General features: G+C 59.5%; 136 protein-coding genes, 1 tRNA gene and 3 pseudogenes (1 of these 140 only partly in view). 77 read left to right on the top strand and 63 right to left on the bottom strand.

Features of this window, described 5'->3' with window-relative positions; genetic code table 11:
- Nucleotides 1-824: 824 nt before the first annotated feature.
- Nucleotides 825-909, bottom strand: a tRNA-Leu gene (locus tag BK670_RS25605).
- Between the two features lie 108 nt (nucleotides 910-1,017).
- On the opposite strand from BK670_RS25605, the gene queA reads away from it, so the two are divergent.
- From queA to BK670_RS25575, 6 genes are all read left to right on the top strand, one after another.
- Entirely contained in the window at nucleotides 1,018-2,082 is a 1,065-nt protein-coding gene (queA, locus tag BK670_RS25600) for a tRNA preQ1(34) S-adenosylmethionine ribosyltransferase-isomerase QueA (protein ID WP_123453938.1), read from the top strand.
- Between the two features lie 14 nt (nucleotides 2,083-2,096).
- Entirely contained in the window at nucleotides 2,097-3,212 is a 1,116-nt protein-coding gene (tgt, locus tag BK670_RS25595; RefSeq protein WP_162130185.1) for a tRNA guanosine(34) transglycosylase Tgt, read from the top strand.
- Nucleotides 3,213-3,255: 43 nt separating this feature from the next.
- Nucleotides 3,256-3,594 carry a preprotein translocase subunit YajC gene (gene yajC / locus BK670_RS25590; RefSeq protein ID WP_007916913.1) on the top strand — a complete coding sequence of 113 codons (339 nt, stop codon included), beginning with the start codon at nucleotides 3,256-3,258 and terminating at the stop codon, nucleotides 3,592-3,594.
- A 64-nt stretch (nucleotides 3,595-3,658) separates the two neighbouring features.
- Nucleotides 3,659-5,527: a protein translocase subunit SecD gene (secD, locus tag BK670_RS25585; protein ID WP_123453936.1), complete on the top strand. Its 1,869-nt coding sequence runs from the start codon at nucleotides 3,659-3,661 to the stop codon at nucleotides 5,525-5,527.
- 9 nt (nucleotides 5,528-5,536) lie between these two features.
- Complete coding sequence (gene secF, locus BK670_RS25580) at nucleotides 5,537-6,451, top strand: protein translocase subunit SecF (RefSeq protein ID WP_123453934.1); 915 nt, start codon at nucleotides 5,537-5,539, stop codon at nucleotides 6,449-6,451.
- A gap of 121 nt (nucleotides 6,452-6,572) precedes the next feature.
- Nucleotides 6,573-7,121 carry a glycine zipper 2TM domain-containing protein gene (locus BK670_RS25575; protein WP_007956693.1) on the top strand — a complete coding sequence of 183 codons (549 nt, stop codon included), beginning with the start codon at nucleotides 6,573-6,575 and terminating at the stop codon, nucleotides 7,119-7,121.
- A gap of 247 nt (nucleotides 7,122-7,368) precedes the next feature.
- On the opposite strand, the gene suhB is transcribed toward BK670_RS25575, so the two are convergent.
- Entirely contained in the window at nucleotides 7,369-8,187 is an 819-nt protein-coding gene (gene suhB, locus BK670_RS25565; RefSeq protein WP_016773320.1) for a type III secretion system regulator SuhB, read from the bottom strand.
- 145 nt (nucleotides 8,188-8,332) lie between these two features.
- Here suhB and trmJ point away from each other — a divergent pair, with 145 nt between their 5' ends.
- From trmJ to BK670_RS25460, 21 genes are all read left to right on the top strand, one after another.
- Nucleotides 8,333-9,103 (top strand): tRNA (cytosine(32)/uridine(32)-2'-O)-methyltransferase TrmJ, encoded by a 771-nt coding sequence (trmJ, locus tag BK670_RS25560; protein ID WP_123453932.1) that lies wholly within the window; start codon nucleotides 8,333-8,335, stop codon nucleotides 9,101-9,103.
- A gap of 3 nt (nucleotides 9,104-9,106) precedes the next feature.
- Complete coding sequence (cysE, locus tag BK670_RS25555) at nucleotides 9,107-9,883, top strand: serine O-acetyltransferase (RefSeq protein WP_007916901.1); 777 nt, start codon at nucleotides 9,107-9,109, stop codon at nucleotides 9,881-9,883.
- A 247-nt stretch (nucleotides 9,884-10,130) separates the two neighbouring features.
- Nucleotides 10,131-10,622 (top strand): Fe-S cluster assembly transcriptional regulator IscR, encoded by a 492-nt coding sequence (iscR, locus tag BK670_RS25550; RefSeq protein WP_003227911.1) that lies wholly within the window; start codon nucleotides 10,131-10,133, stop codon nucleotides 10,620-10,622.
- 47 nt (nucleotides 10,623-10,669) lie between these two features.
- Nucleotides 10,670-11,884 carry an IscS subfamily cysteine desulfurase gene (locus BK670_RS25545; protein ID WP_123453930.1) on the top strand — a complete coding sequence of 405 codons (1,215 nt, stop codon included), beginning with the start codon at nucleotides 10,670-10,672 and terminating at the stop codon, nucleotides 11,882-11,884.
- A 101-nt stretch (nucleotides 11,885-11,985) separates the two neighbouring features.
- Nucleotides 11,986-12,372 carry a Fe-S cluster assembly scaffold IscU gene (gene iscU / locus BK670_RS25540; protein ID WP_003227907.1) on the top strand — a complete coding sequence of 129 codons (387 nt, stop codon included), beginning with the start codon at nucleotides 11,986-11,988 and terminating at the stop codon, nucleotides 12,370-12,372.
- Nucleotides 12,373-12,406: 34 nt separating this feature from the next.
- Entirely contained in the window at nucleotides 12,407-12,730 is a 324-nt protein-coding gene (gene iscA, locus BK670_RS25535; RefSeq protein ID WP_003227904.1) for an iron-sulfur cluster assembly protein IscA, read from the top strand.
- An 8-nt stretch (nucleotides 12,731-12,738) separates the two neighbouring features.
- The gene (hscB, locus tag BK670_RS25530; RefSeq protein ID WP_108226534.1) at nucleotides 12,739-13,260 is read left to right on the top strand and encodes a co-chaperone HscB; all 522 of its coding nucleotides are present in this window, start codon (nucleotides 12,739-12,741) and stop codon (nucleotides 13,258-13,260) included.
- A gap of 51 nt (nucleotides 13,261-13,311) precedes the next feature.
- Nucleotides 13,312-15,177 (top strand): Fe-S protein assembly chaperone HscA, encoded by a 1,866-nt coding sequence (hscA, locus tag BK670_RS25525; protein ID WP_123453928.1) that lies wholly within the window; start codon nucleotides 13,312-13,314, stop codon nucleotides 15,175-15,177.
- Nucleotides 15,177-15,518 carry an ISC system 2Fe-2S type ferredoxin gene (gene fdx, locus BK670_RS25520; RefSeq protein WP_007916885.1) on the top strand — a complete coding sequence of 114 codons (342 nt, stop codon included), beginning with the start codon at nucleotides 15,177-15,179 and terminating at the stop codon, nucleotides 15,516-15,518. The genes hscA and fdx overlap by 1 nt, the downstream gene beginning before the upstream one ends.
- Nucleotides 15,519-15,532: 14 nt before the next feature.
- Nucleotides 15,533-15,733, top strand: coding sequence for a Fe-S cluster assembly protein IscX (gene iscX / locus BK670_RS25515; RefSeq protein WP_008084655.1), 201 nt, complete (start codon nucleotides 15,533-15,535; stop codon nucleotides 15,731-15,733).
- Nucleotides 15,734-15,821: 88 nt separating this feature from the next.
- Nucleotides 15,822-16,247 (top strand): nucleoside-diphosphate kinase, encoded by a 426-nt coding sequence (gene ndk / locus BK670_RS25510; RefSeq protein WP_007916882.1) that lies wholly within the window; start codon nucleotides 15,822-15,824, stop codon nucleotides 16,245-16,247.
- Between the two features lie 28 nt (nucleotides 16,248-16,275).
- On the top strand, nucleotides 16,276-17,424 hold the full coding sequence (rlmN, locus tag BK670_RS25505; protein WP_016984373.1) for a dual-specificity RNA methyltransferase RlmN: 1,149 nt from the start codon (nucleotides 16,276-16,278) through the stop codon (nucleotides 17,422-17,424).
- A 12-nt stretch (nucleotides 17,425-17,436) separates the two neighbouring features.
- The gene (gene pilW / locus BK670_RS25500) at nucleotides 17,437-18,195 is read left to right on the top strand and encodes a type IV pilus biogenesis/stability protein PilW (RefSeq protein WP_093430650.1); all 759 of its coding nucleotides are present in this window, start codon (nucleotides 17,437-17,439) and stop codon (nucleotides 18,193-18,195) included.
- Nucleotides 18,195-19,238: a RodZ domain-containing protein gene (locus BK670_RS25495; RefSeq protein WP_123453926.1), complete on the top strand. Its 1,044-nt coding sequence runs from the start codon at nucleotides 18,195-18,197 to the stop codon at nucleotides 19,236-19,238. The genes pilW and BK670_RS25495 overlap by 1 nt, the downstream gene beginning before the upstream one ends.
- Nucleotides 19,239-19,241: 3 nt before the next feature.
- A complete protein-coding gene (ispG, locus tag BK670_RS25490) occupies nucleotides 19,242-20,351 on the top strand; it encodes a flavodoxin-dependent (E)-4-hydroxy-3-methylbut-2-enyl-diphosphate synthase (RefSeq protein ID WP_003227888.1) in 1,110 nt (369 codons plus the stop codon).
- Between the two features lie 37 nt (nucleotides 20,352-20,388).
- Entirely contained in the window at nucleotides 20,389-21,678 is a 1,290-nt protein-coding gene (gene hisS, locus BK670_RS25485) for a histidine--tRNA ligase (protein ID WP_016984369.1), read from the top strand.
- A gap of 41 nt (nucleotides 21,679-21,719) precedes the next feature.
- On the top strand, nucleotides 21,720-22,361 hold the full coding sequence (locus BK670_RS25480; RefSeq protein ID WP_123453924.1) for a YfgM family protein: 642 nt from the start codon (nucleotides 21,720-21,722) through the stop codon (nucleotides 22,359-22,361).
- On the top strand, nucleotides 22,354-23,505 hold the full coding sequence (gene bamB, locus BK670_RS25475; RefSeq protein ID WP_123453922.1) for an outer membrane protein assembly factor BamB: 1,152 nt from the start codon (nucleotides 22,354-22,356) through the stop codon (nucleotides 23,503-23,505). Before BK670_RS25480 ends, bamB begins: the two co-directional genes overlap by 8 nt.
- 139 nt (nucleotides 23,506-23,644) lie before the next feature.
- A complete protein-coding gene (gene der, locus BK670_RS25470) occupies nucleotides 23,645-25,114 on the top strand; it encodes a ribosome biogenesis GTPase Der (RefSeq protein WP_123453920.1) in 1,470 nt (489 codons plus the stop codon).
- Between the two features lie 166 nt (nucleotides 25,115-25,280).
- Nucleotides 25,281-26,429, top strand: a complete 1,149-nt coding sequence (locus BK670_RS25465) for a pyridoxal phosphate-dependent aminotransferase (RefSeq protein WP_123453918.1) — start codon at nucleotides 25,281-25,283, stop codon at nucleotides 26,427-26,429.
- Complete coding sequence (locus tag BK670_RS25460; protein WP_123453916.1) at nucleotides 26,417-27,208, top strand: amidohydrolase; 792 nt, start codon at nucleotides 26,417-26,419, stop codon at nucleotides 27,206-27,208. The genes BK670_RS25465 and BK670_RS25460 overlap by 13 nt, the downstream gene beginning before the upstream one ends.
- A 144-nt stretch (nucleotides 27,209-27,352) precedes the next feature.
- Here the strand turns inward: BK670_RS25460 and leuA are convergent, their stop codons facing one another.
- The 4 genes from leuA to BK670_RS25430 all read right to left on the bottom strand — a co-directional run bounded on the left by leuA (nucleotide 27,353) and on the right by BK670_RS25430 (nucleotide 32,720).
- Nucleotides 27,353-29,032 carry a 2-isopropylmalate synthase gene (gene leuA, locus BK670_RS25455; protein ID WP_025109209.1) on the bottom strand — a complete coding sequence of 560 codons (1,680 nt, stop codon included), beginning with the start codon at nucleotides 29,030-29,032 and terminating at the stop codon, nucleotides 27,353-27,355.
- Between the two features lie 464 nt (nucleotides 29,033-29,496).
- On the bottom strand, nucleotides 29,497-30,318 hold the full coding sequence (locus BK670_RS25440) for a M23 family metallopeptidase (protein ID WP_095048346.1): 822 nt from the start codon (nucleotides 30,316-30,318) through the stop codon (nucleotides 29,497-29,499).
- A 3-nt stretch (nucleotides 30,319-30,321) separates the two neighbouring features.
- Nucleotides 30,322-31,701, bottom strand: a complete 1,380-nt coding sequence (xseA, locus tag BK670_RS25435; RefSeq protein WP_123453912.1) for an exodeoxyribonuclease VII large subunit — start codon at nucleotides 31,699-31,701, stop codon at nucleotides 30,322-30,324.
- A 131-nt stretch (nucleotides 31,702-31,832) separates the two neighbouring features.
- Nucleotides 31,833-32,720, bottom strand: a complete 888-nt coding sequence (locus tag BK670_RS25430; protein ID WP_123453966.1) for a LysR family transcriptional regulator — start codon at nucleotides 32,718-32,720, stop codon at nucleotides 31,833-31,835.
- Nucleotides 32,721-32,819: 99 nt separating this feature from the next.
- Here BK670_RS25430 and BK670_RS25425 point away from each other — a divergent pair, with 99 nt between their 5' ends.
- The 4 genes from BK670_RS25425 to guaA all read left to right on the top strand — a co-directional run bounded on the left by BK670_RS25425 (nucleotide 32,820) and on the right by guaA (nucleotide 37,563).
- Nucleotides 32,820-33,587 (top strand): sulfite exporter TauE/SafE family protein, encoded by a 768-nt coding sequence (locus BK670_RS25425; protein WP_123453910.1) that lies wholly within the window; start codon nucleotides 32,820-32,822, stop codon nucleotides 33,585-33,587.
- A 164-nt stretch (nucleotides 33,588-33,751) separates the two neighbouring features.
- Nucleotides 33,752-34,300, top strand: a complete 549-nt coding sequence (locus tag BK670_RS25420; RefSeq protein WP_108590387.1) for a sugar ABC transporter ATPase — start codon at nucleotides 33,752-33,754, stop codon at nucleotides 34,298-34,300.
- A 116-nt stretch (nucleotides 34,301-34,416) separates the two neighbouring features.
- On the top strand, nucleotides 34,417-35,886 hold the full coding sequence (gene guaB, locus BK670_RS25415) for an IMP dehydrogenase (RefSeq protein WP_034156270.1): 1,470 nt from the start codon (nucleotides 34,417-34,419) through the stop codon (nucleotides 35,884-35,886).
- A 99-nt stretch (nucleotides 35,887-35,985) separates the two neighbouring features.
- On the top strand, nucleotides 35,986-37,563 hold the full coding sequence (gene guaA / locus BK670_RS25410; protein WP_042608327.1) for a glutamine-hydrolyzing GMP synthase: 1,578 nt from the start codon (nucleotides 35,986-35,988) through the stop codon (nucleotides 37,561-37,563).
- A 106-nt stretch (nucleotides 37,564-37,669) separates the two neighbouring features.
- On the opposite strand, the gene BK670_RS25405 is transcribed toward guaA, so the two are convergent.
- Nucleotides 37,670-40,756: a membrane-targeted effector domain-containing toxin gene (locus BK670_RS25405; RefSeq protein WP_123453908.1), complete on the bottom strand. Its 3,087-nt coding sequence runs from the start codon at nucleotides 40,754-40,756 to the stop codon at nucleotides 37,670-37,672.
- Nucleotides 40,757-40,857: 101 nt separating this feature from the next.
- Nucleotides 40,858-41,562, bottom strand: coding sequence for a trehalose operon repressor (treR, locus tag BK670_RS25400; RefSeq protein ID WP_123453906.1), 705 nt, complete (start codon nucleotides 41,560-41,562; stop codon nucleotides 40,858-40,860).
- 234 nt (nucleotides 41,563-41,796) lie between these two features.
- On the opposite strand from treR, the gene treP reads away from it, so the two are divergent.
- From treP to tadA, 7 genes are all read left to right on the top strand, one after another.
- The gene (treP, locus tag BK670_RS25395) at nucleotides 41,797-43,239 is read left to right on the top strand and encodes a PTS system trehalose-specific EIIBC component (RefSeq protein WP_123453904.1); all 1,443 of its coding nucleotides are present in this window, start codon (nucleotides 41,797-41,799) and stop codon (nucleotides 43,237-43,239) included.
- A 90-nt stretch (nucleotides 43,240-43,329) separates the two neighbouring features.
- Nucleotides 43,330-44,979 (top strand): alpha,alpha-phosphotrehalase, encoded by a 1,650-nt coding sequence (gene treC, locus BK670_RS25390; protein WP_123453902.1) that lies wholly within the window; start codon nucleotides 43,330-43,332, stop codon nucleotides 44,977-44,979.
- 103 nt (nucleotides 44,980-45,082) lie between these two features.
- The gene (locus BK670_RS25385) at nucleotides 45,083-46,306 is read left to right on the top strand and encodes a maltoporin (RefSeq protein WP_123453900.1); all 1,224 of its coding nucleotides are present in this window, start codon (nucleotides 45,083-45,085) and stop codon (nucleotides 46,304-46,306) included.
- A 62-nt stretch (nucleotides 46,307-46,368) separates the two neighbouring features.
- Nucleotides 46,369-48,906, top strand: a complete 2,538-nt coding sequence (ptsP, locus tag BK670_RS25380; protein WP_123453898.1) for a phosphoenolpyruvate--protein phosphotransferase — start codon at nucleotides 46,369-46,371, stop codon at nucleotides 48,904-48,906.
- A gap of 2 nt (nucleotides 48,907-48,908) precedes the next feature.
- Nucleotides 48,909-49,199 (top strand): PTS sugar transporter subunit IIB, encoded by a 291-nt coding sequence (locus tag BK670_RS25375; protein ID WP_123453896.1) that lies wholly within the window; start codon nucleotides 48,909-48,911, stop codon nucleotides 49,197-49,199.
- A gap of 117 nt (nucleotides 49,200-49,316) precedes the next feature.
- Nucleotides 49,317-50,693, top strand: a complete 1,377-nt coding sequence (locus BK670_RS25370; protein WP_123453894.1) for a multicopper oxidase family protein — start codon at nucleotides 49,317-49,319, stop codon at nucleotides 50,691-50,693.
- Nucleotides 50,693-51,190: a tRNA adenosine(34) deaminase TadA gene (gene tadA / locus BK670_RS25365; protein WP_123453892.1), complete on the top strand. Its 498-nt coding sequence runs from the start codon at nucleotides 50,693-50,695 to the stop codon at nucleotides 51,188-51,190. Before BK670_RS25370 ends, tadA begins: the two co-directional genes overlap by 1 nt.
- 126 nt (nucleotides 51,191-51,316) lie before the next feature.
- Here the strand turns inward: tadA and cmoB are convergent, their stop codons facing one another.
- The 8 genes from cmoB to BK670_RS25315 all read right to left on the bottom strand — a co-directional run bounded on the left by cmoB (nucleotide 51,317) and on the right by BK670_RS25315 (nucleotide 62,686).
- Nucleotides 51,317-52,273 (bottom strand): tRNA 5-methoxyuridine(34)/uridine 5-oxyacetic acid(34) synthase CmoB, encoded by a 957-nt coding sequence (gene cmoB / locus BK670_RS25360; protein ID WP_123453890.1) that lies wholly within the window; start codon nucleotides 52,271-52,273, stop codon nucleotides 51,317-51,319.
- Entirely contained in the window at nucleotides 52,270-53,049 is a 780-nt protein-coding gene (gene cmoA, locus BK670_RS25355) for a carboxy-S-adenosyl-L-methionine synthase CmoA (protein ID WP_185036832.1), read from the bottom strand. Before cmoA ends, cmoB begins: the two co-directional genes overlap by 4 nt.
- A gap of 209 nt (nucleotides 53,050-53,258) precedes the next feature.
- Nucleotides 53,259-53,894 (bottom strand): lysoplasmalogenase, encoded by a 636-nt coding sequence (locus BK670_RS25350; RefSeq protein ID WP_185036825.1) that lies wholly within the window; start codon nucleotides 53,892-53,894, stop codon nucleotides 53,259-53,261.
- 2 nt (nucleotides 53,895-53,896) lie between these two features.
- Entirely contained in the window at nucleotides 53,897-54,289 is a 393-nt protein-coding gene (locus BK670_RS25345) for a protease inhibitor I42 family protein (RefSeq protein ID WP_123453886.1), read from the bottom strand.
- Nucleotides 54,290-54,504: 215 nt separating this feature from the next.
- The gene (lon, locus tag BK670_RS25340; protein ID WP_123453884.1) at nucleotides 54,505-56,922 is read right to left on the bottom strand and encodes an endopeptidase La; all 2,418 of its coding nucleotides are present in this window, start codon (nucleotides 56,920-56,922) and stop codon (nucleotides 54,505-54,507) included.
- An 887-nt stretch (nucleotides 56,923-57,809) separates the two neighbouring features.
- The gene (locus tag BK670_RS25330; RefSeq protein WP_123453880.1) at nucleotides 57,810-58,184 is read right to left on the bottom strand and encodes a DUF6124 family protein; all 375 of its coding nucleotides are present in this window, start codon (nucleotides 58,182-58,184) and stop codon (nucleotides 57,810-57,812) included.
- Nucleotides 58,185-58,697: 513 nt separating this feature from the next.
- Nucleotides 58,698-61,109, bottom strand: coding sequence for a glucose/quinate/shikimate family membrane-bound PQQ-dependent dehydrogenase (locus BK670_RS25320; RefSeq protein WP_123453878.1), 2,412 nt, complete (start codon nucleotides 61,107-61,109; stop codon nucleotides 58,698-58,700).
- 215 nt (nucleotides 61,110-61,324) lie between these two features.
- Entirely contained in the window at nucleotides 61,325-62,686 is a 1,362-nt protein-coding gene (locus BK670_RS25315) for a carbohydrate porin (RefSeq protein WP_123453876.1), read from the bottom strand.
- Nucleotides 62,687-62,986: 300 nt separating this feature from the next.
- On the opposite strand from BK670_RS25315, the gene BK670_RS25310 reads away from it, so the two are divergent.
- Together BK670_RS25310 and BK670_RS25305 are read left to right on the top strand one after the other, a co-directional pair.
- A complete protein-coding gene (locus BK670_RS25310) occupies nucleotides 62,987-63,217 on the top strand; it encodes a VF530 family protein (protein WP_123453874.1) in 231 nt (76 codons plus the stop codon).
- Between the two features lies 1 nt (nucleotide 63,218).
- Nucleotides 63,219-63,857: a Pr6Pr family membrane protein gene (locus BK670_RS25305; RefSeq protein WP_123453872.1), complete on the top strand. Its 639-nt coding sequence runs from the start codon at nucleotides 63,219-63,221 to the stop codon at nucleotides 63,855-63,857.
- A gap of 186 nt (nucleotides 63,858-64,043) precedes the next feature.
- On the opposite strand, the gene BK670_RS25300 is transcribed toward BK670_RS25305, so the two are convergent.
- A complete protein-coding gene (locus BK670_RS25300; RefSeq protein WP_123453870.1) occupies nucleotides 64,044-64,832 on the bottom strand; it encodes a siderophore-interacting protein in 789 nt (262 codons plus the stop codon).
- Nucleotides 64,829-65,404, bottom strand: a complete 576-nt coding sequence (locus tag BK670_RS25295) for a PadR family transcriptional regulator (RefSeq protein ID WP_123453868.1) — start codon at nucleotides 65,402-65,404, stop codon at nucleotides 64,829-64,831. Before BK670_RS25295 ends, BK670_RS25300 begins: the two co-directional genes overlap by 4 nt.
- 499 nt (nucleotides 65,405-65,903) lie before the next feature.
- Between BK670_RS25295 and BK670_RS25290 the strand changes: the two genes are divergently transcribed.
- The 8 genes and pseudogenes from BK670_RS25290 (at nucleotide 65,904) to BK670_RS25255 (ending at nucleotide 74,453) form a co-directional block, all read left to right on the top strand.
- The gene (locus tag BK670_RS25290; protein WP_123453866.1) at nucleotides 65,904-66,395 is read left to right on the top strand and encodes a CS1 type fimbrial major subunit; all 492 of its coding nucleotides are present in this window, start codon (nucleotides 65,904-65,906) and stop codon (nucleotides 66,393-66,395) included.
- A 105-nt stretch (nucleotides 66,396-66,500) separates the two neighbouring features.
- Entirely contained in the window at nucleotides 66,501-69,023 is a 2,523-nt protein-coding gene (locus tag BK670_RS25285; RefSeq protein ID WP_123453864.1) for a TcfC E-set like domain-containing protein, read from the top strand.
- A gap of 4 nt (nucleotides 69,024-69,027) precedes the next feature.
- Nucleotides 69,028-70,242 (top strand): hypothetical protein, encoded by a 1,215-nt coding sequence (locus BK670_RS25280; protein WP_123453862.1) that lies wholly within the window; start codon nucleotides 69,028-69,030, stop codon nucleotides 70,240-70,242.
- A 44-nt stretch (nucleotides 70,243-70,286) separates the two neighbouring features.
- Nucleotides 70,287-71,030 carry a molecular chaperone gene (locus BK670_RS25275; RefSeq protein WP_123453860.1) on the top strand — a complete coding sequence of 248 codons (744 nt, stop codon included), beginning with the start codon at nucleotides 70,287-70,289 and terminating at the stop codon, nucleotides 71,028-71,030.
- 33 nt (nucleotides 71,031-71,063) lie between these two features.
- Complete coding sequence (locus BK670_RS25270) at nucleotides 71,064-71,564, top strand: CS1 type fimbrial major subunit (RefSeq protein WP_123453858.1); 501 nt, start codon at nucleotides 71,064-71,066, stop codon at nucleotides 71,562-71,564.
- A 71-nt stretch (nucleotides 71,565-71,635) separates the two neighbouring features.
- Nucleotides 71,636-71,878 (top strand): annotated as a pseudogene (locus tag BK670_RS25265) (CS1-pili formation C-terminal domain-containing protein); the annotation flags it as partial.
- Nucleotides 71,879-71,882: 4 nt separating this feature from the next.
- Nucleotides 71,883-73,097: a hypothetical protein gene (locus BK670_RS25260; RefSeq protein WP_123453856.1), complete on the top strand. Its 1,215-nt coding sequence runs from the start codon at nucleotides 71,883-71,885 to the stop codon at nucleotides 73,095-73,097.
- Nucleotides 73,098-73,208: 111 nt separating this feature from the next.
- Nucleotides 73,209-74,453, top strand: coding sequence for a hypothetical protein (locus BK670_RS25255; RefSeq protein WP_123453854.1), 1,245 nt, complete (start codon nucleotides 73,209-73,211; stop codon nucleotides 74,451-74,453).
- A gap of 54 nt (nucleotides 74,454-74,507) precedes the next feature.
- Here the strand turns inward: BK670_RS25255 and BK670_RS25250 are convergent, their stop codons facing one another.
- From BK670_RS25250 to BK670_RS25235, 4 genes are all read right to left on the bottom strand, one after another.
- On the bottom strand, nucleotides 74,508-79,664 hold the full coding sequence (locus BK670_RS25250; RefSeq protein ID WP_123453852.1) for an NEL-type E3 ubiquitin ligase domain-containing protein: 5,157 nt from the start codon (nucleotides 79,662-79,664) through the stop codon (nucleotides 74,508-74,510).
- Between the two features lie 190 nt (nucleotides 79,665-79,854).
- Nucleotides 79,855-82,998 carry a transglycosylase domain-containing protein gene (locus BK670_RS25245; RefSeq protein WP_123453850.1) on the bottom strand — a complete coding sequence of 1,048 codons (3,144 nt, stop codon included), beginning with the start codon at nucleotides 82,996-82,998 and terminating at the stop codon, nucleotides 79,855-79,857.
- Between the two features lie 376 nt (nucleotides 82,999-83,374).
- Entirely contained in the window at nucleotides 83,375-83,833 is a 459-nt protein-coding gene (locus BK670_RS25240) for an REP-associated tyrosine transposase (RefSeq protein ID WP_123453848.1), read from the bottom strand.
- A 353-nt stretch (nucleotides 83,834-84,186) separates the two neighbouring features.
- Complete coding sequence (locus BK670_RS25235) at nucleotides 84,187-84,645, bottom strand: REP-associated tyrosine transposase (RefSeq protein ID WP_123453846.1); 459 nt, start codon at nucleotides 84,643-84,645, stop codon at nucleotides 84,187-84,189.
- Nucleotides 84,646-85,281: 636 nt separating this feature from the next.
- Here BK670_RS25235 and BK670_RS25230 point away from each other — a divergent pair.
- The gene (locus BK670_RS25230) at nucleotides 85,282-86,703 is read left to right on the top strand and encodes an amino acid permease (protein ID WP_123453844.1); all 1,422 of its coding nucleotides are present in this window, start codon (nucleotides 85,282-85,284) and stop codon (nucleotides 86,701-86,703) included.
- Between the two features lie 90 nt (nucleotides 86,704-86,793).
- Here the strand turns inward: BK670_RS25230 and BK670_RS25225 are convergent, their stop codons facing one another.
- Together BK670_RS25225 and BK670_RS25220 are read right to left on the bottom strand one after the other, a co-directional pair.
- Entirely contained in the window at nucleotides 86,794-88,413 is a 1,620-nt protein-coding gene (locus tag BK670_RS25225; RefSeq protein ID WP_123453841.1) for an FMN-binding glutamate synthase family protein, read from the bottom strand.
- Nucleotides 88,414-88,637: 224 nt separating this feature from the next.
- A complete protein-coding gene (locus BK670_RS25220; protein ID WP_123453839.1) occupies nucleotides 88,638-89,438 on the bottom strand; it encodes a helix-turn-helix transcriptional regulator in 801 nt (266 codons plus the stop codon).
- 125 nt (nucleotides 89,439-89,563) lie between these two features.
- Between BK670_RS25220 and BK670_RS25215 the strand changes: the two genes are divergently transcribed.
- Nucleotides 89,564-90,385, top strand: a complete 822-nt coding sequence (locus BK670_RS25215; RefSeq protein WP_123453837.1) for a carbon-nitrogen hydrolase family protein — start codon at nucleotides 89,564-89,566, stop codon at nucleotides 90,383-90,385.
- A gap of 189 nt (nucleotides 90,386-90,574) precedes the next feature.
- Nucleotides 90,575-91,900, top strand: a complete 1,326-nt coding sequence (locus BK670_RS25210; RefSeq protein WP_123453835.1) for an APC family permease — start codon at nucleotides 90,575-90,577, stop codon at nucleotides 91,898-91,900.
- A 7-nt stretch (nucleotides 91,901-91,907) separates the two neighbouring features.
- Here BK670_RS25210 and BK670_RS25205 read toward each other — a convergent pair whose 3' ends face one another.
- The 5 genes from BK670_RS25205 to BK670_RS25185 are packed head-to-tail and all read right to left on the bottom strand — an operon-like array spanning nucleotide 91,908 to nucleotide 100,242.
- Complete coding sequence (locus BK670_RS25205) at nucleotides 91,908-93,311, bottom strand: ATP-binding protein (protein ID WP_123453833.1); 1,404 nt, start codon at nucleotides 93,309-93,311, stop codon at nucleotides 91,908-91,910.
- Nucleotides 93,308-95,122 (bottom strand): DAHL domain-containing protein, encoded by a 1,815-nt coding sequence (locus BK670_RS25200; RefSeq protein ID WP_123453831.1) that lies wholly within the window; start codon nucleotides 95,120-95,122, stop codon nucleotides 93,308-93,310. The genes BK670_RS25205 and BK670_RS25200 overlap by 4 nt, the downstream gene beginning before the upstream one ends.
- Entirely contained in the window at nucleotides 95,119-96,072 is a 954-nt protein-coding gene (locus BK670_RS25195) for a cytochrome-c peroxidase (protein WP_123453829.1), read from the bottom strand. Before BK670_RS25195 ends, BK670_RS25200 begins: the two co-directional genes overlap by 4 nt.
- A 40-nt stretch (nucleotides 96,073-96,112) precedes the next feature.
- Nucleotides 96,113-97,987 carry a putative bifunctional diguanylate cyclase/phosphodiesterase gene (locus BK670_RS25190; protein WP_123453827.1) on the bottom strand — a complete coding sequence of 625 codons (1,875 nt, stop codon included), beginning with the start codon at nucleotides 97,985-97,987 and terminating at the stop codon, nucleotides 96,113-96,115.
- A complete protein-coding gene (locus tag BK670_RS25185; protein ID WP_185036824.1) occupies nucleotides 97,984-100,242 on the bottom strand; it encodes an EAL domain-containing protein in 2,259 nt (752 codons plus the stop codon). The genes BK670_RS25190 and BK670_RS25185 overlap by 4 nt, the downstream gene beginning before the upstream one ends.
- 252 nt (nucleotides 100,243-100,494) lie before the next feature.
- On the opposite strand from BK670_RS25185, the gene nosR reads away from it, so the two are divergent.
- The 4 genes from nosR (at nucleotide 100,495) to BK670_RS25165 (ending at nucleotide 103,520) form a co-directional block, all read left to right on the top strand.
- A complete protein-coding gene (gene nosR / locus BK670_RS25180) occupies nucleotides 100,495-101,856 on the top strand; it encodes a response regulator c-di-GMP phosphodiesterase, NosR family (RefSeq protein WP_123453823.1) in 1,362 nt (453 codons plus the stop codon).
- 67 nt (nucleotides 101,857-101,923) lie between these two features.
- Nucleotides 101,924-102,358 carry an NUDIX hydrolase gene (locus tag BK670_RS25175; RefSeq protein WP_123453821.1) on the top strand — a complete coding sequence of 145 codons (435 nt, stop codon included), beginning with the start codon at nucleotides 101,924-101,926 and terminating at the stop codon, nucleotides 102,356-102,358.
- Between the two features lie 23 nt (nucleotides 102,359-102,381).
- Nucleotides 102,382-103,020, top strand: coding sequence for a LysE family translocator (locus BK670_RS25170; RefSeq protein ID WP_123453819.1), 639 nt, complete (start codon nucleotides 102,382-102,384; stop codon nucleotides 103,018-103,020).
- A 2-nt stretch (nucleotides 103,021-103,022) separates the two neighbouring features.
- Nucleotides 103,023-103,520 carry a GNAT family N-acetyltransferase gene (locus BK670_RS25165; RefSeq protein ID WP_123453817.1) on the top strand — a complete coding sequence of 166 codons (498 nt, stop codon included), beginning with the start codon at nucleotides 103,023-103,025 and terminating at the stop codon, nucleotides 103,518-103,520.
- Nucleotides 103,521-103,629: 109 nt separating this feature from the next.
- Here BK670_RS25165 and metR read toward each other — a convergent pair whose 3' ends face one another.
- Nucleotides 103,630-104,547, bottom strand: coding sequence for a transcriptional regulator MetR (gene metR, locus BK670_RS25160; protein ID WP_123453815.1), 918 nt, complete (start codon nucleotides 104,545-104,547; stop codon nucleotides 103,630-103,632).
- A gap of 112 nt (nucleotides 104,548-104,659) precedes the next feature.
- Between metR and metE the strand changes: the two genes are divergently transcribed.
- Complete coding sequence (metE, locus tag BK670_RS25155) at nucleotides 104,660-106,972, top strand: 5-methyltetrahydropteroyltriglutamate--homocysteine S-methyltransferase (protein ID WP_123453813.1); 2,313 nt, start codon at nucleotides 104,660-104,662, stop codon at nucleotides 106,970-106,972.
- 79 nt (nucleotides 106,973-107,051) lie between these two features.
- Here the strand turns inward: metE and BK670_RS25150 are convergent, their stop codons facing one another.
- Nucleotides 107,052-112,655 carry a dermonecrotic toxin domain-containing protein gene (locus BK670_RS25150; protein ID WP_259697588.1) on the bottom strand — a complete coding sequence of 1,868 codons (5,604 nt, stop codon included), beginning with the start codon at nucleotides 112,653-112,655 and terminating at the stop codon, nucleotides 107,052-107,054.
- 150 nt (nucleotides 112,656-112,805) lie between these two features.
- Between BK670_RS25150 and BK670_RS25145 the strand changes: the two genes are divergently transcribed.
- Nucleotides 112,806-113,840 carry an alpha/beta fold hydrolase gene (locus BK670_RS25145; RefSeq protein WP_123453809.1) on the top strand — a complete coding sequence of 345 codons (1,035 nt, stop codon included), beginning with the start codon at nucleotides 112,806-112,808 and terminating at the stop codon, nucleotides 113,838-113,840.
- A gap of 107 nt (nucleotides 113,841-113,947) precedes the next feature.
- On the opposite strand, the gene BK670_RS25135 is transcribed toward BK670_RS25145, so the two are convergent.
- The 11 genes from BK670_RS25135 to BK670_RS25085 all read right to left on the bottom strand — a co-directional run bounded on the left by BK670_RS25135 (nucleotide 113,948) and on the right by BK670_RS25085 (nucleotide 126,584).
- Nucleotides 113,948-114,277 carry a GlpM family protein gene (locus BK670_RS25135; RefSeq protein ID WP_185036830.1) on the bottom strand — a complete coding sequence of 110 codons (330 nt, stop codon included), beginning with the start codon at nucleotides 114,275-114,277 and terminating at the stop codon, nucleotides 113,948-113,950.
- A gap of 8 nt (nucleotides 114,278-114,285) precedes the next feature.
- Entirely contained in the window at nucleotides 114,286-115,566 is a 1,281-nt protein-coding gene (gene aauR, locus BK670_RS25130; protein WP_259697594.1) for a two-component response regulator AauR, read from the bottom strand.
- A 44-nt stretch (nucleotides 115,567-115,610) separates the two neighbouring features.
- On the bottom strand, nucleotides 115,611-117,512 hold the full coding sequence (aauS, locus tag BK670_RS25125) for a two-component sensor histidine kinase AauS (RefSeq protein ID WP_123453802.1): 1,902 nt from the start codon (nucleotides 117,510-117,512) through the stop codon (nucleotides 115,611-115,613).
- Nucleotides 117,513-117,730: 218 nt separating this feature from the next.
- Nucleotides 117,731-118,465, bottom strand: coding sequence for an amino acid ABC transporter ATP-binding protein (locus BK670_RS25120; protein WP_007963947.1), 735 nt, complete (start codon nucleotides 118,463-118,465; stop codon nucleotides 117,731-117,733).
- Nucleotides 118,462-119,133, bottom strand: coding sequence for an amino acid ABC transporter permease (locus BK670_RS25115; protein WP_003227756.1), 672 nt, complete (start codon nucleotides 119,131-119,133; stop codon nucleotides 118,462-118,464). The genes BK670_RS25120 and BK670_RS25115 overlap by 4 nt, the downstream gene beginning before the upstream one ends.
- Complete coding sequence (locus tag BK670_RS25110) at nucleotides 119,133-119,879, bottom strand: amino acid ABC transporter permease (RefSeq protein ID WP_016986630.1); 747 nt, start codon at nucleotides 119,877-119,879, stop codon at nucleotides 119,133-119,135. The genes BK670_RS25115 and BK670_RS25110 overlap by 1 nt, the downstream gene beginning before the upstream one ends.
- A 193-nt stretch (nucleotides 119,880-120,072) precedes the next feature.
- On the bottom strand, nucleotides 120,073-120,999 hold the full coding sequence (locus tag BK670_RS25105) for a glutamate/aspartate ABC transporter substrate-binding protein (RefSeq protein ID WP_122606850.1): 927 nt from the start codon (nucleotides 120,997-120,999) through the stop codon (nucleotides 120,073-120,075).
- A gap of 521 nt (nucleotides 121,000-121,520) precedes the next feature.
- Nucleotides 121,521-123,056 (bottom strand): glycerol-3-phosphate dehydrogenase, encoded by a 1,536-nt coding sequence (glpD, locus tag BK670_RS25100; RefSeq protein ID WP_123453800.1) that lies wholly within the window; start codon nucleotides 123,054-123,056, stop codon nucleotides 121,521-121,523.
- Nucleotides 123,057-123,301: 245 nt separating this feature from the next.
- Nucleotides 123,302-124,057: a DeoR/GlpR family transcriptional regulator gene (locus BK670_RS25095; RefSeq protein WP_007916700.1), complete on the bottom strand. Its 756-nt coding sequence runs from the start codon at nucleotides 124,055-124,057 to the stop codon at nucleotides 123,302-123,304.
- A 95-nt stretch (nucleotides 124,058-124,152) separates the two neighbouring features.
- The gene (glpK, locus tag BK670_RS25090) at nucleotides 124,153-125,655 is read right to left on the bottom strand and encodes a glycerol kinase GlpK (RefSeq protein ID WP_016986644.1); all 1,503 of its coding nucleotides are present in this window, start codon (nucleotides 125,653-125,655) and stop codon (nucleotides 124,153-124,155) included.
- 77 nt (nucleotides 125,656-125,732) lie between these two features.
- Nucleotides 125,733-126,584 (bottom strand): MIP/aquaporin family protein, encoded by an 852-nt coding sequence (locus tag BK670_RS25085; RefSeq protein WP_016986645.1) that lies wholly within the window; start codon nucleotides 126,582-126,584, stop codon nucleotides 125,733-125,735.
- Between the two features lie 362 nt (nucleotides 126,585-126,946).
- Here BK670_RS25085 and ybaK point away from each other — a divergent pair, with 362 nt between their 5' ends.
- Both ybaK and BK670_RS25075 read left to right on the top strand, forming a co-directional pair.
- Nucleotides 126,947-127,417, top strand: a complete 471-nt coding sequence (gene ybaK, locus BK670_RS25080) for a Cys-tRNA(Pro) deacylase (RefSeq protein ID WP_090285884.1) — start codon at nucleotides 126,947-126,949, stop codon at nucleotides 127,415-127,417.
- Nucleotides 127,418-127,512: 95 nt separating this feature from the next.
- Nucleotides 127,513-128,295 (top strand): PhzF family phenazine biosynthesis protein, encoded by a 783-nt coding sequence (locus tag BK670_RS25075; protein ID WP_123453798.1) that lies wholly within the window; start codon nucleotides 127,513-127,515, stop codon nucleotides 128,293-128,295.
- A gap of 78 nt (nucleotides 128,296-128,373) precedes the next feature.
- Here the strand turns inward: BK670_RS25075 and BK670_RS25070 are convergent, their stop codons facing one another.
- Both BK670_RS25070 and argF read right to left on the bottom strand, forming a co-directional pair.
- Nucleotides 128,374-129,483: an ABC transporter ATP-binding protein gene (locus tag BK670_RS25070; RefSeq protein ID WP_123453796.1), complete on the bottom strand. Its 1,110-nt coding sequence runs from the start codon at nucleotides 129,481-129,483 to the stop codon at nucleotides 128,374-128,376.
- A complete protein-coding gene (gene argF, locus BK670_RS25065; protein WP_093430582.1) occupies nucleotides 129,480-130,400 on the bottom strand; it encodes an ornithine carbamoyltransferase in 921 nt (306 codons plus the stop codon). The genes BK670_RS25070 and argF overlap by 4 nt, the downstream gene beginning before the upstream one ends.
- 404 nt (nucleotides 130,401-130,804) lie before the next feature.
- Here argF and BK670_RS25060 point away from each other — a divergent pair, with 404 nt between their 5' ends.
- From BK670_RS25060 to grxD, 3 genes are all read left to right on the top strand, one after another.
- Nucleotides 130,805-131,095, top strand: coding sequence for a hypothetical protein (locus BK670_RS25060; RefSeq protein WP_123453794.1), 291 nt, complete (start codon nucleotides 130,805-130,807; stop codon nucleotides 131,093-131,095).
- Nucleotides 131,096-131,229: 134 nt separating this feature from the next.
- Nucleotides 131,230-133,335, top strand: a complete 2,106-nt coding sequence (locus tag BK670_RS25055) for a molybdopterin oxidoreductase family protein (RefSeq protein WP_123453792.1) — start codon at nucleotides 131,230-131,232, stop codon at nucleotides 133,333-133,335.
- A gap of 97 nt (nucleotides 133,336-133,432) precedes the next feature.
- Nucleotides 133,433-133,774, top strand: coding sequence for a Grx4 family monothiol glutaredoxin (gene grxD / locus BK670_RS25050; RefSeq protein ID WP_016773402.1), 342 nt, complete (start codon nucleotides 133,433-133,435; stop codon nucleotides 133,772-133,774).
- Nucleotides 133,775-133,991: 217 nt separating this feature from the next.
- Here the strand turns inward: grxD and bfr are convergent, their stop codons facing one another.
- A complete protein-coding gene (bfr, locus tag BK670_RS25045; protein ID WP_007916671.1) occupies nucleotides 133,992-134,465 on the bottom strand; it encodes a bacterioferritin in 474 nt (157 codons plus the stop codon).
- A 199-nt stretch (nucleotides 134,466-134,664) separates the two neighbouring features.
- Nucleotides 134,665-134,883 carry a bacterioferritin-associated ferredoxin gene (locus tag BK670_RS25040; RefSeq protein WP_093430580.1) on the bottom strand — a complete coding sequence of 73 codons (219 nt, stop codon included), beginning with the start codon at nucleotides 134,881-134,883 and terminating at the stop codon, nucleotides 134,665-134,667.
- Between the two features lie 314 nt (nucleotides 134,884-135,197).
- On the opposite strand from BK670_RS25040, the gene BK670_RS25035 reads away from it, so the two are divergent.
- Nucleotides 135,198-135,800 carry a peroxiredoxin gene (locus BK670_RS25035; RefSeq protein ID WP_003227723.1) on the top strand — a complete coding sequence of 201 codons (603 nt, stop codon included), beginning with the start codon at nucleotides 135,198-135,200 and terminating at the stop codon, nucleotides 135,798-135,800.
- A gap of 73 nt (nucleotides 135,801-135,873) precedes the next feature.
- On the opposite strand, the gene rnt is transcribed toward BK670_RS25035, so the two are convergent.
- A complete protein-coding gene (rnt, locus tag BK670_RS25030) occupies nucleotides 135,874-136,551 on the bottom strand; it encodes a ribonuclease T (RefSeq protein ID WP_007916667.1) in 678 nt (225 codons plus the stop codon).
- Entirely contained in the window at nucleotides 136,548-137,594 is a 1,047-nt protein-coding gene (pyrC, locus tag BK670_RS25025; protein WP_123453790.1) for a dihydroorotase, read from the bottom strand. Before pyrC ends, rnt begins: the two co-directional genes overlap by 4 nt.
- 160 nt (nucleotides 137,595-137,754) lie before the next feature.
- On the opposite strand from pyrC, the gene BK670_RS25020 reads away from it, so the two are divergent.
- On the top strand, nucleotides 137,755-138,663 hold the full coding sequence (locus BK670_RS25020) for a flagellar protein MotY (protein ID WP_123453787.1): 909 nt from the start codon (nucleotides 137,755-137,757) through the stop codon (nucleotides 138,661-138,663).
- Between the two features lie 129 nt (nucleotides 138,664-138,792).
- Nucleotides 138,793-140,010 carry an argininosuccinate synthase gene (locus tag BK670_RS25015; RefSeq protein WP_007916658.1) on the top strand — a complete coding sequence of 406 codons (1,218 nt, stop codon included), beginning with the start codon at nucleotides 138,793-138,795 and terminating at the stop codon, nucleotides 140,008-140,010.
- A gap of 131 nt (nucleotides 140,011-140,141) precedes the next feature.
- Here BK670_RS25015 and BK670_RS25010 read toward each other — a convergent pair whose 3' ends face one another.
- A complete protein-coding gene (locus tag BK670_RS25010) occupies nucleotides 140,142-140,858 on the bottom strand; it encodes a hypothetical protein (RefSeq protein WP_123453785.1) in 717 nt (238 codons plus the stop codon).
- A 506-nt stretch (nucleotides 140,859-141,364) separates the two neighbouring features.
- On the opposite strand from BK670_RS25010, the gene BK670_RS25005 reads away from it, so the two are divergent.
- The gene (locus BK670_RS25005; RefSeq protein ID WP_095123262.1) at nucleotides 141,365-141,991 is read left to right on the top strand and encodes a response regulator transcription factor; all 627 of its coding nucleotides are present in this window, start codon (nucleotides 141,365-141,367) and stop codon (nucleotides 141,989-141,991) included.
- 89 nt (nucleotides 141,992-142,080) lie between these two features.
- Here the strand turns inward: BK670_RS25005 and BK670_RS29710 are convergent, their stop codons facing one another.
- The 8 genes from BK670_RS29710 to metG form a co-directional block, all read right to left on the bottom strand.
- Nucleotides 142,081-142,254, bottom strand: coding sequence for a PA3496 family putative envelope integrity protein (locus BK670_RS29710; RefSeq protein WP_185036823.1), 174 nt, complete (start codon nucleotides 142,252-142,254; stop codon nucleotides 142,081-142,083).
- A gap of 106 nt (nucleotides 142,255-142,360) precedes the next feature.
- Nucleotides 142,361-142,999, bottom strand: coding sequence for an endonuclease III (nth, locus tag BK670_RS25000; RefSeq protein WP_123453783.1), 639 nt, complete (start codon nucleotides 142,997-142,999; stop codon nucleotides 142,361-142,363).
- Nucleotides 142,996-143,577, bottom strand: coding sequence for an Rnf-Nqr domain containing protein (locus BK670_RS24995; protein ID WP_123453781.1), 582 nt, complete (start codon nucleotides 143,575-143,577; stop codon nucleotides 142,996-142,998). Before BK670_RS24995 ends, nth begins: the two co-directional genes overlap by 4 nt.
- The gene (locus tag BK670_RS24990; protein WP_123453779.1) at nucleotides 143,574-144,179 is read right to left on the bottom strand and encodes an RnfABCDGE type electron transport complex subunit G; all 606 of its coding nucleotides are present in this window, start codon (nucleotides 144,177-144,179) and stop codon (nucleotides 143,574-143,576) included. The genes BK670_RS24995 and BK670_RS24990 overlap by 4 nt, the downstream gene beginning before the upstream one ends.
- Nucleotides 144,176-145,159: an RnfABCDGE type electron transport complex subunit D gene (locus BK670_RS24985; protein WP_123453777.1), complete on the bottom strand. Its 984-nt coding sequence runs from the start codon at nucleotides 145,157-145,159 to the stop codon at nucleotides 144,176-144,178. The genes BK670_RS24990 and BK670_RS24985 overlap by 4 nt, the downstream gene beginning before the upstream one ends.
- Nucleotides 145,146-146,354 carry an electron transport complex subunit RsxB gene (gene rsxB / locus BK670_RS24980; RefSeq protein WP_123453775.1) on the bottom strand — a complete coding sequence of 403 codons (1,209 nt, stop codon included), beginning with the start codon at nucleotides 146,352-146,354 and terminating at the stop codon, nucleotides 145,146-145,148. The genes BK670_RS24985 and rsxB overlap by 14 nt, the downstream gene beginning before the upstream one ends.
- A complete protein-coding gene (locus tag BK670_RS24975) occupies nucleotides 146,351-146,920 on the bottom strand; it encodes an Rnf-Nqr domain containing protein (RefSeq protein ID WP_123453773.1) in 570 nt (189 codons plus the stop codon). Before BK670_RS24975 ends, rsxB begins: the two co-directional genes overlap by 4 nt.
- 131 nt (nucleotides 146,921-147,051) lie before the next feature.
- Nucleotides 147,052-149,103 (bottom strand): methionine--tRNA ligase, encoded by a 2,052-nt coding sequence (gene metG, locus BK670_RS24970; protein ID WP_123453771.1) that lies wholly within the window; start codon nucleotides 149,101-149,103, stop codon nucleotides 147,052-147,054.
- A gap of 342 nt (nucleotides 149,104-149,445) precedes the next feature.
- On the opposite strand from metG, the gene apbC reads away from it, so the two are divergent.
- Nucleotides 149,446-150,540, top strand: coding sequence for an iron-sulfur cluster carrier protein ApbC (apbC, locus tag BK670_RS24965; RefSeq protein WP_123453769.1), 1,095 nt, complete (start codon nucleotides 149,446-149,448; stop codon nucleotides 150,538-150,540).
- Here apbC and BK670_RS30375 read toward each other — a convergent pair.
- Both BK670_RS30375 and BK670_RS24960 read right to left on the bottom strand, forming a co-directional pair.
- Nucleotides 150,507-150,608 (bottom strand): annotated as a pseudogene (locus tag BK670_RS30375) (hypothetical protein); the annotation flags it as partial. The gene apbC and the pseudogene BK670_RS30375 sit on opposite strands and share 34 nt — an antisense overlap.
- 18 nt (nucleotides 150,609-150,626) lie before the next feature.
- Nucleotides 150,627-151,385 carry an SDR family oxidoreductase gene (locus tag BK670_RS24960; RefSeq protein WP_123453767.1) on the bottom strand — a complete coding sequence of 253 codons (759 nt, stop codon included), beginning with the start codon at nucleotides 151,383-151,385 and terminating at the stop codon, nucleotides 150,627-150,629.
- Nucleotides 151,386-151,548: 163 nt separating this feature from the next.
- Between BK670_RS24960 and BK670_RS24955 the strand changes: the two genes are divergently transcribed.
- The 5 genes and pseudogenes from BK670_RS24955 to BK670_RS30030 all read left to right on the top strand — a co-directional run.
- On the top strand, nucleotides 151,549-152,280 hold the full coding sequence (locus BK670_RS24955; protein ID WP_123453765.1) for a HugZ family pyridoxamine 5'-phosphate oxidase: 732 nt from the start codon (nucleotides 151,549-151,551) through the stop codon (nucleotides 152,278-152,280).
- Between the two features lie 65 nt (nucleotides 152,281-152,345).
- Nucleotides 152,346-152,822: an FxsA family protein gene (locus tag BK670_RS24950; protein WP_123453763.1), complete on the top strand. Its 477-nt coding sequence runs from the start codon at nucleotides 152,346-152,348 to the stop codon at nucleotides 152,820-152,822.
- A 260-nt stretch (nucleotides 152,823-153,082) separates the two neighbouring features.
- Nucleotides 153,083-153,376 (top strand): co-chaperone GroES, encoded by a 294-nt coding sequence (locus BK670_RS24945; protein ID WP_007916610.1) that lies wholly within the window; start codon nucleotides 153,083-153,085, stop codon nucleotides 153,374-153,376.
- Nucleotides 153,377-153,425: 49 nt separating this feature from the next.
- A complete protein-coding gene (gene groL, locus BK670_RS24940; RefSeq protein WP_123453761.1) occupies nucleotides 153,426-155,072 on the top strand; it encodes a chaperonin GroEL in 1,647 nt (548 codons plus the stop codon).
- Between the two features lie 56 nt (nucleotides 155,073-155,128).
- Nucleotides 155,129-155,254 (top strand): annotated as a pseudogene (locus tag BK670_RS30030) (metal ABC transporter ATP-binding protein); the annotation flags it as partial.
- 10 nt (nucleotides 155,255-155,264) lie between these two features.
- Here BK670_RS30030 and BK670_RS24935 read toward each other — a convergent pair.
- Entirely contained in the window at nucleotides 155,265-156,008 is a 744-nt protein-coding gene (locus tag BK670_RS24935; RefSeq protein ID WP_123453759.1) for a phosphatase PAP2 family protein, read from the bottom strand.
- Nucleotides 156,009-156,228: 220 nt separating this feature from the next.
- On the opposite strand from BK670_RS24935, the gene colR reads away from it, so the two are divergent.
- The 5 genes from colR (at nucleotide 156,229) to BK670_RS24910 (ending at nucleotide 159,955) form a co-directional block, all read left to right on the top strand.
- Entirely contained in the window at nucleotides 156,229-156,900 is a 672-nt protein-coding gene (gene colR / locus BK670_RS24930) for a two-component system response regulator ColR (RefSeq protein ID WP_123453757.1), read from the top strand.
- Nucleotides 156,900-158,174 carry a sensor histidine kinase gene (locus tag BK670_RS24925; protein WP_123453755.1) on the top strand — a complete coding sequence of 425 codons (1,275 nt, stop codon included), beginning with the start codon at nucleotides 156,900-156,902 and terminating at the stop codon, nucleotides 158,172-158,174. The genes colR and BK670_RS24925 overlap by 1 nt, the downstream gene beginning before the upstream one ends.
- A gap of 161 nt (nucleotides 158,175-158,335) precedes the next feature.
- A complete protein-coding gene (locus BK670_RS24920; protein ID WP_016986675.1) occupies nucleotides 158,336-159,004 on the top strand; it encodes a class I SAM-dependent methyltransferase in 669 nt (222 codons plus the stop codon).
- A 4-nt stretch (nucleotides 159,005-159,008) separates the two neighbouring features.
- On the top strand, nucleotides 159,009-159,725 hold the full coding sequence (locus BK670_RS24915; RefSeq protein WP_093430558.1) for a lipopolysaccharide kinase InaA family protein: 717 nt from the start codon (nucleotides 159,009-159,011) through the stop codon (nucleotides 159,723-159,725).
- Nucleotides 159,726-159,727: 2 nt separating this feature from the next.
- Complete coding sequence (locus tag BK670_RS24910) at nucleotides 159,728-159,955, top strand: hypothetical protein (protein WP_123453753.1); 228 nt, start codon at nucleotides 159,728-159,730, stop codon at nucleotides 159,953-159,955.
- A 135-nt stretch (nucleotides 159,956-160,090) separates the two neighbouring features.
- Here BK670_RS24910 and BK670_RS24905 read toward each other — a convergent pair whose 3' ends face one another.
- The 3 genes from BK670_RS24905 to BK670_RS24895 form a co-directional block, all read right to left on the bottom strand.
- Nucleotides 160,091-163,117 carry a multidrug efflux RND transporter permease subunit gene (locus BK670_RS24905; RefSeq protein WP_123453751.1) on the bottom strand — a complete coding sequence of 1,009 codons (3,027 nt, stop codon included), beginning with the start codon at nucleotides 163,115-163,117 and terminating at the stop codon, nucleotides 160,091-160,093.
- Between the two features lie 13 nt (nucleotides 163,118-163,130).
- Nucleotides 163,131-164,279 carry an efflux RND transporter periplasmic adaptor subunit gene (locus tag BK670_RS24900; RefSeq protein ID WP_123453749.1) on the bottom strand — a complete coding sequence of 383 codons (1,149 nt, stop codon included), beginning with the start codon at nucleotides 164,277-164,279 and terminating at the stop codon, nucleotides 163,131-163,133.
- A gap of 180 nt (nucleotides 164,280-164,459) precedes the next feature.
- Nucleotides 164,460-164,624: the final stretch of a DUF1513 domain-containing protein gene (locus tag BK670_RS24895; protein WP_123453747.1), read on the bottom strand. 936 nt of this gene lie beyond the right edge of the window; 165 of the gene's 1,101 nt are visible here — the last part of the coding sequence; its start codon lies off the right edge, out of view; it ends in the stop codon at nucleotides 164,460-164,462.

Below are 164,624 nucleotides of genomic sequence, written 5' to 3'. Positions count from 1 at the left end.
TAAATTCCGAAACCCCAATTGCGAAAGCAGTTGGGGTTTTGTTTTGTCCGCAGTTTTGCAGTGTCTCGTGCAACTCCAATCATCATTTGCAGTCATTTCGCGCCTGGTTACTCCTCAGCAATGCCACTCTCCGCGTGCGTCAGCTGGTTTTCACCATGATCCGTAAGTTGCCACGTTTGCGCAGTGGCGCGATCGCGGTGTCGCACGCCATGGCTCGCCGACCTCTTTGTAGCTGCTCCTAACGCACCAGATTCGTCGGGTGCTCCCTGGTGGCGGACGGTTTCTCATCTCACGGAAACAGCTGGCGGTTGCGCTCGGTTGTGGGTGCGGTGTGTGATCAGCTAGATATCCCTGAGTGCTGGTTGCGGATCCGTGTCGCGATGGACGGGAATCGTCTTGAGCTTTGTATGGCTTTGTCTGGAGCTGCTCTTGTATGAATAGGCGCCCTGTAGCGCGTCTAAGAGGGGGAGGCATGTCCTGCCGCTGTGCCCGTGTGGCAAAGAGGTATCCGGGCGCTGTAGCCCTTTACGAGCCGCCTGCAAGGAAGCTGCTGGTGGGGGTTAGTCATATCTCCGTGCTGGCCAGCTTGCCTTAAGTAGATCCCGGTACTCGTGGCTATCGTCTGAACCAAGGGGTAGGGAATGTCGCTGTCGGAGTGCTTGCGGTGTTCTGCTTTGCGGGGAGGGGCGCTAGAGGCTGGATAAAAATCTTCGAGGAAGCTGGATTGCAAGAGGCGGGGGTGGAACCCAAGAAACCAAAAAGCCCGCAGTTAGCGGGCTTTAGGGGTGTTATATAGACGTTGGTAGTCGTCTACTTACTGCAAATGGTGCCCCGAGGGAGACTCGAACTCCCACTCCTTTCGAAAACGGATTTTGAATCCGCCGCGTCTACCAATTCCGCCATCAGGGCTCAATGGCGGCGAAGTATAGAGAGGTCATTACCGTTGGTCAATCACGTTTCATGGTCAATTTTCGATATTTCCGCTAGACTTCCCGGCCCTGCTAGACGAACCCCATCATGCGCGTTGCTGACTTTACTTTCGAGCTCCCTGATTCGCTGATCGCCCGCCACCCTTTGGCCGAGCGTCGCGGTAGTCGCCTGCTGACCCTGGATGGGCCGAGCGGCGCCTTGGCACACCGTCAATTCACTGATTTGCTTGAGCATTTATGCCCGGGCGATTTGATGGTGTTCAACAATACCCGGGTGATTCCGGCGCGGCTGTTCGGGCAGAAAGCGTCCGGGGGCAAGCTGGAAATCCTCATTGAGCGCGTGCTCGATACGCACCGCGTGCTGGCCCATGTACGCTCCAGCAAGTCGCCCAAACCAGGCACGAAGATTCTCGTCGACGGCGGTGGCGAGGCGGAAATGGTCGCGCGCCACGATGCGTTGTTCGAACTGGCCTTCGCTGAAGAAGTGCTGCCGCTGCTCGACCGTGTCGGGCACATGCCGTTGCCTCCCTACATCGATCGTCCGGATGAAGGTTCGGATCGCGAACGTTATCAGACCGTGTACGCCGAGCGTCTGGGTGCGGTGGCGGCGCCAACGGCGGGGCTGCATTTCGATCAGTCGCTGATGGAGGCGATTGCCGCTAAGGGCGTCGAGACCTCATTCGTCACGCTGCATGTGGGTGCGGGAACCTTCCAGCCCGTGCGTGTCGAGAAGCTTGAAGATCACCATATGCACACCGAGTGGCTGGAAGTCGGCCAGGACGTGGTCGATGCGGTCGCTGCGTGCCGTGCGCGCGGTGGCCGGGTGATTGCGGTCGGCACCACCAGCGTGCGTTCGCTGGAAAGCGCTGCGCGCGATGGTGTGCTCAAGCCGTTCAGTGGCGACACCGATATCTTTATCTACCCGGGCCGGCCGTTTCATGTGGTCGACGCTCTGGTGACCAACTTTCACTTGCCGGAATCCACGCTGTTGATGCTGGTTTCGGCATTCGCCGGTTATCCCGAAACCATGGCTGCCTACAAGGCTGCCGTCGACAACGGTTACCGCTTTTTCAGCTACGGCGATGCGATGTTCATCACCCGCAATCCCGCACCGACTGCCCCTAAAGACACAGGCCCAGAGGAAACAGAATGAGTCGCGAATGTCGAATGTCCTTTGAGCTCCTTGCCACCGATGGCAAGGCCCGTCGTGGTCGTCTGACCTTCCCGCGTGGCACCGTCGAGACCCCGGCATTTATGCCGGTGGGCACCTATGGCACGGTAAAAGGCATGTTGCCGCGTGACATCGTCGCCACTGGCGCGGAAATCATTCTGGGCAACACCTTCCACCTGTGGCTGCGTCCTGGCACCCAAGTGATCAAGGAACACGGTGATCTGCACGATTTCATGCAGTGGAAAGGCCCGATCCTGACCGACTCCGGTGGTTTCCAGGTGTTCAGCCTAGGCGCGATGCGCAAGATCAAGGAAGAGGGCGTGACCTTTGCCTCTCCGGTCGACGGCGCCAAAGTGTTCATGGGCCCGGAAGAATCGATGCAGGTGCAGCGCGATCTCGGCTCCGACATCGTGATGATTTTCGATGAATGCACGCCGTACCCGGCTGACGAAGACGTCGCGCGCGTATCGATGGAATTGTCGCTGCGCTGGGCCCAGCGCTCGAAGAATGCTCACGGTGACAACACCGCAGCTTTGTTCGGCATCGTTCAGGGTGGCATGCACCAGGATCTGCGCATGCGTTCGCTCGAAGGCCTCGACAAGATCGGCTTCGACGGCCTGGCTATCGGCGGTCTGTCGGTAGGCGAGCCGAAGCACGAAATGATCAAAGTATTGGATTATCTGCCGGGCATGATGCCGGCTGACAAACCTCGTTACCTTATGGGCGTTGGCAAACCGGAAGATCTGGTTGAGGGTGTGCGCCGCGGTGTGGACATGTTCGATTGCGTGATGCCAACCCGTAATGCCCGCAATGGGCATCTGTTCATTGATACAGGCGTGCTGAAGATCCGTAACGCGTTCCATCGTCATGATGAATCGCCGCTGGATCCGACCTGCGATTGCTATACCTGCCAGAACTTCTCTCGCGCTTATCTGCATCACCTGGACAAGTGCGGCGAAATGCTGGGAAGCATGCTCAATACCATCCATAACTTGCGCCATTATCAGGTGCTGATGGCTGGTTTGCGCGAGGCTATTCAACAGGGTACATTGGCCGCCTTTGTCGATGCCTTCTACGCCAAACGCGGGCTCCCCGTTCCGCCTTTGGACTGAGTTTTCTGACCCCAAGATTCAACATTTGCAACTGGAGTGCTAAATGAGCTTTTTTATCTCTAATGCCATGGCTGACGCCGCTGCACCGGCTGCTGCCGGCCCAATGGGTGGCGGTTTCGAGTGGATTTTCCTGGTCGGCTTCCTGGTCATCTTCTACCTGATGATCTGGCGTCCACAGGCCAAGCGCGCCAAAGAACAGAAGAACCTGCTGAGCAGCCTGCAGAAGGGCGACGAAGTGGTCACCACCGGCGGCATCGCTGGCAAGATCACCAAAGTGGCCGATGACTTCGTGGTTCTGGAAGTTTCCGACACCGTGGAAATGAAGTTCCAGAAAGGCGCCATCGCCGCAACGCTGCCAAAAGGCACGCTGAAAGCGATCTGAAGCAACAACTTCTACTCAATCGACGGGGCGCGCAAGGCGCCCCGCGTTCATAACGGGCGGCGTGATGCTGAACAAATATCCTCTGTGGAAATACATTCTGATCCTGGCGGTGCTGGCGATCGGTCTGATTTATTCCGCTCCCAATCTATACCCCGATGACCCGGCCATTCAGATCAGCGGCGCCAGCACGGCCCTGCAGGTCAATCAGGCCGATCTGGATCGCGTAAGCACCGCGCTCAAAGAGTCCGGGATCAATGTCAAGGCAGCCACGCTGGCGGCCAATGGCAAGGGCGGTCTGATCCGTCTGAGCAAGGCTGAAGACCAGCTGCCGGCCAAAGACGTTGTGCGCAAGGCATTGGGTGACGACTACGTGGTCGCGCTGAACCTGGCACAGACCACGCCGCAATGGTTGCGCAATCTCGGCGCACACCCGATGAAGCTGGGTCTGGACTTGTCCGGTGGTGTGCACTTCCTGCTGGAAGTGGACATGGACAAAGCCCTTGATGCACGCCTGAAAGTCTACGAAGGCGACGTCAAGAGCCTGCTGCGTAAAGAGAAGCTGCGCTATCGCAGCCTGCCGCAACTGGGCGGTGCCATTCAGTTGGGCTTCAGCGATGAAGACTCCCGCGAACAGGCCCGTGCACTGATCCGCAAGAACTTCAACGATTTCGACATTGTTCCGGCCGACCTCAACGGTCAACCGGTGCTGCGTCTGGCGATGACCCCGGCCAAGCTGGCGGAAATCCGTGAATACTCCATCAAGCAGAACTTGACCACGGTACGTAACCGCGTCAACGAGCTGGGTGTTGCCGAACCGATCGTTCAGCGTCAGGGCGCCAACCGCATCGTGGTTGAGCTGCCGGGCGTGCAGGACACTGCCGAAGCCAAGCGTATTCTGGGCAAGACGGCCAACCTTGAGTTCCGTCTGGCCGCAGAGCCGGGCGCTTCGAAAGCCACTTCCGAAACGTTCGAGTTCCGTGAAGGCAACCGTCCTCCTGCGCAGATCGAGCGCGGCCTGATCATCACCGGTGACCAGGTGACTGACGCCAAGGCCGGTTTCGGCGAGCACGGTACCCCTGAAGTGAACATCCGCCTGGATGGTCACGGCGGCGAGCTGATGAGCCGCGCCACCCGTTCGAACGTTGGTCGCAGCATGGCGGTGATCTTCATCGAACAGCGTCCGGTCACCACTTACACCAAGCAAGTGGTCGATGGCGTCGAAAAAGACGTTGCCGTTCAAACGTTCAAAGAAGAAAAGAAGATCATCAGCCTGGCGACCATTCAGTCGCCGCTGGGGGCTCAGTTCCGCATCACTGGCCTGAACGGTCAGGGCGAATCGTCCGAACTGGCGTTGCTGCTGCGTGCCGGTGGTCTGGCTGCTCCGATGTACTTTGCTGAAGAGCGCACAATCGGCCCGAGCCTGGGTGCTGACAACATCACCAAAGGTATCGATGCGTCGCTGTGGGGCATGTTGTTCGTGTCGCTGTTCATCATCGCCATCTACCGCTTCTTCGGCATCATCGCCACTGTCGCACTGGCGGTGAACATGGTGCTGCTGCTGGCCTTGATGTCGCTGCTGGGTGCAACGCTGACCCTGCCGGGTATCGCCGGTATCGTGCTGACCATGGGTATGGCGGTCGACGCCAACGTGCTGATCTTCTCGCGGATCCGTGAAGAGATCGCCGCCGGCATGACCGTGCAGCGTGCAATCAACGAAGGCTTCGGCCGGGCATTCACCGCGATTCTCGACGCCAACCTGACTACCTTGTTGGTCGGCGGGATTCTCTTTGCCATGGGCACCGGCCCGGTCAAAGGTTTCGCAGTGACCATGTCCCTCGGGATCTTTACCTCGATGTTCACGGCCATCATGGTGACCCGCGCAATGGTCAACCTGATCTTCGGCGGACGTGACTTCAAGAAGTTGTGGATTTAAGGGGCTGCCATGTTACGTACAATCAACTTCATGGGCGTTCGCAACTTCGCGTTCGGCGTCACAGTGTTTCTCACGTTGCTGGCTATGTTCAGTGTCGTGACCAAGGGTATGAACTGGGGTCTGGACTTCACCGGCGGTACGCTCATCGAGCTGACTTACGAGCGTCCGGCCGATGTCACCAAGGTGCGTGAGGAGTTGGTGACTTCGGGGTACCACGAAGCCATCGTGCAAAGCTTCGGTGCAACCACCGATCTGCTGGTGCGCATGCCGGGTGAAGACCCGCAGTTGGGCCATCAGGTCGCGGAAGCGCTGCAGAAACTCGGCGGTGATAACCCGGCAACGGTCAAGCGTGTCGAGTTCGTCGGCCCGCAGGTCGGTGAAGAACTGCGCGACCAGGGCGGCCTCGGCATGCTGCTGGCGCTCGGCGGCATCCTGATCTACCTGGCTTTCCGCTTTCAGTGGAAGTTCGCGGTCGGCGCCATCGTTTCGCTGATCCACGACGTGATCGTGACCATCGGTATTCTGTCGTTCTTCCAGATCACCTTCGACCTGACGGTGCTGGCGGCGGTACTGGCGATCATCGGTTACTCGCTGAACGACACCATCGTGGTATTCGACCGGGTTCGTGAGAACTTCCGCGTCCTGCGTAAGGCTTCGCTGATCGAGAACATCAACATCTCGACCACCCAGACCCTGCTGCGGACCATGGCGACGTCGATCTCCACCTTGCTGGCGATTGCGGCGCTGCTGTTCTTCGGTGGCGATAATCTGTTCGGCTTCTCCATCGCCCTGTTCATCGGTGTTCTCGCGGGTACTTACTCGTCGATCTACATCGCTAACGTGGTCCTGATCTGGCTGAACCTGAGCACTGAGGATTTGATTCCTCCGGCCAACACCGAGAAGGAAGTCGACGACCGTCCATAACGGCCATCGTTTTCCCGGCTGTCAGCCCAAGAAAGGCGCGAGTTGAACTCGCGCCTTTTTTTATGCTCCAAGGCTGGGAGAAGCGCGGGCGTGTCCCGCATGTGATGGTCAGGAGGTTCATGTGAACAAGTCGTTGCTGGTTGGTGCGGTATTGGGTGCTGTCGGTGTGACTGCCGGGGGCGCTGTTGCCACCTACAGCCTGGTTAAAAGCGGCCCTGAGTATGCGCAAGTGTTGGCCGTCGAACCGGTTAAAACACAGATCAAGACTCCACGTGAAGTGTGCAAGGACGTGACAGTGACTCGTCAGGCACCGGTAAAAGATCAGCACCAGATTGCCGGTACCGTTGTGGGTGCGCTGGCAGGTGGCTTGCTGGGTAATCAGATCGGCGGCGGCACCGGCAAGAAAATTGCCACGGTGGCTGGTGCAGTCGGTGGCGGTTATGCGGGCAACAAGGTGCAGGAAGGCATGCAAGAGCGTGACACCTACACCACTACGCAAACCCGCTGCAACACGGTCAATGACATCAGTGACAAGGTCGTCGGTTACGACGTGCGTTACTCGCTCGATGGCAAGGAAGGCAAAGTGCGCATGGATCGCGATCCGGGTAACCAGATTCCAGTCGATAAGGAAGGCAAGCTGATTCTGTCGCAGAATGAGCCGGGTCAGTAAAGACCGACCGTTTAAAAAGAAGCACCCTGCGGGGTGCTTTTTTTTGACCGCAATTTAAACCACACAACAAATCCCCTGTAGGAGTGAGCCTGCTCGCGATAGCTATTTATCATTCAAAACAGATGGGGCTGGTACACCGCTATCGCGAGCAGGCTCACTCCTACATTGGTCCAATGGCGTGGCAGAGGTTGAATTTCAGGCATAAAAAAAGCACCCCGAAGGGTGCTTTTTGCGTTTCGCGAAAAGCTTAGCGCTTCAGCGAAGCTGGCAGGTGCGGCTGGATCGCCGTCAGAACTGCCTTGAAGCATTTGGTGTTGCCGGCAACGATGTGGCCTTTTTCAAGGAAGTCGTGACCGCCGGTGAAGTCGCTCACCAGGCCGCCGGCTTCTTGAATCAGCAGGGCGCCTGCAGCCATGTCCCACTCGGACAGGCCCGACTCCCAGAACGCGTCGAAACGACCGGCAGCAACATAAGCCAGGTCCAGGCTGGCGGAGCCGGCGCGGCGGATGCCGGCAGTCTGGCCAACCAGGGCGCGGAACATGCCCAGGTAGTTGTCGAGGTTGTCCATCTGGTCGTCACGGAACGGGAAGCCGGTACCCAGCAGGGCGCCGTCAAGGCTGGTGCGACCGCTGACGCGCAGACGACGACCGTTCAGTTGAGCGCCGCGACCACGGCTGGCAGTGAATTCTTCCTGACGAACCGGGTCCAGAACCACTGCGTGTTCCAGGCGACCGCGGTATTTGCAGGCGATGCTGACAGCGAAGTGTGGAATGCCGCGCAGGAAGTTGGTGGTACCGTCCAGTGGGTCGATGATCCACAGGTATTCTTCGCCTTCAATGCCGGTGCCGGCGTGCAGGCCAGTCTCTTCACCCTGGATCGAGTGATTCGGGTAAGCCTTGCGCAGGGCGTCGATGATTTTCTGTTCGGCGGCGCGATCGACCTCGGATACATAATCCTTGGCGTCTTTTTCGTCGACCTTGATGGTATCCAGGCGCTCGATGGAGCGGAAGATCAGTTCACTGGCGCTGCGGGCGGCGCGCAGCGCGATATTCAGCATGGGCTGCATGGATGTGTCACCTAAGGTTGTTAAAGAAAGCCGCGCATTCTATCAGAACTTTTCTTCAGGTGAAGGACGCTGTTCGCTTTCATAGCTTAACGGTAGGCTGTTCTGTAAGATTTGCACCCCTTTCCTGTGTCCGAGAGCGCCTCCCTTGCTGCAGAACATTCGTGTCGTCCTGGTCAATACCAGCCACCCCGGCAACATCGGCGGGGCCGCGCGCGCCATGAAAAACATGGGTCTGTCGCGATTGGTGTTGGTCGAACCGCGGGTCTTCCCGCATCACGAAGCCGACGCTCGTGCTTCCGGTGCCGGTGACATTCTTGAAAGCGCGCAAGTCGTTGCCACTCTGGAAGACGCCTTGGTCGGCTGCAATCTGGTGCTTGGCACCAGCGCCCGTGACCGGCGTATCCCTTGGCCGCTGCTGGATCCGCGCGAGTGCGGTACTAAAGTGGTCGAAGAAGCCGGGCAGGGCGCTGAAATCGCCCTGGTGTTCGGTCGTGAAGATTCCGGCCTGACCAATGACGAGCTGCAGCGATGTCATTTTCACGTGCACATCCCCTCCGATCCTGAATTCAGCTCGCTGAATCTCGGGGCGGCGGTGCAGGTGTTGAGCTACGAAGTGCGCATGGCATGGCTGGCTGCACAAGGTCAGCCAAGCAAGATCGAGAAAGAAGAAGTAGCCTCGGTGAAAAGTGCCGAGCTGGCGACCATGGATGAGCTGGAGCGCTTTTATGAGCATCTGGAGCAGACGCTGGTCGCCATCGAATTCCTCGATCCGGAAAAGCCACGGCACTTGATGGCGCGCCTGCGCCGGTTGTACGGACGCAGCTCGGTCAGCCGGGCGGAAATGAATATTTTGCGTGGCATCCTCACGGAAACCCAGAAAGCGGCCCGTGGTGAGCTTCTTAAGCGGAAGGACTAAATGATGTTTGAGCGTTTGCGTGAAGATATCCAGAGCGTATTCCATCGAGACCCGGCGGCGCGTAACGCTTTTGAAGTCCTGACCTGCTACCCCGGCATGCATGCGATCTGGATTCATCGGTTAGCCGGCATGCTGTGGCGCAACGAGCTGAAATGGCTGGCGCGGCTGGTGTCCAATTTCGGCCGCTGGTTGACCGGGATCGAGATTCATCCGGGGGCCAAGGTCGGTCGTCGTTTCTTTATCGACCACGGCATGGGCATCGTCATCGGTGAAACCGCCGAGATTGGCGATGACGTGACCATTTATCAGGGCGTGACCCTCGGTGGCACTAGCTGGAACAAAGGCAAGCGCCACCCGACGTTGGGCGACGGTGTTGTTGTGGGTGCGGGCGCCAAGGTGCTCGGCCCGTTCACGGTCGGCGCTGGTGCCAAGGTCGGTTCCAACGCCGTGGTGACCAAAGAAGTGCCGCCGGGTGCCACTGTTGTCGGTATTCCGGGGCGGATCATCGTCAAATCCGACGAAGAGCAGGATGCCAAGCGCAAGGCCATGGCCGAGAAGATCGGGTTCGATGCCTATGGCGTCAGCGAAGACATGCCTGACCCGGTGGCGCGCGCCATTGGCCAGTTGCTCGATCACCTGCAAGCGGTGGACGGGCGTCTGGAGGGTATGTGCGGCGCACTGAAGGATCTGGGCAGCAATTACTGTGCGAAAGATCTGCCTGAGCTGCGTGAAGAAGACTTTGCCTGCGTCAAAGGCAAAGACGAATCCAAAGCCAGCTAAAGCCCTCTGTAGGAGCTGCCGAAAGCTGCGATCCTTTGATCTTAATAAAGAGCAAAATCAAAAGATCGCAGCCTGCGGCAGCTCCTACACAGGCTTGCGCCAGCCGGTGTGCCATTAAGCCGCAGACCCTGCTATCATTCGCGCGCTCTTTTGCGGGTAAACCTGACTAAAGTACTAGGTCTTAAAGTTGACTTAAATACTCGGGAATTGCATACTCGCCCCATTCTGAACTCCGTGGTAACTGTCCATGCGACTGACTACAAAAGGCCGATACGCCGTGACCGCCATGCTTGACCTGGCGTTGCACGCGCAGCACGGGCCCGTGTCCCTGGCCGATATCTCCGAGCGCCAAGGCATCTCCCTGTCCTACCTTGAACAGCTGTTCGCCAAGCTGCGCCGCAGTAACCTGGTTTCCAGTGTTCGCGGCCCGGGTGGTGGCTACCAGTTGTCCCGCGACATGCAGGGCATCCAGGTCGCCCAGGTGATTGATGCGGTAAACGAATCGGTTGATGCCACCAAATGCCAGGGCCAGGGCGATTGCCATTCCGGCGACACGTGCCTGACCCATCATCTGTGGTGCGATTTGAGCCTGCAGATTCACGAATTTCTAAGTGGTATCAGCTTGGCTGATCTTGTGACTCGCCGTGAGGTGCAAGAAGTAGCCCAGCGTCAGGACCAGCGCCGTTGCAACAGCAAGGCGCCACGCCTGGACAAGATTGAAGCGTCCGCCGTCGAATGACAGCCAAAGAGCTAGCGGCACGCCAGCCCTGATTTAGGAGATAGTCCATGAAATTGCCGATTTACCTTGATTACTCTGCGACCACCCCGGTTGATCCGCGTGTTGCGCAAAAAATGAGTGAATGCCTGTTGGTCGACGGAAACTTCGGTAACCCGGCGTCCCGTTCCCACGTGTTCGGCTGGAAGGCTGAAGAGTCCGTTGAAAACGCCCGTCGTCAGGTGGCCGATCTGGTCAATGCCGATCCGCGCGAAATCGTCTGGACTTCCGGTGCCACCGAGTCCGACAACCTGGCAATCAAGGGTGCGGCACATTTCTACGGCTCCAAGGGCAAGCACCTGATCACCTCCAAGATTGAGCACAAGGCTGTCCTCGACACCATGCGCCAACTGGAGCGTGAAGGTTTCGAAGTCACTTACCTCGAGCCTCAGACTGACGGTCTGATCACTCCGGCCATGATTGAAGCTGCATTGCGCGAAGACACCATTCTCGTCTCCGTGATGCACGTGAACAACGAAATCGGCACCATCAACGACATCGCAGCGATCGGCGAAATGCTCCGCGCCAAGGGCGTCCTGTTCCACGTCGACGCTGCTCAGTCCACTGGCAAGGTCGAGATCGACCTGCAGAAGCTGAAAGTCGACATGATGTCGTTCTCCGCCCACAAGACTTATGGCCCTAAAGGCATTGGCGCGCTGTACGTCAGCCGCAAGCCGCGTGTGCGCATCGAAGCGACCATGCACGGCGGCGGTCACGAGCGTGGCATGCGTTCCGGCACTCTGGCGACCCACCAGATCGTCGGCATGGGTGAAGCGTTCCGCGTCGCCAAAGAAGACATGGCGGCTGAAAACGTCCGTATCAAAGCGTTGAGCGACCGTTTCTACAAGCAGGTCGAGCACCTGGAAGAGCTGTACGTCAACGGCAGTCTGACTGCCCGCGTTCCGCACAACCTGAACCTGAGCTTCAACTACGTTGAAGGCGAGTCGCTGATCATGGCGCTCAAGGATCTGGCGGTCTCGTCCGGTTCGGCCTGCACCTCGGCGTCGCTCGAGCCTTCGTACGTACTGCGCGCCCTGGGCCGCAACGACGAACTGGCACACAGCTCGATCCGCTTCACCTTCGGCCGTTTCACCACCGAAGAAGAAATCGACTACGCCGCGCAGAAAGTCTGCGAGGCCGTTACCAAGCTGCGCGCTTTGTCGCCGCTGTGGGACATGTACAAAGACGGCGTCGATATCTCGAAAATCGAGTGGGCGGCACACTAAATATAGAAGCCGCCAGATACAGATCCTGTAGCGACGCGGCGGTTTACGCAGCGCAGTTGCAGGGTCTCAAGAGCGGCCCTGATGAGTGAGGATTGAGAATCATGGCTTACAGCGAAAAGGTCATCGACCACTACGAAAACCCGCGCAACGTCGGCAAGATGAACGCGGAAGATCCTGATGTCGGCACCGGCATGGTCGGCGCTCCGGCGTGCGGCGACGTGATGCGTCTGCAAATCAAGGTCAACGATCAGGGCGTTATCGAAGACGCCAAGTTCAAGACCTACGGCTGCGGTTCGGCCATCGCTTCCAGCTCCCTCGCCACCGAGTGGATGAAGGGCAAGACCCTGGACGAAGCCGAAACTATCAAGAACACCCAGCTGGCCGAAGAACTGGCCCTGCCGCCAGTGAAGATTCACTGCTCGGTACTGGCTGAAGACGCTATCAAGGCGGCTGTTCGCGATTACAAGCAGAAGAAAGGCTTGATCTGACTTTCTGGATTTGGCGACGAGTAAGGAGTCACCGATGGCTATCAGCATGACAGAAGCGGCTGCTCGACACGTGCGGCGCTCCCTCGACGGGCGCGGCAAAGGTGAAGGGATTCGTCTGGGTGTTCGCACCACAGGCTGTTCCGGCCTTGCCTACGTGCTGGAGTTTGTCGACGAGGTGGTTGCAGAGGATCAGGTGTTCGAAAGTCACGGCGAAAAAGTGATTATCGACCCGAAAAGCCTCGCCTACCTGGACGGCACCGAGCTCGACTTCGTCAAGGAAGGGTTGAACGAAGGCTTCAAGTTCAACAACCCCAACGTACGCGGTGAATGTGGCTGCGGCGAAAGCTTCAACATCTGAGGCTTGTCGTGGGTATTCCTTGTCATTTCGCTTTATTCGAGCTGCAACCGGGTTTCCGTCTGGATCTCGAGCAGTTGGCCGCGCGCTATCGTGAGTTGGCGCGAGGCGTTCATCCTGACCGCTTTGCCGACGCTTCCGAGCGTGAGCAACGGTCGGCGCTCGAGCAGTCTGCGCGGCTCAACGACGCCTATCAGACGCTAAAGAGTCCGGCCCAGCGCGCACGCTACCTGCTGACCATCAGCGGGCATGAAGTGCCGATGGAGGTCACGGTCCATGATCCCGAGTTTCTTCTGCAGCAGATGCAATGGCGCGAAGAACTCGAAGACCTCCAGGACAGTGCCGACCTCGACGGTGTCGCGGTCTTCAAGCGGCGCTTGAAGGTGGCCCAGGAAGAACTCAACGAAAGTTTCGCAGCCTGTTGGGATGATGCAGCGCAACGCGAACAGGCTGAACGCCTGATGCGGCGCATGCAGTTCCTCGACAAGCTCACCTACGAAGTGCGCCAGTTAGAAGAGCGCCTCGACGATTAACCCAGTGCCGCTCCGGTCGCACGCCTGATATACAGATAAGTCCTGATCACGATGGCCCTACTGCAGATCGCCGAACCCGGCCAAAGTCCTCAACCGCACCAGCGTCGTCTGGCTGTGGGGATCGACTTGGGCACTACCAATTCGCTGGTCGCTGCGTTGCGCAGTGGTCTTTCCGAGCCGTTGGCTGACGCAAACGGGCAGGTCATCCTGCCGTCCGCCGTGCGTTACCATGCCGATCGCGTCGAAGTCGGCGAGTCGGCCAAGCTGGCCGCCGCTTCTGATCCTTTGAACACCGTGCTGTCGGTCAAGCGCTTGATGGGTCGTGGTCTGTCCGACGTCAAGCAATTGGGCGAGCAACTGCCATACCGCTTTGTCGGTGGCGAGTCGCATATGCCGTTCATCGACACCGTGCAAGGCCCGAAAAGCCCGGTCGAAGTCTCCGCTGATATTCTCAAGGTACTGCGTCAGCGCGCTGAAGCGACTTTGGGTGGCGAACTGGTTGGTGCGGTGATCACCGTTCCGGCGTACTTCGATGATGCTCAGCGCCAAGCCACTAAAGACGCGGCCAAGTTGGCCGGTCTGAATGTGTTGCGTCTGCTTAACGAGCCGACCGCAGCTGCCGTGGCTTATGGCCTGGATCAGCACGCTGAAGGCCTGGTTGCGATATATGACCTGGGCGGCGGCACCTTCGATATTTCCATTCTGCGTCTGACTGGCGGTGTTTTTGAAGTGCTGGCCACTGGCGGCGACAGCGCGCTGGGTGGCGATGATTTCGATCACGCGATTGCTGGCTGGATCATCGAGAGCGCCGGCCTGTCCGCCGATCTCGATCCGGGCGCACAACGCAATCTGCTGCAAACCGCTTGCGCGGCCAAAGAAGCCCTGACCGATGCGGCCAGCGTCGAAGTGGTCTACGGCGACTGGAAAGCACAGCTGACCCGCGAAGCCTTCGATGCGCTGATCGAGCCAATGGTCGCGCGCAGTCTGAAAGCCTGCCGCCGCGCTGTTCGTGATTCCGGCATCGAGCTGGAAGACGTGCACGCGGTGGTCATGGTCGGCGGTTCGACTCGCGTGCCGCGGGTTCGCGAAGCCGTTGCCGAAGCCTTCGGTCGTCAGCCTCTGACTGAAATCGACCCGGATCAAGTGGTGGCCATCGGTGCCGCGATCCAGGCTGATACGCTGGCTGGCAACAAGCGCGATGGCGGCGAACTGTTGCTGCTCGACGTGATTCCGCTGTCCCTGGGGCTGGAAACCATGGGTGGCCTGATGGAGAAGGTGATTCCGCGCAACACCACCATCCCCGTCGCTCGCGCACAAGATTTCACCACTTATAAAGACGGCCAGTCGGCCATGGCGATCCATGTGCTGCAAGGTGAGCGCGAGCTGATCAGCGACTGCCGCTCGCTGGCGCGCTTCGAATTGCGCGGCATTCCGGCGATGGTGGCCGGTGCAGCGAAGATTCGCGTGACCTTCCAGGTCGATGCCGACGGTCTCCTCAGCGTGTCTGCCCGTGAACTGGGTTCAGGCGTTGAGGCAAGCATTCAGGTCAAACCGTCCTATGGTCTGACCGACGGCGAAATCGCCAAGATGCTGAAAGATTCGTTCCAGCACGCCAATGACGACAAGGTCGCTCGCGTCCTGCGTGAGCAGCAAGTCGATGCCCAGCGCCTGATCGAAGCGGTGCAGGGCGCTCTGGAGGCGGATGGCGAGCGTTTGCTCGACGCCGAAGAGCGCATGGTCATCGATCTGCAGTTGCAGGAGCTGGCCGAACTGATGAAAGGCACTGATGGTTACGCCATCGAGCAGCAGACCAAGCGTCTGTCGCAAGTGACCGATGCTTTTGCTGCCCGCCGCATGGATCTGACGGTGAAAGCCGCTCTGTCGGGGCGCAATCTGAATGAAATCGAGGATATCTGATGCCGCAGGTCATTTTTCTGCCCCACGAGAAGTTCTGCCCTGAAGGCATGGTGGTCGAGGCTGCGCCCGGCACCTCTATTCTCGAGCTGGCCCACGAACACCACATCGAGATGGAAAGCGCCTGCGGCGGCGTCTGCGCTTGCACTACCTGCCACTGCATCATCCGCGAGGGTTTCGACTCGATGGAAGAGGCCGACGAGCTGGAAGAAGACTTCCTCGATCGTGCCTGGGGTCTGGAAGCGCAATCGCGTCTGGCTTGCCAGGCTATCGTTGGTGAAGAAGACATCACCGTCGAAATTCCGAAATATTCGCTTAACCATGCGGCTGAAGCGCCGCACTGACTGGTAAGACTGTCATGAGCTACGGTTGGAATGATGTTCAACGTATTGCAGAAGAATTGGCTGAGGCCAAGCCGGGCGTAGATCCGTTTTCTGTCAATTTCGTCGATCTGCAGCAATGGATCAAAGAGCTGCCGGATTTCGACAACACCTCTGGCCGTGTTGGCGAGAAGGTGTTGGAAGCGGTCCAGACGCTCTGGGCTGAAGAATTGGACTGATCGTCCTCGCAGGTTAGGCAATACCCAAGAACCCGCGTATAATTCGCGGGTTTAATTTTTCGCAAATTACTGTTTCTGGAGTTACACCATGGCTGTTCAACGCACTTTCTCCATCATCAAGCCTGACGCTGTTGCAAAAAACGTCATCGGCGAAATCACCACTCGTTTCGAAAAAGCCGGCCTGCGCGTTGTAGCTTCGAAACTGAAGCAACTGTCCAAAGCTGAAGCTGAAGGCTTCTACGCTGAGCACAGCGCTCGTGGTTTCTTCGGCGACCTGGTTGCTTTCATGATCTCCGGTCCTGTTGTTGTTCAGGTTCTGGAAGGCGAAAACGCTATCGCTCTGAACCGTGAGCTGATGGGCGCTACCAACCCTAAAGAAGCTGCTGCCGGCACCATCCGCGCTGACTTCGCTGATTCCATCGACGCCAACGCTGTTCACGGTTCGGACTCCGAAGCCGCAGCTGCTCGTGAAATCTCGTACTTCTTCGCAGCTACTGAAGTAACCACTCGCTAAGCATTGGCTTAAGAGTGAAGGTGAATCCATGACTACATCGACTGTAAAAACCAACCTGCTGGGTCTGACTCAACAGGAAATGGAAAAATTCTTCGACTCAATCGGGGAGAAGCGTTTCCGTGCCGGTCAGGTAATGAAATGGATTCACCACTTTGGCGTCGATGATTTCGACGCCATGACGAACGTCAGCAAGGCCTTGCGCGACAAGCTCAAGGCTATTGCTGAGGTCCGTGGTCCGGAAGTGGTCAGCGAGGACATCTCCAGCGATGGCACCCGTAAGTGGGTGGTGCGCGTGGCGTCCGGCAGCTGCGTCGAGACCGTGTACATTCCCCAGGGCAAACGCGGCACTCTGTGCGTTTCGTCCCAGGCAGGCTGTGCCCTGGATTGCAGTTTCTGCTCCACCGGCAAGCAAGGCTTCAATAGCAACCTCACCGCCGCCGAAGTCATCGGGCAGGTGTGGATTGCCAACAAATCTTTTGGCAGTGTCCCGGCAACCGTCGACCGTGCCATCACCAACGTGGTGATGATGGGCATGGGTGAGCCGCTGCTGAACTTCGACAACGTCGTCGCCGCCATGCATCTGATGATGGATGACCTCGGCTACGGGATCTCCAAGCGCCGCGTGACCCTGTCCACGTCGGGTGTGGTGCCGATGATCGATGAGCTGGCCAAGCACATCGACGTATCCCTGGCGTTGTCCCTGCACGCACCGAATGACGCATTGCGTAACCAATTGGTGCCGATCAACAAGAAATATCCGCTTAAGATGCTGCTCGAGTCGTGCCAGCGCTACATGTCCGCCCTTGGCGAGAAACGTGTGCTGACCATCGAGTACACGTTGCTCAAGGACATCAACGACAAGGTTGAGCACGCCGTTGAGATGATCGAGCTGCTGAAGAATATTCCGTGCAAGATCAACCTGATTCCGTTCAACCCGTTCCCGCATTCCGGGTACGAGCGTCCGAGCAACAACGCGATCCGTCGTTTCCAGGATCAGTTGCATCAGGCCGGTTTTAACGTCACTGTCCGCACCACCCGTGGTGAAGACATCGACGCTGCATGTGGTCAATTGGTAGGGCAGGTGCTGGATCGCACCCGTCGCAGCGAACGTTACATCGCCGTGCGCGAGTTGAGCGCCGACAGCGATCTGGCACAGAACGCCGCGAACACAAATTAAGAGAGGATCTCTATGTCCCTGCGCTTTGCGCTGCTATTGCTGTTGGCCAGCCTGTGTGCTGGTTGTGTCCTGTCGGGTGACTACAACCCGATGAAGACCAGCAAGGGCCGCGATGAAGCGCGGGCTGCCTACGTGCAGTTGGGGCTGGGATACTTGCAGCAAGGCATGACCGAGCGGGCCAAGGTGCCGCTGAAGAAGGCGCTGGAAATCGACGGTTCTGATCCCGACGCCAACGCTGCCCTCGGCCTGGTGTTTCAGTCCGAAATGGAGCCTGAGCTGGCCGACGAACACTTCCGCAAGGCTTTGTCCTCCCGTCCCGCCGATGCGCGCATCCTCAACAACTACGGCAGTTTTCTCTACGAACAACAGCGTTATAAAGAAGCCTACGAGCGTTTTGAACAGGCCGCCGCCGATACCCTGTATCCTGAGCGTTCGCGTGTGTTCGAAAACCTCGGCATGACGGCGGCGAAGCTCGGTCAGCGTGATCTGGCGCAGCAACAGCTGGAAAAAGCACTGCGTTTGAACCGGCAACAACCGCGCGCACTGCTGGAAATGGCTGAGTTGTCCTTCGAAGACAGGCATTATGTGCCCGCGCGAGACTATTACGACCGTTTCAGCCAGTTGACCGAACAAAATGCACGTAGTCTATTGCTCGGCGTTCGGCTGGCAAAAGTGTTTGAAGATCGCGACAAGGCCGCCAGTTATGGCCTGCAATTAAAACGACTCTATCCCGGTACGCCGGAATATCAGCAATACCTGTCGGAGCAATGATGAAAGCGGCGCATCCCGAAGTTGTAGCAGCGAATCGCGTTAACCCCGGTGAGACCCTGCGCCAGGCCCGCGAAAGCAATGGCTGGTCGCTGGCCGAAGTGGCCCTCAAGCTCAACCTCACCGTGACTTCCCTGAGCAATCTTGAAGCCGGCGCTTTCGACAAGCTGCCGGGGCATACCTTCGCTCGCGGTTACATTCGCGCTTATGCCAAATTGCTCGGCATGGACCAGACCGTCCTGGTTCAGCAATTCGACCAGTCCACCGGCACTGATTCCCAAGGCAGCAACGTGCATGCTCTCGGCCGTATCGAAGAGCCTGTACGGGTTTCCCACACCATTTTACGTATTGTCAGCCTGCTGTTGCTGATCGCGGTCATCGGTGGCGGTTTCGTCTGGTGGCAGGATCAGACGTCGCAGCGCACCAAGGACTTGACGTCTCTGGCGCCGGAGCACGTCGAAGTCGAAGGTGCCGACGGCACCACCCAGATTCACCCGATCGACGAGCCGGAAGATCAGGCTGTCGCGGAGAACCAGGCCGACAGTTCGACTGAATTGGCACTGCCGCAGTCTGAAACGACCGCTGAATCGACCGGTGCCGAAGGTGCCGCGCCGGCTACCGCTCCAGCTGCACCGGTGACTCCGGCTGCGACGCCGACCGCTCCGGTTCATACCCAGGCGCCGGTTGTCGCTACCCCGACAACTCCAGCGCCAAATGTTCCGGCGACTCCAGCGCCGACCACCACCGCACCGGTCGTGCCTGCGACTGCAGCGCCAACGGCGGAAGCAACCGCTCCGGTGGCTGGCGACGGTCAGGTACAACTGCAGTTCAGCGCCGATTGCTGGGCGCAGGTGACGGACGGTCGTGGCAAAGTACTGTTCAGTGGTCTGAAGCATAAAGGCGATAGCGTCTCTGTTACCGGCAAGCCGCCGCTCGCCGTGCGCCTGGGCGTTGCCCGTGCTGCGCAGGTCAGCTACAACGGCCAGCCGGTCGATATCGCTCCGTTCACCAGTGGCGAGACTGCTCGCCTGAAGTTGGGTCAATAAGTCATGCACGGCGAATCTCCAATCAAACGTCGCGTTTCGCGCAAGATCTGGGTCGGTAATGTGCCGGTGGGCGGCGATGCGCCTATCGCTGTGCAGAGCATGACCAACAGCGACACCAATGATGTTGCCGCTACTGTTGCGCAGATCAATCGTCTGGAAGCCGCTGGTGTCGACATCGTCCGCGTTTCGGTGCCGGACATGGACGCCGCCGAGGCGTTCGGCAAAATCAAGCAACTGGTCAAGGTGCCGTTGGTTGCCGACATTCACTTCGACTACAAGATCGCCTTGCGCGTGGCCGAACTGGGTGTGGATTGCCTGCGTATCAACCCGGGCAACATCGGTCGTGAAGACCGTGTGCGTGCTGTAGTCGATGCCGCGCGTGATCGCGGTATTCCGATCCGCATCGGCGTCAACGCCGGTTCCCTGGAAAAAGACCTGCAAAAGAAATACGGCGAGCCGACCCCGGCCGCACTGGTCGAATCCGCCCTGCGTCACGTTGAACACCTTGAACGCCTGAATTTCCAGGACTTCAAGGTTAGCGTTAAGGCCTCTGACGTGTTCATGGCCGTCGAAGCCTATCGCTTGCTGGCGAAAGAAATCGTTCAGCCGCTGCACCTGGGCATCACCGAAGCCGGTGGATTGCGTTCGGGCACAGTGAAATCCGCCGTGGGCCTAGGTATGCTGCTCGCCGAGGGGATTGGCGATACCATCCGTATCTCGCTGGCGGCCGACCCGGTCGAGGAAGTGAAGGTCGGTTACGACATTCTCAAGTCTTTGCATCTGCGTTCCCGTGGCATCAACTTCATCGCCTGCCCGAGTTGCTCGCGGCAGAACTTCGATGTGGTGAAAACCATGAACGAGCTGGAAGGGCGTCTTGAAGACCTGCTGGTGCCGCTGGATGTCGCGGTGATCGGTTGTGTGGTCAACGGCCCCGGCGAAGCCAAGGAAGCCCATATCGGCTTGACCGGCGGCACGCCAAACCTGATTTACATCGACGGCAAGCCGTCGCAGAAACTGACGAATGACAATCTGGTGGACGAGCTGGAAAAGCTGATCCGCCAGAAAGCGGCCGAAAAGGTCGAAGCTGACGCTGCGGTTATTGCGCGCGGCTGAGCCTGACTGAAGCGCCGAACGAATTTAAGGATTTATAGTGAGCAAGTCTCTGCAAGCCATTCGTGGCATGAACGACATCCTGCCCGAGCAGACCCCGCTGTGGCGATATTTCGAGGGCACCGTTGCGCGGCTGCTGGATAACTACGGTTACAAGCAGATCCGCATGCCGATCGTTGAATTCACCGAGCTGTTCAAACGCTCGATCGGTGAAGTGACCGACATCGTCGAAAAAGAGATGTACACCTTCGAAGACCGCAACGGCGACTCCCTGACCCTGCGTCCGGAAGGCACCGCAGCGTGCGTGCGTGCTGTGCTCGAACACGGCATCACCGGCGGTGGCCAGGTGCAGAAACTCTGGTACATCGGCCCGATGTTCCGTCACGAGCGTCCGCAGAAAGGCCGTTATCGCCAGTTCCACCAGATCGGTCTGGAAGTGTTCAACCTCGACGGTCCGGACATCGACGCCGAGCTGATCACCATGACCTGGCGCCTGTGGGGCGAGTTGGGTATCCGTGATGCGGTCAAGCTCGAACTCAACAGCCTGGGCACCAGCGAGTCCCGTGGTCGCTATCGTGAAGCGCTGGTCGAGTACCTCTCGGCGCACCACGACAAACTCGACGAAGACAGCCAGCGTCGCCTGAAAACCAACCCGCTGCGCGTGCTCGACACGAAAAATGCCGACACCCAAGCGGTGCTGGTCGATGCGCCGAAAATGGCCGATTACCTCGATGACGAGTCGCGTGCTCACTTCGAAGGCCTGAAGGCTCGTCTGGATGCCGTCGGCATTCCGTACGTGCTCAACCCGAAGCTGGTGCGTGGCCTCGATTACTACAGCAAAACCGTATTCGAATGGGTCACCGACAAGCTCGGCGCTCAGGGCACTGTCTGCGCGGGCGGCCGTTACGACGGTCTGGTCGAGCAAATGGGCGGCAAGCCGACCACCGGCGTCGGTTTCGCCATGGGCATCGAACGTCTGGTGCTGATGCTCGAAACCCTGGAGCAGATCCCGGAAGAAATCTCCCGTCAGGTTGATGTCTATCTGTGCGCCTTCGGCGAAGAAGCCGAGTTGGCCGGTCTGGCCCTGGCTGAACGTGTTCGCGATCAACTTCCAAACCTGCGCCTGCAAGTCAATGCCGGCGCGGGCAGCTTCAAAAGCCAGTTCAAGAAGGCCGACAAGAGCGGTGCGCTGTACGCACTGATCCTCGGTGACGACGAAATGGCCCAGCAAGTGGTAGGTTTCAAACCCCTGCGTGGCCAGGGCGAACAACAAAGCATTGCCTGGGATGCGCTCGCCGCTCACCTGGCCACCTGCGTCGTGCAGGGTTGAAGCTGTCCAAACAGCCGATTTAGCGATTAAGGAGTATTGGGGTGTCGAGTACCGAAGACGAACAGTTGGCGGATTTGAAGGACTGGTGGACACGCAACGGCAAACCTCTGGTCACCGGCGGCCTGTTGGCGCTGGTCATCGTGTTCGGCTGGCAGGCTTATCACAAGTATCAGAGCAACCAGTCGCAAGGCGCCTCGGTGCTCTATCAGCAATTGCTGGAAACCACGCTGACGCCTGACGGCAAGCCTGATGCGGCCCGCGTTGCGGATCTGGCCGGCAAGCTCAACAGCGAATTCGGCGGTTCTGCCTACGCGCAGTACGGCAGCCTGTTCGTGGCCAAAGTGGCCGTTGACAGCGGCAAGCTGGATGACGCGGCGACTGAACTGAAAACCATCGTCGACAAACCGGCCAACCCGGCGCTGGGCGAAATTGCCCGTCAGCGTCTGGCGCAGGTACTCGGCGCGCAGAACAAGGCTGACGAAGCCCTGAAACTGCTCGACGGCGATGCGGACAAAGCGTTCCTGGCTACTCGCGAAGAACTCAAGGGCGACCTGCTGGTCCAGCTGGGCCGTACCGATGACGCGAACAAGGCGTATCAAAAAGCCAAGGCGGCACTGTCGGATGAAGCGGCGGTCGGTGGCCTTCAAATCAAGCTCGACGACCTGGCCAAAGGGGATGCGTGACGTGATCCGTTGGAAGCATGCAGCATTGCTGGCTCTGGCCCTTCTGGCCGCGGGTTGCAGCAGCAACAGCAAGAAAGAATTGCCACCGGCCGAACTGACCGACTTCAAAGAAGAAGTGGTTCTGCAAAAGCAGTGGAGTCGTTCGATCGGTGACGGTCAGGGCGAAACCTACAACATGCTGGTGCCGGCGATCGACGGTGACACCATCTACGCCGCTGATGTGACCGGCGTGGTGATGGCCATGGATCGCAGCAACGGCGACGTGAAGTGGAAGCAGGATCTTGATTTGCCTGTCTCCGGCGCCGTTGGTGTGGGTTACGGTCTGGTTCTGATCGGTACGCTGCGTGGCGAAGTCGTCGCTCTGGACACCAGCAATGGTGAAGAGAAGTGGCGCGCTCGCGTGAACAGCGAAGTGCTCGCGCCGCCGGCCAACAACGGTGACGTGGTGGTGGTGCAGACTCAGGACGATCGTCTGATCGGTCTGGATGCTTCCACCGGTACCCAGCGCTGGGTGTATGACAGCACTCCGGCGGTACTGACCCTGCGTGGCACCAGTGCACCGCTCGTGACCAACCGCCTCGCGGTGGCTGGCCTGTCGACCGGCAAAGTGGTCGCGCTGGATATTTCCAACGGCGTGCCGGTGTGGGAACAACGGATTGCGATTCCACAGGGCCGTTCGGAACTGGAGCGCGTGGTCGACATCGACGGCGGTCTGCTGCTGTCCGGCGGTACGCTGTACGTCGCCAGCTACCAGGGTCGCGTGGCGGCACTGGATCTGGAAAGCGGTCGTCAACTCTGGCAGCGCGATGCGTCGAGCTACGCCGGTATCGCACAGGGTTTCGGCAGCGTTTACGTGAGCCTGTCCTCGGGCACCGTTGAAGGCGTCGACGAACGTTCCACCACAGCATTGTGGAGCAACGATTCGCTGGCTCGCCGTCAACTGTCGGCGCCGGAAGTGTTCTCCAGCTATGTTGCAGTCGGTGACCTGGAAGGTTATCTGCATCTGCTGAGTCAGGTTGACGGTCGTTTCGTCGGCCGTGAGCGCATCGACAGCGACGGCCTGCGTGCCCGTCCGCTGGTGGTGGGTGACATGATTTATGTCTATGGCAACAGCGGCAAACTGGAAGCCCTGACCATCAAGTAACAACTATGCTTGGGGATAACACCCCAGGCAGCTTCACTTGTGGAAGTGGACCTGTTCACTCCCGCAGTGTTGCCCCGAGCACCAGCCGCTGCCTCGCAGCGGCTTTTGTATTTTCTGAAATAACGAAGTGGAGAGCCGCATGGTTCCCGTAATCGCCCTGGTGGGCCGACCGAACGTCGGCAAGTCCACCTTGTTCAACCGCCTGACCAGGACTCGCGACGCCATTGTCGGCGACTTGTCCGGTCTGACCCGTGATCGCCAGTACGGTGAGGCCAAGTGGCAAGGGCGTTCCTACATTCTGGTCGACACCGGCGGTATCTCCGGTGACGAGCATGGTATGGACGAAAAAATGGCCGAGCAGTCGCTGCTGGCCATTGAAGAAGCGGATGTTGTGCTGTTCCTGGTAGATGCCAAGGCCGGTTTCACCGCCGCCGACCAGATGATCGCCGAACATCTGCGCAAACGTAACAAGCGTTCCCACGTGGTCGCCAACAAGGTCGACAACATCGACCCGGAAATGGCCCGCGCTGAATTCGCTCCGCTGGGTATGGGCCACGCGATCCCGATCGCCGGTGCCCACGGTCGCGGCATCACCCAGTTGCTGGAAATCGCCCTGGGTGATTTCCCGAGAGACGAAGAAGAGCCAGAAGAAGGCGAGGAAGAGATCGTTGCCGAAGGCGAGGAAGCCAAGCGCATTCCTGGCCCGAGCGAAAAAGACGGGATCAAGATCGCCATCATCGGTCGTCCGAACGTCGGCAAGTCGACCCTGGTCAACCGCATGCTCGGTGAAGACCGGGTTATCGTCTATGACCAGCCCGGCACCACCCGCGACAGTATCTACATTCCGTTCGAACGCAATGAAGAGAAGTACACGCTGATCGACACCGCCGGTGTACGCAAGCGCGGCAAGATCCACGAAGAAGTCGAAAAATTCTCCGTGGTGAAAACCCTGCAGGCGATCAAAGACGCCAACGTGGTGATCTTCGTGATGGACGCCCGCGAAGGCGTGGTCGATCACGACCTCAACCTGCTGGGCTTCGCGATCGAATCGGGGCGTGCCCTGGTGATCGCGATCAACAAGTGGGACGGCATGACGCCGAGCGAGCGCGACTACGTGAAGGTCGAGTTGCAGCGTCGGCTGTTCTTCGTTGACTACGCCGACATCCACTTCATCTCGGCCCTGCACGGCACTGGCGTGGGTAACCTCTACGCGTCCGTACAGAACTCGTTCAAGTCGGCGGTCACCCGCTGGCCGACCAACCGTCTGACCCAGATTCTGGAAGACGCGGTGGGCGAGCATGCGCCACCGATGGTCAACAACCGCCGGATCAAGCTGCGTTACGCTCACTTGGGTGGTGCGAACCCGCCGATCATCGTGATCCACGGTAACCAGATCGAGAAAGTGCCGAAGTCGTATGTGCGTTATCTCGAGAACACCTACCGTCGTGTACTGAAGCTGGTCGGTACGCCGATCCGCATCGAGTTCAAGGGCGGCGAGAACCCGTACGAAGGCAACAAGACCACGCTGACCGACCGCCAGGTCAACAAGAAGCGTCGCTTGATGTCGCACCACAAAAAAGCCGACAAGAAGCGCCGCGACAAGAAATAAAGAAGCAGCTGCCAGTTTTTAGCTGCAAGCTTCAAGTAAAAGCAAAAAGGGCTCTTGTCAGAGCCCTTTTTTGTGGGCGCTGGTTTTAGCTTGCAGCTTGTAACTTGCCGCTTGAGATTTATGGCTTGGCGCTTGAAACTTGCAGCTCACCTGCAAGGGGCTACCGATGATCACCAGTAAGCTGCCGAATGTCGGCATCACTATTTTCACGCAGATGTCTCAGCTCGCGGCGCAAACCGGAGCGATCAACCTGTCCCAGGGTTTTCCTGATTTCGACGGCCCGCAGTCCCTGCGTGACGCGGTCGGTCGGCACATCGCCAGTGGCCATAACCAGTATTCACCGATGACCGGTCTGCCGGCGCTGCGCGAGCAGATTGCGGCGAAAATCGCTCGCAGCTATGGCGTGCAGGTCAATGCCGACAGCGAAGTGACGGTCACGCCAGGCGCCACCCAGGCGATCTTCTGTGCGATTCAGGCGGTTATCCACAGCGGCGACGAAGTCATCGTGTTCGATCCGTGCTACGACAGCTACGAACCGGCGACGGAGTTGGCGGGCGGTCGTTGCGTGCATGTGCAACTGAACCCGGGCGACTTCTCCATCGATTTCGACCAGCTCGCCGCGGCGCTGAGTCCGCGCACGAAAATGATCGTCATCAACACCCCGCACAACCCGAGCGGCGCGCTGATCAGTCGTGCCGAGCTGGATCAATTGGCAGCGCTCATCCGTGACCGCGACATCTATGTGATCAGCGATGAAGTCTACGAACACCTGGTGTTCGACGGCGTGCCGCACGTCAGCGTACTGGCCCATGAAGAGCTGTATCAGCGCGCGTTCGTGGTCAGTTCGTTCGGCAAGACCTATCACGTCACTGGCTGGAAAACCGGTTACGTCGTTGCGCCGCCAGCCCTGACGGCTGAATTGCGCAAGGTGCACCAGTACGTCAGTTTCTGCGGCGTCACGCCGTTGCAATATGCGCTGGCTGATTACATGGCCGAGCATCCAGAACACGTCGAAGAGTTGCCGGGCTTCTATCAGGCCAAGCGCGATTTGTTCTGCGATCTGCTGGCACCTTCGCGCTTCAGCTTCACTCGTGTCACCGGCACCTATTTTCAACTGGTCGATTATTCGCAGATTCGCCCTGACCTCAACGACTTCGAGATGGCAATGTGGATGACCCGCGAGCACGGCGTGGCCAGTATTCCGGTGTCGGTGTTCTACCAGAACCCACCGCAAGGCCAGCGCCTGGTGCGCTTGTGCTTCGCCAAACGCGAGGAGACGCTGCGTGAAGCGGCGGCGAAACTATGCGTGATCTGAGTGCGTTACCCGATCTCAACCTGGCGCTGATCCAGACCAGCCTGGCCTGGCATGACCGCCAGGCCAACCTTGAGCATTTCGAGGTGTTGCTGGAGCAGGCGCGGGGGGCGGATCTGATTATCCTGCCGGAAATGTTCACCACCGGATTCTCCATGGAGTCCGAGACCCTCGCCGAAGCCGAGAACGGCCCGACCAGCAAATGGCTGCGGGTTCAGGCGGCGAAGCTCAATGCAGTCATTACCGGCAGCGTGATCATTCAGGCCGCCGACGGCAGCCATCGCAACCGCCTGCTGTGGGCGCGGCCGGACGGCGAAGTGCTGCATTACGACAAACGTCACCTGTTCCGCATGGCCGGCGAGCACAACCACTACACCCCCGGCGAACGTCAGGTGCAGTTCGAACTCAAGGGGTGGCGCATCCGTCCGCTGATTTGTTATGACCTGCGCTTCCCGGTGTGGAGCCGTGATGCGCAAGACACCGATCTACTGCTGTACACCGCCAACTGGCCGGGCGCGCGGCGTCTGCACTGGAATCGTCTGTTGCCGGCGCGCGCTATCGAAAATCTTTGCTACGTGGCGGCGGTGAATCGCGTCGGCACCGATGGCAAGGGCTTCGCTTACACCGGTGATAGTCAGGTGCTGGATTTCCAGGGTGAAACCCTGCTGGCAGCGGGGGAGGCGGACGGGGTGTTCAAGGTGGTTTTGGAAGCCGCACCATTGGCGGCTTATCGTGAACGCTTTCCAGCGAACCTGGATGCCGACACATTTGAGTTCACCTGAAAAGCAAAAGATCGCAGCCTTCGGCAGCTCCTACATGGTGTACGACATCACAATGTAGGAGCTGCCGAAGGCTGCGATCTTTTGATCTTCAACAAAAAGGCCCCGGAGTGTTCGCTCCGGGGCCTTTTACATTTCAGCGGTCGATTACGCCGCTTTCGCCTCAGGCTGGCTCAGCGAGCGGTTCAGTGCGCTGAACAGGGCCTTGAAGCTGGCGGTGGTGATGTTTTCATCGATACCCACGCCATGCACCGCACGCTCGCCGTTTACACGCAGCTCGATGTACGCCGCTGCCTTGGCGTTGGTGCCCGCGCCGATCGCATGTTCGTTGTAGTCCATGATCTCCACCGGAATCGGCAGGCCGGCGACCAGTGCTTCCAGCGCACCGTTGCCCTTGCCGCGCCAGTGCAGGTTGGTTTCGCCCTGACCTTTGCTCGCCACTTCCACTTCAACGGCGCTGTTGCCGTTTTCTTCCTGCAGGCGATGGCTGACCAGCGCATACGGGGTGTTGGCTTGCAGGTATTCGCTGATCAACAGCGAGTGGATCTGCTTGGCGGTCATCTCCAGACCGAGGCGGTCGGTTTCACGCTGCACAACCTGGCTGAATTCGATCTGCATGCGGCGTGGCAGGCTGATGCCGTATTCCTGCTCCAGCAAGTAGGCGATGCCGCCCTTGCCCGACTGGCTGTTGACGCGAATCACTGCCTCGTAGCTGCGACCGATGTCGGCCGGGTCGATCGGCAAGTACGGCACTTCCCACAGGGTGTCCGGTTTCTGCTGGGCGAAGCCCTTGCGGATCGCATCCTGGTGCGAGCCGGAGAATGCGGTGTGAACCAGATCGCCAACGTACGGGTGACGCGGGTGCACCTGAATCTGGTTGCACTCTTCGACGACTTTGCGCACGCCGTCGATGTCGGAGAAGTCCAGCTCAGGGTCGACGCCCTGGGTGTACATGTTCAGTGCGACGGTGACGAGGTCGACGTTACCGGTACGCTCGCCGTTGCCGAACAGGCAGCCTTCGACGCGATCCGCGCCGGCCATCAGGCCCAGTTCGGTGGCGGCGACGCCGGTGCCACGGTCGTTGTGGGTGTGCAGGCTGATGATCACGCTGTCACGACGGTTGATGTTGCGGCCGAACCACTCGATCTGGTCGGCGTAGATGTTCGGGGTCGCGCATTCAACGGTGGCTGGCAGGTTGAGGATCATCTTGTGCTCAGGCGTCGGGTTCCACACCTCGATCACCGCGTCACAGACTTCCTTGGCGAATTCCAGCTCGGTGGCGCTGAAGGTTTCCGGCGAGTACTCGAAGGTCCACTCGGTGTCCGGCTGCATCGCCGCGTACTTGACGAACAGCTTGGCCGCGTTAACGGCGATGGCCTTGATGCCATCCTTGTCCTGGTTGAAGACAATGCGACGGAAAGACGGCGAAGTGGCGTTGTACAGGTGAACGATGGCTTTCTTCGCGCCGCGCAGGGATTCGAAAGTGCGCTCGATCAGATCTTCACGGCCCTGGGTCAGCACCTGGATAGTGGTGTCGTCCGGGATGTGGCCTTCTTCGATCAGGGTGCGCACGAAGTCGAAGTCGGTTTGCGAAGCGGCCGGGAACGAGGCTTCGATTTCTTTCACGCCCACCTGCACCAGAGTCTTCCAGAAACGCAGCTTTTTCACCGCGTCCATCGGCTCGATCAGCGACTGGTTGCCGTCACGCAAGTCGGAGCTGCACCAGATCGGCGCGGCGTCGATGGTTTTCGACGGCCAAGTGCGATCCGGCAAGTTGATGACGGGAAACGCGCGGTATTTCGAAGACGGATCTTTGAGCATGCTCATCGGGAAATTCCTTATTGTCTGGGCCGAAAAGAGGCGGCCTGCCGGTGGAACGAATGTTCTTGGAAAAGCGTGGGACGAGGCGCAGCGATTCAGCCTGGCAGTCGTGCGCTGACGAGGCACAGGCTGCGGTGCTGGCGAAGCTGAATAAGGGTGTGAGAGGTTTTCATGCCTTCAACCCTAACCGCGAGGGGAGAGGATGGCAAGCAGTCGAAAAAAATTGAGAGGAATACTCGTAAAGAGAACTTTTGCGGGATTTTATTGCGCTGGAGATCGCTGATCGTTGTGATATTTGCGCGAGGTTTGATTGGGGCGCAATCGAGGTTTATAGCAATTCAGTACGTATTGATGTGCTGTACAGGCCGCCTTCGCGAGCAGGCTCGCTCCCACAGGGGATCTTTGTTGTGAGTAAGATCCAGAGTGGGAGCGAGCCTGCTCGCGAAGAGGCCGGTCGCCTCAATACATATTCAAGGCTGGAATGCACCAATGAATATCGCCGGATCCACCCGCGCATCATTCAGGCTGACATTCCAGTGCATGTGCGGCCCGGTCGCCCGGCCAGTCGAGCCGACCTTGCCGACCACCGCTCCGCGCGCCAGTTGATCGCCGACCTTCACGTCAATCTTCGACATATGGCAGAACATGCTGATAAAGCCCTGCCCATGGTCGACAAACACCGTATTGCCATTGAAGAAGTAATTGCCGGTGAGGATCACCTTACCCGCCGCCGGGGTCTTGATCGGCGTGCCCGCCGGCACGGCGAAGTCGAGGCCTGCGTGGGGATTGCGCTCTTCACCATTAAAGAAACGACGCACGCCAAACTTGCTCGACAGCGGCCCGTTGACCGGTTTGTCCAGCAGCAGGTTGCTCGGCGTGTTCGGGCTGAAGCTGCGATACGCCTTGATCTGCTCGGCCAGTTCGCCCTCGATGCGCTTGAGGTTCGACTGATCCGGGTTGACCTGCTGCTTGTTCTTCAGGGTGATGCGTTGTTCCGGGTATTTCTTGTTGCCCACGGTGAACGGCAGATTACGCCCGCCACTGCTGATCTGCTGCGCGCCCGGCTTCACAGTCAACGGCACGCCGACAATCGCCAGCCAATTGTTCTGTTCTTTCACCACCAGCACCGGTTTGCCCTGATACGTGGCTTTCGGTGCCTGCGCGGCGGTGCCCAGATCAACCACCGCCACGCCGCCCGGCACCGGTTTGTTCAGTAGCCGGGTGATGTAACTGTCGGCGTGGGCATTGAAGGTCAGACAGAGCAGAAACAATGGAGCCAGAAAACGCGGCATGGATCAGTCCAGTAAAGAGAGGGTGACAGGCGTCAGGTGATTATCCTCGACGCGCACTTGCAGTTCGCCTTCGCCGAGCCTGGCTTTGAGGCGCTGGCCGGTGTGGGTCTGCGCGGCGTTGCGGATCGCATGGCCGCGCTCGTCCAGCAGAATGCTGTAACCACGGCCGAGCGTTGCCAGCGGGCTGACCACATGCAGCGTCTGCATCTGACTGTGCAATTGCAGGCGCCGGTTTTTCAGACCTTCGCGCATGGCACGGGGCAAGCGTTCGGCGAGGCTGTCGAGGCGCTGGCGCAACATCGCCAGTTGCCGCCCCGGATGTTGCCCGGCGAGGCGGGTTTCCAGGCGGATCAGGCGTTCGCGGCGGGTATTGAGATGTCGCTCGAAGGCCCGGCGCATGCGCATGTCCAGATCATCCAGACGCTGCGCTTGCTGACGCAGACGCTCGCCGGGATGACGCAGGCGACGGGCCATGCCTTCCAGGCGCAGACGGTCACGCATCAAGCGGTCACGCATGCGCATCACCAGGCGGCGATGCAGGCTTTCGACCTGACGGATCAGATGACTGGAGTCCGGGGCGAGCAGTTCGGCAGCCGCCGACGGCGTGGGTGCGCGCACGTCAGCGACAAAGTCGCTGATCGACACATCGGTTTCATGGCCGACGGCGCTGACAATCGGCGTCACGCAAGCATCGACGGCGCGGGCTACAGCTTCTTCGTTGAAGCACCAGAGATCTTCCAGCGAGCCACCGCCACGGGCGAGGATCAGTGCATCGAAGCCACGGGCATCGGCCATTTTCAGCGCGCGGACGATTTGTGCGGTGGCCTCGCGGCCCTGCACGGCCGTCGGAATCAGCGTCAGTTGCACCTGCGGTGCTCGTCGGCGGAATACGCTGATGATGTCGCGAATCACCGCGCCGGTTGGCGAACTGATGATGCCGATGCGCTGCGGATGCGCCGGCAGCGGCACTTTGCGTTCGGCGCTGAACAGGCCTTCGGCGCTGAGCTTTTCCTTCAAGGCATCGAAGGCCAGCCGCAACGCGCCGTCACCGGCAGGTTCGACGGTGTCGAGAATCAGCTGATAGTCGCCACGGCCTTCGAACAGCGAAACCTTGCCGCGCACCTTCACCGCCAGGCCATCCTTCAGCGCCTGACGCACGCGCGTCGCGTTCTGCCGGAACAGTGCGCAACGCACCTGTGCGCCGCTGTCCTTGAGGGTGAAATAGATGTGGCCGGACGCCGGGCGGGCGAGGTTGGAGATTTCGCCTTCGACCCAGATGTTGCTGAACACGTCTTCGAGCAACACCCGCACGCGGCCGTTGAGCTGGCTGACGGTCAGGACTTCACGGTCCAGGCCAAGTCTTGCAAAGGGATCTTTAATCATGGGGCGCAGTTTAAAGGCATTCTTCTGATCATTGCACGATCCCTGTAGGAGCTGCCGCAGGCTGCGATCTTTTGATCTTGATCTGTATGAAAAAGATCAAAAGATCGCAGCCTGGTTTTACTCGTCAGCTCCTACAGGGGATTGGTGAAGGTCTGGATGAAGTGTTGAATCAGTGGCGTCGGATTCTGGCGATAGGCGAGGGCGACGGTGCTGTGGCAGTCGGGATCGGCCAGCGGTAGAAAACGCACGCCGCTCGGGGCGATGTCTTGCATCGATTCCGGCAGCAGTGCAATGCCAAATCCGGCCTGGATCAACTGCAATTGCGTGGTTTTGCGCGACATCACTCGCGCGGCTTTCGGGAAAAAGCCCTGACGCATGCACAGATCGGCACACAGATAACTCAAGCCGCCGCGTTGCGGGTGCGGGATCGAGATGAACGCCTCGTCCTTCAGTTGGGCCAGATCGACGCGCTCAGCCTCGACCAATCGATGATCCATCGGAACTGCCAGCAGCAAGCGTTCAGTAAACAGCGGCACAAGTTGAATCCCTTCACGCTGGCGCAACACCGGCAGGCGCAGCAGGCCGATGTCGAGGCGCCCTTCGGCCAACTCTTCCAATTGCGCCTCAGAAGACAACTTGCCGATATCCAGTGACACGCCGGGCTGTTGTTGCAGGTAAGCGCCAATATCACTGAGCAAACGGCCGCTGATCGACACGGTGCTGGAATGGCTGAGGCGCAATGTGCCGAGCTGACCATTGCCGACCTCAGTGGCCATGGCGCTGGCCTTGCTCAGCTCGTTCAGCAGACTCCTTGCTCGTGGCAGAAACGCTGCGCCCGCTGCTGTGAGTCGAGGCTGACGCGCGGTGCGCTCGAACAGCGGGGTTTGCAGGCGCGTCTCCATGTCCTTGATCTGCCGGCTCAGCGCCGATTGCGCAACGAACAAACGTTCAGCTGCAGCACTGAAACTGCCGCATTCGGCAATTTCCACGAAGTAACGCAATTGACGGGTTGAAAGCACAGGCATGCCTTTTCGAGATGGGTAAGCGGCCTGGAAGATATTAGTCGCAACCCTCGACGCTGGCTAAAGTCATCTCAGGCTTATTAAGGAAGCGCATCGATGAGCGTGGCAGGGCTGTTGAGTGAGTGGTCGTGGGGGGGAGGTGCTTGGGTGGTGATCGGGCTGGGCATCGCCCTGGCTTACATCGTGTTCGGCATTGCCGGGTTTGGCACGGCGCTGGTGGCGGGGCCGATTCTGATTCTGTTCATGCCGTTGTCGAAGATTGTGCCGCTGTTGGTGCTGCTGGATTTTGTCGCGGCGTTCGGCAATCTGCTGCCGTCGCGGCGGGATGTGGCTAAACCGGAGTTGTTACGGCTGCTGCCGTGCATGGCGGTCGGTTGTACGTTGGGGGTGATCTTTCTACTTAATCTGAAATCCGATCTGTTGCTGTTGTTGATGGGGCTGTTTATTAGCGCTTATGCGATTTACAGCCTGTGGGTGAAAGCGCGGCCAGCGCAATTGTCGGCGGCGTGGGCAGTGCCGATGGGCACGGTGGGCGGATTGTTCGGCGCGCTGTTTGGCAGTGGCGGCTTTCTCTATGCGATTTATCTCAACAGTCGGCTGCCGAAAGACGTCGCGCGGGCCACGCAAAGTGCGCTGATCAGTTGCAGCACAGTGGTGCGTTTGAGCCTGTTTGCCATCGCCGGTGTGTATGCCGAGCTACCCTTGTTGATGCTGGCGCTGTGTCTGTTGCCGGCCATGGCGCTGGGGTTGTGGATCGGGCGTCGCTTGACCATAAAGCTGTCGCGCGAGGCGTTTGTGCGGCTGGTAACGTGGCTGGTGCTGGCGAGCGGGGTTGCGTTGATCGGGCGCTACCTCAGCACTTGACCGGATTCTGTCAGGGATTAAGCTGCCGGCCGCAATTCCCTGTGGGAGCCAGCCTGCTGGCGATCGCGGAGTGTCAGTCAACATTTGTATTGCTGACCCACCGCAATCGCCAGCAGGCTAGCTCCCACAATGGAAATCTTCAGTATCTGCAGCAGGCTTGCACCATGAACTCGCAAAGCATCATCGTCCCGAAAATCTCCACCCTGCCGGTCCATGAACCCCGGGCCCGGGCGATCCTGCGCTGGCTGGTGCGCAAAAACATCGTCAAAGAAGAGCTGAGCACCTGCGGACGCACTGGCAATCGGATGGCTTACGCGATTGCCGATGGCGCCCGTGCCGTGGTGCTGCACCCGCAAGCGCTGCCGTTCGGCGAGCCGATCAACGGGCTAGAGATCGTCACCAAACGCTGCATCTACACACCGGCCAAGGGTTTTCTCGAAGAGGCCGGTTGCGCCGAGTGCCGTCGCGAGGTCGGTGAAGCGTTGTTCGAAAGCCTTGAAGACTGGTTTCCAGGTCGCACCGACAACTTCACTTGCCCGGAATGCGGGCATGAAGACGACATCAACGGCTTTCTGTACTTGCAGGAATGTGCGTTTTCCAACCTTGGCTTCATCTTCAACAACTGGCTGGAAGCCGGATTCAAGCAGAGCTTTATCGATGAGTTCGCCGATTGGCTCGATCAACCTGTCTCTTGGGTCAAGGTGGAGCTGTAGCGGCGGGGGTCTCCGTATATCAGCAACATTGATATTAAGCTGAGTTTTACATTGAACAGCAGGGGGTGGATGACTATAATGGCGCGCTTCCATTTTCCCGCTCGGGAGCCCCCGCGATGCTGCGTATCAGCCAAGAAGCTCTGACATTCGACGACATTCTCTTAGTGCCTGGTTATTCCGAGGTACTTCCTAACGAAGTCAGTCTCAAGACCCGCCTTACCCGTGGCATCGAGCTGAACATTCCTCTGGTTTCTGCTGCAATGGACACCGTGACTGAAGCCCGTCTGGCAATCGCCATGGCTCAGGAAGGTGGCATCGGCATTATCCACAAGAACATGACCATCGAGCAGCAAGCTGCCGAAGTGCGTAAGGTCAAGAAGTTCGAAGCCGGCGTCGTCAAGGATCCGATCACCATCGAGGCTGATGCCACGGTGCGTGACCTGTTCGAATTGACCCGCATGCACAACATTTCCGGCGTTCCGGTTCTGCACGATGGCGACCTGGTCGGTATCGTCACTTCCCGTGACGTGCGTTTCGAAACCCGTCTGGAAGCCACCGTACGTGAAGTGATGACGCCTAAAGAGCGTCTGGTCACTGTGCGTGAAGGCGCCGACAAGAACGAAGTCCGCGAGCTGCTGCACAAGCACCGTCTGGAAAAAGTTCTGATCGTCGATGACAAGTTTGCCCTCAAAGGCATGATGACCGTCAAAGACATCGAAAAAGCCAAAGCCTACCCGCTGGCCAGCAAGGACGATCAAGGTCGTCTGCGCGTTGGTGCTGCTGTCGGTACCGGTAAAGACACCGGTGACCGTGTAGCCGCGCTGGTCAATGCCGGTGTGGACGTCGTGGTAGTCGATACCGCGCACGGTCACTCCAAAGGCGTGATCGACCGCGTTCGCTGGGTCAAAGAGAATTTCCCTGAAGTGCAGGTGATCGGCGGCAACATCGCCACCGGCGCCGCTGCCAAGGCCCTGGCCGAAGCTGGCGCTGATGCGGTCAAGGTCGGTATCGGCCCTGGCTCGATCTGCACCACCCGTATCGTCGCCGGTGTCGGCGTCCCGCAAATCAGTGCCATCGCCAACGTCGCCGCTGCCCTTGAAGGCACTGGCGTACCGTTGATCGCCGACGGCGGCATCCGTTTCTCCGGTGACCTGTCCAAGGCCATCGTAGCCGGTGCTTCCTGCGTGATGATGGGCTCGATGTTCGCCGGTACTGAAGAAGCGCCGGGCGAGATCGAACTGTTCCAGGGCCGTTCGTACAAGGCGTATCGCGGTATGGGTTCGCTGGGCGCCATGTCCCAGGCTCAAGGCTCCTCCGACCGTTACTTCCAGGACTCCTCGGCAGGCGCCGAGAAACTCGTTCCGGAAGGCATCGAAGGCCGTGTGCCGTACAAAGGCACTCTGAGCGCGATCATTCACCAGTTGATGGGCGGTCTGCGTTCCTCGATGGGTTACACCGGCAGCGCCAACATCGAAGAAATGCGCACCAAGCCTGAATTCGTGCGGATCACCGGCGCTGGCATGGCCGAATCCCACGTTCACGACGTGCAGATCACCAAAGAAGCGCCAAACTACCGCGTAGGTTGAGCCTTCAAGCTACAAGCAAAGCAACCGGGGCTGTTTGATTCAGCCCCGAGTTGTTTCTGAATCACGACTGTTTCTGAATGACTTAGACGAGACTGAATCATGGCCCTCGATATTCACGCTCACCGCATCCTGATCCTCGACTTCGGCTCGCAATACACCCAACTGATCGCCCGCCGCGTGCGCGAAATCGGTGTGTACTGCGAACTGCACCCGTTCGACATGGACGAAGATGCGATCCGCGAATTCGCTCCTAAAGGCGTCATCCTCGCCGGCGGCCCCGAGTCCGTGCACGAAGCCAATAGCCCGCGCTGCCCGCAAGCTGTGTTTGACCTGGGGGTACCGGTCTTCGGTATCTGCTACGGCATGCAGACCATGGCCGAGCAACTGGGCGGCAAGGTGGAAGGTTCCGAACTGCGTGAGTTCGGCTACGCCCGCGTTGACGTGGTCGGCAAGAGCCGTCTGCTCGACGGCATCGAAGACCACATCGACGCTGACGGCCTGTTCGGCCTCGACGTGTGGATGAGCCACGGTGACAAAGTCACCAAGATGCCGGAAGACTTCCACATCCTCGCCAGCACCCCGAGCTGCCCGATCGCCGGCATGTTCAACGACGATCGCGCCTACTACGGCGTGCAGTTCCACCCGGAAGTGACCCACACCAAACAGGGCGGTCGCATCCTCTCGCGCTTCGTTCTCGACATCTGCGGCTGTGAAGCGCTGTGGACGCCTTCGAAGATCGCTGAAGACGCCATCGCCAACATCCGCGCACAAGTCGGTACCGACAACGTGCTGCTGGGCCTGTCCGGCGGCGTTGACTCCTCGGTGGTTGCTGCGCTGCTGCACAAAGCCATCGGCGACCAGCTGACCTGCGTCTTCGTCGACAACGGTCTGCTGCGTCTGCACGAAGGCGAGCAAGTGATGGCCATGTTCGCCGAGAACATGGGCGTCAAGGTGATCCGCGCCAACGCTGAAGAGCAGTTCCTCAACAACCTGGCCGGCGAAGCCGACCCGGAGAAGAAGCGCAAGATCATCGGTCGCACTTTCATCGACGTCTTCGATGCCCAGTCGAACAAACTGGAAAACATCAAGTACCTCGCGCAGGGCACCATCTACCCGGACGTGATCGAGTCGGCTGGCGCGAAAAGCGGCAAGGCCCACGTGATCAAGTCGCACCACAACGTGGGCGGCCTGCCGGAAGAGATGAACCTGAAACTGGTCGAGCCACTGCGCGAACTGTTCAAGGACGAAGTCCGTCGTCTGGGTCTGGAACTGGGCCTGCCTTACGACATGGTCTACCGTCACCCGTTCCCGGGCCCGGGCTTGGGTGTGCGCATCCTCGGCGAAGTGAAGAAGGAATACGCCGACCTGCTGCGTCGTGCCGACCACATCTTCATCGAAGAACTGCGCAAAGCCGACTGGTACCACAAAGTCAGCCAGGCCTTCGTAGTGTTCCAGCCGGTGAAATCGGTTGGCGTGGTAGGCGATGGTCGTCGTTACGCTTGGGTTGTCGCCCTGCGTGCCGTGGAAACCATCGACTTCATGACCGCGCGTTGGGCTCACCTGCCTTACGAACTGCTGGAAACCGTATCCGGCCGCATCATCAATGAAATCGAAGGCATCTCCCGCGTGACTTACGACGTGTCGAGCAAGCCACCTGCGACGATTGAGTGGGAGTGATCCCACGCACGCCTTGAAGGCGTGAATGCAGGCAACCATGAGGCCGCGTGAAGCATTGTTTCACGCGGCCTTTGCGTTTTCGGCGTTCATCTAAAATCGGCTGACCTCAATCAGGAATCCGGCTGCGCAGGATCAGTCCCGTATCGGACAGCCGTTGAGACATGTCTTTCAGGTTGGCGAATGCGATGTCATTCACACGCTGCCACGCAGGTCGGTGGAGGGAGACTTTGCCGTCGTTCAATCGATTGATCAGTGTGCGTTGCAGCATGCCTTGTTTACTGCGGTGGATCAGTGTGTAGCTGTCGCCTGCTTTTTCGAAAATGTACATGCCGCGCCTGTACAAGAGATTCTCCAGCGTGTCGTCGGTCCAGGTCACCTCGGGTGCTGGCACTCTCAAGCGCAAATCGGCGCGCAGAAGATCTGGATTGCCTTGCCTGGCGGTGCCGCCGGGCGAGGTGCCTCGTGGTACTTCAATACCCGGGTCGACATCGACACCCGCCGCTTCACCGGGGCCGACTTCTTCGATTCGCAAGCCGATTCCTCCCTTCAATTCACTGATACCCAGTAGTCCTCTGAAGGTGTTGGTGTTGTGAGCATCGGTCACCACGATCCATTTCTTCGGGCTGTTGAGGTAGATGTCGCCGGTCATGATGTCGTTTGTCAGGTAGGTACTCATCATTTGCTCGTCGATGGAGGGCAGTGGTGTTTTCATTTTGTAACTCGCGGCGCAGTCGATTGCCTGAACCCGGACCCTGTTCGCTCGCGCGACCTTGACCAACTCCAGTGGGTTGAATCGACCATCAGGGTCAGTGCCGAGACTGGTCAGATAAGTGCGCAAATCCTCGGACATATTGCCGCTGGTGAAGTAGCGGTTCAGTTCAACCTGAGCGAAGTCGCTAAGCAGCCCACGCATGTAGAGGGTTTTCGCGTGCCGAGCCAGCGCTGGCATGTTTTCAATCAGAAATCCCATGCTGGTAATGCGATCGAGGGTTTCGCCCACTACCAGCCCTGGGGAGCTATCAAAAATGCCATCGACAAGGTCGCTCAGTGGGATCACTTCACTGACTTCGGGTATTGCCGGACGCGCAGGCTGGATGACCCACGGAAGGTTCTTGAAAAAGCCTCTGGCTGAACTCTGCAAGAGTTTGCGTTTGCCGGTGGCATACAACTCAAATGGATCGTCCATGCCAAAACCGCCGGTGCCGTCGGGCTGCAACCGGGCATGGGTTTCGTTGAGATTCAGCGCCCAGGATTTTATCGAGCGACGCACTGGCGGGTCGATGTCGTAGGCACTGGTCACTGGACGTGGCGGCCGCGATGTCGACGGTTGTATTTCCTCATCCGGTTGAATCGGTGATTCGGGTGGTGCAGGTTCGAAGGTATCGAGTTCGAGATCAGGGGCGCATTGTTTGCCCATGCATTGGCCACCACCTTTGAGGCCCAGTGCTGGCATCCGCTCCCATTCACCTTCGCCATTGATGCGTACCGGCAAGGCGTGGACCAGCTGGTTGGGGCGCTCCGGGTCAACGATTGCCCAGTCACCACTGCCGCGAGAGTTGGTGAAGTAACGCACATAGTACGGCGCGTCATTCATCAGAATGGCATAGGGCGGATCCGAGTCGAGACGGTAGATACCGTGGAACTTCCCGAACTCTTCGCCGAGTGGCGCACCATCGAGTATCTCGTTGCATTGATATCGTTCGGGCACCGCTGGCGGTGGCGCGTTCTGCGCTGGAACCAGCACCGTTTCATCGAGATCGGACACAGTGATGGCGACATCGTCCGGCGCCATGATCGGCAGTGGGTTGTCGGCTTCGGCGGCGGTATTCAAGGCTTCGCTGTACTCGGCCATTTCTGCGGCCTCGGCCGCCTCGACCTCGGCGCCTGTCTCCAGCATCGGACCGGCGCCGATCAGCAATGGAAGATTGAATAACAGGTTGATGCCACTCAAGACTGCGCCCAGTACGCCGGCCTTGCGTTCGGCGTTGGTCTTGCCGTTTTGCGCCTGATCAATATTCAGGCCCATGCTGGCAACGGTGGCACCAATCACCGGCAACGCCAGCGGCCAACCGACAGTTGCCATCGGACCAAACACCTTGAGGCCCGCACTCAGATAGCCGATCCACAGTTTTTTGCGCAAATCGCCATTGGACGTGAGGGACAGGTGGGCTTCGGCAAACATCGCCTGACGTGTCGAGTTGCGCAGCCAGCTGAATGCATCATCGGCCAGTACCTGGTTTGTGCGGTTGATCAGGTGATGGTCGGCCCGGCCCCAGGTGCTCACCAATCGATTCATCAGATCGGTCATGTTCTCGGTCATGTGCTGACGGTCGGCAAGGGCAAAATGATCCAGGAAGGACGCGCGACGTTTCGCGTCGTTCATTTGATCAAGCACCCACCAATGCAGGTCCGCCAGCGTTTCCTTGACCACGAACGCCTCGGCCTCACTGGGCAGATAGATAATCTGCCGACCGGCGGGATCGACGATACGCAGCAACCGGGTGGCGATATGCCCGTCAACGTCGAAGGCGAACACATTCCCCGTTGCCGTGTGGCTCGCTTGCAACATGCTCAGGGTGACCGGCCAGCGGACGGGTCCCGCTACCGAGTCCAGCAGCCATTGAAAGTCACTGCCGCTGAGCTGCCCAAGGTCCCGGGCCTGCACGGCACGGCTGAGAAAATTGCACTTGGCCAATGTGCGGAAGTTTTCGCCATGGCTGTTCCAGAAATCCGTCAGGGTGGCGGTGTAGTGCCCACTGAAATCGAGGTTCCAGAATGTCTTCAAAACCTCGTTGCCATGCAGGCGCACCTGGTTTTTTTCGTCGAAATTCTCGGCTTGCGGACCTTCGCTGTAGAAACCGCCGTACAAATCGAGAAGATCAGCGTTGTCCTGGTCGGTGGCGCGAAAACGATGAATGACCAACTGTGTCAGTGTCGTCGATTCGTAAGGGGTTTCGCGGGTGTGCTCCCAGCCGGTAAACGAGTGAGTGCTGCTCTGGGCCGTCTTGAAACGATGGAAAAATACGTGATCCGGATCAAGGCTGGACAAGCCTTTTGCTTCCAGCAGATCACGGGCCGCTTCATGGGCGGCATCCTGAAGACCGGGGCAGTTCTGCACGACGGTATAGGCGATTCGCTTCAGAGCCGCCTTGTCTGCTGCGTTCGGTAGAGGACTTTGTTGGGTGGCGTACATGCTTTCTCCATCCTTGAGAAATGAAGGCCGAGCATGGCCGATTCACTCAAGGGGAGTGCACTACATATGTACCGCACATGATCGTTCGAAACGTGTCTGCGTCAGCGCCGTGCCACATCGGAGAAGTAGAATTTGTCCAGAGTGTGCCGGGACTCGGTGTATTCGAATTGCCGACCGTCCTGCAGGAATGTCTGGTTACTGACAACGATCACGTGGCTCTGACCGTCGAGATCCAGATGCAACTGGTCATCTTTGCTGCGTGGCTGCGCTTCGATGGTGCGTTGGGCGTAAGCGATCTGTAGCTGCAGGGTCTGTTCGATGTAGGCGTAGATCGATTGCTCGGCGATATCGAGGGACAGGCCGGGAATTACCTCGGTGACAAAATGATTGATGTCGAGGATGACCCGTTTGCCGTCGATCCGCCGTACACGTTTGACCCGGGTTATGAGGCTGCCGGGCTCGGCATTGATGTGCTCGAGCAGACTGCCTTCAAGCGCGAACTGAGTCAGTTCGACGACGTCGGTGCTGACGTCATTTCCCAACCGCGGATAGGTTTCCTGAAAACTGACAATGCCACCGAGCTGAAACTCGATCGGGTTGGTCGAAAGCACGAACGTACCCTTGCCGTGCACCTTCTGGGCGAAGCCACGTTCCTGGAGGAGCTCAATGGCCTTGCGTACGGTGCCGCGGCTGGCCTGATAACTGTCCATCAGTTCGGTTTCGGACGGCAGTCGCGCGCCGCGTTCCAGGCGTTCGGTGGTAATGCTGGCCAGCAGATCGCTATAGATCTGGTTGTATTTACTCATGGAGGGGCTCGGTGCCGGCTGCGCTCAAAGCTTCGAACCTTAAGGGCAGGGTAGGGCTTTGTCCATTCATGGGTTGGAATCGCCTGAAGCAACAGTAGGAAATATCTCAATTTATCGGCAAAAAACAAACACAGACAAACTCGTCTGTACGAGTTGTTGCATTAACTCGTACAGACGAGTACTTTTCGCTTCGGCATGCTGCCAATAACAACAATCCACAGCGGAAGAACAAGCATGAGCCACGACTATCCGAATATCGCCAGGCAATTGCTGCAAAGCCTCGGCGGCAGCGACAACCTCGAACAGGCCGCCCATTGCGTTACGCGGTTGCGGCTGGCCCTTAAGGACCCGGGCCTGGTCGACAGCGCCACGCTGAACCAGATCGACCTGGTCAAAGGCTCGTTCTTCACCGGTGGCCTGTATCAGGTGGTGATCGGTCCGGGCGAAGTGGAAAAGGTCTATGCCGAACTGCGTCGTCAGACGGGGCTCGCGGCGTCGACCATCGCTGACGTCAAACAGAAAAGCGCCGAAAAGATCAACGCCATGCAGCGTCTGGTACGGGTGTTTTCCGACGTGTTCATGCCGATCCTCCCGGCGCTGATCATTGCCGGCCTGCTGATGGGCATCAACAATCTGCTCGGTGCCAAGGGCATGTTCATCGAAGGGCAGACCCTGCTCGATGCCTACCCGAAACTCGATGGGCTGTGGAGCCTGATCAATCTGATGGCCAACACCTCGTTCGTGTTTCTGCCGGCGCTGGTGGGCTGGTCGGCAGCCAAGCGCTTTGGCGGCAGCGAGATCCTTGGCATCGTGCTTGGTCTGATGCTGGTGCACCCGGATCTGCTCAACGCCTGGAACTACGGCAAGGCCGTGGCCGGGCTGGACGGGCAGCATCTGCCGTACTTCGACATTCTCGGATTGTTTCAGGTGGAGAAGGTCGGTTATCAGGGGCAGATCCTGCCGATTCTGCTGGCCGCCTACGTGATGAGCGTCATCGAAAAATGGCTGCGCACGCGCGTGCCCAACGCGATTCAATTGCTCGTGGTACCGATCACCACCATCGTCGTCACGGGCGTGCTGGCGCTGGCGGTGATCGGCCCGGTGACCCGCCACCTCGGCATCTTCATCACCGAAGGGCTGGTCATGTTGTTTGATCTGGCGCCGATGGTGGGCGGTGCGATTTTCGGTCTGCTGTATGCGCCGCTGGTGATCACCGGCATGCATCACATGTTTCTCGCGGTCGATCTGCAATTGATCTCGACCCAGGGCGGCACCTTCATCTGGCCGATGATCGTCATGTCCAACCTCGCTCAAGGCAGCGCCGCCCTGGCGGTGTTCTGGATGACCCGTAATGCACGGGACAAGGGCATGGCGTCGACTTCGGCGATTTCCGCCTACTTCGGTATCACCGAGCCGGCGATGTTCGGCGTCAACCTGCGCTACAAGTTTCCGTTCTATGCCGCGCTGACCGGCTCGGCACTGGGCTGCGTGTTCCTGTCGCTGAACAAGATTCAGGCCTCGGCGATCGGCGTCGGTGGTCTGCCGGGGTTCATCTCGATCATTCCGCAGTACATCCCGATGTTTTTGCTCGGGATGCTGATTGCCATGCTCGTGCCGTTTGTTCTGACCTGTGCCCTGAGCATGAAGATTGTCCGACCCGGTTATCGGGTTGCCTGATCAAGCGCTTTCGCGAGCAGGCTTGCTCCCACCGTCGATCGCATTTCAATGCGGGCGCGAGCTGCACGGACTTATTGAAGGAGTTGTGCCATGCAAGACTGGCAGCGTTCGGTGATCTACCAGATCTACCCGAAGAGTTTTCACAGCCACGCCGGCAACCCGACAGGTGATTTGCTTGGGGTCGTGGCAAAGCTCGACTACCTGCAATGGCTGGGTGTCGATTGTCTGTGGATCACGCCATTTCTACGTTCGCCGCAACGTGACAACGGCTACGACATCAGCGATTACTACGCGATCGACCCGAGCTACGGCAGCATGGACGACTGCGAGTTGCTGATTGCCGAAGCCGGTAAGCGCGGCATCAGATTGATGCTCGACATCGTGGTCAACCACACCTCGATCGAGCACGTCTGGTTCCAGCAGGCGCGCAGCAGTCTCGACAATCCCTACCGCGATTTTTATATCTGGCGTGATCAACCGAACAACTGGGAATCCAAGTTCGGTGGTTCCGCCTGGGAGTACGAAGCCCAGACCGGCCAATACTATCTGCACCTGTTCGACCATACCCAGGCGGACCTGAATTGGGCCAATCCCAAGGTGCGCGCTGAAGTGTTCAAGATGATGCGCTTCTGGCGCGACAAGGGCGTCGGCGGTTTTCGTCTGGACGTAATCAACCTGATCTCCAAGCCTGCGGATTTCCCCGAGGACAACAGCGACGGCCGACGCTTTTACACCGATGGGCCAAACGTTCACGAATACTTGCAGCAGATGCACCGCGAAGTCTTCGAAGGGCATGACCTGATCAATGTTGGCGAGATGTCATCGACCCGCCTCGAACACTGCATTCGTTATTCGAATCCGCAGTCTAAAGAGCTGTCGATGACCTTCAACTTTCACCATCTGAAAGTCGATTATCCGAACCTGCAGAAGTGGGTACGTGCCGATTTCGACTTCCTCCAGCTCAAGCAGATCCTGTCCGACTGGCAGACCGGCATGCAGGCTGGCGGCGGTTGGAACGCATTGTTCTGGTGTAACCACGATCAACCGCGAGTGGTCTCGCGCTTCGGCAATGACGGCGAGTACCGCGAACTCTCGGCAAAGATGCTCGGCACCGCGCTGCACTTTCTGCAGGGCACGCCTTTCGTGTATCAGGGCGAAGAGTTGGGCATGACCAATCCGGGGTTCGAATCGATCGAGCATTATCGCGATGTCGAGACGCTGAACATCTTTCGCCTCAAGCGCGAAGCCGGCAGCAGCGATGCCGACAACATGGCGGCGATCATGCAGAAGTCCCGCGATAACGGGCGCACGCCGATGCACTGGGACGGCGGACCGAACGCCGGTTTCAGCCGCGCCGAACCGTGGATCGGCGTACCGGCCAATGCCGCGCAAATCAATGTCACCAAGCAGCTCGATGACCCCGACTCGGTACTGCATCACTACCGCAATCTGATCGCACTGCGCCGCAGCGAATCTTTGATCACCGACGGGCGGTACCAACAATTGCTGCCTGAACACCCGCAAGTCTGGGCGTATGTGCGTGAAGGCAGCGCCGAGCGTTTGTTGGTGGTGAACAACTTCTACGGGACAACCTGTGAAGTGGAGTTGCCATCGACGGTCATCAGCGAGTCGATGAGCCAGCGCCAGTTGATCAGCAATTATCCGGAGGGGCCGTTGCGCAAGCGCCAGTTGACGTTGCGACCTTACGAGTCATTTGTCCTGCACCTGATCGATCCCTGACGTTTAACAAAAAAACAGCTTTCAAAAAACACGCAGTGCACTGCGCGGGGATTTCTGCGCGCCGAATTCATGCAACCAGACAATAAAAACAATGGGGTGGCTTATGAAAACAACAATAAATCGCAGCCTTGCAGTCGCAGGTTTTTGCCTGGCCTTACCGCCGGCTTCACAGGCGCTGGAGTTTGGCGGCTACTTGCGCAGCGGTGTCGGCACGTCGGTCAACAGCAGCGGTCAGTCGTGCTTCCAGTTACCGGGGGCGCAGACCAAATATCGTCTGGGTAACGAATGCGAGCAGTACGGTGAGCTGGAGTTGCGTCAGGATCTCTACACCCTCGACGACGGTTCGGTACTGAGTATCGATGGCATGGCCTCGCTGTATAACCGCTACGACCGCAGCCCCACCTTCAAAGACGACAACGGTTCGATCCGCCTGCCGCAGGCCTACGCACAGTGGTCGGCGATGCCCGCACTCAACGGTGGCTCACTGTGGGCCGGGCGCCGTTACTACAAACGCAATGACATCCATATTTCCGACTTCTATTACTGGAACCAGAGCGCCACGGGCGGCGGCGTCGAGGACGTACTGATCGGCGATCTGAAATACAGCTACGCCTTCTCGCGCAAGGACAACCTGTACCAGAAGGACTACATCAATCGGCATGACTTCAACGTCGCCGGTTTCAAGAGCAATCCGGGCGGTGAGCTGGAATTCGGCTTGAGCTATATCGACAAGCCCGACAGCCGCGATGCCCACCGGGGCTGGGCGATCACCACGCAGCATGTGCAGACGGATTTTCTCGGCGGCAAGAACAAACTGGCGCTGCAATACGGTGAAGGGCCGGGCACCGGGCTGGGTTATACCGGCAACGTCAAACTGGACGACAGCAACAAAAGCTACCGGATCGTCGAGTTTTTCGACTGGCAGGTGACGCCGCGTTTCGGTGGTCAGATCGCGGCGGTTTACCAAAAAGACATTAGACCGGACGGTGCAGATCAGAACTGGATCTCTTTGGGTGTACGTCCGACTTACGCGCTCAGCGAACACTTCAAACTGGTCACCGAACTGGGCCACGATCAAGTCGAAGCCCCGGGCGGCACGCGCAAACTGAGCAAGTTCACGTTTGCCCCGACCTGGTCGCCCAAAGGCCCGGAGTTCTGGGCGCGTCCCGAGGTGCGTCTGTATTACACGTACGCCACCTGGAACGAGGCGGCCAAACGCGCGGCCAACGAACTGGCCAAAGGCTCGGCGCTGTCTGACACCGGTGCCTTCGGCACCGCTCGGCACGGCGCGAACGTCGGATTGCAGGTCGAATACTGGTGGAAATAAGCGATGCTGGTGGGGCGTTGCGCTCCACGGGCACTTCAGAGAACAAACTGCAGGTGACGTCCATGGCCACACTCCAACAATTGCATTTACTGGCACCTTTGTCCGGCGTGCTGATACCGCTTGATCAAGTGCCGGATCAAGTGTTCTCCAGCCGACTGATCGGCGACGGTCTATGCATCGACCCGACTTCGGCAACGCTGTGCGCACCGCTGGCCGGGGTGGTCAGCAACGTGCAAGCCAGCGGGCATGCGGTGAGCATCACCGATGACAATGGCGTTCAGGTATTGCTGCACATCGGTCTGGACACGGTGAATCTGGCGGGGCAAGGGTTCCGCCGACGGGTCGAGGAAGGTCAGCGGGTTGAAGCGGGGCAGACGCTGATCGAATTTGACGCCGATTACATCGCGCTGCACGCCCGCAGTCTGATGACCCTGATGTTGGTGGTCAGCGGTGAGCCGTTCACCTGGCTTGCCGCGCCAACCGGTCTGGTTGAAGTCGGCCAGCCGTTGTTGAGCCTTGCCCATCCACAGATGCCCCGCGAAGCGTCGGTGGCGGGAGAAGGCGAAAGGCTGTTCTCGCCGTCGCTGCGACTGCCCAACCTCAATGGCCTGCACGCGCGTCCGGCGGCGATTTTCGCGCAAGCGGCAAAGACTTTTTCTGCGAGGATTTATTTGCACAAACTGCAGGCCGAGGCCAACGCCAAGTCAGTGGTTGCGATCATGGCGTTGCAGACAGCGCTGGGTGACAGTGTGCAGGTGAGTGCGGTGGGCGAAGACGCCGATGCCGCGGTCAGCACACTGTCCCGATTGCTGGCCGAGGGCTGTGGCGAAGCGGTGACAGCTCCAACGGCGGCAACGACAGTCGCGCCCTGCGAGCCAGAAACGCTGAAGGTGCTACGTGGAGTGTGTGCATCACCCGGTTCGGCGTTGGGGCAAGTGATGCAGATCATCGAGCCGGTGCTCGACGTGAAGACATTCGGCGCCGGTCCGCACGCTGAGCGCGAAATCCTCGCAAACGCCCTGATCGAGGCCGATATGGCCTTGCAGCATCTGCGTGACATTGCCGGCAGCGATGCGCAGGCGGACATTTTCAAGGCGCATCAGGAATTGCTCGCAGATCCCGGCCTGCTTGATCAGGCTCAGGCGTTGATCGCCGAGGGTAAAAGTGCCGCGTATGCCTGGCGGGCAGCCACCGAGTCGACAGCGGCTCTTTTCCGGCAACTCGGTAGCCCGTTGCTGGCCGAAAGGGCGGCGGATCTGGCTGATGTCGGGTCGCGGGTGCTGAAACTGATCCTCGGGGTCAGTGAGCATGCGCTGGCGCTACCGGCCGGAACAATCCTGATCGCCGATCAACTGACGCCTTCGCAGACCGCCGGACTCGATACCGACAGGGTGTCGGGGTTCGCCACGGTTGGCGGGGGGGCGACCAGCCACGTTGCCATTCTGGCACGAGCGTTGGGCTTACCCGCGATCTGCGGGATGCCTGCGCAAATGCTCGCGTTGGCCAATGGCTCCCAGGTATTGCTCGATGCCGACAAAGGCGAACTGCAGCTGAATCCGGATTCCCTGACGATCAGTCAATGGCAGACCCGGCATGAGCAACAACGCCTGCGTCACCAACACGAACACGCGCAGGCGGCGCTGGCCGCCCGTACCCGCGACGGTCATCCCGTCGAGGTGACGGCCAACGTCGCCTCACTGAGCGAAACTGAACAGGCGATGACCTTGGGCGGTGCCGGCGTGGGGCTTCTACGTTCGGAGTTTCTTTATCTGGATCGCAATCATGCCCCCACGCGCGATGAACAGGTGTCGACCTACAGCGCCATCGCCCGGGCGGTAGGCCCCTTACACAATCTGGTGGTACGCACGCTGGATGTCGGCGGCGACAAACCGTTGGCGTACGTGTCGATGGACAGCGAAACCAACCCGTTCCTCGGCCTTCGCGGGATTCGGCTGTGTCTGGCGCGGCCGGATCTGTTGCGCGAGCAGTTCCGGGCAATTCTCGGCAGTGTCGGCCTGACGCGTCTGCACATCATGTTGCCGATGGTTACCCAGCTTGCGGAATTGCGTCAGGCCCGGCAGATCCTGGAGGAACAAGCGCTGGCGCTGAGTCTTGAGCAATTGCCGAAGCTGGGCATCATGATCGAAGTCCCGGCGGCGGCATTGATGGCTGACCGGTTTGCGCCGCATGTGGATTTCTTTTCGATCGGCACCAACGATCTGACTCAATACACCCTGGCGATGGATCGCGATCATCCGCGCCTGGCCAGTCAGGCGGACAGTTTTCATCCCTCGGTACTGCGCCTGATTGCCATGACCGTGAAAGCCGCGCACACGCATGGCAAATGGGTGGGCGTCTGCGGTGCGATGGCTTCCGAGCGGCTCGCGGTGCCACTGCTGCTGGGGCTTGGCGTGGATGAACTGTCCGTGAGTGTGCCGCAGATTCCCGCGATCAAGGCGGCGGTGCGCGAGGTGGATCTGCGCGATTGCAAGGCCATTGCCGAACAGGTGCTGGGGCTTGAGAGTGCTGAAGAGGTGCGTGAGGCGCTGCGCCTGTATCACGAGGCGACGGCGGAAACTTTACCGGTTCTGGAGAACTGAACATGTTCGATAAATGGCAGAAGGCGTTCTGGAAAGCCCTGACTCCGGATCTGGTGGCGGATGCACCCGAAACGCAGGCCGAGCCTGACGGCGGTTTAAGCGCGGAGATCATTGCCGCGCTGGGCGGTGTGGATAACCTCAAGTCGCAGCAAGAGGCGGCGTTGACTCGGGTGCGGGTGACGTTGCGCGATGTATCGCGCATTGATCGCCAGGCGTTGAGCGAGGCCGGTGTCGCCGGCGTCATGCCCCTGGAAAGTGGCGTGGTGCATCTGCTGACCGGCCTGCGGTCCTGAGGCCGAAGAGAATGTGCGGCCTCAGGTCGCCCTTACTGTTTCTCAACTGCAGGTGTATCGTATTCGCCTTTTACGGGCCCTCCGGGTCTGATGCTGATACGTGAGGTAGTTGAGTTCATGTCCTTTACCCGTCGCCAAATCCTCGGTGGCCTGGCCGGTCTTGTTGTCGTTGGTGTCGGTGCGGGGGGCGCGTCGCGTTATTGGCTGGGGAAAATGGCCGACGCCGAGGCGGGCCACGACTATGAGCTGATCGCCGCGCCGCTGAACGTGGAGCTGGTGCCGGGGCACAAGACCGAGGCCTGGGCATTCGGGCCGTCGGCACCGGGCACCGAGTTGCGTGTGCGTCAGGGTGAATGGCTGCGAGTGCGTTTCATCAACCACTTGCCGGTGGCGACGACCATTCACTGGCACGGCATTCGTCTGCCGCTGGAAATGGACGGCGTGCCCTATGTCTCGCAACTGCCGGTACTGCCGGGCGAGTACTTCGATTACAAATTCCGCGTGCCGGATGCCGGCAGCTACTGGTATCACCCGCACGTCAGCAGCAGCGAAGAACTCGGGCGCGGACTGGTCGGGCCATTGATCATCGAAGAGCGCGAGCCGACCGGTTTCAAGTACGAAAAGACGTTGAGCCTGAAAAACTGGCACATCGATGACGAAGGCAATTTCGTCGAGTTCAGTATTCCCCGTGAAGCGGCCCGTGGCGGCACGGCGGGGCGACTTTCGACGATCAACGGCGTGCCGACTCCGGTGATTGACTTGCCCGCCGGGCAGATCACCCGGGTGCGTCTGCTTAACCTCGACAACACCCTGACGTACCGCATCAACATTCCCGGCGTTGAAGCGCAGATCTATGCGCTGGACGGCAACCCGGTCGAGCCGCGTCCGCTGGGCAAGGAATACTGGTTGGGCCCGGGGATGCGTATTTGTCTGGCGATCAAGGCGCCGGCAGCGGGTGAAGAATTGTCGCTGCGCAACGGTCCGGTGCGTCTGGGCACGCTGCGTTCGGTGGCCAATAACGATGCGCCGAGCGACTGGCCGAAGGCCCTGCCGGCCAATCCGGTGGCTGAACCGGACCTGGCCAATGCCGAGAAACTCAACTTCAATTTCGAGTGGGTCGGCTCGGTGTCGGTCAACGTCGAAAACGGTAAGCCGCCGAGCCTGTGGCAGATCAACGGCAAGGCTTGGGACATCACCGACAAGACCTGCGCCGACCGGCCGATTGCCAGTCTGAAGCTGGGGCAGAGCTACATCTTCGAATTGAAGAACATGACCCAGTATCAACACCCGATCCACCTGCACGGCATGAGTTTCAAGGTGATTGCGTCGAACCGGCATAAGATCATTCCGTACTTCACCGACACGTATCTGCTGGGCAAGAACGAGCGCGCGCAAGTGGCGCTGGTGGCTGATAATCCGGGGGTGTGGATGTTCCACTGCCACGTGATCGACCACATGGAAACCGGCCTGATGGCCGCCATCGAGGTGAAGTGATGCGCCAGATTCGCCCCGCCGCGATCATCGACCGCAGCCGAGACCGTGACTTCATGCGCGAAGCCCTGACCCTCGCCGCACAAGGCGCAGCCCTCGGCGAAGTGCCGGTGGGTGCAGTGCTGGTGCAGGACGGCGAGATTATCGGGCGCGGCTTCAATTGCCCGATCAGCACCAGCGACCCGAGTGCCCATGCGGAAATGGTCGCCATTCGCGCGGCGGCGCAGGCGGTGGATAACTATCGTCTGCCGGGCAGCACGCTGTATGTGACGCTGGAACCGTGCAGCATGTGCGCCGGTTTGATCGTGCATTCGCGAGTGGCGCGGGTGGTGTATGGCGCGTTGGAGCCGAAGGCGGGGATTGTGCAGAGTCAGGGGCAGTTTTTTACCCAGGGCTTTTTGAATCACCGGGTGTTGTATGAAGGCGGGGTGTTGGCGGAGGAGTGTGGCGCGGTGCTGACCGAGTTCTTCCGTGCCCGCCGCGCGAAACCCACTGAATAAACACAAACCAAAACTGTAGGAGTGAGCCTGCTCGCGATAGCGTTCTGACATTCAACATTGCTGTGACTGTCAGACCGCTATCGCGAGCAGGCTCACTCCTACAGGGGGATGCGGCGTTTGTGAGGGTTACTTACGGGCGACGATTACGGCGCGCATCGGCGCGGGCAGGCCTTCGATGGTTTTGCTGTGGTCTTCAGGATCAAGGAAGTCGCTCAGCGACTGATACTTCATCCACTCCGTACCGCGCTGCTCTTCAACCGTTGTAGTACTCACATCCACGCAACGAATATCGGTAAACCCGGCACGGCGCAGCCACAATTCCAGCGCTGGCACCGAGGGCAGGAACCACACGTTGCGCATCTGCGCATAACGGTCTTCCGGCACCAGCACCTGATGCTTGTCGCCTTCGACCACCAGTGTTTCCAGCACCAGTTCGCCGCCCTTGACCAGGCAATCCTTCAGCGCCAGCAGATGCTCGATCGGTGAACGGCGATGGTAGAACACGCCCATGGAAAACACCGTGTCGAAGCCTTCCAGATTCGGCGGCAGGTCTTCGAACGGGAACGGCAAGTGCCACGCGTTCGGCTCAGACAGATAACGCTGCACCGCCTGGAACTGACAGAAGAACAGCCAGTTCGGGTCGACACCGATCACACTGTCAGCGCCGGCACCGAGCATGCGCCACATGTAATAGCCGTTACCGCAGCCGACATCGAGAATGCGTTTGCCCTTCAAGTCGAGGTGCGGCGCGACCCGCGACCACTTCCAGTCCGATCGCCATTCGGTGTCGACGTGCACGCCGAACAGATCAAACGGCCCCTTGCGCCACGGCGACAGGCCCATCAGCGCGGTACGCATCTGCGCGCGGGTTTCCTCGTCGCAATCGGTGTCGAGTTTCAGACCGTTGAGCAGGTCGACTTCGCTCGGCTGGATTTTCGGCAACGCGTCGAGCGCACTTTGCCAGCGCTCCAGGTCGCCGTGACCTTTCTCCATTTTCTTGTCGAGTTGCGCTTGCAGGGTGTTGGCCCATTCGGCCAGCGGTGTGCCGGCCAGACGGCGGGCGAGGGGGGACAGATCAATCATGGCAAGGCAATCAACGAGGCAAAGTTAAGACACTGGAACCACGGCACGACTTTCGAGAACCCGGCGGCCAGCAGGCGTTCGCGGTGTTCTTCGAGGCTGTCGGGCTTCATGACGTTTTCGATGGCGCTGCGCTTCTGGGCGATTTCCAGTTCGCTGTAACCGTTGGCGCGCTTGAACGCGACGTGCAGATCGGTGAGCAGCGCGTGTTCTTCGGCATCGTTGAAGCGCAGCTTCTCCGACAGAATCAGCGCGCCGCCCGGCAGCAACGCCTGGCGAATACGCGAGAGCAGCGTGGTGCGCTGATCCGGGGCGATGAATTGCAGGGTGAAGTTCAGCGCCACCACCGAGGCGGGCTGGAAGTCGAGGGCGAGAATGTCGCCTTCGATCACTTCAACCGGCAGCAACTCCTGGAACATCGAGTCCTGACCGTTGAGGTATTCACGGCAGCGCTCGACCATCGCTGCCGAGTTATCCACAGCGATTACCCGGCAACCGTCAGTACGCACGTGACGGCGCAGCGCTTGAGTGACTGCACCCAGCGATGAGCCGAGATCGTAGAGCACGCTGTTCGGCTGGGCGAACTGCGCGGCGAGCACGCCGAGGTTTTCGACGATGGTCGGGTAACCCGGCACCGAGCGCTTGATCATGTCCGGGAACACCCGCACGACGTCTTCGTTGAAGGCGAAGTCGGGTACCTGGGCCAAAGGCTTGGCGAAAATGCGATCGGGTTCTTTGCTCACGGCGGTTCCGGCGGTGTCGGTGGAAAAGGCCGGCATTTTAGCCAAAGTGGCGTCGGGATGCTTGGGTTGTCTGATAAAGCGCCGCACACCAGCCTGAAGCACATACTTTTGGCGAGGGAGCTTGCTCCCGCTGGGTTGCGAAGCGACCCCAAAACCGGTGCACGCGATACCGCAGGTTCAGCTCGTACTCAGGTTTAGCGACTGCTGCGCAGTCGAGCGGGAGCAAGCTCCCTCGCCACAGGGGGTTAGTGGGGTTTCTGGGAGAACGCTGAGGCCGCGATGCCCCACTGGCCCAGCCAGTAGCTGAGGATGATGACGTAAGGCGCAGCGTGAAATGGCGACACAAACCGGTCAATGCCAATCACGCTGTCCGAGAACACAAACGCCAGCGCCCCCCCCGCCGCCAGTAGCGCCGAACGCTTGGGCACATCGGTTCCGAGACGAGCGAGGGCACGCCAGAGCATTGCGCTGATCGCCGTGCCGTAAACGATCACCGGCACCAGTAACGGCCCCAGACCGCTGGAAATCAAAAGTCCCAGCAATACCGCGCCAACTCCGAGGGCGAGCACCAACGGCAACACCGCCAGACGCTTGCAGTCACTCAGATAAGCCTTCAGATAAGCCAGATGTGCGACCAGAAACGCACCGAGGCCAAACACAAACAGGTCACCCGGCCACGCCAGCAACACATCACCGAGCAGTGAGAAAATCAGACCCAGGCTGATCCAGCGGCGATAGTCGCTGGGCGGTGCGTCGTGGAGCCAGCCGAGCAGCGCCAGCACCGGTAACGGTTTTACCAACAGGCAGAGCAGCGCCGCGTGGGTGCTGACACCGTAGAGAAACGTCACCGCGCCCATCAGCGCCAGAATCAGCCAACCCACAATCAGTTCACCGAAATGGCGCAGTCAAAGGTTTCCACCGGCAGCACTTCTGGTGCCCACGGCTGTTGCGAAGTCAGGCGCAGGCGCCCGGTGCCGGGGGCAAATGCTTGAAAGCGCCAGGTCGATACGCCCGCCGCGCCGACGACGCCGGCGTCTTCCGGATTGCTGTAGACCTCGGGGCTGAGTGCACGCAATACGCCACCAGCGGAATCCTGAATGGCCCAGCGATAACCGGTGGTCGGGTTGCTTGGCAGCATCACGATGAGGTTTTGCCCGTTGGTGAGCCGGACGGGGCATTCGCTTTGTTTTTCCACGGTCACGTTGTGTTTCGGTTGCGTGGCACAAGCGGCCAGTAACGAAAGGGCGAGGGGGACAAACAGGCGAGTGGGGGACATAAGGTCAGCGGCTCCGGGTGTTCACGACGAACGGCGAGCATAACTGAAGATGAGACAAAGTGTGACAGTCAGGGGAGGGGTTGTCAGGACTGACGCCTTCGCGAGCAGGCTCGCTCCCACAGTGGGCAGCGGTGTTCACAATTTCTGTGTTCACTGCACAACCCTGTGGGAGCGAGCCTGCTCGCGAAAGCGGTAGAGCCGGCGCTATCGAATTATCAGAAAAGCACCTTCGCCACATCCGCAAACTTCTTGGCGAAATGCACGGTAATCCCTTCCTTCAGATAATCCGGCAATTCCTCAAAATTACCCCGGTTCGGCTCCGGCAAAATCAACTCGAAAATCTTCTGCCGCCGCGCCGCGATCACCTTCTCGCGCACTCCGCCAATCGGCAGCACATGCCCGGTCAGGGTCAGTTCGCCAGTCATCGCCACACCCTTTTTCGGCGGCTGGTTACGTGCGAGCGAGAGCAGGGCGCTGGCCATGGTCACGCCGGCGCTTGGGCCGTCTTTTGGTGTCGCGCCTTCGGGGACGTGCAGGTGGACGAAGGCTTCGTCGAAGAACTTCGCGTCACCGCCGAATTGCTTGAGGTGCGAGCTGACGTAGCTGTAGGCGATCTCCGCCGATTCCTTCATCACATCACCCAATTGCCCAGTGAGTTTGAAGCCACGGTTGAGAGTGTGAATCCGTGTGGCTTCGATCGGCAACGTGGCGCCGCCCATGCTGGTCCACGCCAGACCGGTGATGACGCCAGTGCCGGACAGCACTTGTTCGTTGCGGAACACCGGATGGCCGAGTGACGCTTCGAGGTCTTTCGGCCCGAGTTTGATCACCGCTTTCGGGTCATCAATAAGCTTCATCACCGCTTTGCGCACCAGTTTGCCCATTTGCTTTTCCAGCTGACGCACCCCGGCTTCGCGGGCGTAACCGTCGATCAAGGCTTTGAGCGCGGTGTCGCTGATGCTCAGGCTGCCCTTGGACACACCGGCCTTTTCCAGCAGTTTCGGCCACAGGTGACGTTTGGCGATGGCGACTTTTTCTTCGGTGATGTAGCCCGACAGGCGAATCACTTCCATGCGGTCCAGCAATGGGCCGGGAATCGAATCGAGGGTGTTGGCGGTGCAGACGAAGAGGACTTTCGACAGGTCCATGCGCAGGTCGAGGTAGTGGTCGAGGAATTCGACGTTCTGCTCCGGGTCGAGGGTTTCCAGCAGCGCCGAAGCCGGGTCGCCCTGGTAGCTCTGGCCCATCTTGTCGATCTCGTCGAGCATGATCACCGGGTTCATCACTTCGACGTCTTTCAACGCCTGCACCAGTTTGCCCGGCTGCGCGCCGATGTAGGTGCGGCGGTGGCCCTTGATCTCGGCTTCGTCGCGCATGCCGCCGAGGCTGAAGCGGTAGAACGGCCGGCCGAGGGATTCGGCGATGGATTTGCCGACGCTGGTTTTACCCACGCCCGGCGGGCCGACCAGCAGCACGATAGAACCGCTGATCTCACCTTTATAGGCACCGACGGCGAGGAATTCGAGGATGCGATCCTTGATGTCGTCGAGGCCGGCGTGGTGTTTGTCGAGGATTTTGCGCGCGTGTTTGAGGTCAAGTTTGTCCTCACCGTAGACGCCCCACGGCACTGAAGTCGCCCAGTCGAGGTAGTTGCGAGTGACCGCGTACTCCGGCGATCCGGTTTCGAGGATCGACAGCTTGTTCATTTCTTCTTCGAGGCGCTTTTGCACTTGCGCCGGCAGGACTTTGCCTTCCAGGCGCTGTTCGAACTGTTCGAGGTCGGCGCTGCGGTCGTCCTTGGTCAGGCCGAGCTCCTGCTGGATGACCTTGAGTTGTTCCTTGAGGAAGAACTCGCGCTGATGCTCGCCGATCTTGCGGTTAACTTCCGCCGAAATCTCTTTTTGCAGGCGCGCGACTTCAACTTCCTTGCGCAGCATCGGCAGGACTTTTTCCATGCGCTTGAGCATCGGCACGCAGTCGAGCACTTCTTGCAGCTCGGGGCCTGTGGCGGAGGTCAGGGCGGCGGCGAAGTCGGTCAGCGGCGACGGGTCGTTGGGGCTGAAGCGGTTGAGGTAGTTCTTCAGCTCTTCGCTGTACAGCGGGTTGAGCGGCAGCAGTTCCTTGATCGCGTTGATCAGCGCCATGCCGTAGGCCTTGACCTCGTCGGTCGGCTCGGTGGGCTGGTGCGGGTATTCGACCTCGACCAGATACGGCGGGCGGTGGTGTTTCAGCCAGGTCTTGATGCGTACGCGGCTCAGGCCTTGGGCGACGAACTGCAGTTTGCCGTTCTCGCGGCTGGCGTGGTGGACTTTGACCAGGGTGCCGTATTGCGGCAGGGCGTCGGTGTCGAAGTGGCGCGGGTCTTCCTGGGGCGTGTCCATGAAGAACAGGGCCAGGGAGTGGTGTTCGGATTTGCTGACCAGTTCGAGGGTTTCGGCCCAGGGTTCTTCGTTGACGATGACTGGCAGGACTTGCGCCGGGAAGAACGGGCGGTTGTGGATCGGGATGATGTAGACCTTGTCCGGCAGGTTCTGGCCAGGCAGGGCGAGGCCTTTGCCGGAGGAGGTGTGTTCGATGTGTTCGGCTTCGGTGTAGTCGTCGGGGTTTTCCGGGAATTCTTGCTGGTCGCTCATGGGGCACCTGCGCAATGGAGTATGGGTCTTAGATGGGGCAGGGCTTGGGTGGTTTCAATGGGGGGTGGTGTTTCTGCTGGTGTGTTCAGGGTTTTGGCAGGGTTTCTTTGGACTTGGCGGCCTTTGGGCCGACCATGTTGTGGTTGTTGGGTGTGTATATCCGTTTTTTCGGTGATGGCGGCTTAGGGTTCCGCCCTTACGGCGGGTCACTTTTTCCAGACGCCGAAAAAGTAACCAAAAAGGCTTGCTCCTACGTGCGGCCCGCTCGCTGGGGCTCGGGGTTCCTTCGCTGCGGGATCGATCCGGGCGCAGCGCCTACGGTTTGCTTCGCTGCACCTCCTCTCGCTGTGTTTGGCTTCGCCAAACGGTCGCTACGCTCCCACCCCCGGATCAATCCCTCCACTCAGCCTTCCGACGTCGCCCATGGATCAAGATCAAGAGCAGGCGAGCTGACACTCGGCCTATTGAGTGGTGAAGAGCGGGTGTTCGGCTTTGGTTTTGTGGTGGATTCGCCCCTCATCGGAACGCCGCCCGCCCAGCCCTCTCCCGAGGGAGAGGTAGCCGATTTGTGAGCTTTTCAGAATCTGAGTTCAACTCGGTATCGCACGTCGGCGTAGCTCTCCCAAACACCACGGTCAGTCCCCTCTCCCTCCGGGATAGGGGCTTTTGATCTGTTTCGGAATCTGAGTTCAACTCGGTCTTTCACGTCGGTGTAGCTCTCCCAAACGCCACGGTCAGTCCCCTCTCCCTCCGGGAGAGGGTTAGGGTGAGGGGCTTTTGATCTGTTTCGGAATCTGAGTTCAACTCGGTCTTTCACGTCGGCGTAGCTCTCCCAAACACCTCGATCAGTCCCCTCTCCCTTTGGGAGAGGGTTAGGGTGAGGGCTTTTAGCTGTGTGGCGGAGGTTGGGGGATTTCGTGGTTATCCAGCACGCGGTTCACGGCCAGTTCGGCGAGCATGATGATTTGCTGGATCGCCAGAATGGTGCGCCTTTGCGGCAGGTCGATGTAGGCGGCGACGTCGCTGCTCATGAGGCTGGCTTGTGCCAGGGATTCGCAGGCGTGGACCAGCAGGCTTTCGCTGTCTTGATCGGGGGCGACCTGGAACATGGTGCTGGGTTTGTGGAAGCGCAGGGTTAAGGCGTTGGGTTTGAGGTAGTGGTCGAGGGCGCGTTCGGCGGCTTCGTGGAATTTCTTCGAATCGGGGGATTGGTAGGGCGAGGTGTCGTTGGTTTCTGGTGGATTGGGTGTAGGCTTTTTCATTCTTTGACTCCTTGGGAAGTAATGGAGCCATCCCTCTAATTGCCGCGACGCAATTCGAGGGTGGCAGCTATACGCGGGTTCGCGGACCGACTCCCAAGGCACTTCGGCATACCCGAAGGTATCCCGCGCACAGCCGCCATAAAACAAGCTGACAGACACTTATGTGCTTTGGTCAGCGGGGGCGATTATGCCTTAAGAGGTCGGGCCGCGACGCCCGTTCGCTGAATTTGCAGCGACCCCCCGAGCCTATCCAGCCGATTTCCGAGGCACAACCGACGCGACTTGTCGGAAAACTCCGCGCAATCTCCAGCATCTGTAGGACAAGCACAATTCCTACAACCCCACACATTCCAACCTGTAGGAGCTGCCGAAGGCTGCGATCTTTTGACGTTGATTGTCAGAAACAAGATCAAAAGATCGCAGCCTTCGGCAGCTCCTACAGGGGGAATTGTTGGTAACAAAAAAGGCGACATCCCTCACAGGATGTCGCCTTTGTTTTACCGCCGCTAAAACTTATTCCGGCAGTTTGTACGCAATCACGTAGTCACCCATCTTGGTGCCCAGCGAACCGTGACCGCCGACAACCAGCAGCACGTATTGCTTGCCGTCCTTGCCGGTATAAGTCATCGGAGTCGCTTGACCACCTGCTGGCAGACGCGCTTTCCACAACTCTTTACCGGAGTTGACGTCGTAGGCGCGCAGGTACTGGTCGAGGGTGCCGCTGAGGAAGCCAACGCCACCGGCCGTCACGATCGAGCCGCCCATGCTAGGCACGCCCAGGTTGAAGCCGATCGGGATCGGCGAGCTGTCGCGGCTGGTGCCGTTTTTGCGTTTCCACACGACTTTGCTGGTGGTCAGGTCGATACCGGCCACGTAGCCCCAGGCCGGGGCCTGGCACGGTACGCCGAAGGGCGACATGAACGGGTGCATGATCACCGCGTATGGCGCGCCGGTGTTCGGTTGCACGCCAGCGGTTTCGCTTTCGCGTTTGCTGCCGGCGGCGACTTGCTCGCGTGGCACCATTTTCGAAACGAAGGCCATGTAGTTCGGGCTGGTGAACAGCATCTGGCGAACCGGGTCGACCGACACGCCGCCCCAGTTGAACACGCCAACGTTGCCCGGATAGATCAGGCTGCCCTGTTCCGACGGCGGGGTGTACTGGCCTTCATAACGCAGTTCTTTGAACTGGATGCGGCACAGCATCTGGTCGAACGGGCTCGCGCCCCACATGGCTTTTTCGGTCAGTTCCGGGGCCAGCAAGTTGAGGTCCGAACGGGCCTGGGTCGGTGCGGTGAAGTCGCCTTTGACGGCGCCTTGCGGTACCGGGATTTCCTTGATCGGGATGATTGGCGTGCCGTCACGACGGTCGAGGACGTACAGGCTGCCCTGTTTGGTCGGGGCGATCAGCGCCGGTTTCACGCCGTCGGCGGTTTTCATGTCGAGCAGGGTTGGCTGGCTGCCAACGTCCATGTCCCACAGGTCGTGGTGGGTGAACTGGTAGTTCCAGCGCACTTTACCGGTGGCCAGGTCGAGGGCGACAACGCCGGCGCTGAATTTCTCGGCGCCCGGGGTGCGGTCAGCGCCCCACTGGTCTGGGGTCTGGTTGCCCAGTGGCAGGTAAACCATGCCGAGTTTTTCGTCGACACTGGCCAGCGACCACATGTTGGCCGAGTTGCGGCTGTAGGTTTCGCCCGGTGCCAAAGGCTCGGTGGCGTCTGGCTTGTCGCTGTCCCAGTTCCACACGAGGTGGCCGTCGCGCACGTCGAAGGCGCGAATCACGCCCGATGGCTCGTTGGTCGATTCGTTGTCGGTCACGTGACCGCCCATGATCACCAGATCACGGGTAATCGCCGCTGGCGAGGTGGAGTAGTAACCACCGGCGGTGAACGGGCCGATGCCTTGGGTCAGGTCAACCACGCCTTTGTTGCCGAAGCCTTCGCAGATTTTGCCGGTGTCGGCGTTCAGTGCGATCAGGCGGGCGTCAGCGGTTGGCAGGTACAGACGACGCGGGCAAGCCTGAGCGACGGCTTTGCCGGCTTCGGAAATCACCGCGGAGGCTGCATTTTCAGTCTTGGCGTACGCGGCTTCGTCGTAGTACGACACGCCACGGCAGGTCATGTGGGCGAAGCCTTTGAAGCCGACCGGGCTCTTGATCTGCGGGTCGAAGCGCCACAGTTCTTTACCGGTGTCCGGGTCCAGGGCCAACACTTTGCTGTGCGCGGTGCAGGCGTAGATCATGCCGTTGGCTTTGAGCGGGGTGTTTTCGTTGGTCAGCTCAACCGGATCATCAGCGGTCGGCAGGTCGCCGGTCTGGATGCGCCAGGCTTCTTGCAGCTTGCCGACGTTGGCCGGGGTGATCTGCTTCAGCGGCGAGTAACGGTCACCGAATTCGCTGCGGCCATAGGCCTGCCAGTCGCCATCGGGCATGGCTGGCGCGGTGCTGGTCATGTCCGCGGTGTCGCGGCCCAGTTCGCCGAAGGTTTCGCCCGGATGGGTGAACAGGCTGGCCAGAGCGGTAACGCCGGCCAAAACCACGGCCACGGTCAAGCCGCCAGTGCCCATTGGCGCGGGGCCTGCGAGCAGCAGTGGACGACGGAACCACGGCAGCAGCATCACGAAGCCGAGGGCAAACCACAGGGCCAGGCGTGGCACCAGTTGCCACCAGTCCAGGCCGACTTCCCACAGCGCCCAAACGGTGCTGGCAAACAGCACGATGGCGTACAGGCCCAGCGCCGCACGACGGCGCATCAGCAACAGGATGCCGCTCAGCGCGATGCCGATGCCGGCCAGCAGGTAGTACAGCGAGCCGCCGAGCATGCTCAGCTTGACCCCTCCGGCCAGCATGGCCAGGCCCATCAGTAGAAGCAGAATGCCGAGCAGGCTTGGTAGCAGACGGCCCCGACTCGAAGCACTTTCGGTGCTCATAGTGTGATTCTCCGTGACGTTTATGTAGTCCCGCGCTGTAGTCACTTTAGATGACGATTGGGCGCAGGCATGGTTCAGATAAAACTTGTGTAGCTTGCTAAATTTTCTGTGGGAGCGAGCCTGCTCGCGAAAGCGGTGTGTCAGACGACTTCTTTGGTGAAGTTGAAATTGCTTTCGCGAGCAGGCTCGCTCCCACATTGGATCTCAGTGGTTTTTTAGAACGACGACTGAATCTTGATCCCGCCGATCAGGGCGTCGTCGACGTCGTTCACGCCACCGGGGTGGCGGATGTATTGCAGGTTCGGGCGCACGGTCAGCCAGTTGGTCACGTGCACGCCGTAATACAGCTCGGCGCTGTATTCGGTGTCTTGCGGCGGCAGGAACGACGGGTCGTCGTAGTCGTACACGGCGTTGGCGCGGTTACTGGCTTCGGCGTTTTTGCGGAAGGCCGGGTTGACGTGCACGCGGGCGAGGGCGAAACCGATGTCATCCTTCGCGCGCGCATCGAACGGGCCTTTGTAGGTGATGCCGGCCTGCACGTAGTTGTCGATCGCGTTGGTTTTCTTGTCGTGCATCGTGCCGTTGGCGAACACGCTCAGGCCGCGCGAGTTGTCGCTGGCCACGCTGGTGATCTGCTGCTGAATGCCCAGCCACACACCGTGTTTGCTCGACGCGCTGCGGTAGGCTTCGCCGCTGAGGGCGGCCGGTTGGCCGTGGCTGTCTTTATAGACGTCGCTGGCTTTGGCGTTGCTGTAGTAGTAACCGGCGCGGTATTCGCCCGGCAGGCCGTTGAGTTTCGGCGTCCACACCAGTTCGATCGGCAGGATCGCGCCCTGGGTGCCGCTGCCGCTCAACTTGAAGCCGTTGCCGCGATCGAGGTTCGACGGGTTTTGCTCGTAGGCGCCGACCTGTGCGTACAACTCTGGGGTCAGGTGATATTTGACGCGCAGCGCCCACTGGCTGACCGGCCAGTTGTACCAGATGCCGCCGACCCAGTTGCCGACCTGCGAGCCACAGAACGCCAGGTTCTGGAAGTCGCACGGGAAGCTGTTGAAGTCTTCGCCTTCGCCGAAACGGCCGACCTTGATGTCGAGTTTCTGATCGAAGAATTTCTGCTGATACCACATCTGCGTCAGGCGCGTGGTCTGGCCACGGCCCCAGACTTCCTGGGCCGAGGTGAAGCCGCCAACGCGCGGATCGTTGATGCGGTCGTTGCTGATGTTGTTGCCGCTGCGCTTGGTAATGGTCAGTTGAAACTCGGCGTCGTCCCAGCCGAGGATCTTTTGCAGGTCCAGATGCGTGCCCAGACCGAACTGATCGCTGTAGCGCGCAGTGCGGTCGTGGTCGTAACCGCCGTGCAGATTGCTGCCCATTTCGCCGGTGTAATCGAGCTTGAAGTCGTAGCCTTTTTCCGAGAGTTCGGTGCGCGTGCCGTTCCAGTCACCGAGCATGTACGGTGATTCACTGTCGAACGCGGGCGCCGCGTGGACGCTGGTGGCGAGGCCGAGGGCGGTGCAGCCGCCAATCAGGCGCAAGGTTGAGATAGCGCTGTCTCGAGAGAAGGAAAAATCGGGCATGGATCAGTCTTTTTTTGGTGTTTTCGGGGTGCGAGCTGAGCGCTTCAATATGTCGCAGGCAGTGAAGCGATTCAGCGGAAGGGCGGCAGGATAATGATCTGTAACAAAAAGACAAAGAGGTTTTGCTGACATGCAGCCTTTCTGATTCGGTAACAGTGCGGCAAACGGGCGCATTGTCGGGCCGCGCGCAGGCTGCGATCTTCTCGGGTTGGCCTACATTTGAAGGAAGGCCTTCCACCCGATCACCCCCTCGGCTAAGGTGCGCGGCTTCTGCATTTTCACTTCGCCCAAAGGCCTGGCATGAACGAACACACCCCCGATCCGCTGCACGGCGTCACCCTTGAACAAATCCTCAATGCCTTGGTGGCCCATTACGAATGGTCGGGGCTGGCCGAGCGCATCGATATTCGTTGCTTCAAGAGCGATCCGAGCATCAAGTCGAGCCTGACGTTTCTGCGCAAAACCCCGTGGGCGCGGGAGAAGGTCGAGCGTCTGTACGTGAAATTGATGCGCACCAAGCGACCGCTTTGAGATGGATGCCGTGTTGCGGCGCCGCTTGATCACCTGCGCAGCTGCATTGGGCTGGGCGGGACTGGGCATTCAGCTGTACCTGATTTTCTTCGCGCGCTTGAGCATCGGCGCCAGTCTGTTGGGCGGGTTGGTGAGTTTTTTCAGTTACTTCACGATTCTGACCAACACGCTAGTGGCGACCGTGCTGACCTGTGCCGTGAGCGATCGTGAATCCGCAGGACGCCGCTGGTTCTTGCAGCCGTGGGTCAGTAGCGGAATTGCTGTGAGCATCGTGGTGGTCGGCCTGGCCTACAGCATTCTGCTGCGGCATTTGTGGCACCCGGAAGGTTGGCAGTTGCTTGCCGATGAACTGCTGCACGACGTGATGCCGCTGCTGTTTCTGGGCTATTGGTGGGTGTGCGTACCGAAAGGCACGCTGCGCTTGTGGCACCTGCCGCTGTGGCTGGTTTATCCGCTGGTGTATTTCATCTACGCCTTGCTGCGCGGGCATTTGCTCGGCGCGTATGCGTACCCGTTCATTGATGTGGCGGTGTTGGGTTATCCACAGGTGTTGATCAATGCCGGGGGGATATTGCTGGGGTTTTTGGGGATTGGGTTGTTGATAATCGGCCTGGACCGCTGGCGCTCCGCACAATCCTGAAATCAACAAGATCTTGTGGTGAGGGAGCTTGCTCCCGCTGGGCTGCGAAGCAGCCCCAAATACTGCAATCACATGGCATCAGGTAAATCGCGATCACAGGTTTTGCGACTGCTGCGCAGCCGAGCGGGAGCAAGCTCCCTCGCCACTGAGTTCACACCTCAAATGGAGGGGTGAACACCCAAAGAGTCATTCCTCTTCGCAGGTGCCTTCGGCGCGCCAGTAACCGACGGCTTTCACCAGCTTCTCGTCGAGCCCGTGCTCATCAAGCAACACCCGGCGGATCTGCCGCGAGACCTTGGTCTCTGTCGCGACCCATGCATACAGATTGCCCTTAGGCACCTGCAACTGTTTGACGGTGCTCAGCAGATTGTCCTTGCCACCTTCGCGCAACACCCAGATCACATTGACCTGTGCGGGGCTTTCGAGCACTTGCTGTTCGGCGCCGTTTTCCACTTCGATCACCACCAGCGCCTTGCGATTGGCCGCCAGGCCTTCGAGACGGCGGGCGATGGCGGGCAGGGCGGTTTCATCGCCGATCAGCAAGTAGCTGTCGAAGATGTCCGGGACGATCATCGAGCCGCGCGGCCCGCCGATGTGCAGGAACTGCCCGGGTTGCGCCTGCTCGGCCCAGGTCGAGGCAGGGCCGTCACCGTGCAGGACGAAGTCGATGTCCAGTTCCAGCGCATCGAGGTCATATCGGCGCGGTGTGTAATCGCGCATCTCGGGCATCGGCCCGTTGTCCTTGCCGGCGCCGAGCTCCATGGTTTCCAGTGCGGCGCTCTGTTCGGCGTTCTGCGGGAACAGCAGTTTGACGTGATCGTCAGTGCCCAGGCTGATGAATCCGGCCAGCTCAGGGCCGCCGAGGGTAATGCGGCGCATGCGCGGGGTCAGGTCGACCACGCGCAGCACCTCTAACTTACGGCGTTTGATCTCGTGCATCACACGGTGAATGGTTTGGGTATCGACTGCAGTCATTCGGCTTTCTCCGGGGCAGGTTGAACGGCAGGGCCGTCGACGATGGCTTTGGCGGTGTCGTTGAGCAGGTCACGCACGCGCAGGATTTCTTCGGCACTCCAGCGGCCGTGGTGCATTTGCAAGGCATGGCGCAGGTTGTGCACCGCCTCGTGGATTTCCGGCGGCCGGTCATGGCCACGCAATGAGCGCTTGCTCACGTCGATGCGCATGCGTACGCCGTCCAGCGCGACCGCTTGCTCGCTAAGTGATAAACGACCGGCCTCGGTGACGCTGTAACGTTTTTTGCCGCCCTCGGCGTCGCCAGTGATCAATTCGCTCTCTTCCAGAAAGGTCAGGGTCGGGTAGATCACGCCGGGGCTCGGGCTGTAGGCGCCGTCGAACATGCCCTCGATCTGGCGGATCAGGTCGTAGCCGTGGCACGGCTGCTCCGCGACCAGCGCCAGCAGCAGTAACTTCAAATCACCTGGGGCAAATACCCGTGGGCCGCGGCCGCCGCGCTCGCGTCCGGGACGCTTTTCGAAGCCGTCGCGACCGTCGCCGTGTTCGCGGTGGGGGGAATGATGGTCTCTCATTTCTGTCTTCTCTCGTCGTGTTTAGATACAACTTAAGATATATCTTTACGAGGGCGCAAGGCGTTTTTTGCAGACGGTGTGGATGGCTGACGAACGGCTCGCCTGCGAGAAAGCAACAGGGGCAAGTTGAGTGAATGGGCGCCGAGTAATAACTTCGAAGTTAAAGTTAAGGCTCTATTTGTTGGAGTAATTGTTCTAAAGTTATTACTGCGCGCTGCTATATCTGGGCGATATTGCTGTATGGTTTTTTAACTTTATCTGTATGTAGGTCGTAACTTACAGTCACTGTTTTAAGTTTCGGTTTTTTGTTCTTTTTTCTTGCGGGTTATAGGGTTGTTGAACTACGCGCTTATAGGAAGTTACTTGCTTACTTTCCAGAGGTAACAGCCGATGATGCCCTGGCATTGAAAGTACAAGTTGATTTGGCTCAACTCCCCTGACCGGTTTCTTGAACTTTCAATGCACTCCTTCTCAATAAAAGAAAACAAGGTACTGAACGATGTTCAAGAAAATCGCAATCGCAGCTCCGTTGGCACTTCTGGCACTGGGTTCTTCGGGAGCGTTCGCCGCTGGCGAAGCCGCTCACTCGATCAGCATCGTCGCTCACGTGCCGACCAACGGTTTCTACGTGGTGCCGACCGATCCTGATCTGGTCAACAAGGATCAGGACATGAGCTACCAGCCGGCCACCGGCAGGATGGGCGAGGTCAACGGTTTCTTCGACGTGCGCAACAACAACGGTTCGGTCCATGCCAGCGTGGACAGTACGCCAAAACTGATTTCGGGTGCCAACAGCATTGATCTGCAGGTCGCGATCAACAACAAAACCCTCACCACAACGCCTCAGGAAGTCGTCGGTGAGTCGGAATCCGACGTCAACTACCGCGCACCGCTGAAGATCAGCGCCCTCGGTTCCAACTTTCAACCGGGTGATTACACCGGTGTTGTAGCGCTGACCTTCGACGCTGTTCCACCGGTCGGTACGCCTTGATCGACTGATCCGGCAATAAACGCTGACGTTCTAGCCAGCGTTCACCGCAGGGGCAGCGCTGCCTGCCCCGGCGGACTTCTACCGATCTAATCAGAGTGAGAGTTCATGTTCCCGATGACACCCATCGCGGCTGCGCTTGCGCTGTTGTTTTGTGCCAACGCCGCCGTGGCTTCCAACTCCGCCGGTACCACGCCGCGCAGTTTGTTGGCCCAGGCCAAAGGCCTGCCGGCAGATTTCGAGGAACATTTTTTTGATGTGCCTCTGGCGGTTCGGGTCGAACTCGATCATCAGCCCCTGGGCGAGGCCATGGTGGTGTTATCCCGCGATGATCGCGTCACCCTGCTCGAATTCACCGACACCAGCGAAAACCGCTACGGCCCTGCCGAGCGCGAGAAGTGGGCGGCTTATCTCAAGCCCGGCGTGCCACTGGGCGCCTGCACTGGTTCCTGTCCGGATCAGGTGCTGGCCGTGCATTACAACCTGGAAAGTTCTCTGGTTTCCATTCTCACCGCTAATGCTGAGCGTGACCTTGAAGCCAAGCGCTATTACGAGCAGCCTGAAGGCGGCAGCCACGGCTTGATGGTGCGCAATCAACTGAACCTCAATGGCGGTCAGGATCAGGACCTGGGCGGACGTTTCGGCCTGGAGGCCAGCGGCAGTCTGGGCAACTGGAGCCAGACGCTGAACCTGCAAGTGGCGCGTCTCGGCGGGCCAGACGACAAGCTGTACCACGCGGTACACGAGCTACACACCCAGCGCGAACTGCAAGGCAGTTTTTTTCGCCTGGGCTATTTCACCCCCAATTCCGAAGGGCTGACCCGCCAGCCGCGCACGTTCGGCACCAGCCCGGATACGGCAGTCGGCGTCATGTACGGCAGCTCCGACAGCCTGGCGATTAACAGCCCGATGCCCAGCGTTTATCCGATCTATGTCACGGCCAACCGTCAGGGTTCGGTGGAGATCTGGCGTGACGGTCTGTTGATCAATACGCAATCGGTGCCCGCCGGGTTGCAAACCCTCGACACCCGACCGCTGCCCGGCGGTATTTATGAAGTGGAAGTGCGTCTGATCGAGGACGGCCAGATCACCTCCACCACCCAGGAACTGGTGTACAAGCCCAGCAACTGGCGCAACCTCGACGAACGCTGGCGCTACAACGTGTTCGCCGGCGAGGAAAGCAAACTGCTGAGCAACTGGGACACCCAGTCCAGTGGCAGCGCGACCGCCGGTGCGGCGGTCAATTACTTGTTGCACCCACGGGTGATTCTCGGGCTGTCGGCGCGCCAGATCCGCGAAAAACTGCAGTACGGCACGTCCATCGACTGGACGCTGGCCAATCACATGAGTCTCTACGCCAACGTCTACAAGACCGAGGATTACGGCACCGGTCTGGATCTGCAAAGCCTCTATAACTACGGCTCCGGCAGCGTGGTGATCAGCCACAATCGCAGTTGGCTCGATACCACCAACACCTACGACACCTTGCCCGACGGCACCCGGGTTCGTCCGCGCAATGTGTTCGTTGGCCAGACCAGCAACTCGTCGCTGGCGCTTAACCATCGCATCAACAGCAAGAACACGCTCAACGCCCGGGTGTCGCACAGCGAAGGCAACGTCGAAGGTCTGGGCATGGATCTGGGCTGGACTCAACGCACCGAATTGTTTGGCAGTGATGCCAGCTGGCGCTTGTCGCTGTTTGATCGGCCGGGCAGCTACAGCAGTGGCGAGGCGCGCAACCGCGGGGTCGACCTGAGCGTCAACCTGGCGCTCGGCGCTCCGGGCCAGCAGATCACCGGCAGCATCGGTTCGCGCACCGCTCGCGATGGCAGCCGTGACAACAACGGTTCGATCGGCTGGCGCAAGGACTTCAAGGATCATGTGCTGCAAAACGTTTCGGTCACGGCGCTGACCGATACCTACGGTGTCGGCATGTCCAGCCTGGCGAATTTCCGCACTGATTCGGTCAACGGCGATGGCTTTATCCAGCGCTCGTCCTACAACGGCAATTTCACCGGCGGCCTGAACCTTGACAGCACGCTGGTGGTCGGCGGCCAGCAGATGTTTATGACCAGTCAGTACGAAATGCGCGGCGCCGGGATGATCGTCGATGTGGAATCGGACATCGATGACATCGCCCTGCGTGCCGACGATTACAGCGGCGGCAGCGCGGCGTTGAAACCGGGGCGCAATTTCATCCCGATCACCGCGTACCAGAACAGCTCGGTGAGTTTCGACTTTGAAGGCAATCACGTACCGGCGGCCACGATCGAGCCGGCGCGCACCCGTTATCACCTGAACAAAGGCGGGGTGGGATACAGCAAGATCCGTGTGATGAAAACCCTGACAGTGCTCGGTCGACTGATCAATGAAGCCGGGCAGCCGCTCAAGGGCCATCACGTGATCAACCACGCCAGTCGCGGCGTGACCGAGGTCGACGGGTTCTTTTCGATGGAAATGAACGCGGGTTCGCCAACCCTTGAAATCCGTCGCGATAACCAGTTGCTGTGTCAGTTCCGCCTCGATGCCAAGCAGTACCGCAGTGAAAACGATGTACTGATGATCGGCGATCTGCGCTGTACGCCGGACACGCTGGCGGACGTAGCGCTCACTGAACAAAAGGCGGGTTGAAGCAATGAACAGCATCACAATGGCTATCGGCCTGGCGCTGGCGTTGGCCGCACATGGCGCGCAGGCCGCCAGTCAGGAGATCCGCGCAACGTTTCGTCCGGATCCTTCGCAGCCGAGCAAGAACGTGTTTATCAACCAGACCCCGAACAGTGGTTATTGCGCGAGTTATCCGGAACAGTGCGAAGCAAACGCGATGTTCAGCATTCAACTGCCGATTCGTTTCAATGGCACGCGCGGGCTCTCTCAAGGGGAGAACGTTGCGATCAAAGCTCCCGCCAACTGGCGAAGTTTGACGGTCGTCAATCCTGAAACCCAGGAAGCGGAAACCGTTGAGGTGCGGATCACCGGTATTGGTTCCAAATATGTTTTAAGTCAGCCGGCTTACGAGCTGACCGGGGCGAGTGGTGAACTTGAGGGGCATCAGCAACTCTGGACCACCAGCAGTTGGGTGTATGCCCCCGCGCCCTGCTTGTTCAGCGGCAATGCACCTTACGGTCCCGCGCACTACCGTTTTTTCTGGAAGACACCTGTGGAGGCGTACTGCGTCAAAAGTAACGCTTACCCGATCCCGTCCATCTATTTCGATACCCTCGATTTTGCCTACGAATTGCGTACACCCAATCCGTTGGGCATGTCATCTGGCCTTTACACCGGCTCCATGCTTTACCAACTTGGAAGTGGGGCAGATTTCGATTTCGGGCCTCTGATGCAGCCGGACGACAGCAGTGTCGCCCTCGACTTCGTGCTCGACGTTCAGCACACCCTGAAAGTCGATCTACCTCCTGGCGGCAACAAAGTGCTGCTCGAACCCGAGGGCGGCTGGATGCGCTGGATCGACAGCGGCCGCCAGCCGACACGCATTTTTCGCGATCAACTGTTCTACATCTCCGCCTCGTCGCGCTTCAAAGTCATGATCCTGTGCGACTCCACGGGCGGGACGCGCTGCAAGTTGGGCAGCCCCCGAGGCAATGTCACCGAGGTGGAAACCTTTCTCACTCTACCCGCCGGCATCAACGGGCCCGCGGGCGGCGCGGTGAACCTGCTACAGCTGCGTTACAACACGTGGGCCGGTCCTTTTCAACCCGGTTTTTATGTGGACCGCAAGGCGGGTTCATTGCGCTTCGAGATGCCCAGGGATGCCATCGACTTTCTGATGCGACCGGGTTTCACCGACACGCTCAGCGGCAGTATCACCGTTATCTGGGACTCGGACGTGTGAACGTGCAGGGCGCAACCTTTTTCTTTTTTCATGGAGTTGAAGCGATGAACCGTAGTTTTTGGCTGGGCGTGCTCAGCCTGTTTTGCCTGACAGCGCAGGCCGGCCCGCAGATCAATGTCGGTACGGTGTACGACTATCTGGATGCCGATAAAAGCACCTATCTGAAACGGGTGTTCAACAGCGGTGACGCCACCGCGTTCGTCAAGGTCAACGTGCTGGAGATTGTCTACGGGGCCGACGGCACACCGACGGAAATCCCGGTTCAGAACGCTGCCGACGGCGCTTCGCGCAACGGCTTGATGGCCAGCCCGGCGCGGCTGATCGTCCCGGCCCAGGGCATGCAGGGCACCCGTTTGCTGTACATGGGCGAACGCGATCGCGAGCGTTACTTCCGCGTGCGGTTCGTGCCGGTGGTGCCGGAAAAGGAAGACGAATTCGCGGTCAGCCAGGAAGAACGTGAAGACTACAAAAAGGCGCTGACGGCCGGGGTCAACGTGATGACCGGTTTCGGCACGGTGTTCTTCGTACGGCCCAGGGAAGCACGCTTCGCCACGGCGATCAATGAAACCGCCAGCCGCTACGAACTGCGCAATGACGGCAATACCGTGGTGATCATCGACGAGTTCAAAAGCTGCTCGCTGAGTAACGAAACCGATTGTGGCGCGACCACCAAACACCATGTGCTGGCGGGCAAAACGTTCGCTTTCGACAAGGAGAAGGGCCGTACTTACCGCTTCTTCCTGGTCGAAGGCAGCGAGAAGAAGAACCTGACGGTCGGCGGCCGCTAGGTCTGCTTTTCATTGACGCAACAGGTAACCAACATGATCAAGCAATGCACCGTCGTCGCGCTGATAGCCGCGGCGGCTCTGAGCTGCGACGCAGCCTGGGCGGCCCGGGAAGAACACACCTTCGAAGTGACACTGAACGTGCCCAGCCGACCGTTCTACATCATTCCGGCGGAGCCGGACTGGATTCACCGACCGCAGCGGCTCGACTGGAACCACCCGACCTCAAGCCTGAGCAGTGTGCGCAAATACTTTGATGTGCGCCACGACACCAGTGCGATTGAAGCGCGCCTGGAGACCGACGCCTACCTTTCGAACGGTCGGCCGACAGACGATATCAGGCTGCGCGTGACCTTCAATGAGGTGGAGTTGAGCGCCGAGATGACGCCGCGCCTGGTGGTGTCGCAGGCCGAGGCCGCCGTGGGTACCCGGGTGCTGTTGCAGATCGATCCGATCAGACCGGAGGGCGGTTACCGCCCCGGGGATTACGCCGGCAACGTGCTGTTGCTGTTCAGTGCCCGAGCGCCGGGTGAGTGAGTCGCGCGTGCAGCGCGGGTATCGATGTATTTTTCTGGAGAACGCCCTTGAGTTTTTCTAACGCATCGGGCAAAGGCCATCACGTGATCAACCACGCCGGTCGCGGCGTGACCGAGGTCGACGGGTTCTTTTCGATGGAAATGAACGCCGGTTCGTCGACCCTTGAAATCCGTCGCGATAACCCGTTGCGGTGTCAGTTCCGCCTCGATGCCAACCAGTACCGCAGTGAAAACGACGTGCTGATGATCGGCGATCTGCGCTGTACGCCAGACACCGTGGCCGATGTCAGTACCACCGCACAGAAGGCGGATTGAACCGATGAACATATTGAGGTATGCCCTGGGCCTTTGCCTGGCAACAATGATGTCGGCCGCCCAGGCGGCGAGCCAGGAGATCCGGGCGTTGTTTCAGCCTGATCCGTCGCAGCCGAGTAAAAACGTGTTTATCAACAAGACACCGGTCAGTGGTTACTGCGCAAGTCATGTAAGCGAGTGCGCCGACAACAACATGTTCAGTCTGCAACTGCCGATTCGTTTTAATGCGCAGCGCCCACTGGTGCCGATGGACTATATCCAGATCAGGGTGCCGGCCAGTTGGCGACAACTCACCGTCACTAACAGTGAAACCGGGGAAACGGAAACCGTCGAAGTGCGTATTACCGGGATTGGCTCCAATTATGTCCTGAGTGATGCTGCCACCGAGATCACCGGCGAAGCGGATAACCTCGATGCGCATCGCAAGCTCTGGGTGGAAAACAGCTGGGTCAATGCGCCGCCTCCCTGTCAGTACAGCGGTATGGGTTTCCTCACACCCAAGACTTACCAGTTTTTCTGGAAAACACCTCAGGAAGGTGCGTGCACCAAAACCACCGCTTACGCCATCTCGCACATGTCTATGGATTACCTCGACTTTGCCTATGAGCTACGCACACCCAATCCCTTGCGCATGTCCTCGGGTCTGTACACCGGCTCGATGGCCTACAGCATCGGTCCGGCCAGCGATTTCGATCTGGGGTCTTTTATCCAGCCGGACGACAGCGTTCTCAATCTGGATTTTGTCCTGGACGTGCAGCACACCCTGAAAGTCGATCTGCCACCGGGCGGCAACAAAGTGCTGCTCGAACCCGAGGGCGGCTGGATGCGCTGGATCGACAGCGGCCGCCAGCCGACACGCATTTTTCGCGATCAACTGTTCTACATCTCCGCCTCGTCGCGCTTCAAAGTCATGCTCCTGTGCAACTCCACGGGCGGGACGCGCTGCAAGTTGGGCAGCCCCCGAGGCAATGTCACCGAGGTGGAAACCTTTCTCACTCTACCCGCCGGCATCAACGGGCCCGGGGGCGGCGCGGTGAACCTGCAACAGCTGCTTTACAACACGTGGGTCGGTCCTTTTCAACCCGGTTTTTATGTGGACCGCAAGGCGGGCTCATTGCGCTTCGAGATGCCCAGGGATGCCATCGACTTTCTGATGCGGCCGGGTTTCACCGACACGCTCAGCGGCAATATCACCGTTATCTGGGACTCGGACGTGTGAACGTGCAGGGCGCAATTTTTTTCATGGAGTTGAGCGCCGCGATGACGCCGCGCCGGGTGAGTGAGTCGCGCGTGCAGCGCGGGTATCAATGTATTTTTCTGGAGAACGCCCTTGAGTTTTTCTAACGCCCCGGGCATCAGCCCATGGATCGGTTTGCTGCTGACGTTGTTCAGCGCTGCGGCAGCGGCCGAAGTGCACAACATTGACGCGACCTTTGAGCCTGACTTTGCCAATCCGCAAAAGAATCAGTTCAAGAATCAGACGCCGTCCGAGGGTTTTTGCCGGCAAGCGCCCTGGGCTTGTGAACCTTTCGGACTGTTCAGCCTGATTGCACGAATTCCCTTTGAGGCCAGCGCGCCCATTCAGGCCAATCACAGTGATCCTCGTCAAGGCGGCATGGCCAAAGTCCCCTCCAATTGGCAGAACATCACCGTCACTCACTCTTCCGGTGACACGCAGGTCGTGCAGTTGAGGATTGCCGGTGTCGGTCATGAAACGCAATTGCCGGACCGGGTGGCCGAGTTGACCGGCGGTGGCGGGTGGGACGACCTGTGGGAGGGCGGTGGGTGGATGCACGCCCCGGCGCCGTGCCAGGGTGTCGGCACTTTTTCCGCCGGAGAAGTGGGTTACAACAGTTTCTGGAAAGTGCCAACGGGCGCGGGGGCCTGTAGCAAGCAGGCAAAGTTCGATATTCCGCTGTCCATGCGCTACCTGTATTTCGTCTACGCCTACGAACTGCGCACACCGGATCCGCTGAAGATGGATGCAGGCGACTACACCGGTTCCATCACCTACACCGTCGGCCCGAACATGGATTTCGACATGGGCGATGTGATGATTCCGTCCGACTCGATGCTGACCCTCAATTTCAATCTGAAGGTCACGCACACCATGAACGTTGATATCCCTCCCGGTGGCAACCGCGTGGTGCTGGAACCGGTGGGCGGTTGGCAGTCGTGGCTGAACCAGGGGCGCAAGCCGACCCGGTTGCTGCGTGACCAGACGTTCAATATCTCGGCATCGAGCCGCTTCAAAATGAACATCGAATGCCAGTACGTCATCGGCAACAACTGCGCACTATGGGAGTCGACCGCCGGCCATGTGGCACCGCTGGAAGTCAGCGTCAGTCTGCCCAACGGGCTGACCGATGCCGCCGGCCAAGCGGTCAATCGCCGGCGATTGCTGCGCGACGGCACTGGCACCGAGTTGTTTCAGCCGGGTTTCCATCTGGATCGCAAGGTGGGCACGCTGCATTTCGAAGTGGCCCGTGAGGCGGTGGATGAAATGCTCAAGGACGGTTATGCCCGTCACTACACGGGCGATGTCACGGTGATCTGGGATTCCGAGGTGGGTTAAGCGTGATGCCGGCCAGCCAGCCCGTGTCGGGGCTGGCTGGATTTCGAAGGTCGATCAGAGCCCGGCGTTTTCCATGGCTTCACGGGTCCATCGACGAGCGAGCGCATAACGGTCGCGACTGGCGTTGATCAGCAGTCTGTTGTACTCCACATCGCTCATCGGGTGGCCGCTGAACACTTGAAGTTGCGGCACGCCCAACTGGTTGGCCAGGGATTCCATTTGGCGCTGGAGTCGGCTCATCCGGGTCTCCGGGGTGGGGTTGGCCCATTCGCTCTGGGCCAGACGTAACTCCTCGATCTGCTCACGCTTGCGGGTGAACAGCTCCTCGTCGATGCTCGACTGGGTCGGATGGGTTCTATCCAGATGACGTTTCCAGAAAGGATCGCCATGCAGTTCGATCATGGCATCGACCAGACCGTCGCCCTCCTCACGGGCGATGATCGAATCGTAAGCAGCATTGATTTTGGCTTGCGTCACTCCCGACCGCTCCTGATAGAGCATGCCTTCGGACTGCCATGGCAGTTCCAGACGCGTGGCCAGCCCCGTCTGGTAGGCCAGGTGAACCTCCACCTCATCCGGCGCAGGGGTTCTCGGGTCGCGGGGGGTGATTGCGTTCTGCTGTCGCTGCTGTTGCACCTCTATTCTGGCCGCCTCGGCCACCAGGTTCAGTCGCGCGGCGCTGCGGGCCAGTCTGACGAGTTTGTTGTCCAGTGCCCGAGCCGATGTCGACTCGGCGTAGGCTTTGGACACCAACACTTTCATGCCCATGATGTTGAACTGTTGTGCACCGCCATCCTCGCAACTTTTCGGGTCGAGGCTCTCCTTGAACAGCTCTTCGCGCAGTTCCGAATCCAGCGCCACGGCGTCGATCAATTCCCAGACCCGCCGGGTCAGTTGCCGGCGGGATTTGTCGGACTGGTAGTCGTTGCTCTCTCTCTGCTTGCGAATGATGCTGAAAAAATCGGCGGAACCGGGCTCCGCCATCACGTCTTGCCAGGACTCCTCGCGATATTTGCGATAGGCCGACGAACTGTAATCCGTTGTTTCATCGGGAAAGGATCGCCAGTAGGCGATCTCGTCCTTGACCGCCTGAGAGAAGGCTTGCTGACGGGCAAAGCCGAGGGACTCACGGTAATTGCCGTAACGGATGCGGTCGGCATCGGATAACAGCGCGGTGTCGAAACGTGCCCGACTGAGGACGAAGGCCTGATCGGAGCCCGGCGTGACCTCGGGCAGGGTGCGGATCGGGCAGTCACGCATATCGAGGGCAAATCCTCGCGGGCGTTGCCGGTTCACATCACCCACTTTGAACAGGCCCTCCGGCCAGGTCTGGATTTTGCTATTGGCCAGGTTCAACTCACGGAGTCGGTACATTCGCCCGACATTGGGCGCTTGCCCCAGCGGGTTGCCGTCCAGCGTCAGGGTTTGCAGACGGATGAGCCCGCCCAGCGGCTCGCGGGCGCCGGCCGTGAGTCTGATGCGATTGTTGGTCAGGTCCAGGGCTTGCAATTGACGCATGCGACCCAGCGCCGGCGGGATATCGGTGAGTTCGCATTGGCGGGCGCTGAGTTGGCGCAGCTGCGCGAAGTCGTTCAGCAGGCCGCTGTCACCGGCAGAAAAACGGGCGTTGTCGAGTTTCAGCGCGGTGATCTGATCCAGGTGCTGTTTGATCCCGGGGCGCTTGCGCAGGTCACTCCACCAGCGATCCAGATTCGGGCGTGCGAGCTCGGAGGACAAATCCAGGATGTAGCCCTGTTCCGGGTGCTCGTTGTGCGCACCGAAGATCGCGCTTTTGCGTTCGAAGCTCTCAAGGAGGCGTTCTTCGAGGAATCGCCCGCCGTCCTGCATGAACTCGATCGAAGCGCCAAAGATCGGTTCACCGGAACTGTCTACGCTGGCGGGGTAGCTGTCCCGCCATTGCTGCAGTGTGTCGCGCAGTGCCTTGCGCTCGTTTTCCAGGCGCTTGATGGCCTGATCCGGGTTGCCGTCGCCCTTGGTCTTCAGTGACCGGATGTAGGTTGCCACCTCCCGGTCGTTCATTTTCGGGTACAGCCGTTTGATCCGCTGCTCGGCTGTACTGCTGCCAAAAAAGCGCGGCCAGCCGCGTACCAGGACCTCGGTTTCCAGGGGCGGTACCGGGCGAACAGGCGGCTCGGCGAGCAAGGTTCTGCGTTCGCCGGGCGTCAGGGCTTTTTCCATGATCCACGTTTTGAGCTGCTGGCCATGGCGGCCCGACTGACCAAGAGCCGTGCGTTTGTCGGCCGGCAGGGCATCGAGGATCGCCTGATAAAAATCGCCCGCGGCCCGCAGGGAGCGGTTGTTGGCGTCCAGTACTTCGTATTGACCGTGTTCATTGCGGATCAGCCGGCGCACTTGCCCGGCATCCTCGGTGCCGACGCTGCAGCGCAGTGCCCCGTCGTAGGTGCCTTCGCGAACCTCGATGCGCAAGTCGGCAAAGCTGTCGGTGTGAAATTTGAGGGCGTTCAGGGCCAGCCGTTCAGTGTCCGGCCCCAACCGTTGCGGGTGATAGAACCCCTCGAAGGCGCGGGTCGCGCTGGCTTCGAAATCCAGTTCCCGGGCTTGCGTCTTGAGGCGCAGGGGCAAGCGGTCTTCGTTGGCGATACGTTGCAGTTCGACAGGGCTGGCCTGGGACAACAGTTTTTCCGCCAGGGTCAGTGGCAGCTTGGGGAAGGTTTGTTGCACCACACGAATGTCGGCCTTGTCTGTTCGCTCGCCGGCCTGATACATGCGTTCAGCCACTTCGCCCTGACGCGCCTGCACGGCGTCGGCCAAGCGCTCGCGTAGCGCCTGCGCGCGCCGGGCCGGCGGGACGTCACGGCCGAGCATCGCTGCACTGTCGGCGTCATCGAGAAAACCGGCCAGGCGCTCGGGCAACCTGCCAGCGTTGAGGTCGGCGTGACTGATGTCCAGTGTTTGCGCGGGCGTCGCGTTGTGATTGCCATACTGGCGTGAATAGCCGCGCAAGTCGTCACTGGCGAACACCCGCAGCGCCCGTTCCGGGGGCCATCCCGGCAAGCTGGTGGGGATGGGTTCGAACCAGACGGCCTGCGCATCGATCGGCTGGCCTTTGCGAATATGTTCGCTGGCCAGGCGCACATCGTCGTAGGCACTGAAGTGCTTGAGGGTGTCGGCCAGCAATGGCGGCGGTGCGGCGTTATCGCTATGCATCTGACGCAGGGCTGCCGTGTCGGTGCCGCTGCAGATGCGGATCTGCTCAAGCTCGGCGGGAGAGAAACGCTCGGCCTGGTGGCCCAAGCGTGGCATCAACGTTTGTTCGTCCCAGTCATGAGGGTTTTCCGCCTCGTGCAGCCAGGCACCGTGGTCGTTGTGCTCGATCTTCGGGCGGTAGGCGTTGGGGCGCGAAGGGTGTTTGATCCGGTGGGTTCGCGAGGCAGGATGAGTCGATGCTTTTTCGACGCTGTAGAGTTTGCCTTCCAGAGCCAGCAAGGTCTCCTTGCCTGACTGATGCAGGCCAAGCCTGTCGGGGCGGGAGAGGGCAGGCAGGTTGAGCTTTTTCTGTTCGTAAGGGGCCAGGTCCGGGTGCCACAGCGCCGGTTTGCCATTGGGCAGTTGCACCGGTTTCATGCCTTCGACCAGCGGCGACAGTTTGAGCTTGAAGGTGTTACCGATCTTGGCTCCCGCGGCGAATGCCACCAGCTCGATCAAGCTCGTCACCACGCCGATGACATGTTCACCCAGTTCGGTCCAGAGCCCTTCGGCGAGATCGACCAGGCCCTCGATAACGTCGGTGGTTATCTGGTAAATCGTGTAACCCATCATCAACTCGCCCAGTCCCGGCACGAACGGGGTGACGATCAACAGCACGGCATTGAAAATGTCCGAGACGATTTTCTTGAAGTTGTCCCACCAGGCCCAACGCGCCTTGCTGTCGGCATCGGCGGTGGACACGGCCAGCTCGCGGGCATCGTTGAGGATCTTGTTGAGTTTCTGCTGGTAGGCGTGCGTCCAGTAATCGGCGGACAACGGCAGGTGCTGCAACTGCAGTTGCGGTTTGGCTACATTGTCCTTTCGCCATGCCGGGAGACTGTCGGTGGCATCCGCTTTTTTGTGATACCTGACGATGAACAGGCGTTGCTCAAGCTCGGCAAAAAAGTGCCCGCGCTGCTTCTGGTCGACAAACTGGCTGAAGTACTGCTGATAGCTTTGCTTTGTGGCGGCGACGACCCTGTTTTCGCGCAGCTGGCGTGCCAGTTCCTCGCTGAATGCCTGTGGTGACGGGTATTCCTTGAGCGGGTGATCGGGGTCGTTGGGCAAGTACGCAATCAACCGGTTGATCCCGCGGCTGTCGCGCACGGCCGGTATCAACAGCAGGATGCCGGTCAGGCGGGTACCGAGCATCGACAGGTCACAGCTTTGCAGTCTTCTGCCGTTAAGCGTCAGCCGGGTCTGCCCGTCGGCCAGCGCGAGCAACATCTTGTAGGCGTCGTACTCGATGTCATTGGTGAGCAAGGCAATGTGTGCGGCAACCGCCAGCGCATCTTTCTGACTTAGCGTCACTTTGTGTTTCAGCACGGCGGTGGCAACGGGTTCATCTGGCAGCAGATGGCTTTCGAGGTGTTTTTTGTATTGCGCGCCGATGTCCAGTTCCCGGCACAAGGCCTGGAACTGGCTGACGCTCATTTTTTGCTTGATCGGCAGCACATCAAAGTTGCCGATCTTATCGGGTTTGCTGATGAAGTCCGAACCGGAGGCGACCGTTTCGTGACGGGCGAAGTTGTGCAGGGCAGCCTCCAGCAGGGACACGGTACGGGCGGTCGCCCAGTCGGCAAAGTCGCGCGTGTACCAAGGCTGGTCCTTGGGCATGTACAGGCGCAGCCAGATTCTTTCGATGTCGGTATCGCAGCCGGTCTTGGTGGTGGTTTCGATGCCGTGACGTTCTTTGAGCTTTGCCTGGAGCAGGGACGTGGCGAAGGTCACCAGGTCGACTTTTTCCAGCAGGCGGTCAACCTGGTTCTGTGAGGCCCAGGCCTTGAGGTTGGCGGCTTTGAGCTTTTCCAGATACGCGCTCGGTGCGCTGGTGTACCACGCCTGACCGTTCAGGGGCATCGCTGCCAGTGCCAGACCCCGGTCGACCGTGGCGGTCTTGAAGCTGTCATCGACCGCACTGGCGATGAAGTCGTAGTGCCGGCCCTTGTCCGGCGTATCGGCAGGCATGCAGGAATCAGACATGGCCAATCATCCTTGATTGTTGGAGGAATGATCAGCGTACCTGTGAGGGGGTAAAACAAAAGTTCAAAGATCAGCGGCAAATGCCGCTATGGGGCGCTAACCCGACGAAAATTCGAATCTGAAAAATACATAGATACCACCCGCCAGCGAGAAAACGTCACTCGGAATCAGAAATGCCTGACACGAATTGTTACCTCGCTAACGCCGGCATCGTGTCGATCATTGCCACGCCTGTTGTTGTCACCGGACGACATTGCGAGTCGCTACCGGGTTGCAGATACGGCGTGAGAATCGGTGCCATGCCCTTGAGCACCTGCACGGGCAGGGCCGAGGTGAATTTGAAGTTCTCCGCCGAGCGGCCCGGCACGAATGCGGTGAGGGTGCCGAAGTGATGGTCGCCGATGTAGAAGACGAAGGTCGCGGTGCGGTTGATCGACTTCGAACTGAGGATGCGTCCGCCCGAGCCGATGGCCTCAATGCGGTTGTCACCAGTGCCGGTTTTGCCACCCATGGCCAGCGGGCTGCCATCAGCCAGTTTGAAACTGCCGGAAACACGTTTCGCCGTGCCGGCGTCGACCACTTGCGACAACGCCTCGCGCATGGCCGTGGCGACCTCGGACGGCATCACCCGTTTGCCGACATGCGGGTCATTGACCAATTGCGTTTCGTAGGGCGTGCCAGCGGCGAAATGTAGGCTGTCGATGCGCAGGGTCGGCATGCGCACGCCGTCATTGAGGATGGTGCCGATCAACTCGGCCAGTGCGGCAGGGCGGTCACCGGAGCTGCCAATGGCGGTGGCCAGCGATGGCACCAGATGATCGAACGGGTAGCCGACTTTCTGCCAGCGCTGGTGAATCTCGAGGAACGCTTCGATCTCGAGCATGGTGCGAATACGACTGTCGCGGGCGCCCTTGTGTTTGCTCTTGAACAGCCAGCTGTAGACTTCCTGACGCTCGAAGTGACTGGCCTTGACGATCTCGCTGAAGGTCGCGTCCGGGTGATGCAACAGGTAGCCCATCAGCCACAGATCCAGCGGATGCACCTTGGCGATGAAGCCTTGATCGGGCAAATCGAAACTGCCGGGGCCGTAGGCGTCGTAAAGGCGAATCAGGCGATCGTCGGTGAGTTTTTCGGTGAGCTTGGCGCCTTTGAGGTGTGAGCGGACGAAGGTGTTGAAGTCTTCCTGACTGGCATCCGGCAGCAAGTAACGATGCACGGCGGCCATGCGGATCGGGGTCGGGCGCATGCTGTCGAGAAAGGTGTCGAGCCGCGCCTGGGTGTCCTTGTTTTTGTATTTCTTCCAGAACTTGAGCAGGAATGACGTGCCCTCGCGGTCGGCGAAATTCGCCAGGTATTCCTGCCGGCGCGGGTCACGGTCGTCCTTGAGCAGTTCGGCGCTGCTGTTGGGGCCGGAGTAGGTGACATAGCGCACGACATCGCGCATCAGGCGAATGAACGGCAGGTTGATCGACTCACGCAGGGCATCGCGCAGGGTCGGCAGGCGGCCGTTGTCTTCCTTGCGAAAGTTGTGGAATGTGTGCAAGCCGCCACCGGTGAAAAACGCCTCGCCGGGGCTGGCCGAGTATTTGCGGTCGAGCGCGGCACCGAGCATCTTCGACAGGTCGTGATCCTTGTTCTGGATCAGGTAATCGATGACCCACTGGCTGAGGCGGTCCTGATCCGGTACGTCGACCTTTTTCAGTTCCGGCACGCTCATGGCGCCGTACTTGTCGTGCAGTTCGGCGATGATTTGCAGGTAAGTGGTGAGCACGCGCATTTTCGCGGTCGAGCCGAGTTCGAGTTTGCTGCCTTCGTTGATGTCGAATGGCTGGTCGGTGCTGTCGGTCTGCACCCGCACGCGCGAGCCGTCCGGGGTCAGTTCGAAGAGGGTAAAGCTGTAGCGCACTTGTGTGGTGCTGGTCGGTGTCAGCAAGCGTTCACCGAGCAGACCGATTTCGGCGGCGTAGACCGGGTCGGCAAGTTTCTTCAGGTAAGCGGTGGCCTGGGTTTGCAGGTCGCCCTGCAGGGTACTGGTGGCCGAGAGGTCGAGGCGGTCGAGGTCGTACAGCGGCCGGTTGAGCATGCTCGCCAGACGACTGCGGGCGACGCTGATGCCCTTGTTGGTTTCGATCGGTTGAATGGTCGGCTGGGTCTGCCAGTCGCGGTAGGTGACTTTGCTGGTCAGCGCGGCATCGGCCAGGGCGCTGTCGATCACAGCGTTCTGTTTGAGCAGGCGCAAATGGCTGTCGGTGAGGTCGGCAAGCTCTTCGCGGCCCTTGGTCAGGTAATGCGAAGGGCGGCGCTGGGCGATCATCAGCGACAACATCTCGCGCAGGGCCAAACCTTTCGCGGCCATGGTTTTCGCATCGGTGGCCGGGTTGTTCAGTTGTTCGTTGGTCTGGTTGAAATCGCTGCCGTACCACACGCGCAAGCCTTCGGCCATGCCATGCACTTCACCATGCCCCGGCACCGCTGACAACGGCACGCTGTTGAGGTAATCGCGCACGATGTTCTGCCGCGCCCCGAGGGTTTGCGGGCCGGGCTGATAGGCGCGCACGCTGGCGGACATCATCTGCCGCAGCTTCTCGGCACCGGACACCGTCAGGCCATCCGGGGAATGCCGGTACTTTTCCAATTGCGTCGCCAGCGTACTGCCGCCCGCCGACTGCCCCGGCAGGCGCAGCAGTTTCGCCACTTGCGACCACACCGCCATGCCGAAGCGCGGCCAGTCCACCGCCGGGTTGGCCAGCGGCTGTTTCGGGTCGAGCAGGAAGCGGTTTTCGATGAACAACAGGCTGCTGACCACCACCGGCGGGATGGATTCGAAGCTTGCATACAGCTGTTGCGGGTAGTTGTACTTGTACAGCGGTGCGGCCCGGCAATCGGTGATCGACAGCCCGGCCTGAATCTTTTCGGAATACGGCACGAACAGACCTTTGTCGGTGTAGCTGAGCAGCGCCGGGGAAAACCGCGTCTGTTCGGTGATGACGTAATTGCGTTTTAGCAGGCGCGGCAGGAATTCATCCAGCGAGCTGTAACCCAGGCGCAGATCGAACGGCCCATTGCCCGGATAACGAATGGCTTCGCTGGGGCCGGGTTCGAGGGTGTACGTCAGCGACGCGGCGTACTGGCTGAGCTCGCGAGACTGGAAGCGCGAAGTGCGCATTTCCTTGGACGCAGCCAGCCCCACGACGATCGCGATAATCACCAGCAACAACCAGAAAGCCTTCCACCCATGCCGGTTGCGGCGGGGTTTTTCAGGGACAGGCGCTTCATCCACTCGTTCAGTCGGAACCACGGCTTTACTCGAATCGGTTTGCCACAAAGCGCCCATAGTCGATTGATCCATTCACGCAGATTGATCGGACTTGTCTGAAGCTTAGACGGTGGTTGCGCGTGGTGAAAAAAATGTGAAGGGCGGGCGAGGGGTGGTTGCTGAATAAATCTGAAAGGTCAGCGGCGGGGCGAAATGAGTCTGCAGCCAACTCTGTGGCAAGGGGGGAGCCATTTAGAAAGGGTGCCTGGCTGTTGAGTTGCCCAAATGAATGATCGAACCGTGCAGGAACACTTGTGTGGCGAGGGAGCTTGCTCCCGCTGGACTGCGCAGCAGGCCCAAACCCTGTGATTGCGGTTTCTCTGAAACACCGCAGATTGGGGATTGGCGACTGCTGCGCAGCCGAGCGGGAGCAAGCTCCCTCGCCACAGGGGAGTCAGAGCCAGCAGGCATCCCAGAGTGGGTAGTCGCCTATCTTTTCGACTAGTCCGGCCCGCAGGGGATTGGCGACGATGTAGCGGGCATAGGGACGCAAACATTGTCCGTCGCGGATGGCGCGGTCGTGGTAGCCACTTTGCCAGAAGGCACCTTTTCGGTTCAGCGCGCGATTGATCGAAAGCGTGCTACGGGATTTCACTGCCTGCATGAGTGGTTGCAGATGCATTCCTTCCAATTGAACCAGCCAATGGAAGTGATCTGGCATCACCACCCAGGCAATCGAATTGACCCACCTCTGTTCATGGGCTCGTTTAAGTTCTGCTACCAGCAATCGACCCAGTCGCCAGTCACTGAAGATCTGACGGCGCTGATAAACCACCGCAGTGATCAGATAAGCGCGTCCAGGTTCTGAGCAGCGTCCTAGTCGAAGTCGATGTGAGTTTAGATGGTTGCGCATTCCGTTGCGTCCGTGTTGTTGGCTCCCTCTTACGCTAGATGTTGAGTATCTGAGTTGAGTCTGAGATGGCTGTCAGACGATTCCGATGGTTGTGCAGGCAATGTTTTTGTGGCGAGGGAGCAAGCTCCCTCGCCACAGGGGGCTGAGCCATTTAGAAAGGGTGCCTGACTGTGGAATTGCCCCAATGAAGAATAGAGCCGTGCAGGAACACTTGTGTGGCGAGGGAGCTTGCTCCCGCTGGACTGCGCAGCAGGCCCAAACCCTGCGATAGCGGTTTGTCTGAAACACCGCAGATTGAGGGGTTGCGACTGCTGCGCAGCCGAGCGGGAGCAAGCTCCCTCGCCACAGGGGAGTCAGAGCCTGCAGGCATCCCAGAGTGGGTAGTCGCCTATCTTTTCGACTAGTCCGGCCCGCAGGGGATTGGCGACGATGTAGCGGGCGAACGGTTTCAAATCCTCACCATCGCGGATGGCACGATCATGATAGCCGCTTTGCCACAACGCCCCCTGTCGCCCGGTCTTCTGATTAACAGCATGCGTGCAACGCGCCTTTATTCCGCCAATGACCTCTCCAAGCGTGCCGTTTTGAAGTTGCATCAACCAATGAAAATGGTCAGGCATGACAACCCAGGCAATTGACTCTGCACGTCCTTCTTCATGAGCTTTGCGAAGTTCTGCTACCAGCAGTCGACCTGTTTGCCAATCTGAAAATACGGGTTGGCGTTCGTGAACCACAGAGGTGATGAAGTAGGCGCGGCCGGTTTCCGAGTATCGACCTTGGCGTAGACGGTGAGAGTTTGGTTGGACTGCCACGTTTAGCTTCCTTGCGTTCGTTTATCAGATTTCCAAAGGCTAGTGCGTGATTACCCGACTCGGAGCGGCAATGACTGAGTGAAATTTCTGAATTTGACGAAGTATTTATGGCTAACCGATTTATTTGGGATGAAGGATTTATCGGTGGCGAGATGAGATCTGTGGCGAGGGGATTTATCCCCGTTGGGCTGCGAAGCAGCCTGGTTCTGGCTATTCGGTTTACCTGATGCACCTCATGTCCGGTTTTACGACTGCTGCGCAGCCGGACGGGGATAAATCCCCTCGCCACAAGATTTGGCGCTTCGGGGATATTGAGATAGCCGGTCCGGGGCATGACGATGCACCAATGCTGTGCAATACTCGGCGGCTTTTTCGGTGGCGAATATTCCTACGTAAAGCAGGTAATGCCTCTCCGCAAACCGGGCTTTAGCCGAGAGTTGTCGCTGAATGTTGTGGTTTATAGAGTGAAATCGCCTGCCCAAGGCTTTTTATACTGCACGCCCCGCTGATCTTGCAGGTTGCCCTGCAAGACGCGTTTGCCCACGAGGCAGGCGCGGTTTCACGGCAGCCAAGGCTTACCGGCCGACGCTTCGAACTCGGTGGTCATATCCAATAACAAGACGAGGTTGCACCCCTATGCCAGTTGGCAATCACCTGCCTCACGGCGACACCGCTCAGGGCGGTCCGCTCAAACGCGAACTCGGCGAACGGCATATTCGCCTGATGGCGCTCGGAGCCTGTATCGGCGTCGGTCTGTTTTTAGGTTCCGCCAAGGCCATCGAAATGGCCGGCCCGGCGATCATGCTGTCCTACATTCTGGGTGGTCTGGCGATCCTGGTGATCATGCGCGCCCTCGGCGAAATGGCCGTGCATAATCCGGTCGCCGGCTCGTTCAGCCGTTACGCGCAAGACTATCTCGGCCCATTGGCGGGCTTCCTCACTGGCTGGAATTACTGGTTCCTGTGGCTGGTGACTTGCGTCGCGGAAATCACGGCGGTGGCCGTGTACATGGGCATCTGGTTCCCCGATGTGCCGCGCTGGATCTGGGCCCTCGCGGCGCTGATCAGCATGGGCTCGGTCAACCTGATCGCGGTGAAGGCCTTCGGTGAATTCGAATTCTGGTTCGCCCTGATCAAGATCGTCACCATCATTGCCATGGTGATCGGCGGCGTCGGCATCATCGCTTTCGGCTTCGGCAATGACGGCGTAGCGCTGGGGATTTCCAACCTGTGGGCCCACGGCGGCTTTATGCCCAACGGCGTAACCGGCGTGCTGATGTCCCTGCAAATGGTCATGTTCGCCTACCTCGGCGTGGAGATGATCGGCCTGACCGCCGGTGAAGCGAAGAACCCGCAAAAGACCATTCCCGATGCGATCGGCTCGGTGTTCTGGCGGATTCTGCTGTTCTACGTCGGCGCACTGTTCGTGATTCTGTCGATCTACCCGTGGAACGAAATCGGCACCCAAGGCAGTCCGTTCGTGATGACCTTCGAGCGTCTGGGCATCAAGACCGCCGCCGGCATCATCAACTTCGTGGTAATCACTGCGGCGCTGTCGTCGTGCAACGGTGGCATCTTCAGCACCGGGCGCATGCTCTACAGCCTGGCGCAGAATGGCCAGGCACCGGCGGGTTTTGCCAAAACATCGAATAATGGCGTGCCGCGTCGAGCGCTGTTGCTGTCGATTGCGGTGTTGCTCTTGGGCGTAATGCTCAACTATCTGGTGCCGGAGAAAGTCTTTGTCTGGGTGACCTCGATTGCCACCTTCGGCGCGATCTGGACCTGGGTGATGATCCTGCTGGCCCAGCTGAAATTCCGCAAAGGCCTGAGCGCCAGCGAACGTGCCGGCCTCAAATACAAGATGTGGCTGTACCCGCTCAGCTCGTACTTTGCGCTGGCATTTTTAGTGCTGGTGGTCGGCCTGATGGCGTACTTCCCGGACACCCGCGTGGCGCTTTATGTGGGGCCGGCGTTCCTGGTGCTGCTGACCGTGTTGTTCTACGTGTTCAAGCTGCAACCGAACAACGTAACGCAAGGTGCAGTGCGTTCGGCTTCGTAAGTTGTAACGGTAAAAACAACAAAGCCCCGATCGAGAGATCGGGGCTTTTGCATTTTTGAGTAAGGCCAACTGGCCAGGCACTGAAAGGATTTACGCTGCCGCCACGTCCTGCGGCTCAAAACTGTCCGCCCGCGCCATCTGCCACATCCGCGAGTAAAACTCGCCATTCACTTCCCCGGTGAGCAATTCCCCCGGTTTCAGGAACACGTGCAACTGCGAGAACAACTTGATCTCGGTCGCTGACATGCGCCGCACCAGGTGCTTGGCCGACAGTTGCGACGGATGTTCGAGGCCGGCAGCGGCAAGCATTTCTGCCAGTGCCTTGAGCGTGTTGCGATGGAAATTGAAAACTCGCTGCGCTTTGTCTGGCACCACCAGCGCGCGTTGGCGCAAGGCGTCCTGCGTGGCCACGCCGGTCGGGCATTTGTTGGTGTGGCAGCTTTGCGACTGGATGCAGCCGATGGCGAACATGAAGCCGCGTGCCGAGTTGGCCCAGTCAGCGCCGATGGCCAGCACGCTGGCGATGTCGAAGGCGCTGACGATCTTGCCGCTGGCGCCGAGTTTGATCTTGTCGCGCAGGTTCAGGCCGACCAGGGTGTTGTGCACAAACAGCAGGCCCTCGCGCATCGGCACGCCGATGTGGTCAGTGAACTCGACCGGCGCGGCGCCGGTGCCACCTTCCTTGCCGTCGACGACGATGAAGTCCGGCAGGATGCCGGTTTCCAGCATGGCTTTGGCGATACCCATGAACTCCCACGGATGGCCGAGGCAGAACTTGAAGCCCACCGGTTTGCCGCCGGACAGTTCACGCAGTTGCTGGATGAACTGCATCATTTCGATCGGTGTGGAAAACGCGCTGTGACGCGACGGCGACACGCAGTCTTCGCCCATCAGGATGCCGCGTGTTTCGGCGATTTCCTTGGTGACTTTGTGCTTGGGCAGGATCCCGCCGTGGCCGGGTTTGGCGCCCTGGCTCATCTTGATTTCGATCATCCGCACTTGCGGGTTCTGCGCCTGGGTGGCGAAGCGTTCCGGGTCGAAACGGCCGTCGCTGGTGCGGCAACCGAAGTAGCCGCTGCCCAGTTCCCAGGTCAGGTCGCCGCCGTGTTCGCGGTGATAGGGGCTGATGCTGCCTTCGCCAGTGTCGTGGGCGAAGTTGCCGAGTTTCGCGCCTTGGTTCAACGCGCGAATGGCGTTGGCGCTGAGCGAGCCGAAGCTCATCGCCGAAATGTTGAACACCGAGGCCGAGTACGGCTGGCTGCACTGCGGGCCACCAACGGTGACGCGGAAACTGCTCGGGTCGCTCAACGGCGCCGGACGCATCGAGTGGCCGATGAATTCGAAACCGGATTGATAGACATCGATCAGCGTGCCGAACGGTTTGTCGGCGGTTTCGTTTTTCGCTCGCGAATAGACCAGCGAACGTTGCGCACGGGAGAAGGGCAGGGCATCGCTGTCGGACTCCAGCAAGTATTGGCGGATTTCCGGGCGGATGCCTTCGACCAGATAGCGGATGTTGCCGAGGATCGGGTAATTGCGACGCACCGCGTGCGGGCTTTGCAGCAGGTCGAACAGACCGATCAGGCTCAGCACACCGGTGACGGCGGTGATGGGCCACAGCCAGTCGTGGTCGAGGAAGGGCAGGCTGGCGAGGGTGAAAATCACGCAGACGGCAAAGAAGGCGTAGCGGCTCAGGAGTGACAGGCTCATACGGTTTCCTTGGTTCGGACTTGAAAATTGGCAATGGCACGTTTGCTTTTGTGGCGAGGGAGCTTGCTCCCGCTGGGTTGCGAAGCAGCCCCAAAAACTGCAGTTACGGTCTACCTGAAACACCGCATATTCAGTATTTGCGACTGCTGCGCAGCCGTGCGGGACGGTGCGACGATTCGACAAGCTCCCTCGCCACACGGGATCTATTGCCACAGGAACGCGTTTCAGGCGTTTTGTGCCTGGAGAAAAATCGAAAACAGCTCGGACTGGGATTTGATCCCCAGCTTGCTGTACATGTGTTTCTTATGGACTTTCACGGTTTCTACGGAGATTTCCAGCTTACGGGCGATTTCTTTACTGGAGCAACCGCTGAGCATCAAACGCCCGACATCCAGCTCGCGGGCCGTCAGTTGCGCGCCTTTGAGTTGCTGCACCGAGGCCTCCAGTTGCACCCGCCAATCGGTCGGCGCGGGGGCGGTGGCGAGGGCCACGGTTTCGTTGATCTCGTACGGCAGGCGCTGGCGCAACAGGCCCAGCACCCAAGGCTGAATCAAAGACAGCAGCGCAATCTGTTCGCCAGTGAAACGTTTTTCACTGCCCAGCGACAGGCACAGCGTGCGCTCGCCTGCGAGCTGACAATTGAACTGGATTTCGTCCGCCACGACATTCAGACGAAAGTATCGCTGGTAATACTCGGTCAGTTCGAAATGCTCCGGCGCCACCTCCGACAGGCGATACAACCCGGTGCGCGACTGCTCGCGGCAGGCAATGTAGAACGGATCGAGCAGGTACAGACCGCGCAGGTAATCCTGGAACAACTGATCGGGACTGCCGTCTTCGCCGGGGCATTCGGCGAAGACCTGCGGGCGTTGATCGGCGCTGAACAGCAGCGCTACCCAGCTATCGAACGGCACGTACTGGTCGAGCAGACGCATCAGTTGCGCCCAGAAATTCGGCTTGTCGAGCGCGTCGATCAGTTGCCCGACGGCGCGATGCCAGGTGATGTCGTCAAACGAAAGTGTCATCGATCTACCCCTATCGGGTTACCCCGGCCGCGTGATTTCCTGGCCGGCTGCTTGCTGCGCATACTGGCCCACAGGCAGCGACCGGGCAATCTTTCAGCGCCCGATGCTCATCACAAGGAATTCCCATGAAAGTCGAACTCGCGCAACTGGCGGGCCGTGACAATGCCACGGCCTACAACCTCGAACGCGCACTGGCCGCGATTGCCGCGTGCGCGGCCGACACGCAATTGATCGTGTTCCCGGAAACCCACCTGATGGGCTTCCCGACCGCTGAAACCGTTGCGCAGATCGCCGAGCCCGTGGACGGCCCGACCGTCAGCGCGGTGCTGGCCGCCGCCCGCGAACGCAACATTGCCGTGGTGATCGGCATGGCCGAGCACGACAACGGTCGCTTCTACAACACCACGCTGCTGCTCACCCCTGAAGGCATCGCCCTGAAATACCGCAAGACGCATTTGTGGGCGTCGGATCGCGGCGTGTTCGAGGCCGGTGACCGCTATGCCACGTGCGAGTGGAACGGCGTGCGCGTTGGCCTGTTGATTTGCTACGACATTGAATTCCCGGAATCGGCCCGCGCCTTGGCGCAACTGGGGGCCGAACTGTTGATCGTGACCAACGGCAACATGGACCCGTACGCGCCGACTCACCGCACCGCGATCATGGCCCGGGCGCAGGAGAATCAGGCCTTTGCGTTGATGGTCAATCGCGTCGAGGCCGGGGATGACGGTTTGATGTTTGCCGGTGGCAGCGCGCTGGTCGATCCGCTGGGGACGTTGCTGTTCGAAGCGGGGCGTGAAGAAGGCACGTTCAGCGTCGAGCTGGATTTCGCTCAACTGGAGACTGCGCGCAAGGACTATCGCTATCTGGATGATCAGCGTTTGAAGTTGCCGGGGGAGGTGCTGGAGCACGCTTCCGGGCTGCGCGAGTTGCTGATTCCTGCGCGCTGAAGATCAAAAGATCGCAGCCTTCGGCAGCTCCTGCATTGCAATGCCTACTCCTGTAGGAGCTGCCGAAGGCTGCGATCTTTTATCTATTCATCTGACTCACCCAAAACAACAAAGCCACAAAGCCACACCCGAAACATTCGCCGAACCCGGCTCTGCCATAAATCCAATAACATTCGGAGTAAGTCGCCCATGGCTCGTTTGCAACGCACCCTTTCATTAGGGTCGGTGGTGCTGTTCGGCATCGCCTACATGACGCCGATCATTGTCCTCGGCACCTTCGGCATACTCGCCCAGTCCACCGCCGGCATGGTGCCCGCCGCGTATCTGGCGGCGCTGGTGGCGATGTTCTTCACCGCCATGAGTTACGGGCGCATGGCCGCTGCATTTCCCGTCGCCGGTTCCGCCTACAGTTACGTGCGCAAGGCGATCAGCCCGAAACTCGGCTTTATCGCCGGTTGGGCAGTGCTGCTCGATTACCTGTTCCTGCCGATGGCGATCTGGCTGATCGGCGCGGCGTACCTGGCGTCGGCGTTCCCGTCGATCCCGCAATGGATCTGGGTGCTGGCGTTCATCGGCATCACCAGCGCAATCAACATCATTGGTCTGAAACTGGCCAACGGCATCAACGCCTTGCTGATGCTGGTGCAGTTTCTCGTGCTGATCGCCTTCGTCGCGCTGTGCGTGCACTACATCGGTGGCGATGCGAGCACGCCGTTGTGGTCGATCAAGCCGTTCTTCAATGGCGACATGCAGATGCCGTTGATCATGAGCGGCGCGGCCATCGCCTGTTACTCGTTCCTCGGCTTCGATGCAGTCAGCACGCTGACCGAAGAAACCCGCGACCCACGCCGCACCATCCCGCGCGCGATCATGTTGATCACCTTGATCGGCGGGTTGATCTTCCTCGGCGTTTCGTACTTTGTGCAGATCGCCCATCCATCGTTCCAGTTCGACAGCGTTGACTCGGCCGCCTATGAAATCGCCCGCAATATCGGCGGCGATCTGTTTGTCTCGATCTTCCTCATCGGTCTGATTGTCGGCCAGTTCGCCTCGGGGCTGTCGGCGCAGGCCAGTGGCTCGCGACTGCTGTTCGCCATGGGCCGCGATGGCGTGTTGCCGAAGTCGTTCTTCGGCACTTTGCACGCGCGCTTCGGCACACCGGTCAACAGCATCCTGCTCTGCGCCGTGGTGGCGTTGCTGGCGCTGAAACTCGACGTGACCACCTCGACTTCGTTCATCAACTTCGGCGCGTTTCTGGCCTTCAGCCTGGTCAATCTGTCGGTGATCTTTCATTACTGGATCGGTGGCGAGAAAAAGGGGCTGCGTGAGCTGGTGCTGTTTTTGATCTTTCCGTTCATGGGGCTTGTCGCGGATTTGTGGCTGATGGTCAGCCTCGATCACCTGGCGGTGTATCTGGGGCTGAGCTGGCTGGCGATCGGCGTGGTGTACCTGGCGGTGCTCACCGGGGGTTTCCGCCGCCAGCCGCCGGAGATGGACTTTCAGGAAACGACCTGAGGCGCCTTCAGGCAGCGGGCCGGCTCTGGCGCATTGGCAACTCGACGCGAAAGGTTGTGCCCACGCCCGGTTCGCTGCGTACCGAAATGTCGCCACCGTGCTTTTTCACAATGCCGTAGGACAGGGACAGGCCAAGCCCGGTGCCCTGGCCGACCGGTTTGGTGGTGAAAAACGGATCGAAGATCTTCTGCAGGATGTCCGGCGCAATCCCCGCGCCGGTGTCGGCGACTTCCACCCACGCCGTGTCTTGTTGCTGCCCGGTGCGCAAAGTGATGGTGCCGCGTTCGGGTCCCATGGCCTGCGCCGCATTGACCACCAGGTTCATGATCACCTGATTGATTTGCGACGGCAGGCATTCGATGTCCGGCAGTGGCTGGTATTCCTTGATCAGGTCGGCCTTGTACTTGAGTTCGCTGGCGACGATGTTCAGGGTCGACTCAATGCCTTGCTGCAGATTGGCCCACTGCCATTGCTGCTGGGTATCGACCCGGGAGAAATCCTTCAGGTCTTTGACGATCTGCCCGACGCGGCCAATGCCTTCCTTGGACTCGCGGATCAGCACCGGGATGTCCTCGAGCAGAAAATCCAGATCGGCGTCTTTGCGCAATTGCTCAAGCCGGGCCACGGACTCGCTGTCGGGAGTGGGACCAAGCGTCTGCCAGGCATCGAGTACGCTCAGCAACTGTTTGAAGTAGCCGTCCAGCGTGCCGAGGTTGGAGGAGATGAAGCCGATCGGGTTGTTGATTTCATGGGCCACGCCCGCCGCCATTTGCCCCAGTGACGCAAGTTTTTCCGACTGCACCAACTGACTTTCCAGTTGCTTGCGTTCATCGATTTCCCGCTGCAGTTCTTCGCTGGCCTGTTTGAACTGAGCCGTGCGCTGATCGACCAGATGTTCCAGGTGATGCATTTGCAATGACGCGCGTTCGGTCATCTGCCATTTGGTCAGCAGAGTGTTGGCCATCTGCTGCACTTCGATGTTGTCGAACGGCTTCTTCAGAATCAGCAAGCGGTCATGCGCCTGCAGACGCTCCAACAGTTCATCCCAGGAATAATCCGAGTAGGCCGTGCAGACCACCACTTGCAACTGTGGATCCTGCTGCCACAGATGCTCGATGGTTTTCGCGCCGTCCCAGCCGTCGGGCATGCGCATGTCGACAAAAGCCAGCGCGTAGGGGCGTTGTTCCGCCAAGGCCTGGATCAGCTTGCCCAGGCCTTCCTCGCCGCCATAGGCCGAGTCCAGCTCGAACGGCGGACGTTCGGCGCGCACCTGAGCGCCAAACAGTGCCGCTTCCATCTCGTCCAGTTCCACCGACTGCGCCGCCGGCGGCGCGAGAATCTTGCGAAAGTCTTCATGGATCGACGGCATGTCGTCGATCAGCAGAATGCGGCGGTTCGACAGTTCGCTCATGCGTTCTCCGTGACGCTGATCAGGGGGATCTGCAAGGTGAACAACGCACCCTGGCCGACTCCGTCACTGTGCGCGGTGAGGTGGCCGTTCATCTCGATGGTGGCCAGGGCGCAGCTGTGCAGACCGAAGCCGTGGCCTTCCTTGCGGGTGGTGAAACCGTGGGCAAAGATCCGCGTCATGTTTTCCGGCGCGATGCCTTCGCCGTCGTCCTTGACGCTGATTTCAAGGAAGTTGTCATCGACGATCCTGACCGCCAGGGTCATGGTGCGGGGGCGGTTGCTGAGGTCGGACATGGCGTATTTGGCGTTGCTGATCAGGTTGATCAGGATCAGCAGCAAACGGTGTTTGTCGCCCATCACCTGCGGCACGTCGGCGTATTCCCGGACCACCGTGACGTGGTGCCGGGTCAGGGCGCCGGCATTCATGCGCAACGCGTCTTCGAGCAATTCGTTGATGAACAGCGGTTCGGTCATGCTGTTGGCGCCGGCATAGGATTGCTGGGTGGCGACGATGTCCTTGATGTGATCGACGCTTTTGTTCATCTGGTTCAACTCGTCGAGCATTTCCTGCTGTTCCTGGGCAATCGCGACCACCAATTGGTTGAGGTAGCCGGGGAGCAATTTGCCCTTGGCGTCTTCACTGAAAAAGGCGCCGAGGTCGTCCGGGTGTTCGTTGATCAGTTGCATGGCCTTGCCCAGGCCTTGGGCCTTGCTGTTGCGCAGCTTGCGCGTGATCAGGTCGCTGGAGATGTTCACGCTGTTGAGCACGTTGCCAACGTTGTGCAGCACGTTGGTGGCGATTTCCGCCATGCCGGCCTGACGCGCCGCGTCGAGCAGTTCGCTTTGGGCGTTCCGGAGTTCCCGGGTGCGTTCTTCGACCCGTTGTTCCAGCGCATCGTTGGCCGTTTGCAGGGCACTGTTGACCCGGTTGATCTCGGCGAAGCTGCCGATCAGGCGGATGGCCAGCCACACCAGCGATAACATCAGCAGCACCGAGAACAACAGCAGGTAGAAGTGGTATTGCCGGTCGACCCGATCGGCGCTCTGCTGGTCGTGATCGAGCATGGTGGTGATGTTGTCGAGGCGCTCGGCCACGGGGATGTTTTCGATGCTTTCGAGCAACTGGTTGACCAGAGGCTGCTCACGCGCAATCAGCGAGATATGGCTGCTCATGATTTTGATCGGGGTCTGAAACGCCGGCGGCAGGCGTTGTGCGTTCACTTTCAGCTTGTTCAGGCCGACCTCGATATCGGCGGCCCTGTCATCGGAGGTGACTTGGGCGAATTCGAGGGCGCTGAGCAGCAGGTCGTAGGTGTCGGTGGTGATGTTCTGCAGCTGTAATTTATCGAAGTCCGACAGGCTGGCGAGTTGCTGTTGGATGTCGTCTTCAGCGGTGGGCAAGAAGGCCAGAGAGTTGCGCAACAGCGCGTTGTGCGATTTGAACTGCTCGACCAGCCGGGTCTTTTCCTGCATCGCCTGCAGGAAACTTTCGTGAGCGTCGTTCCATTGCGCCGAGTCGCTGCGCCCATGCCCGGACTCGATTGAGTCGAAGCGCGCCCAGAGCCGGTTCATTTCGTTCATCGGTGACACCAGCGGATCGTAGTTGTGGGTGAGCGCCACCCGCGCCTTGAGGAGTTCGTTTTCCCACAGCGAGTTCTGCTGTTTGATCTGCCGGATCAGATCCCGCGATTCGGTGTACGTCATGGTCTGGTCAGAGCTGGATTTGATGTACAGGAACAGCAGGATCGAGGCCAGCGCCAGGGCGACCAGGGTCAGCAACAACAGGCTGCGTCGCCGCGAAATGTTGATCATGGCTTGTCCTCCCGTTGGCCAGTCAGGGTTGTGAGAAACAGCATGATCAGCCGTTTGTCCTCAGCGCTTGGCATGCGCCCCAACTGGTACTGGAACATCACATCCACGGCGCGTTCGAGGGTGGGTGCCGAACCATCGTGAAAGTACGGCGCGGTGATCGCGACATTGCGCAGGCTCGGTACTTTGAACACGGCCCGGTCGGCTTCGTCGCCGGTGACGTTGAAGCGGCCCTGATCGGCCACGGTCGGGTTGCCGCGATCGGCAATGTAATCGCCGAACACGCCGAATTTCTGGAACATGTTGCCGCCGATGTTCACCCCCTGATGGCAGGCAATGCAGCCGTACTCCTTGAAGCGCTGGTAACCGTATTTTTCTTCCAGGGTGAGGATGTCGGTGTTGCCCTGCAGGTATTGATCGAAGCGCGAATCGGGCGTCAGCAGGGTGCGTTCAAAACTGGCCAGCGCCTGCTGGACATTGGCTTGGGTCACGCCGTCCGGGTAGGTGGCGGCGAAATCGCGACGGTAGTCGGGGTCGTTGCCGAGGCGTTCGATCACGGTGCGCCAGTCGCTGCCCATTTCATGGGGGCTGGTGATGACGACGTTGCTTTGTTCCTCCAGCGTTTCGACGCGGCCATCCCAGAACTGGCGGAAGTTGAGGGCCGCGTTGAACACGGTCGGCGTGTTAAACGCCACCGGTTTGCCGTCGAAGCCCAGCGACAAGGCGCGGCTGTCGGCACCGTTCTTGTCGAGTTGGTGGCAACTGGCGCAGGACAGCGTGTTGTTGATCGATAACCGTGGCTCGTGGAATAGCCGTCGACCGAGTTCCACGCGCCGGGCATCCTGCTGCGGCACCGCGGGTAACGGTTTGAGCGGTTCGTCCAGCGGTTCGGCGCTGGCCCCGGCGCAGAGTCCGCACAGCAGCAGCGCCATGACGTGACGGAAAAGACTCATCGGCAATTGTCTCCCTGACTCAAGGCCGCTTGCACAGTGATCATTCAATCGTCCAAGGCGTGGGTTGCGTACCGGCGAGCAAACGCGCAAACGCATCTGCCGGCAGGGCTTTGCTGAAAAAGTAGCCCTGGCCTTCTTCGCAGTGGTGAGCCTTGAGAAACGCCAGTTGTTCGGCGGTTTCGATGCCCTCGGCGATGACATCCAGTTCCAGGCTCTTGCCCAGGTTGATGATCGCGCTTACCAGCGCGGCATCGTTGCGGTCGTTGCACAGGTTGCGAATGAACGATTGGTCGATCTTCAGCACATCGATGGGAAACCGCCGCAGGTAGCTCAGGCTGGAATAGCCGGTGCCAAAGTCATCGATGGCCAGACGCGTGCCCAGCGTCTTCAGGCGATTGAGCGCCGTCATCGTCGCCTCGACGTTTTGCATCAGCACGCCTTCGGTGATTTCCAGTTCCAGCCATTCGGGGGCCAGACCCGTCTGTTGCAGTACGCGCTCGATGCCGGCGACGAAGTCACGCTGGCGAAAATCGATGGGTGAAGTGTTGACCGACATGCGGATCGGCGGCAGTCCGGCCAGTTGCCAGGCGCGGGTCTGGCGACAGGCCTCCGCCAGCACCCATTTGCTCAGCGGAACGATAAGGCCGCTGTCCTCGGCCACCGGGATGAAGTCCGACGGATAGACCCAGCCATGCCCCGGTTTCTGCCAGCGCAGCAGTGCTTCGGCACCCACCACTTTGGCACTGCGCAAGTCGATTTTCGGCTGGTAGTGCAGGACGAATTCATGCTCCTGCAGGGCGCGGCGAATGCCCGACTCGATGCTGTGCTGTTCGCGGGCGTGCTGGTTCATGGCTTCGATGAAAAAGCCGATGTTGTCAGGCCCCTGTTCCTTGACGTTGCGCATCGCGGTTTCGGCTTTCTTGATCAGCTCGGTGGCTTCAAGGCCGTCACCGGGGTAGACGCTGATGCCGACGCTGGCGGTGACGCTGATGTCGTGGCCGGCAATCATCTGCGGCAGGCGAATGGCGGCGAGGAGTTTTTCCGCGATGCCGTGGGTTTGCTGAGGGTGGTTGATGTCGCCGAGGATCACCACGAACTCATCGGAACCGTAGCGAAACACCGAGTCCGAATCGCGTACGCAGGACAACAGTTGCCGGGCGACCCGTTTGAGCATCTCGTCGCCCGCCGGATGGCCCAGCGCATTGTTGATGCGCTTGAAGCGATCCAGACCGAGAAACATCACCACCAATTGTTTGTCATGCCGTCGGCACACGGCCATGGCCTGACTCAGGCGATCACCGAGCAAGGTGCTGTTGGGCAGCTCCGTGAGGCTGTCGTATTGCAGCAGGTGCGAGACCTTGAGCAATTCGTGCACCCGCGCCTCGACGGTTCGCTCAAGGCTGAGCATCTTCAGCGCCGCGTCCTGCGCCAGTTGCCATTTCCAGGTCAGGGCGTTGGCCATCTGACGGATTTCCAGACTGTCGAACGGCTTTTTCAGGATCAGCAATTGATCGCCGAACTCCAGCCGTTCGGTCATGGCTTCCCAGCTGTAGTCGCTGTACGCCGTGCACAAGGCGATTTGCAGGTTCGGGTCGACCCGCCACAGTTGTTCGATGGTTTCCAGGCCATCCCAGCCGGGTGGCATGCGCATGTCGATAAAAGCGAGGGCGTAGGGATTGCCACTGGCCAGTGCGCGGTTGACCAGCGCCAGCGCTTCCTGGCCCTGATAGGCGGAGTCGAGCTGAAAATTCAGATGCGGCGTCTGCTGGGTGCCGAACAGCGTCTGTTCCAGTTGCTGCAAATCGACGGCGTCCGCCACTTGCGGGGCGAGGATCTTGCGAAAGTCATCGTGGATCGCCGGCGTGTCGTCGATGATCAGGATGCGCCGGTTGGTCTGGGGAAAAGGCGTTTTCATGCCTCGTCCTCTTTTGGCGTCAGACGGGAACTGTCCTTGAGCAAATGCCCGGCCTGTTCGGCGCTGACCGCTGCGCTGAAATACATGCCCCGGGCGCTCGGCAGCGGCGGCGCGACGGGGGGCGTGCAAGGTTGATCCGACGACGGCTGGCCTTCAGCAATGATGCCGATGTCCAGGTCCCGGGCGAAGTTGACGATCGCGCGCAGGGCGTTGGCGCCGGCGACATCATGGGCGGCACTGTCGACGAAACTCTGCGCCAGTTTGAGGTGATTGACCCGGTAGGTTTTGAGGTAGTCGAACGAGGAGTATTCAGTGCCGAAATCATCGATGGCGATGCTCACGCCCAGTTCACGCAGGCGCGGCAACGCGTCGTTGTGCGTCCACTTGGTCTGGGCCAGCGTGGCCTCGGTGACATCGAAGCGCAGATCCCAAGGGGCGAGTTCCCAGCGGGCGGTGGTGCGCAGCACGTTGTAGATCAGCTCGGGGCCGCTCTTGAGTTGGGCCAGCGAGAGTTTGATCGCCATCACCGGTGGCGCGACCCCTTCGTTACGCCACAGATGCATCTGGTGGCAGGCGTGGTCCAGCACCCAGCGCCCGAGCGGAATGATTGCGCCGGTTTTCTCCGCAATCGGCACGAACTCGGCGGCCGGCAGCAGACCGCGACGGGGATGCTGCCAGAGGACTTGTGCCTCCATGCCGAGGATCCTGCCGCTGTGCAGATCGACCTCAGGCGCATACCGCAGCATCAGCTCATTGCTCTCGATGGCGGTCATCAACTCGCCAACGAGGGTCATGCGTTCGGCCACTTCCCGGGAGATTTCCTCGGAGTGGAAGTGGTACTGGTTGCGGCCCATTTCCTTGGCGCGGTACAGCGCCATGTCGGCTTGCCCGAGCAGCGTGTCGGCATCGAGGCTGAGGTCGCTGTAACTGCTGATGCCGATGCTCACCGAAATATGCAGCGCATTGCCGGCCAGGTGGTAGGGCGCCAGCAGCGTGTCGCGGATATTGGCGGCCATCGCGGCGGACTGGGTCGGATCGCTGACGTCCAGCTGCAGGATCGCGAATTCGTCGCCGCCCAGGCGCGCTACTACGTCGCTTTCGCGGACGCCGCACTTGATGCGCCGGGCGACTTCCTGCAGCAGCAGATCGCCCACCGGGTGGCCCAGGGTGTCATTGATCCGCTTGAAATGGTCGAGGTCCAGGTAGAACACCGCGAACGGCATGGCACCGCGTCGCGCGGCGGCAAACGCCTGATGCAGACGTTCGATCAATGTGGCGCGATTGGCCAGCCCCGTCAGGCCATCGGAGCGCGCCAGCAAGGCCAGTTTGTCCTCGGCCAGGCGCCGTTCGGTGATGTCGAGGATGATGCCTTCGACTTCCAATAGACGGCCGTCCTGATCGCGCACGGGGATATAGCGGTTCTCCACCCAGCGCCAGGTGCCCTGGCCGGTGCGCATGCGGAATTCGATGGAAGCGCCCGACGCATGCCGATCCAGCACCCGGGCCATGGCCGCATCGACGTTCGCCTGATCGTCCGGGTGAATCAATTCTTGCGCCCAGTTGGGCGAACCCACCAGGTCGGCGGCGACATGGCCGTAACGGGTGATGTTGTGGGAGATATACATCAGCGCAAACGAGGGTTCGCCGCGCAAACGGTAAAGAATGGTCGGGCTGTTCTGCACGATCATATTGGCATCGGACAGCTCGCGGGTGCGCTCCTGCACCGCAGCTTCCAGCAGGGTCATTTTCAGCTCGGCGTCTTCGGTCATTTGCCATTTGACCGTAAGGGCGCTGGCCATCTGCCGGATCTCGATGGCGTCGAAGGGCTTTTTCAGGATCAGCAACCGGTCGTTCAGCGCCAGACGCCGGTCGATGTCTTCCCAGGAATAATCGGAATAGGCCGTGCACAAGGCAACTTGCAACTTGGGGTCGGCTTGCCACAGCCGTTCGATGGTCTCCAGGCCATCCCAGCCCGGCGGCATGCGCATGTCGATGAAGGCCATGGCGTAGGGGCGGTTTTCTGCCAGCGCGGCCTCGAGTTTTTCCAGGGCTTCGCGCCCCTGAAAGGCCGAGTCCAGCTCGAAATGTTGGGATTGTCTGGCGGACGGTGTGCCGAACAGCAGGCTCTCGGTTTCGCCCAGACCATCGTCACTAGGGATGACCGGGCTGAGAATCTTGGCGAAATCGCCATGAATCGACGCGCTGTCGTCAACGATCAGCACACGGCGATTGATGTGCACGGTTGGCGCTGTCATGCCGCGCCGCCCGTGGGCAGGCATGCTGTGATCATCCGGGGCATCCTTTTCCCTCGCCATTTGCCTGCTTGTATCAGCCGATGGAGTCTTGCGCTGTCTTCAGCATAGTCGGCTCCGCGGTACTACGCTTTCGGCCCCGGACAAAGATCGGCGTGAATGCCGGCCAAAATCATCTAGCCTTGGACTCAGGCGCGGACCGGCGAAGTGTTGGCTCGGTGCGTCGTAATTTCCCTGTTTGCTTGAGGCCATGCCATGGAAGAGCCATCCGCGCCGCTGCCGGCGCATCGACCCACAGTGCTGCTGGTCGATGACGAGGAGTCGATCCTCAACAGTCTGCGTCGCCTGTTACGCGGCCAACCCTACGATGTGCTGTTGGCCACCAGCGGCGCCCAGGCGCTGGAGATCCTCGCGCAGCAGCCGGTGAACCTGGTGATGAGCGATGCGCGCATGCCGGGCATGGACGGTGCGTCGTTGCTGGCGCATGTCCGTGAGCGTTATCCGGCGACGGCGCGGATCATGCTCACCGGCTATGCCGACCCGGCGGCGATCATCAAAGCCATCAATGACGGGCAGATTCACCGTTACATCAGCAAACCGTGGCATGACGAGGAGCTGCTGCTGATTCTGCGCCAGTCCCTCGAACACCAGCATTCCGAGCAGGAGCGCCAGCGTCTGGAGCGCTTGAACCAGGTGCAGAACGAGCAGCTGAAACTGCTCAACAGCACCCTGGAAAAGCATGTCGCGGCGCGCACCGCCGAACTGCAGCAGACCGCCGACATGCTCGATCTGGCGTACGAAGAACTCAAGCACAGCTACGTCACCGGCACCGAAGTGTTCTCGCTGCTGGCCAATCTGCGCTTGCCACCTGCCAAGCAGACCAACCGGCAGATCATCGAACTGGTGCGCAGCTACTGCAAACAGCACGGGCTGGACGAGGCCACCAGCCGTGACCTGACCATGGCTGCGGCGCTGTACAACGTCGGCAAGCTGAGCTGGACCGACGCGATGATGACCACGCCCTCGGATCTGCTGCACCATACCGAACGCGAGCGCTATCGCGGTTATCCGAAGCAGAGCGAATCGTTGCTCATGACCCTCGACCCGATGAAGGATGCGGCGCGTCTGATCCTGCATCATCAGGAGCGCTGGGACGGCAGCGGCTTTCCCGACCGGCTCAAGGGCGAGGGCATTCCGTTCGGTTCGCGCCTGCTGAAACTGGCGGTGGATTTCGTCGAGTTGCAGCGCGGTCTGATCCTTGAGCGGCAGATGAACAGCGACGAAGCGCTGCTGTACCTGCGCCAGTACGCCGGGCGTTTGTACGATCCGGATCTGGTCGAGGATTTCATCCAGGTGTGTGCGGCATTTCTCAGCGACGTGACGCTGGCCGATCCGTCGGTCAAGGTCATGTCTACTCGGGATCTGGCGGCGGGGATGATTCTGGCGCGCAATCTCAATGCCGATAACGGCATGCTGCTGCTCAATGCCGGCAAGGTACTCAGCACGCTGTTGGTGGAAAAACTGATTGCGTTCGAAGCCATGGAGGGCGGCAAGTACACGATTTTCGTCAAGGTGCCGGAGGAGGTTGAAGCCACGCTCAAGGCGCTGGGTGAATGATCGGTGACGTGACGTCATTGGGCCGGGCATGGGATCCTTGCGGTTTTTCCAGGCCGGTGGCTGATCCATGACTTGTGCATCTGTTGACTCTGCAAACCTCATCCGTATAGCCGCCGCGCTGTTGCTCAACCCCGAAGGGCAGACCCTGCTGGTGCGCAAGCGCGGGACCACGGCGTTCATGCAACCGGGCGGCAAGATCGAGGCGCACGAGTTGCCGGTGCATGCACTGGCGCGTGAGCTGGAAGAGGAGTTGGGCTTGCGGATCGATCCTGCGCAGGCCAGCTTTCTCGGCCAGTTCTCGGCGCCTGCGGCCAACGAGCCGGGTTTTGTCGTCCAGGCCGAGACCTTTCAACTGACCATCGAGGCCGACGTCACGCCAGCGGCGGAAATCGAAGAAGTGATCTGGGTCGATCCGGCCACTGATCCTGCTGTCGTGCTGGCGCCATTGACACGCGACCTGATCCTGCCGTTTTATCGCCACTCGCAGAGCGCAATCGCCTGATCATCCACGCATGGGACTTTGCCATGATCCCGCTTCAAGACCTGCTGATTTTTGCCGCCGCTGCACTGCTGATGGTGCTGACGCCGGGGCCGAACATGATCTACCTGATTTCGCGTTCGATCTGTCAGGGACGCCAGGCCGGGGTCACTTCATTGCTCGGTGTGGTCAGCGGATTCTTTGTGCATATGTTCGCGGCAGCGGCCGGTTTGACCGCGGTGTTTCTCGCGGTGCCGATGGCCTATGAAGTACTGAAGTGGGCCGGTGCGCTGTACTTGTTGTGGCTGGCCTGGCAAGCGGTGAAACCCGGCGCGCGCTCGCCGTTCGAGGCACAGCAATTACCGCCGGACTCGTCGCGCAAATTGATCACCATGGGCTTTCTGACCAGTGCGCTGAACCCGAAAATCGCCGTGTTCTACCTCTCGGTCTTTCCGCAATTCATTACCCCTGAACACGGCTCGGTGTTCACCCAAAGCATCATTCTCGGCCTGACCCAGATCAGCGTCAGTTTCTGCGTCAATTTGCTCATCGCGCTGTTCGCGGCGAGCATCGCTTCGTGGTTTGTGCGTAACCCGACATGGCTGGCGCTGCAGCGCTATTTCATGGGCTTCGTTTTGGGTGGTCTGGCCGTGCGGCTGATGCTTGAGCAGCGCAGGACGGCGTGAACATGTGGATCGAACGGCTGGACGCCAGTCATGCCCTGGCTTATCGAGAGCTGATGCTCGAAGCCTATGACCGCCATCCGCAGGCGTTCACCTCCAGCGTGCGTGAACGCGCAGTGATGCCATTGAGTTGGTGGGAAGGGCGCCTGACCAGCAAGCTCGACGTGGTACTTGGTGCGTTTGAAGCCGGCACGTTGGCTGGCATCGTCGGCCTGGCCTTTGAACCGCGCGAGAAGGCTCGTCATAAGGCGACCCTGTTCGGCATGTACGTCTCGGCGGATTTTCGCCAGCACGGCCTCGGCCATGAACTGGTGCAAGCGGCCATTGCCGAGGCGCGAAACCACCCGGCGCTGCAACTTCTGCAGCTCACTGTCACCGCCGGCAATGACGCCGCGTTCAATCTCTACCAGCGTTGCGGCTTCATCCAGTTCGGCCTCGAACCATTGGCGGTGCGGGTGGGTGAAGACTACTTCGACAAGATCCACATGTGGCGCGAGATCTGATATCACCCCGTCCCTGTGGGAGCGAGCCTGCTCGCGAAGGCAATCTGACAGTCACTATTTGCGTGTCTGATACATCGCCTTCACGAGCAAGCTCGCTCCCACAAGTGACTCAGCGAACCGCGCTAACCCCGTCCAGGGTCGAGAACGACGTATCCTTGGCCGTCAGCAGGAAATCCCGCATGTACGGTGCGTCGAGCATGTCGGTGCGAATCGCCGCATACAACGTCGCGAACAAGCCTTTTTCCCCCAGCCGTTTGCCCTTCACGTAACCGCGCGAGCTGTATTCGTGCAGCGCCCAGTGCGGCATGCCGCAGACGCCACGGCCGCTGGCGACCAGTTGCATCATCATCACCGTCAGCTCTGAAGTGCGCACCTGCGCCGGTTCGATATCGGCAGGTTCGAGAAACCGCGTAAAGATGTCGAGGCGGTCGCGTTCCACCGGGTAGGTGATCAGCGTTTCCGTCAGCAGGTCTTCGGGGACAATGTACGGCTTGCTCGCCAGTGCATGCTGGTTGGCCACTGCCAGCATCGCTTCATAGGTGAACAGCGGCACATAGGTGATGCCGGCGATTTCCAGCGGATCGGAAGTCACCACCAGATCCAGATCACCACGGGCCAGTGCCGGCAGCGGTGCAAAAGCGAAGCCCGATGCAAGGTCGAGTTCGACCTCGGGCCAGGCATCGCGGAACTGGTCAATGGTCGGCATCAGCCACTGGAAACAGCTATGGCATTCGATAGCCATGTGCAAACGCCCGGCGGTGCCACCGGCCAGTCGGGCGATGTCGCGCTCGGCGGCGCGCAGCAGCGGCAACGTCGCGTCGGCCAGCTGCAACAGGCGCAGACCGGCGCTGGTGAAACGTACCGGTTTGGTTTTGCGCACGAACAATGGCATGCCCATGCGCTCTTCCAGCTCCTTGAACTGATGGGACAGTGCCGATTGGGTCAGGTGCAGGCGGTCGGCGGCGTCCACCAGGCTGTCGGCTTCGCGCAGGGCGTGCAGGGTTTTCAAGTGACGGATTTCAAGCACCGGCTAGCTCCATGAGGAAAACTTGTGATCAACACGAAAAGGTTGAGTTTGTCTCATGTTGCCCTGACTGTCGACAATGGCGCCATCTTTTACGCAATGGAGCACATTCGACATGGCCGTGGCCCACACCCTTGGTTTTCCGCGCATCGGCGCCGACCGCGAACTGAAAAAAGCCCTCGAAGCCTTCTGGAAAGGCGACCTTGACCAGGCTGCTCTGAACCAGATCGGCCGTGATTTGCGCGCCGCCCACTGGCAATTGCAGAAAGACGCCGGCATTGATTTGCTACCGGTCGGCGACTTTGCCTGGTATGACCAGGTGCTGACCCATTCGCTGACCTTTGGCGTGATCCCCGAGCGTTTCGCCAGCGTGCGCGACGCGCACGGCCAGCCGAGCCTCGACACCCTGTTCGCCATGGCCCGAGGCGCAACAAGGGGCTGCTGCGGCGGCGAACACGGCACGACGCAATATGCGCAAGAGCTGACCAAATGGTTCGACACCAACTATCACTATCTGGTCCCGGAGTTCAACGCGGACCAATCGTTCAAGCTGAGCTGGGAACAGCTGTTCGAGGAAGTCGAAGAAGCCAAGGCGCTAGGCCACAACGTCAAACCGGTGATCATCGGCCCGCTGACTTACTTGTGGCTGGGCAAGGCCAAAGGCGTCGAATTCGACAAGCTTGATCTGCTCGAACGCCTGCTGCCGGTCTATAACGAAATCTTTGTGCGCCTCGCCGAACAAGGTGTCGAATGGGTGCAAATCGACGAACCGATCCTCACCCTCGACCTGCCGCAGGCATGGAAAAGCGCCTTCGAACGCGCCTATCACATCCTCCAGTACTCGCCGCTGAAGAAACTCGTGGCGACCTATTTCAGTGGCCTCGAAGACAACCTTGGCCTGGCCGTGGGCCTGCCGGTGCAAGGCTTGCACATTGATGCGGTGCGGGCGCCGGAGCAACTGGGCCAGGTGCTTGATCGCCTGCCCACTTACAAGATTCTCTCGGTCGGTCTGGTCAATGGCCGCAACGTCTGGCGCTGCGAACTGGAACAGGCGCTGGCGCAATTGCAACCGGCGCAAGAACGATTCGGCGACAACCTGTGGGTCAGCAGTTCTTGCTCGCTATTGCATTGCCCGGTGGATGTCGAGCGTGAAGACAAGCTCGATCCGGAACTGAAAAGCTGGCTGGCCTTTGCCGTGCAAAAGTGCAGCGAGGTTGCCGTGCTGCGCGATGCGCTGAAGGATCCGCAAGCTGCCAACGTGCGCGCCGCGCTGGCCGACAGTCGCGCCATCGCGCTCAGTCGGGCGCAGTCACCGCGCATTCATAAAGCCCAGGTGCAGGCGCGAATCAAGGCAATCAGTGCCAGCGATCGTCAGCGTCATTCGCCGTTCGCCAAACGCATCGCGCAACAGCAGGCGCGTTTGCAGTTGCCGACGTTTCCGACCACGACCATCGGCTCGTTCCCGCAGACCGGTTCGATCCGTCTGGCGCGCCAGGCGTTCAGGCAGGGCAAACTGTCGGCCAACGATTACCACGACGCCATGCGCAGCGAAATCCGCCACGCCGTACAGGTTCAGGAACGCCTGGGGCTGGACGTGCTGGTGCACGGTGAAGCCGAGCGCAACGACATGGTCGAGTATTTCGCCGAACAGCTCGACGGTTACTTGTTCACCCGATTCGGCTGGGTGCAGAGCTACGGTTCGCGCTGTGTCAAACCGGCGGTGATTTATGGCGACTTGAGTCGTCCGCAGGCCATGACGGTGGACTGGATCACCTACGCACAGAGCCTGACCGACAAAGTCATGAAGGGCATGCTCACTGGCCCTGTGACCATGCTGATGTGGTCGTTCCCGCGCGAAGACATCTCGCGCAAAGTCCAGGCGCAACAGCTCGCGCTGGCGCTGCGTGACGAAGTGGTGGATCTGGAACGCGCCGGGATCAAGATCGTGCAGATCGACGAAGCCGCGTTCCGCGAAGGCCTGCCGCTGCGCCGCGCCCATTGGCAGGACTACCTGGACTGGGCAGTGGAAGCGTTCCGTCTGACCGCCGCTGGCGTCAAGGATCAAACCCAGATCCACACTCACATGTGCTACAGCGAATTCAACGATGTAATCAAGGCGATTGCCGACATGGACGCCGACGTCATCACCATTGAAACCTCGCGTTCGGACATGGAGCTGCTTGACGCTTTCGAAGCGTTCGAATACCCGAATGACATCGGCCCGGGCGTCTATGACATCCACTCGCCACGGGTGCCGGACACTGCCGAGATGGTCAAACTGATGAGAAAAGCGGTCAAAAGGATTCCGGCGGAGCGGCTGTGGGTCAACCCCGATTGCGGCCTGAAGACGCGGGCGTGGCCGGAAACGGAAGCGGCGCTGGTCAACATGGTGGCCGCGGCACGGCAGTTGCGCAGTCAGTTGGCCTGACGGCCCGCAAAAAAAGCCAGTCTCAGGCGTGAGGCTGGCTTTTTTCGTGGAGGAGGGGCGTCGCCATCCCGATCGGTGCTTAAGCCTGAATTGCCTCAAAGTGCACGAGCACGGCCGACTGCGGGCCAATGTCGGCATAGGGCAGGCTGGCATCGTCCGCGTGGGTCAGAAAACGGTGGGCGGGCAGTTTCAAATGGGCTTTCTCGAAACTCCTCAACGCTCTTGTCGTGCTGCGATAGTGAAAGTGGGCGTACCAAAGCAGCTCTGCCGGCGACAGCGTCATGTCCCAGATTTCATACTCTTGCAGATAGTCGTTGCGGCCGTTGCGTTTACCGAGGTTCTTCAGTGGGCTGGTTTTACGGATCTCCACGGCATTCTGCGTAATAAGGTCTTCAAGCATGCCATCGGTGGGTTTTTGACTGGTCAGTGATTGGCGGGTACGCAGGGCCCGGCCAGTGAGGGTCAGTTCGCGGGCCTTGGTGCGCAATTGCGCAATGATCGGGTTTTGCGCTGCCAGGGCTTCGATCCTGCTGGCGCGGCGATTGAGCTCGCTCGCTTCACTGTCCATCATGTGTTGCAGGTCGACCGGAAGCATGTCCTGCTCGGCGTAGGACTCGACCCGGGCCTGGTAGGCGGTCTGCGCGTCCAGGCGTCGTTGCGCATCGAGCAGTAATGTCTCGAGGCTCATTGAGGGCGGAGCACTCGGTTCTTCGTTACGCGGGTTCAACAACCGGTAACTGCCATCGTTGCCTTGCTCCCAGATTTCTTCGTAGCCCCCGCGGCCGGTGGAAACGTATTGGTGTTTCTGCGAGGTTGGCTCCCAGCGCTCGACGCCTTGCAGCAACTGGTTGTCAGCCGTGGTGAACACTTTTTGTGCAGGCTGTCCCGTTGGAACCGGCTCCGGCTCTTCGATGATATTTTTGCGCGCCCGTTCAGCGAGCCATTCGAGCCCGCTCAACAACGGCGGTACTTCCTCCAGGTGGAAGTGTTGTGGATACGTGGCGGTCCAGATATTCATCTCACGACGGAACCGTGTGTACAGGTCGACGCAGTTCTGCAGAATCTGACTGCGTTCAATCGAGGTCGCGTCGATGTTGCGAAGGTTGAACTGCGTGTACAGGGCCCGGTCGACATTGCCACGAAGCTCATGAGCGTGTTCCAGCAGGTCGAACCAGGACACGTCGTCGGTGCGGCCATGACGCTTGATGATTTCCAGGCGTTGGCTGGTTTTCAGAAATATCAGGTTGGCATCGCTCTGCTTGGCGTTTATGTCCTCGACCTGCTTGGTTCGGGTTTCTTTGTGCGCTTTCACGCGAATGCGTTCATACCAGTAATTGACCTCGCCCCTGAGCCGCTCCATCTGATTGAGCTGGCGCAGGTAACCGACACGCAAGGTGCGGATTTCTTCGAGCATTCTTATCCGTTGGGCAAGCGTATCGTTCGGCAGGTGGCGCAGTGCTTTTTGCAGTTGCTCGATCCGGCTGGTGAGGACGGTAGAGCTGTGCGAGAGGTGGTACGCGCGGCGCCAGTAACGGTCGGTCATTAACGCAGCGCATTTGCTTTGTATCTCCAGCAACGTGCGTTTTTTATTGCCCCTGGTCAGGGGCATCAGCTCCCGCAGCTTTTCGTACTGTCGGGTAGCGATCTGGATATCGCCGACACAGGCAGCTTCGGAAGCCTGCACCAAAGATGGCCGATCCGCTTCAGAGGCACTGCCATAGCGGTTGATGGTGGCTTCGCTTACCGTGCCTCTGGCTCTCAGCTGGTCGGCCAGGTTGTCAGCTTCGCGGGTCAGGCGCAGTTGACGAGCCATGTCACTGGCCACCAGCCAGCGAGGCAATCGCTGGCGAATCGCCTGCGGCCAGAAAGAATCAGCCGTATCGACCAGAAACCCGGCGACATTTCCGCCGCCAGGCAACCCGCCGACAGCGGTTCCATAGACGCCGAACCAGGTATCCCATTGCCCGGTTTCATCCAGAGCAATGGGTTGTTTATAGGTTTTGGTACTGGTGCCACGTAAGCGCCATTCGTCAGCTTTGTGGCCGCGGTGAACTTCGATAATCCGCCCCTGACTGAGGATGAAATCGCCGTCGGCATGTCGGTAGATACCGCGATAGGGACCCTCGGCGGCCGGTTCCAGCCCGGACAGCGAAATCGGCTTTTCGTATTCGTAGCCGGAGAAGCGCGCTGCCAGATTCCGGGCCCGTTGTTGGGTGGGCGCATGCAACGCGCTGGCGCCTTCTGCCAGTCTGCGCAGCTGGCGAGCGCGGGTCAGCGATCGGGCCGTTCGGGAAAGTGTAGAAATCGCCACTTCACCCGGCAGCAGGTCCATGGCCGCATCGATCAGCGACAACAACACGGATTCAACCTCCGCCAGGCCATCACCCACATCACCGCGCAAGAAAGCCGCCACGGCCTGATTGGCGCTGGTCCAGGCGTCATAGAGGGCAAACGCCACGCCGACAAAGGGCAGCAGACCCAACGCCATTTTCAGGTAGTTGAAGGCCCGCGGCCCCTTGAGCGCATAGCGCTCCATGTACAACGCGTCGTTGGAACGTGACGTGCCGCGATGGGCCTCAATCAATCGCCCCATATGGACGTTGAGCAGGTGCGTGGCCAACGACGTGGTCGAAGGCCAGGACATACCGACGCCGATCATGGCGTCGTGGTTTTTCATGATGGCCTGACCGAGGCGTTTTTCATGGGCACGTACATCGCCCTGCAAGGCCCGGCCTGCCAGATAACGGATCCACGGGTCTTGTTCGCACAGTTTGAACAACGCCTTACGGGCCTCCTCCAGACTGTCATAACGACGCAGAACCTGATCGTCGGGGCTGTCTGGCAGATACAGCAAGGTGATTCCGCTGATTTGCTCCTGGATAAAGGTAATGCCAGACAGCGTGGCGGGCCCCTGGTTGAAGGTGTCCTTGCCGCCGGCCCGGATGAACGCCGGCAGAAGCACAATGCGCCGTTTACCTCTGGCCCAGGCATGGGGGGTATCGGCTTCAATGGCAATGTTGAAAATTTGCCACTCTTCATGGTTGAGGTGCTGTTGCAGGCGTGCGCATTCGCCCTGCATCTTGAGCATCAGCCGCCATGGCTCGACAAGGCATTCACGCCGATGCTCGCGCACGAATGGGGACTCGCCCAGCCCACCCATGAAAGCATCGCGAATCGCTTGCTCGTAGGCTTTGGGCAAATCCAGGTCTGGCAGGGTCTCGCGCAGGTATTCATGGGTGATGCCGGTGCTCAAGGCTTCCCGTACCCTGGCATCGGCCGCCGTGACTTCGACCTGCATGAACAGCAGGCGCAGGGACTCCGACTCCAGGCGCATGGACGGTGTGTTATCGATGTTCGATTGCGCCAGGTCTTCAAGTAACACTTTACTGCGGGTGGCGCTGGGTACCGCGACCATTTTTTGCGGAGTGGTCATGGTGGAGCCATCGCTCAGTTGCTTTTGCAGGCGGGCAGAATCAGGCAGATCGATCTGTACCGAGAAGGGCCCCTCCACCGAGAAATCTGCACGCAAGCGTTTGTGCAGATGCTGGCGGGTAAAGTCATCGCGCGGTGGCAAAGCCAGCGTCAGCAGCTGGTGGCTGCGCTGCATGGCGCTGATGTAGGCCTGTATCTGCGCCTTGAGATGACTGCGTTCACTGTGGGGCAAATTCAATTGCCACTGGGGCAGATTGACGGCCAGCCGGCCGGTGCGGTTTTGTTCCAGCAGATAAGCAAAGGCCAGGTTGCGCGCGGCATGCAGCGGCATCTGAAGGATGGCCCTGAAGTGTGTACGCAACGCCTCCAACTGGCTGCTGTGTTCGGTGGCGGCCGTGAATTGCGGATGGCGCCGACGGATTTCGCCGGCCTGCAGTTCAAACTCGCTTGTCAGTTGATCCAGGGCGTGACGCAGGGGATCACCGTTGATCTTCTGCAAGCGCAGGGTCAGCACTGCGTCCTGTTTGGCAATGGTGAACATCTGGCTTTCCAGCGCTCGACGATTGGCAAAGCGTTGCAGTCCTCCGCCTGTGCCGGGCCAGTAGAGCAGCAAGCTGTGGGTCGACGACGGGTCGAGCAAGGCATCGGCACGGGTCATGACAAACGGACCGTTGAGCGTCTCGGTCGCGGCACCGTCCGCCGGTTCGCTCGTCGAAAGCACCAGGCTGGCCGCCACACAGTCGCTGTCAGGATTGTCTGACGGGGCGAGCAGGGCGGTGATCAGTTGATGTTCTTCGCTGCTGATCTGTTGCAGCAACTGCTGCAGGTCGGCTTCGGCTTGCAGACCGGTCTTGTGTGCCTGATGGAGGGCGGTGAACTCACGATTGAAGGTTAACAGGTCGAGGACGCGTGAGCGGCCCAACAAAGCCGTTGCAGCTTCGTCGGCAGCTTGCTCGGCGGTTTCCAGCGTCTGTTGCAAATCCTTGATCGACTGCAGGGCGGCGTTGTCATCCGATGCTCCCAACCGGGCTTCGAGCGCATCCCGCTGACGATTCACAGCGGCCTGACGCATGGGCAAGGGAATGTCGGCATAGAGACTGCCGAACAGCGACGGTTCATCGTCATCGACCAGGTCGCTTGCAAACGCAGGGGGAGCAGCAAACACGGCAGCGAGCTGGCGTTGGCGGTCTGTGCGATCGGCGAAGTCCAGGGCGTTGCTGGCTTGTTCGGCAAATCCGGGTTTGCCTGCGCTACCGTTACGCAGGGAATCGACTCTCGCCTGGCGAAAGTGCGTCAGCAGGTCGCGCATGCCGGTGGTCAACGGCAAGTCTCTGCGGGTGTATTCAAACGTCAGGCCGGTTTGTGGCAATCCACCGGGAATCAGCGACTGCGCGGACACCCAGGCCTCAAGCTCACTGCGCTGGGCAAACTTCTTGAAGGCATCGGCGCGTAACGGCAGGTACAGCCAGTGCAATGGCGGCTGTTCGTCAAGATCGATGACCCAGGCGGCGGGGAACTTCACTTTGCTGCCATTGCTTAACACCAGGGAAATCTGCTCACAGGTGCCGGTCGCGTCGAGGGCGGTCATGTCCATCAAAGACAATAGCGAAAGGCGCTGTCGGGGTGTCACGCGACGCTGGGCGGCGGCATTCAGGACGGTCGCTTCGAAATGGTCGCGATACAGTTGATCGGCACGCTCGCGACGTGATACCGCCGTGGCGGGCGCGCGCGCCTCCCAGTATTGATTCCAGTCCTCGTCCAGCGCCTTCAGCAGGTCCAGGGTCTTCAGCCGTTCGAGCAATTGATGCGGCGTGAGGGCGAACAGCGCATGGCTGGCGGGCAGGCCCGTGACGCGGCATTGCTGATCGACGGTGCTCGGCGGCAGCGGATGCTGGAAGGCGAAGGCACAGACCTGCACGATCGGGATGAAGTGTGCGGGGCGTTGCGCGGTGGCTGCAAAATGCAGACCGATATCGGGCTCGCCGAGGTCCAGATCCTGCTCGAGCAATCGAGTCAACGTATCGCGGGTGGTCGGTACGCCGCTGAACAATTCACGCAGCGCCTGGCTGCTGTCGCGCCAACGCTGGGTGGCACTCAGCGCCAGTGCGGTGTCAGGGTTTGCAGATAGATGGACGGCGGATGGCGTGGTCGCCAGACCGGGGTCCGAGAGGGCGGCAATGAAACTGTCGGGCATGGCAATGATGGCTCGCGCAATGAAGCGGCGGATCCGCTTCTGGTCGACCTCATTCAACTGAAATCGTCGTCCGCCATGGCGGTACATAGTTATCGCGGGCGACCGCTTGGCACTCTTCATCAAACTGTCATCAAACTGTGGCAGCGCGCTTGTACAAACTTCATCAGACTCGCGCTCTACTGGGGTTCTGCGTTTCGGTGTTTTTTCATGCACAAGTTGTTTTTATCAGTCGCGGCCGTGTTGGCCGCGCTTTTGTTCGGTTCGCCGTCGTTTGCCGCCTCGCGTTGCGATGTCAACGTGCCGACCGAGCGCGCCGATCTGGCACAGGTGAGCCTGGCCTATCAGAGCATCGGGCGGGCGTCGGATCCGGCGCTGTTGCTGGTGATGGGGCTGGGTGGGCAGTTAATCCACTGGCCGGATGAAGTGGTGATTGCGCTGTGTCAGCAGGGCTTTAGGGTGATCCGTTATGACAACCGTGACGTCGGCCTGTCGACCTGGCGCCAGGCCCCGCTCGAAGCCAATCTGACCTTTGAAGTGCTGCGCTACAAGCTGGGTTTGCCGGTGGCGGCGCCGTATTCGTTGACCGATATGGCCGACGACGCCCTGGGTTTGATGGACGCACTGCACGTCGAGCAATTCCATGTGCTGGGCGCGAGCATGGGCGGGATGATCGCTCAGCACATGGCGGCGATGGCACCGCAGCGGATCGAGAGCCTGACGTTGATCATGACCACCTCCGGCGCCGAAGGGTTGCCGGCGCCGAGTGCGGCGCTGGTGCAACTTTTATCGCGCCGTGGCGCGCCGAATCGTCAAGTCGCGCTGGAGCAGCAGGCTGACTTGCTGGCGGCGCTGGGCAGTCCGACGGTCACCGATGATCGTCAGGCGTTGCTGCAACAGGCGGCGGCATCCTATGACCGCGCGTTCAACCCCGAAGGCGTGAAGCGGCAAATCATGGCGATCCTTGCCGAGCCAAGCCGGGTGGCGCTGCTCAATCAATTGCGCGTGCCGACGCTGGTGGTGCATGGCACCGCCGACCCGTTGCTGCCGGTGATGCATGGCGTGCATCTGGCGGCGCACATTCGCGGCAGTCAGTTGAAGCTGATTCCGGGGCTGGCCCATCGGTTTCAGGAGGCGTTCAAGGCGCCGTTGCTGGCGGCGGTGTTGCCGTATTTGCAGGCGCACCGTGAAGACACTTCGCACTGGGCGCAGATTGAGCCGGCAGTGGGTGGCAAGCTGCTGTAACCGGCGGGCAGCCGGTGGAGACGTTTGTCGGGACGGTTCGGCAGATCATGGCCGCATCCCGGGCGCAAGGTCTTTGCCTGATACCTGGCCCCTGCAGGAGATTGCGGTCAGCTGTGCAGACGCACCCAAACAGTCACCAACACGGTGGCGGCCATCAACCAGGCCACTGCCGCCACGGCCAGTGAGGCCTCCAGCCGCAGCCGATCCACCATCACATATAACGTCGCCAGATATACAAAGTACGGAATGATCGACCACATGCCGAAAACAATGGTGGTCTTCAGGTCATCAATCGAACGCCCTTTGCCGACGATGTAATGCGCGATCAGCGCAAACGTTGGAAACAGCGGGACCAGGCCTGCGATGTAATAGTTTTTGGTCTTGGCCAGCGCCGCCAGAATCACGACCACGGCGGCGCCGAGTGCAGCTTTCAGCAATAGATCCATCAGTGGCTCAATCCGTATTTTTTCACTTTGTCGAACAGCGTGGTCTTGGCCATCCCCAGTTCCTGGCTGGCCTGGGTCAGGTTACCGCCGCTGCGGTGCAAAGCGTCGCTGAGCAGGTTGCGCTCGAAAGCCTCCACCGCTTCGGCAAATGCCAGGCCTTGACCAGGGTTACCGGCGCCGGACTTCTTGAATACCGGCAAACCGAGGGCAAAACGTTCGGCGACGTTGCGCAGTTCGCGCACGTTACCTGGCCAGTCGTGGCTCATCAGGCTCGACAGCGTCTGGTTGTCCAGCTCCGGCAGGGCGCGGTCAAAGCGCAGGGCCGACTGCTGGGTGAAGTGTTCGAACAGTTGCAGGATGTCTTCGCGGCGTTCGCGCAACGGCGGCAGTTCCAGCGTCACCACGTTGAGGCGGTAGTACAGGTCGCTGCGGAATTCGCCGGCCTTGCTCGACTCGTCGAGGTCGGATTTGGTCGCCGCGATCACCCGGCAATCCACCGCCACGCTCTGGTTCGAACCGAGGCGTTCGAGGGTGCGCTCCTGCAACACGCGCAGCAGTTTGATCTGCAACGGCAGCGGCATGCTCTCCACTTCATCGAGGAACAACGTGCCGCCGTCGGCGTGTTCGATCTTGCCGATGCGACGTTTGCCGGCGCCGGTAAACGCGTTGGCTTCGTGCCCGAAGATCTCGCTTTCGAACAGGTTTTCCGGCAGGCCGCCACAGTTCAGCGCGACGAACTGTTTACCTTGCCGCCGGCTGAAATCGTGCAGGCAGCGTGCAACCAGCTCTTTACCGGTGCCGGTTTCGCCTTCGATCAGCACGTTGGCTGAGGTGTCGGCGACGTTGGCGATCAGTTCGCGCAGGTTCTGCATGGCCGGTGAGCGACCGATGATTCGCCCTTCAAGGGAATCGCGTTCGGCCAGTTGCCGGCGCAGCGATGACACTTCGCGAGCGAGGCTGCGTTGTTCCAGCGCCCGCCGTGCGACATCCACCAGACGCTCCGGTGAGAACGGTTTTTCCATGAAGTCGTAGGCGCCTTTCTGCATCGCGCCGACGGCCATGGAAATGTCGCCGTGACCGGTGATCAACACCACCGGCAGGCTGCGATCGCGTTGCTTGAGGCGGGTCAGCAGTTCCAGGCCATCGATGCCCGGCAGGCGAATGTCGCTGATGACGATGCCGGCAAAGTTGTCGCCGACGCGCTCCAGCGCTTCCTCGGCACTGCCGACGCCGACGCAGGGAATGTCTTCCAGGGTCAACGCCTGTTGGCAGCCGAGCAGCACATGGGGGTCGTCTTCGACGATCAGCACACTAAGGTCGTGGTTCATATTGGCTCGGCAGGAGTAGGGCTTACCAACGGTAAACTGAGGACGAAGGTGGTGCCACCGCTGGCCGGGTGTTCGACACCCAGATGCCCACCGGTAGCGGCCGCGAGACTGGCGGAAAGGGTCAAACCCAGGCCCAGGCCTTGTTCGCCGGGTTTGGTGGTGAAGAACGGTTCGAACAGATGCTTGCGCGCTTCGGCGTCGACACCATGGCCGTTGTCGCGCACGCGCAGGCGATATTTGCCGTTGAATTCTTCGCCCTCCAGCCACAGCTCGGGCTGCGGTTGCGCCTGCATGGCGTCGAGGGCGTTGCCGATCAGGTTGACCAGAATCTGTTCGAGGCGAGTCTGGTCGATCTGCACCTGGACATCGATGAACTGGCGGTGCAGTTGCAGCGCCATGCTGTCCACCCGCGCACCGAGCAATTGCAGCGCCGCCTCCACCGCTTTGCCGAGACTGGCCTGCCCCTTGTCGTCACCGCGGCGGGCGAACGAGCGCAGGCTGGCGGTGATCCGGCCCATGCGGTCGATGAGGTCGTTTATGGTTTTGAGATTAGTGCTGGCGACGTCGAGCTGACCGCGTTCAAGAAAACGAATGGTATTGCCCGACAGCGTGCGCATGGCTGCCAGCGGCTGGTTCAGCTCGTGGGCAATGCTCGTGGACATCTGGCCGATGGCCGCGAGTTTGCCGGCCTGCACCAGTTCATCCTGTGCGCGGCGCAGGGTTTCTTCGGCCTGCCGGCGTTCGCGGATCTGACTCTTCAGGCGCTCGTTGCTGGCGCGCAGGTCGGTGGTGCGTTCGGTAATCCGACGCTCCAGTTGATTGTTGGCTTCCTGCAAGGCTTCGCGGGCAGCGAGGCGGGTGGCGATGACCTTGCGCCGCTCGTTCCAGGCGATCAGCAGAAAGGCGACCAGCGCAAACGCGACGGCGACCAGAATCCCTTGGTTGATGGCTTCGCGACGCAGGTCCTGCAACGGTGTGAGCAGGGTGAAGTTCCACGGTGTGTCACTCAATGGCCGGGTTTGTGCCAGATAACTGATGTCATCTTCGTCGTCATTCACTTCGCTATTGGCCGGGAACGTGAGTTTTTCCACGCCCTCGGCTAACGTCTCGCGGGCCAGCGGTTGCAGTTCGATGAGCGGGAACCAGTAGTACTGCAGGCTGCGGGCGAGTTTTTCTTTGACTTCGTCGCTCAGCGGAATCACTGACTTGAGGCGCCGGGCCGGATCGCTGGAGAGAATGATGATGCCGTTTTCGTCGCTGACAAAGGCTTCCAGACGCGCCCGTTGCCAGCGTTCTTCCATGGCTTCCAGACGCACCTTGACCACGGCGACGCCGATGATCTTGCCGTGCTCTTCAAGGCCGTGGGCGAGGTAGTAACCGGGTTCGCCGTTGGTGCTGCCGATGCCGTAGAAACGGCCCGGCTCGCCGCGTACGGCTTTCTGGAAATAGGCGCGGAAAGACAGGTCTTCACCGAGATAACTGTCGACATCGCGCCAGTTGCTGGTGGCCATGACACGGCCGGTGGTGTCCATGACGTAGATGGCCCGACTGCGACTGCGCCGGTTCAGGCCTTCGAGGTAATCGTTGACCGTTCGCCGGTGTTCCGGGGTCGGATCGGCCAGCAGCTGCGAGACACTGTTTTCGAGTTCCAGCAGGCTGGGCAGGTAGGTGTATTTGCTGATCTCGCTTTCAACCGCGCGGGCGTTCAGTTCGAGCTGGCGCTGGCCGCTTTCGCTGAGGCTGCGAATACCGAAATGCTCACTGATCCAGAAGCCGGCGTAACCCAACCCGATCATCAGGATGATGACCAGCGGCGGCAGGAACAGATGACGAATCAGACGAGGCTTCACGGCAAGTGATGGCGGCGCGGCGCGATAGAGAGTGGGGTCGCATTTCATCACAGTTGCCTTGGGTCAACCAGCGCTACCGCGGACGACGCACTGGTTTGGTCGAGCCTGGAACCTGTGGCGAGGGAGCTTGCTCCCGCTCGGCTGCGAAGCAGTCGTAAATCCATTCAATGCGGTGTTTCAGAAAGATTGCATTGGCAGGTTTTAGAGCCGCTGCGCGACCCAGCGGGAGCAAGCTCCCTCGCCACAAGGGCAAATCGCTGTTGCTTTTAGTGCTGCAGGATTTTCTCGAGGAAGTGCTGCGCGCGTTCGGAGCGGGCGCTGATGTCGCCGAAGAATTCCTCTTTCGGGCAGTCTTCGATGATCTTGCCGGCGTCCATGAAGATCACCCGGTCGGCCACTTTGCGTGCAAAACCCATTTCGTGAGTCACGCACATCATGGTCATGCCTTCGTGGGCCAGTTGCACCATCACGTCGAGCACTTCGTTAACCATCTCCGGGTCGAGCGCCGAGGTCGGTTCGTCGAACAGCATGACGATCGGGTCCATCGCCAGCGCACGGGCAATTGCCACACGCTGTTGCTGACCACCGGACAGTTGGCCCGGATGCTTGTGGGCGTGTGCGGACAAGCCGACGCGCTCAAGCAGTTGCAGACCTTTCTTGGTCGCCTCTTCCTTGCTGCGGCCCAATACCTTGATCTGCGCGATGGTCAGGTTCTCGGTGATGGTCAGGTGCGGGAACAGTTCGAAATGCTGGAACACCATGCCGACGCGCGAACGCAGTTTCGGCAGGTTGGTCTTCGAGTCGGCAATCGAGGTGCCGTCGACGACGATGTCGCCTTTCTGGAACGGCTCCAGCGCGTTGACGCACTTGATCAGGGTCGATTTGCCCGAGCCCGATGGGCCGCAGACCACGATCACTTCGCCTTTTTTGACCTCGGTGCTGCAATCAGTCAGCACCTGGAAGTCCCCATACCACTTGTTGATGTTCTTGATAGAGATCATACGGCGAACCTTTTTTGCAGACGCTTGACCAGCAGCGAGGCGGAAAAGCTGATGATGAAGTAGACGACACCGGCGAAGATCAGGAACTCGTTGGACCGACCGATGATGTCGCCGCTGGAGCGGGCGGAGTTGAGGAAGTCCACCAGGCCCACGGTGTACACCAGCGAGGTGTCCTGGAACAGGATGATCGACTGTTGCAGCAGCAACGGCGTCATCTTGCGGAACGCCTGGGGCAGGATGATCAGACGCATGGTCTGGCCATAGGTCATGCCCATCGCTTGCGCGGCGGCCATCTGGCCTTTGGGGATCGACTGCACACCGGCCCGGACGATTTCGCAGAAGTACGCGGCTTCGAACATCATGAAGGCCACGACGCAGGAGGTGAACGCGCCGATCGGGGTGTCTTCGCCGGTGATCCAGCGCAGCACGAACGGCACCGCTAGGTAGAACCAGGTGATCACCAGCAGCAGCGGGATCGAGCGGAAGTAGTTCACATAAGCGCCGGCCACCCGCGACAGCAGTTTGCTGGACGACAGGCGCATCAGTGCGAGGATGGTCCCCAGCACGATACCGCCGACCACGCCCATGACCATCAACTGCAAGGTCATGACCATGCCGTTCCACAGGCCCGGAATAGCGGGGATGATGCCGCTGAAATCGAAGTCCATTATTTACCCCCCACGGAGATCAGGCCGGGCACTGCGACTTTCTTCTCGACCATGCGCATCAGCAACATCAGGCTCATGTTCAGGGTGAAGTAGATCAGCGTGGCCAGGGTGAAGGCTTCAAACAGGTTGGCCGAGAATTCGGCGGTCTGTTTGGTTTGCGCCAGCAGTTCCATCAGGCCGATCAGGGACGCCACGGAGGAGTTCTTGAAGACGTTGAGGAATTCCGAGGTGAGCGGCGGAATGATGATCCGGTAGGCCTGGGGCAGCAGCACGTTCCAGTAGATCTGCGGCAGCTTGAAACCCATGGCGCGGGCGGCGGACTCCTGGCCGCGTGGCAGCGCCTGGATGCCGGTGCGCACTTGCTCGCAGACACGGGCGGCGGTGAACAGGCCCAGGCACACGACAACGCTCAGGTAGGCCGAGGTGGTCGGGTTGAGGTCCTGTTTGTACCAGTCCTGCAGGTTTTGCGGCAGCAGGTCGGGTACCAGGAAGTACCAGATGAACAGTTGCACCAGCAGCGGCACGTTGCGGAACAGCTCGACGTAGCAGGTCGCGATGCCCGATACGATGCGGTTTGGCACCGTGCGCATGACCCCCAGAATGGAGCCCAGCAGCAAGGCGATGATCCATGCCACGATGGCGATGGCAATGGTCCAGCCCAGGCCGGTGACGTACCAGTCGAGATAAGTCTCGCTGCCGACGCCGGTGGACTTGAAGAACACGCCCCAGTCCCAGTTGTAATTCATTAGGGTCTCCCCTCGAGATCGATCGATGTACAAGCACCCGCTTGGGGAAGATCCTTTCCCGCCTGACGTTGAACGTCAGGCACACGCGATCGGCTCGGAAACCGCCAGGTCGAGTGTTCCACAGTGAAGCCAGCAGGTAGTAACAGACGCCTGAGGGAGGGGCGCTCCCTCAGGAGACAAGGTTAGTCAGGAATCAGATTTTTACGTCAGGCGCCGGCTTGTCGCTCGGGTTGGCGATCAGATCTTTTACCTTGTCGCTCATCGGGAAGTTCAGGTTCAGGCCTTTTGGCGGGATCGGGCTCTCGAACCACTTGCTGTAGATCTTGTTGATCTCGCCGGACTTGTACAGGCCGACAATGGCGGCATCGACGGCTTTCTTGAAGGCCGGGTCGTCTTTACGAACCATGCACGCATAGGCTTCGAAGGACTGCGGAGTACCGGTGATGATCCAGTCGGCCGGCTTCTTCGCCTTGGCTTCTTCGCCGGCCAGCAGGGCGTCGTCCATCATGAAGGCAACGGCGCGGCCGCTTTCCAGCATGTTGAAGGATTCGCCGTGGTCTTTGGCGGAGATGATGTTCATGCCCATCTGCTTGTCGGCGTTCATCGCTTTGATGATGCGCTCGGACGTGGTGCCTGCGGTGGTCACGACGTTTTTGCCTTTGAGGTCGGCAAAGTCAGCGTAGGACGGCTTGCCATCCTTGTCTTTCTTGACCAGCAGACGGGTGCCGATTTCGAAGATGTTGACGGTGAAGTCGACTTGCTGAGCGCGTTCGGCGTTGTTAGTGGTGGAACCGCACTCGATATCCGCGGTGCCGTTCTGGATCAGCGGGATACGGGTTTGCGAGGTCACCAGGTTGTACTTGACCTGCAGGTCTGGCTTGTTGAGGTCTTTTTTCAGGGCCTCAACGATGGCCACTTGAATGTCGTGGGAGTAGCCCACTGGCTTGCCGGACGCATCCGCGATGTAGGAAAACGGAATGGAACTGTCGCGGTGCGCGAGCGTGATGGTGCCCGAGTCGTTGATCTTCTTCAGGGTGCCGGTGAGTTCGGCGGCGAAAACTGGCGTGCTGATCAGAGCGGCCGCAATGGCTGCGCCCAGGATATGGGGAACGATGCGCATCAAATTTTCCTCGAATTGTTTTTTTTATGGAGCCAGTTCGTCGGCCCTTTTGTGCTTCGAATGCCTGACGGCTCCTGAAGTGTTGGCACAACAAGCATTCGTCGAGAGAGTGTAGAGCATGAGTCGTGCCAGACCAGTGAGATGTACTTAACTCGATGATTTATAACGTTATTAAAGTTTTGTGATGGTTTGTTTTGGCGTAACTGATCCGGTTTACCGAATCGACCGGGAGGTCGCGTTCGGAAAACCGAACGATCAAAAGCCCCTCACCCTAACTCTCTCCCAGAGGGAGAGGGGACCGACCGCGTTGTTTGAGCAAGTTACGCCGACTTGGAATACCGAGTCGAACTCAGGATTTACAGAGCACCTCGATCGACTCCCTTCCCCCTCTACCCCTTGGGGGAGAGGGCTGGGGTGAGGGGGAAACGATCAAACTGACACAATCAAATTTTGCAGAGCCCACAAAACAGAAAGCCCCTGAATCTCTCAATTCAGGGGCTTTTGTTTAAGCGATGGTCACATCACGCCGCTTCAATCTTGCGGTTCTGCTCGACCTTACCCAAGTAAGCAGCGAGCTTTTCCTGCTCTGCCGGAGTGGTGAACAGGCCCAGCTTGCTACGTCGCCACAGAATGTCGTGGGCCGTGGTTGCCCACTCTTCGCTGCACAGGTAATCGACTTCGCGGGTGTAGAGCCCGCCGCCGATGTGTTCGCCCATGTCCGCGAGGCTATCTACACCTTCAAGCATGCGCCAGGTCCGGCTGCCGTAGGTGGTAGCCCAGCGGCGGGCGATCTCGGTCGGTACGAAGTCGAACTTGTCGCGGATCTGCGCGCACAAGGCTTGCGGGGTGGTCATGTCCTCACCGCCGGGCAGGGTAGCGGTGGCTGTCCAACTCGGGCGCATCTGGGTGAAGAACGGCATCAGTTGCGCCATCGCCGACTCGGCGAGTTTGCGGTAGGTGGTCAGCTTGCCGCCGAACACCGACAACAGCGGTGCCTCTTCAGTGTTTCCCGACAAGGCCAGGGTGTAGTCGCGGGTCACGGCCGACGGATTGTCGGATTCGTCGTTGCACAGTGGGCGTACGCCCGAATAGCTGTGCTGGATGTCGTCACGGCTGATCTGCTGCTTGAAGTGCGCGTTGACCACTTTCAACAGGTAGTCGGTTTCGGCGTCGGTGATTGCCACTTTCGCCGGATCACCGGTGTACTCACGGTCGGTGGTGCCAATCAGGGTGAAGTGGTTCAGGTATGGAATGGTGAAAACGATGCGCTGATCTTCGTTTTGCAGAATGTGCGCGTGATCGCCTTCGTACAGCTTTGGCACGATGATGTGGCTGCCCTGGATCAGACGGATGCCATACGGCGATTCCATTTTCAGATCGTCACGGATGAACTTGGCGACCCATGGGCCGGCGGCGTTCACCAGCGCTTTGGCGGTAATCGAAAACAGGCTGCCGTCGGCACGTTCCAGATGCAGGTGCCACAGGCCTTTGGTGCGACGGGCGCTGACGCAGCGGGTCTGGGTGTGCACATGGGCGCCTTTTTCGCGGGCGGCCATGGCGTTCAGAACAACCAGGCGGGCATCGTCGACCCAGCAGTCGGAGTATTCGAAACCTTTCTTGATTTCGCTTTTCAATGCGCTGTCGGCGCCGAACTTCAGGCTTTTCGAGCCAGGCAGTTTTTCGCGTTTGCCAAGATTGTCATAGAGGAACAGGCCCGCACGGATCATCCACGCCGGACGCAAGTGCGGACGGTGCGGCAACACGAAGCGCATCGGTTTGACGATGTGCGGCGCCTTGGCCAGCAGCACTTCGCGTTCAGCCAGCGCTTCACGTACCAGACGGAATTCGTAATGTTCGAGATAGCGCAAGCCACCGTGGATCAGCTTGCTGCTGGCCGACGAGGTGTGGCTGGCGAGGTCGTCCTTTTCGCAAAGGAACACCGAGAGACCGCGACCGGCGGCATCCGCTGCGATCCCCACGCCATTGATCCCCCCGCCAATCACGGCGATGTCGTAGATCTCGGAGAGAGGGGGCGTACGCAAGGTAGATGTGGACATCGGCTGGCCTCGGGCTCTTTTGATTTTCTGTTTGGAAATCGAACATTAATGTTCATTTGCGAAAATGGTAGCCGATAAACACGCGCACAGCCAGTCGACTTCGATTGAAAAAACTCATCGAAGGGCGGTTAAAAGAAAATTTTCGAACATTAAAAGCAAAAGATCGCAGCCTGCGGCAGCTCCTACAGGTCAAGTGAACTCATGTAGGAGCTGCCGTAGGCTGCGATCTTTTGATCTTGCGGGAGTTAGACGACTTCGAGGCGAATCTTGTGCTGACTCAACAATTGCGCGAGCGCAGGCACGGGCTGCTGATCGGTCACCAGGCAATCGATCAGGCTGATCGGGCCGAGGCGGATCATCGCATTACGTCCGAACTTGCTTGAGTCCGCCGCCAGAATCACCTGCCGCGCATTGGCAATGATCGCCTGGGAGACGCGCACTTCCTGATAGTCGAAGTCGAGCAGGCTGCCGTCTTCGTCGATACCGCTGATGCCCACCAGCGCGAAATCCACCTTGAACTGATTGATGAAATCTACGCTTGCCTGACCGACCACGCCGCCGTCACGGCGTACGTTACCGCCGGTCAGCAGCACATCGAAATCATCCTTGGCGCTGAGCATCGATGCTACGTGCAGGTTGTTGGTGATGATCTTCAGATGATTGTGATTGAGCAGGGCGCGGGCAATCGATTCGGTGGTGGTGCCGATGTTGATGAACAGCGAGGCGTGATCGGGAATCTGCGCGGCAATGGCTTCACCGATGCGTTGTTTTTCATCGCGCATCTGGTCGGCGCGCATCGCATAGGCAGTGTTTTCGACGCTGGAATCATAGGCCGCGCCGCCGTGGTAGCGACGCAACAGATTGGCTTCCGCGAGCTGATTGATATCGCGGCGGATGGTTTGCGGGGTTACAACGAACAGCGTGGCCATTTCCTCGATGCTCACATAGCCGCGTTCGCGGACCAGCTCGAGGATTTGCTGCTGACGGGGAGGCAGATTCATGGGGCTTCCTTTGGGCTGCCGTGCAAAATTTGCCCATGATGCCGCAGGAATCTCCTCCCGACCAGTTACATACAGATACGAGTACTCAGGTTGGCTTATTCAGCGTCCTCACGCGCCCAATCGCGGGTACGGCTGACGGCTTTTTTCCAGCCTTTGTACAGTTTCTCTTTCTCGACTTCGTCCAGGCTTGGTTCGAACTCGCGCTCGATCACCGCTTTGCCACGCAGTTCGTCCAGGCTGCCCCAGAAACCGCACGCCAGACCGGCCAGATACGCGGCGCCGAGTGCCGTGGTTTCGCGCATTTGCGGGCGCTCGACCTGAGTACCGAGGATGTCGGCCTGGAACTGCATGAGGAAGTTGTTCGCCACTGCACCGCCATCCACGCGCAGGGCTTTGAGGCGTTCGCCGGAGTCCTGTTGCATGGCGTCGAGGACGTCGCGGGTCTGGTAGGCGATCGACTCCAGCGCGGCGCGGATGATGTGATCCACACGTACGCCACGGGTCAGGCCGAACAGCGCGCCACGGGCATACGGGTCCCAGTATGGAGCGCCCAGACCGGTGAAGGCCGGCACCAGGTACACACCGTTGCTGTCCTTCACTTTATTGGCAAAGTATTCGGTGTCGTGGGCGTCGTTGATGATCTTCAGTTCATCGCGCAGCCACTGTACGGTCGAACCGCCGTTGAACACCGCGCCTTCCAGCGCATAAGCCACTTCGCCACGCGGGCCGCAAGCGATGGTGGTGAGCATGCCGTGCTGGGATTTCACCGCTTTGTCGCCGGTGTTCATCAGCAGGAAGCAGCCGGTGCCGTAGGTGTTTTTCGCCTGGCCTGGCTCGACGCACATCTGCCCGAACAGTGCGGCTTGCTGGTCGCCGGCGATACCGCCGATGGCGATGCCGCTCTTGGTGCGACCGTAGATTTCCGAAGAGGCTTTCACTTCCGGGAGCATTTCGCGCGGGATGTCGAGGATCTCCAGCATCTTCGAATCCCACTCCAGCGAGTGAATGTTGAAGAGCATGGTGCGCGAGGCGTTGGTGTAGTCGGTGACGTGCACCTTGCCGCCGGTGAATTTCCAGATCAGCCAGCTATCGACGGTGCCGAACAGCAGTTCGCCGTTGCGCGCACGTTCGCGGCTGCCTTCGACGTTGTCGAGGATCCACTTCAGTTTGGTGCCGGAGAAGTACGGGTCGGTGACCAGGCCGGTGTTGTCGCGGATGTAGTCTTCGTGACCGTCGCGCTTGAGCTGCTGGCAGATCTCGGTGCTGCGGCGGCACTGCCAGACGATGGCGTTGTACACCGGGCGGCCGGTGGTCTTGTCCCAGACCACGGTGGTTTCACGCTGGTTGGTGATGCCGATGGCTGCCACCTGGTCGTGATGCAGGCCCGCCTGGGCCAGCGCTTCAACCATCACCGCGCTCTGGGTGGCGAAGATTTCCATCGGGTCATGTTCAACCCAACCGGCTTGTGGGTAGTGCTGAGCGAATTCGCGCTGCGCGGTGCAGACCACGTTCGCGTCGCGGTCGAAAATGATCGCGCGGGAGCTGGTCGTACCCTGATCGAGGGCAATGATGTAGTTCTTATTCTGAATGTCGGTCATGTCGATTGCCTTGGACGAAATAAGGGAGAGTGGGCCGTGGCGCAGGCTCTATAGGGCAGGAACCCGCGCCGACTGTTTCAAGAAGTTCTTGGTTTGCCGTCAATGGCCGGTTCTGCATCCTTTGTAGCAGGTGTGGCGCCGGTCAGGTGACGGGCAATGAGCCCGCGGTACCCGGCAGCGCCGAGGCAGGCACCGACAATCGGTGCAAAAATCGGAATCAGGAAGTACGGAATATCGCGGCCGCCAGTGAAGGAAATTTCACCCCAGCCGGCGAAGAAAGTCATCAGTTTCGGACCGAAGTCACGCGCCGGGTTCATCGCGAAACCGGTCAACGGCCCCATCGAACTGCCGATCACCGCGATCAGCAAGCCGATCAGCAGCGGTGCCAGCGGGCCTTTCGGCAGGCCGTTGTTGTCGTCGGTCAGCGACATGATCACGCCCATCAGGATCGCGGTAATGATCATCTCGACCAGGAATGCCTGAGCGGTGGACAGCACCGGGTTCGGGAAGGTCGAGAACACCGAGGCCAATTCAAGGCTGGCGGCCGAGCCGCGAACCATTTGGTGGGTTTGTTCGTAATCGAAGAACAGATTGCTGTACAGCGTGTAAACCAACAGCGCGCCGCAGAAGGCGCCGGCGATCTGGGCAAGGATATAGAACGGCAGTTTGCGCTTTTCGAAGTCGGCGAAGATCGCCAGGGCGATGCTCACGGCCGGGTTCAGGTGTGCGCCGGAAACACCGGCAGTGAGGTAGATCGCCATGCTCACGCCGACGCCCCAGATAATACTGATTTCCCACAGGCCGAAGCTGGCGCCCGCGACTTTGAGCGCGGCGACACAACCAGTGCCGAAAAAGATCAGTAGGGCAGTACCCAGAAACTCGGCCATGCATTGGCTCGAGAGCGTTGGTTGCTGTAAAGCAGTTGTCATTGAAAACCTCGTTTTTTGTTGTTGTCTGGCGCGTTGCCGACAGGGCAAGGCGCGATTTTCCCCGAGTAGGAATCCCCATTCCGTTCTCGGTTTACTGCTGGGTGCCGCGATGATGATAATTCTTACATTATTCAGTTTCGAAAAAATATAGACAAGAAACAAACCTGTCAAAGGTCGAAAGTGAACCATCGGTCACAATAAAACTATTCGCCGTGTGAATGATCCCGTGTGGTCGAGGCGCGACAGCGTCTGCGGATTACCTGCAAGCCACGGGAATCGCGGCTTGGGATAGAGCCTTTTGGAGGCCAATCACCTAGAATCCGGCGAAAGAATTTTTTGCCATTGCCAAGCCTGGAGCTGCCATGACCCCTGCGTTGGACTTGTTGAAAAAAGTTCGTGCCGAACATCGCGTGCACAGTTACGAACATGACCCGAAGGCCGCGTCCTATGGCCTGGAGGCCGCAGAGAAACTCGCGCTTGAGCCAGCGCAGGTGTTTAAAACCCTGCTGGCAGCCAGCGAAAAAGGTGAGTTGCTGGTGGCGGTGGTGCCGGTCGTCGGAAGCCTCGACCTCAAAGGTCTGGCGCATGCCGCGGGCGTGAAAAAAGTCGAAATGGCTGACCCGGCAGCCGCCCAGCGCTCCACCGGTTATCTGCTGGGTGGCATCAGCCCATTGGGACAGAAAAAACGCCTGCGCACCTTCATCGACAACTCGGCTCAGGGGTTTGCGACTATTTACGTCAGCGCCGGCCGGCGTGGCCTGGAAGTCGAATTGGCACCTGCCGTGCTTGCCGAACACACCCAAGCGAAATTTGCCGACATCGGTCGTCCTTAGCCGTTATTGCTGTATGTAGAAAATTGACCGGTTCTGTCACTGGCGCTGATCGCAGCGTCGCTGCATGCTCTGCCGACTGACTTAGGGAGAAAGTTATGCAGCTCGAGTTTCATCAAGTTGACGCGTTCAGTGATCGGCCGTTCAGTGGTAACCCGGCAATGGTTTATCGGCTGGAGGCATGGCTCGCGGATGAGCTGATGCAGAAGATCGCCGCCGAACATAATCTGGCGGAAACCGCGTTTCTGGTGCGCGAAGGTCAGGCCTGGCATATCCGCTGGTTTACCCCGACCACTGAAGTACCGTTGTGTGGGCACGCAACGTTGGCCAGTGCTTATGTGCTGTTCGAGATCTACAAGGAAAGCGCTGAGCGTATCGACTTCACCAGCCAGTCCGGGCCGTTGAGCGTCAGCCGTGAAGAGGGCCGCCTGTGGCTGGACTTCCCGTCGATCGTGCCGTCAGAGATTGGTGTAACCCTGGATGTCGAGCGGGCGCTGGGTGTTGAAGCCGTTGATGTGCTCGGCTCAAACGAACTGTTTGTAGTGCTGGAATCGGAGCAGGCAGTACTCGATTGCAAACCGGATATGGTTGCGCTGGCCAAACTGCCGTGGCTGGGCGCGATCGTCACCGCGCGCGGCGATCAGCACGACTTTGTCTCGCGTTATTTCGCCCCGGCGATCGGCATCAATGAAGACCCGGTGACCGGCTCGACGCATTGCAGCCTGATTCCCTATTGGTCCAAACGTCTGGGCAAGTCGAGCCTGACCGCGTGCCAGCGTTCGGCGCGGGGCGGGGAGTTGTACTGCCGGTTGGAAGGTGAGCGGGTGAAGATTGGCGGCAATGCGACGCTGGTTGCCAGCGGTACCCTTATCCTCGGTTAAAAGCTAAAAGATCGCAGCCTTCGGCAGCTCCTGCATTGATCCCTGTAGGAGCTGCCGAAGGCTGCGATCTTTTGATCTTTAAAGCGCGGTGCTGTAGCGGCGGACGCCGTTTTCTAATGCCGGGATTTGTGCGGCGGTGCTGCCGGAAGCCTGGAACAAGACCAGATGCTCAGCGGCAACACGAATCCCCACCTCTGCACCCACCTGATGATCCGCATGGCTGGGGAAAATCGATTCCAGCTGCGCACCCGTCGGCAGTTGCAGGCGATACAGCGTCGAAGCGCCGAGGAACGTCTTGCCGACAATCTGTGCTTTCAACGCACTGTCCGGCGCGTAAACAATGTCGTCCGGGCGCAGCAACACATCCACCGCTCCGCCAATCGGCCACGTATACGCCCGATTGCCGCGCAGCTCACCCAGTTCGGTCTGCACCGATTCCGGGCTGCCGAGCTGACCACGAATGAAGTAACCCTGACCGATGAAGCTGGCCACATAAGGCGTTGCTGGCTCGTGATAGAGGTTGTACGGCGTATCCCACTGTTCCAGTCGACCTTCCTTGAACACGCCAACGTGATCGCTGACGGCGAAGGCTTCTTCCTGATCGTGGGTCACCAGAATCGCGCTGGTGCCACGGAATTTGAGGATGTCGCGCACTTCATGGCTGAGCTTGCGGCGCAGTTCGCCATCGAGGTTGGAGAACGGCTCATCGAGCAGCAGCAACTGCGGCTCCGGCGCCAAGGCGCGGGCGAGGGCGACGCGCTGTTGCTGGCCGCCGGACAGCTCGTGCGGGAAGCGCTTGCCGAGGTTCTTCAGGTTGACCAGTTCGAGCAACTCTTCGGTCACGCGATCCTTCTGCGGATGCTTGCGGATGCCGAAGGCGATGTTGTCGGCCACGCTCAGGTGCGGGAACAGTGCGTAGTCCTGGAACACCATGCCGATCCGGCGTTTTTCCGGGGCCAGGGTGAAACCGGCGCTGGAAAGGGTCTCGCCTCCGAGGGTGATTTCACCTTCGTGCACCGGTTCAAATCCGGCAATGGCGCGCAGGGTGGTGGTCTTGCCGCAGCCGGACGAGCCGAGCAGGCAGCCGATGTCACCGGCGTTGAGGTGCAGATTGAGGTTCTGCACCACACGTTGATCTTGATAGCCGCAAGCGAGGTTGCGCAGGTTCAGCAGTAATTCATGGCTCATGCGTGGTGATATGCCGGTTCGACGAGGAACTCGAGCAGGGCCTTCTGTGCGTGGAGACGGTTTTCTGCCTGATCCCAGGCGACGGAGCGTGGGTCGTCAAGCAGGTCGAGGCTGATTTCTTCGCCACGGTGCGCCGGCAGGCAATGCATGAACAGCACGTCCTCGGCAGCGAGGTCGAGCAGGGCACGGTTGACCTGGAACGGCGCGAACAGCTTGAGGCGCTTGGCAGTTTCCTCCTCCTGACCCATCGAAGTCCAGACGTCGGTACTCACCAGATGCGCGCCGCGCACGGCGTCTTGCGGATCGCGGACGATGGTCACGCGATCACCGGCCCTGGCCACGAACTCAGGGTTCGGCTCGTAGCCTTCCGGGCAGGCAACGCGCAACTGGAAGTCGAACTGGATCGCCGCTTCTATATAGCTGTTGCACATGTTGTTGCCGTCACCGATCCAGGCCACGGTCTTGCCCTGGATCGAGCCACGGTGCTCAAGGAACGTCTGCATGTCGGCCAGCAACTGGCACGGGTGCAGGTCATCGGACAGGCCGTTGATCACCGGCACACGCGAGTTGGCGGCGAATTCGGTCAGGGTGCTGTGGGCAAAGGTACGGATCATCACCGCATCGAGCATGCTCGACATGACGATGGCGCAGTCGCCGATCGGCTCGCCACGGCCCAGTTGGGTATCACGCGGGGACAGGAAGATGGCCTGGCCGCCGAGCTGGATCATGCCGGCCTCGAACGAGATGCGGGTCCGGGTCGAGGATTTCTCGAAGATCATCCCCAGAACACGGTTTTTCAGAGGCTCGAACAGTACGCCGCGGTTACGCAGGTCCTTGAGCTCAACGCCTCGACGGATCACGCTGACCAGCTCTTCGGGCGTGCAATCCATCAGGGAGAGAAAGTGCCTTGCGCTCATCATTGACTACCTTTTTGCTACAGACCGCAGATGCTCAAAGCCTTGTTTAACGGAACAACGGGCGAGACCTGCGGCGTAAGCCGCACGGGGCGACGAAATAGGGGAAGGCGCGATATTGACACTAAATGTCGCGTTTTTCCAATAGGCTACGGTTTTTGCGGGTTTCGGAGGGCGCACTGGCTGTTGCAGTGGCGCATTTGAAGCCGGGTTCAGGACAGCAGCGAGCCTCTTTGTACACTGGCCTCGCCTGGCTTGGCAATGCGCCGTGGCGGGGATCGCGTCGCTTGGGTCGGTTTACGACCGTGGCGCCATGCCATCACTTGGTCGGATGCTCGGGCTGAAACATTTGCTAAAGCAAAGTGCTGGGTTATAAATAAGTTTCGAGCGACGCAGGAAGCCTCCGCATGGAATCGAAAGAAAAACTGTTAATGGAACTGCTGGGCCACACGGCTCGCTCACTGACCCATCTCACCGCGTCGGTCACTTCGATGTCTTTTGAACTGCTGCGCAGTGAAGACGAGGTGGTGAAGAGCGCCGGCCGCCACATGATCGATCGCATGGCGACCATCAGTACCGGTCTCGACGAACACTGGCGATTGATCGGCGAACTCACCGGTGTGCACGTCGCCCACGAGCAGATCGAAACCATCCAGGAAATTCAGCTGGCCGCGCCGCCGCAGCTGCCGTCGAGCTGATCATGGCGGTTTATCGGCTCGCCTGATAACCGTCGATTCACAAGACGAACGTCGCTGGCGCCGCTTCCTCTCTCGGGCCATAGTTTTGTTCCCGCGGGCCTGATTGCCTGCCCAGAACAAGACAGAGACTGGCCATGACCAAGACTCTCCATCACCGTGCCTGCCATCTGTGTGAAGCCATTTGCGGGCTGACCATCGAGACCACCGAAACCGAGGGCAACGTCGCGATCACCTCGATCAAGGGTGACGCCCTCGACACCTTCAGCCGTGGCCACATCTGCCCCAAGGCCGTAGCCCTGCAAGACATTCAGAACGATCCGGATCGCCTGCGCCAGCCGATGCGCCGCGTTGGCAGCGAATGGCTGCCGATCGAGTGGGACGAGGCTTTTGCGCTGGTGGCCGAGAAATTGGCGGCGATTCAGGAGCGCCATGGCCAGAACGCCGTTGCGGTCTATCAAGGCAACCCGAGCGTGCATAACTACGGGCTGATGACCCACAGCAATTATTTCCTGGGGTTGCTGAAGACGCGCAATCGCTATTCGGCGACTTCGGTCGATCAGTTGCCGCATCATCTGAGCAGTTATCTGATGTACGGCCATGGTTTGCTGTTGCCGATTCCAGATATCGATCACACCGACTTTATGCTGATTCTCGGCGGTAATCCGCTGGCGTCCAACGGCAGCATCATGACCGTGCCGGATGTCGAGAAACGTTTGAAAGCGATTCAGGCGCGGGGCGGCAAAGTCGTGGTGGTTGATCCACGGCGCAGCGAGACAGCGGCAATGGCTGATCAGCATTTGTTCGTGCGTCCGGGTGGCGATGCGGCGCTGTTGTTTGGCGTGCTCAACACCCTGTTTAGCGAAGGCTTGACCCGCGAAAGTCATTTGCCGGTCGATGGGCTGGATGACGTGCGCGCGGCCGTCGCCGCGTTTACCGCTGAAGCCATGAGCCCGTTGTGTGCGGTGCCTGCCGAGCAGATCCGCCAACTGGCCCGGGATTTCGCCGCCGCGCGGAGTGCCGTGTGCTACGGGCGCATGGGCGTTTCGACGCAGGCCTTCGGCACCTTGTGCCACTGGGTGGTGCAGTTGATCAATCTGGTCACCGGCAATCTCGATCGCGTCGGCGGTGCGCTGTGCACCGAACCCGCTGTGGATCTGGTGGCGTCTACCTCGGGCGGGCATTTCAATAAATGGCAGAGTCGCGTTTCCGGACGTCCTGAATACGGTGGTGAGTTGCCGGTCTCGGCCCTGGCCGAAGAGATGCTCACTGAAGGCGAGGGCCAGATTCGTGCGCTGATCACCGTCGCCGGTAATCCAGTGTTGTCGACGCCGAACGGGCGGCAACTGGAGCAGGCGCTGGATGGCCTGGAGTTCATGGTCAGCATCGACCTGTACATCAACGAAACCACACGCTATGCCGACCTGATCCTGCCGTCGACCTCGGCGCTGGAAAATGATCACTACGACACCACGTTCAACCTGTTCGCGGTGCGCAACGTCACCCGCTTCAACCGCGCGATCCTCGCCAAACCCGAGGGCGCTTTGCATGACTGGGAGATCTTTGTGGGCCTGGCCAAGGCTTTTGCCGAGAAGACTGGCAAGGAACTGAAACCGACCATGCCACCGGCGAAGATGATCGACATGGGCCTGCGCATGGGCCTGTACGGTGACGCGTCCGAGCAAAAACTTTCGTTGGCGACGTTGTTCGATCATCCCCACGGGATTGATCTGGGCGCGTTGAAGCCGAATCTGGCTGCGCGTCTGAAAACGCCGAATCAACGTGTGCAGGCTGCTCCGCCAGAGATCCTTGCTGACCTCGCACGCTTTGCCGCATTGCAGGCACCGGCCGCCGATGAGCTGTTGATGATTGGCCGCCGTCATGTGCGCAGCAACAATTCGTGGATGCACAACTATCACCGTCTGGTGAAGGGCAAGCCGCGCCATCAGTTGCTGATGCATCCGGATGACCTCGCCAGTCGTGGCCTCAACGATGGGCAGTTGGTGCGCGTCAGTTCGCGGGTCGGGCAGATCGAGGTGGAAGTGCTCGGCAGTCTGGACATGATGAAAGGTGTGGTCAGCCTGCCGCACGGCTGGGGGCATGCGCGGCCGGGCGTGCAAATGGCGATAGCCAGTAGTCAGCCGGGGTCGAGCGCAAACGATCTGACCGATGAATGTCAGCTTGATGAACTGTCGGGTAACGCCGCGCTTAATGGCGTGCCGGTGACGGTGGCGGCGGCCTGAACGTGACCGTCGGGGAGACCGAGCATGGCGCTCGGGATTCCGTTACAATGCGTCACCGTGCCGACCCATGAGTCGGAAAGTTCAGCCGAGGTGCTCCATGGATATCATCGAAACGATTAAAGAGCAGATTGCCAACAACACCATTCTGCTTTACATGAAAGGCTCGCCGAATGCCCCACAGTGTGGCTTCTCTGCGAAAGCTGCGCAGGCTGTGATGGCTTGTGGCGAAAAGTTTGCGTACGTGGACATCCTGCAGAACCCGGAAATCCGCGCCAACCTGCCGAAGTACGCCAACTGGCCGACTTTCCCGCAACTGTGGGTCGGCGGTGAACTGGTCGGCGGTAGCGACATCATGACCGAGATGGCTGCAGACGGTTCGCTGCAAAGCACCATCAAGGCAGCTGTTGAAGCCGCCGCTGCGAACAAGTCCGAAGCCTGATTGGACTGAGGGAGCGAGCCTGCCCGCTCCCTCGTCGTATTCATGCGACACCGGCTTCTCCTGTAGGAGCTGTCGAGTGAAACGAGGCTGCGATCCTTTGATCTTCAGCCAATAAAAAGCCCCGCCACTCGAAAGAGGGCGGGGCTTTTTAGTGCGTTCGAAAAAGTTACTGCAAGGTGCCGGTGCAATCGAAAGAGATCGCCGCCTGCAGCACCTCCTACTCTTCGCCCATCTGCGACTGCAGATAATTCTCAAGGCCGACTTTATCGATCAGGCCCAGTTGGGTTTCCAGCCAGTCGATATGTTCTTCCTCGGATTCGAGGATATCTTCGAGCAGTTCACGACTGCCAAAGTCGCCAACGGTTTCGCAATGGGCGATCGCGGTCTTCAGGTCAGCATGGCCGGTCTTCTCGATGCGCAGGTCGCACTCCAGCATTTCCTTGGTGTGCTCGCCGATGTGCAGCTTGCCGAGGTCCTGCACATTTGGCAGGCCTTCGAGGAACAGGATGCGCTTGATTAGCTTGTCCGCGTGTTTCATCTCGTCGATGGATTCTTTGTACTCGTGCTTGCCGAGCTTGTTCAGGCCCCAATCTTCATACATGCGGGCATGCAGGAAGTACTGATTGATCGCGACCAGCTCATTGGCAAGGATCTTGTTGAGATGCTGGATGACTGTAATGTCGCCTTTCATGATCGGAGTCCTGCCCTGTATTAACTGTATATACGGGGAGTTTGAGCTTCGTACTTATAAGTGTCAAACCTAAGTTATTGAATAATATATGAAAATTAATCGGAATAAGAATGTTTGTGTTCCGCGTCTGAACGCTAAGCAATTGATTTTCAGGCATAAAAAAACCGGACATAAGTCCGGTTCTTTGAAATGGGGGCAATCAAGCGGCGGTAAATTCTACAGGATAGGGGATCGCAGCCTGAGCGGTTTGCAGCTTTGTCAGGGTTTCGCGAACGACTTCCTTTGCAAGGCACGCACATTTGCCGCATTGGCTGGCGACGCCGGTGGCCTGGCGGACTTCTTTATAGCTGCAGCAACCTTCATAGATCGCATCGCGGATCTGTCCGTCGGTGACGCCAGTGCAGAGACAAACATACATAAGTGAGAACCGTCGCTGGTTGTGACTCAATTGCGATGGATCTTAATGTTAACGAGAATGATTGTCAAAGTGCTTTCGGAAGGCTTCTGCGGATTCTCAGCCGTGACTGACGAACGGTATTTGCTGGCGATTTGCCTGGCCCCGTAAATGCAGCGCCGTTCTGCGCCTGCTTTGAAAAACCGTTAAGGACAGGCCAAATTCGCAGTGTATGATGGTCGGCCCTTGCGAAGGGGGTTCGTGTCACAGGGCTGTCGCTTGAGGGTGGCAGGCTGGCGCGGACCCTGAACTTCAAGTTTTTACACCAGGAGATATCAATGAGCGTACTCGTAGGCAAACAAGCCCCTGACTTCACCGTCCCGGCCGTACTCGGCAATGGCGAGATCGTTGACAGCTTCACCCTGTCCTCGGCCATCAAAGGCAAATACGGCCTGGTGTTCTTCTACCCACTGGACTTCACCTTCGTCTGCCCGTCCGAGCTGATCGCGCTGGACAACCGCATGGCTGACTTCAAGGCACGCAACGTTGAAGTGATCGCTGTATCGATCGACTCGCACTTCACTCACAACGCCTGGCGCAACACCCCAGTGAACAATGGCGGCATCGGCCAGGTGAAATACACCATGGCTGCCGACATGAAGCACGACATCGCCAAGGCTTACGACGTTGAGTCTGAAGGCGGCGTGGCTTTCCGTGGCGCGTTCCTGATCGACGACAAAGGCGTGGTTCGTTCGCAGATCATCAACGACCTGCCGCTGGGCCGTAACATGGAAGAGCTGATCCGTCTGGTCGACGCTCTGCAATTCCACGAAGAGCACGGCGAAGTCTGCCCTGCCAACTGGAAGAAAGGCGACAAAGGCATGAACGCTTCGCCAGAAGGCGTTGCGGCTTACCTGACCGAGAACGCTGCTGCCCTGTAAGGCGCAACGTCGAGGTACAAAAAAAACCGGCCCACGTGGCCGGTTTTTTTATGCGCGGTTGAAACCAGGACGATCAGTCGTCGAAGTCTTCCCAGCCGCCCATCTGTTTCCAGCGGTTGACGATGCCACAGAACAGCTCAGCGGTTTTCTCGGTGTCGTAACGCGCCGAGTGCGCTTCACGGCCGTCGAAATCGATGTCGGCAGCCTGACAGGCTTTCGCCAGTACGGTTTGACCGTACGCCAGACCGGCCAGCGTCGCGGTGTCGAAGCTGGAGAACGGGTGGAACGGGTTGCGTTTCATGTCCAGACGCGCAACGGCCGCGTTCAGGAAGCCAAGATCGAAGCTGCTGTTGTGGCCGACCAGAATCGCGCGCTTGCAGCCATTGGCCTTCAGCGCCTTGCGGATGCCCCGGAAGATGTCGGTCAGAGCGGTTTCTTCGCTCACTGCCATGCGCAGCGGGTGATCGAGCTTGATCCCGGTGAACTCCAGCGCCGCCGCTTCAATGTTGGCGCCTTCGAACGGCTCAACGCGGAAGAAGTAGGTGTGGTCCGGGTAAACAAAACCCTTTTCATCCATGGCGATGGTAGTCGCAGCAATCTCCAGCAGAGCGTCGGTGGCCGAGTTGAAGCCACCGGTCTCTACGTCAACGACAACCGGCAGGTAGCCGCGAAAGCGTGCTGCCATCGGGTGACGGGAACCGCCACCACCACTTTGACCGTCCAGTTCGTCGTCGAAATGGTCTTCACTCACGCGTGTTCCTCCAGCAGGCGCCAGCGCAGTTTTTCACCGGCGCGCAGCGGGATAACGGTCAGCTCGCCAAACGGCAGGCTGGTCGGGGCGGTCCATTCTTCACGAACCAGGGTGATGCGATCGGTATTCGCCGGCAGGCCGTAGAAGGCCGGCCCATTGAGGCTGGCAAAGGCTTCGAGTTTGTCCAGCGCGTTGCGCTGTTCGAAGGCTTCGGCATACAGCTCGATGGCGGCGTACGCGGTGTAGCAGCCGGCACAGCCGCAAGCAGCTTCCTTGGCGTGCTGAGCGTGCGGCGCCGAGTCGGTGCCGAGGAAGAACTTCGCGCTGCCACTGGTGGCGGCGTCGAGCAGGGCTTCCTGGTGCGTATTGCGCTTGAGGATCGGCAGGCAATAGAAGTGCGGCCGAATCCCGCCCACCAGCATGTGGTTGCGGTTGTACAGCAGGTGATGCGCGGTGATCGTTGCACCAACATTGGCCGAAGCCTCGTTGACGAACTGCACGGCGTCGGCGGTGGTGATGTGTTCAAACACCACTTTCAGCGTCGGGAAACGCTCGACCACACGACGCATGTGCTCATCGATGAAAATCTTTTCGCGGTCGAACACATCGACGTCGCCACGGGTGACTTCACCGTGGATCAGCAGCGGCATGCCGACTTCGGCCATGGCTTCCAGCGCCGGGAAGATCTTGTCGATGCTGGTCACACCGGAATCGGAGTTGGTGGTCGCACCGGCCGGGTACAACTTGGCGGCGTGTACGAAACCGCTGGCCTTGGCTTCACGAATTTCTTCGGGCTGGGTACGGTCGGTGAGGTACAGCACCATCAGCGGCTCAAAGCGACTGCCGGCCGGGCGGGCAGCCAGAATCCGCTGGCGATAGCCGTCGGCTTCAGCGGCGTTGCGCACCGGAGGTACCAGGTTGGGCATGATAATGGCGCGGCCAAAGGTGCGCGCAACATCGGCAACGGTATTGGGCAACACGGCACCATCGCGAAGATGAATGTGCCAGTCGTCGGGACGCAGCAGGGTCAGGCGGTCGGACATGAGGGGATTCCAGGCGGGTCAAACTGAGGCGAATGCTACCGGAAAAGACTCTTGCAGGCACTCGCTATCAAGTTTTGCGGGAACCTTCCGATATCCCGTAGGTATGCCGTAAACATAGTGTGAATCGGTCTTTGTGTTTCAGAAGCCAATGGAGCCTCCCGTGCGCCAGCGTTATTTAGCCTTGCTCAGTGTGTTTGCCAGCCTTCCGGCGATGGCGCTCACGTACCAGACCCGTCTGGAGAACATTGAGTGGACGGTCGCCGGCGACAAGTTCGAATGTCGTCTGACCCAGCCGATCACGGATTTCGGCTCGGGTGAGTTCGTGCGCAAGGCGGGCGAGCAGGCGATATTTCGTCTGAATGCCTACAACGCCATGCTCGGCGGCGGTTCAGCGACTTTGCTGGCGGCGGCTGCGCCTTGGCAGCCGGGCCGTGGTGACATCAACCTGGGCTCAGTGAGACTCGGCAGCGGCAATGTCTTGTTCAACAGTTCGCAATCCCAGGCTGGCGGTCTGATCAGTGGTCTGCTGGACGGTCGCAGCCCGGTGGTGCGCCGCGCGTCTGGCGATGGCCGAGTCTCGGAAGTGCGCCTGTTGCCGGTCAAGTTCAGCAAGGCGTTCAACGATTACCAGACGTGTGTGGCGAAATTACTGCCGCAGAATTTCGACCAGATCAAGCAGTCGCAGATCGGTTTTCCCGGCGAAGGCGTTGACCTAGATCCTGCCGCCAAGGCCAAGCTGCAAGTGATGCTCGAATTCATGAAGGCCGATCCGACGGTCAATCACATCGAGCTCGACGGCCATTCCGACAACAGCGGCAATCGCCTGACCAACCGTGAATTGTCACGTCGTCGAGCGCTGGCGGTGGTCGACTTCTTTAAGGCCAATGGCATTCAGGAATCGCAGATCACCGTGCGGTTCCATGGCGAGCAATATCCGATCGTGCCGAACACCAATGCGGCCAATCGGGCGAAGAACCGTCGGGTCAATGTCAAACTGGCGCGCGTGGCGCCAGCCACGGCTCCGGCACCACAAGCGAGCACGCCAGCCAGCACCGCGGCGACTTCCTGACCCGCGGGTCATCGTCGCGCTCTCGACAGATTCTGTCGCTTTGTCGTCTTAAGCTGTCGCGCCTCTGTAAATTATCGCGTTTGAGCGGTAGACTCCTCGGCTTTCCGTAGAACCCCGTGGAGTGATGGCATGGCGGACGTAAACAAGGTCGTTCTGGCGTATTCCGGCGGCCTGGACACTTCGGTGATCCTCAAGTGGCTGCAGGATACTTATAACTGTGAAGTGGTGACCTTCACCGCTGATCTCGGTCAAGGCGAAGAGGTCGAGCCGGCCCGCGCCAAGGCTCAGGCCATGGGCGTCAAAGAAATCTACATCGACGACCTGCGCGAAGAATTCGTGCGTGATTTCGTGTTCCCGATGTTCCGCGCCAACACCGTTTACGAAGGTGAGTACCTGTTGGGTACTTCCATCGCACGTCCGCTGATCGCCAAACGTCTGATCGAAATCGCCAACGAAACCGGCGCTGACGCCATTTCCCATGGCGCCACCGGCAAGGGTAACGACCAGGTGCGTTTCGAACTGGGCGCCTACGCGCTCAAGCCAGGCGTGAAAGTGATCGCGCCATGGCGTGAGTGGGACCTGCTGTCCCGCGAGAAACTGATGGACTACGCCGAGAAGCACGCGATCCCGATCGAGCGTCACGGCAAGAAGAAATCCCCGTACTCGATGGACGCCAACCTGCTGCACATCTCCTATGAAGGCGGCGTGCTGGAAGACACCTGGACCGAGCACGAAGAAGACATGTGGAAATGGACCGTCTCCCCGGAGAACGCTCCTGACAAAGCGCAGTACCTTGAGCTGACCTACCGCAACGGCGACATCGTTGCACTGGACGGCGTCGAAATGACTCCGGCCACCGTACTGGCGACGCTGAACAAGATCGGTGGCGCTCACGGTATCGGCCGTCTCGACATCGTCGAGAACCGTTACGTCGGCATGAAGTCCCGTGGCTGCTACGAAACCCCAGGCGGCACCATCATGCTGCGCGCTCACCGCGCTATTGAATCGATCACCCTGGACCGCGAAGTCGCTCACCTCAAAGACGAGCTGATGCCGAAATATGCCAGCCTGATCTACACCGGTTACTGGTGGAGCCCAGAGCGTCTGATGCTGCAGCAGATGATCGACGCTTCGCAGGTCAACGTGAACGGCGTTGTGCGCTTGAAGTTGTACAAAGGCAACGTGATCGTTACCGGCCGCAAGTCCGACGATTCGCTGTTCGATTCCAACATCGCGACCTTCGAAGAAGATGGTGGCGCTTACAACCAGGCCGACGCAGCGGGCTTCATCAAGCTCAATGCGCTACGCATGCGCATCGCTGCCAACAAGGGTCGCAAGCTGTTCTAAGCGTTCCAAGAACACCGCGCAATGAAAAGGGCGTCCTTGTCATCACAAGGGCGCCCTTTTTGCTTAATTCTTTGTCTGCGTCTGATTGAGGCATGTTTCTGGCCTGCGCGTTGGTGGCACCGGCGCATCTTTCAAGCCCGGCCCAACAGCGTTACTGCTTGCGAGCACAGGTTATAAACAATACAAAGCGTTTTTCCTGAGCCTCTCTTGACTTGCGTAATCTGCAGCAGTGCGTGCTGCGTCAGCAGAACATCCGAGACATGATTGGAGAGAAATACGATCACCCGGGCAGTTTTCCTGTCGATACTTCGGATGTTCTCCAGAATCGTGGTTAATTCTTTTGCAGCATCAACATCTCTTGCGTCAACGAGATGCAGGACGCTGACCCATGCGGGCAACTGAATGTTGTGCTGAACAATCAAGCCCGTATTTGTCATGATCTCCGAAGGTGGATCGGGCGCATTGTGGACTTTGCACGCCTCTTTGCATTCGACTGTTCCTGACTCGCTCGACACGATACAACTTGATAATCCAAATGCACCTTTTGAAGTTGATGCCTGCATTGGGGTGTTTCGTTTGTTTTCACGGTTATTGTTGTCGATTACTTTTAGAAAGTTCTTGTCTTTGCCGAAGTCGGAGGGTGAATAGAGAGAACGATAGTTAAAATTCAAGGTTATAAAGAAAAGGAATAACAAGTAGAACGGAAAACTGATCAGGAACCACACATAAATTTCCCTGTCCGCATTATCCAGAAATGGCAGGGAGACCGCGGCGGAGGTCTCCGAAATAGCGGCAAATATTGCAATGACTGTCATTGGGTTGGTTATTTTGCTTTTTATTTTCAGCATGTTTGAGTTCTTTTGTTTGGTCTTTCTCATAGTGGGCGACTTTATGCAAGTTGAGTTGTTATTGGGTGGGTTGTGAATGTTTATATTTATAGGAAAAATATTTGCCCGGGAATAAATATCTTGTTTCAAGTGTTTAAGATCTGTTCGAGGGTATAGCGTGGGTATGGCAGTAATTTGCTGGTTGTTGCCATTTTTATTCAATGTCAGCAATGGTGCGTCGTGGCGAAGGGCGCGCCGTTCAGGCGTGACGGGATCGACGGCGAATCACCATTTTTACGCTGTCAGGCGTAGCCTGTAAAAAATCGAAAAGAGAAATATTGACCTGTGCGAGGGAGAGAGCAGTGTCGGACATTAGAGGCGTAGAGGTTTTTTTGTAGGATTAGTCCGCATTGGCTGTAGGGTATGTCTTTCGATGCCAGTGGGTGATAGTCGTGGCATGCCTTAGAGCAAGCGACTGGGCTATTGTGCGTGTTCTAAAAATTCGAACAGCGAAACTGGACTTGCCCATGAATAAAGTGCTGATCGTGGATGATCACCCTGTCATTCGTCTTGCGGTACGTATGCTGATGGAACGTCATGGCTACGAAGTCATCGCAGAAACTGATAATGGTGTGGATGCGTTACAACTTGCTCGCGAACAAATGCCGGATATTGTCATTCTGGATATTGGAATACCAAAACTTGACGGACTTGAGGTTATTGCCCGCCTGACCTCGACCACCATGCCTATTAAAGTCCTGGTATTGACCTCGCAGGCGCCAGGGCACTTTTCGATGCGCTGCATGCAGTCGGGGGCGGCCGGCTATGTTTGTAAACAGCAGGATCTCACCGAGTTGTTGAGTGCGATCAAGGCGGTGTTGTCCGGCTACAGTTACTTTCCCAATCAGGCTCTACACACAGTGCGGACCAGTTTGGGTAATGCCAGTGAAGCCGATATGGTGGATCGCCTTTCCGGGCGCGAAATGATGGTGTTGCAGCAGTTGGCGCGGGGCAAGACGAACAAGGAAATCGCCGATGGCATGTTCCTGAGCAACAAGACCGTCAGCACCTACAAAACCCGTTTGTTGCTGAAGCTTAATGCGCGCTCATTGGTAGATCTGATCGAGTTGGCGCAGCGTAATGGGCTGGTCTGATTCTTTCAGTCGCTGACGGGGTCATGGGCCGATCGAATTCAGTGAGTTGCAAAAAGTGAAAAGCCTCCGGTTCGGGAGGCTTTCAAGTTTCAAAGATCAAAGTCGTAATCGGCCAATTGCTTTTGCAGTCGGCGCTCCTCAAGAAGGTTGTCGATGGTGCGGCGCTTGCTCAGGTTGGTCTTGGCAACTTCAACCGCCGGTTCGGCGTCATCTGCCTCCGTGGTGTCGTCGTCCAATTCCATTTCCTCTTTATCAGTACTCATAAATTACTCTCGCGCTAAGGCTGCCTTTGGCGCTCCTTATATCGACATTCCCGCGGCGGGTAAAAAAGATTTTTTCAATCGACCATTCAATAATTTCAATAGCCGGTCAATCGTCCGATGTTTTGTGTTTGTACTCGCACAGGTCTTCAATTCTGCAGCTACCGCACCGAGGCTTGCGGGCCAGACACACATAACGCCCGTGAAGAATCAGCCAGTGATGGGAGTCGAGCAGAAATTGCCTGGGTACAAACTTCATCAGCTTGTTTTCCACTTCGACCACATTCTTGCCTGGGGCGATGCCGGTCCGATTGCTGACGCGGAAGATGTGGGTGTCGACGGCCATGGTCAACTGGCGAAAAGCTGTATTGAGTACCACATTGGCGGTTTTGCGACCGACGCCGGGCAAGGCTTCGAGCTCTTCACGGGTTTGCGGGACCTCGCTGCCATGACGTTCGACCAGCAAGCGGCAGGTTTCGATGACGTTCTTGGCCTTGCTGTTGTAGAGGCCGATGGTCTTGATGTATTCGGATAGACCGTCGACACCCAACGCGTGAATTGCTGCAGGCGTATTGGCAACCGGGAACAGCTTGGCCGTGGCCTTGTTCACGCCAACGTCCGTCGACTGCGCGGAAAGAATCACCGCGATCAACAATTCAAACGGTGAGGAGTAGGCCAGTTCAGTCTTCGGTTCCGGATTGTCTTCGTGCAGGCGGCGGAAAATCTCCAGACGTTTTGCAGCATTCATGGGCGATGCGTTTCCTTGGATATCGAGTTCGGGCGAATCATCGCCTGACGCGCCGCCAACAGCAGCGCCAACAAAATAAAAGCACCGGGGATCAGCGTGATCAGGTGCAGCCCTTCGCTAAATACAACAAGACCTGGCCAATGTTCGAACAGTCCCCGGCCAAGACTACCGTGACCGACGAGTTCGCGCAGCCCGGCGAGCCCGAGCATCAATCCGCCGAACAGGCCGAAGAGTTTGAACCGCTCGGCCTGCGACTGGCGCCAGAAACCATTGTTCTCCAGCACCACGCATTGCAAGGCGATCAGGCCGACATAGAGGCCGAATGTTTGCTGCCAGGGCAGAAACCAGCGTTGCGCTAAAAGGTCTGCACAACTGCTGAAGGTCGCGGCGAGCAAGATGCTGGCGAGCAACACGCTGTTTTCTGTGAGCCGTGGCCGCAAAGCAGGCATGCACAGGCCATACAGGCCCACGACAGTGGCGAACATCAACAATGTCCCCAGTGCACCTGCCAATGAGTCAGTGGTGCCAAGCAGCAGCGTCAGCATCAAAGTATTCGAGAGAACTGCCGACCGGTTCATGTTTCGCTCCCCAGCAGCGCCGCACGATGTTCGTCGAAGTAGCGCAGGGCATCATGGATCGCGCTGATGACTGCGCGGGAGGTGATGGTCGCGCCGGCTACTTGATCAAATTGTCCCTGATCCTTTTTCAACGCCCAGCCCGCATCTGTCGGCTCCTTGCTCGATGTGCCGGTAAACGTCTGCAACCAGGTATTCGGCCAGTCTCCCAAATGCCCGCCGAGTCCCGGTGTTTCGGTTTGTTTGAGGGTTTTTACACCGAGCAATTTGCCGTTGGCATCGATGGCGATCAACAGTTCGATGGCGCCCGCATAACCCTGGGTCTGACTGCGCAGCAGGATCGCAACGGTCTGGCCGCGTTCGGTCGCGCGATAGCCTCCCGTCAACGTGCTGTGGCTCAAGGTCGTGTCTGCCAGGGCCATGGGATGCTCGAGCGGTTGATTGTCGTAGGCATCGAGTGGAAGCAGATCAAGGAGTTTGCGACTTTCAATCAAGCGCTGTTCGGCGGCGATCTGCGGTGCATTAATACGTTGAACAAAGAAGGTCGCAGCGATGCCGATAACCGCCAACAGCAGCACTATAAACGCGCTGGCCGTGCGATTCATGGGCGTACCTCGGACTGACGGGCTGCGGAAAATCGCTCCAGCGCCGGCACGCAAAGATTCATCAGCAGCACCGCGAACGCCACGCCATCCGGGTATCCGCCCCAGGTTCGAATCACGTAAGTCAGCAGCCCGGCGCCGACGCCGAACAGCAGACGGGCAAGCGCGCTTTTAGCGCCAGAGACCGGTTCAGTGATGATAAAGAACGCCCCCAGCATCGTCGCGCCACTGAGCAGGTGGAACAGCGGTGACCCATGCGAGTCCGACCCGGAACCCTTCCAGCACAGCAGACTGATGATAAACAGACTGGCAAGCATGCCCACCGGCGCATGCCAACCAAAGACCCGGCGTTGCAGCAAAAACAACCCGCCAGCGAGAAACGCCAGATTCACCCATTCCATACCGTGTCCGCCCCATCGACCGAAGGCTGGATTGCTGGCGAACATTTCGTCCATGGTCAGGCTTTTGTTGATGCGCAGGCTGTCCAGCGCCGTGGCCTGTGCCCAAGCGTCTGGTGCCTGACCTGCGCCGAATACCTGTTGAAACGTTGCCGTCAGATCCAGGCCATGGGCCGGCCAATGGGTCATCGGTTGCGGGAACATCACCATGGCCAGGGCAAACCCGAGCATCGCCGGATTGAACGGATTTTTACCGACACCGCCGTATATGTGCTTGCCGAATAACAGTCCCGTAGCCATCGCCGTGACCGTCAGCCACCAGGGGCAATAGGGTGGCAGGGCGGCAGCCAGCAATGTCGCGCTGACCAGCGCACTGCCGTCGCTCAGCGCTGATTGAATGGGCTGTCGACGCAGACGGAGGACGGCGGCCTCGACCATCATCGCGGCAACGATCGCCAGCAGCAGATTGATCAACACGCCCCAACCGTACGACCAGAACAATGCCAGCATCCCCGGCAAGGCTGCCAGCAACACCAGCTTCATTGCCTGTTGCAGGCGATTGTCCGGTGCCTCAAGGGGCAACATGATCTTGCACCTGGCGCTCGGCGTTTTGCAGGCGGGCGCGGGCCTTTTCGAGGATTTCGGTGGGTGTATCGGCACGCCGTTCGAGTTTGTTGAGGTCCGCGCGGGCGTAGGCCAATTCGGTTTTCAACTGGCGAAACTGGCTGTCGATCGGGCGTTTTTCGACGCGCACCAGGTCAGGCAATGGTTGATCGCTTGTGGCTTCGGCGGCGTGCAGGGCCTGTTCGGCTTCGCGCAGAGCCTGTTCTAGCGCTGCGACTTGCTCGGGCGCTGCTTCGGCGGTTTGAGCTTTTTTCAGTTCGGCACGGCGCATGGCCAACTGGATTTTTGCCCGCTTCAAGTCGGCGTCCTTCGCCGGTGCCGTGACTGCCGGGGCAGGCGGGGCGCTGCTTTCAAGTTTCGCCAGGGCCTGTTCGGCCGCTTCGAACTGCTGCTGCAACACCATCAACTGTGTCTGCTGCTCGAACGTCGGCGGATGGCCGAAAGCTTTCAACGATTTGTGCAATTGCGCACGGCTCATCGCCACATCGATCTTGGCTTTCTTCAGCGCCGCGTCGACGGTGGCGGCTTTCTGCGCCCGCACCCGTTCCAATGCCGCCTGCACCGGATCGGTTGCGCTCACTTCAGGCTGCGCCGCCCGTTTCGCCCGCGCTTCACGTTCAGCCTGTTTCTGTTGTTCTTCGCGGTGCAAGCGCTCGTTTCGGCGCTCGAAGCGTTGACGCGCGTGATCGCGTTTGGCCGCGCGTGCACGCTGCTCGTCGAGACTGAAGGCGAGGCCGCCGACGACTGGCAATGTGCTCGACGGCAATGGATGCATTTCGATGCAATCCACCGGACACGGTGCGACACACAGATCGCAACCGGTGCATTCGTCGATGATGACCGTGTGCATCAATTTCGCCGCGCCGACAATCGCGTCGATCGGGCAGGCCTGAATGCACTTGGTGCAGCCGATGCATTCGGCTTCACGGATGAACGCCACTTGCGGCGGCGCCGAGCCGCGACTGCTGTCCAGCTCCAGCACCGGCACTCTCAGCAGCTCAGCCAGCGCCGCGATGGTTTCGTCACCGCCCGGCGGGCACTTGTTGATCGGCTCGCCCTCGGCAATGCCTTGCGCATAGGGCTTGCAACCGGGATGGCCGCACTTGCCGCACTGGGTCTGCGGCAGGAGGGCATCGATGCGTTGAATCAGACTCATGTTTTGATCAATCCACTGAATCCGAGAAAAATCACTGCGATCAGTCCGGCGCCGATCAGATCAATCGGCAGGCCGCGAAAGGGCAGGGGAATAACGTTGTCGGCCGTGCGCTCGCGCAAATCGCTGAACAGGCTCAGTACCAGCCAGAAACCCAGCCCGGCGCCGAGACTCAGCGCGATTGCACGCGGCAGGCCTTGATCGTTTTGCGCGTTGATCAGCGCCAGCCCGAGTACACCGGCGTTGCCCAGCAACAAAGGCCATAACCCGTCGAACGGCAGACCCGGTCGCCAGCGCGCCAGCAGTTTGAGCAGCGGTGCGATCAGCAACACGCTCAAAGGCAAAAACACGAACAGGCGCAGGGCTTCAAGGTGAAGTGGCACCAGCAGCCAATGCCAGAGGGCGTAACCGGTCACACCGACCACCAACATCAAGGACAACGTCGCCAGCCCCAGCGCATGCACCTGCCGACGACTGCCCGCCAGCAGCGGATCGACGCCCAGCGGCCAGTGCAACACGAAGTTGTTGAGCAGGGCGGCACTGATCAGCGTAAGCACGAGTTCGGTCATGGTTCTGCCGGCTAAGCGGGAGGAGGTCTCTTAAGGTTAGGCATTATCCGGCACCCACGTGGGGTGGGCCAGATATGAAAAATCCCACCGGCATGCGGGACACGCCGGTGGGATCGATTTGTTGCAGGGCCTTACTTGATGCGCTGACCCGGCTTGGCGCCGCTGTCCGGGCTCAGCAGGTAGATTTCTTCACCACCAGGGCCGGCCGCCATCACCATGCCTTCGGAGATACCGAACTTCATTTTCCGTGGCTTGAGGTTGGCGATCATCATGGTCAGGCGACCGTCGAGCTTGGACGGATCCGGGTAAGCGCTCTTGATTCCGGAGAACACGTTGCGTTGCTCGTCACCGATGTCCAGGGTCAGGCGCAGCAGCTTGTCGGCACCTTCGACGTGTTCAGCCTTGACGATCAGCGCGACGCGCAGGTCGATGGCGGCAAAAGCGTCGAAGTCGATTTCCGGCGACAGCGGATCCTTGGCCAGTTCGCCGTTGCCTGCAGGCGCGGCAGCGCCGGTGTCGGTCTGGCTGGCGGTCAGGTCTTCTTTAGAGGCGTCGCTCATGGCTTGCACTTTTACCGGGTCGATGCGGGTCATCAACGGTTTGAATTCGTTCAACTGGTGGTTGGCCAGCAGAGTGGTGTGGTCGTTCCAGGTCAGCGGGGCGACGTTGAGGAACGCCTCGGCATCGGCGGCCAGCAGCGGCAGCACCGGTTTGAGGAAGATCACCAGTTGGCGGAACAGGTTGATGCCGGTGGCGCAGATCGCCTGAACCTCATCCTGCTTGCCTTCCTGCTTGTTCAGCGACCACGGGGCCTTGTCGGCGATCCACGCGTTGGCGCGGTCGGCCAGGGCCATGGTTTCACGCATGGCGCGGGCGAAGTCGCGGGCTTCATAGGCATCGGCAATGCTTGGCGCAGCCGCGAGGAACGCTTCGGTCAGCTCTGGCGCGGCATTGTTGTCGACCAGCAGGCCGCCGTTACCCTTGTGGATGAAACCGGCGCAACGGCTGGCAATGTTGACCACTTTGCCGACCAGGTCGGAGTTGACCTTCTGCACGAAGTCTTCGAGGTTCAGGTCGAGGTCATCGACGCCACGGCCCAGTTTGGCCGCGTAGTAATAGCGCAGGTATTCCGGCGACAGGTGATCCAGATACGTACGGGCCTTGATGAAGGTGCCGCGCGACTTGGACATCTTCTGGCCGTTGACGGTCAGGTAGCCGTGCACGTTGATGCCGGTCGGCTTGCGGTAGCCCGCGCCTTCGAGCATCGCTGGCCAGAACAGCGCGTGGAAGTTGACGATGTCCTTGCCGATGAAATGGTACAGCTCGGCGGTGGAATCCTTGCCCCAGAACGCGTCGAAGTCCAGTTCCGGCGTACGGTTGCAAAGGTTCTTGAAGCTGGCCATGTAGCCGATTGGCGCGTCCAGCCACACGTAGAAATACTTGCCCGGCTCGCCTGGGATCTCGAAACCGAAGTACGGCGCATCGCGGGAGATGTCCCACTGTTGCAGGCCGGCGTCCAGCCATTCGGCGATCTTGTTGGCCACGGCGTCTTGCAGCGTGCCGCTGCGGGTCCAGGTCTGCAGCATTTGCTGAAAGTCTGGCAGCTTGAAGAAGAAGTGCTGGGAATCCTTGAGCACCGGGGTGGCGCCGGAGATTGCCGACTTCGGATCCTTCAGGTCGGTCGGGGCGTAGGTCGCACCGCATTTTTCGCAGTTGTCGCCGTACTGGTCTTCGGTGCCGCATTTCGGGCAGGTGCCCTTGATGAAGCGGTCGGCCAGGAACATTTTCTTTTCCGGGTCGAAATACTGGGTGATCGAACGTTGGGCGATGTGCCCGGCGTCACGCAGCTTCAGGTAGATCTGGCTCGACAGCTCACGGTTTTCTTCGGCGTGAGTGGAGTGGAAGTTGTCGAAATCGACCAGGAACTCGGCAAAGTCGGCGCTGTGTTCAGCCTGCACATTGGCGATCAGTTGTTCCGGGGTGATGCCTTCCTTTTCCGCGCGCAGCATGATCGCCGAACCGTGGGCGTCGTCGGCGCAGACATAGATGCACTGGTTGCCGCGATGCTTCTGGAAGCGCACCCACATATCGGTCTGGATATATTCCAGCATATGGCCAAGGTGAATCGAACCGTTGGCGTAGGGCAGGGCGCTGGTGACGAGGATCTTGCGTGGTTCGGACATGTGGGGCTTCGCTACTTGATGAAACGGAGGTCGGCCACTATAAAGCGCCGGCGCATATTTTTCACCCTGTGCGCCTGTTTCCCGATGCGGCAACCGCAATAACCGGATGGACTGAGCCCTATACATTGTGGCGAGGGAGCTTGCTCCCGCTGGGTGGCGAAGCCGCCCCATCCCGGTAATGTCAGATGCACCGGATCAGCCTGATTGCGACTGCTGCGCAGCCGAGCGGGAGCAAGCTCCCTCGCCACAAAGGCGCGGCGAATTATAAAACGCCTGACCACAAACGAATCCGCGGGGTACGATACCCGCCATCTATTCCCAGTCTTGTTATCGGAGTTGCCCATGAGCGCCGTCACTCGCGCAGCGGTGGAAGCCGTCCTCAGCCAATACACCGACCCTTACCTGAACCAGGACCCGGTCAGCGCCGGTTGCGTGAAAAACATCGAGATCGTCGGTGACCGCGTCAATGTGCAGCTGGAAATCGGTTATGCCGCCGGTCTGTTCAAGAGCGGCTGGGCGCAACTGCTGCAACTGGCCATCGAAAACCTCGACGGCGTGGTGATCGCCAAGGTTGAAGTGAACAGCGTGATCGCCGCGCACAAGGCGCAGGCGCAGATTCCCGGGCTGGCCAACGTCAAGAACGTGGTCGCCGTGGCTTCCGGCAAGGGCGGTGTGGGCAAATCGACCACTGCCGCCAACCTCGCACTGGCCCTGGCCCGTGAAGGCGCCAAGGTCGGCATTCTCGACGCCGATATCTACGGCCCGAGCCAGGGCATCATGTTCGGCATCCCTGAGCGTACCCGTCCTGAAGTCAAGGAACAGAAATGGTTTGTGCCGCTCAAGGCACACGGTGTGGAAGTCATGTCGATGGCGTTCCTCACCGACGACAACACGCCGATGGTCTGGCGCGGGCCGATGGTCTCCGGTGCGCTGTTGCAACTGGTCACGCAAACCGCGTGGGGCGATCTGGATTATCTGGTCATCGACATGCCGCCGGGTACCGGCGACATCCAGCTGACCCTGGCGCAGAAAGTCCCGGTGGCCGGTGCGGTGATCGTCACCACGCCACAGGATCTGGCGCTGCTGGACGCGCGCAAAGGCGTGGAAATGTTCCGCAAGGTCAACATTCCGGTGCTGGGTGTGGTGGAAAACATGGCCGTGCACATCTGCTCGAACTGCGGGCATGCCGAGCATCTGTTCGGTGAGGGCGGTGGCGAGAAACTGGCGACCCAGTACGGTGTGGAACTGCTGGCTTCGCTGCCGCTGTCGATGCTGATCCGCGAGCAGGCCGATGGCGGCAAGCCGACGGTGATCGCCGAGCCGGACAGCCAGATTGCCATGGTCTATCAGGAACTGGCCCGCCACGTCGGCGCGCGGATTGTGTTGCAGGAAGCGGCGACGCCGGCGATGCCGAATATCACCATCAGCGACGATTGATGACTCAGCAACACTGAAAAAAACTGTGGGAGCGACGGTGCGACGATTCGACCTGCTCGCTCCCACATTTGGTTTTGTAGTGGGGGTTAGATCCGCAGCCCGCCATCCATCTCCAGAATCCGACCGGTGTAATAGTCGTTCTCGAAGATATACGCCGCCGAATGGGCGATCTCTTCCGGCTTGCCCATGCGCTTGAGCGGGATCCCCGAAGTCATTTTCTCCAGCGCTTCCGGCTTCATGCCCAGGGTCATCTCGGTTTCGATGAAGCCCGGCGCAATGCCCGCCACACGAATGCCATAACGCGCCAGCTCCTTGGCCCAGGTCACGGTCGCCGCAGCCACACCAGCCTTGGCGGCCGAATAGTTGGTCTGGCCAACATTGCCGGCACGTGAGATCGACGAGATGTTGATGATCGCGCCGCTGTTTTTCAGCTCGACCATTTTCGCCGCCACTTCACGGGTGCAAAGGAACACACCGGTCAGGTTGACGTCGATCACCGCCTGCCATTGTGCCAGGCTCATCTTGGTCATTTCGCCGTCCTTGACCTTGAGCAGCAGGCCATCTCGGAGGATCCCGGCGTTGTTGATCAAACCGTGGATCGCGCCAAAGTCGGCGGCGACCTGAGCGACCATGTGCTCGACCTGTTCTTCATTGGCCACGTTGCACAGATAGCTGCGGGCTTCGACGCCCTTGGCTTTGCAGGCCGCGACCGCGTCGTCGAGTTTTTCCTGATTGAGGTCGACCAGCGCGAGCCTGGCGCCTTTGCCGGCGAAATACTCGGCCATCGAACGGCCCAAACCCTGGCAACCGCCAGTGATAATGATTACTTTGTCGTTGAGTTGCATTCGCATGCCCCGATAGCAGTCTGAGTCGTTTTTGTTTTCAGCGACTCCCAATCTGCAACGGCCGTGGCTAGGTTGCACATGAGAGTTGCCCGCCGGCGTGACTGGGACTTGATCCCGGGCGCCTGTCCGTTTTTTCGACGGATTCTATTTAAGGAGTCATAAATTGAGCGTTGAAGTGGCCAAGAATGCCCGAGAATTGCTTCTCAAGGAATACCGGGGAGTGCTGTCGACGCACTCGAAATCGATGCCCGGTTTTCCTTTTGGCTCCGTGGTGCCTTACTGCCTGGATGAGCAGGGTCGGCCGCTGATCCTGATCAGCCGCATCGCGCAGCACACCCACAACCTGCAAAAAGACCCGAAGTGCTCGATGCTCGTCGGCGAGCGCGAGGCTGACGACGTGCAAGCCGTGGGGCGCCTGACCTATCTGGCCGAAGCGCAAAAACTAGAAGACGCCGCTGCCATCGACGCCGCCGCCGAGCGTTACTACCGTTATTTCCCGGATTCGCAGAACTACCACAAGGCCCACGATTTCGACTTCTGGGTGCTGAACCCGGTGCGTCATCGCTACATCGGCGGTTTCGGCGCGATTCACTGGATTGAGCAACTGACCCTGGCCAACCCGTTCGCCGGCAAGGCTGAAATAAGCATGGTCGAGCACATGAACAGCGACCACGCCAAAGCTATCGCGCACTATGTCGACCTCGCCGGTCTGCCGAAAAACGTGCCGGCGCAACTGGCCGGGATCGACAGCGAAGGCATGCACCTGCGCATCGGTCAGGCGCTGTACTGGCTGCCGTTTCAAGCGCCTTGTCATACGCCGATACAAGTGCGCGAGGCCTTGGTTTCTCTGGCTCACGCCGAGGTCTGGCCAAAAAATGCAGTGGCCGACGCTTGAATTCACGAAAGCGCGACGTCATCTAAGGCTTACTGCAAGGCATTTCTTGCGTTGAGGAAACTTTGATGCGCCCTTTTCTGTTGCTCTTTCTGCTGTTTCCAGTGCTGGAGCTGTTCGTATTCGTCAAAGTGGCAGGCTCTATCGGGTTTTTCCCGGCCCTGCTGCTGATCATTCTCGGCTCGATGTTCGGCGTGTTCGTGCTGCGCGTCGCCGGTCTGGCCACGGCCCTGCGTGCCCGTGAAAGCCTGAACCGCGGCGAACTGCCTGCGCAAACCATGCTGGAAGGGCTGATGCTGGCGTTAGCCGGTGGCTTGTTGATCCTGCCGGGCTTCATCAGTGATGTGGTCGGTCTGGTCATGCTGCTGCCCATCAGCCGTCGGTTGCTGGCGAACAAAATGCGCCAGCGCGCCGAAGAACAGGCCATGCGCCAACGCGCGTTCGCCGATGACTTGCAACCCCGTGGCGGTCCCGCACCGCGTCAGCCTCTGGGCCGCGAGGGTGATGTGATCGAAGGCGAGTTCGAACATCGCGACAGCAAGTAACTGCTATCTCTACACGGCACCTTCGGGTGCCGTGTTCGTTTATGAGCGGCTTTTGCGCAGAACATCAGTGAAAAATTTTTAGCCCCGCCCTTGTAATAAGCTTATGCGCCCTTATGTATCGGTCACCGAAAGGTTTCCGGTATTTGAACCGGACAGACTTCCGCGGCTCGCTTGACGAGACGCAACCGGCGCAGGCCGGATTTGTTAAACCCGCCGGGACTACACCGGCCGATGAAAACCACAATTAGGAGAGATCGACAATGAAGCTTCGTCCTCTGCATGACCGCGTCGTTATCCGTCGCAGCGAAGAAGAAAAGAAAACCGCTGGCGGTATCGTCCTGCCAGGTTCGGCTGCTGAAAAAGCCAACCACGGTGTGATTCTCGCTGTAGGCCCGGGCAAAGCTCTGGAAAACGGTGAAGTGCGCGCACTGTCCGTTAAGGAAGGCGACAAGGTTGTGTTCGGTCCTTACTCCGGCAGCAACACAGTGAAAGTCGACGGCGAAGACCTGCTGGTAATGAGCGAGAACGAAATCCTCGCTGTTATCGAAGGCTGATACCCCGCTCATTTTCCCGCTACTACAAAGTATTTAAGGAATATCGATCATGGCTGCTAAAGAAGTTAAGTTCGGCGATGCCGCCCGCTCCAAGATGCTCAAGGGCGTCAACGTTCTGGCTGACGCGGTAAAAGCGACCCTGGGCCCGAAAGGCCGTAACGTGATCCTCGAGAAGAGCTTCGGCGCTCCGACCATCACCAAGGACGGCGTTTCCGTCGCCAAAGAAATCGAACTCGAAGATCGCTTCGAAAACATGGGCGCGCAGCTGGTCAAAGACGTTGCCTCCCGTGCCAACGATGACGCCGGTGACGGTACTACCACTGCGACCGTTCTGGCTCAGTCGATCGTCAACGAAGGCCTGAAAGCCGTCGCTGCCGGCATGAACCCGATGGACCTCAAGCGCGGTATCGACAAAGCGACCATCGCGATCGTCAAAGAGCTGAAAGCCCTGTCCAAGCCATGCGCTGACACCAAGGCAATCGCTCAGGTCGGCACCATCTCCGCCAACTCCGACAACTCCATCGGCGACATCATTGCCGAAGCCATGGAAAAAGTCGGTAAAGAAGGCGTGATCACCGTTGAAGAAGGCTCGGGCCTGGAAAACGAACTGTCGGTTGTAGAAGGCATGCAGTTCGACCGTGGCTACCTGTCCCCGTACTTCGTCAACAAGCCGGACACCATGGTTGCCGAGCTCGACGGCCCGCTGATCCTGCTGGTCGACAAGAAGATCTCGAACATCCGCGAAATGCTGCCAGTGCTGGAAGCCGTTGCCAAAGCCGGCCGTCCACTGCTGATCGTGGCCGAAGACGTTGAAGGCGAAGCCCTGGCGACTCTGGTTGTGAACAACATGCGTGGCATCGTTAAAGTCGCTGCCGTCAAGGCACCAGGCTTCGGCGACCGTCGCAAGGCCATGCTGCAGGACATCGCCGTTCTGACCGGCGGTACCGTTATCTCCGAAGAGATCGGCCTGAGCCTGGAAAGCACCACTCTGGAGCACCTGGGTAACGCCAAGCGCGTAACCCTGTCCAAGGAAAACACCATCATCGTTGACGGTGCTGGCGTTGAAGGCGACATCCAGGCGCGTATCGCTCAGATCCGTGCTCAGGTTGCTGAAACTTCCTCGGACTACGACCGTGAAAAACTGCAAGAGCGTCTGGCCAAGCTGTCCGGCGGCGTTGCAGTGATCAAGGTTGGCGCTGGTTCCGAAGTTGAAATGAAAGAGAAGAAAGCCCGCGTTGAAGACGCCCTGCACGCAACCCGTGCAGCCGTTGAAGAAGGCGTGGTACCTGGCGGTGGCGTGGCGCTGATCCGTGCTCTGGAAGCCCTGACCGAACTGACCGGCGACAACGCTGACCAGAACGTCGGTATCGCTGTGCTGCGTCGCGCTGTTGAAGCGCCGCTGCGTCAGATCGCTGCCAACTCCGGTGACGAGCCAAGCGTAGTCGTCAACGAAGTCAAGAACGGCAAAGGTAACTTCGGTTACAACGCTGCTTCCGGCGAATACGGCGACATGATCGAAATGGGCATCCTGGACCCAACCAAGGTAACCCGTTCGGCTCTGCAAGCTGCAGCCTCGATCGGCGGTCTGATCCTGACCACCGAAGCCGCTGTTGCTGATGCACCGAAGAAAGAAGGCTCGGCTGGCGGCGGTATGCCAGACATGGGCGGCATGGGTGGCATGGGCGGCATGATGTAAGCCAGCCTTACCCCCGTAACGCAAAACCCCGCTGACGCGAGTCAGCGGGGTTTTTTATTGCCCGTATTTTAGCGTTACACCAATCCCCTGTGGGAGCGAGCCTGCTCGCGAAGGCGTCGGATCAGCCCACATTAATGTTGAATGACACACCGCATTCGCGAGCAGGCTCGCTCCCACAATTGGATCTATATTTCAGGCGCTGACCGGTTGTGCCTTGACCACGGCCTCGGTTTTCACCGCCGGGCGATACAGCACCCAGTAATACGACCCCAGGCAAATCAGCCAGCAGAAAATCGCCGTCCACACGTTGTGCGAAAAGAAGTGCGCGCCCTGCATCATCCGGCTGATCGAGAACACCGAGCCCAACGCAAAGGCAAAGATAAACGCCTGCTTGGCCAGACGCGGACGGCGATCACGCAGTACAAAGAACAGCGCAAACAAGGTGAACCCCGTCGCCGCATGACCACCGGGCCAGCAACGGCCGGGCTTGTCGGTCTGAGGACGATGTTCCATCAGTTTGCTGTAGGTTTCATGCCCGCCGAACTGCTCCAGGCTCCATGGGCATTGCACCGCCGTCACGGCTTTGACCGGGGTGACGAACGAGGTCGCCAGGCCCAGCGACAGCACCAGACAGCCCAGTTCACGTTTGAAGGGCTTCAGTCTGTCGATGAAAAACGAGCCGAGAAAACCCAGCACCGCAAACACCGAAAACGCGATCACCACCTGTTTGGCGCGATCGTGCAGGATGTCTTCGAGGAAAAAACTGTGGCGACCGATGAAGTCACCGGCGACCGGGTCATAGAACAGCCGGGCCAGATCCATGTCCAGGTCGGTCAGTTCGAGCAGCACCAGAACGATCGCCGCAATGGTGGGTATTCCCAGGCACAGCCACAGGTTCAGCGGTCTGGAAGCAGGGCGGGCAGAAGTCGACGCCATGGGCAATTCCTTGGTCGTAAGTGGGGTCTGAAGAGCGCAACCGCGCGGAGTCTGCGCGCGCTGGCGTCGCCGATTTGTTAACCGAAGGTGAAAAAAACGTTGGCAGGCGCAATGAGCGTTTTTCTTGCCAGACAACCCGACGCACGCCTAGCCCTGAGCCACACTTGGCCGTAAGCTGCGCGGGCCAAGACGGCCGTTACCCCGTACGGAGGAGGTGCCCATGCGAATTCTATTGGTCGAAGACAACCGCGACATCCTGGCCAATCTGGCCGATTATCTGGGCCTCAAGGGCTATACGGTCGATTGCGCCCAAGACGGCCTGTCGGGCCTGCATCTGGCCGCCACCGAGCATTACGACCTGATCGTGCTCGACATCATGTTGCCCGGCATCGATGGCTACACCCTGTGCAAACGCCTGCGTGAAGACGCCCGTCGGGACACGCCGGTGATCATGCTCACTGCGCGCGATCAACTGGACGACCGTTTGCAGGGCTTCAAGTCCGGGGCGGACGATTACCTGATCAAGCCCTTTGCCTTGTCTGAACTCGCTGCGCGGGTCGAAGCGGTGATGCGACGTGCTCAAGGTGGTGGCCGCCGGGCCCTGAAGGTCGCAGACCTGAGTTATGACCTCGACACGCTGGAAGTGACCCGCGAAGGCAAACTGCTGAAACTCAACCCGGTCGGCCTGAAGCTATTGGCCGTTTTGATGCAGAAGAGCCCGCACGTGCTGCGCCGGGAAATTCTCGAAGAAGCGCTGTGGGGCGATGATTGCCCGGACAGCGATAGCCTGCGCAGCCACGTTCACCAACTGCGACAAGTCATTGATAAACCGTTTGCCAAACCACTGCTGCACACCGTGCACGGGGTGGGTTACCGGCTGGCCGACGTGTAATGGAGTTCAGGCAAAGTCTTTCCCAGCGGATCATCATTGCTTTTGCCTTGATGAGCGCACTTGTGGCCGGCGCTTTCGCGATGGGCATCGTCGCGACCGTGCACCTGGTGGAAGAGAAGCTGATTTCGGCGGGGCTGGGCGGCGATCTGCAACGGCTTCTGCTGATGGACAATGTCTCGGACTGGAGCCATCGCCCGGAACCCGACCAGTTGTTCTATTTCAGTGGCGGGCCGGGTGATTTCGAACTACCCAAGGACTTGCGTCATCTCGACTCGGGTTTCCATGAAGTGTTCCGCGAGCAGCTGTCGTATCACGCGATGGTCGAGATCGTCGACGGTCGGCGTTATGTGCTGCTGCAGGATCAAAGCGATTTCGAAGAGCGCGAGCGCGTGCTGTTTGCCGTGGTGCTGGTGGGTTTTGTGCTCAGCCTGGCCCTGGCGGTATTCCTCGGTTGGGTGCTGGCGCGCAAGGTGATGGCGCCAGTGGTGCGACTGGCCCGGCAGGTGCGTCATCGTGATCAGCTGCTCGGCCTGGCGCCGCCGCTGGCGCCGGATTATGCGGCAGACGAAGTCGGCGAACTGGCGGTAGCGTTCGATGCCACGCTGGGGCGCCTGCGTCAGGCGCTGACGCGTGAAAGATTGTTCACCAGCGATGTCAGTCACGAATTGCGCACGCCGTTGATGGTCTTGGCCAGCTCTTGCGAGCTGCTGCTGGAAAACCCGGCCATCGATCAGCGTGGGCGCAATCAGGTCGAGCGCATTGCCCGGGCCAGTGAGGAAATGCGCGAGCTGGTGCAAACCTTCCTGATGCTCGCCCGCTCCCAACGCGAAGACGCCGGTTCGGCGCCGCAACAGAATCTCACCCAAGTCGCGAACAGCCTGCTCTGTGTGTGGCGTGAGTTGATCGAAAGCAAAGGACTGACCTTGCAGTTTGAGCCGGGACATCCGTCGACCACGTGCTACAACGCAACGTTGTTGACTGCGGTGATGGGCAACCTGTTGCGCAACGCTTGTCACTACACCGAGAAGGGCTTCATTCGCCTGACACTCACGGCCAACGGCTTTGTGGTGGAAGACTCGGGTGTCGGCATTCCGGAAGAAAAACGCGAAGCCATGTTCGAGCCTTTCGTGCGTGGCAGCGAGAAGCGTGGCGAGGGCTTGGGCTTGGGATTGTCGCTGGTTCAGCGGATCTGCGAGAACCAGGGCTGGACTGTCAGCCTGAGCACGATGGAACCCAATGGCTGCCGCTTCGAGGTAGATCTGGGCAAAATCTGACGCACGGAGTGGCTCGATGCTACTCCCTCCTTCCTGTCTAATTCCTGTATAACGCTGTAATAATTTGTCTGTTTACCGGACATTTTTTTCACAAATGGATGACCTGACGCTGACACGCCGCTCCTTAAGGTGGTGACATCAGCAATTCAGGAGTTCAGGTGATGGCCGGTCCGATCAAACTCGATTTTTCCGAGAAGTACGACGATCAACACGCGCAGAAATACCTGCGCAAGCACAAAGAAAGCCTTGGACGGCGTCTCTCCCACTGGCGTGACGAACAGATGGCCCGCAAGGCGCTGGCGTCGGTGGGTGAACCGGGACTGGTGCTGGATCTGCCTTGCGGTGCCGGGCGTTTCTGGCCCTTGTTGGGCGAAAAGGCCAACCGGGTGATTATCGGCGCGGACAATTCCGAGTCGATGATCAAGACGGCAATGCAGTCGCAACCGGCCGATGTAGTGAAACGGGTACAACCCTTGCACACCTCTGCATTCGACATTGCCTTGCCTGATAACGCCGTCGACAGCATTTTCTGCATGCGTCTGCTCCACCACATCGGTGAAGCCGAGCATCGCCGGGCGATTCTGCGCGAATTCGAGCGCGTTACCCGGGACAGTGTGATCGTTTCGCTGTGGGTTGATGGCAATTTCAAAGCCTGGAAACGCCAGCGAGCCGAGCGCAACCGTGACAAACGCGAGTACCAGAATCGCTTTGTGTTACCGGCCGCTACGGTGGAAAAGGAGTTTGAGGAAGCAGGTTTTCGGATTCAGGAACAACTGGACTTTATTCCGCTCTACGCCATGTGGCGGGTTTACGTATTACGCAAGAGGTAACAGGATGGCAGTGCAATTTGCAGCGGAAACGGACGTCGCTCCGCAAGATCGCTTTGACTTTTACTGGAACCAGCGCGGCGAGTGGGTGGAAGAACCCAACGTTCGACGCGGCGGGGAAAGTGGCGTGCAAAGGGTCGTGGGGCGTGATGGTCAACTGCTGTATGCCAAACGCCAGACCGGTCATATCTATCGCAGTTGGTTGCACCCTTTTGGTCGTCCTACTGTTTTGCGTGAACTTGATGCGCTGACCGGCGTGAGCAAGCTCGGCGTGCGCGTGCCGCAAATCGTTTTCTGCGGCGCCCAGCCTGATCCGCAGCACAAATGGCGTGCATTGCTGGTCACCAAGTCCCTGGACGGTTTCCAGGAACTGGAACATTGGCTAGCGGCTGCCGGCGGTCGCGATCAGTGCGGCGATGTGGTGTATGAGCGTGTGCTCAAGGACCTCGCCGAGAACCTGGCCCGCATGCACAAGGGCCGTTGGCAGCACAGCTGCATCTACATCAAGCACGTGTTTGTGCGTGTGACGGGCGAAGGCGAATCGGCCAAGGTCGAGGTCGCTTTGATCGATCTGGAGAAATGCCGCCAGCGTCTGACCGCCTATCGCGCCGCTTCCCACGACATGAAGCAATTGCGTCGCCATTCGTCGTTCCGCGACACGGACTGGAAGAAACTCGTCTACTTTTATGAGACGGCGTTTGGCAGCGCTATCAAAGGTTTATAGCGATGAAACTAGAAATTGCACGAGGTTTGTTTTTGGTTGGAGCCTTGGCAGTTGCGTCATTGGCGGTGGCTGCCTGGGAGCAGCCTCGCATGCAGGTGGTTGGCGCGTCGGTAGACGGCGCCCACTGCGCAGTCCCACGGGTGGCGAAAGCCTCCGTGGCGACCCAACCCGATCATGATTTGTTGTTGTTCATGTTCGGTCTTTCTCAAGGGATGAGGCCGCAAAGTTGAACCGAATGAAGCCCACATAAAAGGCCTCGCAGATGCGAGGCCTTTTTTTATGCAAGCAAGATCAAAAGATCGCAGCCTTCGGCAGCTCCTACATGGATCGGTGTAGGAGCTGCCGAAGGCTGCGATCTTTTGCTTTCAAGGCTTATCGGGTTTCGCCAGCAAGGTGTAAACACACGGCAAGACGAACAGCGTAAACAACGTGCCAATCGACATCCCCGTGGCAATCACCATGCCGATATCAAAGCGGCTGACCGCGCCGGCACCGGTGGCGAGAATCAACGGCACCATGCCAAACACCATCGCCGCCGTGGTCATCAACACCGGTCGCAAACGAATCGCTGCCGCTTCCTCAACGGCTTCACGCGCCGTCAAGCCTTTGTCCTTGCGTAGCTGGTTGGCGAACTCGACGATCAGGATGCCGTGCTTGCTGATCAGCCCGATCAGCGTCACCAGCCCGACCTGGGTGTAGATGTTCATACTCGACCAGCCGAGGAACAGCGGAATCAACGCGCCACAGATCGACAACGGCACCGTCACCAGAATCACCAGCGGATCGCGGAAGCTCTCGAACTGCGCTGCCAGCACCAGAAAGATAATCGCCAGCGCCAGCGCAAAGGTTACCCACAGGGCACTGCCTTCCTGCACGAACTGGCGTGAGGCGCCGCCATAGTCGAAGGCAAATCCGGCTGGCGCTTCTTCGCGGGCGATCTGCAGCACGGTGTCGATGGCTTCACCCATGCTCACCAGCGGGAAACCGGAGATCTTCGCGGCGTTGAGTTGCTGGAACTGATTGAGCTGGCGCGGTCGGGCGCGGTCGCTGACCTTGATCAGCGTCGACAGTGGCAGCAACTCACCCTGGGTGTTTTTCACGTAGTAATTGTTCAGCCAGTCCGGGTTGTCGCGGTACGGCCGTTCGACCTGGGCGATGACTTTGTAGCTGCGCCCTTCGATGGTGAAACGATTGATTTCCGCCTCGCCCAACAGGGTGGCGAGGGTGCCACCGAGGTCCTGCATCGACACGCCCATCTGCGCCGCTTTGGCGCGGTCGATATCGACGACGACTTCGGGTTTGTCGAACGCCAGATCAAGGTCGACAAAGGCGAACTTGCCCGATTCCATCGCGCGCTTCTTGATCCGGTCGGCGACTTGCAGCAACAGTTCGTAGTCGTTGGCGGTGTTGACCACAAACTCGAACGGCAGGCCTTCGCCGGTGCCGGGCAGGGAGGGCAGGTTGAAACCGAAAATCTGTAAGCCCGGAATGCCTTCCAGTTTGCCCTGCACCTCGGGGAGGATTTGCATCTGTGTGCGACTGCGTTCGTTCCACGGTTTGAGCAGGAAACCACCGATGCCCGCCTGTACACCGTTGTAGCCGTTGATCTGGAACGACGAGTAGTACTCCGGGAATTCCTTGAAGATCTTGATGAATTCGTCGGTGTAGGTGCTCAGGTAATTGAGGTTGGTTGGCTGCGGCGCAGTGGCCATCATGAAAATGATGCCCTGATCCTCGTCCGGGGCCAGCTCCGATTTGGTGAACTTGAGGAACACCGGGATCAGGCACAACACGATCACCGCGAACACCAGCACCACCGGCCGTGTGTTCAGCGTGCCGTGCAGCATGCTCTGATAGCGGCGCTTGAGGCCGTCGAAAATACGATCGAGGCGATGCGCCAGGCCGCTGGGGTTTTCCTCGTGACGCAGCAAAAACGCACACATCATTGGCGACAGGGTCAGGGCGACGATTCCGGAAATCACCACGGCGCCGGCGAGGGTCAGCGCAAATTCCTTGAACAACGCCCCGGTCAGCCCGGTGAGGAAACCGATCGGCGCATACACCGCCGCCAGGGTGATGGTCATCGACACCACCGGCATGGCGATTTCCCGCGCGCCTTCCAGGGCCGCATCAAACGGCGTCTTGCCTTCCTCGATGTGCCGGTGGATGTTTTCCACCACGACAATCGCATCGTCCACCACCAGACCGATGGCCAGCACCATCGCCAGCAGCGTCAGCAGGTTCATCGAGTAGCCCATCATCTGCATGAAGAACATCACGCCGATCATCGACAGCGGAATGGTCACCACCGGGATCACCACCGAACGCAGCGCACCAAGGAACAGGAACACCACGACGATGACGATCAGCACTGCTTCGAACAGGGTTTTCACCACTTCATCGATCGAAGCCTGAATAAACAGCGTGGCGTCGTAGGCAATCTCGCTCTTGAGGTTCGGCGGCAGTTGCGCTTCCAGCTCCGGCATCAGCTTGCGCACTTCCTTGATCACATCCAGCGGGTTGGCGCCGGGAGTGGCCTTGATGCCGATGTAAACCGACGGCGTGCCGCCGAACGAGCTGATCGAGTCGTAGTTTTCCGCGCCCATTTCCACCCGTGCGACATCGCTGAGCAGCACACGGCTGTCGCCACTGACCTTGAGCGGAATCGCCGCGAAGGCTTCAGCGGATTTCAGTTCGGTGTTGGCGTTGATGCTGGTGACCACGTACTCGCCTTTCACTTCGCCAGCGGCGGAGAGGAAGTTGTACTGGCGCACGGCGTTGGTCACATCGCTGGCGCTGAGGCCGAAACCGGCGAGTTTCACCGGGTCGAGCCACAGGCGCATGGCGAACACCTGATTGCCGAGAATCTCTGCCTCGGCCATGCCCGGGAGGGTCGCCAGTTTTGGCTGGATCACCCGCGACAGGTAATCGGTGATCTGCGGGTTACTCAAGTCCTTACTGAAGAAGCTGATGTACATCAGCGCCGAGGCGTCGGCGGATTCCTTGCTCAGCACCGGGTCTTCGGCGTCCTGCGGCAACTTGTTTTTCACCTCGTTGGCCTTGGCCAGCAGTTCGGTGAACAAGCGGTCGGTATTCGAGCCGATGCGCGCGTAGATCGAAATCACCGAGAAGTTCTGGCGACTGACCGAGGTCATGTAGTCGATGCCCTCGGCGCTGGCCAGGCTCTGCTGCATCGGCTGGGTGATGTAGCCCTGAATGGTTTCGGCGTTGGCCCCGGGGTAAGCGGTGGTCACCGTGATCAGGGCGTTTTCCATTTGCGGGTATTGGCGCAGCGGCAACTTGCTCCAGGCCTGAAAGCCCAACAGCACAATCAACAGGCTGACCACGGTGGCGAGCACCGGGCGGCGGATGAACGGATCGGTAAAAGCCATGGGGATTCCTTGATCAGTCGGCGCGAGGCGGACTGTTCTGCTCGCCGAGGGTCTTGTCGTCGCTGATGGCGATGTGGGCACCGTTGTCCAGTTTGATCTGGCCGGCCGTTACCACTTGTTCGCCGCTCTGCACGCCCTTGTTGATCATCACCAAACCATCGCGGCGCTCACCGGTTTCGATAAAGCGGCGCTCGGCGATCAGCACCGGTTGGCCCTTGTCATCCTTTTCGACGCTGCCGTCCTCGGCTTTCTTCTGCCCGACCACGTAGATCGAGTTGCCGTAGAGGGTGTAGGTGATTGCGCTCTCCGGCACGACGATGTGTTTCTGCGGATCGGGCAGCAACACCTCGAGGCTGGCGAACATGCCCGGCAGCAATTTGCCATCCGGGTTGGCCAGCGTGGCGCGAACTAGAATGTTGCGCGTAGTGCTTTCGACGATCGGGTTGATTGCGCTGATCTTGCCGGCGAAGTTTTGCTTGGGATAGGCGGCGACTGCAATCTGCACCGGCTGACCGATGGCCAGTTTCGGTACCGATTGTTCGGGCAGGTAGAAGTCGGCGTAGAGGCTGCTCAAATCCTGCAGTGTGGCGATTTTGGTGCCGCTGGCGAGGTAGTCGCCGACGTCGACCTGACGGATGCCGATGGTGCCGCTGAACGGTGCGAGGATGCGTTTTTTCGCCAGCGAAGCGTTGAGCTGATTGACCGTGGCTTTGTTCTTTTGCAGAACCGCGGAGAGCCGGTCGTACTCGCCTTTGGAGATGGCGCGGCTGTCGACCAATTGCGCGCCACGGCCGAAGTCCAGTTGCGCCAGACCCAGGTCAGCCTTGGCGGTTTCCAGCAGGGCGGTTTCGACGCCACTGTCGAGTTGCAGCAGCGGTTGCCCGGCCTTGACCTTCTGTCCGGATTCGAACTTGAGTTCGGTGACGGTGCCGGCCACTTCCAGGCTCAGCTCGACACCTTGCAGCGCCTTGAGTGAGCCGACGGTAGGCAAGCGCATCTGCCACGGCTGTTCGGTGGCATTGGCCACGGCGACGCTGATCGGCGGTTTCGGCTTGGAAAAGCCCTGGATCATCGTGTAGATCGAAAAGGCTTTGTACCCGCCCAGCACCAGGACGATCAACAAAACAACACCCAACATGATCAGCATGCGGCGACGCAGCATATTTCCAGTTCCTTGGATAAATCAGGTGAGACAGGCGGGCACATTACTCCGAGTGCTGGGGGGATTCCAACTAGCAGTTATTACAGGGGGGCGCAAAAAGATCGCAGCCTTCGGCAGCTCCTACAGGGGAATGCATTCCAAGGTAGGAGCTGCCGAAGGCTGCGATCTTTTGCGGTGGGTTCAGGCCATCAGATGAAGATGGTTGTCCCAGAGCCCCGCCGGCAGTTCCAGCGGTTTGGCCAACAGCTCATCCTGACGGCAATCGTAGTAACGGCAGCGCCCTTGCCCGGAGGTCACGACAAAACCGTCATTCACCGCACCCACACCCGCACAATCTGGCAACGG

The organism is Pseudomonas fluorescens (assembly GCF_003732425.1).
Taxonomy (GTDB): domain Bacteria; phylum Pseudomonadota; class Gammaproteobacteria; order Pseudomonadales; family Pseudomonadaceae; genus Aquipseudomonas; species Aquipseudomonas fluorescens_BE.
Note: the sequence above shows the minus strand (reverse complement) of the source record. Positions and strands in the feature narration are given on the sequence as shown.

What these genes read in the sequence shown, in the direction of transcription:
- queA (WP_123453938.1), top strand. Translation starts at nt 1,018, where the DNA reads ATGCGCGTTGCTGACTTTACTTTCGAGCTCCCTGATTCGCTGATCGCC.
- tgt (WP_162130185.1), top strand. Translation starts at nt 2,097, where the DNA reads ATGTCCTTTGAGCTCCTTGCCACCGATGGCAAGGCCCGTCGTGGTCGT.
- yajC (WP_007916913.1), top strand. Translation starts at nt 3,256, where the DNA reads ATGAGCTTTTTTATCTCTAATGCCATGGCTGACGCCGCTGCACCGGCT.
- secD (WP_123453936.1), top strand. Translation starts at nt 3,659, where the DNA reads ATGCTGAACAAATATCCTCTGTGGAAATACATTCTGATCCTGGCGGTG.
- secF (WP_123453934.1), top strand. Translation starts at nt 5,537, where the DNA reads ATGTTACGTACAATCAACTTCATGGGCGTTCGCAACTTCGCGTTCGGC.
- suhB (WP_016773320.1), bottom strand. Translation starts at nt 8,187, where the DNA reads ATGCAGCCCATGCTGAATATCGCGCTGCGCGCCGCCCGCAGCGCCAGT.
- cysE (WP_007916901.1), top strand. Translation starts at nt 9,107, where the DNA reads ATGTTTGAGCGTTTGCGTGAAGATATCCAGAGCGTATTCCATCGAGAC.
- iscR (WP_003227911.1), top strand. Translation starts at nt 10,131, where the DNA reads ATGCGACTGACTACAAAAGGCCGATACGCCGTGACCGCCATGCTTGAC.
- BK670_RS25545 (WP_123453930.1), top strand. Translation starts at nt 10,670, where the DNA reads ATGAAATTGCCGATTTACCTTGATTACTCTGCGACCACCCCGGTTGAT.
- iscU (WP_003227907.1), top strand. Translation starts at nt 11,986, where the DNA reads ATGGCTTACAGCGAAAAGGTCATCGACCACTACGAAAACCCGCGCAAC.
- iscA (WP_003227904.1), top strand. Translation starts at nt 12,407, where the DNA reads ATGGCTATCAGCATGACAGAAGCGGCTGCTCGACACGTGCGGCGCTCC.
- hscA (WP_123453928.1), top strand. Translation starts at nt 13,312, where the DNA reads ATGGCCCTACTGCAGATCGCCGAACCCGGCCAAAGTCCTCAACCGCAC.
- fdx (WP_007916885.1), top strand. Translation starts at nt 15,177, where the DNA reads ATGCCGCAGGTCATTTTTCTGCCCCACGAGAAGTTCTGCCCTGAAGGC.
- iscX (WP_008084655.1), top strand. Translation starts at nt 15,533, where the DNA reads ATGAGCTACGGTTGGAATGATGTTCAACGTATTGCAGAAGAATTGGCT.
- ndk (WP_007916882.1), top strand. Translation starts at nt 15,822, where the DNA reads ATGGCTGTTCAACGCACTTTCTCCATCATCAAGCCTGACGCTGTTGCA.
- rlmN (WP_016984373.1), top strand. Translation starts at nt 16,276, where the DNA reads ATGACTACATCGACTGTAAAAACCAACCTGCTGGGTCTGACTCAACAG.
- pilW (WP_093430650.1), top strand. Translation starts at nt 17,437, where the DNA reads ATGTCCCTGCGCTTTGCGCTGCTATTGCTGTTGGCCAGCCTGTGTGCT.
- BK670_RS25495 (WP_123453926.1), top strand. Translation starts at nt 18,195, where the DNA reads ATGAAAGCGGCGCATCCCGAAGTTGTAGCAGCGAATCGCGTTAACCCC.
- ispG (WP_003227888.1), top strand. Translation starts at nt 19,242, where the DNA reads ATGCACGGCGAATCTCCAATCAAACGTCGCGTTTCGCGCAAGATCTGG.
- bamB (WP_123453922.1), top strand. Translation starts at nt 22,354, where the DNA reads ATGCGTGACGTGATCCGTTGGAAGCATGCAGCATTGCTGGCTCTGGCC.
- der (WP_123453920.1), top strand. Translation starts at nt 23,645, where the DNA reads ATGGTTCCCGTAATCGCCCTGGTGGGCCGACCGAACGTCGGCAAGTCC.
- BK670_RS25465 (WP_123453918.1), top strand. Translation starts at nt 25,281, where the DNA reads ATGATCACCAGTAAGCTGCCGAATGTCGGCATCACTATTTTCACGCAG.
- BK670_RS25460 (WP_123453916.1), top strand. Translation starts at nt 26,417, where the DNA reads ATGCGTGATCTGAGTGCGTTACCCGATCTCAACCTGGCGCTGATCCAG.
- leuA (WP_025109209.1), bottom strand. Translation starts at nt 29,032, where the DNA reads ATGAGCATGCTCAAAGATCCGTCTTCGAAATACCGCGCGTTTCCCGTC.
- BK670_RS25440 (WP_095048346.1), bottom strand. Translation starts at nt 30,318, where the DNA reads ATGCCGCGTTTTCTGGCTCCATTGTTTCTGCTCTGTCTGACCTTCAAT.
- xseA (WP_123453912.1), bottom strand. Translation starts at nt 31,701, where the DNA reads ATGATTAAAGATCCCTTTGCAAGACTTGGCCTGGACCGTGAAGTCCTG.
- BK670_RS25425 (WP_123453910.1), top strand. Translation starts at nt 32,820, where the DNA reads ATGAGCGTGGCAGGGCTGTTGAGTGAGTGGTCGTGGGGGGGAGGTGCT.
- BK670_RS25420 (WP_108590387.1), top strand. Translation starts at nt 33,752, where the DNA reads ATGAACTCGCAAAGCATCATCGTCCCGAAAATCTCCACCCTGCCGGTC.
- guaB (WP_034156270.1), top strand. Translation starts at nt 34,417, where the DNA reads ATGCTGCGTATCAGCCAAGAAGCTCTGACATTCGACGACATTCTCTTA.
- guaA (WP_042608327.1), top strand. Translation starts at nt 35,986, where the DNA reads ATGGCCCTCGATATTCACGCTCACCGCATCCTGATCCTCGACTTCGGC.
- BK670_RS25405 (WP_123453908.1), bottom strand. Translation starts at nt 40,756, where the DNA reads ATGTACGCCACCCAACAAAGTCCTCTACCGAACGCAGCAGACAAGGCG.
- treR (WP_123453906.1), bottom strand. Translation starts at nt 41,562, where the DNA reads ATGAGTAAATACAACCAGATCTATAGCGATCTGCTGGCCAGCATTACC.
- treP (WP_123453904.1), top strand. Translation starts at nt 41,797, where the DNA reads ATGAGCCACGACTATCCGAATATCGCCAGGCAATTGCTGCAAAGCCTC.
- treC (WP_123453902.1), top strand. Translation starts at nt 43,330, where the DNA reads ATGCAAGACTGGCAGCGTTCGGTGATCTACCAGATCTACCCGAAGAGT.
- BK670_RS25385 (WP_123453900.1), top strand. Translation starts at nt 45,083, where the DNA reads ATGAAAACAACAATAAATCGCAGCCTTGCAGTCGCAGGTTTTTGCCTG.
- ptsP (WP_123453898.1), top strand. Translation starts at nt 46,369, where the DNA reads ATGGCCACACTCCAACAATTGCATTTACTGGCACCTTTGTCCGGCGTG.
- BK670_RS25375 (WP_123453896.1), top strand. Translation starts at nt 48,909, where the DNA reads ATGTTCGATAAATGGCAGAAGGCGTTCTGGAAAGCCCTGACTCCGGAT.
- BK670_RS25370 (WP_123453894.1), top strand. Translation starts at nt 49,317, where the DNA reads ATGTCCTTTACCCGTCGCCAAATCCTCGGTGGCCTGGCCGGTCTTGTT.
- tadA (WP_123453892.1), top strand. Translation starts at nt 50,693, where the DNA reads ATGCGCCAGATTCGCCCCGCCGCGATCATCGACCGCAGCCGAGACCGT.
- cmoB (WP_123453890.1), bottom strand. Translation starts at nt 52,273, where the DNA reads ATGATTGATCTGTCCCCCCTCGCCCGCCGTCTGGCCGGCACACCGCTG.
- cmoA (WP_185036832.1), bottom strand. Translation starts at nt 53,049, where the DNA reads ATGCCGGCCTTTTCCACCGACACCGCCGGAACCGCCGTGAGCAAAGAA.
- BK670_RS25345 (WP_123453886.1), bottom strand. Translation starts at nt 54,289, where the DNA reads ATGTCCCCCACTCGCCTGTTTGTCCCCCTCGCCCTTTCGTTACTGGCC.
- lon (WP_123453884.1), bottom strand. Translation starts at nt 56,922, where the DNA reads ATGAGCGACCAGCAAGAATTCCCGGAAAACCCCGACGACTACACCGAA.
- BK670_RS25330 (WP_123453880.1), bottom strand. Translation starts at nt 58,184, where the DNA reads ATGAAAAAGCCTACACCCAATCCACCAGAAACCAACGACACCTCGCCC.
- BK670_RS25320 (WP_123453878.1), bottom strand. Translation starts at nt 61,109, where the DNA reads ATGAGCACCGAAAGTGCTTCGAGTCGGGGCCGTCTGCTACCAAGCCTG.
- BK670_RS25315 (WP_123453876.1), bottom strand. Translation starts at nt 62,686, where the DNA reads ATGCCCGATTTTTCCTTCTCTCGAGACAGCGCTATCTCAACCTTGCGC.
- BK670_RS25310 (WP_123453874.1), top strand. Translation starts at nt 62,987, where the DNA reads ATGAACGAACACACCCCCGATCCGCTGCACGGCGTCACCCTTGAACAA.
- BK670_RS25305 (WP_123453872.1), top strand. Translation starts at nt 63,219, where the DNA reads ATGGATGCCGTGTTGCGGCGCCGCTTGATCACCTGCGCAGCTGCATTG.
- BK670_RS25300 (WP_123453870.1), bottom strand. Translation starts at nt 64,832, where the DNA reads ATGACTGCAGTCGATACCCAAACCATTCACCGTGTGATGCACGAGATC.
- BK670_RS25295 (WP_123453868.1), bottom strand. Translation starts at nt 65,404, where the DNA reads ATGAGAGACCATCATTCCCCCCACCGCGAACACGGCGACGGTCGCGAC.
- BK670_RS25290 (WP_123453866.1), top strand. Translation starts at nt 65,904, where the DNA reads ATGTTCAAGAAAATCGCAATCGCAGCTCCGTTGGCACTTCTGGCACTG.
- BK670_RS25285 (WP_123453864.1), top strand. Translation starts at nt 66,501, where the DNA reads ATGTTCCCGATGACACCCATCGCGGCTGCGCTTGCGCTGTTGTTTTGT.
- BK670_RS25280 (WP_123453862.1), top strand. Translation starts at nt 69,028, where the DNA reads ATGAACAGCATCACAATGGCTATCGGCCTGGCGCTGGCGTTGGCCGCA.
- BK670_RS25275 (WP_123453860.1), top strand. Translation starts at nt 70,287, where the DNA reads ATGAACCGTAGTTTTTGGCTGGGCGTGCTCAGCCTGTTTTGCCTGACA.
- BK670_RS25270 (WP_123453858.1), top strand. Translation starts at nt 71,064, where the DNA reads ATGATCAAGCAATGCACCGTCGTCGCGCTGATAGCCGCGGCGGCTCTG.
- BK670_RS25260 (WP_123453856.1), top strand. Translation starts at nt 71,883, where the DNA reads ATGAACATATTGAGGTATGCCCTGGGCCTTTGCCTGGCAACAATGATG.
- BK670_RS25250 (WP_123453852.1), bottom strand. Translation starts at nt 79,664, where the DNA reads ATGTCTGATTCCTGCATGCCTGCCGATACGCCGGACAAGGGCCGGCAC.
- BK670_RS25245 (WP_123453850.1), bottom strand. Translation starts at nt 82,998, where the DNA reads ATGGGCGCTTTGTGGCAAACCGATTCGAGTAAAGCCGTGGTTCCGACT.
- BK670_RS25240 (WP_123453848.1), bottom strand. Translation starts at nt 83,833, where the DNA reads ATGCGCAACCATCTAAACTCACATCGACTTCGACTAGGACGCTGCTCA.
- BK670_RS25230 (WP_123453844.1), top strand. Translation starts at nt 85,282, where the DNA reads ATGCCAGTTGGCAATCACCTGCCTCACGGCGACACCGCTCAGGGCGGT.
- BK670_RS25225 (WP_123453841.1), bottom strand. Translation starts at nt 88,413, where the DNA reads ATGAGCCTGTCACTCCTGAGCCGCTACGCCTTCTTTGCCGTCTGCGTG.
- BK670_RS25220 (WP_123453839.1), bottom strand. Translation starts at nt 89,438, where the DNA reads ATGACACTTTCGTTTGACGACATCACCTGGCATCGCGCCGTCGGGCAA.
- BK670_RS25215 (WP_123453837.1), top strand. Translation starts at nt 89,564, where the DNA reads ATGAAAGTCGAACTCGCGCAACTGGCGGGCCGTGACAATGCCACGGCC.
- BK670_RS25210 (WP_123453835.1), top strand. Translation starts at nt 90,575, where the DNA reads ATGGCTCGTTTGCAACGCACCCTTTCATTAGGGTCGGTGGTGCTGTTC.
- BK670_RS25205 (WP_123453833.1), bottom strand. Translation starts at nt 93,311, where the DNA reads ATGAGCGAACTGTCGAACCGCCGCATTCTGCTGATCGACGACATGCCG.
- BK670_RS25200 (WP_123453831.1), bottom strand. Translation starts at nt 95,122, where the DNA reads ATGATCAACATTTCGCGGCGACGCAGCCTGTTGTTGCTGACCCTGGTC.
- BK670_RS25195 (WP_123453829.1), bottom strand. Translation starts at nt 96,072, where the DNA reads ATGAGTCTTTTCCGTCACGTCATGGCGCTGCTGCTGTGCGGACTCTGC.
- BK670_RS25190 (WP_123453827.1), bottom strand. Translation starts at nt 97,987, where the DNA reads ATGAAAACGCCTTTTCCCCAGACCAACCGGCGCATCCTGATCATCGAC.
- BK670_RS25185 (WP_185036824.1), bottom strand. Translation starts at nt 100,242, where the DNA reads ATGACAGCGCCAACCGTGCACATCAATCGCCGTGTGCTGATCGTTGAC.
- nosR (WP_123453823.1), top strand. Translation starts at nt 100,495, where the DNA reads ATGGAAGAGCCATCCGCGCCGCTGCCGGCGCATCGACCCACAGTGCTG.
- BK670_RS25175 (WP_123453821.1), top strand. Translation starts at nt 101,924, where the DNA reads ATGACTTGTGCATCTGTTGACTCTGCAAACCTCATCCGTATAGCCGCC.
- BK670_RS25170 (WP_123453819.1), top strand. Translation starts at nt 102,382, where the DNA reads ATGATCCCGCTTCAAGACCTGCTGATTTTTGCCGCCGCTGCACTGCTG.
- BK670_RS25165 (WP_123453817.1), top strand. Translation starts at nt 103,023, where the DNA reads ATGTGGATCGAACGGCTGGACGCCAGTCATGCCCTGGCTTATCGAGAG.
- metE (WP_123453813.1), top strand. Translation starts at nt 104,660, where the DNA reads ATGGCCGTGGCCCACACCCTTGGTTTTCCGCGCATCGGCGCCGACCGC.
- BK670_RS25145 (WP_123453809.1), top strand. Translation starts at nt 112,806, where the DNA reads ATGCACAAGTTGTTTTTATCAGTCGCGGCCGTGTTGGCCGCGCTTTTG.
- aauS (WP_123453802.1), bottom strand. Translation starts at nt 117,512, where the DNA reads ATGAAATGCGACCCCACTCTCTATCGCGCCGCGCCGCCATCACTTGCC.
- BK670_RS25120 (WP_007963947.1), bottom strand. Translation starts at nt 118,465, where the DNA reads ATGATCTCTATCAAGAACATCAACAAGTGGTATGGGGACTTCCAGGTG.
- BK670_RS25115 (WP_003227756.1), bottom strand. Translation starts at nt 119,133, where the DNA reads ATGGACTTCGATTTCAGCGGCATCATCCCCGCTATTCCGGGCCTGTGG.
- BK670_RS25110 (WP_016986630.1), bottom strand. Translation starts at nt 119,879, where the DNA reads ATGAATTACAACTGGGACTGGGGCGTGTTCTTCAAGTCCACCGGCGTC.
- BK670_RS25105 (WP_122606850.1), bottom strand. Translation starts at nt 120,999, where the DNA reads ATGCGCATCGTTCCCCATATCCTGGGCGCAGCCATTGCGGCCGCTCTG.
- glpD (WP_123453800.1), bottom strand. Translation starts at nt 123,056, where the DNA reads ATGTCCACATCTACCTTGCGTACGCCCCCTCTCTCCGAGATCTACGAC.
- BK670_RS25095 (WP_007916700.1), bottom strand. Translation starts at nt 124,057, where the DNA reads ATGAATCTGCCTCCCCGTCAGCAGCAAATCCTCGAGCTGGTCCGCGAA.
- glpK (WP_016986644.1), bottom strand. Translation starts at nt 125,655, where the DNA reads ATGACCGACATTCAGAATAAGAACTACATCATTGCCCTCGATCAGGGT.
- BK670_RS25085 (WP_016986645.1), bottom strand. Translation starts at nt 126,584, where the DNA reads ATGACAACTGCTTTACAGCAACCAACGCTCTCGAGCCAATGCATGGCC.
- ybaK (WP_090285884.1), top strand. Translation starts at nt 126,947, where the DNA reads ATGACCCCTGCGTTGGACTTGTTGAAAAAAGTTCGTGCCGAACATCGC.
- BK670_RS25075 (WP_123453798.1), top strand. Translation starts at nt 127,513, where the DNA reads ATGCAGCTCGAGTTTCATCAAGTTGACGCGTTCAGTGATCGGCCGTTC.
- BK670_RS25070 (WP_123453796.1), bottom strand. Translation starts at nt 129,483, where the DNA reads ATGAGCCATGAATTACTGCTGAACCTGCGCAACCTCGCTTGCGGCTAT.
- argF (WP_093430582.1), bottom strand. Translation starts at nt 130,400, where the DNA reads ATGAGCGCAAGGCACTTTCTCTCCCTGATGGATTGCACGCCCGAAGAG.
- BK670_RS25060 (WP_123453794.1), top strand. Translation starts at nt 130,805, where the DNA reads ATGGAATCGAAAGAAAAACTGTTAATGGAACTGCTGGGCCACACGGCT.
- BK670_RS25055 (WP_123453792.1), top strand. Translation starts at nt 131,230, where the DNA reads ATGACCAAGACTCTCCATCACCGTGCCTGCCATCTGTGTGAAGCCATT.
- grxD (WP_016773402.1), top strand. Translation starts at nt 133,433, where the DNA reads ATGGATATCATCGAAACGATTAAAGAGCAGATTGCCAACAACACCATT.
- bfr (WP_007916671.1), bottom strand. Translation starts at nt 134,465, where the DNA reads ATGAAAGGCGACATTACAGTCATCCAGCATCTCAACAAGATCCTTGCC.
- BK670_RS25040 (WP_093430580.1), bottom strand. Translation starts at nt 134,883, where the DNA reads ATGTATGTTTGTCTCTGCACTGGCGTCACCGACGGACAGATCCGCGAT.
- BK670_RS25035 (WP_003227723.1), top strand. Translation starts at nt 135,198, where the DNA reads ATGAGCGTACTCGTAGGCAAACAAGCCCCTGACTTCACCGTCCCGGCC.
- pyrC (WP_123453790.1), bottom strand. Translation starts at nt 137,594, where the DNA reads ATGTCCGACCGCCTGACCCTGCTGCGTCCCGACGACTGGCACATTCAT.
- BK670_RS25015 (WP_007916658.1), top strand. Translation starts at nt 138,793, where the DNA reads ATGGCGGACGTAAACAAGGTCGTTCTGGCGTATTCCGGCGGCCTGGAC.
- BK670_RS25010 (WP_123453785.1), bottom strand. Translation starts at nt 140,858, where the DNA reads ATGCTGAAAATAAAAAGCAAAATAACCAACCCAATGACAGTCATTGCA.
- BK670_RS25005 (WP_095123262.1), top strand. Translation starts at nt 141,365, where the DNA reads ATGAATAAAGTGCTGATCGTGGATGATCACCCTGTCATTCGTCTTGCG.
- BK670_RS29710 (WP_185036823.1), bottom strand. Translation starts at nt 142,254, where the DNA reads ATGAGTACTGATAAAGAGGAAATGGAATTGGACGACGACACCACGGAG.
- nth (WP_123453783.1), bottom strand. Translation starts at nt 142,999, where the DNA reads ATGAATGCTGCAAAACGTCTGGAGATTTTCCGCCGCCTGCACGAAGAC.
- BK670_RS24995 (WP_123453781.1), bottom strand. Translation starts at nt 143,577, where the DNA reads ATGAACCGGTCGGCAGTTCTCTCGAATACTTTGATGCTGACGCTGCTG.
- BK670_RS24990 (WP_123453779.1), bottom strand. Translation starts at nt 144,179, where the DNA reads ATGAATCGCACGGCCAGCGCGTTTATAGTGCTGCTGTTGGCGGTTATC.
- BK670_RS24985 (WP_123453777.1), bottom strand. Translation starts at nt 145,159, where the DNA reads ATGTTGCCCCTTGAGGCACCGGACAATCGCCTGCAACAGGCAATGAAG.
- rsxB (WP_123453775.1), bottom strand. Translation starts at nt 146,354, where the DNA reads ATGAGTCTGATTCAACGCATCGATGCCCTCCTGCCGCAGACCCAGTGC.
- BK670_RS24975 (WP_123453773.1), bottom strand. Translation starts at nt 146,920, where the DNA reads ATGACCGAACTCGTGCTTACGCTGATCAGTGCCGCCCTGCTCAACAAC.
- metG (WP_123453771.1), bottom strand. Translation starts at nt 149,103, where the DNA reads ATGTCCGAACCACGCAAGATCCTCGTCACCAGCGCCCTGCCCTACGCC.
- apbC (WP_123453769.1), top strand. Translation starts at nt 149,446, where the DNA reads ATGAGCGCCGTCACTCGCGCAGCGGTGGAAGCCGTCCTCAGCCAATAC.
- BK670_RS24960 (WP_123453767.1), bottom strand. Translation starts at nt 151,385, where the DNA reads ATGCAACTCAACGACAAAGTAATCATTATCACTGGCGGTTGCCAGGGT.
- BK670_RS24950 (WP_123453763.1), top strand. Translation starts at nt 152,346, where the DNA reads ATGCGCCCTTTTCTGTTGCTCTTTCTGCTGTTTCCAGTGCTGGAGCTG.
- BK670_RS24945 (WP_007916610.1), top strand. Translation starts at nt 153,083, where the DNA reads ATGAAGCTTCGTCCTCTGCATGACCGCGTCGTTATCCGTCGCAGCGAA.
- groL (WP_123453761.1), top strand. Translation starts at nt 153,426, where the DNA reads ATGGCTGCTAAAGAAGTTAAGTTCGGCGATGCCGCCCGCTCCAAGATG.
- BK670_RS24935 (WP_123453759.1), bottom strand. Translation starts at nt 156,008, where the DNA reads ATGGCGTCGACTTCTGCCCGCCCTGCTTCCAGACCGCTGAACCTGTGG.
- colR (WP_123453757.1), top strand. Translation starts at nt 156,229, where the DNA reads ATGCGAATTCTATTGGTCGAAGACAACCGCGACATCCTGGCCAATCTG.
- BK670_RS24925 (WP_123453755.1), top strand. Translation starts at nt 156,900, where the DNA reads ATGGAGTTCAGGCAAAGTCTTTCCCAGCGGATCATCATTGCTTTTGCC.
- BK670_RS24920 (WP_016986675.1), top strand. Translation starts at nt 158,336, where the DNA reads ATGGCCGGTCCGATCAAACTCGATTTTTCCGAGAAGTACGACGATCAA.
- BK670_RS24915 (WP_093430558.1), top strand. Translation starts at nt 159,009, where the DNA reads ATGGCAGTGCAATTTGCAGCGGAAACGGACGTCGCTCCGCAAGATCGC.
- BK670_RS24910 (WP_123453753.1), top strand. Translation starts at nt 159,728, where the DNA reads ATGAAACTAGAAATTGCACGAGGTTTGTTTTTGGTTGGAGCCTTGGCA.
- BK670_RS24905 (WP_123453751.1), bottom strand. Translation starts at nt 163,117, where the DNA reads ATGGCTTTTACCGATCCGTTCATCCGCCGCCCGGTGCTCGCCACCGTG.
- BK670_RS24900 (WP_123453749.1), bottom strand. Translation starts at nt 164,279, where the DNA reads ATGCTGCGTCGCCGCATGCTGATCATGTTGGGTGTTGTTTTGTTGATC.